The organism is Deinococcus sp. AJ005 (assembly GCF_009017495.1).
GTDB lineage: Bacteria > Deinococcota > Deinococci > Deinococcales > Deinococcaceae > Deinococcus.
Genome location: NZ_CP044990.1, coordinates 2,735,001 through 2,963,409 on the forward strand (window position 1 = coordinate 2,735,001; position 228,409 = coordinate 2,963,409).

At 64.2% G+C, this 228,409-nt stretch carries 213 protein-coding genes, 5 tRNA genes and 1 pseudogene (2 of these 219 only partly in view); 118 read left to right on the plus strand and 101 right to left on the minus strand.

The features are described from left to right. Positions 1–464 carry the 5' portion of a S4 domain-containing protein gene (locus DAAJ005_RS15160; protein WP_192930792.1) on the minus strand. Its footprint begins 235 nt before the window's first position, so only the first 464 of its 699 coding nucleotides appear in the window; its start codon is at positions 462–464; the stop codon falls past the left edge of the window. A 366-nt stretch (positions 465–830) separates the two neighbouring features. Here DAAJ005_RS15160 and ruvB point away from each other — a divergent pair, with 366 nt between their 5' ends. Continuing rightward, positions 831–1,826 carry a Holliday junction branch migration DNA helicase RuvB gene (ruvB, locus tag DAAJ005_RS15165; protein ID WP_151847834.1) on the plus strand — a complete coding sequence of 332 codons (996 nt, stop codon included), beginning with the start codon at positions 831–833 and terminating at the stop codon, positions 1,824–1,826. Between the two features lie 83 nt (positions 1,827–1,909). Here ruvB and DAAJ005_RS15170 read toward each other — a convergent pair whose 3' ends face one another. Next, complete coding sequence (locus DAAJ005_RS15170) at positions 1,910–2,956, minus strand: bifunctional transcriptional activator/DNA repair enzyme AdaA (RefSeq protein ID WP_151847835.1); 1,047 nt, start codon at positions 2,954–2,956, stop codon at positions 1,910–1,912. Positions 2,957–3,108: 152 nt separating this feature from the next. Between DAAJ005_RS15170 and DAAJ005_RS15175 the strand changes: the two genes are divergently transcribed. Then, positions 3,109–3,471, plus strand: coding sequence for an ArsC/Spx/MgsR family protein (locus DAAJ005_RS15175; RefSeq protein ID WP_151847836.1), 363 nt, complete (start codon positions 3,109–3,111; stop codon positions 3,469–3,471). A 5-nt stretch (positions 3,472–3,476) separates the two neighbouring features. Beyond that, positions 3,477–4,583, plus strand: coding sequence for an aldose epimerase family protein (locus DAAJ005_RS15180; protein WP_151848603.1), 1,107 nt, complete (start codon positions 3,477–3,479; stop codon positions 4,581–4,583). Between the two features lie 24 nt (positions 4,584–4,607). Here the strand turns inward: DAAJ005_RS15180 and DAAJ005_RS15185 are convergent, their stop codons facing one another. Next, on the minus strand, positions 4,608–5,357 hold the full coding sequence (locus DAAJ005_RS15185) for a hypothetical protein (protein WP_151847837.1): 750 nt from the start codon (positions 5,355–5,357) through the stop codon (positions 4,608–4,610). A 340-nt stretch (positions 5,358–5,697) separates the two neighbouring features. On the opposite strand from DAAJ005_RS15185, the gene DAAJ005_RS15190 reads away from it, so the two are divergent. After that, a complete protein-coding gene (locus DAAJ005_RS15190; RefSeq protein WP_151847838.1) occupies positions 5,698–7,773 on the plus strand; it encodes a hypothetical protein in 2,076 nt (691 codons plus the stop codon). A gap of 18 nt (positions 7,774–7,791) precedes the next feature. Here the strand turns inward: DAAJ005_RS15190 and DAAJ005_RS15195 are convergent, their stop codons facing one another. Beyond that, positions 7,792–8,517 carry a DUF6683 family protein gene (locus tag DAAJ005_RS15195; RefSeq protein ID WP_151847839.1) on the minus strand — a complete coding sequence of 242 codons (726 nt, stop codon included), beginning with the start codon at positions 8,515–8,517 and terminating at the stop codon, positions 7,792–7,794. A gap of 135 nt (positions 8,518–8,652) precedes the next feature. Here DAAJ005_RS15195 and DAAJ005_RS15200 point away from each other — a divergent pair, with 135 nt between their 5' ends. Beyond that, positions 8,653–9,489, plus strand: a complete 837-nt coding sequence (locus tag DAAJ005_RS15200; RefSeq protein WP_151847840.1) for a metallophosphoesterase — start codon at positions 8,653–8,655, stop codon at positions 9,487–9,489. Between the two features lie 61 nt (positions 9,490–9,550). Here DAAJ005_RS15200 and DAAJ005_RS15205 read toward each other — a convergent pair whose 3' ends face one another. Then, positions 9,551–12,490, minus strand: a complete 2,940-nt coding sequence (locus tag DAAJ005_RS15205; RefSeq protein WP_151847841.1) for a fasciclin domain-containing protein — start codon at positions 12,488–12,490, stop codon at positions 9,551–9,553. Between the two features lie 855 nt (positions 12,491–13,345). On the opposite strand from DAAJ005_RS15205, the gene pelF reads away from it, so the two are divergent. From pelF to DAAJ005_RS15255, 10 genes are all read left to right on the plus strand, one after another. After that, on the plus strand, positions 13,346–14,815 hold the full coding sequence (gene pelF, locus DAAJ005_RS15210) for a GT4 family glycosyltransferase PelF (RefSeq protein WP_151847842.1): 1,470 nt from the start codon (positions 13,346–13,348) through the stop codon (positions 14,813–14,815). Beyond that, positions 14,812–16,386 carry a hypothetical protein gene (locus DAAJ005_RS15215; RefSeq protein ID WP_226342463.1) on the plus strand — a complete coding sequence of 525 codons (1,575 nt, stop codon included), beginning with the start codon at positions 14,812–14,814 and terminating at the stop codon, positions 16,384–16,386. Before pelF ends, DAAJ005_RS15215 begins: the two co-directional genes overlap by 4 nt. Continuing rightward, positions 16,386–17,423 carry an NAD-dependent 4,6-dehydratase LegB gene (locus tag DAAJ005_RS15220; protein WP_151847843.1) on the plus strand — a complete coding sequence of 346 codons (1,038 nt, stop codon included), beginning with the start codon at positions 16,386–16,388 and terminating at the stop codon, positions 17,421–17,423. Before DAAJ005_RS15215 ends, DAAJ005_RS15220 begins: the two co-directional genes overlap by 1 nt. Positions 17,424–17,583: 160 nt before the next feature. Next, positions 17,584–18,321: a nucleotidyltransferase family protein gene (locus tag DAAJ005_RS15225; RefSeq protein WP_151847844.1), complete on the plus strand. Its 738-nt coding sequence runs from the start codon at positions 17,584–17,586 to the stop codon at positions 18,319–18,321. 1 nt (position 18,322) lies between these two features. Then, a complete protein-coding gene (locus tag DAAJ005_RS15230; RefSeq protein ID WP_151847845.1) occupies positions 18,323–19,282 on the plus strand; it encodes an NAD(P)-dependent oxidoreductase in 960 nt (319 codons plus the stop codon). A gap of 152 nt (positions 19,283–19,434) precedes the next feature. Continuing rightward, positions 19,435–21,648, plus strand: coding sequence for a hypothetical protein (locus tag DAAJ005_RS15235; RefSeq protein ID WP_226342464.1), 2,214 nt, complete (start codon positions 19,435–19,437; stop codon positions 21,646–21,648). A 188-nt stretch (positions 21,649–21,836) separates the two neighbouring features. After that, a complete protein-coding gene (locus DAAJ005_RS15240) occupies positions 21,837–24,041 on the plus strand; it encodes a hypothetical protein (protein ID WP_226342465.1) in 2,205 nt (734 codons plus the stop codon). A 95-nt stretch (positions 24,042–24,136) separates the two neighbouring features. Next, complete coding sequence (locus DAAJ005_RS15245; RefSeq protein WP_151847846.1) at positions 24,137–26,335, plus strand: hypothetical protein; 2,199 nt, start codon at positions 24,137–24,139, stop codon at positions 26,333–26,335. A gap of 3 nt (positions 26,336–26,338) precedes the next feature. Then, the gene (locus DAAJ005_RS15250) at positions 26,339–27,076 is read left to right on the plus strand and encodes an endo alpha-1,4 polygalactosaminidase (RefSeq protein ID WP_226342466.1); all 738 of its coding nucleotides are present in this window, start codon (positions 26,339–26,341) and stop codon (positions 27,074–27,076) included. A 128-nt stretch (positions 27,077–27,204) separates the two neighbouring features. Next, positions 27,205–27,999 carry an MJ1477/TM1410 family putative glycoside hydrolase gene (locus DAAJ005_RS15255; RefSeq protein WP_255448003.1) on the plus strand — a complete coding sequence of 265 codons (795 nt, stop codon included), beginning with the start codon at positions 27,205–27,207 and terminating at the stop codon, positions 27,997–27,999. Between the two features lie 93 nt (positions 28,000–28,092). Here DAAJ005_RS15255 and DAAJ005_RS15260 read toward each other — a convergent pair whose 3' ends face one another. The 4 genes from DAAJ005_RS15260 to DAAJ005_RS15275 form a co-directional block, all read right to left on the minus strand. Continuing rightward, positions 28,093–29,232: an FtsW/RodA/SpoVE family cell cycle protein gene (locus DAAJ005_RS15260; protein WP_151848609.1), complete on the minus strand. Its 1,140-nt coding sequence runs from the start codon at positions 29,230–29,232 to the stop codon at positions 28,093–28,095. Positions 29,233–29,237: 5 nt separating this feature from the next. Next, on the minus strand, positions 29,238–30,566 hold the full coding sequence (gene murD / locus DAAJ005_RS15265) for a UDP-N-acetylmuramoyl-L-alanine--D-glutamate ligase (RefSeq protein ID WP_226342467.1): 1,329 nt from the start codon (positions 30,564–30,566) through the stop codon (positions 29,238–29,240). A gap of 231 nt (positions 30,567–30,797) precedes the next feature. Beyond that, positions 30,798–31,280: a sulfocyanin-like copper-binding protein gene (locus DAAJ005_RS15270; RefSeq protein WP_151847848.1), complete on the minus strand. Its 483-nt coding sequence runs from the start codon at positions 31,278–31,280 to the stop codon at positions 30,798–30,800. Between the two features lie 134 nt (positions 31,281–31,414). Beyond that, positions 31,415–31,834 (minus strand): Mov34/MPN/PAD-1 family protein, encoded by a 420-nt coding sequence (locus tag DAAJ005_RS15275; protein ID WP_151847849.1) that lies wholly within the window; start codon positions 31,832–31,834, stop codon positions 31,415–31,417. Positions 31,835–31,987: 153 nt separating this feature from the next. On the opposite strand from DAAJ005_RS15275, the gene DAAJ005_RS15280 reads away from it, so the two are divergent. The 13 genes from DAAJ005_RS15280 to DAAJ005_RS15340 all read left to right on the plus strand — a co-directional run bounded on the left by DAAJ005_RS15280 (position 31,988) and on the right by DAAJ005_RS15340 (position 46,139). Further along, a complete protein-coding gene (locus DAAJ005_RS15280) occupies positions 31,988–35,251 on the plus strand; it encodes a DNA translocase FtsK (protein WP_151847850.1) in 3,264 nt (1,087 codons plus the stop codon). A 277-nt stretch (positions 35,252–35,528) separates the two neighbouring features. Further along, positions 35,529–36,578, plus strand: coding sequence for a cysteine protease StiP domain-containing protein (locus DAAJ005_RS15285; protein ID WP_151847851.1), 1,050 nt, complete (start codon positions 35,529–35,531; stop codon positions 36,576–36,578). Further along, on the plus strand, positions 36,575–37,531 hold the full coding sequence (locus DAAJ005_RS15290; RefSeq protein WP_151847852.1) for an HpcH/HpaI aldolase/citrate lyase family protein: 957 nt from the start codon (positions 36,575–36,577) through the stop codon (positions 37,529–37,531). The genes DAAJ005_RS15285 and DAAJ005_RS15290 overlap by 4 nt, the downstream gene beginning before the upstream one ends. 184 nt (positions 37,532–37,715) lie before the next feature. Then, positions 37,716–38,171, plus strand: coding sequence for a tellurite resistance TerB family protein (locus tag DAAJ005_RS15295; RefSeq protein ID WP_151847853.1), 456 nt, complete (start codon positions 37,716–37,718; stop codon positions 38,169–38,171). A 57-nt stretch (positions 38,172–38,228) separates the two neighbouring features. After that, on the plus strand, positions 38,229–38,804 hold the full coding sequence (locus DAAJ005_RS15300) for a TerD family protein (protein ID WP_151847854.1): 576 nt from the start codon (positions 38,229–38,231) through the stop codon (positions 38,802–38,804). Positions 38,805–38,898: 94 nt separating this feature from the next. Continuing rightward, entirely contained in the window at positions 38,899–40,107 is a 1,209-nt protein-coding gene (locus tag DAAJ005_RS15305) for a TerD family protein (protein ID WP_151847855.1), read from the plus strand. Beyond that, positions 40,108–41,343, plus strand: a complete 1,236-nt coding sequence (locus tag DAAJ005_RS15310) for a VWA domain-containing protein (RefSeq protein ID WP_151847856.1) — start codon at positions 40,108–40,110, stop codon at positions 41,341–41,343. Between the two features lie 132 nt (positions 41,344–41,475). Next, entirely contained in the window at positions 41,476–42,054 is a 579-nt protein-coding gene (locus DAAJ005_RS15315) for a TerD family protein (protein WP_151847857.1), read from the plus strand. Between the two features lie 160 nt (positions 42,055–42,214). Beyond that, the gene (locus DAAJ005_RS15320) at positions 42,215–42,790 is read left to right on the plus strand and encodes a TerD family protein (protein ID WP_151847858.1); all 576 of its coding nucleotides are present in this window, start codon (positions 42,215–42,217) and stop codon (positions 42,788–42,790) included. Positions 42,791–42,933: 143 nt separating this feature from the next. After that, positions 42,934–43,989, plus strand: coding sequence for a DUF475 domain-containing protein (locus DAAJ005_RS15325; RefSeq protein WP_151847859.1), 1,056 nt, complete (start codon positions 42,934–42,936; stop codon positions 43,987–43,989). Positions 43,990–44,118: 129 nt separating this feature from the next. Further along, positions 44,119–44,715, plus strand: a complete 597-nt coding sequence (locus DAAJ005_RS15330; RefSeq protein ID WP_151847860.1) for a sulfite oxidase-like oxidoreductase — start codon at positions 44,119–44,121, stop codon at positions 44,713–44,715. Between the two features lie 14 nt (positions 44,716–44,729). Beyond that, a complete protein-coding gene (locus DAAJ005_RS15335; protein WP_226342468.1) occupies positions 44,730–45,266 on the plus strand; it encodes a mismatch-specific DNA-glycosylase in 537 nt (178 codons plus the stop codon). 57 nt (positions 45,267–45,323) lie between these two features. After that, positions 45,324–46,139 (plus strand): hypothetical protein, encoded by an 816-nt coding sequence (locus tag DAAJ005_RS15340; protein ID WP_151847862.1) that lies wholly within the window; start codon positions 45,324–45,326, stop codon positions 46,137–46,139. 3 nt (positions 46,140–46,142) lie between these two features. Here the strand turns inward: DAAJ005_RS15340 and DAAJ005_RS15345 are convergent, their stop codons facing one another. Then, positions 46,143–47,585: an alpha/beta fold hydrolase gene (locus tag DAAJ005_RS15345; protein ID WP_192930794.1), complete on the minus strand. Its 1,443-nt coding sequence runs from the start codon at positions 47,583–47,585 to the stop codon at positions 46,143–46,145. 150 nt (positions 47,586–47,735) lie between these two features. Here DAAJ005_RS15345 and argJ point away from each other — a divergent pair, with 150 nt between their 5' ends. The 4 genes from argJ (at position 47,736) to DAAJ005_RS15365 (ending at position 51,154) form a co-directional block, all read left to right on the plus strand. Beyond that, complete coding sequence (gene argJ / locus DAAJ005_RS15350) at positions 47,736–48,908, plus strand: bifunctional glutamate N-acetyltransferase/amino-acid acetyltransferase ArgJ (protein ID WP_151847863.1); 1,173 nt, start codon at positions 47,736–47,738, stop codon at positions 48,906–48,908. A 166-nt stretch (positions 48,909–49,074) separates the two neighbouring features. Next, positions 49,075–49,860 (plus strand): hypothetical protein, encoded by a 786-nt coding sequence (locus DAAJ005_RS15355; RefSeq protein WP_151847864.1) that lies wholly within the window; start codon positions 49,075–49,077, stop codon positions 49,858–49,860. A 66-nt stretch (positions 49,861–49,926) separates the two neighbouring features. After that, positions 49,927–50,721 (plus strand): Cof-type HAD-IIB family hydrolase, encoded by a 795-nt coding sequence (locus tag DAAJ005_RS15360; protein ID WP_151847865.1) that lies wholly within the window; start codon positions 49,927–49,929, stop codon positions 50,719–50,721. Positions 50,722–50,767: 46 nt separating this feature from the next. Continuing rightward, positions 50,768–51,154 carry a DUF1622 domain-containing protein gene (locus DAAJ005_RS15365; RefSeq protein WP_226342469.1) on the plus strand — a complete coding sequence of 129 codons (387 nt, stop codon included), beginning with the start codon at positions 50,768–50,770 and terminating at the stop codon, positions 51,152–51,154. Between the two features lie 92 nt (positions 51,155–51,246). Here DAAJ005_RS15365 and recQ read toward each other — a convergent pair whose 3' ends face one another. Next, positions 51,247–53,478 carry a DNA helicase RecQ gene (recQ, locus tag DAAJ005_RS15370; RefSeq protein WP_151847866.1) on the minus strand — a complete coding sequence of 744 codons (2,232 nt, stop codon included), beginning with the start codon at positions 53,476–53,478 and terminating at the stop codon, positions 51,247–51,249. Between the two features lie 106 nt (positions 53,479–53,584). On the opposite strand from recQ, the gene DAAJ005_RS15375 reads away from it, so the two are divergent. Then, a complete protein-coding gene (locus DAAJ005_RS15375; protein WP_151847867.1) occupies positions 53,585–54,280 on the plus strand; it encodes an amino acid ABC transporter permease in 696 nt (231 codons plus the stop codon). 20 nt (positions 54,281–54,300) lie between these two features. On the opposite strand, the gene DAAJ005_RS15380 is transcribed toward DAAJ005_RS15375, so the two are convergent. Beyond that, on the minus strand, positions 54,301–55,098 hold the full coding sequence (locus DAAJ005_RS15380; RefSeq protein WP_151847868.1) for a MerR family transcriptional regulator: 798 nt from the start codon (positions 55,096–55,098) through the stop codon (positions 54,301–54,303). Positions 55,099–55,153: 55 nt separating this feature from the next. Here DAAJ005_RS15380 and DAAJ005_RS15385 point away from each other — a divergent pair, with 55 nt between their 5' ends. After that, positions 55,154–56,074: a theronine dehydrogenase gene (locus DAAJ005_RS15385; RefSeq protein WP_151847869.1), complete on the plus strand. Its 921-nt coding sequence runs from the start codon at positions 55,154–55,156 to the stop codon at positions 56,072–56,074. Here DAAJ005_RS15385 and DAAJ005_RS15390 read toward each other — a convergent pair. From DAAJ005_RS15390 to DAAJ005_RS15420, 7 genes are all read right to left on the minus strand, one after another. After that, on the minus strand, positions 56,061–57,509 hold the full coding sequence (locus DAAJ005_RS15390) for an alpha-amylase family glycosyl hydrolase (protein ID WP_151847870.1): 1,449 nt from the start codon (positions 57,507–57,509) through the stop codon (positions 56,061–56,063). The two genes, DAAJ005_RS15385 and DAAJ005_RS15390, sit on opposite strands and share 14 nt — an antisense overlap. Before the next feature lie 119 nt (positions 57,510–57,628). Continuing rightward, positions 57,629–59,149 (minus strand): aldehyde dehydrogenase (NADP(+)), encoded by a 1,521-nt coding sequence (locus tag DAAJ005_RS15395; RefSeq protein WP_151847871.1) that lies wholly within the window; start codon positions 59,147–59,149, stop codon positions 57,629–57,631. Beyond that, entirely contained in the window at positions 59,146–60,063 is a 918-nt protein-coding gene (locus DAAJ005_RS15400; RefSeq protein WP_151847872.1) for a dihydrodipicolinate synthase family protein, read from the minus strand. Before DAAJ005_RS15400 ends, DAAJ005_RS15395 begins: the two co-directional genes overlap by 4 nt. Before the next feature lie 49 nt (positions 60,064–60,112). Then, positions 60,113–61,393, minus strand: a complete 1,281-nt coding sequence (locus DAAJ005_RS15405; RefSeq protein ID WP_151847873.1) for an FAD-dependent oxidoreductase — start codon at positions 61,391–61,393, stop codon at positions 60,113–60,115. Next, complete coding sequence (locus tag DAAJ005_RS15410) at positions 61,383–61,652, minus strand: (2Fe-2S)-binding protein (protein WP_151847874.1); 270 nt, start codon at positions 61,650–61,652, stop codon at positions 61,383–61,385. The genes DAAJ005_RS15405 and DAAJ005_RS15410 overlap by 11 nt, the downstream gene beginning before the upstream one ends. Further along, positions 61,645–62,754 carry an FAD-binding oxidoreductase gene (locus DAAJ005_RS15415; protein ID WP_151847875.1) on the minus strand — a complete coding sequence of 370 codons (1,110 nt, stop codon included), beginning with the start codon at positions 62,752–62,754 and terminating at the stop codon, positions 61,645–61,647. Before DAAJ005_RS15415 ends, DAAJ005_RS15410 begins: the two co-directional genes overlap by 8 nt. After that, positions 62,751–63,728: a proline racemase family protein gene (locus DAAJ005_RS15420; protein ID WP_151847876.1), complete on the minus strand. Its 978-nt coding sequence runs from the start codon at positions 63,726–63,728 to the stop codon at positions 62,751–62,753. The genes DAAJ005_RS15415 and DAAJ005_RS15420 overlap by 4 nt, the downstream gene beginning before the upstream one ends. A gap of 79 nt (positions 63,729–63,807) precedes the next feature. Here DAAJ005_RS15420 and DAAJ005_RS15425 point away from each other — a divergent pair, with 79 nt between their 5' ends. Continuing rightward, positions 63,808–64,593: a helix-turn-helix domain-containing protein gene (locus DAAJ005_RS15425; protein WP_226342470.1), complete on the plus strand. Its 786-nt coding sequence runs from the start codon at positions 63,808–63,810 to the stop codon at positions 64,591–64,593. Positions 64,594–64,630: 37 nt separating this feature from the next. After that, a complete protein-coding gene (locus tag DAAJ005_RS15430) occupies positions 64,631–65,632 on the plus strand; it encodes a nuclease-related domain-containing protein (protein ID WP_151847877.1) in 1,002 nt (333 codons plus the stop codon). Here the strand turns inward: DAAJ005_RS15430 and DAAJ005_RS15435 are convergent, their stop codons facing one another. From DAAJ005_RS15435 to DAAJ005_RS15445, 3 genes are all read right to left on the minus strand, one after another. Then, complete coding sequence (locus DAAJ005_RS15435) at positions 65,633–66,277, minus strand: DedA family protein (RefSeq protein ID WP_151847878.1); 645 nt, start codon at positions 66,275–66,277, stop codon at positions 65,633–65,635. An 83-nt stretch (positions 66,278–66,360) separates the two neighbouring features. Then, positions 66,361–66,909, minus strand: a complete 549-nt coding sequence (locus tag DAAJ005_RS15440) for an adenine phosphoribosyltransferase (RefSeq protein WP_151847879.1) — start codon at positions 66,907–66,909, stop codon at positions 66,361–66,363. Positions 66,910–66,940: 31 nt separating this feature from the next. Beyond that, positions 66,941–67,477, minus strand: coding sequence for a phosphoribosyltransferase family protein (locus DAAJ005_RS15445; protein ID WP_151847880.1), 537 nt, complete (start codon positions 67,475–67,477; stop codon positions 66,941–66,943). 155 nt (positions 67,478–67,632) lie between these two features. Here DAAJ005_RS15445 and DAAJ005_RS18995 point away from each other — a divergent pair, with 155 nt between their 5' ends. The 6 genes from DAAJ005_RS18995 (at position 67,633) to sat (ending at position 72,482) form a co-directional block, all read left to right on the plus strand. Continuing rightward, a complete protein-coding gene (locus DAAJ005_RS18995; RefSeq protein WP_192930795.1) occupies positions 67,633–67,785 on the plus strand; it encodes a hypothetical protein in 153 nt (50 codons plus the stop codon). A 38-nt stretch (positions 67,786–67,823) separates the two neighbouring features. Then, the gene (locus tag DAAJ005_RS15450) at positions 67,824–68,285 is read left to right on the plus strand and encodes a DUF4395 domain-containing protein (protein WP_151847881.1); all 462 of its coding nucleotides are present in this window, start codon (positions 67,824–67,826) and stop codon (positions 68,283–68,285) included. Between the two features lie 114 nt (positions 68,286–68,399). Beyond that, on the plus strand, positions 68,400–69,977 hold the full coding sequence (locus DAAJ005_RS15455; RefSeq protein WP_151847882.1) for a nitrite/sulfite reductase: 1,578 nt from the start codon (positions 68,400–68,402) through the stop codon (positions 69,975–69,977). Further along, positions 69,974–70,528 (plus strand): adenylyl-sulfate kinase, encoded by a 555-nt coding sequence (gene cysC, locus DAAJ005_RS15460; RefSeq protein ID WP_151847883.1) that lies wholly within the window; start codon positions 69,974–69,976, stop codon positions 70,526–70,528. The genes DAAJ005_RS15455 and cysC overlap by 4 nt, the downstream gene beginning before the upstream one ends. A gap of 122 nt (positions 70,529–70,650) precedes the next feature. Next, complete coding sequence (locus DAAJ005_RS15465; protein ID WP_370519827.1) at positions 70,651–71,244, plus strand: phosphoadenylyl-sulfate reductase; 594 nt, start codon at positions 70,651–70,653, stop codon at positions 71,242–71,244. A 77-nt stretch (positions 71,245–71,321) separates the two neighbouring features. Next, a complete protein-coding gene (gene sat / locus DAAJ005_RS15470; RefSeq protein WP_151847885.1) occupies positions 71,322–72,482 on the plus strand; it encodes a sulfate adenylyltransferase in 1,161 nt (386 codons plus the stop codon). A gap of 22 nt (positions 72,483–72,504) precedes the next feature. Here the strand turns inward: sat and DAAJ005_RS15475 are convergent, their stop codons facing one another. The 6 genes from DAAJ005_RS15475 to DAAJ005_RS15500 form a co-directional block, all read right to left on the minus strand. After that, complete coding sequence (locus tag DAAJ005_RS15475) at positions 72,505–72,900, minus strand: Uma2 family endonuclease (RefSeq protein WP_192930796.1); 396 nt, start codon at positions 72,898–72,900, stop codon at positions 72,505–72,507. Between the two features lie 215 nt (positions 72,901–73,115). After that, entirely contained in the window at positions 73,116–73,949 is an 834-nt protein-coding gene (locus tag DAAJ005_RS15480) for an ATP-binding cassette domain-containing protein (protein ID WP_151847887.1), read from the minus strand. Between the two features lies 1 nt (position 73,950). Continuing rightward, positions 73,951–74,931: an ABC transporter permease gene (locus DAAJ005_RS15485; RefSeq protein WP_151847888.1), complete on the minus strand. Its 981-nt coding sequence runs from the start codon at positions 74,929–74,931 to the stop codon at positions 73,951–73,953. A 116-nt stretch (positions 74,932–75,047) separates the two neighbouring features. After that, positions 75,048–76,049: a sugar ABC transporter substrate-binding protein gene (locus DAAJ005_RS15490; protein WP_151847889.1), complete on the minus strand. Its 1,002-nt coding sequence runs from the start codon at positions 76,047–76,049 to the stop codon at positions 75,048–75,050. A 72-nt stretch (positions 76,050–76,121) separates the two neighbouring features. Next, on the minus strand, positions 76,122–77,126 hold the full coding sequence (locus DAAJ005_RS15495) for a LacI family DNA-binding transcriptional regulator (protein ID WP_151847890.1): 1,005 nt from the start codon (positions 77,124–77,126) through the stop codon (positions 76,122–76,124). A gap of 434 nt (positions 77,127–77,560) precedes the next feature. After that, positions 77,561–78,682 carry a S9 family peptidase gene (locus DAAJ005_RS15500; protein ID WP_151847891.1) on the minus strand — a complete coding sequence of 374 codons (1,122 nt, stop codon included), beginning with the start codon at positions 78,680–78,682 and terminating at the stop codon, positions 77,561–77,563. Between the two features lie 30 nt (positions 78,683–78,712). Between DAAJ005_RS15500 and DAAJ005_RS15505 the strand changes: the two genes are divergently transcribed. Further along, the gene (locus tag DAAJ005_RS15505) at positions 78,713–79,372 is read left to right on the plus strand and encodes a hypothetical protein (RefSeq protein WP_226342471.1); all 660 of its coding nucleotides are present in this window, start codon (positions 78,713–78,715) and stop codon (positions 79,370–79,372) included. A 60-nt stretch (positions 79,373–79,432) separates the two neighbouring features. On the opposite strand, the gene DAAJ005_RS15510 is transcribed toward DAAJ005_RS15505, so the two are convergent. Together DAAJ005_RS15510 and hspR are read right to left on the minus strand one after the other, a co-directional pair. Next, positions 79,433–80,272: a metallophosphoesterase gene (locus DAAJ005_RS15510; RefSeq protein WP_151847892.1), complete on the minus strand. Its 840-nt coding sequence runs from the start codon at positions 80,270–80,272 to the stop codon at positions 79,433–79,435. Positions 80,273–80,585: 313 nt separating this feature from the next. Then, a complete protein-coding gene (gene hspR, locus DAAJ005_RS15515) occupies positions 80,586–81,290 on the minus strand; it encodes a heat shock protein transcriptional repressor HspR, fused homodimer type (protein WP_151847893.1) in 705 nt (234 codons plus the stop codon). A gap of 301 nt (positions 81,291–81,591) precedes the next feature. On the opposite strand from hspR, the gene DAAJ005_RS15520 reads away from it, so the two are divergent. The 3 genes from DAAJ005_RS15520 (at position 81,592) to purN (ending at position 84,894) form a co-directional block, all read left to right on the plus strand. After that, positions 81,592–82,704 (plus strand): asparaginase, encoded by a 1,113-nt coding sequence (locus tag DAAJ005_RS15520; protein ID WP_151847894.1) that lies wholly within the window; start codon positions 81,592–81,594, stop codon positions 82,702–82,704. 203 nt (positions 82,705–82,907) lie between these two features. Then, positions 82,908–84,266, plus strand: a complete 1,359-nt coding sequence (locus tag DAAJ005_RS15525) for a dipeptidase (RefSeq protein ID WP_151847895.1) — start codon at positions 82,908–82,910, stop codon at positions 84,264–84,266. A gap of 25 nt (positions 84,267–84,291) precedes the next feature. Next, complete coding sequence (gene purN / locus DAAJ005_RS15530) at positions 84,292–84,894, plus strand: phosphoribosylglycinamide formyltransferase (protein WP_192930797.1); 603 nt, start codon at positions 84,292–84,294, stop codon at positions 84,892–84,894. A gap of 341 nt (positions 84,895–85,235) precedes the next feature. Here purN and DAAJ005_RS15535 read toward each other — a convergent pair whose 3' ends face one another. The 4 genes from DAAJ005_RS15535 to DAAJ005_RS15550 all read right to left on the minus strand — a co-directional run bounded on the left by DAAJ005_RS15535 (position 85,236) and on the right by DAAJ005_RS15550 (position 89,887). Then, complete coding sequence (locus DAAJ005_RS15535) at positions 85,236–86,798, minus strand: DEAD/DEAH box helicase (RefSeq protein WP_151847897.1); 1,563 nt, start codon at positions 86,796–86,798, stop codon at positions 85,236–85,238. A gap of 458 nt (positions 86,799–87,256) precedes the next feature. Beyond that, positions 87,257–87,838, minus strand: a complete 582-nt coding sequence (locus DAAJ005_RS15540) for a protein jag (protein WP_151847898.1) — start codon at positions 87,836–87,838, stop codon at positions 87,257–87,259. A 55-nt stretch (positions 87,839–87,893) separates the two neighbouring features. Then, positions 87,894–88,373: a low molecular weight protein-tyrosine-phosphatase gene (locus DAAJ005_RS15545; RefSeq protein ID WP_151847899.1), complete on the minus strand. Its 480-nt coding sequence runs from the start codon at positions 88,371–88,373 to the stop codon at positions 87,894–87,896. Positions 88,374–88,723: 350 nt separating this feature from the next. Continuing rightward, entirely contained in the window at positions 88,724–89,887 is a 1,164-nt protein-coding gene (locus tag DAAJ005_RS15550) for a DUF418 domain-containing protein (RefSeq protein WP_151847900.1), read from the minus strand. A 267-nt stretch (positions 89,888–90,154) separates the two neighbouring features. Here DAAJ005_RS15550 and DAAJ005_RS15555 point away from each other — a divergent pair, with 267 nt between their 5' ends. Beyond that, positions 90,155–91,171: a glycosyltransferase family 2 protein gene (locus DAAJ005_RS15555; protein ID WP_192930798.1), complete on the plus strand. Its 1,017-nt coding sequence runs from the start codon at positions 90,155–90,157 to the stop codon at positions 91,169–91,171. 28 nt (positions 91,172–91,199) lie between these two features. Here the strand turns inward: DAAJ005_RS15555 and DAAJ005_RS15560 are convergent, their stop codons facing one another. From DAAJ005_RS15560 to DAAJ005_RS15635, 16 genes are all read right to left on the minus strand, one after another. Then, the gene (locus DAAJ005_RS15560; protein WP_151847902.1) at positions 91,200–92,264 is read right to left on the minus strand and encodes a P1 family peptidase; all 1,065 of its coding nucleotides are present in this window, start codon (positions 92,262–92,264) and stop codon (positions 91,200–91,202) included. Positions 92,265–92,320: 56 nt separating this feature from the next. Next, positions 92,321–93,478 (minus strand): M28 family metallopeptidase, encoded by a 1,158-nt coding sequence (locus DAAJ005_RS15565; RefSeq protein WP_151847903.1) that lies wholly within the window; start codon positions 93,476–93,478, stop codon positions 92,321–92,323. Between the two features lie 125 nt (positions 93,479–93,603). Further along, positions 93,604–93,918, minus strand: coding sequence for a hypothetical protein (locus DAAJ005_RS15570; protein WP_151847904.1), 315 nt, complete (start codon positions 93,916–93,918; stop codon positions 93,604–93,606). A gap of 76 nt (positions 93,919–93,994) precedes the next feature. Beyond that, on the minus strand, positions 93,995–95,137 hold the full coding sequence (locus tag DAAJ005_RS15575) for a cytochrome P450 (protein ID WP_151847905.1): 1,143 nt from the start codon (positions 95,135–95,137) through the stop codon (positions 93,995–93,997). A gap of 148 nt (positions 95,138–95,285) precedes the next feature. Continuing rightward, positions 95,286–95,678 (minus strand): hypothetical protein, encoded by a 393-nt coding sequence (locus DAAJ005_RS15580; RefSeq protein ID WP_151847906.1) that lies wholly within the window; start codon positions 95,676–95,678, stop codon positions 95,286–95,288. Between the two features lie 91 nt (positions 95,679–95,769). Further along, the gene (locus DAAJ005_RS15585) at positions 95,770–96,261 is read right to left on the minus strand and encodes a hypothetical protein (protein WP_151847907.1); all 492 of its coding nucleotides are present in this window, start codon (positions 96,259–96,261) and stop codon (positions 95,770–95,772) included. A gap of 86 nt (positions 96,262–96,347) precedes the next feature. Continuing rightward, a complete protein-coding gene (locus tag DAAJ005_RS15590) occupies positions 96,348–98,330 on the minus strand; it encodes a delta-60 repeat domain-containing protein (RefSeq protein ID WP_192930799.1) in 1,983 nt (660 codons plus the stop codon). 499 nt (positions 98,331–98,829) lie between these two features. Then, entirely contained in the window at positions 98,830–100,389 is a 1,560-nt protein-coding gene (locus tag DAAJ005_RS15595) for a S8 family serine peptidase (RefSeq protein WP_192930800.1), read from the minus strand. Positions 100,390–100,453: 64 nt separating this feature from the next. After that, positions 100,454–102,793, minus strand: coding sequence for a tetratricopeptide repeat protein (locus DAAJ005_RS15600; protein WP_151847910.1), 2,340 nt, complete (start codon positions 102,791–102,793; stop codon positions 100,454–100,456). A 104-nt stretch (positions 102,794–102,897) separates the two neighbouring features. Beyond that, positions 102,898–104,325 (minus strand): NAD(P)/FAD-dependent oxidoreductase, encoded by a 1,428-nt coding sequence (locus DAAJ005_RS15605; protein ID WP_151847911.1) that lies wholly within the window; start codon positions 104,323–104,325, stop codon positions 102,898–102,900. Between the two features lie 67 nt (positions 104,326–104,392). Next, positions 104,393–105,103: a hypothetical protein gene (locus tag DAAJ005_RS15610; protein ID WP_151847912.1), complete on the minus strand. Its 711-nt coding sequence runs from the start codon at positions 105,101–105,103 to the stop codon at positions 104,393–104,395. Between the two features lie 56 nt (positions 105,104–105,159). Then, positions 105,160–106,272 (minus strand): glycosyltransferase family 2 protein, encoded by a 1,113-nt coding sequence (locus tag DAAJ005_RS15615; protein WP_151847913.1) that lies wholly within the window; start codon positions 106,270–106,272, stop codon positions 105,160–105,162. After that, positions 106,269–106,925, minus strand: coding sequence for a lysophospholipid acyltransferase family protein (locus DAAJ005_RS15620; protein WP_226342472.1), 657 nt, complete (start codon positions 106,923–106,925; stop codon positions 106,269–106,271). Before DAAJ005_RS15620 ends, DAAJ005_RS15615 begins: the two co-directional genes overlap by 4 nt. Continuing rightward, positions 106,918–107,871, minus strand: coding sequence for a carotenoid biosynthesis protein (locus tag DAAJ005_RS15625; protein ID WP_151847914.1), 954 nt, complete (start codon positions 107,869–107,871; stop codon positions 106,918–106,920). The genes DAAJ005_RS15620 and DAAJ005_RS15625 overlap by 8 nt, the downstream gene beginning before the upstream one ends. Before the next feature lie 2 nt (positions 107,872–107,873). Beyond that, positions 107,874–108,281, minus strand: coding sequence for an NUDIX domain-containing protein (locus DAAJ005_RS15630; protein ID WP_226342473.1), 408 nt, complete (start codon positions 108,279–108,281; stop codon positions 107,874–107,876). Further along, positions 108,278–109,813 (minus strand): NAD(P)/FAD-dependent oxidoreductase, encoded by a 1,536-nt coding sequence (locus DAAJ005_RS15635; protein ID WP_151847915.1) that lies wholly within the window; start codon positions 109,811–109,813, stop codon positions 108,278–108,280. Before DAAJ005_RS15635 ends, DAAJ005_RS15630 begins: the two co-directional genes overlap by 4 nt. A 94-nt stretch (positions 109,814–109,907) precedes the next feature. Here DAAJ005_RS15635 and DAAJ005_RS15640 point away from each other — a divergent pair, with 94 nt between their 5' ends. Together DAAJ005_RS15640 and DAAJ005_RS15645 are read left to right on the plus strand one after the other, a co-directional pair. Then, complete coding sequence (locus DAAJ005_RS15640) at positions 109,908–110,369, plus strand: GNAT family N-acetyltransferase (protein ID WP_192930801.1); 462 nt, start codon at positions 109,908–109,910, stop codon at positions 110,367–110,369. Between the two features lie 24 nt (positions 110,370–110,393). Then, entirely contained in the window at positions 110,394–110,621 is a 228-nt protein-coding gene (locus tag DAAJ005_RS15645; protein ID WP_151847917.1) for a hypothetical protein, read from the plus strand. Position 110,622: 1 nt separating this feature from the next. Here DAAJ005_RS15645 and DAAJ005_RS15650 read toward each other — a convergent pair whose 3' ends face one another. Together DAAJ005_RS15650 and DAAJ005_RS15655 are read right to left on the minus strand one after the other, a co-directional pair. Next, complete coding sequence (locus tag DAAJ005_RS15650) at positions 110,623–111,195, minus strand: GNAT family N-acetyltransferase (protein ID WP_370519729.1); 573 nt, start codon at positions 111,193–111,195, stop codon at positions 110,623–110,625. 17 nt (positions 111,196–111,212) lie between these two features. Next, the gene (locus DAAJ005_RS15655; RefSeq protein ID WP_151847919.1) at positions 111,213–111,701 is read right to left on the minus strand and encodes a ketosteroid isomerase-related protein; all 489 of its coding nucleotides are present in this window, start codon (positions 111,699–111,701) and stop codon (positions 111,213–111,215) included. A 249-nt stretch (positions 111,702–111,950) separates the two neighbouring features. On the opposite strand from DAAJ005_RS15655, the gene DAAJ005_RS15660 reads away from it, so the two are divergent. From DAAJ005_RS15660 to DAAJ005_RS15675, 4 genes are all read left to right on the plus strand, one after another. Beyond that, positions 111,951–113,345 carry a hypothetical protein gene (locus tag DAAJ005_RS15660; RefSeq protein ID WP_370519730.1) on the plus strand — a complete coding sequence of 465 codons (1,395 nt, stop codon included), beginning with the start codon at positions 111,951–111,953 and terminating at the stop codon, positions 113,343–113,345. 73 nt (positions 113,346–113,418) lie between these two features. Beyond that, complete coding sequence (gene mutY / locus DAAJ005_RS15665) at positions 113,419–114,477, plus strand: A/G-specific adenine glycosylase (RefSeq protein ID WP_226342474.1); 1,059 nt, start codon at positions 113,419–113,421, stop codon at positions 114,475–114,477. A gap of 43 nt (positions 114,478–114,520) precedes the next feature. Next, positions 114,521–115,351, plus strand: a complete 831-nt coding sequence (locus tag DAAJ005_RS15670) for an isoprenyl transferase (protein WP_151847921.1) — start codon at positions 114,521–114,523, stop codon at positions 115,349–115,351. Positions 115,352–115,414: 63 nt separating this feature from the next. Continuing rightward, complete coding sequence (locus DAAJ005_RS15675; RefSeq protein ID WP_151847922.1) at positions 115,415–115,900, plus strand: hypothetical protein; 486 nt, start codon at positions 115,415–115,417, stop codon at positions 115,898–115,900. Positions 115,901–115,923: 23 nt separating this feature from the next. Here DAAJ005_RS15675 and phoU read toward each other — a convergent pair whose 3' ends face one another. The 3 genes from phoU to DAAJ005_RS15690 all read right to left on the minus strand — a co-directional run bounded on the left by phoU (position 115,924) and on the right by DAAJ005_RS15690 (position 118,349). After that, positions 115,924–116,568, minus strand: coding sequence for a phosphate signaling complex protein PhoU (phoU, locus tag DAAJ005_RS15680; RefSeq protein WP_151847923.1), 645 nt, complete (start codon positions 116,566–116,568; stop codon positions 115,924–115,926). 141 nt (positions 116,569–116,709) lie between these two features. Then, the gene (locus DAAJ005_RS15685; protein ID WP_151847924.1) at positions 116,710–117,663 is read right to left on the minus strand and encodes a cell wall metabolism sensor histidine kinase WalK; all 954 of its coding nucleotides are present in this window, start codon (positions 117,661–117,663) and stop codon (positions 116,710–116,712) included. Beyond that, positions 117,660–118,349, minus strand: a complete 690-nt coding sequence (locus tag DAAJ005_RS15690; protein ID WP_151847925.1) for a winged helix-turn-helix domain-containing protein — start codon at positions 118,347–118,349, stop codon at positions 117,660–117,662. The genes DAAJ005_RS15685 and DAAJ005_RS15690 overlap by 4 nt, the downstream gene beginning before the upstream one ends. A gap of 221 nt (positions 118,350–118,570) precedes the next feature. Here DAAJ005_RS15690 and metK point away from each other — a divergent pair, with 221 nt between their 5' ends. Then, complete coding sequence (metK, locus tag DAAJ005_RS15695; protein ID WP_151847926.1) at positions 118,571–119,806, plus strand: methionine adenosyltransferase; 1,236 nt, start codon at positions 118,571–118,573, stop codon at positions 119,804–119,806. Between the two features lie 93 nt (positions 119,807–119,899). Here metK and DAAJ005_RS15700 read toward each other — a convergent pair whose 3' ends face one another. The 3 genes from DAAJ005_RS15700 to DAAJ005_RS15710 form a co-directional block, all read right to left on the minus strand. Next, positions 119,900–120,844, minus strand: a complete 945-nt coding sequence (locus DAAJ005_RS15700; RefSeq protein WP_151847927.1) for a pseudouridine-5'-phosphate glycosidase — start codon at positions 120,842–120,844, stop codon at positions 119,900–119,902. Between the two features lie 42 nt (positions 120,845–120,886). Then, positions 120,887–122,383, minus strand: coding sequence for a heme peroxidase family protein (locus DAAJ005_RS15705; protein WP_151847928.1), 1,497 nt, complete (start codon positions 122,381–122,383; stop codon positions 120,887–120,889). A gap of 96 nt (positions 122,384–122,479) precedes the next feature. Then, on the minus strand, positions 122,480–123,445 hold the full coding sequence (locus tag DAAJ005_RS15710; protein WP_151847929.1) for a carbohydrate kinase family protein: 966 nt from the start codon (positions 123,443–123,445) through the stop codon (positions 122,480–122,482). Between the two features lie 90 nt (positions 123,446–123,535). Between DAAJ005_RS15710 and minD the strand changes: the two genes are divergently transcribed. From minD to DAAJ005_RS15730, 4 genes are all read left to right on the plus strand, one after another. After that, on the plus strand, positions 123,536–124,336 hold the full coding sequence (gene minD, locus DAAJ005_RS15715) for a septum site-determining protein MinD (RefSeq protein ID WP_029478781.1): 801 nt from the start codon (positions 123,536–123,538) through the stop codon (positions 124,334–124,336). 1 nt (position 124,337) lies between these two features. Then, positions 124,338–124,589 carry a cell division topological specificity factor MinE gene (minE, locus tag DAAJ005_RS15720; RefSeq protein ID WP_151847930.1) on the plus strand — a complete coding sequence of 84 codons (252 nt, stop codon included), beginning with the start codon at positions 124,338–124,340 and terminating at the stop codon, positions 124,587–124,589. Positions 124,590–124,809: 220 nt separating this feature from the next. Next, positions 124,810–125,889, plus strand: coding sequence for an FtsW/RodA/SpoVE family cell cycle protein (locus DAAJ005_RS15725; RefSeq protein ID WP_226342475.1), 1,080 nt, complete (start codon positions 124,810–124,812; stop codon positions 125,887–125,889). Positions 125,890–125,920: 31 nt separating this feature from the next. Further along, on the plus strand, positions 125,921–127,159 hold the full coding sequence (locus tag DAAJ005_RS15730; RefSeq protein WP_226342476.1) for an MFS transporter: 1,239 nt from the start codon (positions 125,921–125,923) through the stop codon (positions 127,157–127,159). Positions 127,160–127,243: 84 nt separating this feature from the next. On the opposite strand, the gene tal is transcribed toward DAAJ005_RS15730, so the two are convergent. Continuing rightward, positions 127,244–128,209 (minus strand): transaldolase, encoded by a 966-nt coding sequence (gene tal, locus DAAJ005_RS15735; protein WP_151847931.1) that lies wholly within the window; start codon positions 128,207–128,209, stop codon positions 127,244–127,246. Positions 128,210–128,367: 158 nt separating this feature from the next. After that, a complete protein-coding gene (locus DAAJ005_RS15740; protein ID WP_226342477.1) occupies positions 128,368–130,149 on the minus strand; it encodes an SLC13 family permease in 1,782 nt (593 codons plus the stop codon). Between the two features lie 311 nt (positions 130,150–130,460). Here DAAJ005_RS15740 and DAAJ005_RS15745 point away from each other — a divergent pair, with 311 nt between their 5' ends. The 3 genes from DAAJ005_RS15745 (at position 130,461) to DAAJ005_RS15755 (ending at position 135,441) form a co-directional block, all read left to right on the plus strand. Beyond that, positions 130,461–133,523, plus strand: coding sequence for a type ISP restriction/modification enzyme (locus tag DAAJ005_RS15745; protein WP_151847933.1), 3,063 nt, complete (start codon positions 130,461–130,463; stop codon positions 133,521–133,523). A 390-nt stretch (positions 133,524–133,913) separates the two neighbouring features. Beyond that, the gene (locus DAAJ005_RS15750) at positions 133,914–134,651 is read left to right on the plus strand and encodes a YebC/PmpR family DNA-binding transcriptional regulator (protein ID WP_151847934.1); all 738 of its coding nucleotides are present in this window, start codon (positions 133,914–133,916) and stop codon (positions 134,649–134,651) included. A 289-nt stretch (positions 134,652–134,940) separates the two neighbouring features. Continuing rightward, entirely contained in the window at positions 134,941–135,441 is a 501-nt protein-coding gene (locus tag DAAJ005_RS15755; protein ID WP_151847935.1) for a trypco2 family protein, read from the plus strand. 4 nt (positions 135,442–135,445) lie between these two features. Here DAAJ005_RS15755 and DAAJ005_RS15760 read toward each other — a convergent pair whose 3' ends face one another. Beyond that, a complete protein-coding gene (locus tag DAAJ005_RS15760; RefSeq protein ID WP_151847936.1) occupies positions 135,446–136,945 on the minus strand; it encodes an amidohydrolase in 1,500 nt (499 codons plus the stop codon). 300 nt (positions 136,946–137,245) lie between these two features. Here DAAJ005_RS15760 and DAAJ005_RS15765 point away from each other — a divergent pair, with 300 nt between their 5' ends. Beyond that, positions 137,246–138,280, plus strand: a complete 1,035-nt coding sequence (locus DAAJ005_RS15765; RefSeq protein ID WP_029483932.1) for a response regulator — start codon at positions 137,246–137,248, stop codon at positions 138,278–138,280. 411 nt (positions 138,281–138,691) lie between these two features. Continuing rightward, on the plus strand, positions 138,692–140,047 hold the full coding sequence (locus tag DAAJ005_RS15770) for an HD-GYP domain-containing protein (RefSeq protein WP_370519731.1): 1,356 nt from the start codon (positions 138,692–138,694) through the stop codon (positions 140,045–140,047). Between the two features lie 28 nt (positions 140,048–140,075). On the opposite strand, the gene DAAJ005_RS15775 is transcribed toward DAAJ005_RS15770, so the two are convergent. From DAAJ005_RS15775 to DAAJ005_RS15790, 4 genes are all read right to left on the minus strand, one after another. Further along, positions 140,076–140,990, minus strand: a complete 915-nt coding sequence (locus DAAJ005_RS15775; protein ID WP_151847937.1) for a carbohydrate kinase — start codon at positions 140,988–140,990, stop codon at positions 140,076–140,078. A gap of 49 nt (positions 140,991–141,039) precedes the next feature. Further along, entirely contained in the window at positions 141,040–141,717 is a 678-nt protein-coding gene (locus DAAJ005_RS15780) for an arginase (RefSeq protein ID WP_151847938.1), read from the minus strand. A gap of 68 nt (positions 141,718–141,785) precedes the next feature. Further along, positions 141,786–142,742, minus strand: coding sequence for a GNAT family N-acetyltransferase (locus DAAJ005_RS15785; RefSeq protein WP_151847939.1), 957 nt, complete (start codon positions 142,740–142,742; stop codon positions 141,786–141,788). A 133-nt stretch (positions 142,743–142,875) separates the two neighbouring features. Next, positions 142,876–143,877, minus strand: a complete 1,002-nt coding sequence (locus DAAJ005_RS15790) for a GNAT family N-acetyltransferase (RefSeq protein ID WP_151847940.1) — start codon at positions 143,875–143,877, stop codon at positions 142,876–142,878. Between the two features lie 62 nt (positions 143,878–143,939). Here DAAJ005_RS15790 and DAAJ005_RS15795 point away from each other — a divergent pair, with 62 nt between their 5' ends. From DAAJ005_RS15795 to gcvP, 4 genes are all read left to right on the plus strand, one after another. Further along, positions 143,940–144,608 (plus strand): PIG-L deacetylase family protein, encoded by a 669-nt coding sequence (locus tag DAAJ005_RS15795; protein ID WP_192930802.1) that lies wholly within the window; start codon positions 143,940–143,942, stop codon positions 144,606–144,608. A gap of 144 nt (positions 144,609–144,752) precedes the next feature. Further along, the gene (gene gcvT / locus DAAJ005_RS15800) at positions 144,753–145,754 is read left to right on the plus strand and encodes a glycine cleavage system aminomethyltransferase GcvT (protein ID WP_370519828.1); all 1,002 of its coding nucleotides are present in this window, start codon (positions 144,753–144,755) and stop codon (positions 145,752–145,754) included. A gap of 73 nt (positions 145,755–145,827) precedes the next feature. Beyond that, positions 145,828–146,190 (plus strand): glycine cleavage system protein GcvH, encoded by a 363-nt coding sequence (gcvH, locus tag DAAJ005_RS15805; RefSeq protein ID WP_192930803.1) that lies wholly within the window; start codon positions 145,828–145,830, stop codon positions 146,188–146,190. Positions 146,191–146,423: 233 nt separating this feature from the next. Further along, the gene (gene gcvP / locus DAAJ005_RS15810; protein WP_151847943.1) at positions 146,424–149,276 is read left to right on the plus strand and encodes an aminomethyl-transferring glycine dehydrogenase; all 2,853 of its coding nucleotides are present in this window, start codon (positions 146,424–146,426) and stop codon (positions 149,274–149,276) included. Positions 149,277–149,278: 2 nt separating this feature from the next. Here the strand turns inward: gcvP and DAAJ005_RS15815 are convergent, their stop codons facing one another. From DAAJ005_RS15815 to DAAJ005_RS15840, 6 genes are all read right to left on the minus strand, one after another. Next, positions 149,279–150,934: a TRM11 family methyltransferase gene (locus DAAJ005_RS15815; RefSeq protein WP_151847944.1), complete on the minus strand. Its 1,656-nt coding sequence runs from the start codon at positions 150,932–150,934 to the stop codon at positions 149,279–149,281. Beyond that, complete coding sequence (locus DAAJ005_RS15820; protein WP_151847945.1) at positions 150,931–152,265, minus strand: hypothetical protein; 1,335 nt, start codon at positions 152,263–152,265, stop codon at positions 150,931–150,933. Before DAAJ005_RS15820 ends, DAAJ005_RS15815 begins: the two co-directional genes overlap by 4 nt. Positions 152,266–152,411: 146 nt before the next feature. After that, on the minus strand, positions 152,412–152,825 hold the full coding sequence (locus DAAJ005_RS15825; RefSeq protein WP_151847946.1) for a PIN domain-containing protein: 414 nt from the start codon (positions 152,823–152,825) through the stop codon (positions 152,412–152,414). Further along, positions 152,822–153,019 (minus strand): hypothetical protein, encoded by a 198-nt coding sequence (locus tag DAAJ005_RS15830; RefSeq protein WP_151847947.1) that lies wholly within the window; start codon positions 153,017–153,019, stop codon positions 152,822–152,824. Before DAAJ005_RS15830 ends, DAAJ005_RS15825 begins: the two co-directional genes overlap by 4 nt. A gap of 133 nt (positions 153,020–153,152) precedes the next feature. Then, positions 153,153–153,563 carry a type II toxin-antitoxin system VapC family toxin gene (locus tag DAAJ005_RS15835; protein WP_151847948.1) on the minus strand — a complete coding sequence of 137 codons (411 nt, stop codon included), beginning with the start codon at positions 153,561–153,563 and terminating at the stop codon, positions 153,153–153,155. Between the two features lie 3 nt (positions 153,564–153,566). After that, on the minus strand, positions 153,567–153,815 hold the full coding sequence (locus DAAJ005_RS15840; protein WP_151847949.1) for an antitoxin: 249 nt from the start codon (positions 153,813–153,815) through the stop codon (positions 153,567–153,569). A gap of 401 nt (positions 153,816–154,216) precedes the next feature. Here DAAJ005_RS15840 and DAAJ005_RS15845 point away from each other — a divergent pair, with 401 nt between their 5' ends. Continuing rightward, positions 154,217–154,771, plus strand: a complete 555-nt coding sequence (locus DAAJ005_RS15845; protein WP_151847950.1) for a DUF1440 domain-containing protein — start codon at positions 154,217–154,219, stop codon at positions 154,769–154,771. Here the strand turns inward: DAAJ005_RS15845 and DAAJ005_RS15850 are convergent. Further along, a complete protein-coding gene (locus tag DAAJ005_RS15850) occupies positions 154,768–156,345 on the minus strand; it encodes an NFACT family protein (protein WP_151847951.1) in 1,578 nt (525 codons plus the stop codon). The genes DAAJ005_RS15845 and DAAJ005_RS15850 overlap by 4 nt on opposite strands. Positions 156,346–156,468: 123 nt before the next feature. Here DAAJ005_RS15850 and DAAJ005_RS15855 point away from each other — a divergent pair, with 123 nt between their 5' ends. Continuing rightward, entirely contained in the window at positions 156,469–157,416 is a 948-nt protein-coding gene (locus tag DAAJ005_RS15855) for an RluA family pseudouridine synthase (protein ID WP_151847952.1), read from the plus strand. On the opposite strand, the gene DAAJ005_RS15860 is transcribed toward DAAJ005_RS15855, so the two are convergent. From DAAJ005_RS15860 to DAAJ005_RS15875, 4 genes are all read right to left on the minus strand, one after another. Next, a complete protein-coding gene (locus tag DAAJ005_RS15860; RefSeq protein ID WP_151847953.1) occupies positions 157,371–158,108 on the minus strand; it encodes a hypothetical protein in 738 nt (245 codons plus the stop codon). The genes DAAJ005_RS15855 and DAAJ005_RS15860 overlap by 46 nt on opposite strands. A gap of 194 nt (positions 158,109–158,302) precedes the next feature. Next, the gene (locus DAAJ005_RS15865; protein ID WP_151847954.1) at positions 158,303–159,328 is read right to left on the minus strand and encodes a ComEC/Rec2 family competence protein; all 1,026 of its coding nucleotides are present in this window, start codon (positions 159,326–159,328) and stop codon (positions 158,303–158,305) included. Beyond that, positions 159,325–159,642: a DUF3006 domain-containing protein gene (locus tag DAAJ005_RS15870; RefSeq protein WP_151847955.1), complete on the minus strand. Its 318-nt coding sequence runs from the start codon at positions 159,640–159,642 to the stop codon at positions 159,325–159,327. Before DAAJ005_RS15870 ends, DAAJ005_RS15865 begins: the two co-directional genes overlap by 4 nt. 84 nt (positions 159,643–159,726) lie before the next feature. Next, positions 159,727–160,347: a DUF1684 domain-containing protein gene (locus DAAJ005_RS15875; RefSeq protein WP_151847956.1), complete on the minus strand. Its 621-nt coding sequence runs from the start codon at positions 160,345–160,347 to the stop codon at positions 159,727–159,729. Positions 160,348–160,431: 84 nt separating this feature from the next. Here DAAJ005_RS15875 and mqnE point away from each other — a divergent pair, with 84 nt between their 5' ends. From mqnE to DAAJ005_RS15900, 5 genes are all read left to right on the plus strand, one after another. Then, a complete protein-coding gene (gene mqnE / locus DAAJ005_RS15880) occupies positions 160,432–161,562 on the plus strand; it encodes an aminofutalosine synthase MqnE (protein WP_151847957.1) in 1,131 nt (376 codons plus the stop codon). Positions 161,563–161,598: 36 nt separating this feature from the next. After that, entirely contained in the window at positions 161,599–161,958 is a 360-nt protein-coding gene (locus tag DAAJ005_RS15885) for a nuclear transport factor 2 family protein (protein WP_226342478.1), read from the plus strand. Positions 161,959–162,079: 121 nt separating this feature from the next. Next, the gene (locus DAAJ005_RS15890) at positions 162,080–162,922 is read left to right on the plus strand and encodes a menaquinone biosynthetic enzyme MqnA/MqnD family protein (RefSeq protein ID WP_151847958.1); all 843 of its coding nucleotides are present in this window, start codon (positions 162,080–162,082) and stop codon (positions 162,920–162,922) included. Positions 162,923–163,182: 260 nt separating this feature from the next. Beyond that, positions 163,183–163,923 carry an enoyl-CoA hydratase-related protein gene (locus DAAJ005_RS15895; protein WP_151847959.1) on the plus strand — a complete coding sequence of 247 codons (741 nt, stop codon included), beginning with the start codon at positions 163,183–163,185 and terminating at the stop codon, positions 163,921–163,923. Between the two features lie 133 nt (positions 163,924–164,056). Continuing rightward, complete coding sequence (locus DAAJ005_RS15900; RefSeq protein WP_151847960.1) at positions 164,057–164,899, plus strand: SDR family oxidoreductase; 843 nt, start codon at positions 164,057–164,059, stop codon at positions 164,897–164,899. Between the two features lie 67 nt (positions 164,900–164,966). On the opposite strand, the gene DAAJ005_RS15905 is transcribed toward DAAJ005_RS15900, so the two are convergent. After that, positions 164,967–167,489: a G8 domain-containing protein gene (locus DAAJ005_RS15905; RefSeq protein WP_151847961.1), complete on the minus strand. Its 2,523-nt coding sequence runs from the start codon at positions 167,487–167,489 to the stop codon at positions 164,967–164,969. A gap of 199 nt (positions 167,490–167,688) precedes the next feature. On the opposite strand from DAAJ005_RS15905, the gene DAAJ005_RS15910 reads away from it, so the two are divergent. Genes DAAJ005_RS15910 through DAAJ005_RS15925 form a run of 4 tightly spaced genes read left to right on the plus strand, consistent with a single transcriptional unit; the run spans position 167,689 to position 170,783 of the window. Beyond that, entirely contained in the window at positions 167,689–169,089 is a 1,401-nt protein-coding gene (locus DAAJ005_RS15910) for a nicotinate phosphoribosyltransferase (protein WP_151847962.1), read from the plus strand. Beyond that, positions 169,086–169,709, plus strand: coding sequence for a hypothetical protein (locus DAAJ005_RS15915; RefSeq protein ID WP_151847963.1), 624 nt, complete (start codon positions 169,086–169,088; stop codon positions 169,707–169,709). The genes DAAJ005_RS15910 and DAAJ005_RS15915 overlap by 4 nt, the downstream gene beginning before the upstream one ends. Before the next feature lie 4 nt (positions 169,710–169,713). Then, on the plus strand, positions 169,714–170,316 hold the full coding sequence (locus DAAJ005_RS15920; RefSeq protein WP_151847964.1) for a hypothetical protein: 603 nt from the start codon (positions 169,714–169,716) through the stop codon (positions 170,314–170,316). After that, a complete protein-coding gene (locus DAAJ005_RS15925; protein WP_226342479.1) occupies positions 170,313–170,783 on the plus strand; it encodes a hypothetical protein in 471 nt (156 codons plus the stop codon). The genes DAAJ005_RS15920 and DAAJ005_RS15925 overlap by 4 nt, the downstream gene beginning before the upstream one ends. Positions 170,784–170,818: 35 nt before the next feature. On the opposite strand, the gene DAAJ005_RS15930 is transcribed toward DAAJ005_RS15925, so the two are convergent. Continuing rightward, on the minus strand, positions 170,819–171,514 hold the full coding sequence (locus DAAJ005_RS15930; RefSeq protein WP_151847965.1) for an IPT/TIG domain-containing protein: 696 nt from the start codon (positions 171,512–171,514) through the stop codon (positions 170,819–170,821). 267 nt (positions 171,515–171,781) lie between these two features. Here DAAJ005_RS15930 and DAAJ005_RS15935 point away from each other — a divergent pair. The 4 genes and pseudogenes from DAAJ005_RS15935 to DAAJ005_RS15950 all read left to right on the plus strand — a co-directional run. Then, positions 171,782–172,120: pseudogene (locus tag DAAJ005_RS15935) on the plus strand (NADAR family protein); the annotation flags it as partial. Continuing rightward, positions 172,117–172,476, plus strand: a complete 360-nt coding sequence (locus tag DAAJ005_RS15940) for a hypothetical protein (protein WP_151847966.1) — start codon at positions 172,117–172,119, stop codon at positions 172,474–172,476. The pseudogene DAAJ005_RS15935 and the gene DAAJ005_RS15940, both read left to right, overlap by 4 nt. A 4-nt stretch (positions 172,477–172,480) precedes the next feature. Further along, a complete protein-coding gene (locus DAAJ005_RS15945) occupies positions 172,481–173,071 on the plus strand; it encodes a nicotinamide mononucleotide transporter family protein (RefSeq protein ID WP_151847967.1) in 591 nt (196 codons plus the stop codon). After that, positions 173,064–174,056 carry an AAA family ATPase gene (locus tag DAAJ005_RS15950; protein WP_151847968.1) on the plus strand — a complete coding sequence of 331 codons (993 nt, stop codon included), beginning with the start codon at positions 173,064–173,066 and terminating at the stop codon, positions 174,054–174,056. The genes DAAJ005_RS15945 and DAAJ005_RS15950 overlap by 8 nt, the downstream gene beginning before the upstream one ends. On the opposite strand, the gene DAAJ005_RS15955 is transcribed toward DAAJ005_RS15950, so the two are convergent. The 5 genes from DAAJ005_RS15955 to ald form a co-directional block, all read right to left on the minus strand. Then, positions 174,053–174,415 (minus strand): cupin domain-containing protein, encoded by a 363-nt coding sequence (locus tag DAAJ005_RS15955; RefSeq protein WP_151847969.1) that lies wholly within the window; start codon positions 174,413–174,415, stop codon positions 174,053–174,055. The genes DAAJ005_RS15950 and DAAJ005_RS15955 overlap by 4 nt on opposite strands. Before the next feature lie 23 nt (positions 174,416–174,438). Next, positions 174,439–175,836: an 8-oxoguanine deaminase gene (locus tag DAAJ005_RS15960; protein ID WP_226342480.1), complete on the minus strand. Its 1,398-nt coding sequence runs from the start codon at positions 175,834–175,836 to the stop codon at positions 174,439–174,441. 89 nt (positions 175,837–175,925) lie between these two features. Beyond that, the gene (locus DAAJ005_RS15965) at positions 175,926–176,432 is read right to left on the minus strand and encodes a DinB family protein (RefSeq protein ID WP_151847970.1); all 507 of its coding nucleotides are present in this window, start codon (positions 176,430–176,432) and stop codon (positions 175,926–175,928) included. Positions 176,433–176,521: 89 nt separating this feature from the next. Then, positions 176,522–178,357, minus strand: coding sequence for a clostripain-related cysteine peptidase (locus DAAJ005_RS15970; protein WP_192930804.1), 1,836 nt, complete (start codon positions 178,355–178,357; stop codon positions 176,522–176,524). Positions 178,358–178,601: 244 nt separating this feature from the next. After that, complete coding sequence (ald, locus tag DAAJ005_RS15975; protein ID WP_151847972.1) at positions 178,602–179,708, minus strand: alanine dehydrogenase; 1,107 nt, start codon at positions 179,706–179,708, stop codon at positions 178,602–178,604. Positions 179,709–179,883: 175 nt separating this feature from the next. On the opposite strand from ald, the gene DAAJ005_RS15980 reads away from it, so the two are divergent. Together DAAJ005_RS15980 and DAAJ005_RS15985 are read left to right on the plus strand one after the other, a co-directional pair. Next, positions 179,884–180,354, plus strand: a complete 471-nt coding sequence (locus DAAJ005_RS15980) for an Lrp/AsnC family transcriptional regulator (protein ID WP_151847973.1) — start codon at positions 179,884–179,886, stop codon at positions 180,352–180,354. Positions 180,355–180,425: 71 nt separating this feature from the next. Beyond that, positions 180,426–181,178, plus strand: coding sequence for a peptidylprolyl isomerase (locus tag DAAJ005_RS15985; RefSeq protein WP_151847974.1), 753 nt, complete (start codon positions 180,426–180,428; stop codon positions 181,176–181,178). 70 nt (positions 181,179–181,248) lie between these two features. Here DAAJ005_RS15985 and DAAJ005_RS15990 read toward each other — a convergent pair whose 3' ends face one another. After that, on the minus strand, positions 181,249–183,159 hold the full coding sequence (locus DAAJ005_RS15990; protein ID WP_151847975.1) for a DUF3084 domain-containing protein: 1,911 nt from the start codon (positions 183,157–183,159) through the stop codon (positions 181,249–181,251). 17 nt (positions 183,160–183,176) lie between these two features. After that, on the minus strand, positions 183,177–183,890 hold the full coding sequence (gene lptB, locus DAAJ005_RS15995; protein ID WP_370519829.1) for an LPS export ABC transporter ATP-binding protein: 714 nt from the start codon (positions 183,888–183,890) through the stop codon (positions 183,177–183,179). A 316-nt stretch (positions 183,891–184,206) separates the two neighbouring features. Between lptB and DAAJ005_RS16000 the strand changes: the two genes are divergently transcribed. From DAAJ005_RS16000 to hisD, 3 genes are all read left to right on the plus strand, one after another. Then, positions 184,207–185,385: a phosphopentomutase gene (locus tag DAAJ005_RS16000; RefSeq protein WP_151847977.1), complete on the plus strand. Its 1,179-nt coding sequence runs from the start codon at positions 184,207–184,209 to the stop codon at positions 185,383–185,385. A 116-nt stretch (positions 185,386–185,501) separates the two neighbouring features. Beyond that, the gene (locus DAAJ005_RS16005; protein ID WP_370519732.1) at positions 185,502–186,029 is read left to right on the plus strand and encodes a hypothetical protein; all 528 of its coding nucleotides are present in this window, start codon (positions 185,502–185,504) and stop codon (positions 186,027–186,029) included. Between the two features lie 99 nt (positions 186,030–186,128). Further along, positions 186,129–187,478, plus strand: a complete 1,350-nt coding sequence (gene hisD / locus DAAJ005_RS16010; RefSeq protein ID WP_151847979.1) for a histidinol dehydrogenase — start codon at positions 186,129–186,131, stop codon at positions 187,476–187,478. Positions 187,479–187,985: 507 nt separating this feature from the next. On the opposite strand, the gene DAAJ005_RS16015 is transcribed toward hisD, so the two are convergent. Beyond that, positions 187,986–188,642 carry a metallophosphoesterase gene (locus DAAJ005_RS16015; RefSeq protein ID WP_226342481.1) on the minus strand — a complete coding sequence of 219 codons (657 nt, stop codon included), beginning with the start codon at positions 188,640–188,642 and terminating at the stop codon, positions 187,986–187,988. 39 nt (positions 188,643–188,681) lie between these two features. Between DAAJ005_RS16015 and DAAJ005_RS16020 the strand changes: the two genes are divergently transcribed. Both DAAJ005_RS16020 and rocF read left to right on the plus strand, forming a co-directional pair. Further along, a complete protein-coding gene (locus DAAJ005_RS16020; RefSeq protein ID WP_151847980.1) occupies positions 188,682–189,209 on the plus strand; it encodes a GNAT family N-acetyltransferase in 528 nt (175 codons plus the stop codon). Positions 189,210–189,351: 142 nt separating this feature from the next. Then, complete coding sequence (gene rocF / locus DAAJ005_RS16025; protein WP_151847981.1) at positions 189,352–190,251, plus strand: arginase; 900 nt, start codon at positions 189,352–189,354, stop codon at positions 190,249–190,251. Positions 190,252–190,323: 72 nt separating this feature from the next. Here the strand turns inward: rocF and DAAJ005_RS16030 are convergent, their stop codons facing one another. Then, positions 190,324–190,905: a DinB family protein gene (locus DAAJ005_RS16030; protein WP_151847982.1), complete on the minus strand. Its 582-nt coding sequence runs from the start codon at positions 190,903–190,905 to the stop codon at positions 190,324–190,326. Beyond that, entirely contained in the window at positions 190,902–191,897 is a 996-nt protein-coding gene (locus DAAJ005_RS16035; RefSeq protein ID WP_226342703.1) for a tRNA-dihydrouridine synthase, read from the minus strand. The genes DAAJ005_RS16030 and DAAJ005_RS16035 overlap by 4 nt, the downstream gene beginning before the upstream one ends. A 288-nt stretch (positions 191,898–192,185) precedes the next feature. On the opposite strand from DAAJ005_RS16035, the gene DAAJ005_RS16040 reads away from it, so the two are divergent. Continuing rightward, positions 192,186–192,689 carry a GNAT family N-acetyltransferase gene (locus DAAJ005_RS16040; protein ID WP_151847984.1) on the plus strand — a complete coding sequence of 168 codons (504 nt, stop codon included), beginning with the start codon at positions 192,186–192,188 and terminating at the stop codon, positions 192,687–192,689. A 79-nt stretch (positions 192,690–192,768) separates the two neighbouring features. On the opposite strand, the gene DAAJ005_RS16045 is transcribed toward DAAJ005_RS16040, so the two are convergent. Next, positions 192,769–194,172 (minus strand): RtcB family protein, encoded by a 1,404-nt coding sequence (locus tag DAAJ005_RS16045; RefSeq protein WP_151847985.1) that lies wholly within the window; start codon positions 194,170–194,172, stop codon positions 192,769–192,771. Positions 194,173–194,422: 250 nt separating this feature from the next. Here DAAJ005_RS16045 and DAAJ005_RS16050 point away from each other — a divergent pair, with 250 nt between their 5' ends. After that, positions 194,423–195,388 carry an ABC transporter substrate-binding protein gene (locus DAAJ005_RS16050; RefSeq protein WP_151847986.1) on the plus strand — a complete coding sequence of 322 codons (966 nt, stop codon included), beginning with the start codon at positions 194,423–194,425 and terminating at the stop codon, positions 195,386–195,388. Positions 195,389–195,450: 62 nt separating this feature from the next. Here DAAJ005_RS16050 and DAAJ005_RS16055 read toward each other — a convergent pair whose 3' ends face one another. Together DAAJ005_RS16055 and DAAJ005_RS16060 are read right to left on the minus strand one after the other, a co-directional pair. Further along, positions 195,451–197,334 (minus strand): ABC transporter ATP-binding protein, encoded by a 1,884-nt coding sequence (locus DAAJ005_RS16055; RefSeq protein ID WP_151847987.1) that lies wholly within the window; start codon positions 197,332–197,334, stop codon positions 195,451–195,453. Continuing rightward, on the minus strand, positions 197,331–199,283 hold the full coding sequence (locus DAAJ005_RS16060) for an ABC transporter ATP-binding protein (protein WP_151848625.1): 1,953 nt from the start codon (positions 199,281–199,283) through the stop codon (positions 197,331–197,333). Before DAAJ005_RS16060 ends, DAAJ005_RS16055 begins: the two co-directional genes overlap by 4 nt. A gap of 499 nt (positions 199,284–199,782) precedes the next feature. On the opposite strand from DAAJ005_RS16060, the gene DAAJ005_RS16065 reads away from it, so the two are divergent. The 13 genes from DAAJ005_RS16065 to rplL all read left to right on the plus strand — a co-directional run bounded on the left by DAAJ005_RS16065 (position 199,783) and on the right by rplL (position 205,969). Continuing rightward, positions 199,783–199,858, plus strand: a tRNA-Thr gene (locus DAAJ005_RS16065). A 46-nt stretch (positions 199,859–199,904) separates the two neighbouring features. Then, positions 199,905–199,990 (plus strand) — tRNA-Tyr (locus DAAJ005_RS16070). Positions 199,991–200,012: 22 nt separating this feature from the next. After that, a tRNA-Gly gene (locus tag DAAJ005_RS16075) sits at positions 200,013–200,085 on the plus strand. A 27-nt stretch (positions 200,086–200,112) separates the two neighbouring features. After that, positions 200,113–200,187 (plus strand) — tRNA-Thr (locus DAAJ005_RS16080). 214 nt (positions 200,188–200,401) lie between these two features. Then, entirely contained in the window at positions 200,402–201,619 is a 1,218-nt protein-coding gene (tuf, locus tag DAAJ005_RS16085; RefSeq protein ID WP_151847988.1) for an elongation factor Tu, read from the plus strand. Between the two features lie 77 nt (positions 201,620–201,696). Beyond that, positions 201,697–202,260 carry a pyridoxamine 5'-phosphate oxidase family protein gene (locus DAAJ005_RS16090; RefSeq protein WP_151847989.1) on the plus strand — a complete coding sequence of 188 codons (564 nt, stop codon included), beginning with the start codon at positions 201,697–201,699 and terminating at the stop codon, positions 202,258–202,260. Positions 202,261–202,434: 174 nt separating this feature from the next. Next, on the plus strand, positions 202,435–202,602 hold the full coding sequence (gene rpmG / locus DAAJ005_RS16095) for a 50S ribosomal protein L33 (RefSeq protein ID WP_029479293.1): 168 nt from the start codon (positions 202,435–202,437) through the stop codon (positions 202,600–202,602). Between the two features lie 76 nt (positions 202,603–202,678). Then, the gene (gene secE / locus DAAJ005_RS16100; protein WP_075833599.1) at positions 202,679–202,858 is read left to right on the plus strand and encodes a preprotein translocase subunit SecE; all 180 of its coding nucleotides are present in this window, start codon (positions 202,679–202,681) and stop codon (positions 202,856–202,858) included. Beyond that, complete coding sequence (nusG, locus tag DAAJ005_RS16105) at positions 202,855–203,427, plus strand: transcription termination/antitermination protein NusG (RefSeq protein ID WP_151847990.1); 573 nt, start codon at positions 202,855–202,857, stop codon at positions 203,425–203,427. Before secE ends, nusG begins: the two co-directional genes overlap by 4 nt. Positions 203,428–203,590: 163 nt before the next feature. Further along, positions 203,591–204,025: a 50S ribosomal protein L11 gene (rplK, locus tag DAAJ005_RS16110; protein WP_151847991.1), complete on the plus strand. Its 435-nt coding sequence runs from the start codon at positions 203,591–203,593 to the stop codon at positions 204,023–204,025. Further along, positions 204,018–204,713, plus strand: coding sequence for a 50S ribosomal protein L1 (rplA, locus tag DAAJ005_RS16115; RefSeq protein WP_151847992.1), 696 nt, complete (start codon positions 204,018–204,020; stop codon positions 204,711–204,713). Before rplK ends, rplA begins: the two co-directional genes overlap by 8 nt. 215 nt (positions 204,714–204,928) lie before the next feature. After that, on the plus strand, positions 204,929–205,522 hold the full coding sequence (gene rplJ / locus DAAJ005_RS16120) for a 50S ribosomal protein L10 (protein WP_151847993.1): 594 nt from the start codon (positions 204,929–204,931) through the stop codon (positions 205,520–205,522). 81 nt (positions 205,523–205,603) lie between these two features. Beyond that, positions 205,604–205,969, plus strand: coding sequence for a 50S ribosomal protein L7/L12 (gene rplL / locus DAAJ005_RS16125; protein ID WP_075833606.1), 366 nt, complete (start codon positions 205,604–205,606; stop codon positions 205,967–205,969). A gap of 191 nt (positions 205,970–206,160) precedes the next feature. Here rplL and DAAJ005_RS16130 read toward each other — a convergent pair whose 3' ends face one another. The 5 genes from DAAJ005_RS16130 to DAAJ005_RS16150 all read right to left on the minus strand — a co-directional run bounded on the left by DAAJ005_RS16130 (position 206,161) and on the right by DAAJ005_RS16150 (position 208,788). Next, complete coding sequence (locus tag DAAJ005_RS16130) at positions 206,161–206,685, minus strand: hypothetical protein (RefSeq protein WP_226342704.1); 525 nt, start codon at positions 206,683–206,685, stop codon at positions 206,161–206,163. A gap of 29 nt (positions 206,686–206,714) precedes the next feature. Then, complete coding sequence (locus DAAJ005_RS16135) at positions 206,715–207,041, minus strand: GIY-YIG nuclease family protein (RefSeq protein WP_151847995.1); 327 nt, start codon at positions 207,039–207,041, stop codon at positions 206,715–206,717. Then, positions 207,038–207,601, minus strand: coding sequence for a DUF2239 family protein (locus DAAJ005_RS16140; RefSeq protein ID WP_151847996.1), 564 nt, complete (start codon positions 207,599–207,601; stop codon positions 207,038–207,040). The genes DAAJ005_RS16135 and DAAJ005_RS16140 overlap by 4 nt, the downstream gene beginning before the upstream one ends. Positions 207,602–207,670: 69 nt before the next feature. Then, a complete protein-coding gene (locus DAAJ005_RS16145; RefSeq protein ID WP_151847997.1) occupies positions 207,671–207,994 on the minus strand; it encodes a hypothetical protein in 324 nt (107 codons plus the stop codon). A gap of 2 nt (positions 207,995–207,996) precedes the next feature. Next, positions 207,997–208,788 carry a hypothetical protein gene (locus DAAJ005_RS16150; protein WP_151847998.1) on the minus strand — a complete coding sequence of 264 codons (792 nt, stop codon included), beginning with the start codon at positions 208,786–208,788 and terminating at the stop codon, positions 207,997–207,999. A 267-nt stretch (positions 208,789–209,055) separates the two neighbouring features. Here DAAJ005_RS16150 and DAAJ005_RS16155 point away from each other — a divergent pair, with 267 nt between their 5' ends. From DAAJ005_RS16155 to DAAJ005_RS16170, 4 genes are all read left to right on the plus strand, one after another. Continuing rightward, positions 209,056–211,476 (plus strand): bifunctional diguanylate cyclase/phosphodiesterase, encoded by a 2,421-nt coding sequence (locus DAAJ005_RS16155; RefSeq protein ID WP_151847999.1) that lies wholly within the window; start codon positions 209,056–209,058, stop codon positions 211,474–211,476. A 92-nt stretch (positions 211,477–211,568) separates the two neighbouring features. Next, positions 211,569–211,645, plus strand: a tRNA-Pro gene (locus DAAJ005_RS16160). 152 nt (positions 211,646–211,797) lie between these two features. Continuing rightward, complete coding sequence (locus DAAJ005_RS16165) at positions 211,798–212,940, plus strand: acyl-CoA dehydrogenase family protein (protein ID WP_151848000.1); 1,143 nt, start codon at positions 211,798–211,800, stop codon at positions 212,938–212,940. Positions 212,941–213,000: 60 nt separating this feature from the next. Beyond that, entirely contained in the window at positions 213,001–213,486 is a 486-nt protein-coding gene (locus DAAJ005_RS16170; protein WP_151848001.1) for a hypothetical protein, read from the plus strand. 10 nt (positions 213,487–213,496) lie between these two features. Here DAAJ005_RS16170 and DAAJ005_RS16175 read toward each other — a convergent pair whose 3' ends face one another. Then, entirely contained in the window at positions 213,497–214,012 is a 516-nt protein-coding gene (locus tag DAAJ005_RS16175; RefSeq protein ID WP_151848002.1) for an HD domain-containing protein, read from the minus strand. Between the two features lie 114 nt (positions 214,013–214,126). Next, positions 214,127–215,104 (minus strand): thioredoxin-disulfide reductase, encoded by a 978-nt coding sequence (trxB, locus tag DAAJ005_RS16180; protein ID WP_151848003.1) that lies wholly within the window; start codon positions 215,102–215,104, stop codon positions 214,127–214,129. Between the two features lie 143 nt (positions 215,105–215,247). On the opposite strand from trxB, the gene DAAJ005_RS16185 reads away from it, so the two are divergent. After that, entirely contained in the window at positions 215,248–216,138 is an 891-nt protein-coding gene (locus DAAJ005_RS16185) for a metal ABC transporter solute-binding protein, Zn/Mn family (RefSeq protein ID WP_151848004.1), read from the plus strand. A gap of 21 nt (positions 216,139–216,159) precedes the next feature. Here DAAJ005_RS16185 and DAAJ005_RS16190 read toward each other — a convergent pair whose 3' ends face one another. After that, complete coding sequence (locus tag DAAJ005_RS16190; RefSeq protein WP_151848005.1) at positions 216,160–216,957, minus strand: GNAT family N-acetyltransferase; 798 nt, start codon at positions 216,955–216,957, stop codon at positions 216,160–216,162. A gap of 84 nt (positions 216,958–217,041) precedes the next feature. On the opposite strand from DAAJ005_RS16190, the gene DAAJ005_RS16195 reads away from it, so the two are divergent. From DAAJ005_RS16195 to DAAJ005_RS16205, 3 genes are all read left to right on the plus strand, one after another. After that, on the plus strand, positions 217,042–217,764 hold the full coding sequence (locus DAAJ005_RS16195; RefSeq protein ID WP_151848006.1) for a metal ABC transporter ATP-binding protein: 723 nt from the start codon (positions 217,042–217,044) through the stop codon (positions 217,762–217,764). 51 nt (positions 217,765–217,815) lie between these two features. Then, positions 217,816–218,625, plus strand: coding sequence for a metal ABC transporter permease (locus tag DAAJ005_RS16200; RefSeq protein WP_151848007.1), 810 nt, complete (start codon positions 217,816–217,818; stop codon positions 218,623–218,625). 195 nt (positions 218,626–218,820) lie between these two features. After that, on the plus strand, positions 218,821–220,428 hold the full coding sequence (locus DAAJ005_RS16205) for an ABC-F family ATP-binding cassette domain-containing protein (RefSeq protein WP_226342482.1): 1,608 nt from the start codon (positions 218,821–218,823) through the stop codon (positions 220,426–220,428). 70 nt (positions 220,429–220,498) lie between these two features. Here the strand turns inward: DAAJ005_RS16205 and DAAJ005_RS16210 are convergent, their stop codons facing one another. Both DAAJ005_RS16210 and lepB read right to left on the minus strand, forming a co-directional pair. Next, positions 220,499–221,020, minus strand: a complete 522-nt coding sequence (locus tag DAAJ005_RS16210; protein ID WP_151848009.1) for a hypothetical protein — start codon at positions 221,018–221,020, stop codon at positions 220,499–220,501. Positions 221,021–221,092: 72 nt separating this feature from the next. Continuing rightward, the gene (lepB, locus tag DAAJ005_RS16215; protein WP_151848010.1) at positions 221,093–221,686 is read right to left on the minus strand and encodes a signal peptidase I; all 594 of its coding nucleotides are present in this window, start codon (positions 221,684–221,686) and stop codon (positions 221,093–221,095) included. 204 nt (positions 221,687–221,890) lie between these two features. Between lepB and DAAJ005_RS16220 the strand changes: the two genes are divergently transcribed. From DAAJ005_RS16220 to DAAJ005_RS16245, 6 genes are all read left to right on the plus strand, one after another. After that, positions 221,891–222,232: an FKBP-type peptidyl-prolyl cis-trans isomerase gene (locus DAAJ005_RS16220; RefSeq protein ID WP_075833642.1), complete on the plus strand. Its 342-nt coding sequence runs from the start codon at positions 221,891–221,893 to the stop codon at positions 222,230–222,232. A gap of 208 nt (positions 222,233–222,440) precedes the next feature. Next, positions 222,441–223,220, plus strand: coding sequence for a DeoR/GlpR family DNA-binding transcription regulator (locus DAAJ005_RS16225; RefSeq protein ID WP_226342483.1), 780 nt, complete (start codon positions 222,441–222,443; stop codon positions 223,218–223,220). Positions 223,221–223,268: 48 nt separating this feature from the next. Beyond that, positions 223,269–224,576 carry an extracellular solute-binding protein gene (locus tag DAAJ005_RS16230; protein WP_151848011.1) on the plus strand — a complete coding sequence of 436 codons (1,308 nt, stop codon included), beginning with the start codon at positions 223,269–223,271 and terminating at the stop codon, positions 224,574–224,576. Positions 224,577–224,748: 172 nt separating this feature from the next. Continuing rightward, positions 224,749–225,609 carry a carbohydrate ABC transporter permease gene (locus tag DAAJ005_RS16235; RefSeq protein WP_075833646.1) on the plus strand — a complete coding sequence of 287 codons (861 nt, stop codon included), beginning with the start codon at positions 224,749–224,751 and terminating at the stop codon, positions 225,607–225,609. Beyond that, positions 225,606–226,520: a carbohydrate ABC transporter permease gene (locus DAAJ005_RS16240; protein ID WP_151848012.1), complete on the plus strand. Its 915-nt coding sequence runs from the start codon at positions 225,606–225,608 to the stop codon at positions 226,518–226,520. The genes DAAJ005_RS16235 and DAAJ005_RS16240 overlap by 4 nt, the downstream gene beginning before the upstream one ends. A gap of 443 nt (positions 226,521–226,963) precedes the next feature. Next, positions 226,964–228,409: the 5' portion of a beta-galactosidase gene (locus tag DAAJ005_RS16245; protein WP_151848013.1), read on the plus strand. The gene runs 594 nt beyond the window's last position; 1,446 of the gene's 2,040 nt are visible here — the first part of the coding sequence; the start codon lies at positions 226,964–226,966; the stop codon falls past the right edge of the window.

Genomic DNA, 228,409 nt, shown 5'->3' on the forward strand with positions numbered 1-228,409 from the left:
GGCACCACTACCTCACGGATCTTGCTGCCCCGGCCCGCCGTCTCGCCGATTTCCTCGACTTCAATGTCACGGCCCCCCAGCGTGGTCAGGGATTCTAGGGTCTGGGCGGCCTTGCCCGTGGCGGCGATCAGAAAGCTGCCGCGTTCCTCGCGCACGTCGCCCAGTTGGTCCTCGTTCAGTTCCAGGCGGCGCAGTTGCACCAGGAAATCCTGCTCATCCCACTCTGGGGCAGCCTGGGCGGGGGTCAGGCGCAACACAATCACGCCAGCATCCACCTCTGGAATGTGGGCGGGGTACAGCGTCAGCACCACGCGGCGAGCGTCGGGGAAGCCGCCAGCGATGCGGTGGCGCAGGTCTTCCTCGTTCAGGAGGCGGCGGTCGATCTCGTCGCCGTCCAGGAATCCGGTGCGGACCACGCGGCCTCCGCGCGCCTGGGCCACCAATGTAGAGAGTTTCTGCTTCATGCCTGGCAGGATAGTGCGTGAGGCAGTGGGAGAGGGCAATCAGCTCCTCAGTTTTCTGGAGTTGCCATCTGCGGTTTAACCCCTCAGTCTGCTTTGAAGCCAGCTCCCCCCCACGGGAGCCAGGAGGGCAATTGAGCGCGCCACACATCATCGACTTGCCTCCCTTCTAAGGGAAGGTGCTCCACAGAGGCGGACTTGCAGAGCTGCGAAACAGAGGGGTTAAACGTGCGAGCCAGCCCAGAAACCGAACTTTCCAGCAGCGTTGAGCCGCCCATCACACTGCTATCCCCACCGCCCCCCCATTCTGCCGAACACTAAACCCCTGACCCTATTTCGCTCAGGGCTAAATTACGCTAAACTACACCCATGACCGAACCGTTCGACGCCGCCCTGCGTCCCAAGTCGCTGACCGAATACGTGGGCCAGGAGAAGCTGAAGGACAAGCTGGGCGTGTACCTGCAAGCTGCCCGCAACCGCAGGGAGGCGCTGGACCACACGCTACTGTTCGGGCCGCCGGGGCTGGGCAAGACCACGCTGGCGCACATCATCGCCGCCGAGCTGGGCGTGAATATCCGCGTGACCTCCGGCCCGGCGATTGAGAAACCAGGGGATCTGGCGGCCATCCTGACCAACAGCTTGGAGGAAGGCGACGTGCTGTTCATCGACGAGATTCACCGTCTGGGACGGGTGGCAGAAGAACACCTGTATCCGGCGATGGAGGATTTCAAGCTGGACATCGTGCTGGGGCAGGGGCCGGCGGCGCGCACCATCGAGCTGCCGCTGCCGCGCTTTACGCTGGTGGGCGCAACCACGCGGCCCGGCCTGATCAGCGCGCCGATGCGCTCGCGCTTTGGGATCATCGAGCATCTGGAGTATTACACCCCCGAGGAAATCGCCACCAACCTACTGCGTGACGCCCGGCTGCTGGGGTTCGGGTTGGTTGAAGAAGCCGCCCTGGAAATAGGGGGGCGCTCGCGCGGGACCATGCGAATCGCCAAGCGGCTGCTGCGCCGGGTGCGCGATTACGCCGAGGTGGCCGGGGAAAGCACCATTGAGCTGGAACGGGCCTACAGCGCCCTGGACAAGCTGGGGCTGGACACGGCGGGGCTGGATGACCGCGACAAGAAGTACCTGGAAACGCTGATCCACCGTTTCGCGGGTGGGCCGGTGGGCGTGGACACCCTCGCCACTGCCATTTCCGAGGACGCGCTGACCCTGGAAGACGTGTACGAGCCGTACCTGATCCAACTGGGTTTTATCAAGCGCACCCCACGCGGACGGGTGGCGACGGCCCACGCCTATGACCATCTGGGGTTGCCCGTGGGCGGGGCGGATGGGGATTTGGGGCTTTATACGAATTAGAGGTGACGCTTCACCTCTCCTTTCCATCAATGGAGGGGATTTTTTGATCCTCTCTAATACGAGGGCGTTGTAGGCCAAGAGTTTTAAAGCAACCGCTCTCCCCTTTCAGCCTCCAGCAACGCCACCTTGCGCTCCACACCCCAGCGGTAGCCGCCGCTTCCGCCCACCTTGGGGACGATCCGGTGGCACGGGATCACCAGCGCGACTGGATTTCTGGCGCAGGCCGTCGCCACCGCGCGCACCGCTCTGGGCTGATCGATCATCCCGGCCAGCTCGGCGTAGGTGCGCGTCTCTCCGTGGGGAATTTCGCGCAGGGCGGCCCAGACCCGCTGCTGAAAATCGGTGCCGGGGGCCTCTGTCTTCAGGTTCAGGCCAGGATTCAGGCCATCCAGATAAGCCCGCAAGCCCTGGATGTAGGGCTGAAGCGGCGCGGCATCCTCAACCAGCTCGGCGGCGTGGTACTCGGCGCACAGCTCCGCCGTCATGGCCCCGGCCTCGCCGAAACGGACTCCACACAGACCCCGCGCAGTGGCGGCCACCAGCATCGGCCCCAGCCTGCTGTCCACCACGGCGAAATGAATGGTCTGCCCAGCTCCGCCCATCCGGTACGCACCCGGCGTCATCCCCAGACCGTCTTCGCGGTAGAGCGTGCTGGACGTTTCGTGTCCGGCGTCGTACATGGCTGTCGTTACGGGCTTACCCATTTTCAGACCCTCCTTAAAACGTTGATTGCGAAGCCCCAGGGCGTACTGCTTGGGACTCAGACCCACCGCGCGTTTGAACAGCCGTTGAAGGTGAAAGGGGCTGAGGCCCACGTCGGCGGCCAAGGCGGAAAGTGTTGGGGGCGTCTCGGCGATTTCGAGCAGAAACCCGACCCGCGCCACCACCCGCAGACCCGCACTCACGCCATCCGGTTTGCAGCGCAGACAGGCCCGCAAGCCAGCCGTTCGCGCCAATTCGGACGAGTCGTGAAAGGACGCGTTTTCGCGCCTGGGCCGCCGGGATGGACACGACGGGCGGCAGTAAATCCCGGTGGAGCGCACGCCATACCAGAATGCCCCGTCCGCCTGCACGTCCCGCAGCAGGACAGCTTCCCAGCGGCTTTCCTCGGTTGGATATGAACCGTCCATTCCCTCACCTCTGGGGCCAGCTTAGCGGGGGACGCCAGGGGGCGCACTCTGTTTCTTGCGCTCAGAGTGGAACCAGACCACTGCTGCACTGCACTACTTCTACCCTGCACAGCTTCTGCACATCACTGCCACCGTCCTCTACACTTTCCCCCATGCCCGTCCCCCAGATTCAGGTCTTCGGCACCAGAAAGAGCAAGGAAACCCGCGCCGCCGAGCGGTTTTTCAAGGAGCGACAGGTCAAGATCCATTTCGTGGACCTGACGCAGCGCCCGATTGCGAAGGGCGAGCTGACCCGTTTCGTGCAGAAATTTGGCCTCAATGAACTGCTCGATCTGGAGGGCAAGGCGTATGAGCGCAGCAATCTGGCGTATCTGCGGACCACCGAGGACGGCGTGATCGCCAAGGTGATCGAGACGCCCGAGCTGCTGCGGCTGCCCCTGGTGCGCGGCGGCAAGATCTTGAGCGTGGGCGAGGACCTGGCCGGTTGGAAGGCCATGCTGGAAGACGCCCAGTGACTGTTATGTCCGGGATAGAGACTGTGGCCGGGGTGGAGACGCGGCGCTGGGGAACACTGCCGGACAGTCAGGACGTGCAGCTTTTCGTGCTGCGCGCCCCGAACGGCCTGACCGTCACGCTGGGCGAGTACGGCGCGCGGCTGCTGCGGGTGCAGATGCCAGACCGGGACGGCGTGCCCGGCGACGTGCTACTGGGCCATCCCGAGCTGGCGGTCTATCTGGAGCAGGAGGACGCCCTGTATTTCGGCGCGACGGTGGGAAGAGTTGCCAACCGGACGGCGCGTGGACGCTTTGAGCTGGGCGGACAGCAGTACCAACTGGCCCTTAACAACCCACCCAACCATCTGCACGGCGGTCCCGGCGGCTTTCATGCCGTGCGCTGGGAAGGGACGGCGCTGGATGAGAGTGACGGCCTGCGCGGTGTGGCCTTCCGGTATCACAGCCCGGACGGCGAGGAAGGTTACCCAGGCGCGGTGGACGTGACGGCCCGCTACACCCTGGGTGACGACGGCTGGCTGAGCCTGGACTGCTGGGCCACCACCGACACCCCCACGCCGCTGAACCTGACCAACCACGCCTACTGGAATCTGGCCAACGGCGGCGCGGGCAGCGTGCTGGATCACACCCTTCTCCTTCCCGCCGACCGATTTCTGGCCGTGGACGACAATGCGATTCCAACCGCGATCACGGAAGTGCAGGGAACGCCCTTCGACTTCCGCGCGGGCAAACCGCTAGGGCAGGATATGGATGCGGATGACGCGCAGCTCCGGGGGGCAGGCGGCTACGATCATCATTTCGTCCTTCTGAACGGGGGCGAGTGTCTGAAACAGGTGGCGGTCTTGGCTGACCCCGCCAGCGGACGCCGCATGGAAGTCTGGACCACCGAGAACGGCGTGCAGCTCTACAGCAGCAATTTCCTGGGTGGCAGCGTCGGGGGTTGGAACGGGGCACGGTATGAGCAGCACTCGGCCCTGTGTCTGGAAACCCAGCAGGCCCCCGACGCAGTGAATCAGCCGGAGCTGGACTGCCTGGGCACAGTTTCGATCATCGTGCAGCCCAGCCAGCCTTACCACACGCAAACCCAGTGGCGTTTTTCGGTGCTGGACCAGTAGGCGAATCTGTTCTCTACTTTGCATTCAGAGTGTAGGAACTGCCCCCCAGCCGCAGCAAATTAACTTGGGCTTGCTGTTCTTATCGGGCAGGGCGAAAGCAAATAGCTGTTCTTTGTGGCTGTCGCTGTAGGTCAGGATCAGGGTGTAGTCCTTGACAGCGTAGGTGCCGCTGCTGGCGCTCTGGCTGCTGGATGAGAAGCCGCCGGTGACATTGCCCTTGGACGTCCCGGTGTCGGTGAAGGTGGACGCACCGCTGACCATGCTGCACACGTCCCCGCCGACAAATGACCTGGACTCGTACTGCCCACTCAGCTTGATGCCTTCGAGCCTGAGCATCGGCTCAAAGGTGTCGCCGTCTATTTCCAGCGCGTTGCCCACCTTCTTGAGGGTCACAGGCTTCTGGCTGTCCACCGTGATCATGCCGTTCTGAACCACGTACACCTCGCAGACCGGCAGGCCGTTGGGATGGGTGTGGGCGCAGTCAGCCTCGTCCATACCTGTGTCTGGCTCGTCAGTGAACACATAGCCGGATTTGTCGAAGATCATCACAGCCCAGCACAACCCGCCGTAGCCCAGCACGGCCAGCGGATCGGCGTACCAGTGGACATACGCGCCGCTCAGACCGCCGCTGCCCCTGGGTGGCGTGGGCGCTTTGCCTGTGCCGTAGCGCGGAACCGCCGTCGCCTTGGTGACATGACGGCAACGCATGGAGGGATAGGAAACGCCCAGCTCGTGCAGGCCCGTTTCATCCCCGGCGCTTAACAGTCGGGACATACGGTGAACGCAGCAGAAAGGGATGGAAGTTGTCAATCCGGCATCCAGAATAAGCAAGCAGGAGATGAAAACCATGCTGTCAGCGGCTTGAACTGATATGGATTCCGTTTGTCTCCTTCTCGCCATCGTCGCGAACAGACTGTCGTCGTGGGAGAGGACCGACTGGCACAGCTCGAAGAGAGGACGCTGCTCGCTCTGCTTCGCAGCTTTGCCAGTCCGCTCGGATGACAGGTATTTCCAACACCTTTTCATCGGAGTCCGTATCAGTTCAGGATGCAGGTTTCCAGAAGGCTGGGGCGTTAAACTCGGTGCCAGTTAACATCTGACCCCCGGAGGCCCGATGCACCGATTCTTTTTGCGACTGTGCGCCCTTCTCGTTTTGCTACACTTCCCGGCCCACGCCACCAATTTCACCTACGGAGCCTGGACATTCACGCTGCCCGAAGGGGCCAGGGAGTCCGTGCAAGACGGCATCCGGGCATTCGGTTACGACAACGCCGTGTACCTGTTCACGCCGCCGGAACCGCTCGGGGGACGCACGCTGGAAGCCGTGGCCGCCGCCACCATGAAAGACATCACCCAGAACAACGCGGGCCAGCTTCAGGCCGGGAGCAAGCGCACGGCAGAGGGTGGACTGGTGATTTTGCCCTTCACGGGCGCGGTGACTGACCCCAGAACGGGCCAGAGCAACATTCAGACCTACTTTTTCTTTGCCAAAAATGACCAGTGGGGGCTGGCCCTGCTGATGATGAACGCTGGCGCAAATGCGGAAGAGGCGATGGCCCCGCTCGGCAGCGTGCAATTCTCGCCGGATAGGCCCAGTGCTCAGCAAAATGACGCGCCCACGCCGCCGCGCCTGCCCGCCCTGCCCTGGGCCACGCCCGCCCAGAACCGCACGGTGTCCAGCGTGCCGGGCATGGACTTTCCAGCCGCCCGCAAGAAGGGCCTGGACCCCAAACATGATCTGCTGCCCGACGTGTTTGACTGCTATTTCGTGGGCGAGTATTCCGGCGACGATGTTCGGGCCATGTCACCCACGCCTGACCTGCGGCTTCAGGTATCGGCCAGTGGCACGTATGCTCTCAACGACGGCGCGGCCAGATCCTCAGGGCGCTGGACAACCCGCAAGGAAGGCGGCAAGACCAGGAGTATTGGGCTGGAGGGACCAATAACGAACAGCAGAACTTATATCAATGGCATGGACAGCGGTCAGGAATTCAATGCCACCCATGCGGCCAGCAAGCGTGATGTCCGCTGTTATCAAGCCGGGCCAGGTGCCGAACTGCTACGCCTGGAACTGACCCGAAAACGCATTGGCAACGAAACGCTGACCTGCCAGGACGCGGGCGGCGGCGCTCCGTACACACTGACCTTTGGCGACGGCACGTACAGCACGCCCAGAGGCAGCGGACGCACCCGGCTGGGGTTGTCCGGTAGCGGCTCTGGCTGGCAGGGGCTGGCAAGGTTCACGGGCGGCCCCTTTGACCTCAGCGCGGGCGAGATGACCGAGGACACGGAGGGCAACCGCACCCTGAGCATCAGTGAGAAGATGACCGAGAGCCGGGGCTTCTGGTACACCAGCACCACCACCACGCCGATTGCCCTGTGCCGCGCCAAAACCACACCCAAACCCGCGCCGATCTATGGCCGGAGCGCCGCACCCAGAACGGGACTCAAGGGCGGGCCAGACGGGCTGTTCGTAAGCCTGCAAAACCATCCATATATGTCTGGTCTCATCCTCTTGCAAAACTATCAACTGGAACTCAGTTTGTTCCGACCCGACGGCTACCTGCTGGCGGACATTGACCCCACCCAACTGGGCGGCTTGCCCGACTGCGCCCGCACCAAACCGAACGGCGATCCCTTCTGCGACCGCTACGAACTGACGGGCGGCAAGCTGCGAATGCAAGACCATGACCTCACCTGGAACGACGCCGAAGCCTTCAAAATCACGCCCGCAGGCTTTACCCTGGGCGACACCACCTATTCCCGCGCCCTGCCCGTCAAGGCCGCTGACCTGGCCGGAGTGTTCAGCACAGAGGATTTCAGGGGCAACGGCCCGATTGGGGGCGCACTCGGCGGCGGCGCGGGCGTCTACAACTCGCTCTCCAGCGGCTATCAATTTACAAAGAACGGCAAATTCAACTGGAAATACAGCTCCACCACCACCACGCTAATCTCGCCCAGCCTGATTACCGGGGGCGGCGTGTCGGGCGGTGGAGGCAATACCCGCAGGGACGGCGGTCAGGGCAGCTACAGCCTGAAAGACAACTGGCTGACCCTCACATTCAGTGACGGGCGCACGCAACGGCTGTACGTGTACTCTCAGCCTGCCGCCGATCTGAAGAATGACCCAACGCTGGGCAACCGCCTGAATATTGGCGGAACCTGGCTGAATAGAGCGCCGGAGAAGTAGTCGCGTACTTCTATGGCACTACTTCTGCACCACGAAGCCCGCATCCGTCAGCTTCAGCAGAGCCAGATCAAAACCCATGCCGCGTGAACCTTCCGTCAGGCCATCCGCGAATTCCTGGAAGCTGGCCGGGTCATTCTTCCAGCCCTCGGCCAGCACGCCGAACAGCGCAACTTGCAAGATCAACGTGTCCGACATCTTCTGCTTGCCCATGTCGTCCAGCTTGGTGATCTCGGGAATGGCCAGCATCAGCGTCTGCATCTGCTGTCTCAGGGCCGTCATCTGGGTGCGGGTGGGATCATCGCCCCGGCCCTGGGTCATCATCCAGGCGTAACCCCAGTAGATGGCCCAGGTGTCGGCCAGATTGCTGGTACCCAGGCCGAACCTGCTCTTCGCCTCCTTGTCCAGCTCGGCGAATACGTCAGCGCTCTTGAAGAGCTTCTGCCACTCCGCTCCCGATTCTGGGCTGGAAGCTGAGATCTCCTTCACGAAGCCGTTGATGGCCTCCTGGCGCACGGCGGGCGAGACCTTGAACTTCAGGATTTCGGGCTTGGCAAGTGGTTTGAAGGGCGTAGGCGCGGGCGTGGCCGTGCTGGGCGTCTGCCCCGCTGGCGCTGGCGTGCCGCCCACCTGGTTCATCAGTTTGAAAATGGAACCTGACAACCCGGAAGCGCTGGGGGCGCTTTGGGCCTGAACGGCTGTTCCCAGCGTCAGCATGAGGGCCAGAGCAGGAGCACGTTTGGGCATGGCGTCAGGGTATACCGCCGGGGCTGGAGCGAATCGAAACGCCTCATACCCTCAACGCGTCCGCTCACCAGCGGAACAGCAAGACCGGGAAGGGCTGCATTGCAGTGGGCGCCCATTCGTTAGACTCCCCTACACATGCGCCTGGCCATCATCGCGGACATTCACGGCAACCTGGACGCGCTACGGGCGGTGCTGGCCGACGCTCAGGCGCAGGGCGCAGAGCAGTTGGTTGTCAACGGCGACGTGGTCAACCGGGGACCGGACTCGGTGGCAGCGCTGGAAACGCTGCTTGCGCGGGATGACGTGAGCTTCACGCTGGGCAACCACGACGACCTGCTGCGAATGTGGGACGCCCGCAGCCCGGACCTGCCCGCCGAATGGTTCAGCGATCCCTTCTGGGGGGCCACCGCCTGGAGCGCCAAACAACTGAACAGCGCCGGACTGCTGCATGTTCCCGCCGACTGGCCCCTGACGCGGACTGTGCAGATTCCAGGGCTACCCAGCATGCTGATCGCCCACGGCTCCCCGCAGCATTACCGCGAGGGCCTCAGCGAGAGAACCAGCCCCGAACGCGTGCAGGAGCTGAGCGCCGGACACGGCGTCCTGATCGGCTCGCACATCCACCGCCCCGCGCAGGCACAGGTAGGCGGCGTGCTGGTGCTGAACACGGGAGCGGTGGGCGCACCTGCAAACGGTGATCCGCGCGCCCAGTACCTGCTCCTGACAGCGGGAGCGGACGACTGGCACACTGAATTCCGGGCCGTTCCCTATGACCGTACAGGTGTGCTGGCACGCTTCGGCAGCAGCGGTCTGCTGGACACCGGCCTCAGCGCGCAGATTTTCCGGGAAGAGATCATCAGCTCACGCAGTCTGTACACGCCGTACTGGTCCTGGACCGAGAACGGGGGGCTGCCGCGCAATGCACAGACCTGGGACACCTTTCTGCGCCGCCTTCCCGCCCGGCGGCCATAAAAAACCCGCCCAATCAAGGGCGGGCAGGGGAATCTAGGAAAGCTCTACTTGAAGTCTGGCTTTACTTGAAGTCCGGGGGAATCAGGACGCTATCAATGGGATAGACGGCGCTGTTGCCCACGATGATCGGGGTCACGTTGACCATTGCGCCGGTAATCACGTCGCCCGTCAGCACGCCGATGCTCAGCACGCCGCCCTTGGTCTGGAGGTCCAGGCTGCTGCCTTCCAGGCTGCGAAGCTGTGCGCCCATCAGATCGGTGTCGGTCACGCGGCCAGTCACCACATGGAACGTCAGAACCTGCTTGAGCAGGGCCTTGTCGGCCATCAGGCGGTCCAGCGTGGCCTTGGGCACCTTGGCGAAGGCATCGTTGGTAGGAGCGAAGAGGGTCACGTCGCTGGCCATCAGGGGCGTGGTCAGCTCAGCGGTCTGAAGCAGGCTCAGCAGGGTGCTGAACTGAGGCTCGGAGGCCAGACGCTGCTCCAGGGTCATGGCACCCGTGGCGGCTGCCGGGGTAGGCGAAACGGGTGCTGCCGGAGGCGTCATCACGGGCGCAGTGGCCGCAGGAGCGGTTGCAGCAGGTGCGGCGGCGGCAGGCGCAGGCAGATTCAGGTCAGGAGCGATCAGCACCGTATCAATGGGATAGACGGCACTGTTGCCGACAATGATCGGAGTGACATTTACAGTCGCGCCGGTGATGTCGCCGTTGTTCAGCACGCCAACCATCAGTACGCCTGCCGTGTCCTTGAGATCCAGGCTGCTGCCTTCCAGGCTGCGGAGCTGCGTGGTCTTGAGGTCCGCTTCCATGACGCGGCCACTGACCGCGTGGAAGCTCAGGGCCTGCTTGAGCAAGGCCTTGTCGGCCATCAGGGCGTCCAGCGTGGCCTTGGGCAGCTTGGCGAAGGCATCGTTGGTGGGCGCGAAGAGGGTCACGTCAGTGGCCATCAGGGGGGTGGTCAGTTCAGCGGTCTGGAGCAGGCTCAGCAGGGTGCTGAACTGAGGCTCGGAGGCCAGACGCTGTTGCAGGGTCATGGCACCCGTAACGGCTGCCGGGGTGGGCGAGACGGGTGCCGCGGGGGGCACGGCCACTGGAGCAGGCGCAGCAGGTGCCGTAGCCGCAGGTGCCGCAGCAGGTGCGGCGGTGCCCAACGTCAGGTCCGGGGGAATCAGGACGCTGTCGATGGGATAGACGGCGCTGTTGCCCACGATGATCGGGGTCACGTTCACCATTGCGCCGGTGATCACGTCGCCCGTCAGCACGCCGATGCTCAGCACGCCGCCCTTGGTCTGGAGGTCCAGGCTGCTGCCTTCCAGGCTGCGAAGCTGTGCGCCCATCAGATCGGTGTCGGTCACGCGGCCAGTCACCACGTGGAACGTCAGAACCTGCTTGAGCTTGGCGTCATCGGCCATCAGGGCGTCCAGGGTGGCCTGGGGCACCTTGGCGAAGGCGTCGTTGGTGGGCGCGAAAATGGTCACGTCGCTGGCCATCAGGGCGTCGGCCAGTCCGGCCTTCTGGATCAGGCTCAGCAGGGTGCTGAACTGGGCTTCACCTTGCAGGCGCGTGACCAGGGTCTCGGCCCCGGTGGCCGTGGTGGTGGCGGCAGGTGCTGGAGCTGGTGCGGGCGTTGCCACAGGTGCGGGCGTTGGCGCGGGCGCAGCAGGTGCAGGCGCGGCGGCGACAGGAGCCTCAGCCGGGGTGGGTGGGGCAGGCAGCTTCAGGGTGGGGGGCAACAGCACCTTGTCGATCACGTAGATGATGCCGTTGTCGGCAGTATCCACGGAGCCGGTGACCTTAGCGTCGCCCACCATCTGGGTATCGCCGTCTTTCTTGACATTCAAGCTGCTGCCTTCCAGGCTGCTGATCTGGCTTTCCGCCGCCACCTGATCTGCCGTCATCTTGCCCGTCGCGATGTGGTACAGCAGCACCTGCTGCAGCGTGTCGGGATCACTGGCGATCAGGGCCAGCGTCTCGGGATCAACGGCAGCGAACGCCTCGTTGGTGGGGGCGAAGATGGTGTACTCGTTGTCCATCAGGATGTCGGTGATGCCTGCGTCGCTGAGCAGATCGCGCAGGGTGCTGAAGCGGTCGTCGGAGACGATCACGTCGTACAGCGAGTTGGTGTTCATCTCGGCCATGTCGGCGTCGGCGCTGGGATCAGCCGTGGCCGTATCCGTGGTCGCCGTGTCGGTGGTCGCCATATCCGTCGCGGCAGTGTCCGTTGCGGCGGTATCGGTGGTCGCCGTATCCGTCGCGGCAGTATCCGTCGAGGTGGTGGCGTCCGTGGTCGTCGTGGCCGCAGCGGTGTCGGCACTCATGGTCGCGCCGCTCAGGGGCAGGGCAGGAATATCGGCGATGCTGGTGGCCGCCTGGGCCATCGGCATTTCCGGCGCGGCCTCGGCCACCGGCTCCTCAGCGGGTGCGGGCATCTCGGCGGCAGGCTCTTCGGCGGGGGCCTCGGCCACCGGCTCGGCTTCCTGCACGGCAGGCTCAGCCGCAGCCACCGGGGCCGGCATCAACACGGTATCGATCACATGGACGATGCCGTTGCAGGCCACCACATCGGCCTTGGTGACGGTGGCGTTGTCGATCATGACCTTGCCGTCGCTGATCGTGACCAGGAAGCTCGATCCCTGAGCCGTCTTGCCAGAGGTCATGCCCATGACCTGCTTGGCCGTGACCTTGCCGGGCACGACGTGGTACAGCAGGATGTTCTTGAGGGCTTCAGGATCGTTGAGCACAGCGGCCAGCGTGTCACTGGGCAGCTTGGCGAAAGCGGCATTGGTGGGTGCGAAAACCGTGTAGGTTCCGCCCTGCAATGTCTCGGTCAGTCCAGCGGCCTCGACGGCAGTCGCCAGCGTGCTGAAGTTGGAGTCGCTGGTCACGATCTGCGCGATGGACATGCAGGTGGGGGCGGGCTTGGCGACAGGCGCGCCTGCACCGCCAGCCAAGGCGGGAGTGGCCAGCAAAAGGCCGAGCGTGATGAGACTGGTCTGCTTCTTCATGAATTCACCTCTGACAGATTTTAGGTTGCTAATCGTCCGACACTCAATCTTCACCACAGCAAGATGAAAAGCAACCTGTACAAGATTTGGGACAGATCATGTAAATGAAAAGGCCAGTAAGCCACGCCCTCTTCTCATCTAAATCACACATGGAAAAAATCTTCGTTTAGGTGTCTGGCCGACTTGCCGTGTAGCAGAAAGGCACGGCATTGCTCTCAGGCTCCGAGTAGACGACAGCACAACAATTTTAGGCTGCCACAGGAATGGATGCAGGCCGTGCCGACGACTCGGTGAAGAAGCGGTGAAAAGGCCATTACCTGACTGGTGGTTGAACGAATCGTGGCTGAATGCCGTATGGCTGAATGGGAGATACGGTGCCAGATCAGCCATTGCATCAGCCACCGTCCCCACCTCCAACGGCGTCTGGCCCGCTCCATGCGAGTGGAATCTCTGGCACATCGGCGGCGCTCCAGTGACATATCCACCCTGATCTGACCAATCCGTCCCCACCCAGAGGACAAAAGGCTCGAAGCCCGCGCTGGGAGACAAGCCATGAAAGTAATCTGAGCAAAAATCCTGCCACCCGCAGCAGCCCTCTGATGCGGTCCGAAACTCAGCCGGAGGGAAACGATTATTTAACGTGCGGTCAGTCAAACTTGTCGGTAGAAGGGCAGTCTTCGCAGGTCGGTGCCCGGGCAGAGGCAGGTTTGAAAGAGATTTGAAATACTTCATCTTTTAGGGTGGCCTTCGTATATTTTCTCTCTTTCCTGTCTGCCGTCAGATTCTCTTTAGCCCTGCATGAAGCTGACTTTGTCGCGGTAGTTTGCCGCCTGTGTCCTGCCCGGAGTTTGCCAGATGTCCACCCACACGCTGATCCAGACCCATACCATCGCGCTGTACACCGAGGGCACCTATCCCCAGGCCCACGGCGGCGTCAGCGTGTGGGTGGACCAACTGGTGCGGGGTCTGGGCGATCACCGGTTTGTGGTGCAGGCCATTTCCGGCATTCCCTTCGCCCGAGCGGCGGTGCAGATGCCCAGCAATGTGAGCTTCACGCAGGTGCCGCTGTGGGGTGCGCCGCCGTCCGCCCTGGTTCGCAACGACGCCGCCCGCAGGCGAGGGGCCGAGGGCGCTTACCTGACCCTGCTGGACGGGCTGTGTACGCTGGATCTGGACCTGTTCGCGGCAGGATTACAGGCGCTGAGTACGCTGGGCCAGGGCGGGGGCTTTACCGCCCTGCTGGACACGCCACGGGTGGCCCGGCTCACGCTGGACACCTGGGCGGGCCACGCGGCGCGGCAGGCGGGTTCCCGCGTTCGTGGCGAACCCCGGCTGCCGCTGCCTACCGTGGCCGACTCGCTGGACGCCCTGATGTGGCTGGAACACGCGCTGCGCCCACTGGGCCACGCGGCCCCGCAGGCAGAGGTAGGGCATGCCGTCAGCAATGGCTTCGCCGGGCTACTGGCGCTGCACGGGCTGTGGTCCCACGGCACCCCCTTCGTGCTGACCGAACACGGCGTGTACCTGCGTGAGCGTTACATGGAATTTCGCCGCAGCGCCTACAGCCCCGGCTTTAAAGGCATGCTGCTGCGCTTTTACCGCCTGCTGTGCAGTCTGGTCTACCGCGAGGCCACGCTGGTGCTGCCGGGTTCCCACTACAACCGCCGCTGGGAGGAGCGTCTGGGCGCGCACCCCGACAAGATCCACTGCGTTTATAACGGCATCGACCCGGACATCTTCCCGCACGCCGAGGAGGAACCGGCAGAGAGCGTGGTGAGCTGGGTCGGGCGCATCGATCCCCTGAAAGACATCGAAACGCTGATCCGCGCCTTCGATCTGGTGCGGCGACGCAACGCGGGCGCGCAGCTTCGGCTGTTCGGCGGCACCCCGGCGGGCAACGAGGGCTACCTGTTCCAGTGCCAGAGCCTGACCCAGCAACTGAATCTGACCGAGAACGTGACCTTCGAGGGCCGCATCGACGACATCACCGACGCCTACCGCGCCGGGCAGGTGGTGGCCCTGACCAGCGTCAGCGAGGGCTTTCCGTACACCGTGATCGAGGCGATGGCGATGGGCCGCCCACCCGTGGCCACCCGTGTGGGCGGCGTGCCCGAGGCGGTGGGCGACGCTGGACTGATCGTGCGCCCGCGCGACGTGATGGGCGTGGCCAGTGCGTTGACCCGCCTGCTGGACGACGCGCCGCTGCGTGCCCGCCTGGGCCGCGCCGCCCGCGAGCGCGTGATGGAACTGTTTACCTTGGACGGCTGTCTGGACGCTTACCGCCGGGCCTACCCGCTGGTAATCGCCGGGGGGAAAGGGCTGTGAACCGTGAAAGCAGCCGCGATACGGTGCGCTCCCGACTGCTCAGGGTGACGGGCGACAACAGGTTCAATCCGGTGGACCCGCCTTCAGTGCAGGCCCCGACACCACAAGCTTCTGATCCGGTTCCAAAACAGTCCGTTCAGTCCAGCCCCTTTGAGGACATAGGACTCCCTGACCCTCACCTCCAGGATATCCAGACCTGGGATGCACATTCCCTGGACACCCACTCTCTGGATACACAGTTCCAGCGGACGGCCCGCAGCCACACCGGCACGCGGACCAGCACTGCCCGCACCCGCCTGCAACTGCCCGGCGAACTGCCCGAGCGGCTGCGCGAGGTGGATCTGAAACTGGCCGCCGAGCGCGCCAGCGCCGTGGACGCCGAGGAACTGGCCGCCTATCTGGAGGCCGACGGGCTGGGCGACGAGATCCTCAAAGACCGTTACGGCGCGGACGGGCTGTTCGACGCTGCCGAGATGCTGTACCGGCAAAAAGGAACGGGAAGGGCGCTGGACCATGTGCCCGCGCCCGCCACCCCGGCCTTTCCCTGGCACATGCTGCCGCGCGGGCCGCTGTACCTGCTGCCGGGTCTGGCGGGCCTGCTGATCGCGGGCGCGCTGGGCAAGGCCGCCGAGAGCGCCTTCATTCTGGCGGCGGCCTTCGGCTGGGGCTGGACCATGACCGTGGCCGGGGTGCGCTACGCCGAACCCTTCGCGGTGCCGGGCCGCGCCCTGCGAACCACGCTCCTGGTCAGCGCCGGGGCCGGACTGCTGGGCGGGGCAGCCATCGCGGCGGCGCTGGGCGGCGACGTGCTGATCGGCGCGCTGGTAGGGGGCGCAGTGGCCCTGTCCAGCGGCGCGGCGGGCGTGCTGCTGTCGCTGGGGCAACTGGGGCAGTTTGCCGGGGCTTTTGCCAGCCCGCTGCTGGCCGCCGGAATCGTGATGTCGCTGCCCTCGCGCGGGGCGGCGCTGTTCGCGCTGGGGCTGCTGGCCGCCGTGCCCACCTTTACCGCCCTGAATGTAACCCGCCCACGCGGCAGCCTGAGCGCCAGCCTTTCCACCCTGCGCCCACACCTGCCCCATGCCGTGTACGGCTGGGCGATGGCCGCCGCCTTCGTGGCCCTGAGCTTGCGGATCGGCACCTGGCCGCTGCTGCCGGTGATCCTGGGGGCTGGGCTGCTGGAGGCGGGCGTGTGGCACGCCCAGGAGCGCCTCCAGGTCGCGGCGCGCACCCTGCGGACCCTGCCCGCGCTGCGCCGCGTGGGGTTGCCGACAGTCCTCCTGAGCGCCGCTGGCTATGGCCTGGCGCTGGGCGCGGGCGTGCTGCTGCTGTCCTGGCTGCGCCCACTCAACCTGAACCTCTCTTTGTTGACGGTGGCGCTGTACAGCGCAGCCCTGCTGCTCAGTTCCTGGCTGGCCAACCAGCGCCGTCTGGGCTTTCTGACGGTGGTCTGGGCACTTGGCGCAGCCGCGCTGGTACTGGGCCTGCCCCCACCCGCATTCGCGCTGTTCACGCTGCTCGCCCTGCTGTTTCCTACCCTGCACACCCTCTCTGACCCCAGGAGTTACCGCTGATGACCCAGACCACCCTGCCCAACCCCCACACCTCTACCTCTTCCCAGCGCCCGCTGGTGGCCGTGACCGGCGCGGACGGCTTTATTGGCTCGCACCTGACCGAGGAACTGGTCCGCGCGGGCTACCGCGTCAAGGCCATGGCCATCTACAACTCGCAGGGGTCCTACGGCTGGCTGGACACCGTGCCCGCCGAGACCATGCAGCATGTGGAGGTCCAACTGGGCGACGTGCGCGACGCGGGCAGCGTGCGGGCGCTGATGCGGGATGCCCAGACCGTCTACCACCTGGCCGCCCTGATCGCCATTCCGTACTCCTACGTCGCGCCGCGCTCCTACGTGGAGACCAACATCACCGGCACCCTGAACGTGCTGGAAGCCGCCCGTGACCTGGGCACCGGGCGCGTCGTGCATACCTCTACATCCGAGGTCTACGGCACCGCCCGCACCGCGCCCATCCACGAGTCTCACCCCTTGCAGGGCCAGTCGCCGTACTCGGCCACCAAGATCGGCGCGGACAAGCTGGCCGAGAGCTATTACCTGAGCTTCGAGCTGCCAGTGGTCACCATGCGGCCCTTCAACACCTACGGCCCGCGCCAGAGCGCCCGCGCGGTGATTCCCACCATCATCTCCCAGGTGGCGGCGGGGCGGCGCGAGATCAAGCTGGGCGACCTGCGCCCCACCCGCGACTTTAATTACGTGCTGGACACCGCCCGCGCCTTTCGCGCGGTGGGCGAGGCCGGGCCGGAGGTACTGGGCCGCGTGCTGAACGCCGGTTCGGGCCGCGAGATCACCGTGGGCGACACCGTCAAGCTGATCGGACAGGTGATGGGCGCGGAGCTAGACGTGACCCAGGAAGACGTGCGGCTGCGTCCCGAAGGCAGCGAGGTGATGCGCCTGCTGGCGGACCACTCCGAGCTGAGCAAACTGACTGGCTGGCAGCCGGAGGTGCCGCTGGAAGAGGGTCTGAAGCGCACTGCCGAGTGGTTCACCGACCCCGCCAATCTGGCCCGCTACCGGGTCGATCAATACACCGTCTGAGAGCAGCACAACACCTGAGAACAGGCTGAGCGTTAATTAACGGTCTGAAACTTCTCTGAAACGCGTCCAATGCTTCACTGACCGCAGATGAGGAAGAGTCCTCACCATGACCTCACCCCAGATTCATTCCTGCTCTCTGAAGACAGGAAAGGAGGAACCCATGCACGCAGTTATCCTGGCCGGAGGAAAAGGCACCCGCCTGCGCCCCTACACCACCTGTGTCCCCAAGCCGCTCGTGCCCATCGGCGATACCTACTCGATCCTGGAAATCGTGCTGCACCAGTTGCGCGCGCACGGTTTCACGTCGGTCACGCTGGCGGTGGGGCACATGGGCCACCTGATCCGCGCCTTCGTGGGAGACGGCAGCCGCTACGGATTAAAGGTGGAGTACACCGACGAGGAAACCCCGCTGGGCACCATTGGCCCAGTGCTGAACGTGCTGGACAGCTTACCCGAGCAGTTCCTGGTCATGAACGGCGACGTGCTAACCAATCTGAACTACGGCACCTTCCTGCAGCGCCACATTCAATCAGAGCGCTCCGTGACCGTGGCCACCTACAACCGCGAGATCAAGAGCGAGTTCGGCGTGCTGGACATCAATGAGGCCAGCAACCAGATCGTCGCCTTCCGCGAGAAGCCCACGGTACATTTTCAGGTCAGCATGGGCGTCTACGCTATTTCCCGTGGGGCTTTGCGCGGCTACACGCCGGGACAGGTGCTGGGCTTCGACACCCTGATGCTGGACCTGCTGGCCGCCCAGGATTTCCCCGGCAGCGACCTGTTCGGCGGCTACTGGCTGGACATTGGCCGCCCCGAGGACTACGACATGGCCAACCGCGAGTGGCAGGAGATGTCCGCCATCCTGCTGCCGCACCTGACCCTGAGCGCTGCCGACTAGAATGCCCGACGCTGATCTGCCCGGCTTCCCCAGGCCCTGGCCCTCAACTGGTCCGGTGCTGGTGCTGGGCGCACGCGGCTTTCTGGGCGCGCAGATCGTGGCCGGGGCGCGGGCGGCGGGCCACGAGGTCCGCACCGCGCCGCCGGGCGATCTGACGGCGGCCTCGCGCGCCGACTGGGACGCCCTGCTGGACGGCGTTTCGGGCGTGATCAACGCCGCCGGACGCACCTTCGGCAGCCCCACCGAGCTGACCCGGGCCAACGCCCTGCTGCCCGCGCGGGTGCTGGAAGAACTGACCCGCACGGGCGCTGGGAGCGTAAAGCTGGTCCATCTGGCCTCTGCCGCCGAGTACGGCGCGGTGCCGGAGGGCCACGCCTCGTGCGAGGACGATCCGGCCTGTCCCCTGTCGCCCTACGGCGCGTCCAAGCTGGCCGGAACCGTGCTGATCCTGGAGGCCGTCCGCAGCGGACGCGTGCAGGCGGCAGTGCTGCGCCTGACCAATCCGCTGGGCGCGGGTATCAGCGCGGGCACCCTGCCGGGCCGGGCTGCCCACGAGCTTTCGGTGGCGGCGCTGGAAGGCCGGGATACAGTGCTGCCTCAAAACACGGTGCGCTTCGGCCCGCTGGGGGCGCGGCGTGATTTCGTGGACGCCCGTGACGTGGCCCGCGCCGTGTGCCACGCCCTGACCTCGGACCTGAGCGGCGTGGTCAATGTGGGCAGCGGTCAGGCGCGTCCGGTGCGCGATCTGGTGGACGGACTGGTGGCCCTGACCGGCTTCCGGGGCCAGATTCTGGAAGACGCCCCCGGCAGCCCCCGCAGCGGCGACGTGCCGTATCAGCGGGCTGACATCTCGCGCCTGCTGGACAGCGGTTTCACACTGCGCCACAGCTTTGGCGACTCGCTGGAGGCGCTCCTGCGGGGGCTGGAGCCTGCCGAGGGGAGAACTGCCGTCATGGGCTGAGACCCCGGCCCCCACCGATGTTTTCCGGCTGCACTCCCTTCAAGCCCCCACCTTCATGCCCCACACCCCACCTGCTGACGAGATTCACACCTCTTTGCCCTGCGTCGTCATCGTGAAAGACCAGATCGCCCCCGGAACCGAGGAATCTGCCTATGAATAAGAAACTGCTGCTGTCCGCCCTGACCCTTTCGCTGCTGCTGGGGTCCTGCGCCGCGCCGCCCGAGGCTGGCACCGGCCCCTCCGCGCCCGCCGTGGATTTCCCTGTTCCAGACGACGCCAGCGCGCCCGACGGCTCCGGGCAGATCATCGTGCCGCGCAGCGATTACAACCGCGACCACAGCAACGATCACAACGACGAGATCGCGATCATTCCCCCGGACCCCAAGCCGGGCAACCTGCCCACCCACGCCCGTCTGGGCGAGGCCACTGTTCTCAAGGGCACCCGCCTGAGTGCCCAGGCGCTGCCGGGCAATGCCCAGACCGACAGGGTGGCCCTGAAAGTGCTGGTGGTCAGCAGCGGCGCGGGCGATTTCGGGCTGGACAGCGCCACGGCCATGCTCCAGCAGGGCGGCGTGCCCTACGACGTGCTGAACGCCAGCACGCAGACCCTGGGGCAGGGCAACCTGATCAACGCGGACGGCAGCGGCAAGTATCAGGGCGTGATCCTGACCAGCAACGCGCTGGTGGCCGAGACCAGTCCTGGCGTCTACACCAGCACGCTGGACAGCAGCGAATGGGACACCCTGTTCCAGTATGAGGCGGCCTACAAGGTGCGGCAACTCGCGCTGTACGGCTACCCCGGCGTGGCACCGGAAGATTACGGCCTGCGGGCCGTGGCGGGGGCAGAGACCTCCACGACTTCGATGGCCCCCAGTAGCGCGGGCAGGGGCGTGTTCAAAGACCTGACTGGCACGGCGTTGCCCGTCCAGTACGCCTACAGTTACCCTTCCGTTCTGGAAAGTGTTCCTGGCGTGACCACCACACCGCTGCTCACCGATCCGCAGGGCCGCGTGCTGGCCGCCACCAGCACCGCCCCCGACGGACGCGAGCGGTTGCTGCTGACCGTCGCCGAGAACCCCTACCTGCGCCACACCCAACTGATGAGTTACGGCCTGGTGCAGTGGCTCACGCGCGGCGTCCACCTGGGCGAACACCGCCGCTTCCTTCAGGTGGATATCGACGACTACTTCCTGGACGGCGATCACCTGAACGCCCAGACCGGGCTGGTCTACCCCGCCCCCTTCCGCCTGAGCGGCTCGGACGTGCTGTCGGTGCGGGACCAGCAGACCGGGATCGAGCAGGCGTTTCCGGTGGCGAGCGCCTTCCGTTACGCGATGATGTTCAACGGCGGCGGCGCGTTCCCCAACGCCCCGGCGTCGTGCAACCTGGGGATCAGCACGCCGGACCTGCTGACCAGCGTGACCAAATGCGTCAAGGGCAGCTTCGACTGGGTCAACCACACCCGCGATCACCAGCGCATGGACGTGATGGACCTGAAGACCGCCAAGGGACAGGTGGGCGGCAACGTCACGATTGCCAACAAGCTGGGGCTGCCCTTCAGTAAGCAGACCCTGTTGACCGGCGAACACAGCGGACTGGGCAACATGGACCCCAACGACGACGGCACCCACAACGACGAGGGAACGGTTGGCCCCAAGGTGGATCTGGGGCTGGGCCGCAGCAACCCCAACATGCTCTCGGCAGCCACCAGCGCCGGGGTGCGCTATATCGCCTCCGATCACAGCGTCGCCAGTGAACGCGACGACTCGTGCGCGACCTGCGGCGTGCAGCATCCCCTGAATGCCAATATCTTCCTGGTGCCGCGCTGGCCCACCAACGTGCATTACCACGTCACCACGCCCGATGAGGCGGCGGCCTCCTACAACAGCATCTACGCCCCCGGCGGCATCCGCCCGTACTGGGACCACAAGCTGACCTACGAAGAGATCATGGACAAGGACAGCGACCTGACCCTGAACCATATCCTGGGCGGCTACGCCTTCACCCATTACATGCACCAGCCCAACCTGTACCAGTACGCCCCCGGCAAGAGCCTGGCCAGCGACTGGGTGCGCGCGGGGCTGACCAAATACAGCCTCTACAGCACCCTGCCCCTGAACACCTACAAGTGGGACGATCTGGGCGCGTACATGCAGCGCCACACCCTGGAGGAAAAAGCCAAGGCGGCAGGGAGCGTTAAGGGCATGTGGGACCGTAAGACCAACACCGTGATCCTGAGCAACCTCTCGGCGGGGACGGCTCCGGTCACCCTGACCGGTGCGAATGCAGGCAGCCTGTACGGAGCCTACAAATCACAGGTGGTCAGCCTGAATGGTAGCAAAACCGTGCCAGTCACGCCGCAGTAAGGCGAGACCGTTGTTCCACGCTGCTCCGCTCCATGCTGGCTGAGGCCGGGCAGATTCACGAAGAAAACAATTTGGTGCCGGGATTGTATGACAGACAGCAGTCCGAGCCAGACCTTCGATCCCCGTCAAACCTCATTTTCCCGGCTGCAACACATGAAACCAACATCTGGTTTTAAGGAGTTTACGCGATGAAACCCCAGACCCTGCTGTCCGCCCTGTCCCTGACCCTGATTCTGGCTGCCTGCGCTGGATCGCCGACCCCCGGCACGACCAATAACACAGGCCAGGTGCCCGGTTCCACCAGCGATCTCAATACTGTTCCGAAGGCCGTCGGGCCGGATACGGTAGAACCGGCTTTCGACAACGTTCCCATTGTGTCGGGAGACGTACATTACCAGGCTCCTGAGCCTATTCCTGGCAAACTGCCGAAAGACGCCCGGCTGGGCGAGGCCACCATTCCCAGTGGTACGCGTCTGAGTGCTCAGGGGTTGCCGGGCAATGCCCAGACCGACAGGGTGGACCTGAAAGTGCTGGTCCTGAGCAGCGGTGCGGGGGACTTCGGCATCGACAGTGCCACGGCCATGTTGCAGCAGGGCGGCGTGCCCTTCGACGTGCTGGACGCCAGCCAGCAGACTCTGGATCAGTCGCGGCTGATCAATGCCGACGGCAGCGGCAAATATCAGGGTGTGATCCTGACCAGCAGCTCACTGATCAACGAACCTAGCCCTGGCAACTTTATCAGCACGCTGGACAGCGGCGAATGGGACACCCTGTTCCAGTACGAGGCGGCCTACAAGGTGCGGCAACTGGCGCTGTACGGTTACCCCGGTGTCGCACCGGAAGATTACGGCCTGCGGGCGGTGCCGGGCGCGGAGACTTCCACAACGTCCATGACCCCCACCAGCGCGGGCAAGGCAGTGTTCAAGGACCTGACTGGCACGGCATTGCCCGTGCAGTACGCCTATAGCTACCCTTCTGTGCTGGAAAGTGTTCCTGGCGTGACCACCACACCGCTGCTCACCGATCCGCAGGGCCGCGTGCTGGCCGCCACCAGCACCGCCGCCGACGGGCGAGAGAGATTGCTGGTTACCACCGCTGAGAACCCGTATCTATTGCACACCGAATTGATGGGTTACGGCCTGGTGCAGTGGTTGACCAAAGGAGTCCATCTGGGCGAACACCGCCGCTTCTTACAGGTGGATATCGACGACTTTTTCTCGGCTGGGGATCAACTGAACGCGCAGACCGGCCAGTTGTACACCAAACCCTTTCGCGTGAGCGCTGGCGACCTCATTTCGGTGTACTACCAGCAGCGCGATATCCGCAGCACCTTCAAGGCAGCCAGCAACTTCAGGTATTCCCTGGTCTTTAACGGTGGGGGCGCAAAAACATCGGCCTTCGGCTCCTGCCTGTTTTACTGGCTCAGTTCGGACCAATTGACCAGTATGGCTAAGTGCCTGAAAGATGATTTTGATTGGGTCAATCACACCAAAGACCATCTGCGTATGGACGTGATGGATCTGAAAACGGCCACCGATCAGATTGCGGGCAACTTCACGATTGCCAGCAAGTTGGGCCTTCCCGTCAACCGCAAGAGTCTGGTGACGGGCGAACACAGCGGGCTGGGCAACATGGACCCCACCGACGACGGCAGCCACAACGACGACGATGTCAACCTGCCCAAACAGGATCTGGGCCTGGGGCGCAGTAACCCCAATATGTTGCAGGCTGCCGACAGCTCTGGGGTGCGCTATCTGGGTGCCGACCACAGCGTCGCCAGCCAGTGGGACGCTTCATGCCTCACCTGCGGCGTGGTGCATCCGCTGGACAACAAACTGTTCGTGATGGCGCGCTGGCCGATCAATATTTACTACTACGCCACCAATCCCGCCGAGACGCTCAAGGGCTACAACAATGTCTATGCCCCTGGCGGCACCCGGCCTTACTGGGACCACGCCCTGAACTACAGTGAATTCCTGGACAAGGAAAGCGATCTGGCCCTGACGCACATGCTGGGCGGCGGCGCCTTCCCGCACTACATGCACCAGACCAACCTGAATCAGTACGCCCTGGGCAAGAGCGTGGCTTCGGATTGGGTGCAGGCGGCCCTGAGCAAATACAGCAAGTACAGCACCCTGCCGCTGAACACCTACCACTGGGATGATCTGGGTGCGTATATGCAGAGCCACACCACCGAGGAAAAAGCCAAGACGGCGGGTAGCCTCAAGGGGATATGGGACCGCAAGACCAACACGGTGGTCCTGAGCAACCTGTCGGCGGGCACGGTCCCGGTCACCCTGACCGGCGCGGACGGGGGCAGCCTGTACGGAGCCTACAAATCTCAGGTGGTCTCCCTGAGCGGCAACCGGACCGTGGGGGTCACGCCCCGCTAGCGCCATTCCATTCATCATCCAGTCGGCCTGCCCGGACTTCCAGGGGGCCGTCCATTTTTGCCTCCACTCATTTTTCACCACACTCAGGACTATCCATGACGAAATTGAAAACGCTGTTTCCACCTGCCCTGCTGCTGTCCGCCGCCCTGATCCTGACCGGATGCGGAGGCGGCAGCGCCCCCAGCACCTCTGGTTCCACCCCGGATGGCAAACCCGACACCAGCATCGTCGGTGAGAACGGCGTCAAGCTCAGCGAGATCGACCGCTACGGCGAGAACGTTTCAGCCTCCGAAGGCGGCAATCTGACGCCCACCGGAGCAGTGGCCGGGGACATCAGGCGGCTGCTGCCCCAGGGCTTTTCCGCGCAGCGTCTCGGCCCGGCGCGCATTCCCGCCGCCGGACGCCTGAACGCCCAGAGTCTGCCCAGCAACGCCCAGACGGGCAAGGTGGCCCTGAAAATTCTGGTGCTGCACGCTGGGGCCGCCGACTTCGGGCTGGCCCCTGCCAAAGCCCTGCTCTCCCAGCACGGCATCGCCTTCGACACGCTGGACGCCACGGCCACGGACCTGAACTTGGCCTCATTGATCGGGACCGATGGCGTGGGCAAATATTCGGGTGTGATCCTGGCAAGCAATTCACTAACCATCGAGAGCAGTCCCGGCGTGTTTACCAGCACCCTGAACGATGCCGAGTGGGTCACCCTGTTCGAGTACGAGGCGGCCTACAAAGTGCGCCAACTGGCCCTGTTCGGTTTCCCCGGCATTGCGCCGGAAGATTACGGCGTGCGGGCCGTGCCCGGGGCAGAGACAGGGACTTCCGACGCCACGGTGACGGCAGGCGGCAAGGCGGTCTTCAGCGACCTGACCGCCAACACGGTACCGGTGCGGTTCTCGTTTGCCTATCCCAGCCGCCTGGAGCCGGTGGCAGGCGTGACCACCACGCCGCTGCTGACCGACGCCAACGGCAACCTGCTCGCGGTCAGCAGTACCGCCGCCGACGGGCGTGAGCGGCTGCTGCTGACGATGGCCCAGAACGAGTACCTGACCCATACCCAACTGCTGGGGTACGGGATGGTGCAGTGGCTGACCAAAGGCGTCTACCTGGGCGAGTACCGCCGCTACCTGGGCGTGGACATCGATGACTGGTTCGCCACCGGGGACCGCTACGACGCTCCCACCAAGACCGTGGTTCTCAACGCCTTCCGCCTCAAGGCCACCGACGCGGTTTCCACGCGTGATCAGCAGACTGCCGTCCGCAAGGACTTCCCGGCAGCAAAAAACTTCACCTATTCCATGGTGTACAACGGCCTGGGTGCGGATATCCTGGCCCCCAAGACCTGCTCGCCCTCCGCCAAGGTCAAAGATCCCCTGAGCGCCGTGAGCAAGTGCCTGGGCCGGGATTTCGACTGGGTCAACCACACCCGCGATCACCCGCTGATGGATAACCTGTCGCTGAACGAGAGCTTCAACCAGATCTTTCAGAACACCCTGATCGGCCTGTTCATGGGCCTGAAACTGAGTGAGAAGAGTCTGGTGACCGGCGAACTCAGCGGCCTGGGCTGGAAGGCCCCTGCCGAGGACCAGCCCAAGGTGGATTACGGCCTGGGCGCCAGCAACATCAACTTCCTGAACGCCGCCACCCTCTCAGGCATCAAGTACGTGGCCTCCAACCGCAGCGTCGCCAGCCACTGGGACGCGAGCTGCCCCACCTGCGGCATCTTCCATCCGCTCAAGCCGGGCATCCTGCTGATTCCGCGCTGGCCCAACAACGTCTTTTATTACTCCAGCACCCCGGATGAGGCGGCCACCAGCTACAATGCGGTGTATGCCCCCGGCGGCACCGCACCGTACTGGGACCACGCCCTGAGCTACGCGGAATACCTGGACAAGGAAGGCGACATCGGATTGCAACACGTCCTGTCGGGGGCCGCCTGGCCGCACTACATGCACCAGCCCAACCTGAACCAGTACGCCCCCGGCAAGAGCGTGGCCACCGACTGGGTGCGCGCCGTGCTGGACAAGTACAGCGCGGCCAGCACGCTGCCAGTGAATACTTTGGCCTGGGACGATCTGGGCGCGTATGTGGACCGCCACACCCGCGAGGAAAAGGCCAAAGCAGCGGGCCAACTGGGCGCGGTGTGGGACCGCAAGACCAACAGCGTAGCAATCACCAGCCGCGCGGGCACCCTGCCCGTCAGCCTGACCGGGGCGACTTCCGGGTCTGCTTACGGCGGGGCCCGCATCCTGAACCGCACCGTCGGCGGCACGGTCAACGTCGCCGTGACGCCCAGGTAAGGGTTGCTCACGGCCATTACCGCTCTCTCGCCCCACCTGCCCCTGAGCGTCTATTACGGCCCGCCCACCCCGCAGGCTTTAAAGACGCTGGGCGGCTTCGGAACGGTGGTGGTGCAGACCACGCTGTACCAGCCGGCCCAGCTCGACGCCCTGCGCGCGGGCGGCACGCGGGTGCTGGGGTATCTGAGCGTGGGCGAGGACCACCCCCTGGGCGACTACCGCTGCGCGCCCGGCTGTCAGGCGTACCACCTGGAGGTCAACCCGCAGTGGGGCAGCGTGAAAGTGGACGCCACCAACCCCGCGTGGTGGGCCGAACTGCTGCGCCGCGCCGACCTGGAACTCAAGCACGCCGACGGCCTGATGCTCGACACCCTGGACAGCGCCGGGACAGAGGCGACGCTGGCACTGGTGCAGACGTTGCGGACAGCCTTTCCCAAGGCCACGCTGCTGGCCAACCGGGGCTTTGGGCTGCTGCCGGGTCTGGCACGGCTGGTGAACGGGGTGCTGTTCGAGGGCTTTTCCACCACGCACACCCCCGCTTACGCCGCGCTGGACAAGGTGGGGCGCACCTACACCGCCCACTGGCTGAAAGAAGTGCGGGCCACGGGCCTGAGCGTCTGCGCGCTGGACTATGCCGACTCCCCAGCGCTGGCCCGCGCCGCACGCGAGCGGGCCGCGCAGTACAACGTGCAAACCTTCGTCACAGACCGCGCCCTCTCGCTGGCTGGAGGTCTGCACTGAATACAGTCTCAGACTTTCTTTCCCGGTCCCGCCTCGTGCGGTGGCCGGTTCTTCTCTCTCCCCTCCTGCTTGGTCTGGGTTGGACGCTTGCGGCAGGCGGCGCGCAGGCAGATACGAGATCAGACCAGTTGCGGGCCGCACGCACCTGGGCCATTCAACTGGGCGGTCTGGGCGGCGCGGATGGGCCGCGCCTGGCCCCGCTGAAACGCGCTCCCTTTGGTCTACTGGTCATCGAGCCGAACGACGACGACGGCCAGCCCTGGAGCCGCGCCGAGGTGGAAACCGCCGCACAGAGTAAATTGCTCGTCGCCTACCTGAGCGTGGGGGCCGCCGAGGATTACCGCCGTTACTGGCAGGCGGGCTGGAAGGTGGGACAGCCGGACTGGATTTTAAAGGCTGATCCCGACTGGCCCGGCAATTACGACGTGGCGTACTGGAATCCGGCGTGGCAAAAGCTGGCACTGGCCGGGCTGGACACCCTGATCGATCAGGGTTTTGGCGGCGTCTACCTGGACCTGATCGACGCCTACATGCGCCGCCCGGAACGGCCCACCGCCCGCGCCGAGATGGTGCGCTGGGTCTGCGAGATCGCCGCGCACGCCCACGCCCGTGACCCTCAGTTTCTGATCATCCCGCAGAACGCCCCCGAACTGCTCTCTGACCCCGGTTACGCCGCCTGCGTGAACGCTACCGCGCAGGAAGAAACCTTTGTCTATGCCACGGATGAGGTCACGGAAGCCGGGCGGCAGACCGAACTGCTGGCCAGCTTCAAAGCCTGGCGCAAGCTGGGAAAGCCAGTGCTGACGCTGGATTACGCCTCGAATCCTGGCCTGATTTCGCAAACCTACAGCCGCGCCCGCGCCGCCGGGCTGGTGCCGTATGTCAGCGTGCGGAATCTGGACGTGCTGACGCCAGGGCGCTAAGCCAGAACGCAGAAGGAACAAAGGAACGAGGCAGCGTGGGACTATCCCGCCACGCTGCCTCTTCTCTATTTCCCAGCTCTATTTCCCAGCTTTTCAATCGGCACCCAGTCCCATGCCCTCGCTTTCGGCAACCCTGTCCTCGGCGGGCCGAGTCTCGGTCTCGGGCAGGTTGCGTTTGACCTCGCGCAGGGCGGAATGGATGATGCCCAGCGCCACGCTCATGGTCAGCATGCTGGAAAAGCCGAAGCTGACCAGCGGCAGCGGCACGCCCGTGACCGGGAAAACCCCGGCGGCAACGGCCAGATTCACCATCGCCTGCCCCACGATCATGAACATCGCGCCCGTCGCCAGAATGCTGGCCCCGTGGATCTCGGCAGTCATGGGCCGGATGCGCGCGGCCAGCTGCGAGGTTTGCAGGGCCACCGAAACGATCAGCCAGTAGCAGAACAGCAGCGTGACCACGCCCAGCAGCCCGGTGGTAAAGCCCACCGAGGCCACCACCATGTCGGTGTGGGCGGCAAAATACTCGTAGCGCCTGCCATCTGGCCCCTGGCCCCACCAGCCGCCCCAACTCAGGTCCCTGTGGGCCAGGCCAATCTGATCGAGGCCGATGGCCCGCTCCTCATCACGGACCTGATGGCCCTGCCACCGGGCCAGGATATAGGGGTGTTTCTCCAGGTAGACCGAGAAAACGGGCAGCGCCATCAGCGCTAGCGCAAACAGAAAGCCAGTGATGTTGCTGATCCGCACACCGGCGGCATACATCAAAATAATGCCCAGCCCGAACATCAAGACGCTGCTGCCCAGGTCCGGCTCGGCAAAGATCAGGGCGGTGGTCAGCACGATCATGACCGTGGCGCTCAGGAGCTTGTTCTGCACGCCCCGGCGCGAGAAGAACGACGCCAGCATCATGATCAGGCCCAATTTGGCCAGTTCGGAAGGTTGAAAGCGGAAGGGGCCGCCGAAATCCAGCCATCGTTTGGTGGCGGTGCTTTCGGCAGTGCCCACCCCGATCACCAGCACCAGCAGCAGCAGCAGCAGCGTGAAGGCCCAGAACGGCGGCCCCAACTTCAGAAAGGTTTTGGGCCGCAGCCGGGCCACCGCGAAGGTGATGCCCAGCGCCAGCGCCGTTTTCCAGCCGTGTTCCACGATCAGATCCGGGCGCGCGGCGGCGATGCCTAGCAGGCCCAGCGCCATGAGCAGCACCTGCGCGATGATCAGTTGCAGACTCATGCCCTTCATGCGTCCTCCTCCCTGGCAGGCTGCGCCAGAGCCAGCGCTGCCCGCCGGAAACTGTCGCCCCGCTGGGCGTAGTCCCGGAACTGATCGAAACTGGTGCCGATAGGGGCCAGCAGAACGGTGCCTTCAGTCCCCAATGCCTTCAGTCCAGCACGCGCCGCCGCTCGCATGGTTTCATCTCCATCAGCCCCGGAGACAGTCACAAAGGGCAGCCCCAGTTCGCGGGCCAGCTTCTCGCCGTCTTCACCAAAGGCGATCACGGTTTTCACGCGGCCCCGGGCGGCCTCACGCAGCGGCCCCAGCTCCGCCCCCTTGTCACGCCCACCCACCAGCCAGGCAATCGGCGGCCTCGCTCGCTCCAGCGCCGCCTGCACAGCGATGGTGCGGGTGGCGATGCTGTCGTCGATAAAGCGCACGCCGCTCACCTGCGCCACCGTCTCGAAGCGGCCCCGCTGTGGCTGGGCAGCGCGCAGGGCAGCGGCCAGCACCTCGGTCTGCACTGGGCGGCCCAGCCGGATCAGCATGGCCTCGGCGGCCAGCAGTGCGGCGGCGGCGTTGGCCGGATGGATGGCGTCGGGCAGTTCGGCAGCGGTCAGGACTTCCTCGCCACTGTTCAGCACCAGCCGCGCCGGGGAGAAAGCAAGGATCTCAGCGCGCGTGCTGATCTCCAGCCCCTCCGGGACGATCAGCACGTCGCCCTCCTGCTGCCCCGCCGTGATGTTCAGTTTGGCGGCGTGGTAGGCGGCCACGGTGCGGTGGCGGTCCAGATGATCGACACCCAGATTGGTGATCACGGCCACGGGCAGGCGCAGGCCGGGCACCCGTTCCAGTTGAAAGCTGGACAGTTCGGCCACCGCCACCGCTGCCGTGTCCACCACATCCAGCAGCGGCGGATCGATGTTGCCGCCCTCGCGCGCGCGAACTCCGCAGGCCCGCAGCAGCGAGGCGATCAGCACCGTGGTTCCGCCCTTGCCCGCCGTGCCAGTCACGCCCACGATGGGCAGCGCCAGGCGCAGGCGGGCGGCCAGCATCACCTCACCGATGATCTCCGCGCCGCGCCCGCGCAGGCTTTCCAGGTCCGGGTGATCGATGGGCACACCGGGAGCCGCCACGACCGTTGCGTAAGTGCCGCCCACGTCGCCGCGCCCGTAATGCAACTTATCCATCAACGCCAGATCTTCAGCAGAGGGCCGGGCGTCGTGCCACTGCGCCCGCGTTCCCTCTGAGGACAGAAACCGCGCCACGCCACGTCCACTGCGGCCCAGACCGTAAATCAGGAGACTTCCGTTGCCACCACTGCCTTCCCCCACATCCTGTTCCCCAGTCACGCCCCCAACATAGGGGAAAATCATGAATGTGGCTGGCAAATGCCTGGGGCCAACGCGCTGTGGCCCCGTATCAGATTCCGGGGCAGCGCAGACGATGCGGAACACTCCTGGCAGGCAGACCTAATACGGGGCGGATTCCGTCTGTCTCGTGGGCAACCCAGGCCATCGCCCGTTTGCCCACTCCACACCCGAAACCCACCCCTATCCTGCTCGCCCTACGCGCAGTTCGGCTTATTTGAAACTGGCGGTCTTAGCCGTGCCGGACACCATAAAGCCCACGTACTGGCCGCCCAGACCGTGGCCGGGCACGCCGCAGACCAAGTTGTAGGTTCCGGCCTTACCCACCTTGAACACCACCGTCTCGGCCTTGCTGCCCCCCGCGATGCCCCCGGCGAGTTTGGAGGTGTAAGCCTTGGCGAAGGCCGCATCCTTTTCCGTGATGCTGGACGGCAGCGTTGCGCCCTTGGTCACGACGGCGCTGTGGGGCATCATCCCGACATTCTTGAAGACCATCTTGACGGTCCATCCGGCGGGGATGGTAAATCCCTTCTTGCCGTGATCGGCCCCGTTAAAGTTCAGACCGCCGTTGTCGCTGCCCTCTCCGGCATTGACCGTAATGGTGGCAGTCTTGGTGGCCGCGTCATTGCTGACATAGGTTGCGGCGCTGGCCTGACCGAGCATCAATAGCCCGGCAACGAACAGAATCTTTTTCATGCCGCGAGTGTAGGACCGCCCTGCCCCGGCATAAGCCAACGCCTCACAATCGGTCTTCACCCTCTCTTGCGTGGTTTGGGTGGTTTCTTAGAGTGTGTGGCCCCGTTCATTCCTCTCCGGGGCAGGGGTTGCGGTCACTCTTCCACACGCACTTCTACCGCTTTTCCCTGTGGCAGCCGATAGGCGCGCAGCACCCGGTTTTGCAGGTCCGCGATCACATAGGGCACCGGGTAAGCGGCCAGACGCAGATCGGTGGAACTGGGCCACGCCGGGCCGCGCGGATGGCTGTGGTACAGCGCCACCAGGGCCAGACCGCCCCCGCGCATGGCCTTGAGGGCACGCAGCAGATGCACCGGATCTGCCAGATACTCGCGCTCCGGCTGCGGGGAAATGTTGGGCAGGGGGTACAGCGCCACGGCGCGGGCTTCCTCACGATCCAAATCCTCCGCCGTCCGGCCTGTGCCGCCCAGCGCGCCCACGCATTCGCGTGGAAACTCGCGGGCGGCGTGCGCCCACAGCGCGTCGGCCAGCACGGGAGGCAGAATCAGGGACACGCCCGCATTATGGAGCGCGGGGGCGGCGTGCCGCGCGGCACAGGTTCAAGGCGACGTGGGCCAGCAACCGCCCGTCCCTTTCTAACCTCAAACGCCGTACAGGACGACTCAATTTCCAAATGATCCGGCCCGCTTTGCGTTACACTGCCCGCTATGTCGAAGGCCCGCGCCAAAAATTCTCCCCCGGTCAGCCGTTTCGACGGCGAGGCGCTGGGTCTGGTGCTGTTCGCGGTGGGCATTTTTCTGGCGGTGACGCTGCTGCTGCCGGGCGAGGACGGGCTGGGAGCGGGCGGCGCGGTCACCCCCGGCACTGGCGGCGCGGCGGGGTTCATGGGCGGGGCGCGTTCACTGCTGCTGGACGGGCTGGGCTGGGGCGCGTACCTGCTGCCGATCATTCCCGTCGCCTACGGCGCGCTGGTCTTCCTGGGCCGTGACCTGAGAAACCTGAGCCGCCGGGTGCTGGGCGGCATTGTGGTGGTGGCCTCGCTGCTGGCGCTGCACGAGGTCGTTCAACCGGGGGCGGCGGGGCAGGGGGCCGTGGTGGTGATGCGTCCGCTGGTGGCAACCCTCAGCTACGCGGCGCTGCTGCTGCCCCTGATCACCCTGACGCTGGGGCTGGAGCTGATGCTGCGGCTGACCCCACTGAGCATGCTCAAGTCTGTTTTCCGGCGGCTCAGCATGCTGCTGGGCGGTGCATCTGCGGGGGTGCAGGGGGCCATCGAGGCACGGCAGGACGGTATCGAGTCGGCCCGCGCACGCGGCGGCGTGCGCGCCGGGCTGATGGCCCACGGGCGCGAGCTGGACACCCTGCGCCGCCTGTACCCGGATGCCAATGAGATCAAAACCCAGCAAACCGAACTCAAGACCGCCCAGCGCGAGATACGTGGCCAGGACGAGGCGGGCCTCAAGGGGCTGGAGCGGGATCTGAAGCACTGGCAGGAAAGTACGCGCATCTTTGTCGGCAACGGTGCCCGTGACCTGCGCGAACTGGTGGCCCGTGAAGCCCCCGACGCCGGGGCCGACGCCGAGGCCCGCGCCGCCGAGATCCGCCAGGGCCGCCATGAGCTGAGCGTGGCGCTGCCCAGCACCCAGGCGTGCGACGCGCTGGAACGCCTGCGCCGCGCGATGGTCTCCGAGATCCAGCGCCTGTCCGGGCGTGCGGGCAAGCTGGAGCGCGAACGCGTGGCCGCCGAGAAGGCCCTTGCAAAAGCCGACAGCGCTGCGCTGGCCCGCGAGTGGCCCGCCCACCGCGAACGGCAGGTGGCATGGCAGGAGGTCAGCCGAGATTTTACCGCGTGGCGCGCGCGGGCCGACGTGTATCCCGGCTGGCCCGATCTGGCCACCGCCTTTGACCGCGCCCCCACTGAAGTGGCCGGCGAACTGGCGGCGGCGCTGGCCGAGGACACCGACAGCACCCTGCGCGAGCAGGACCGCTGGAGACACCGGCTGGCGCAGGCCCAGGAGGACGCCCTGCGCCGCGCCGAGGCGATTACCGGGACGTCCACCCAGGAAGTGATTATCCCTGGCCCCGGATCTGCCCCAGCGGTGCCGCCCACGCTGGACTTCGACTTCGTGAACGCCAAGTTCTCGGAGGGCGAGGACTTTGTGGGTGGGCAGGCGTCGGGCGAGCAGATGACGGCCCCGCACGCCATGACCATCACGGCCACGCCAGCCCCGGCAGGCTGGGGAGCGCCGCCCGCCGCCACGCCGCACGCGCCCAACCGTCCCGAAACGGCTGAAACGGGCGGTGTCGATCCCTTTTCCGACTGGGACGACGACGATCTGCCATTTGGGCCTGCACCTAGTAAGACGGACCAGACGCTAGACGCCGTGCCCAGCGGTAAAGGCGAGCCGCTCCTGGGCAAGGGCGGCGTGCGTGCGGGTGCGCCTAGATCGGGCACGCCGCCGTGGGAGAAAGACGCTGGCCCACCCCGGCAGGAAAAGCGGCCCACCAACCCTGTGGGCGCAATCGCGCTGGCCCTGCCCGACAGCAAACTGCTTGATCCCATTCCGGCGGCGGCCCACAACACGGCGGCGCTGGAGGTCTCGGCGCGGCAGCGGGCCGGACTGATTGACGAGACGCTGCGGCACTTCGGTTTGCAGGCCAAGGTGGTGGACTACGCGCGCGGCCCCACCGTCACGCGCTACGAGATCGAACCCGCCCCCGGCGAGAAGATCAGCCGGATTGCCAGCCTGAGCAACGATCTGGCCCGCGCGCTGGCGGTGGGCGGCGTGCGCGTGGAGGCCCCGGTCCCCGGCAAGAGCGTGATCGGTCTGGAAGTCCCCAACGCCGAGCGCGAACCGGTGACCTTTCATCAGGCCGCCTCGTCCCCCGGTTTCCGCAACACCCGCGCCAGATTGCCGATCATTCTGGGCAAGAGCATCGACGGCGAACTGATGGTGGGCGACCTCGCCAAGATGCCACACCTACTGGTGGCGGGGAGCACCGGCTCGGGCAAATCGGTCTGTGTCAACACGCTGATCACCTCGCTGCTGTACAAGTACCTGCCCACTGATCTGCGCTTTCTGATGATCGATCCCAAGATGGTGGAACTCACGCCCTACGACGGCATTCCCCATCTGGTCCGCAGCGTTGTGACCAATCCGGTGGACGCGGCGGGGGTGCTGCTGGGCGCGGTGGCCCACATGGAGCGCCGTTACAAGATGATGAGCGCGGTGGGTGCGAAGAATCTGGAACAGTACAACGCCAAGATGCGCCAGACCGGCGAGACCGAGCTGCCGCATCTGGTCATCATCATCGACGAGCTGGCGGACCTGATGATCACCAGCCCCAAGGAAGTGGAGAGCGCGATCATGCGGCTGGCGCAGATGGCCCGCGCCACCGGCATGCACCTGATCCTAGCGACGCAGCGGCCCAGCGTGGACATTCTGACCAGCCTGATTAAAGTGAACGTTCCGGCGCGCATCGCCTTTGCGGTCAGCAGCAGCCACGACTCGCGCACCATTCTGGACAGCATGGGCGCAGAACGCCTGACGGGAATGGGCGACATGCTGTTCTATCAGCCGGGTCAGGTCAAACCCGTGCGCCTCCAGGGGCCGTATATCTCCGAGGCCGAGTCCGCTCGCATCAGCGACGAGCTGCGCCGGATGGTCTTCGAGGACGATTTCGTGGAAGCCTACGGCGCAGACTTCGATAGCGAGATCATGTCCAGCGGCCCCGGCGACAGGAGCGGCATGGATTTCAGTGATCCGCTACTGCGTCAGGCCGCCCAGATCTGCATTGAGGAAGGCCAGGGCAGCGTCTCCAAGTTGCAGCGCCGCCTGAGTGTGGGCCACGCCCGCGCCGGGAAGCTGATGGACCTGCTGGAGGCGATGGGCATCGTCAGCAAGCACCAGGGCAGCAAACCCCGCGACATCCTGGTGACGGAAGCCGATCTGCCCGAATACTTTGGTTGAATACTTTGGTTGAATACGTTGGCTGAGGGATCTGGCTGAAGGGAAAGGCGGGCTGAGGGCAGGTGCTCAGGCTCCCGGGTCCGTTTCAGGAGGCCAGCAGCCTTGTACCCGGCTCAAATCTGTAGGCCAGGGCACACGCTCTCGCGTAACATGTTTAGACCTTGCGGTCCACCCTCTTTCCCTTGGACAGTTCCCCTGTCCAGCCCCCACAACCCCATAACCCACATTCCAGACGCGCACATTCTAAATATACACACCCCAGAGGCTGTCCATTTCTATGACCCAGACCACAGCTTTTTTTCATACCTTTGACCCCGCCGACGTGACGGTGCATCTGCGCCCGGCCACGCCCCGGTTGGTGGGCGTGGCCGAGAAGGAGGCACTGCTGCGTCAGGGGGTGTCCTACGGCACACTGCTCACGCCCGAAACGCGCCCCAGCGCCGTGCAGATGGCCGCCTACCACGCGGCCCTGACCCGCAACGGCCCCCGCGTGGCGGAGTTGATCGCCAGTCTGACCGGGCATCTGCTCCAGACCGTGCCGCAGCCGGTACTGGTGTCGCTGGCCCGTGCAGGAACGCCCGTCGGCTGTGCCATGACCCGCTTTTCGCGGCGGCGGGGGCAAAAGCTGTCCCATCACACCCTCAGCATCATTCGGGGGGGCGGCATTGACCGGGAGGCGCTGCGGCGCGTGCAGCATGCGCATCCGGGGGGCACACTGGTCTTCGTGGACGGCTGGACGGGCAAGGGCAGCATCTGGGGAACGCTGGTGGACAGCCTGCCCGGGGACGTGCCGCCGCTGCTGGCCGTGCTGAGTGATCCAGCGGGCGTGGCAAGTTTCGCCGGCACCCACGACGATCTGCTTCTGCCCCACGCGGCGCTGAACGCCACCATCAGCGGGCTACTGAGCCGGACATTTGTGGACGCCGAGGCAAACGGCGGGGGCCTACACGGCGTCCGCACCGAGGATCATCTGCGCCCCGACGATGTGACGGGCGAGTATCTGGCGGCACTGGACGCATTCGACACGGGGATAGACCTTCCCATGAATCCCGGTCTCCGCCCCACGCGCCCCTACGACGCAGTGCTGGCGCTGGCGGCTGGGCTGGGCGTGCAGGACCCGCATCTGGTCAAGCCAGGGGTGGGCGAGGCTACCCGCGTGTTCCTGCGCCGCCAGCCTGCCGGGTTGCTGCTGCGGGACGCCGGACACCCTGACACCCGCCACCTGAGCGAACTGGCACGGGCGGCGGACATTCCCGTGACGGTTCACCCGGAGCTGCCGTATCTGGCGGCGGCGCTGATCAGCCCACGCGCCGGGGAGGACGTATGACCGCCCCGCTCTCGCCAGCGCTCCCCTTGAACCCCTGGCGACTGAATCCCTGGCAACTGGGGGCCAGCCTGTACACCCCAGCCACCCGGCCCGATCTGCTGGCGCTGGGGTCCGGGCGCTACCCGTCCCTGACCAGCCTGATCTACTGCACCGAGGATTCCGTGCTGGAAGCCGATCTGCCCCTGGCACTGGCAAATCTGGCGCGCACGCTGCCGCTGCTGCCCCCACCCGGCACCGGGCCACTGCGCCTGATCCGCGCCCGCAACCCACACGTTCTGGCGCACCTGCTGACACTGGACCTACGCGGGGTCAGCGGCTTCGTGCTGCCCAAGATTCACGCGGGGAATCTGGATGCGTACCTGCGCGTGCTGGACGCCTCTACCCAGCCGCAGATGCCCGTGCTGCTCACACTGGAAACCCCGGAAGCCCTCAGCGAGGTGCAGATGACCCGACTGCGCGACCTGATTCTGGGCGGCGGCCACGGCCCCCGCGTGGCCGCCCTGCGGATCGGCGGCAACGACCTGATGCACGCGCTGGGGGTGCGCCGCAAGCCGGGGCGCACGCTGTATGAGGGACCGCTGGAACGTGTGATCAGCATGCTCATCGGCGTGTTCAAACCCCACGGTTTCGCGCTGTCCAGTCCAGTCTATGAGGTCTTTGGCGACCTGCCCACGCTGGCCCGCGAACTGGAACAGGACCTGGATTACGGGCTATGCGGCAAGACCATCATCCACCCGGCACAACTTCACACCGTGCTGGACGCCTACCGCGTGTCGGAGTCCGATTTGCTGGAAGCGCAGGCGATCCTCGCGCCAGACGCGCCCGCCGTCTTTCAGATGAACGGGCGCATGTGCGAACCGGCCACTCACACGCGCTGGGCCTCGGACATCCTGAGCCGCGCCAGGCTGTACGGCGTGCTGGAAACGCAGCGGCACGAGGCGCTGCACTTCTGACCAGGAACCGCACAGCACCACCCATTCTCCCACCGTTACGCTGACAAGCCGCCGCTTTCATGAGAACAATTTCAAGGAGTCTAAACCCCAGTCCTGATAGTTTCAGCGGTAAGGTCCGCAGTTGTTTGACCTCACGTTCTCGTCTTTCAAGCAGTTTTCAACAGGCAGTCAGGAGGAACACGGTATGGGTTTTCTCGACAAGCTCAAAGCGATGGGCGCGCAGGCGAGCAAGGAAGCGCAGGACGGCTGGAGCCGTTTCAATAACGGCGCATTTGCCGACGCGACAATGGCGGCGTGCGCGCTGATCGGCGCGGCAGACGGCAAGATCGACCAGACCGAGCGCAGCCGCACCGCGCAGTTCATCACCACCAGCGACAAGCTCAAGGCGTTCAATGTCTCGGATATGCGCGACAAGTATGACCGCTACTGCGACAAGATCACCGCCGATTTCGACTTCGGCAAGATTGAGCTGATGCAGGCCATCGGCAAGGTGGCGGGCAAGCCGGAACAGGCCCGCGCCGTGGTGCAACTGGCGGTTGTTATCGCCAATGCCGACGGCGAATTCGACGAGAAGGAAATGGGCGTGGTGCGCGAGATTGCCCAGGCCCTAAAGCTGGACCCGTCCGAATTTAACGTCTGAACACCCAAACCATCCCTTCGTCAATTCGCGATTCATTCCCTATTAGGAGGCACCAACATGGCAGTATCACTGAAAAAAGGCGGCAACGTTTCCCTGAGCAAAGAGGCCCCCGGCCTGACGGCCATCACCGTGGGTCTGGGCTGGGACCCCCGCGCCACCGACGGTAAAGAGTTCGATCTAGACGCGAGCGCCTTTACGCTGAAGGCCGACGGTAAGGTCCGCGCCGACGGCGATTTCATCTTCTACAACAACAAGGTTTCCTCTGATGGCAGTGTGGTGCATAACGGCGACAACCGCACCGGCGAGGGCGAGGGCGACGACGAGACCATTGACATCGACCTGAGCAAGGTGCCCGCCGACATCGACAAGGTGGCGATTACCGTGACCATCGACGAGGCCGACACCCGTGGCCAGAGCTTCGGACAGGTGGGCGGCGCGTTTATCCGCGTGATGAACAAGGACGGCGGCGCGGAGATCGCCCGTTATGACCTGAGCGAGGACTACAGCACCGAGACCGCCGTGATCTTCGGCGAGATCTACCGCAACGGCACAGACTGGAAGTTCCGCGCGGTGGGTCAGGGCTTCGCAGGCGGTCTGGCCCCAATGGCCCGCAACTTCGGCGTCAACGTCTGAGCCATCGTTAAGGCAGTTCACAGTTAAGACGTTGGGGAGGTTGGGAACGCGGTTTCCAGCCTCCCTTTTTCCACACCCCCGTAAAAAGGAGAACATGCAGACCTTCACAACCGGGCAAAAAGCACAACTGAGTACCCTGACCCCGCAGACCAATCTGACTTTAACGGTGCAGGTGACTGGCCCCGCCTCCGAATATGACCTGATTCTGTTCGGTCTGGACGCGGCGGGCAAACTGAGCGATGACCGCTACATGGTCTTTTTTAACCAGCCGCGCAGCCCGGAAGGCGCGTTGGAGATGAAAAGCGGGGCGCGCAATGAGAAGGTGTTTCAGGTAGACCTGTCCCGCCTACCCACCAGTGTTCGCCGCCTGAGTCTGGCCTCCACGGTGGACAGCGGCGCGTTTAACGCCATTGACCACGCCGAAGTCACGCTGAGCAGTTCCGGCACTCCGCTAATGAATTACCGCGTCACCGGGCGCGATTTTCAGCAGCAGAAGGCGGTCATGCTGCTGGACCTGTATTTCAAGGACGTCTGGCGTGTGGGCGCAGTGGGCCAGGGCTTCAACGGTGGTCTGGACGCACTGGTCAAGCACTTTGGCGGCACGGTGGCGGATACACCCGCCGCTCGTCCTCCCGCACCAACACCGACGCCTGCACCAACCCCCGCCACCCCACGTCCCCCACCCACACCTGCCGCAGCGCCCACACCGCCCGCCCCCACCATCAATCTGGGCAAGATCACGCTGGACAAGCAGGGCCAGAGCGCCAAGATTTCTCTGCGGAAGGACGGCCAGAAAGACCCCATCAGCGTCAACTTGAACTGGGACAAGGGCGGCGGCTTTCTGCGGGCCAGTGCAGACCTGGACCTGGGTTGCATGTTTGTGATGCAGGACGGGCAGAAGGGCGTGATTCAGGCGCTGGGCAACAGCTTTGGCAGTGACCGCTTTGAGCCGTTCATCCTGCTGGACAAGGATGACCGTAGCGGCGCGTCCAGCGACGGCGAGAATCTGGTGATCTCGCGCCCGGACCTGATTCATACCGTCGTCATTTTCGCCTTCATCTACCAGGGAACCTCTGATTTTACCAAGGTCAACGCCCGCCTGACCATGAAAGACCCGCGCGGCAACGAGATTGCCGTGCAACTCAGCAACCCCGATATGCGCCGGACGTTCTGCGCCATTGCCAGCATTGAAAACGTGGGCGGCGAGGTCAAGATCACCAAGGAAGAACGCTATTTCAAGGACCATCAGGAGGCCGATCAGCACTTCGGCTTCGGCTTCCGCTGGTCTGCGGGCAGCAAGTAGATGGGCGTTCTCCAGGCTGGACAACGCGTCCCACTCAGCACGCTGGGCGTGGGCCAGCGCCTGAGTGTGGACATCCACTGCACGCTGGACGGCGCGGATCTGACCGCCTTCGGCTTGCAGGACGGAAAGCTGAGCGATGACCGTTACATGGTCTTCTTCAACCAGCCGCGCAGCCCGGAAGGGGCGCTGGAACTGGCCCGACAGGGGGTGGACACGAGCTTTAGCGTGGACCTCGCGGCGCTGCCCACTTTCATCACCGAAATTTATTTCACGGCCACGCATGACACCCAGGCGATTGCTGGGGCGGGGGCGCTGTCCGTCAAAGTTGGGGACGCAACATTTGACGTCAAACCCCATCTGAAAGCGGAAAAGGCCGTGATGCTGATTCGGCTGTACCGCCACGCGGACGGCTGGCGGCTGGCGACGGTGGCGCAGGGCTTTAACGGTGGGCTGGACGCTCTGGTGCGGCACTTTGGCGGGGAAGTTGCGGAGGCTGAGGCAGCGCCAGCCCCCACCGTCAATCTGCACAAGGAGCGCCAGCGGGTGCTGCTGGAAAAGGCCGAGCGCGAGCAGCCCCAACTGGTCAGCCTGATCAAAACGGCCAGTGTCAGCCTGGAAAAACGCGGACTAGCCGACGCCCGTTACCGCGTCAAACTGGTGCTGGACATCAGCGGCAGCATGCAGAACGAGTACCGTAGCGGCGCGGTGCAGGCGCTGGCCGAACGCGCTCTGGCCCTGGCCGCCCGCCTGGACGACGACGGCGAGGTGGAGGTCTACCTCTTCGGGATCAAGGCGCACCGCAGCGGCACGCTGTCGCTGGACAACGTGGCCGGGTTCGTGGACCGCCTGAAGGTCAAGCTGGAAGGCGGCACCCACTACAGCCCGGTCATGAAAATGGTCCGCGAAGACGCCGAGAAAGAGGGCCGCGAGCTGCCGTGTCTGGTCCTGTTCATCACTGATGGCGGCACCAGCAACCCCGCCGTCGTGATTCGCCAGATGACCGACGCCGCCCACGAGCCGATCTTCTGGAAGTTCATGGGGATTGAAGAGGGCCGCGTCAACTTTGACTTTCTGGAAAAGCTGGACGATCTGCCGGGCCGCGTGGTGGACAACGCCGACTTCTTCCGGGTGCCTGCACCCATTAAAATTGGGGACGCCGAACTGTTTGACCTGCTGCTCAATGAGCTGGACGGCTGGCAGCGGGACGCAAAGGCAGCGGGAATCCTGCGGGTCTAACTGTCCAACGGTCAAACCGTCTCACCGCAAAAACAAAGGCCAAACGCCCTATCTTTAGCAGTTAGACAGCTAGACCTTTAGACGGTTTGACAATCTCTAGCCTCCATTCCCCCCTCACACAAGGAGAACAACATGCCTATTTCCCTCAAGAAAGGACAGCAGATCAGCCTCACCAAGGAAGCCCCCGGCCTCAGCAGCGTTCGCATGGGCCTGGGCTGGGACGCCATCAAGAAAAAGGGCTTCTTCGGCTTCGGCGGCGGCTCGGTAGACGTGGATCTGGACGCCAACGCACTGATGTTTGACGCGCAGGGCCAACTGGTGGACGCCGTGTGGTTCCGCCAGCTTCAGAGCAAGGACGGCGCGATCCAGCACAGCGGCGACAACCGCACGGGCGCGGGCGACGGCGACGACGAGAGCATCACCGTGAACCTATCGCGTCTGCCCGCCAATGTGACCACCCTGATCTTCAGCGTCAACAACTACAGCGGCCAGGATTTCGGCCAGATTGAGAACGCCTACTGCCGTCTGGTCAATACCCAGGGCGAAAGCGAAATTGCCCGTTATGACCTGTCGGCGGGCGGCCAGCACAGCGCCATGATCCTGGCGAGCCTCAAGCGGCAGGGCAACGACTGGACCATGACCGCCATCGGCGCAACATCTAAGGGGCGGACGTATCAGGACAACCTGCCGGACATCAAGGCTTACCTGTAATCAAAGCGGGCTGAGGGGCTTGATCAAACGATTTTTTCAGGCTGTGACCACAGTTCATCCCCTCCTCTCCTGCTGGGAACTCTTGACTCCAAATCTCCGTATTTACTATCGGACCATCAGCAACATGATGGTCTAGAACCCGAAAAAGGATGGAACTAACATGGCACTTTCACTTCAAAAAGGCGGCAACATCTCCCTGAGCAAGCAGGACGCCAACCTGCAACGCATCATCGTGGGCCTGGGCTGGGACCCGCGCCCCACCGACGGTCAGGCGTTTGACCTGGACGCCTGCGCGTTCCTGCTGGGCAGCAGCGGCAAAGTGCGCGGCGATCACGATTTCATCTTTTACAACCAGCTCCGCAGCACGGACGGCAGCGTGGAGCATACCGGCGACAACCGCACGGGCGAGGGCGACGGCGACGACGAGGCCATCAAGATCAACCTGACGCAGGTTCCCGCCGAGATTGACAGAATCGCCGTCAGTGTGACCATTGACGAGGCGGAGGCCCGCCGTCAGAACTTCGGACAGGTGGGCGGCGCGTTCATCCGCGTGGTCAACGAGGACAACAATCAGGAACTGACCCGTTTTGATCTGGGCGAGGATTTCAGCACCGAGACCGCCGTGATCTTCGGCGAGATTTACCGACACGGCGGCGAATGGAAGTTCCGCGCGGTGGGCCAGGGCTATACCGGCGGCCTGGGGCCGTTGGCACGCAATTACGGCGTGAACGTCTGAATTAAAGAACCCTCAGTGGCACCCGTTCCCCACAGGCCGGGTGCCGTTTCTATGGCGGGAAGACCGCTCTGTAGCGGCAAGCCCGCATAATAAAGCGTTTGGCCTGTCCCCCACAGAGAGGGCAGCCAGCAAGGAGAACGTTAGTGATTCAAAGAGAGTTTGGCTTCGCCTTTGGTGTGAGCATCGTGGCCCTGATTCTGACCTTCTGGTACGGATTCAATACCGGCGGACTGGCGGTGGCCCTGAATTTCCTGGTGATCGCTGTGGTGCTGGGCGTCATGGAAGTGTCCCTCAGCTTTGACAACGCGGTGGTCAACGCCTCGGTCCTCAAGAACATGACCGAGAAGTGGCAGCGCCGGTTCCTGGTCTGGGGCATTCTGATCGCCGTGGTGGGGATGCGGCTGGTCTTTCCGATTGCCATCGTCGCCATCACGGCGGGCCTAGGCTTTGGCGAGGTGGCCAGTCTGGCCCTGAATGACTCGGCCAAGTACGGGGAGTATCTGGAGAAGGCCGAAGTCGTCATCAGCGCGTTCGGCGGCATCTTCCTGCTAATGGTGGCGCTGAATTACCTGATGGACCCGGAAAAAGACGAACACTGGCTGGCGGGTTTTGAGCGCCGTCTGGCCGGACTGGGCAAGCTGGACACCATTCAGGCGCTGATCGCGGGTGTGGTGCTGCTGTCCATCACGCACTTCTTGGTGGCCCCTGCCGAGCAACTCGCGGCGGTCACGGCGGGCATGGTGGGCCTACTGGTCTACCTGGCCATGAACGCCATCGGCGGCCTGTTTGACCCCAATGACATGGCGGCCAAGGCAGGCGCGGCGGGCCTCACAGCTTTCCTGTACCTGGAAGTGCTGGACGCGTCTTTCTCGCTGGACGGCGTGATCGGGGCCTTCGCCGTGACCAAGGAAATCGTGATCATCTCGGCAGGGCTGGCGATTGGCGCGGTGTTCGTGCGTTCGCTGACGCTGTTTCTGGTCCACCAGGGAACACTGGCGCAGTACCGCTTCCTGGAACACGGGGCGCACTACGGCATCCTGGCGCTGGCGATCATCATGCTGAGCAGCACCAACCGCAACGTGCATATCCCGGAACTGGTGACGGGCCTGATCGGGGTGGCGTTTATCGGGGCGTCCATCTGGTCCAGCGTGCGGGCCAACAAGCGCGAACTGGCCGAGGGGAAATCTCAGCCCAACTGAGTGCAAGATGGGTAAGGCTGTGGAGGGGGCGAAGAAGCTCCCTCCACAGCCTTTTTGTGGAGCTTTCCTGAAGACCAAAACGTATCCCTGCCCGTGACATCACCGCCGCCGCCGCGCTTAAATACGGCCATGCTTGGAAAATTCTTCAAGAAACCGGCGGACAGCATGGGCGGGCGCGTTCCCCCCGGCCAGAGCCTGACGGCCCGCTTTCCCGTCCTGACCTACGGCCCCGCGCAGCGTTACGACGCCTCAGAAGTGGTCATTCGCATCAGCGGGCTGGCCGGGGAGAAGACCCTGACCTGGGCAGAGCTGATGGCGTTGCCTCAGACCACGCTGACCTACGACATCCACTGCGTGACGCACTGGAGCAAGCTGGACACCGAATGGACCGGCGTGCGCGTCATGGACCTGATGGAACACCTTGAGCTGGACCCGGCAGCCAAATACGTCATGCAGCACAGCGTCGGGGGCTACACCACCAACCTCTCGCTGGAGGACTTCACGCGCCCGGAGAACCTGCTGGCGCACACCTTTGGCGGCGAACCTCTGACGGCTGAACATGGCGGGCCGCTGCGGCTGGTGGTGCCCCACCTGTACTTCTGGAAAAGTGCCAAGTGGCTGACCGGACTGGAATTCATGGCCGCCGACAAGCCCGGATTCTGGGAAGTCAACGGCTACCACATGCGTGGCGATCCCTTCAAGGAACAGCGCTACGACGACGATTGATGGTGGAAGATCAGATGCCCACCGCTGAGGGTTACCTCGTCCCGGATGTTCTGAAACCCGGCCTCGCGCTTGTACTTGTCGGCACCGCACCCAGCAAAATCAGTGCGGCAAAACGGGCGTATTACGCCAATCCGGTCAACAAATTCTGGCGCACGCTGCATGTGGTGGGAATGACTCCGAGGCAACTCGCGCCGCAGGAATATCCGCAGGTTCTGGATTATGGCATCGGCCTGACGGACGTGGCGAAAAGGCACAGCGGCGTGGATTCGGCCCTGCCCGGCGAGGCATGGCAGCCGGACGAACTGCTGGAAAAGATCAGGACATACCGTCCGCAGATCATCGCCTTCACCAGCAAGCGCGGCGCGTCCGAGATGCTGGGGAAGCCGACGGGCAAGCTGCCCTATGGCCTTCAAACAGAGACGCTGGAAGGGGCGGAAGTCTGGGTCCTGCCCAGCACCAGTCCGCTGGGCCACAACTATTTCCACCTTGAGCCGTGGCAGGAGCTGTCTAACCGGGTGTCTGAGATCAGAGACAAGCTGAGCGAACGCTGAACATGGCGTCCCAGAGGGCGGGAACTTTCCTCAGCCTCACGCCGTATTCTGGTTTGTATGGCCCCCTCTGTCACCACCCTCCTGACTGTGGCCCGCACCGGCTCGCGCGTGGTGCGGTATCTAATCCGGCCCGCGCATAAGGGACCGGGGGACGTGAACAGCTTGGGCCACGATCCCTGGCTAACCCCTCAAATGGAAAACGGCGGCTCCGGTGATCTGCGCCGTCAGGCCACCCGGCTGGCGCGGCGCGGCGCGGGCCTGGGCAAACTGACCCTGCAAGGCGTTCTGGGCGCGTTCGTGATCTTTCCGCTGCTGCTGATCTTCGGCGTGTTGCTTGCGCTGGGGTTTGAACCTGCGGGCTGGCTGCTGGGCATCACGCTGCTGCTGGGGCTGCTGGGACTGGTCCGCACCGCCGTTAGCGCCACCCGCCTGATGAACGCGCCGGATGAGGATGCTCTGGCGAACACTCCAAACGCTACTCTACCCGCCGACCTCAGGGCCGATGAAACCAGTCTGCTGGGAACACTGAGGACACACGAGCGTGCGCTGCCCCCGGCCAGCCGCGTGGCCTTTCACGCCACCGTGATCGCCACCCGCGACGCCCTGCGCGTCTCGGCGGGTGACCCGATGCTAAACCGTGACGCCTTTGACGTGCGGCAAGCGGCCCGCGAGGATATTCCCGAACTGTTGGAAACCTACCGCACCGTGCCGCCCACCCCCGCCAACGAGGCGGAATTGCAGCGCCAACTGGCTTTAATTGAGGGACGCATGGCCGCCGTCATCCGGGACCGCAATGCCCAGCAGGGCCGGGTTCTGAAGGCGCATGGGCGTTATCTGGAGAACAAATATCTGGAGAAACCGGAGACCGAATAGCCTTTACTTTTTCGCCTCCACTCCGGCCATCCACTCCAGAATCCAGCGGGCCACCTGGTCACTACGGGCAGAAATGATGTCCAGATGCGCGGCCCCCCTTAAGGTGCGGACGGTCATTTGCGCCCCCGTCAGCGCGGCATATTTCTGATACTCCTCGGCGTTTGAGACGCCCTCTCCAGCCACGATGCCCAGGGCAGGCAGAGACACCTTGTGCCACACACGCAGATCCTTCTCAAAGGGCGTCCCTTTTGTTCCCTGGCGCACAGCGGCGAGGTCCAGCGTCAGGCGGTTGGGAAAGTACCACTCGCTGAAATCGCTCAGGGGGGTCCAGAAGCGTTTCACGAAGTCCTGCGGATTGGTGGGGTCTGCCGGGTCCGCCAGCCAGCCAACAGGCTTGTTGCGGTCCTGCTGCCCAGCCACCCAGTAACTGTCCTTGCCGCCCAGCACGGCGGCGATCAGGTTGTTGCCCTCCACCGCATTGGTGGCCCGCCCGGTCTTGAGGGCCAGAAACGGCAGCAGGGCGTACCGCTGCTCAAGCTGCACCATCGCTGCCGCCAGATTGGTGGCCGGGTAATTCACTAGACCGCCCGATGGGGCCAGGGCATTCGGCTGGTTGGCAGCCAATCGGGCCTGGGCGGCGGCGCGGCTGGCCAGTTTGGGGCCAAAATAAATCGCGTCCACATACGGGTCTTCGGGCAGTTTTTTCAGGCCAGTGAGCGGTCCCAGCACGCCCTCGGTGCCGTCGTCGTAGTTCTGGATGGTCAGCGGCTGGTTGCTCAGCAGGCCCGGCGCACCGTCTAGCATGACCATCCCGCGTATGTCGTCCGAGCCGCGCCCTGAGTCTGCGGGGGGGCCATCAAAGTCGTAGGCTGCGTACAGTCCGGTCAGGCTGCCGCCCATTGAGTGACCGCCGATAAACACCTCAGAGGTCAGGGTACGGGCCTCTTTAATCGCCACCCGCCAGTCGCGCAGTGTCACATTCAGGCCCCAGTCGCGCATGTAGGACAGGCTTTCTTTAGAGCGGGAAGGCAGGCCGTCTTTCACGATCTGCGCCAACTCCGCAGGATTGGCTGCCGCGATCTCCGCCTGGGGTTCCAGCAGGTTGCTGCGGCGGTCCACCGTCCAGACCGCCGTGCCCGGTTGCAGGGCCACGATCTGCCGCGCCAGCCGGTCAAAACTGCCCGCACCGCCCAGAAAGCCGGGCATCAGCAGCAGGATGGTTGTGGGTTTTTCGGGGCCATAGCGAATGGTGATGCTGGCGTTCAGGTTGGTAGGCGTGCCAGGAACCACGAAGCTGGGGCGCACCACGCGCACGGCTGGAACCCGCGCCAGGACCGCGTCGCTGGGTGTGGTTACGGCGGCAGGCGCGGACGGGCGCACCGTCTGGGTGGCCGGGGCACAGGCGGCCAGCAGGGCGGAAAGCAGGAGAAGGGGCGACAGACGCATCAGCCCATGCTGCTCTGCATGCGAAAAGGGGATGGTGCGGCGGCTTACGGGCAGCCTTGGCCGGGGCTTGATCTGCTGGGGTGGGCAGGGGCGGTCCATCTGCCTATCACACGCCCGCTTCCGCACGCCACGCCGCTCTAAACTCATGACATGAGCGCCCCCACCTCCACTCCCCTGACCCTGCCGAAAGGCTTTCAGACCGCCGCGCTGGCCGCTGGCATCAAGCCCAGTGGCAAGACTGATCTGAGTACCGTGGTCTCCGAGACCGACTGCGTATGGGCCTTTGCCGGAACGCGCAGCACCACCGCCGCCGCCTGCGTGACACGTAACCGCGAGGTCTATGCGGCGGGCGGCCCGGTGCGGGCGCTGGTGGTCAATGCCGGAAACGCCAACGCCGCCACTGGGAAACGCGGCGCACGCGACAATGCCGACATTGCCGATGCGCTGGGCAGCGTGCTGAATGTGGAGATGGACAGCGTACTGACCGCCAGCACCGGGATCATCGGCCACCCGCTGCCGATGGACCGCGTGCTGAGCGGCGTGGAACACCTGCCCGAAGACCTGAGGACCGACGCTGCCGCCTTCGCGGGCGCGATCATGACCACCGATTTGCGGCCCAAGACCGCCTCGGCAGACCTGCCCGGTGGGGCGCGAATTGTGGGCGTCGCCAAGGGCAGCGGCATGATCCACCCGGATATGGCCACCATGTTTGCCTTCGTCTTCACCGACGCGGCGGTGGATGGTCCCGGCCTGCGCGCAGCTTTCTCTGCCGTGGTGGCCCGTACCTTCAATGCCGTGACCGTGGACGGCGACACCAGCACCAACGACATGGCGATGGTGCTGGCAAATGGGCAGGCCGGAGAGGTGGCGCTGACTGATTTCCTGCCCGCGCTAGAGGCCGTGATGCGTGACCTGGCCCGCCAGATCGCCCGCGACGGCGAGGGAGCCACCCGCCTGCTGACGGTCCGCGTGTCCGGCGCCCTCACGGAAGCCGAGGCACTCACCGCCGCCCGCACCTGCTGCGTCAGCCCGCTGCTCAAGAGCGCGGTTCACGGCAACGATCCCAACTGGGGCCGCGTGATCATGGCGGTGGGCCGCAGCGGAGCCGCCGTGAACGTCGAGGGCATGACCGTGGCCGTGCAGGGCAACCCGGTTTTTGCTGGAAAGCCGCTGCCCTATGACGATGCGGCAGTCAGCGACAGCATGAAAGCTGAAGAAGTCATTTTCGAGATAGACCTCGGCGTGGGCGGCGCGTCCGGCGAGGCGTGGGGTTGTGATCTGAGCGCCGAATACGTGAGCATCAACGCGGATTACACGACCTGAGAACAATCGGTAGTTGAGGACTTGCCGCTAGCTCCCTTTGCCCTCTCGTGGAATGCCAGGAGAGAGCCACCACTTCAATCAGAACTCCCAAAAGTCACGAGATTTTCGCCACTTGAGCCAACCTTCAGAACCGGGCTTCAGGCGCATAGGCGGGCTACGCTACGGCATGACCATCCAAACCCCGAACAAAGCTCCTGCCCCACAGCCCGCGCTGGCCCGGCCCCTGGATTTCTCGTTTTCGTCCAACCGGATCGCGGCGGCGGGGATGGTGGGGGCGGTACTGCTTGGGCGTGTGGTGCGCGGCAACTGGTGGCAGGCGCTGGGCGTGGGCGGCGCGGCCTTCAGCGCCTGGGCGATTGCGCGCGAACTGGACCCGGATTCACCGCAGACCGCCAACGCGGCGTTGCCCGTCGCTGCCGCCGCCGCGTTGATCGGCGGACCGGGCAATCCGCTGGCTGCCTTCGCCGCGCTGAGTGGCCTGAGACTGATCGCCGGAACCACCGGAGAGAACGCCACCCCCTTGGATCATCAGGGTCTGCTGGTGCAATCGGCATTGGCGGCGGCCACGGGCAACCGTTCGGCAGCACTCCTCGCTTCGGCAGCGCCGCTCCTGACTCCCGGTTCCCACTCGTGGTTGCCCGCGCTGGGCGTGCTGATGCCCCGGCTGTGGCGGGATCAGGCTTCGGGTGTGACTACTATGCCCGCCGCCCTTCTTGGGCTGGGAGCCGTGGCCCTGACGCCTGTGTTCACGACCCCCGAACCGGTCAGCAGCCCATGTGACCGCGCCGCCCGCACGGTCCGGGCAGAGGAAGTCCAGCGTGCCCGGCAGGCCGCCGTGGTCTCGCTGACGATGGGTCTGGGCGGCGGAGGCGTGCGCGGACTGGTGCCGCTGGCATCGGCAGTATTGACTGTGGGATTGCGCCGCGTGCGACAGGGAGCCGTCAAACCCTGAGGGTTTCTTCCTCGCCATCTATCTCGCCCCATACCCTCAGCATTCCCAGCCCCTAGACTGCCGCCCATGCTGGGACTGATTTGTGTGGATGTGGACGGAACCCTGATCGGCACGGACAACACCGTGCGGGAAGATGTCTGGGCAGCGCTGGCGGATGCAAGAGCAATGGGTGTGCGGATTGCGCTGTGCAGCGGACGTCCCGCCATTGGGAACGCCCTGGGCTACGCGCGGCGGATGGACGCGGACGGCTGGCACGTCTTTCAGAACGGGGCCAGCGTGGTCCGGGTGGACTCCGGGGAAAGCCTCTCGGAAGCCCTGCCCGACGACGCACTGCCCATGCTGATGGAACGCGCCCACGCCGAAGACCGCTTGCTGGAGGTCTACACCGACACCGAATTCGGCGTGACCAAACCCGGTTCGCTGGCCGAGCGCCATGCCGCGCTGCTGGGCGTGCCGTATGATCCGCGCACCCCCGAATCGCTGGTGGGAACGCGCGTGCGGGCGCAGTGGGTGGTGCCGCGCGAGCAGGAAACGGCTGTTACGACGGAGCCTCATCCGGGACTGGACCTGCATCCGGCAGGCAGCCCGGCCATGCCGGACACCATGTTCATCAGCATCACCCGCGCGGGCATCAGCAAGGGCAGCGCGGTGCGGCGAATCGCGGCGGAATACGGCCTAGGCATGGACCGCGTGATGATGGTGGGCGACGGCGAGAATGACGTGAGCGCCATGCGCGTGGTGGGCCATCCGGTGGCGATGGGCAACGCGGACCCACCCGCCTTGGCCGCCGCCCGCTACACGGTGGGCCATGTGGATAATGGAGGCTTGATAGAGGCCGTGCAGTTGGCGCTGACGCTGTAAACGCTAGAGCCTCAAACGTCAGCATCTCAAACGCTAGAGTCTGCGGGTGCTGGGAACCGTTGAGCAGGCTGTGCAGTTGGGGGCGCGGGCGATTGCCTCGCTGGCCGAATTCGCCGCCGCGCTAATTATTGCCGCCGCGATTGTGCAGGCGCTGTGGCGTTCGCTATATGCGCTGTTCCTACCGCGCAACGCCGCCGCCAACGACGAGGCCAAGCAGAACCTGCGCCTGCAACTGGGCCGCTGGCTCGCCATTGCCCTGGAATTTCTGCTGGCCGCCGACATCCTCCTGACCGCCATCGCCCCCACCTGGGAGGACATCGGCAAACTGGGGGCCATTGCGCTGATTCGCACGGCGCTCAATTATTTTCTGGAACGGGAGATTGACGCCAACAACCGGGAGAAGGGAAAGATGAAAGTGAACGGGGACGCGTAGTGTTTCATGGGTCTGGGACGCTTCGACGGTTGAACCCCTCAGTCAGCTCCGCTCTCCTACACAGCTTTGCAAGTTCAGGGGAGCTATGAAGATCACCCGTTCAGCACCGTCAAAACCACCTCCACGATGCGTTCGCCGTAATTCTCAATGCGCTTCGGTCCCATACCGGGCAGGCCCTGAAGTTCTTCCACCGTGCGTGGGCAGGCAGCAGCCAGGGCTTCCAGCGCGGCGTTCGGGAAGATCACGAAGGCGCTGTGTCCAGTTTCGCGAGTCAACTCGCGGCGCAGTTCGCGCAGGACTTCGGCAACATCTGGATTGACGGAGACGGGCGGGGTTTGCTCTGCTCTGACTGGGGCTGAGAAGAGGGGCTGGGGTGGCGTTCTTTCTTCCTTACCACGCAGCAGCCCCAGCACGGCGCTGTTTTCCCGTATCCCACGCTCGGCGGGTGAAGCAGGCCGCGCCCGCTCACTCCCCGAATGTTCGCGCACGATGTCTAGCACGCCCTCGCCATAATCAGCCAGTTTGCGCTGGCCCACACCGCTGACCGTTCCCAGCGTGGCCGCGCTACCGGGGCGCAACTCGCAGATGGCCTTGAGGGTGGCGTCGCTGAAAATGGCGTAGGGCGGCACAGCTTTCTGCCGGGCAAGCTGAAGCCTCCAGGCCCGCAATGCTTCAAACAGCGGCGCGTCCTGTGAATCCACCGGGGCGCGGTTGCCACGGGAAGCGTCCCGGTCCCGCTTGCGAGACTTTTCGTGGGGAACGAGACTGTCCTCACGCAACATCAGTTGTGTCTCGCCCTTCAACAGCGGGCGAGATTTGCCAGTGGCGCTCAGGCCATAGTGTTCGCCCGCTGCGAGGTGACCCAGACTGACCATTTGACGGATCAGCCCGCGCCACATCTTCTCGTCGTGGCCCTTGCCGACGCCGAAGGTGGGCAGCAGATGGTGGCCCATCGCCACGACTTTCTCGGTGGGCTGGCCCAGCAGAATGTCGGTCAGGTGAGCCGCGCCAAAACGGTTGCCCGTGCGAATAGCCGCGCTCAGGGCCATCTGCGCCTCGCGGGTGGCGTCGCGCACTTTCGGTGGGTTCAGGCAGATGTCGCAGTTGCCGCAGGGTTCGTTTCTCTCCTCTCCAAAGTAGGCCAGCAACAACTGGCGGCGGCAGGTCGCGGCCTCGCAGTAGGTGAGCAGGGCGTCCAGTTTGGCAGCCTCCACGCGCTTTACGTCCTCCGGCGCGTCACTCTGCGAGAGCATCCGCTTGACGTTCACCACGTCGGCCAGCCCGTAGACCATCCAGGCGGTGCTGGGCAGGCCGTCGCGCCCGGCGCGGCCCGTTTCCTGGTAGTAGCCCTCCATGCTCTTGGGCAGGTCCAGGTGCGCCACGAAACGTACGTTGGGCTTGTCAATGCCCATGCCAAAGGCCACCGTGGCCACCACCACCACACCCTCGTCGTTCAGAAAGCGTTCCTGGGCGTGGTTGCGCTCACGCGGCGAGAGGCCCGCGTGATACGGCACGGCGTCCACCCCCTGCGTCGCCAGCCACTGCGCGGTCTGTTCCACCGATTTGCGCGACAGGCAGTACACGATGCCCGCGTCTCCCCGGTGTTCGGCGTGGATAAAATCCAGCAACTGGGTCTTGGGGCCCTCCTTGTTCGCCACCCGGTACTGGATATTCGGGCGGTCAAAGCTGGAGATGAACTGTGCCGCGCTGTTCAGTTCCAGCACGTTCAGGATGTCGGCGCGCGTGCGGTCATCGGCGGTGGCGGTCAGGGCCACGCGGGGGATGTCGGGAAAACGCCGGGGCAGCACGCCAAGTTGCCCGTATTCCGGCCTGAAATCATGCCCCCACTGCGAGACACAGTGAGCCTCGTCGATGGCGAACAGGGCCACCGAGGCGCGTTCCAGCAGGTCCAACGTGCGCGGCAGCAACAGGCGTTCGGGGGCCACGTACAGCATGTCCAGTTCCCCGGCCATCAGGGCAGCTTCCACCTCGCGCACACTTTGCAAATCCAGGCTGGAATTCAGAAAAGCGGCCCGCACGCCAAATTGCCTCAGCGCGTCCACCTGATCTTTCATCAGCGCGATAAGGGGCGACACCACGATGCCAACGCCGGGGCGCAGCAAACTGGGCACCTGATAGCACAGGCTCTTGCCGCCGCCCGTGGGCATCAGCACCAGCGCATTGTTGCCCTCTACCACCGTCCGCACAATGTCAGCCTGCACGTCCCGAAATGCCCCATAACCCCAGACCCGGCTCAGGACTTCCAGGGCGCGTGCGTCGGTTTCGGCAGGAGATTGGGCAGTGTGCGGCTGGACAAGAGACATCGCCGCCAGGATAGCGCGTTCTGTGCAGGGCGTAATGGCATGGAGGGGTGGTTTTCGGACCTTGCGGTCTGCTGAGGCCGGTCCCACGGTTTACACTGTCCCCCGCATGGCCGATCTAGCCGAGGGATTCCGCACCATTCTTTCAGGCGATTACCCGCGCCTGCTGCTGTCTGGTCTGGGTCTCACGCTGGCGGTCAGCCTGTGCGCGCTGGGCGTTTCAGTGGTGCTGGGGACAGTGCTGGGTATCGTGCGGGTGTTCCGGGTGCCGCTGCTGGGGCCGCTGGGCAATGCCTACGTGGAGGTGGTGCGCGGCATTCCGCTGATCGTTCTCCTGAGCGTGGTGTATTACGGCCTGCCCGCGCTGGGCCTGACGCTGGACGGCTTTCCGGCGGCGGTGCTGGCGCTGGGTCTGTACTCGGCGGCGTACACCTCCGAGATCGTGCGCGGCGGGCTGAACAGCGTGCCCGTGGGCCAGATCGAGGCAGGCCGCAGCCTGGGCCTGAGCCGCGCCCAGGCGGTGCGCTTTGTGGTGCTGCCGCAGGCGTGGCGGGTGGCGCTGCCCGCGCTGGGCAACGAATTCATCAGCCTGATCCTGGGCAGCAGCCTCGCCAGTGCCGTGACCTTGCAGGAACTGTTCGCACAGGGCAAGTACATCACCGGGGTCACCTACCGCCAGTTCGAGGTCTACGCCGTGCTGGCACTAGTTTATTTCCTGCTGACCTTCACCCTGACCCGCGTGGTGCGGGCGCTGGAGCGTCGGCTGGGGCGCGGGCAGGCGGGGATTGAGCGGCGGGTGCTATAGGAGGAAAGTAAGTCACCCCATCACCCTTCCAGTTCAGCCGCCCACGCCAGCACAGCCGCACTGCTGTAGGCCGCCAATCCCTCCCCCACGCTGTCGATATTCTTCGTAAAACGTTCGTCGGCCACCCACATCTGCGCCAGACCGCGCATCATTTCGGGGGATGCATCGTAATATCGGGCCGAGATATGGGCGCGGTGATCGGCGGCCACGGCTTTTGCCTCAGCAGAATCAGGAGGCGTTCCGACGTGCATTAAGGCCACGTAACGGGCATAGATGGCGTTCATCTCGGCCCTGACCGCTTCCCAGTCGGCTTTTGTGTAGCTGCCCGTGCGCCGGGCGCTCTGCTGGTAGGCGTCGGTATCGCCCCAGCGCTGACGGGCCTCGGCCTCGTGTTCGGCTGGATCGAAGCCGTCGAAGATTTCTTTCAGTTCAACGTTGGTCATCTTGGGAACTCCTTCGCCGCGTTCGGCGGCATTCAGGTAGGCCAGGGCGGCGTCCAGGGTGGACTGGATACGGCGCTGTTTTTCTTGCAGCAACGCCACCTGGGTCCGTAGCGACGCCACTTCATCACCGGGCGGAGCGTCCAGCACGCGGGCGATCTCGGCCAGCGGAAAGCCCAGTTCGCGGTAGCTCAGCACGCGCCACAGCCGCGCCAGATCGGCAGGGGTGTACAGGCGATAACCCGCCTCCGTCCGCGCGCCGGGCCGTAGCAGCCCGATCTCGTCGTAGTGGTGCAGCGTGCGGACGCTCAGGCGGGTCAGCAGCGCCACCTCTCCCACCGTCCAGGTCTGTTCATCTGTTGCGGTTCTGGCCTCCATAAACAGCAGCGTAAGGGCTGACGCAACGTGAGGGTCAAGGGGTCAGAATGACGGGATGCAACGCAGGTTGACCCTCACCGCGCCCCACGAATTCCGCTGGGAAGAGGTGGAGTTGCCACCGCCCAGCCCCGGCGAAATCCGCGTGCGAACGGTCCTGAGCGCCGTCAGCGTTTCCTCGGAATTGAGCGTGGTGCGAAACGGTGAGACCCACTGGCGGCTGGGCTATCAGACGCTGGGCGTGGTGGAGGCAGTGGGCGTGGTGGAGGCAGTGGGCGCGGACGTTGCGCTGGAAGTGGGCGTGCGGGTGATCACCACTCTGGGCCATTCCAGCGCAGGCATTCACCGTGCTGAGAGGGTCTTCCCTGTTCCAGACCACGTCCCGGACCGGCAGGCATTGGCCGTCATTCTGGGCGAAGAAACCCACAAGGGGGTCCGCAAAGTCGCGCCTGGGCCGCAGGAGCGTGTGCTGGTGGCCGGGGCAGGCCTGCTGGGATTGCTGAGCATTTTTAACCTGACCCGCCGTGGCATCGAGAATGTGACCGTCCTGGAACCTGACCCAGAGCGGCGCGAACTGGCTTTAGCGTTCGGCGCAGTTTCAGCTCACGCACCCGGCACCCTTCCCCACGACGCCTACGATGTGGGCCTGGAATGCAGCGCGTCACCGGCGGGCTTCACGGAATTGCTCTCGCACCTGGGCCTTGGTGGGCGTTGCTGCGTTCTCAGCGACGGGAACTGGGGGTCACTCACGCTGCCACCTGCCTTCCACACCCGCGAATTGAGCGTGGTGGCCTCCAGCGATGGCGAGGAATATGGGGCTTACGCCCGCTGGCTGTGGCAACACGCCGATCCCGTGCTGGAACGACTCTTCGCGGAAACCATCAAACCTGACGACTTGCCTGCCGCTTTCACCCGGCTGTGGGACTGGCCGCGCCCAGTGTCCGTGGTGGTGGACTGGACGGCAGTCAATTCAGCTTGAACGCCGCCGCGTCCTCCGGGGGCAGACTGAGATGCAGGTAGCCGCTGCTGACCTTGATTTTGGCGTTCTGTCCGGCAAACAGCGACTGGATCACGGGCAGGTCCCCACTGCTCAGGCCCAGGCTCCCCAGCCTGACCGAGTAGCTTTGCCGCGTCTTGCCGCCGTGCCAGACGACCAAGACCCGCTGGCCTTCCTGCTCGCGGGTAAAAATCAGCAGCCGATCCGCGAGGCTCTGTGGCGTTTTCAGCAGCGTCAAGGTGCCCCGGCTCAGGGCCGGACTGGCCTGCCGGACCGCGATGGCGTTCTGGGCCACCTCGAACACGCTCTTTTCCTGGGGCGTCCATCTGTCTTCAAAACGCATGTCGCGGCGGTTGTCGGGGTCCGCACCGCCGCGCATGGCGATCTCGGTGCCCTGCCAGATCACGGGCACGCCGCGCAGGGTCATCAGCGCGCGCAGGCCATATTTGGTGCGGGCCTGCCCCACGTCCTCGAACAGCGAACCCTGCGCGAAACGCGGCACGTCGTGGTTGTCCAGGAACAGCGCCACCTCGCCGGGACGGGGCAATTCGCCCTGCCGCGACAGCACGGCGGCCACCCCGTCCAGTCCCTGCCCGGCCATGATGCTGCCCTTCATGGCGGCCTGAAGGCTGAACAGAAACAGACTGTCGAAGCCCCGGCGCTGCCACTCGGCCACCGTGCCCGTGTCGGCGTTGTACCACTCGCCCAAGGTCCAGATCCCGGCGGCGCGGTCACCCGCCAGCAGATCGCCCAGAAACGGCCCGTCCACATTCTTGATGGCGTCGTAACGGAATGCAGACACACCCTGATCGCGCCAGAATCCGGCGTTGCCCAGCAGCAGATCGCGCACCTGGGGATTGCCCTGGTTCAGGTCCGGCAACCCGGCCAGCGGGCAGTCGATGTCCTTCTGGCGCGAGGCGTCGCACGCCGCCTTGCCGTTAAACCACGTCGGATGTTCCTTCACGGCGGGGGCCAGATACCCGTAGTGGTTGATGACCTGATCGAGAACCACCCGCATGCCGCCCTTCTGCGTCGCCCCGATAAACGCCGAGAAATCGTTCAGCGTTCCGAAATGGGGGTCCACCTTGCGGAAGTCGGCAGGCCAGTAGCCGTGGTACGGCGCGGTGTCGAAGGAATTCTGCGCCTGCTGCTGGTAGATGGGCGTCAGCCAGACGGCGGTGGCCCCCAGCTTCTGGATGTACGGCAGCTTCGCAGTCAGGCCCGCCAGATCGCCGCCGTGCCACGCGCGCGGATCACCCTTGTTGACGCCCGCGTTGTTGGCCGCGTTGCCGTCGAAGAAGCGGTCCGGCATGACCTGATAGACCACCTGCCCCTCAAAGGAGGACAGCGGCATATTGCCCTGGGCCGCCGCTCCCGCCGCCCCGAGGAGCAGACCCAGGAGAATGGTTTTTCGCATGCGGCATCTTAACCCCGCATGACCACCGTGTGGGAAGGGCAAAACGGGCGCGTTGGGGGAGGTACCGCCCCCCCCCAGAACGCGCCCTGTTTTAGATGCCCTGTTTTAAGCTCAGCGCCTCAGCGCGTGCGCTCGCCGTCCACCAGACGCCAGATGCCGCAGGGGTTGGCGTCCTGCAATTCCGGGGGCAGCGCACGGTCCGGGAAATCCTGGTACGCGCGCAGGCGGGCAAAACGCTCGATGGCGAGACTGCCCACACTGGTGCTGCGCCCGCCGTCGCTGGTGGCCGGGAACGGCCCGCCGTGGACCATCGCGTGCCCCACCTCCACCCCAGTCGGGAAACCGTTCAGCACCAGTCGCCCGGCCCGCTGGCCCATGACGTACAGCAGGTCCGCGAGGCCGTCCAACTCGGCGTCAGTGGCATGCAGGGTGGCGGTTAACTGGCCTTCCAATCCGGCCAGAATGGGCGTGACCTCCTCCAGACTGTCATAGCGCACCGCCACGCTGAGGGGACCGAAGACCTCATCGGCCAGATCGGGAGTAAAGCTGGCGATGGGCACACTGAGAAGCTGAGGCTGCGCGCCGCTCTCCGGGGCAGAAGCCTGGGTCAGAGGCTGCACGCCCACCGCTTTCAGATGCCCCGCCGCCCCCTTCTGGAAGGCGTTCAGGATGCCGCCCGTAAGGAGGGTACAGGCTGGAGTCGCGTCCAGCTTCGCGGCGACGTCGTTCAGGAAGGCATCCCCCGCCTCTCCGACTGGTACGAACAAAAGTCCCGGCTGGGTGCAGAGCTGTCCGCCCGAGCCGCTGATGCTGGCGGCCAGCCCTTTCGCCAGTGCCGCGCCATTCGCCTCCAGCGCCGCTGCCGTGAATACGCTGGGATTGACACTGCTCATCTCGGCGTAGACGGGAATAGGAACTTCACGGGCCTGGGCCACCGCCACCAGCGCCAGCCCACCCGCGCGTGAGCCGGTGAAGCCGACGGCGTGGATGTCGGGATGCCCCACCAGTTGCACGCCCAGCTCATAGCTGTCCTCGTAAGCGATGCCGAAGACGCCTGCGGGCAGACCCACCTGCTCCGCTGCCTCGCTGATCGCTTCGGCGGCCAGCTTGGAAGTCGCCGGGTGCGCGGGGTGTGCCTTGACCACCACCGGGCAGCCCGCCGCCAGCGCGGAAGCGGTGTCGCCCCCGGCCACGCTGAAGGCCAGCGGAAAATTGCTGGCCCCGAAGACTGCCACTGGCCCCAGCGGAACGCGCATGCTGCGGACATCGGGTTTGGCGGGCTTGCGGGCCGGATCACCATGGTCAATGCGGGCGTCCACCCACGAGCCGTCCGCCGCCACCCGTGCGAACAGGCGGAGCTGGTTGGCGGTGCGGCCCACCTCGCCGCGCAACCGGGCTTCCGGCAATCCAGTTTCGCCCATGGCCGCTTCAATGAACGCGTCGGCCCGCGCTTCAATTCCAGCGGCGGCGGCGTTCAGGAAGTCGGCCCGCTGCTGGGGAGAACTGGCCGCAAAACCGCGTGCCGCGTCTTTTGCTGCCGCTACCAATGTCTCCAGCTCGCCGGGTGTCGTGACCTTGAAGGCCGGAGTCAGAGGCTGACCCGTCGCCGGATTCGTCGCCTGAAAGGTGTGGGCGGTCATGCGCCCACTCGCGCAGGAACGCGCCCGGAGGCGGCCTCAATCACGGCGCGGGCCTCGGCTTTCTCGGCGTCGGTCAGTTCCAAGCGGGGGGCGCGGACGCGGGCGCTGCCATGCCCGGTTTCTTCCTGCACGAATTTAATGAGTTGCACGAACTTGTTTACCACGTCCAGCCTCAGCAGCGGCAAAAACCAGCGGTACAGTTCGGCGGCTTCCTGCGTCTTGCCGTCGCGGGCCAGTTCAAACAGGCGCACGCTCTCGGCGGGATAGGCATTGATCAGGCCCGCGATCCAGCCAGTTGCCCCTGCCGCCACGCCCTCCACGATGGCGTCGTCCAGACCCACCAGAATGTCCACCGATTCGGGCAGCACAGCGCGCAGGGCGGTCACGCGGCGCACATCCCCGCTGGATTCCTTAACGCCACGGAGGTTGGCGTGTTCCCCGGCCAGTTCGGCAATCTGCGGGGCCAGGAAATCGGTGCGGTATGCGCCGGGGTTGTTGTACAGAATCACGGGCAGCTCGGTGGCCGCCACCAGGGCCGCCATGTGCGCCTTCATCTCGCGCCAGTCGCTGGTGTAGACGTAGGGCGGCAGCGCCATCAGGCCGCCGCAGCCCACGTCACGCGCCGCCTGGGCCAGCCGCACCCCGCCCGCCGTGCTGAGGCTGGCGATGCCGGGAATCACGGGCTTACCGTCCAGCGCGTCCACCAGGGTTTCCAGCACGGCCATTTTCTCGTCCATCTCCAGCGTGTTGGTCTCGCCCAGCGAACCCAGCGGAATCATGCCGTCGCACCCGGCGGCCATCATCCAGCGGGCATGTTCGCGCAGAAAGCCGTGGTCCACGCTGCCGTCGGCATTGAAGGGGGTGGTGATGGCGGGGAAAACGCCGCGAAAGGGGTGGGATGAAGAAAGGGTCATATGTGGCTCCTTTGGGTGAGAGGGCGAAGAGTCTGGGGATTTCAAGCTTTCACGGCGGACTGAGAGTATTGGGCTCGCTGAGAAGTTGAGACAGTGGGAGTGGCGCGAGCGGGGCGCGCACACCGCTGAATTTCCAGCCATACAGGGTTTCAGTGGCGGGACCACAGACCCGGCCCTGGCAGGCACCCATGCCGCAGCGGGTCTGGAGTTTGGCAGCAGTCCAGTTCGTGAAGGGCTGCAACTCGCCGTGCCGTACATCCTCGCAGCGGCAGATGATGGTCTGGGAGGAGGGTGTCGGCAGGCGTTCTGGGCGTAGCGCGAACGAGCGTTCCAGCGTAGATTGAAACCGCCGCTGAATTTCAGCCCGGCGCGGGGCATCGTGCAGGCGCTCAATCTGACCGCTGGCGGTGCATCCGGCCACGAAGCCTTCCAGCAAGGCCCCGTCCACGCCACCGATGCCGCAGACTTCCCCGGCAGCGTAGACGCCTGAAACGCCCGTCGCCTGCCAGACGTTGACCTCAACCGCACCCTGAGCATCAAGAGAGCAGCCCAGCAGCGCCGCCACGCGGGTCTCCGGGATCAGACCGAAGCCCACCGCCAGATAGTCGCAAGTCAGCGTGACCTCGCACCGTCCACGCCGCAGGGTCACGGTCTGGAGCTGATTTTGCCCGCTGGCATGCACCACGGCGCAGTCAGCCCAGTACGGCACGCCGCGCAGTCCGGCGGCGAGTCCCAGCGCTTCAGCCGCCTTGCCAGGAAGACGCGCCGCCGCCACGCCGAACGCGGCCACCTGTGGCAAACCCGCCTGCTCCACCACCGCCAGTACCCGCGCCCCTTTCTGCCGCAGGCCCGCCGCCACCGCCAGCAGCAACGGACCCGATCCGGCCACCACTACGCGTTTGCCACGCACGTCCAGACCGCCCTTGCTCATGGCCTGCAATCCGCCCGCGCCGACAACTCCGGGCAGCGTCCAGCCGTCAAAGGGGAGAAAGCGTTCAGTGGCCCCGGTGGCAAGGATGACGCGGGCAGCGTGAACGTGGGTCAGACCTGATGGAGAGGTGACGGTCAGAACGTGAGGCTTTCCAGCCGCCGCAGCAATCACTTCTGCGCCACTCAGGACGGTGATTCCAGGGTGGGAGGCCGCATCTCGCAGCAAGTCGCCCGCCACCCCCCGCTGACCCGCCGCCGCGCCGCGCCAGATCTGGCCGCCTGCCGTGGGTTGGGAGTCCAGCAGCAGCACCCGCAAGCCGCCCTGGGCAGCCGTCAGCGCGGCCATCAATCCAGCGGGGCCAGCGCCCACCACCACAGCGTCCCAGGGATCAGACTTCACGGTTCACCTCCATCAAACGCCGCACGTTCTGACCATCCTGCACGGGGGTCAGGCAGGTTCGCACTGTCTGCCCGTCCACCACGGCGCGACATTCATAACAACTGCCCATGCCGCACAGCGCCCCGCGTGCCTCGCCGCTCAGGCTGCGACGCAGCGGCGACAGTCCTGCGTTTTGCAGGGCGGCCAGCACGGTGGTTCCAGCCGGAACCATGACCCGCACACCGTCCAGCGTCAACACCGCCAGCGTCCGCTCAGGCATGGGCGGGTTCCGGCATGCGCTCAAAGCGGGCGGGGGTGAAGTCGTGTTTCAGCAATTCGGACGGCGTTCCGAATAGTTGCGCCGCCAGCAGTTCCGCCGTTCCCAGCGCCGTGGTGATGCCCAGTCCCTCATGCCCGGTGGCAAGGAAAACGCCGTCCAGATGAGGGTGCGGCCCAACCAGCGGCAGGTGGTCCGGGGAGGCACAACGCTGCCCGGTCCAGATTCTCAGGGCGGAGATGTTTTCCAGAGCGGGCAGAAACTCGGCGGCGCGGCGCAGCATTCGCCTCAGCAACGGCCAGTCTATTTCGCGGTCCGGCTGCTCAAACTGTCGGCTGGAGCCGATCAACAGTTGCCCGGTGGGACGCGGCTGGACATTGAAAGCCACGCTGTCCTCGTCGTTTCCGTGGGCGCTTTTCAGGTAGCCCAGTTCCACGAGTTGATGGTGGATATGCACGGGGCCGCGTTCGGTGATCAGGAGGTGGCCCTTGCGCTGACGTAGCGGCAAATCGGGCAAGAGCGACACCGCTCCAATGCCATTCGCCACCACCACGACATCGGCCCGCAGCATTTCGCCACTTTCCAGCCGCACGCCGCCGTCTATCAGTTCCGCCACCGCCTCACGCTGCACGGTGGCCCCCGCACGCTCCAGCAGAAACTGGGCTACCACCGGGGCGTACACGACGCTGTCGCCGGGAACGCGCAAGGCTCCGGCCAGTCCGGGGCGCAGATTCGGTTCGGCGCGGGCCAGTTCGGCGGCGTCCAGCAGGGTGGCCTCGCGGCCCGCGGCCAGATACGCCCGACGTTTGGGTTCCACCGCCGCCAGTTCTTCCTCGTCACTTGCCACCCACAGCGTGCCGCAGCCGTGGTAATCAGCCTGCCTGGGTAACGCCGGGGCCAGCGCCTCCCACAGTTCCAGGCTGCGGGCGGTCAGGGCCAGTTGCGCGGGGCTATCGTCCATAACCACCAGATGGCCCATGCCCGCCGCCGTCGCGCCGCCCCCCACTGGCCCCGGCTCCAGCACCGTTACACGCATGCCTTGACGGGCTAGAGCGTCCGCACAGGCCGCGCCCACCAGTCCACCGCCAATCACGATGGCCTTCATGCCGTTTCTGACTCTGGCCGGATGCCCCAGGCAAAGGGATCACCGTCCTGCACGATCAGTTCGCCCTGCATGGTGATGAACGCCTGCCCGGTAATCACGGGATGCACCTGACCACCTTTCAGCGAGTACACGCCTTCAAACACGCTGCCGATCACGCTTTCCTGCCGCCAGACCTGTCCCGGCTCCAGCTTGCCGTCCGCTGCCAGACAGGCCAGTTTGGCGCTGGTTCCCGTGCCACACGGGCTGCGGTCATACGCGCCGCCGGGACACATCACAAAATTGCAGTTGACGCCGTTCGCATGACTGAACAGTTCTATGTGGTCAATTTCCGCGCCGTTTTCGCCTGTGATCCCAGCTTCTTCCAACGCCTGACGAATCCGTAGCGTTTCGTCGCTCAGCTCCGCAACATTTTCAAGACTGAGAACCCGCTCGCCCACGTCCACCAGGAAGAACCAGTTGCCGCCCCAGGCCACGTCGCCGCGCACCTCTCCCAGCCCAGGCACCGTCACGCAGACATCTTTGAGGTGACGGGAAGCGGGCACGTTCGCCACGCTGACGCGGCCATCGTCGTGCAGCGTCGCCGTGACCACGCCCACAGGGGTATCAATGCGGTGATCGCCGGGGCCGATGCGCCCCAGGTAGGCCAGGGTGGACACCAGACCCATCGTACCGTGGCCGCACATGCCCAGCGGCCCGGCGTTGTTGAAATAGATGACGCCTGCCACGCAATCCGGCGCTTTCGGCGGCAGCAGCAGCGCACTGACCAGCACGTCGTTGCCGCGCGGCTCCAAGTTGACCAGGGTGCGCCAGCGGTCAAAATCGTCCCTCAATGCTTCCCGCTGCTGCGCCAGCGTTTCTCCCGGCAATTCGGGAAAGCCGCCCAGCACCACGCGCGTCGGCTCGCCTGCTGAGTGGGAATCCACAAAGGAGAGGCGGTGCGTGACCCTGGGGCTGGACGGGGCGGCGGGTGACATGCCTCACGTTACGCCAGACCAGGGCGGATTGTCTTGGACATTCTGGGCAAAAGACCTGCCGAATCCTGCACAATGGGCCGTGTCTTCCCTTTCCCCGCATCCCACAGCCCATGACCCGGTTCGGAACATGCCAGAGGCCATTCGGCGGCTAGGTCTGGCCGCCATGCTGGACGTGCTGGACTACCTACCGGACACCGTGGCCTTCGTGAAAGATGCACAGGGGCGCTACCTGTACGCCAACCGCACATTGTTGGAACGGTTGGGACGTTCAAGTGTGGCGGGCTTGCAGGCTTGCGAGGTCTTTCCGGCATCGCTGGGGGCCGCCTACACCCAACAGGATGCGGCGGTACTGGCAAGCCAGTCTTCCACAGGACTGGGCCTGACCGAGCATCTGGAACTGCACCTGTATCCGGGCGGCAAGGCGGGCTGGTGCCTGACCACCAAACGGCGGCTGGGCGAGGGAGACGCACCCGCCGGGTTACTGGGCCTGTCGCGCGATCTGCATCTGCCGCGCCACGATTCTGGGCCGGGGTCCGGGCTGGCCGCCGCCACCGCCCGGATAGAAACTGAGTACGCCGCACCGCTGACCGTGCCGGAGCTGGCCCGCAGCGCTGGCCTGAGTGTGACCACTTTTGAGCGGCAGATCCGGCGCGTGTACGGCTTGACCCCCACACAACTGCTGACCCGCACGCGCATTGAGGCCGCCACCCGCCTGCTGGCCCAGACCAGTCTTTCGGTGGCGCAGATCGCCGTGGACTGCGGCTATTTTGACCACAGCGCCTTTGCCCGCGCCTTCAAGGGGGCGGTGGGATTGACGCCCAGCGGGTACCGGGCCTTTGCCAGGGGCGAGGCGGTGAAGCGGTGAGAGCCGTGTCAGACGCCAGTTCCTAAACTCTGGAATCATGATCATCAAAGAGCTGGAGATGAAGACCCACACTGATCTGCTACGCCGCGCCGGGTACGAGGCCGAGCGGCAGATGGCCCACTATCTGAAACGGGCTTTTGGCGAAGATCCCTACAAATTCGTGCTGAACAATCTGCGGGTGGAGCGTGGGGGCGAGGTCGCCCAGGTCGATCACCTGATCGTGCTGCGTTTCGGGCTGCTGGTGGTGGAAAGCAAGAGCGTGGCCGGACAGCTCAGCGTGAACGAGCAGGGTGAGTGGACCCGCTGGTGGAACCGCCAGGGCCGGGGCATGCCGTCGCCGGTCCTTCAGGCCCGCAGACAGCTTGATCTGCTGTGCGCCCTGCTGAATGATCACACTGCCGAATTGCTGGACCGGGGGCTGTTCGGCCTGAAGCAGCGCACCTTTACCCCCATGCGCCGGGACGTGCTGGTGGCGATCTCGGACGGTGGGCGGATTACCCGCAAAACGGAAGTGCCGGAAGTGGTTAAGGCCGATCAGGTCCCTGAACGGGTGCAGCAGATCATCAGGGAGATGCAGGGCCGTCTGACCGCCTTTACCTTCAGTGACGCCGAGATGACCCGCATCTGCGCCTTTCTGCGAAATCGGCACGTCGCGGGTAGCGAGGCTCAGCCAGACCTCGCGTCTGCTCCCTGCCCCGTTCAAGCTCCAGCGTCCGCAGCACATACCCCAGTATCCAGAGGACTGACTGGCGTGGTCTCCCCTCCCCACAGCCTGCCAGTGGCCGCGCCTGCCCTGCCCGAACCGGCCCAGATTGGATCAGCACAGATTCCCCACTGCCGCCAGTGCCAGTCCAGCAAATTATCCATCCAGTACGGCAAATACGGCTATTACTTCAAATGCGCTGCGTGCGAGGGCAACACCCCGGCCAAACCCGTCTGCCCCACCTGCCAGCAGCCCGCCCGCCTGAGCAAGAGCGGTCCGCAGTTCACGGCGGCGTGTGCGGGCGGGCACCAGTGGCGCTACTGGACGAACGGCTGATTACCCTTCTTTCAGGGACGCGGGACGCTCCGGCTGCGCGGCGCTGCGGGCCGCCTGCCTACGCCGCACGAACCACACGGCGGCGGCGATCAGCAGCGCTGCCAGGATGGTCTTGGAGGCCGGGGCCATGTACTCGCCCACCTTCTCGTAATGGTCTCCCAGCAGGTAGCCCGCGCCGGTCAGCAGGGCGGCCCACAGCGCCGAGCCGATAGCGCTGTACAGCACAAAAGTGGGCAGCGCCATACCGCTCATGCCTGCCGGGAGGTTCAGCAGGCTGCGGATGCCGGGGACCATGCGCCCGAACAGCACTGCTTTCGGGCCGTGTCTGTCGAACCACTCGTCGGCCTTGCGAATGTCCCTGCCACGCAGGCCCAGCCATCTGCCGTGCCTGTCGGCCCAGGCCACCAGCCGTTCCTCACTGAAGACCCGCCCGATGTAGTACAGCGGCAGGGTACCCAGAACGCTGCCCAGCGTTCCCGCTAGCACCACACCCAGGAAACTGAGGTCACCGCGCGAGGCCGCGAAACCCGCCGAGGGCAGGATCAGCTCGCTGGGAATCGGCGGAAACACGTTCTCCAGCACCATCAACAGCACGATGCCCAGGTAACCCAGGCTGTCCATCAGATTCTGAATCCACTCCACCATCTGCCCGGCAGACTAACGGCAGAGGATCAGTGGCGCGTCAGCCGAAAGTCGGGGATCAGTGCTGACCCGCATACGGCTGACCCTCAGATGTGGGCGGGCAGCTTTTCCAGGTACTTGAAAGGCAGGCTCAGCGCGCTCTCGCCCTGCCGGAAGGCGGCCAGATAGCCGCTGACGGTACCGCCCGAGCGTTCGACGATGCGGGCCAGCGTCTGGGCGGTGCCGCCGCTGGAAATCACGTCCTGCACGATGGCCACTTTCTTGCCCTTCAGGCGGGCGGCGTGCGGACTGTCCAGCCAGAAGGTCTCGGCCACGCCCAGGGTCATGCTGGGGGCGTCCTGAATGATCGGGTCCTGCATATAGGGGCGGCGCTTTTTTCGCACGCATTCATAGGGCAGGCCGCTCAGGTGGCTCAGCTCGTGGGCCAGCGGCAGCGCGTTGGTCACCACGGTGAGCAGCACCTCGGTGCCGGGCGGGATCATGACCACCATTTCCTCGGCCACCGCCTTGGTAAATTCGCTGTCGCCGATAAATTCCACCAGTGGCACGCGGCCCATGCCGCCCGCCCGCGCGCTGGGCAGGGTGCGCGTCACACCGCCGATCTTCACCGTCACTTCCTGTCTGGCCTGGGTCATGGCCCCAGCTTAGCCCGTCAGCCCCGGCTGGTCACTCGGACGGAAACAGCGGCAGGTGGCCCAGCGCCGTGACCTCTGGGCGCTCCTCGCCCTCGGTAAAGACGGCCAGCACGGCGGCCACCTCGCCGCCCACCTCATCGATGATCTGGCGCAGCGAGTGCAGCGTGCCGCCGCTGGACACCACGTCGTCCACGATGGCCACCTTGCGGCCCCGGATCTTGGGCACGTCGAAGCCGTCCAGCACCAGCAACTGCGGAATGCCGGTGGTGATGCTGACCACCTCGCGCGCCACCGGGTCCACCATGTACGGCTTCTGGGTCTTGCGGATCACGATGTACGGCTTGCCCGTCTCGCGGCTGATGACATGCGCCAACGACAGCGCCTTGACCTCCGGCGTGACCAGCACGTCAATGTCTGCGGGCAGCAGCTTGGCCAGTTCGATTCCGGCAGCCTCGGTGACCTCGGTATCGCCCAGCATGTTGAACAGCGCCACATGGACGCCGGGAGCGACCTCTACGATGGGCAGTTCACGGGTCACGTCCCCGACCTGTACGGTGTGCGTCTTCACGGGACCGAGTGTAATGCCCGCAGGCCCCCGCAGGTCCAGACGCCACAACTCTGGACGAGCGGCACCGTCGCCACCAAAAGAACACCCGTGCCGCAGAGAGAGGCAGATGGCTCAGCCGAAAGCGGCAATGCTGGGCTAGAAGGTGGCTTGGCCGGATGCAACATTCACCAGACACGCCGATGGTCCTGATCCAGGAGGGCCTGCCACGAGGCGTCCTTCTGATCCTGGCAGCACTCACCTTCGTGGTCATGCCCACCACCCGACTGGAGCAGGACCGCGCCCCGTCTAGTTCACCCGGCACCAGTTGACTTGTTTTGTCATCAATAAAAGCTTACCTTTTTGATCAATGATTACCTCGTCCCCCACCCGCGTCCCAGTCACGCCTGCCCAGACGGACCTGAGTGCGCTGAAATTCAACCAGTACAGCGTGATCGGTGTGACGCTGCTGGCCCTGATTTCCGGCCTGAGCGTGCTGACGCTGCTGCTGGGTGCGGCCATGTTGCTGGGGGCCGTGTACCCAGACCTCTCGCCGCTGCGGGCGGCCTACCGAATGTTCGGGCAGCGGCTGGGACTGCGGCCCGAAGTCGTCGAGGAAGACCCCCGCGCCCATCACTTCGCGCAGGGCGTGGGCGGCGTGTTTCTGCTGGCCTCCAGCCTGAGTGGGCTGGCCGGACTGCCGCTGCTGGGCCTGGGCCTGGGCCTGATGGTCATTGCCCTGGCGAGCCTGAACCTGAGCCAGAAGATCTGTGTGGGTTGCCTGATGTACTTCCAGTACCGCCGCCTGCGCTACACCGTCCTGAGCCGCTAAAACCCTTCAAGTCTCCAGCTTTTCTCAGCCCGGATTTCGCCCGGACTTCACCGCCGAAGTCCGTCCCTGTCGTCGTGCCCAGTTCACCCTCTCCCCCACTGCCGAGGTCTCCCCATGTCCGACATCGAAACCCTGAAAAAAGAGCTGCCGCCCTTCCAGATCTTTGACCTGATCCCGCAGTACGCCGCCGCCGGAGCGATTGACCCGGAGAAAATCGACCTGCTGAAGTGGGCCGGGGTCTACCCGCAGCGCCCCATTGAGGACGGCTTTCTGATGATGCGCGTCAAGGTGCCCACCGCTGAGCTGAGCAGTGACGCCTTAAGGGTGGTGGCGGGCATTGCCGAGGACTACGGGCGCGGGCTGCTGGACGTGACAGACCGTCAGGCGTTCCAGTTTCACTGGCTCAGGATTCAGGACATTCCGGCGATTCTGGACCGGCTGGACACCGTGGGCCTGCACACGCGCGGGGCCTGCGGCGACACCGTGCGCGCCGTGATCGCCTCGCCGTTGGCCGGACTGGACGCCCGCGAGCGAATTGACGTGCGCCCGATTGCTCTGGCAATGGAGGGTAGCCTGAGCGGAAATGTTGACTTTGAAGACCTGCCCCGCAAATTCAAGATCAGCCTGACCGCCACTCCCGAGCTGGAAGGCATTCACCTGATCAACGACATCGGTTTCCTGGCCCACACGGTGGAGGACGAGGTTGGATTTGACGTGTGGGTGGGCGGCGGCCTGGGTGCGGTGGCCCACCTTTCAAAACGTCTGGGTGTGTTCATCCGCCCCGATGAAGTGGTGGAGGTGGGCCGCGCAATTGCCGGAGCCTACCGCGATCACGGCTACCGCCTGAACCGCAAGAAGGCCCGCCTGAAGTACCTGATCAAGGATCTGGGTGTGGAAAAGTTCCGCGAGATCGTGGAAACCGAGTACCTGGGTCGCCCGTTGCGCGACGGCCCCTCTGCCCCAGTGGCCCGCTTCGGCGGCAGCGACGTGCTGGGCGTCAACCCGCAGCATAACGGTCTGAATTACGTGGTCCTGACCACCACCGTCGGGCGCATTGATCCGGCCAAAGCGCGGGCACTGGCGGATCTGAGCGAGCGCTACGGCAAGGGCGTGGTCCGCACCACCGCCTTCCAGAACATGATGATTCCGCACGTGCGAACCGAGGACGTGGACGCACTGGTGGCCGAGTTGGAGCGGCTAGACCTCGCCCCCAAAGCGACGCTGCGCGGAACCACGATTGCCTGCACAGGCACGCAGTTCTGCCGGCTGGCGCACACCGAGACCAAGGCGCGGGTGGCGGGCATGATCGACACGCTGGAGCCGCTGCACAGCGATCTGGACGTGCCGTTCGTGATCAACCTGACCGGCTGCTCCAACGCCTGCACGCGCTATCAGGTGGCCGATCTGGGCTTCATGGGCGCACTGCGTGGGGAAGAGGAAGTTTACAACGTCCACCTCGCGGGCAGCATCGGGCAGGCGCAGCGGACGGGAGCCAAGCTCAAGGGGATTGTTCCCGCCGTCCGCCTGACCGAGTACACCGATAAGGTGTTGACTGATTTCAAGGCCAACAAAACCGAGGGCGAGAGCTTCGTGGAATACGCGGACCGCCGGGGCAACGAACACTTTTTACCGGATACCGTGCTGACCGAACAGACCGCCGGGTTGAATGAGCGCGAACTGGTGGGCGCATGACCGCCACGCTGGAGCGCACGCTCTACCCTGAAGAAGTGAAGATGGGGCGCGTGGTCTGGTTCACTGGCCTCAGCGGGGCAGGGAAAAGTACGCTGGCCGCCGCGTTGCACGCTGAACTGGCGGCACGCGGGGTGGCAGTGGAACTGCTGGACGGCGACGCCGTGCGCGAGAACCTGGGCAGGGGCCTGGGCTTCTCGCGCCAGGACCGGGATACGAATGTCCGGCGCATCGCCTTCGTGGCGGGCCTGCTGGCAAAACACGGCGTCACCGTGCTGGTCAGCGCCATCAGCCCCTACGCCGATACCCGCCGCGACGTGCTGGCTGATCTGCCCAACACCCTGGAAGTCTTCGTGGACGCGCCGTTGGAAGTGGTCACGGCGCGGGACGTAAAGGGGCTATATCTGAAAGCCATCGCGGGTGAGATTCAGCACTTCACGGGTGTGAGCGATCCCTACGAAGCTCCCCAGACGCCAGACCTGCACCTGAAAACCGATGAAATCAGCGTGGATGAAGGGGTGCGGAGGCTGTTGCAGGCGCTGGGGGAAGGGTGACGGCAGGCGCGGGCAGGTTCGCCGCCGAATTGCGACCTCTGTCAGCCTCTCCCAGGGGCGGAAAGGACTCAGAAACCCTCGCTTTGATCAACTGGGCCATCACCACCCACCCCGATCTGCTGATGCCCAGCGCCTTTAATCTGAACGGCGTGGTGCTGATCGATCTGGCGGTGCGGGCAGGCTACCGGGGGCAGGTTGTTTTTGTGGACACCGGCTATCACTTCCCCGAAACGCTCCAGACGCGTGACCGACTGGCGGCGCGGTATTCCGAACTGGAATTCGTGACGCTGAACGCAGGCGCGTCCCCGCAGGATAGGCGCACGCCGCCTGAGCTGTACGCGGCCAACCCCGACGCCTGTTGCGCGGCCCGCAAGGTTGCGCCCCTCCAGAACTACTTAAAACACAAGAACCCGTCTGCCCTGTTGAATGCCCGCAGCCGCGATCAGGCCACCACCCGCGCCGAGATTCCCTTCGTGGAGGAAGGCGGCGCGCGCATCAAGATCAACCCGCTGGCCGAGTGGACGCGGCAGGAGCTGGAAGCTTACGCCGCCGAACACGACTTGCCCGTCAACCCGTTGTACGCCGACGGTTTCCTCTCGGTGGGCTGCTGGCCCTGCACCCGCGCCGTGCGCCCCGGCGAGGACGCCCGCGCCGGACGCTGGGCCGGGCATGGCAAGACCGAATGCGGTCTATGGGCGGGGGACGGCAAGCTCTGATCCTTTTTTTCGGCCAATAGTTGACTCTTTTCATCCACTGCTTCCATCCGCTTTACGATCTACCCAGGAGAAACTCTATGCCCACCCTGCCCTATCCCGTTACTGGCCTGCCCACGCCGCTGGGCGGTACGCTGGTCCATCAGGTGAACCGTGTGTCAGAGGCTGAACTCAGAGGACTGCCCCGTCTGGAACTGTCCGAGCGCAGCGCCGCCGATCTGGACTTGCTGGCAACGGGCGCGTACTCGCCGCTCACCGGTTTTCTGGGCGAGGCCGATTACCTGAACGTGGTGGAACACCTGCGCCTCGCGGACGGCACGCCCTGGAGTCTGCCTATCACGCTGCCCGTCTCGCGTCTGGAGGCCCGTGACCTGCGGGGCCGCGTGGTCCTGACCCGTGACGGCAAGGCGGTAGGCCTGATTGACGTTCAGGAGCAATTCGAGGCCCGCAAACAGTGGGAGGCCCGCGAGGTCTACCGTACCGAGGAAGCCGCCCATCCCGGCGTGGCTGCGCTGTACGCGCAGGGCGAGATCAATCTGGCCGGACCCGTGACGTTGTTCGAGGTGCCGCGCGGCGCGTTCCCCCAGCATCACCGCACGCCCGCAGAGGTCCGCGCCGTGATCGAGGCGCGTGGCTGGCGCACCACGGTGGCCTTTCAGACCCGCAACCCGATCCACCGGGCGCACGAGTACCTGCACAAGGTGGCGCTGGAACTGGTAGACGGCCTGCTGCTGCACCCGCTGGTGGGCACCACCAAGAACGACGACGTGCCCGCCGACGTGCGCGTGGAAGCCTACGAGGTGCTGCTGGACCGCTACTACCCACAGGCCCGCACCCTGCTGAGTGTCTACCCTGCCGCCATGCGCTACGCCGGGCCGCGCGAGGCGATTGTTCACGCGCTCTCAAGGCGCAATTACGGAGCCACCCATTTCATCGTCGGGCGCGATCACGCGGGCGTGGGCAGCTACTACGGCACCTACGACGCGCAGGACATCTTCAGCGCCTATTCCGCCGAGGAACTGGGCATCCGCATCCTGAAGTTCGAGCACACGTTCTATTGCCAGTGCTGCGCTCAACTGGTCAGCCCCCGCACTTGCCCACATGACGCATCGCACCATCTGGTCCTCAGCGGCACGAAGGTCCGCGAGAAGCTGCGTGCGGGCGAGAAGCTGCCGCCTGAATTCACCCGCCCGGAAGTGGCGGAAGTGTTGCGGCAGGCGTACCAGGGAAGTGGAGACTGAAAAAGCGCTGGGGGAGTCTGGGCTACAGACCCACGTTGCGGTAAATCTCGGCCACCGACAGCGAAACGCCCACGCAGGTCAGCTCCACCGACTCTTCCATGGTTTCAAATTGCCAGCCGTCCAATGTGCGGCGGTGGAAGATCATGCCACGCGCCTCGCTGTCCACGATCAGGTAGCCCTGCAAGCTGTCGATGCGCTGGCAGTCGCTGGCTTTGACGGCCAGATCCAGACTGCGGGTGCTGGCGCTGAGAATCTCCACAATTAAGCACGGCTGGGTTTCTACCGTCCCCACCATCTGAGAGTCGTAGACCACCCCGGTGTCGGGCAGGTAATAGCGGCGGCTGCCGTCGCGGATCACACGAACTTTGAGGTCACTCACATAACTCCAGCAAGTGCTGTCTGACAGCAACCCGATCAACGCCCTCTGAATATTTGTGGAGATACGGTTGTGGGGCAGACTCGCCCCGGCCTAGGCATATACGAAGCCGTCCACGTACTCCCAGCGCACCTTTTCCGGGCCGGAAAGGTTCAGGTATTCCCCTTCAGTCATGACACGGAAGTTGGGATCGGTCATAGCCAAAGTTTACCCGCGCTCCAGTCCAGGCGGCGCGGGTCAGAGGGGATGCTTACCGCTCAGTGATCCAGCATCTCCGCACTCAAATCCTCGGGCCGCAGCGCACCAGTCATCACCGAAACGGTGTCGGCCATGCTGATGTTCTTCGGATTCAGGACGGCAGCGCGTTTGCCCATGCGGTGGACGTGGATACGGTCCGCCACCTCAAACACATGCGGCATGTTGTGGCTGATCAGAATGACGGGCAGCCCCTTGTCGCGCACCTTGCGGATCAGGTCCAGCACCATGTTGCCTTCCTTGACGCCCAGCGCCGCCGTCGGCTCATCCATGATCACCACATGGCGCGCAAAGGCCGCGCTGCGGGCCACCGCCACGCCCTGCCGCTGCCCACCCGACAGCGTTTCGACGGGCTGGGACATGCTTTTGATGGCGAATTGCAGGTCTGACATGTAGGCGGTGGCTTCCTCGAACATGCGCTTCTTGTCAATGATCTTCAGCAGGCGGGCAATGGGGCCGGGACGCAGGATCTCGCGGCCCAGGAAGAGGTTTTCGGCGATGGTCATGGCAGGGGCCACGGCCAGATCCTGATACACGGTCTCGATGCCCTGCTTGCGGGCGTCGATGGGGCTACGAAACGATACGGGTTGGCCGTCCAGAAAAATCTCGCCCTCATCGGGAACCACCGCACCCGACAGCGCTTTAATCAGGCTGGATTTGCCCGCGCCGTTGTCGCCGATCACGGCCAGAATCTCACCCGCGCGCAACTGGAAATCTGCACCGTTGATGGCAGTCACGCTGCCGTAGCGCTTGATCAGCCCACGCGCTTCCATGACCAGCGGCTGAGCGGAAACGGAGGGTTTGAGGCCGGGCTGTTGATGCTGAGCAGCGGTCATATCAGGCCTTCCTTCTGGAGAATTGATCGGTGGCGACGGCCAGGATGATCAGAATGCCGGTGATCAGGACCTGATAGATGCTGTTGACACCCGAGAGTGTGAGGCCCACCCGGAACACGCCCACGATGACCGCGCCCAGCAGCGTTCCCATCACATTGCCGCGCCCCCCAAACAGACTGGTGCCGCCCAGCACGACGGCGGTGATGCTTTCCAGGTTCTCGGTCTGCCCGGCGTTGGGATCGCCCGCACCGACGCGGCCCACCAGAATCAGCGCGGCGACGCCGTACAGCAGCCCAGCGGTGGCGTACACGCTGATCAGCAACCTGGTGGTGGCGATCCCGCTCAGACGGGCAGCTTCGGGGTTGTTGCCCAGCGCGTAGAGATGACGGCCCGGCGAAGTCTGGGTCAGGAAGAACCACGCCACGCCGAACAGAACGAGCATCAGCACCGCGCCGAAGGTAAAGGGTGTTCCCCCAATTTTGAAGGTACTGCCCAGGAAGTTCAGGGCATTGGGCAAGCCGCTGACCGTCTGCGAGTTGGAGTAGATCAGGGTGATGGCCTGCACGATGCCCAGCATCCCCAGTGTGGCAATAAACGGCGGCAACCGCAGGCGGGTGATCAGCAGGCCGTTGAGCGCCCCAATCGCAGTGGTCGCGGCCAGGCCGCACAGAATTGCCAGCGCGGGTGGCACGCCGTAGTCCACGGCAAATTTGGTCATCACGATGCTGCCCAGGGCCATGATGAACCCGCACGACAGATCGATCCCAGCCGTCAGGATGATCAGCGTCTGCCCGATGGCGATCACGGCCACGAACGAGATCTGGCTCAGGACCAGCGAGAGGGTCTGGGAGGTGAGGAAACGGTCCGACTGTGTGGCAAAGAAGATGCACGCCAGCAGCAGCGCGATCAGTGGCCCCAGCACGCTCAGGCTGGGGAGGACGAAGCCCCGCCGACCTTTTTCAGAAACGGGAGATGCAGTCATCAGGGTGTTCTCCTGGGATGGGAAGGCATAGAGCCACGGCGCACGGCGGCATGGAAGGCCGCGTGCCGTGACTCAGGGAAGATCAGAGGGTCTTGAGATCAGGAGGTGGTGAGAACTTACTTGCCCCAGCAGTTGGACAGCCCGAACTTGCCGTCCTGGCTCTTGACGCCGCTGACGGGCTTGTTGGTGATCAGGGTGACGCCGGTATCGGTGTAGCCGCTGACCTTCTTGCCGGTCTTGGCGTAATTGACGCCTGCCGTGACGCCCATTGAGGCCATCTTGAGAGGGTACTGCTGGCTGGTTGCGCCGATCACGCCCGCCTCCACGTTGCGAATGCCCGCGCAGCCGCCGTCCACGCTGACGATCAGCACGTCCTTCTCCTTGCCGATGGCCTTGAGGGCCTGATACGCCCCGGCGGCGGCAGGTTCGTTGATGGTGTAGACCAGATTGATGTCGGGGTTCTTCTGGAGGCAGTTTTCCATCGCGGTCTGGCCCTTGGCCTGATCGCCGAAGGAATCCTGCGCGCAGGCCACGCCCGCGTTGATCTGCGCGGTGGTCTTGCTGGTCACGCCCTTCATGCCGAAGCCTTCCAGAAAGCCGTTGTGGCGCGCGATGCCCACGGGCTGACCGGGAAACAGATCGAGCGTGGCGATCACGGCCTTCTTGCTGCCCATCGTCTTCTTGGCCCACTGACCGATCAAGATGCCCGCCTGATAGTTGTTGGTGGCGAACAGGCCGTCCACGGCGCTGGCGGGTTCGGTGGGGCTGTCCAGCGCAATGACCATCACGCCTGCGGCGCGGGCCTTGGCGATGGCGGGAACGATGGCCTTGGAATCGCTGGGCGTGATCAGGATGGTCTTGGCCCCGGCAGCCACCATGTTTTCAATGGCCGTGACCTGTCCGGCGTTGTCACCGTCGGACTTGCCCGCGCCAGTCAACAACTTGGCACCCAGCTTCTTGGCCTCCGCGCCCGCCCCCTCTTTCATCTTGACGAAAAACGGGTTGGTATCGGTCTTGGTAATGAGTCCGATGACCGGCTGGGCGTTCTGGGCCAGCGCGGCGGTCACGGTAACGGCGGCAGTGATAACGGCAGCAAAAACAAACTTGGTGTGGCGCATGGTGGATCTCCTTTGTTGAATGGGGGCGAAGGAACTGGAGGGCGGACGTGAAGCGTTGCGAATCGGGCCGCGTCAGGAACGGTGCGGCGGCCCGGTGGAGTGGCGGATGATCAGTTCGGTGGACAGTTGCAGGTGCACTGGACGGCCTGCGCCGCGCAGCAGGCCAAAAAGCTGCTCGCAGGCATGGACGCCCAGCTCGTAGGCGGGCTGCGCGATTACGGTCAGCGGCGGCGACATGGTCTGCGCCCAGCGCGAATCGTCGAAACCCACGATGGACAGGTCTTCTGGAATTCGCAGGCCCAGTTCACGGGCGGCCAGGACCGCGCCCACGGTCATCTCGTTGTTGCCCACGAACAGAGCGGTGGGCCGCTGCCCGGCTGGCATAGACAGCAGTTCCGTGGCAGCGCGTAAGCCGTCGTCCTCGCGGTGCTGCCCGGAGCGCATCAGTTTGGGACAAGGCGACAGACCCGCCGCTTTCAGGGCGTCGTGGTAGCCCGCCTGACGCTCCACGGCTGTGCTGATGTCCTGCTGGCCCACGATCAGGCCGATCCGGCGGTGGCCCAGCCCGATCAGGTGATCCGTGGCCGCCCGCGCGCCGCCGACATTGTCCACGGTCACCGTGCTGGCCTGCGGATTGCCGCTCACACGGTCCAGTTCCACCACGGGCAAGTTCGGCAGGGTTTTCAGGTGTTCCCGCGTGCCACTGGTAGGAACCACGATCAGGCCCTGCGGCAGGTGGCCGCGCAGGGTATCGATGGCCCGCGCCTCCTTTTCCGGCTGCTCGTCACTGTTGAACAGGAATGTCACGTAGCCCTGCTCCTCGGCAGTGTCCTGCACGCCCTTGGCCAGCAGTGCGTGAAAGGGGTTCAGGATGTCGGCCACGATCAGGCCAATCGTGCGGGTCTCGCGCTGGCGCAGGCTGCGGGCCAATACATTGGGCTGATAGCCCAGTTGCTGCGCGGCCTTCATGACCCGCTTGCGTGTGCCCTCGGCCACCATCTCCGGGCGGCTCAGCGCGCGCGAGGCAGTGGCCGTGGAGACTTTGGCAAGGGCAGCGACATCCTGGATACTCGACATAGCAAACGATTACACCTTTATGGAGAAGAGGTAGATCAAATTGGCAGCTTCCAACGGCAGAAACTGATTGCAAACGATTACATTGAGATGCAGTCAGTGTGCGGTCTCACAGAGCATTTGTCAAGCCCTCATTGTTCTTCTGCTTTCCGGGAATAGCGGTCTGGAGACCTGGAGGCACAGAAAACAGACGAATGCGGCAGTGACCGTCGTCTACCGCCGTATCTCCCTTTGCCAGCACAGGGTTCAGGAGTCGTGCGGCAATTGACGCCGTCACCACCCCCGAATCCTGTGCAGCGGAAGTTTTATACGGACTCCGATTGAAAGGTGTTGGAAACACTTGGAAAACGGGTTCCGGGCGTGGAGTGGAGGAATCGGCGCAGTCCCGATTCCTCCACGAAACAGACGAAATCCGTATTACCCGTTGCCCGAAATGTTCAGCGCACCCTCGCCCGCAACCACGCCGCCATGTCGTTCATCGGCCCTTGCGCCATCGGGGCAAAGTTGTCCAGCGTGAGGTCCTTTGCCGGGCCGAGGCTGTGGCCCAGCCCCGGATACAACTTGAGGGTGTGATCGGTGTTGCCAGCGGCAGCCAGCGCGCTGTTCAACTGCTGGGCGCTGGCTGGGTCGATGTTGCCGTCATTTTCGCCCTGCAAGATCAGCACTGGCATTTTAAGTCTGGGGGCCAGTTCGCCCAGCGTAGGCAGCGTCGTGGCAGGCGTGTACAGGGGCGACTGCGTGACGCTCTGGGCATAGAAAGCCCGGACCATCGGCAATGCCTCGGCGCGCAGATCGATCCTGCCGTCGCCGTTGGTGTCCAGCACGGCAGCAAGCTTGGGCACCTGCGGGGTGCTGTCGCGGGCCAGCAGGAATTGCCCCTGCGTTCTCGCCAGGGCCGAGCCGGGGCCATAAAGTGAGGCCACCACACCCTTCAGATCGATTTTGCCGTCGGGGGCGTAAGGCTCCAGGTACTTCAGGCCCACCCGCTCGAACTGGCGGGTGAAGGCGTCGGCAAAGGCATTCACCACCGGCCCCTGAACGATCAGGCCCTGAGCGCCCACCGCCTGCGCCAGCGACGCCGCCACCACGCTGCCCTCGCTCCAGCCGTAGATGAAGACCTGTTGCGCGTTAATGCCCGGCTGCTTTTTCGCCGTCTCCAGAGCCGTCCCCGCGTCGGCCAGCAGGTCCTTCATGGTCAGTTTGGCGTAGCTTTCCTGCGCGGCCTGTGCGGTGGCGGGATCGAAGGTGGCCGCCGCGTAACGTTTATCGAAGCGCATTACTGCGAAGCCCTGTCGGGCCAGCGTCTGGGCCAGCGTGCCCAGCGATCCCTGAACCTTGCCGCCGTAACTCTGGAAGCTGCCGTTCAGGTCCTCGGGGCCGGTGCCCTGCACGAGCAGCACCAGCGGGGCCACCCCGTTCCCATCTGGCCGCAGCAGTTCAGCGTGGGTGGCCTGACCCCCCAAATCGAGGGGCAGCGCCTGGGTGACTGGGCCGGGTTCGTTCCCCCCAGCAAGAGCGGAACCCAGGCTCAGGGCAGCAGACAGCAGCAGGCGTTTCATGCCTCCAGGCTAGGAGCTAGGCTGCTTGCCATGAAAGCCCAGCAGGGAAGCAGCCCGGCATACACCCTGATTACAGACCGGCGACAGGCGGAAGTGGTGACCAGCCGTGACGAATTGCGCCGCCTCGCGCCGTTCATGGGCCACGAAGCGTGCATTTCGGAGGCCGCGCACCGACTGGGCCTGGGAATCACGGCCACCTACAAAATCGTCGCGCGTTTCGTGGCGCTGGGCCTCCTGGAAGAAACCCGGCAGCAGCGGCGGGCAGGCCGGGCGATCCGGTATTACCGCGCCCCCGCAGCATTCTTCGTGCCGTTTCATGTTCTGGGACTGGAGGAAATCGGCGAGCGCAACCGCCTGACGCAATTGCACCGTTTCGAGCGCAGCTTCGCGACCTCGGTGCGCCACGGCTTTGCCCCGGACTGGGGGGCGCTCACGGGAGCGCTGCCCTCGGGTGAGACGTACTACGAGATCGCCTCGCCGGACGGGCAGATCTGGGACCCATTGGCAGACGACGCCACGCTGATCCTCTCCGGCTGGAACCTGATCCGCGCCACGCCGCAGGAGGCGCGCACCCTCCAGCGCGGCCTGATGGCCCTGATCACGCCGTACCTGAACCGGGAAGGGGAAGGCGGCGAGCAGTACCTGCTGGGCACCTTCCTGTGCCGCGATCACGCGGACCACCAGACGTAGAGGCTGCGTTCCGGGCGAAGTCCACCCCAGTGCGGCTGATGACCGGGTGTGATCAATGGCTCAGTACGGCGGATTCCCACCCGGATTCGAGATCACCTCGGCGATTCCCCCATCGTCCAGCCGGGCAATGAATCCAGCGTCGTCGCGGTAGGCCATGCCGCTGTCCATCGCCACACACAGCCTTTCCGCGTAGGGAATGGGCGCGCCTGCCCCCAGCGTCGGGCCGTGCAGGTACTCGTCGAGCAGCACGTAGACGGGGGTATGCCCATGCGCCAGATGGTCCCCGCCAAACGTTTTCAGCATCCGGCGGGCCGCCTTCTCGCCGCCGCCCAGCGCAAAGGCGAAACGGTCTGCAAAGGTATTCAGAAACGCGCCCCAGGCGTCGGCGTCTCGTTTGAGGATCAAGGCGTTGACGTGACCGTTGACCTCTGCGACGCTCTCGCCCAGGCGCAGGTACATCGGGCTGTCGGCATGGATCAGCAGCCAGGAATCGATCCGGGCCACCGCAGGCCGGGCCTCCAGCCACGCCAGATCGCCGGGGTCCAGCAGCGTCAGATCGCGTTCCTGACCGCCGTTGTTCTGCCAGTACTCGTGGAAACCCAGCGCGTCTTTGGGATCGCTGCGGCGGAACAGCAGCGCCGCCATGAACATGACCTCATGGTTGCCCAGCAGCGCCGTCACCGCGCCCCCGAATTCGGCGGCCTGCACTTCCAGGCTGCGGATCAGGCGAATGACCTCGATGCCCTTCGGTCCCCGGTCCACGTAATCGCCCAGAAAGACCAGATGCGCGTCCCCAGCCGTCCAACCGCCATCGAAGTCGATCAGTCCCGCGCGCAGCAGCATGGCCCGCAACTTGCCATATGCGCCGTGAACGTCCCCGATGACCCACAGTTCCCTCAAGGCGTGGCCTCAGAGCAGGCTTGCGGGATGGTCAGACCGATTGGCACAGGAAAGACAGCTCCAGACAGGACAGACGGCGGCCAACAGCGCATCCCGGCAGCGTTCCCTGAGCTGGATATCCCCATGAAATCGCGGGCCGGATACAGCGCCGTGGCCCACCGTGGCACGTGACCGTCGGGAGACGTCTTGAGGTGGGCAGGACCGCTGAACACATTCAGAAGTGTAACGTTTCTAACGTCCAGACCCGGCTCCTCATTTACTTCCCGCCATGCCGCCCACACCCGCTCGCAGGCCAGGGACGGTTCCCAGCCGCCTAGCCTTCTTCTTCTTCGTCCTCCGGGGAAGGCAGGGTCCGCAGCTTGGTCATGCGCTCGCTCAGATCGTCCTGGATGCGGCGCACGTTGCCTTCCAGATTCGAGCGTGCGCCGTCCAGCTCGTGCCGCAGACGCATGATTTCTTCTACGCCCGCCAGATTGACGCCCAGTTCCTGCGTCAGTCGCCGGATTTCGCGCAGATGCTCGATGTCGCGCTCGGAGTACAGGCGCGTTTTGCCGCTGCTTCGGCCCGGGCTGATCAGTTGCTTGCGCTCGTACAGGCGCAGGGTTTGCGGGTGCATGTCCACCAGTTCGGCGGCGATAGAGATGACGTACACCGGGCGGTCCCTGGGATCAGTCCGCCCCCCCTCGCTGCTGGGCAGGGCAAGGGCGCGGTCCCGCAACTCGTCCTCAATGCGCGTGATCTCGGCCTCGAACTCGCCCTGGAGGTCATCGAGTTCGTGCTGGAGGCGCATGACTTCCTCAACGCCCGCCAGATTGACGCCCAGTTCCTGCGTCAGCCGCCGGATCTCGCGCAGATGTTCGATGTCGCGCTCGGAATACAGGCGGGTTTTGCCAGTGCTGCGGCCCGGACGGATCAGGCCCTTGCGCTCATACAGGCGCAGCGTCTGCGGGTGCATGTCCACCAGTTCCGCCGCCACCGAGATCACATACACCGGGCGATGTTTAGAGTCCGAGACCATAAGTTAGGCTGAGTATACCCGAAGCAACCTTGATGAGAATGCAGTGCAGGGCAGAACGCGAGGGCGTTGCCCAAACATCCACGCCGTTACGCAGCCTGTATAGGTTTCCTGGCCTCGAGTCCATAGACTCCCGAATTCATCGGCTATGATTTTCCTAGCTCTGCATTCTGTTTAAATAAATTTTTACAGAATGCACAAAAAGAGTTATTACGGATTTGAAATTAGGCAGATTACGGCAATCCGTCCCATTATTTCTGTTCGCCTACCCATACGCCCCATCACCACCACTTCAAGGAGTGCCATGACCCGTTCCAGCCACACCCTGCTCTGCTCTGCTGCTCTGCTGCTGCTGACCGCTCCGTTGACCACACTGGCGCAGACCGCGCCCGCGACGCCAGCGGCCCCGGCTGCCGCGCCCGCGCCAAAGCCCAACCTGCCCAATGTCGTGATTCTGGCGACGGGGGGCACCATCGCGTCCTCGGCGGCGTCCAGTACGCAGGTGGTCAACTACTCGCTGAGCCAGACGGTGAATAATCTGATCAACGCCGTGCCAGCGGTCAATGACGTGGCCAACGTGACGGGCGAGCAGGTTGCCGACACGGGCAGCCAGGACATGACCCCGGAGATCTTGCTGACACTGGCCAAACGCATCAACGTGCTGCTGGCCTCGCCGGACGTCAGCGGCGTGATCGTGACCCACGGGACCGACACCATGGAAGAGACCGCCTATTTCCTGAATCTGGTGGTCAAGAGCGACAAACCAGTGGTCATCGTGGGATCGATGCGTCCGTCCTCGGCCCTCAGCGCCGACGGCCCGTTCAACCTGTACGAGGCCGTTCAGCTCGCCGCCGATCCGAATGCCAGGGGCAAGGGCGTCATGGTGCTGCTCAATGACCGCATCGGCGCGGCGCGCTTTATCACCAAGACCAACACCACCGCCCTGGACACCTTCAAGTCGGCGGAACAGGGGTATCTGGGGGCTTTTGTGGGGGGCAAGGCGTACTTCTATAACCAGCCCGTTCAGGTTCATACCAAGGATTCCGAGTTCGACGTGACCAATCTGACCAGCCTGCCCCCGGTGGAAATCGTCTACGGCTACCAGAGCAATGGCGGCGCGATGTACGACGCTGCCGTGGCGGCAGGGGACAAGGGGATCGTCGTGGCGGGGACCGGGGACGGCACCATCTCGACGGCCTCCAAGCCGAGCATCGCCAGCGCCGTCGCTAAGGGTGTGGTCATCGCACGCTCGACCCGGACGGGAAGCGGAACCGTGGCCCCCGCACCGGACGATCTCAAGAACGGTTACGTCTCGGCCAACTCGCTGAATCCGCAGAAGGCCAGAATCCTGCTGATGCTGGCGCTGACCAAAACGAAGGACCTCAACAAGATTCAGGACTACTTCAACCGCTACTGAGAAACCGCGCAGGCGTTTGACACCCAACCCAGCGCCCCAAACCAGCGCATGGAACGGCTCCTTCCCCTTTGCGGGAGAGGGGCCGTTTCACGCACATAGGAGCCACGGGCAGCCTCTGGATGCAGACCATCTCAATTCTGGATCAGACTTTAAACCGTCGCTCCCCTCACAGCTCCCTCCGCCCCACCCTCTATCATCCCCACATGACCCAAACGGACCTTTCCAGCGCCCTGAACCGCGACGACGCCAACGCCGAACTGTTTGAGTTGCTGCGGATTCCCAGCGTCAGCGCCGATCCCAGCCACAAGGCGGACATGACGAAGACGGCAGAATTCCTGCGGACCAAGCTGGAATCGCTGGGCTTCACGGCGCGGGTGGACGAGACGGGCGGGCATCCCGCCGTATACGCCGAACACCTGAAAGCGCCCGGCGAGCCTACCGTGCTGCTGTACGGCCACTACGACGTGCAGCCCGAAGCGCCACTGGAAGAATGGGTCACGCCGCCCTTTGAACCCACCGTACGGAATGGGCGCATCTACGCGCGTGGCAGCACCGACGACAAGGGCCAGATGTACGCCCACATCCGTGGCGTGGAACTGCTGCTCTCGCAGGGCGAGTTGCCCATCAACGTCAAGTTCTTCATCGAGGGCGAGGAGGAGATCGGCAGCCCCAGCATCGTGCCGTACCTGAAAGCGCACGCGGACGAGCTGAAAAGCGACGTGATCGTGATCAGCGACGGCAGCCGCTTTGCCCCCGACGTCCCCACCATCACCTACGGCGTACGCGGCCTGAGCTACGTGGAAATTCACGTCCAGGGCGCAAACCGCGATCTGCACAGCGGCAGCTACGGCGGGGCCGCCCCCAATCCCATCAACGCCCTGTGCGAGATCATCGCCAAGCTCAAAGATGACAAGGGCCGCGTGACCATTCCCGGTTTTTACGACAACATTGAACCCCTGACCGACGAGGAGCGCGGGATGTGGGCCTCTCTGCCGCAGGACGACGGCGAATTCGCCGCCAGTATCGGCGTGTCCGCGCTGCCCGGCGAGGAAGGCTACAGCGTGCTGGAACGCCTGTGGGGCCGCCCAACGCTGGACGTGAACGGCATCTGGGGCGGCTATCAGGGCGAGGGCAGCAAGACCGTGATCGCGGCGAAGGCCGGGGCCAAGGTGTCCATGCGTCTGGTTCCCGGTCAGGACCCCGTGCGAATTACCAAACTGATTCAGGACTACGTGCCGACGATTGCCCCAGAAGGCGTGACGGTCAAGGTCATCGATCACCACGGCGGCCAGCCGATCAAATTCGACACCTCCAGTGAGTACGTGAAGGCGGCAGACCGCGCCCTCCAGCGCGTGTACGGCAAGCCCGCCGTGTTCGCGCGCACCGGGGGCAGCATTCCCATCGTGGCCTACTTTGCCGAGATTCTGAAAAGCCCGGTGCTGTTCGTGGATATGGGCCTGAACGAGGACGCCCCCCACAGCCCCAACGAGAGCTTTGCCGTGCAGGACTACCACAACGGCATTCTGACCAGCGCGTACCTGATTCAGGAACTGGGCAAGTGAGCGGAAGGCGGGAAGCAGGTTGCCCATGAATCTCGCCTTTCTCGCCTCCCATGGCGGCAGCGCGGCGCGGCACCTGACGACAGCATGCCGGGCCGGGGAACTGGACGCCACGCCCGTCGCTTTAATCAGCAACAACAGCCGTTCCCCCGCGCTGGAATGGGCGCGGGAGGAGGGTCTACAGACGGCCCACCTGAGCAGCGCGAAATACCCGAACCCGGATGAACTGGACGCCGCCATCCTCGAAGTTCTGCGGGAGGCAGACGCCGATCTCTTGATCCTCAGCGGCTACATGCGCGAGCTGGGGCCGCGCGTGCTGAATGCCTTTGCCGGACGGGTGTTGAACATCCATCCCAGCCTGCTGCCCCGGCACGGCGGGCGCGGCATGTACGGAGACCGGGTGCATCTAGCCGTGCTGGAAGCAGGTGACACCCGGTCCGGTGCAACAGTGCATCTGGTCACGGCGGGCATCGACGAGGGGCCGCGTCTGGCACAGCAAGAAGTGCCAGTGCGTCCCGGCGACACGCTGGAAACCTTGAAAGCCCGCGTGCAGGCCATCGAAAGCGAGTTGATGCTGCGGGCTGTGAGGGAACTGGTTCAGGAGCTAGCACCGACAGGTGCGAGAACGTAGAACCAATCGACTTCGATTGAGCAAAGCATCTGCCCCACAAAACCCCACCAAAACGGCAACCGAAGGCCGTCGGGCGCGCAGCGGACGGGCCGCATTCAGCGTGACGAAGCCGGGCATCAGACCCGGATATCGCCGCTTTCTCCCGCCCACAAAATCCGAGAACTCGTGCCCAGCGCAACGCTAGCTCCCCCTGCCCCCCTGGGGTAGGGGGCTGGGGGGCGGGGCGGCCCGAATAACGCTGCGGCCCAACACTCCCCACGACCCAGAAGGCCATCCGACAGGCCACAGCCAAAGAAGAAGGACGGGCCTACCCTCGCGCCCGTCCTGCTTATCTTTGCTGCTTAGCTCCGCCCACGTCCGCCCCGGCCCCGCGCAGGCTGCGGCCCCACACGGCCCGCACCTGTACCAGCCCCGCCAGATTCTGAGCGCCGCTGGCCCGAAGGCTGGGCGGCACGTCCACCGCTGCTCTGGCCCCGGTCCGAATGCCCGGTCTGTCCACGGCCCTGGGACTGCTGACCACGAGACTGTCCGCCGCCCTGTCCGCCCCGGCCCTGTCCGCCGCCCTGACCCTGGCTGCGGCCACGTCCGCCGCCGCTCTCGCCGGGCATCAGGCCGTTGCCGGAGCCGCGCCCCTGCTTCTCCTGGATGTTGCGGTCCACCTGTGCTTCCTGGTTGGTCAACGGCGGGTGCAGCGCGGGCGGCAGGTTGCGGCGCACGGTCTGCCACAGGCCACGCTGCTCAGGAATCAGCAGCACAAGGTTCACGCCGGGACGTCCCGCACGGGCGGTCCGGCCCGAGCGGTGAACGTGGTCCTCGGCGGTCTGGGCCACATCCATGTGAATGACCAGACGCACCTCGGGCAGATCAATGCCGCGCCCGGCGATGTCGGTGGCCACCAGCACGCGGGACTTGCCCTCACGCAGCAGGTCCATCGTGCGTTCGCGCTTCTTCTGGTCCATGTTTCCCTGGAGCGGGCTGACGATCTCGCCGGGCATCATCTGTTCCAGACGTTCGGCGCGGCGTTTGACCAGGGACTTGGTGCGCGAAAAGATGACCACGCAGCCGCCCGGCTCCCGCAGCGCTTCACGGGCCTGCTCGGCGGCCACGTCCATCACGTCGTCGCGGGTGGTGTGGACCAGCAGGTGGGTGGCACCTGTTGCGCCGCCCAGAATGTCGTCCTGGTTGGAGTTCTCGGCGCGGGCGGCGGGGGCGATGTCGATGCGCTCCGGGTTGACCATGAACTGCTGCGCCACGCTCCGGATCTCGGCGGGGAAGGTGGCCGAGGCCATCGCAATCTGAATTTTCTGCCCGGTCTGTGCCTGACTCTGGGTCTGCGCCGAACGCAGGATCTCGCCCACGTCCTTCAGAAAGCCCAGCGACAGCAACTCGTCGGCCTCGTCCAGCACCACGTAACGCAGACCAGCAAGGTTCAGTTCGCGGCGGCTGATCAGGTCTTTCAGGCGGCCCGGCGTGCCGGAGATCAGGCCCTTGCCCGTCGCCTCACTGCGGGTCTGCCCCGGCGTGATGCCCCCGGTGATGCGCCCGGCGGTCATGCCCAGCTCACGCGCTACGTCACGGATCTGCACGGCCAGCTCACGCGTGGGCGTCACTACCAGCACTTCCGGACGCATCCCACGCACGGGGTTCATGCCGATGCCCCGCGCGGCGGCGGGAATCAGAAAGGCCAGCGTCTTGCCGCTGCCGGTGCGCGCAGTGGTGATCACGTCACGCCCGCTCAGCAGCGCGGGAATAGCCCCGGCCTGCACAGGGGTGGGCGTGTCATGGCTCAGCATCTTGCGCCAGTCGGCAGTTTGTACAGCGGCAGGCTGAGACTGGCTGTGCTGGGGCTGCTGCTGGGCGTCGTTCTGGGGGCGGGGACGGTCTAGTGTGCGGGTTCGGGTCATGGGTGTCCTATGGATGCGTCCACAAGGGAACGCGCCGGAAATCGGCTGGGAAGAGGTCTTCACTTGAATAAAGTGTCAGGAAGTGGAGCTTAGAGGGCCGCGTCAGACTGCAAGACATCCTCGCGGCAGCAGTCCGGGCACCTGGGGCAGAGGCACCTGCGGGGGCTTTGGGACCACCCGCGTTCACCCCCACTATGCCGCATTGGCGTGAGGAGAACACGAACCCAGCTCACGAGTCGCCGCGAAATCAGTGTCACAGAGATGGGGACGGATCAAGAGTCAGTCTCGTTGCCAGCCGTCTTCAGAAGAGAGGACGGGGGGCCAGAAAACCGTCTCAGCCAGCCATCCCCTTCCCTTGTGAGTGGAGACCGCCCGCAGAGACGAATTTGCAGAGCTGCGAAACATAGAGGGTGCAAACTGGCCTGGTCTGGCTAGAAAGTAGGGTTTCCGCTCTCCCGCTAGCCGTGCCGGGGCTTGATCACCAGTCGGCGGGACGCGCCCTCGCCCACGCTCTCGCTCATCACGTCGGGGTGTTCCTTGAGGGCAATGTGGATCACGCGGCGTTCGGCAGCGGGCATGGGCTGAAGCTCGTGGGGTTCGCCACTCTTGGCGACGCCGATGGCGAGGCGCTCGGCCAGCTTGCTCAGGGTATCGGCCTGCCGTTTGCGAAAGCCGCCGATGTCCACGCGCACGCGCAGGTCTCCCCGGCCTTCCTGCTTGGACAGGACCGTGTAAGCGATGACCTCAATGGCCCCCAGCGTGCGCCCGTCGCGCCCGGCCAGTCGGGCCGCGTTCTCACCGCTGATCTCGGCCTCGATAGCGTCGTCGACCTCACGCACGGTCACGCTCAGCTCGGGATCGATGCGGGCGATCAGGCCGCGCAGAAAGCGTTCCAGTGTCCCTCTGGCGTCCGTGTCTGCGGCCTCCAGCACGGGCGCAGAATCGGAGGCATCGGGCATGGGCGGCGGCGTGACGCTCTCGTCCGCCTCGCTGATGCCCAGCTCCGCGAGGTAATCGTCGAGATTCGTGCGGTTGTCCATGCTCTGCAGTCTACCCTGCCCCTCTCACGGGTTTCCCACACGGCCCCGGAAGGCTTCACTGCGCCTGTTTCCGCTCTGCCGCGAAGGCCCGCGCGCTGCGTTCCAGCATGGCATAGACGTCTTCAAAGCCGTCTGGGCCGCCATAATATGGATCAGGCACGTCCGCGCCGGGAGCCTGCGAATCCCACTCGCGCATCAGGTGAAGTTCTGCCCGCGCGTCTTCCGGGACCAGGTGCCGGGCATGGCTCAGGTTCTGGGCGTCCATCGCCACGATCACATCAAAGTCCTTGAAATCCTGCGCGGTCAGTTGGCGGGCGCGGCCATCCAGGTTCAGCCCATGCGCGCGGGCCACCTCGATGCTACGTGGATCGGCGGGGCGGCCCACATGCCAGTCTCCGGTTCCGGCGCTGTCCACCGTGGCCCGCACCCCAGCGGCCTCCAGTTCACGGCGCAGCAACGCTTCGGCCAGCGGGCTGCGGCAGATATTACCCAGGCACAGCGCCAGCACGCGCAACGGTTGATCGGGAGAGGTCATATGGGGGATTGTGGCATGGGGAAGAGGACGGTCAAAAGGTCTAAAAGCTTGAAAATTCTGAGTCTTCAGACGTTTTGACACCCCGTTTAGGGCTTGAGCGAGCGAGCCTCCAGGCTGTCTGGGAGAGCGCTTTGCGTACATTGGGAGGCGACACCGCCATTTTGCTGAAGCTATAGGGTTCAGTGGCCAGAAGCTGTTTTTTCGATGTGCTGCACCTTGAGGGCGGGAAATCATTCAACGCCGAGCAGAAAACATGGCTTGTTCAGGTTGAGGAGAAAATGGATTCGTCTTGTTGCCGTCCCAGAACCACTTTCCGGGATTGGCATCAAGCCCTAAACGAGGTTTGACATTCAGACCCGCCAGTACACCACCCGCCGCACCAGCCATTCCAGCGGGCCAGTGCCAAAGCGGCGCAGCCACCACGCACTGATCGGCAGTTGGATCAGGCCCAACACCAGGGCCAGCCCCACCGCCGCCGCCGCGCCCCACCGCCCGAACTGCGCGCCCGCGTAGGGATAGAACATGGCAGTCATGATCAGGCTCTGGGAGATGTAATTGCTCATGGCGACGCGCCCGCCCGCCACAAACACCCGCAGCGGCCCCAGGCGATCATGCACGGTCAGCAGGCCGATGAGGCCCACGTAACCCAGCGCCGAGGCCAGCCCACCGCCCATACGGACGGGAATGGCGAGCAGCCCGCTGGCATAATCTCCACGCGTGTTCAGCCACGCCAATAGCGCGCCCAGCGGCAGACCGATCAGCAGGCCCCAGAAGGCCAGCCCTCGCAGCAGCCGGGGATGTTCGTGTGGGCGTAGCAGCACCCCCGCGCGCCCCGCCGCCGCGCCCAGGCAGAACAGCGCCAGCAGCCACGCGCCGTTGTACAGGCTGCCCCCGATCAGATCGCCCAGGAACTCGGCAGCCCGCCCGGAGACCACTTCCGGGTAGGATTGCCCGGCAAACAGGGCGGGCAGGCCCGTGAATCGGCCCGCCCCCAGATTCTGTGCCAGCGCGGCAAACCCTTCCAGCAGGCCCAGGCCCAGCCACCACACGCCCAGCACCGCCGCCAGCGTCAGCAGTCCGTGCACTGTCAGCCGGGCTGTCGCCAGCAGCGCAAAGGCCAGCACCGCATACAGCGAGATGATGTCGCCGTGCCACACCAGCACGAAATGCAGCGATCCCACTGCCAACAGCACCAAATGACGGCGCAGGAACACGCCCAGCCCCTGCTTTTGCAGCAGCCCCGCCGCACCCCAGCCAAACAGCATGGCGAAGATGCTGATGAACCGCCCGTTGGCAAACACGTCGGTCAGCACCTGCACGGCGCGGTCCAGCCCGGTCTGGGTCCATTCCCGAAAGCCCGCGAAATCCTGCGCATTGACCAGCAGAATGCCCAGCAGCGCCAGCCCCCGCAGCACGTCCGGCAGCGGGGCGCGCGTTTTGACGGGGCCGCGCTGGATGCCGACAGATTCAATCCGGGCTGGCGGCGCGGCGTCCGGCGGCAGCGGGGCGGTCATGGCAGGCAGGCTAGCGCGCCAGGTGGCGGGGACCATGATGGACCAGACATTCACGGGGCAACGGGCAACCGGGAACAGCGCCTCGTATGGCCCCCGTCCGCACCCGAACATGAAAGATCGGGAAGCACCATTGCCCCCGCCCCTGTCAGAGATATGCTCAACTTAAAACTGAATATTCAGGGTCCATGCCCCTCATGTGGAGTGCCCCGCATGGGTTTTATCGACTTCCAGCACCGAATCGTCCCTTCCCACTTTCCAGAGGTTCCCATGCCTGACAGTTCACTGCCGACTCCTTCCCAGCCGCTGATCAGCGTCGTCATCCCGACGTTCAAACGCCCTGATCTGCTGCTGGAACGGGGACTGGCGAGCGCGCTGGCCCAGAACTATCCCCATCTGGAAGTGCTGGTGGTCATGGACGGCCCGGACCCCCTGACGGCGGCGGCGCTGGCCGGAGTGGACGACGCCCGCCTGCGCCCGCTGACGCTGCCCAGCAACCAGGGACCGTCTGCGGCACGCAATTACGGCGTGCAGCACGCTCGCGGCGAGTGGGTGGCCTTTCTGGACGACGACGACCTCTGGCGGCCCGAGAAACTGGCCCGGCAGATGGAACTGGCGCAGCGCTCCCGGCACCCGCTGCCCGTGGTGCTGAGCGGCTACATCACGCGCACGCCCTACGGCGACACGCTCTGCCCGCCGCGCCAGAAGACGGAGAACGAGACTCTAGGCGACTACATGCTGGTGCGCAGTTCGGTGACCGGCAAGCTGTGTACGCTGGTCTGCACCCTGCTGATGGTGCCCCAATCCCTGGCGCTGAGCCTGCCCTTCCGCACCGAACTGCGAAACAGCGAGGACGTGGACTGGATGCTGAGGGCCGAGGAAATCGAGGGCGTGGGTTTCGAGCAACTATCGCCACAGGATGCCAATGCCCTGGCGATCTACCATGTGGGCGAGGATCGCCCCACCGGCAGCGGGGACTCGATCTGGCACCCCATGCTGAACTGGGCGCAGGGACACCGCGAGGCCGGACGGCTCTCGGACCGGGCCTTCGCCGGATTCCTGCTGGCCCAACTGGTGCCGCGCGCCGTTCAGCGTGGCGATTACCACGGCCTGCCGATCCTGGGCCGGGCGCTGCTGTCCACCCGCCCCGGCCCCGGCGAACTCGCCACCTTCGCCAAACACTGGGCGCTGCCCGCCACGCTGCGGCGCAGGCTACGGGTCTGGCTAAACACCCGCCGCGCGCCCGTGCGTCTGGGAAGCGACCCGCCACGATCTGACCAGAAATGATTCAGGGAAGATAAAAAAGACTCTCTCCTCAGTTGCTGTCCCCCAGCCGCCCGTATTTCCGCATGGCTTCTAGCGTGCGCGTGTGCGGCAGCGCGTGAACCGTGCGCCCACGTAGCCCAGTCATCGTTTCGGCGGCGAACAGGGCATTGATGATGGCTTCCTCGGTGGCCTCTACAGTGGCCTTGAACAGCGGATCGAGGCTGGCGCTGGGCAGTGCGCGCCAGTGTTCCAGACCCCCATGAACCTCGGGCGTGGCGGTGGAAAAGGCCAGGAAGATGTCGCCGGAACCGTTGTGCGCCACGCTGCCGGTGCGGGCCAGCCCCAGGGCCGCGCGCCGGGCCAGCCGCCGGAGCTGATGCGGCAGCAGCGGCGCGTCGGTGGCGACGATGATGATGATCGAGCCATCACGCCCGCCAGATTCCTTGCGCTCGGGGAGCAGATCGGGGATTTCCTGGCCGACGGGCACGCCCAGGATGGTCAGGTCCTCACGCACGCCGAAGTTGGCCTGCACCAGAATGCCCACCGTGCAGGGCATGGGCGCATCCAGCACCCGCGAGGACGTGCCGATGCCGCCTTTGAAGCCAGAGACAATCATGCCGGTGCCGCCGCCCACGTTGCCCTGCGTCACTGCGCCGCCCGCCGCCGTGTTCAGCGCCGTGAAGGCGTGCTGCTGCATGACGTGAAAGCCATTGATGTAGTTCAGAAAGCCGTCGTAAGTCTCGGCCACCACGGGCAGACTCCACGCCTCGGCCCAGCCCCGCGCCTGGCCCCAGGCCACCACCGCGTCGCGCACCACGCCCACCGAATGGGTGTTGGTGAGCATCACCGGACCCGTCAGCCCGCCAGACTCGTCGATCCAGGCGGTGCCGGTCATCTCGCCGTTGCCGTTCAGTGAGAACCACGCGGCGGGAACCGTGTGCGCGCCATCCTTTCCGCAGGGCAAGACAGCGGTCACGCCCGTGCGAACCGCCGCCTCGCCCTCACCCGAGATCAGCGTGACGTGGCCGACTTCCAGCCCCGGCAGATCGGTGATGGCGTTCAGAGGGCCAGTCTTGCCAGGAAAGGGCAGGCCAAGATCACGGGGATTGGGCATGGGGGAAGTGTAGAGGAACACCTCCGACTTCAGAGATGCGGACGGAGAGGGTTTTGCTACTTCAGCGGGGCCACCTTCAGAACCTCGTTTGCGATTTTGAAGGCCGCCTCCGCCGTCTGCTCTACCAGCGCCGGGTCCAGCAGCGTGTCGCCGGGCTGGTGGTAATTGGCGTCCAGGCCCCGGTGGAAAAATAATGTCAGCACTCCCGCCTGCCGGAACGGCACCTGATCGCTGCTGCCAGGGGTGCCCACGCTGGCCTCCACCCTCGCACGCCGCGCCGCTTCCACCAGCGGAGCCTCGCCGCTGACGCTCAGGGGCATGACATTCACGCCCACCATGTCCAGATTGAGCATGGCCTTCAGGCCCGTCACGACTTCCGGGTTGTCCTTCACGAAAGCGCGCGAACCCAGCAGGCCGTCTTCCTCGCCGTCGAAGAGCATAAAAAAGCTGCGGGCCGACAGCGGCGTGTTGGCGGCCCGCCGCGCCACGTCCAGCACCGCCAGACTGCCCGAGAGGTTGTCATTGGCCCCCGGCGCACCCGCCACCGAGTCCAGATGTGCGCCGAACAGCACGTCCGGTGTGTCCACGCCTGCCTTGAAGGCGATCAGGTTGACGGCCTGCACGTTGCCCTCGCGCACGCGGACGCGCAGGGTCACGAGCTGGCCGTCTTTCAGGGCCTCGCCCACTGCGGGAGACACGCCCAGCACAGGCACGTCCACCCCTTCGCCCAGCGTTCCCCGGAAGTCCCCGGTGCTGTTGTTGACGATCACCACGCCCACCGCGCCCGCCGCCAGAGCCGCGCGGGTCTTGTCGATAAAAGGAATTTGGCCACGAGAAACCACCGCCACCTTTCCGCGCACGTCCAAGCCGGCAAAGTCGGCAGGGGTGCCCACCCCAGGCACGCGAACGACAGGGGCCGTGACTTCGCCCCCAGCGGAGTCCTGCAAGGCGTTGCCGCTCAGAAGCTCTTGGCCCACCCGCACGTCCGAACCCAGATCGTCGAAGCGCGGGTAACTGAAGGTTTCGCGGCGCGTCTGGTAGCCCAGCGTCTGAAACTGCGTTTCCAGATAGCGGCGGGCCTGCTCGTTGGCGGCGCTGCCCGTCACGCGAGGTCCAAACTTGAGGATGGCCCCCGCGTGATCCTGAATGCCCGCGCCCAGGCTGATGCTGGAGAGGGGAAGCGCCAGCAGCGCGGGCCAAAGCAGGAGTTTCATTGGCGGAGTAGACCACGGCTGGGGCGGCGTTACGGTGGCCTCTGCCGCCTTTTTCGGAGGCTGGGAACGGGCACGAAAAACCCCGCCGACTGGGGCGGGGCGGGTTCATGGCTACGGCTGGCGATTTAGCTGCAACGCTTGACGGCGTAAAGCTGGTTGAGCTTGGCAATCCGGTCATCGGCGGCCTTCTGCACCTGATCGTTGGTGTATTCGTTGGCGACGATGCCCGGAATGAAGAACACAGCCCACGCAACGTTCTGGGCGCTGAGTCCCCGGTTGCTGGTGGCCTCGGCGCGGGCCGACTGGGCGCGGCTGATCTCGCTGCGGACCTCCGAGCAGGACAGGTCCACATCAGGCTTCTGCGCGTTGGGGTTGTAGCGCGGGGCGCAGGAAGACAGGGCCAGGGCGGCGACAGCAGACAGCAGCAATGCTTTATTCATGGGTCATTGTCAGCCGGAAATGAGCCGACAGGGCCAGACAGATATTTACGTAACGTTGATCACAGTGCCTGAATGATCACGCCCGCCGCACCACCAGCGGTCCCTTCGGCCCCAGCGTGATCCCCGGCACCGGGGAGTCGTCGCCACGCACCGCACGCAGCGGGGGCAGCGCTGCCAGCACGTCCAGAATCAGCATCTGCGCCAGATGCATCCCCAGGCACAGACGTTCGCCGCCGCCGAAGGGCAGATAGGCCCAGGCAGGCGGTTTGGCTTCCCAGCGTTCGGGCCGGAACCGCTCGGGCGCATCCCAGAGCTGCGGATCACGGGCCGAGAGGTACGGGGCATACAGCGCCAGCGTGCCGCGTGGCAACTTCACGCCGTTCCAGTCCAGCTCGCGGCTCAGGCGGCGGCTGCCCATCCAGCCAGGGGGGTGCAGGCGCAGGGTTTCCTTTAACACGGCGGCGTGATGCTGAAGCGTGTGCCACTGCGGATAATTTGCCAGATGCCACAGCGCGTAGGCCAGCGCGTGCGTGGTGGTGTCGTGCGCGGCGGCCAAGCTGACCCGCGCTTCCTCCAGCCCGCCGGGAATGGGGGCGAGAACCGCGAGGAGATCGTCTCCACCCGAAGTTAAGCGGTGTGTGGCAAGGCGGCGCAATTCGGCGTCCACGCGCAGGAACAGCAGCGGGCGGGGCAGGGCCGGAACCGGGAACGGGCGGCGCAACGGGGCCAGGAAAGCGTGCAGCAACTGTGCATTGAATTCACCGCCAAAATACGCCGCATTCAGCAACTTCAGCACCGCGCTGTCGGCCCATGCCAGCGCATCAAATTCGCCGTCTGGGATGGGTAACAGGGCGGCCCGAGTCCGTCCACGCAAGGTTTCCAGATGCTTCTTGCTAAATCCCGGATTGATGGTCTGCCGCCGCCTGCGGTGCATGGGCGCATCGGTGAGAATCACGCCGCCCGCCAGATACGGCACCACCGCCGAGAACCCACCCGCACTGCGGAAGGTGTCCAGATCGCTTAAAAGCCGCTTATTCCATGCTGGGCTGAAACCGACGACGGAGGGGATACCCAGCCTTAAACGAAATAAATCTGTCCCTGCCGCCCGCGCCCGCCGCGCGCCGTCGTCGATCAGGGGCAGGGGTTGCAGCGCCCAGTCCTGAAGGTGGCCGTTGCCGGGGCGGGTGGGGGGCTGGGGCAAGGCGGAGAGGTCAGGCATTCAGGAGTCATCCTGTCAGCTTGGCGCGGCAGGCACAAGACAGGGCGGGCACAAGACGAATTCAGACCAGGGTGCGGAAAGCGGTACGCACCCCGCCTCTCCACCTGACTGCCCCACCCGATCGGCCACGGCGGGGCGCGCGCGCCGCTCAACCCGTTCCCAGAGCCGAGACGATGGCCCAGATGAATGTGAGAAATACAACCAGCCCGACGCCCACGCCCACCCCAATCGCCTTCAGGATGTTCGTGCCCGTCCCGGAACTCTGCGCCGCCTGACAGGTCTTCAAGCCTTCCCCTGGCCCGCGCTCCCGCACGAAGGCCGCCAGTACAGCCGCGCCGCACTGCGGGAAGATGACATACACGTTCTCCCGCATCTGATCCGTAAACGCTGTCAGCGGCACCTTCACGGCCACGCCATACGCCTGGCCCCTCACCGTGATCGGCAGACCGCCCGGACCCGTCACTGCTGGCGCACAGGCCGAGCGCGCGGCGGCCAGCAGCATGGCTGCCACAGCGCTGGGCTTTCTGAATTCCTGTTTCATAGTGGACCTCCGAAACTGGTTGGACTGAAGCTGCCCCCGCCTGGGAAACGTCTGACAAGCTCGCGTCTGTCCTGGGCTTGCATCTGGGGCTTTAATTCAATGTCAGCGTGACTCCGCCCGGCGCGGAGGAGTCTTCGGCCAGGGCCAGGGTTTTGGTGGTATCGCCCAGGACGGTAAAGCTCTTGGTCACTTCCGGCGAACTGGCCGAACAGCGAACGGCCAGCGAATATGACACATTACCCGTTTCGCTGTTGCTGCCGCCCTTGCTGGTTAGGCTGCGCCCCGTATACGGCAGTGCAAAAGCAGTGGCAAGCGCCTGGGCGCTGCCCGGCTGAAGATCCACCACAAGCTGCTGGGTGCCGGAGCCGCTGACCCCTCCCAACGCCGTGAACGTCACAAGCTCACTGCTTTTGTTAATCAGCGCCATGCCGGGGCACGCGCCCGCTGGCGTGTAGGTCATATTGAGAACCGCCAGAGTAGGCCGACGGGGAGCATTGGGATAGTTGGGATAGCCGCAACTGCCGAGTAGTGGGAGAGCCAGGAGAAGGAAGGTGCTGAACTTGAGCATTTTTTTGGTGTGCATGGCGGTTTCTCCTCTGGAATCTGTGGAACCGGCCCTCCCAGCATTTTCGCCAGGAGGGCCGCTCTCTGACTTACCGTATTAGAGACTTACCTCCGCAGCAGGGGCGAGAACCACTCGTCGTCTGTGCCCGCTTTGTTGGTGAAGCCGGAGAACACGTACTTGCTCGTTGTGGGGTCGTAGGCGACGTTTGTACCCACATCCACCCGTCCGACTGGGCCGTAGGTGTTCGGGTCGTTCACACCTGGGGCCACGCTGGACAAGGCGCCGTTGGTGGCGACTAAGCGGGCGTCCAGCACATCGCTGTCGTTGGCACTAAAGGCTTGGAAGTTCGGGCCAGTCAAGGCCAGCATCTTGCCGTCGCTGGCAATCCCTTTGCACTGCGCCTGCTTGATCAAAGTGACGCCGCCAGTGCCGAAAGTGGCGTCCAGCTTGCCGTTCACGTCCAGACGGGTCACGGTGCAGACATCATCTGGGCTTCCGAAGATCACATGGCCCGCCATGACGGCCTTGTTGTCCTGAAGCAGAATGCGGTTGAATACACTGCTGACCGAACCGCTCATGGCTGAAGGATTGCCGGTGCCAACCACGCTGGGGTTATAGCCCACCGTTTGCACGCCGCCCACGCCGTAGCTGGTATCCAGGGTGCCGTCGCCGTTCAGTCGCAAAATAGCGCTGACATTCACGTTGCCCAGTTCCGTGACCCGCGTGGTGCCCGCCGCCAGAATCTTGCCGTCCGGCTGAATCGCCACGTCCGACAGGCTTGCTGCGTAATCCTCAAGGTTGAAGAAGCTATTGATACTCAGGTTGAACATGCCGGGGGTAGAGCTGGCGGCATTGAAGGTGGTGTCCAGAGGGAGAGTCGGAACCGACAGATAGCGCCGCACTTTGAAGGCTCGCCAGTTGCCCGCGCCGCCCTGGCTACTGACCGTCTGGGTGTTGTCGGTGCCGCCCGTCACAATGTTGTTGTTCTGGTCAATTTCTACGCTCTGGAACCAGTCCTGGGTGTTGGGATTGTCGACGGTGACACTATCCAGCAAGGTGCCGGTCGGGCCGTATTTGAACATTACCGCGCCAGAATCGTCATAGACCTGGGTGGGGATGCTGCGGTTCTTGACGCCCACCACCACGATGTTGCCGTTCTTGTCCACAGCCACGTCGGTTGCCTCATCGTTGACATTGCTCAGGTGCCGCACGTCGCTCCACAGGACATTTCCAGCCGGGCCGTACATGACAGTTGCAAAGTCGGGGTCGGCTCCCGGCAGGCTGCCCACCGCGTCCGCCGAACCCACCATCACGGTATTGCCGTTGGGCAGCACGCGCACGCTGTTGGCGTGATGCAAGTTGATCGGCTTGACTGGGTTGACCTTCTGGAGACAAAAGCCGTCGTAGCCCATCCACGACACCAGTTCTGGATGCCCGTTCACCTGCGCCGAGGCGTTGTCGTTCACGGTGGTCACCTGCATGGTCGTCGCGCCGCCAACACCAATCGTGAAGGTGTGGGACTGAGGCACCCAGGGCAACGAGGGCGAGTTCACGGGGATGCTGCCCGAAACGATGGTCGGGGCCGCGATTGTCCAGGGCGTAGTGCTGACGCTGTTGCCAAAATTGATGGTGTACTTGGAGTAGTTTGCCACCGTGGTGGAGAAGGCCCGCAGTCCCAGCTTGAGCGTGTAAGTGCCGGGTGTGAGACTCAGGCCCGACTGCGCGAACGATTCGCCGCCGTCCTTATAGCCCCAAGCCAGCAGCCAGCCGGGAGCCGAGTCGTAGCCCACCGTTGGGCTGTGCTGCGGACTGCCCGCCGCCGAGGCCCAGCCAGGTACGACGGTTGGCCCAAGCGGCGAGATGTTCGTGCTGCTACCCGCCGTGAACTGCGCGGCATTGGGGTTTTGAAGCAGGTTATCCACGCAGGAATTCTGGGTGCGGGGATCGGGCAGGGGGATCTGGGCATCGGGCGGAGTGACGGCTACGGCCACGGCCACGGGAACGTCATTTCCAGCACAAGACGCGAGAATAAGGGCGGTAGAAAGCAATAGGGCGGGGGCAAGCACAGCTTTGATGGTTTTATTCATGGTCATACCTTCTTTTTTGCTGGCAAGGGAGCGGGCAAAGGAACGCGGACTGGACTCGGTGCGGTCTTGCATGAGGTGTCCTCCTGTGGACGTGAGGGGCGAAGGGGGGGAAGCGGTCAGGCAGCAGTGGAGGTCATCAGGCACGCTCTGGCTTGTTGCCCAGCCGCTGCCTTTCCGGTGTCCACCTGTTCTTATTTGCTGCTGAAATCAAGGTACGCGCCGACCCCTGAACGACCCCTGAACGCTCATGAACACTGGGGGATGGGCAACGGAAAAACCCGCGCTGGGCAAGCCCCGGTATGGTATGAACGCCTGATAACGCACACGGAATCGGCACAGTTTCCAATGCCCAGCAGCTTTAAGGCTTCCCCGCCGCTGCACCGCGAACTGGCCCACGCGCACGCCGCAGCAGAGTGCCCTGGCTATCCCCCAGAAACAACAAAAACCCCGCGCAGGGCGGGGCGATTGATTTGCATTGTTAGTGCATCTTGTTTCCCACTCAATAGCCGCTGAGCCGCAGCATCGGCTTTCCATTCTGGACCTGGAGAACGCGCGACGACGTGAGCATGAAGGCCCGGACGGCGGCGGGCGGCGGCAGGTTCGCCAGATTCGCGCCCTTGACCAGCGCGGCGGCTCCGGCCACCAGCGGCGCGGCAAACGAGGTGCCGCTGTACAGGTACGGGTGTCCGATATCCAGCGCTTCACCGGGAGCGCTGATGTTCAGGTACGTGCCTGTCGTGCTGAATGCCGAGTATTTCCAGATGTTTGGAGCGCGGGGCGTGACCGAGGCGACGGCCAGCATGGGCAAACCCACCTGTGAACCGCTGGCCTGGGTGTAGGCGGCTGGAAACTCCGGGAGGTTCTCGGTCTGCCCCTGGTTGCCGCCTGCCGCGACCACCACCACGCCCTGAGAGGTCGCCCAGTTGAGAACTGCGTGGATACCGTTGATGGGTATGGGGCCGCCAAGACTGAGGTTAATGACCAGTTTGCGGGCCGGAACCTGATTCAGCGCGAAGCACAGACCGCGCAGGACATCGCGGGTGTTGCAGCTCGCCAGTCCGGGCGAACCCTCGGCACAGACCTTGATGGGCAGCACGCGGGCCTGCGTGGCGACGCCGTGCTGGTTTCCAGCGGCCAGAATGGCGACCTGCGTGCCGTGACCTTCCCAGAAATCGGCAGCGTTCGTAAAAGTGGTCTGCGGATTAAAGGGGAACAGAGCATTCATGGCCTTGTCTGTGCGGCCTGCCAGTTCATTCAGACTGTCGATGCTGGACGTGAAGCCGGTGTCCAGCACGGCGATGGTGATGCCCTTGCCTTTGAGAACAGTGGATCCTGCGCCCAGACCCAGGGCGGTCCTGGGAATGACAGGCGAATGGATGTAATGGAAGCTGGAGGCGGCATTACTGGAGGCAGCGCTGCCAGGAAGCGTGGACTGCACCTGTTTGGGAGCGCCATAGGTGCTTATCGGATCGGGATACCACAGGGCGTTCCCACCGATCTGGAGGAGGGCGTTCAGGGCCACTTCCAGACTGACACCGGGGTTGAGTTTCAGTTCGGCTAGCGTCCCGCCGCAGGGTGATCCCTTGCTCTGGGCCGCAGGAAGCACCTCCCGTGTGGTGACCTTACCGATGGCCTGAACCGCAGGACTGTTTAACAGCGCGTCTGCCTCTGACACGCTCAGACGTGGGTTGACGAGCAACTGCACTTTGCCGGGTTCCACAGCCTGTAACGGGGCGATGCTGGCGGGCGGCAGAACATCCACTTCCCGGCTGGTCAGGGTCAGGTTGTCGGCAGCGTTCACGAAGTTCAGGGTGTGCCGTCCCGGTGTGGTGCTGCTGGGAATGGTCACGGTAACGGCAATATCTTCAATTGTCGCTGTCATGCCGCCCACCTTGACCGTCCGGCCTCTGATCTCTGGGACACTCAAGATCAGGGGCTGTCCAGCACGGGCATAGGCGTCTGGGCGGCTGCTGCCCGCAATGGGTGAGAGGCCAGTGCCACCCGCCGCACCCAGGGTCAGGGCCAGGGCAAGAATCGAACTCCAGGTGTATCGTTTCATGGGCTTCCTCCAGCCAGATCGTCCCGTCAATGATATAGACGCTTCTCGGCATATCGCGAGCATGTCATCCCCCCCCTGAACGCCCCCTGAACGCCTCGCGCTGCTCCCTGAAATACACAGCGAGATCGTCGTGGCCTGCACCTTCCAGAAGACTCAGGGCCTCCTCGATCAGAGGCAAGCTCTCCTGTAACTCGGCCAGGTTGCCTAGCGACAGCGCCAGCAGGCGGACTTCACCGCCCTGCCGGGCAGCGTGAATAGCCTGACTGTAAGCGTTGGCGGCCTGGTCCGCTCTCCCCAGTTTGTGATGGAGGACGCCCACGTTGTTCCACGCGGCGGCAGCCGTGGAGAGATCCTGTCGGCTCTCGGCGTTGGTGGCAGCTTGCTGGGCGTAGGCTAGGGCATCGGTCCATTGATCCTGGGCCTCCAGAATCCAGCCGATATCCAGCAGCACGGTGGCTGGAAGCTGATTCAGCGAAGACTCCTGCATCTCGCGCAGCAAGGGGCCAACGTCTCTGCCAAGTTTCTGCATGGCAATCGCCTGGCAGCACACCAGTTTCAGCCGCATCAGGTCGTCGTCTAACAGCATGAACAGAGCGGCAGAGCGCTGGGCGCAGTCATGGGCCTGTGCGTAGTCCTGGGCAGCCAGAGCCAGCGCCGCCAGCAGGTTATAAGCCTGCGCCCGCGCTTCCATGTCGCCGTTCAGGCCAGCGTTCGCCAGGGTCGTCGCGCCCGCCCGGTCACCCAGTCGCCACACGGCGCGGCCCCGGAAGACCTGCACCAGCGGCGTGTCTGGCAACTCACTCAGCACCTTCAGGGCTTCTTTGTGCTGACCCAGGGCGTCCAGCGCTCGGCCCAGCAGCAGGCGAGTTTCTGGCGACTGCGCGTGCGGGCGCAGCAGGGCGTGGGCCTCGACCTGGCGGTCTTCGGCCAGCAGCGCGCGGGTACGGTCAGCGAGCACCGCCTGGAAACCGGGGAGGTCGCTTGAACCCGTCAGCATGTGCGCACGCAGGTAATGCGGCAGGGCGTCTGCGGGCAGCAGGTGCGGGGCCAGCAGGGTCAGCACCTCGGTTTCCAGGCTGGGCTGGGTGTCCAGCCAGGCGCGCAGGGCAGCGGGGGCGGTGGGCCGGGTGCCGTCCAGCAGACAGGCGCGGTTCAGGCGTTCCAGGGCGGCGGCCATATCCTCGCCGCCCAGTTCCAGCGCCGCCTGTGTGGCCTTCAGGTCGGGCGTCTCCTGAATGCCCAGACACGCCAGAAGCTGCCGCGCACGGGGTGGATGCAGCGCCAGCAGATGCGCGTAGGCGTCGGCCAGCGACAGATTCTGGCGGTGGGCATGAATCAGGGCAGGAATGCCACCCGTGAGTGGCAGCTCCCCAGCTCGCAAAGCGCTCAGCGGACGTAGCGTCAGTTCCGGCAGAGGCAGGGGGGGCCGTTCACGGCTGCCGATCACCAGGGGCGGGCCAGCGTGCGTGGCTGCCAGCGCCAGCAGAACGCGGCGAGAGTCGGGGTCACACGCTTCCCAGTCGTCGATCAGCAGCGGCTCTGAGCGGGCACTCAGCACCTGCGCCCAGGCGCTTTCGGTGACTGGGCCGGGATGGGGCACCTCTGGCAGGGCCAGCAGCGTCGCGTGGGGCCGCCCGCCCTGCCCACGCAGCAGCGTTCCCACCGACGCGGCCAGCAGGGCACTCTTGCCGATCCCGGCGGGGCCAAGCAACCACAGCGTCTGACCCGGCGGCACCTCCATGATCCGGGCCAGCTCGGCCTGACGACCTGTCAAGGACACGCTGGGCGCATGCAGCGCGACACCCAGCTCGGCAGCTTGACGCTCCAGCAGGGCGGCGTCCGGGTGCCTCTCGGCGGCCAGCAGATTGTGAAGTTCTCCGAAGGTCTCGGGATCAGGTGGGGCAGCTCCAGGAACGGCGTAGGCCAGGGCAGCCCAAACACCGGCGCCTCCAGTTCCGGCGTCCACGGCGGCGCGGGCCTGACCCAGCAGCAGACGGCGGTAAGCATCCGCGCCCGACTCACGCGTGGCGAGCAACCATTCGGCCAGATCGTCGGACAGATCGCCCGCCCCAATCCCAGCAGCGAAAGCGCCCCGGTAAATCCTACGGGCCTGGTCAAGATCCTGGCTGCGGCAGGCGCGCAACAGGTCGCTCACATCGCATTCCAGCGGGGTTGCCACCTGGGTATCGGTGACACGCAGCAGGTCTGCCGAAACGTGCCGGAGCTGCCCCAGCGCCACCGAAAGGCTGTTCATGGGGTCTGCGGCATCTGGCCAGAACTGCCGGGCCAGCGTGCGGCGTTCCTGGGTGCCCCGCAGAGACAGATAGGCCAGCAGCAACAGGGGCTTCTCACGCCGGAAGGCCGTCCCCTGAAGCTCCAGCGGGCCAAAGGTGAGTAATTTCACCACGCGTTTATCCTATCGCCCTTTGCGCTGACCTGTGGAGCGGTCTGCCTGGTGGCCCCTGCTCCATCCATTCGCAACGTCTACACACCTCTATCCCCGCAGTCTTACTCCCACGTCTCCCCCACTCCGGGCACGTCCAGGCCGCCCAGGGCGTCGTAGCGCAGGCCCAGCAGTTGCCCCGCCCCGTTCCAGCCGCTCAGCATGCTCAGCGGGACGCCGCCGCCGGGATGCACCGTGCCGCCCACCTGCGCCAGATTGCGAATCTGGGGAACCGTCCAGCCGGGGCGCAGGCTGCCGGTCAGGCCGTGCGGCGCGCGTCCGTACAATGCGCCGCCCTGTGAGACGCGGGCGTAATCGGCGGGACCGAGGGGCAGCCAGTCCTCCACATCTAAAGGAAAGCGTTCCTGCAAAAGCTTGAGCAACAGCAGCCCATAGGCGCGTGGATCGTCTTCCAGTTCCGGTCTGGGGGGCGCGTTGACCAGCAGGAAGGCGCGCTGGCCGTCCAGATGCAGGTACAGCGTAGGATCGCGCGGCAGGCGTCCAGCGCGGATGTCCTGCCACTCGCGGGCGTACTGCGCAGGCCAGAAGATGTGGTGGGCGCGGCCCATGTCCTCTTTCAGGTGCAGTTGCAGGGCAAAGCCGCTGACGCCGCGCGGGGTGGGTTTTTCCTGCACGCCCAGCCAGCCCAGCGTCAGTGCACGGTCCGCCGCACTGACCCAGGCGTCGGCGGCGAAGGCCCCCCGGTCCGTGTGTGCGCCCAGCACGCGCCCGCCGTGAACGATGAGTTGCCGCACCCGCGTACCGTATTCAAAGCGGACGCCCAGTTCCACGGCCTTGTCGTGCAACCGTTCGGCCAGCGCCAGCAACCCTCCCTGCATGTGCCACACGCCGTAGCCCAGCTCCACCCAGGCGATGTTGTGCAGCACGGCAGGAGCACGGTAAGGGTCCGCCCCCAGGTAAGTGGCGAAGCGCAGCCAGAACGGCGACATGAACGGCCCCGAACGGGTGTAGCGGGCCAGCGTCGTTCCAGGCGCGGCCCGTATACCGCGTGTCAGGGCATACCGGGCCAATCGCGCCTGCGTGGGCGGCGGCGCGAACAGAAAGGTGGGCGCGGCGTCCAGATACATCTGGCGGGCAGAGGCCAGCAGCGTGGTGTAGCGCTTGCCCTCCGTCTTTGAAAGCTGCGCCAGCGTCGGCTCCAGGCTGCCCGCCACATGCAGGGCCTCGGGGGCGAAGATGCGGCCCTCACCGGGTTTAGAGGCGTGCGCGTGGTAGGTGGTGGTGGGGCGGGCAGCCTCCAGTTCGGGGGCGGGCAGTTCCAGGCGTTCGTGCAGCGCTCGGAAAATCTGCGGCATGGTGACCACCGTGGGGCCGCTGGAGAAATCCTCGTAGCCCAGCGCCGCCTTGCCTCCGGGGCGTTCCAGCGCGTCCAGCACGGTTACCTGCGCCCCGGCCTGCGCCAGCCGCAGCGCCGCCGCCAGCCCCGCGAAGCCCGCACCGATCACCGCGACATGCCTGGGAGCGTTCTTCAAACCCGCGTTTTCCTGTTGGTCCTACTGTTCATGCCCAGAGGATAATGCGGACTGCGGGGCAGAGCAGTCACTTTTGCACGCTGATGGAATAGGCGAGCAGTTCCTCGCGGCTCAGGGTCTTTCCACCCTTCAGCACGCTGAGGCTGCCGCCCGGCCCGGCAGACTGGCCCACTTCCAGCACGTACTGATAGCCCGCGTTGTCCCAGACATAACGCTCGTGGCCCCCGTTGGTGCGGGTGTGCGTGCCGCCCGCGAGCTGAATGCCAGGAGTGCCGTCACGGTTGCGGCTGGCGTAGGTGACTTTCCCGCCGCTCTCCCAGACGATGACCGTGTGCCTCGCGGTGGCGGCCAGCACGGTGGCCTGCGGCACGTATCGGCACTGGAAACGGCCTGCCGGAACGACGTATTCGTTGATGTGGGTCATGCGATAAGCAGGATCGGTGGTGTTCTCTACGTTGCTGCTGTGAATGAAGTATCTGGGAGTCTGGCTCGGCGTCTGCCCGGCGGGTGTCAGCGGCGTGTAAATCTGGCCCGCGCCAGGATCGGGATGGCCCAGTTGCCAGTTCTGGACGTTGATCTTTCCGCCCACCCACTGCGCCAGTTTTACCGCGTCGCCAGAATTGGCCGGAGCCGTGACCGCCAGCACCCGCCCCGGCGTGTCGCACCACGATTGAACGGGCTGCCAGCCGCCGACATTGGCGTATGAAGATTCCTGCCACTGCGCCTGGGCCTGTGCGCTGCCTGCCAGGGCGAGGGCCAGTAAAAGCGTGCGTTTCATGCGCCTAGCCTCGGCCCGTTTGCTGAGGTGAAGCTGATGGGCAGGGCCATCAAAAGCTAATCCCTTTCCCCTCCACCCTGCGGGTATTCACGGCCCTTCCAGACCACCCGCCGCCGCGCCGCCCTCAGATACACCGGGAGCGCCAGCAGCGGCGTGACTGGCCCCAGCAGCCCTTCCAGCAAGTCGGCGGGTCTGCGGCGGCCCGCGATCAGGGCCACGGCGGTTCGTTCCAGCAGCCCCAGCACGCGCAAGGCCCTTGCCCCCGGCACTGGCAGCCCCAACACAGGCAGCAACCACGGCAGCGTATACACCGCCAGATGGGCCACCGCGCTCAGCAGCAGCAGCGGGCGCGAATGCAGGTGGATGGGCAGCACGTTCTTGGAAAAGCCGCGCACCGAGTCCGGGTACGAGCGGTACATCCGCACGCCGATGACGTTCTGCCCCAGCGCCGAGGCCACCCGGCCCCCACGGGCCTTTAAACGTCGGGCCAGTTGCATGTCTTCCAGCAGTTCCCGGCGCACCAGCGCGTAGCCCCCGGCCCCTTCCAGCGCCACGCGGCGAAAGGCCATGACCTGCCCGTTGGCAATCGTGGCGGCGGCCTGCGGCTGCCTGATGGCCGGATAGGGGAAGTAGGACAGCACGGCGGCGTCCACCAGCGGCGTCAGCAGGCGCTCGCCCAGAGTCTGATTCGCCTGACGCGGCTGCACGCTCAGCAAGTCGGCCCCGGATGCCTCCAGCTCATGCAACACCGCCCCCAGCGCGCCCGCGTGCCACGTCACATCCGCGTCGGTGAAGATCAGAATGTCGCCCGACGCCAGGATGGAGAGTTGCTGACAGGCCCACGGTTTGCCGAACCAGCCGGGGGGCAGAGGTTGGCCCTGAATGACCCGCGCGCCCAGCCCAGACGCAATCTCTGCCGTGCCATCGGTGCTGCTGTCGTCCAGCACGATCACTTCGTCTGCGCCCTGCGCCAGCACGCCGGGGAGAGTGTGGGGCAGGTTGGCGGCCTCGTCGCGGGCCGGAATCAGGATGGAGATGCGGGGGCCACTGCGGGGCGTGGGGCGTGGGCGCAGGCGCGGAAAATGCACGGCATTGATCATCAGCACCGCCGCCTTTCCCGCCAGCCACGCGAAGGCGAAGGTGTGGTAGGCGCGGGCAATGGGCTTCATTGGTCCCCCGTGATCAGCGTCAGCAGGCGGGCAGGCCAGTCCACCTCATCGCTGCCGCTGGCCCGTCCGGCCATCACACGCAGGTAGCCCGCCAGCGGTTGCTCCGGGTCACTGGAGGCGAGTTCAGCGTCCAGCAGGCTCAATTCGTGCGCCAATGCTTCGGCCAGATCAGTTTTCGCCGCCCCTATTCGCAGATATGCCTCCGGCCATTGCCCGCCGCGCATCACCACGCGCAGGGCCACGGGAATCAGGGGGACGCCCGCCGTCCGCGCGATCCACGCCGCGCCGGGTTGCAACTCGGCCAGGGGTCCGGGTGGCTGCACGGCTCCCTCTGCGAAGACTGCCACCCATGCACCATCCTGCGCACTCCGCGCCGCTTCGCGTACCCGGCCCGCCTCCAGTGCGCCCATGCGCCGCAGGAAGGGAAAGCGCCCCAATTGCCGCGCCGACATCAGCACCCGAAAGTCCGCGCCCGCCCACCACGCCAGTTCGCGCAGCACGTAGCCGTCCCACCAGGAATTGTGGTTGGGCACCAGAACCGCGCCGCCTGCTGGCAGGGAACCGCGCACCCACACGCCACCCAGCCCAGCGTGCAGGCTCTGGCGAATGCTGTGCTTCAGAACGGGGGTGGCCCAGGGAGCGCGGTCAGGCACGCTTCCCCCTCACCGCCCGCGCCAGCCCCAGACCCAGCAACATTGCCCCCAGGGTGACGATGGCCTCCAGATAGCGGCCCACCAGCACCAAGCCGCCGGGGAGGAAGAAGGCTTCAATCGGGTAAGCGACGGCGAAATTGAATGAGGTTGGGGGAACCCTGTTGCCACCAGGGAGAGAAGAGAAAAAGACCCCCGGCCCGATTTTCAGCAGCACCCATGAAATGCCACTTGCCACCGCCCACCAGCCCAGAAAGTTCTGCAACGGAGCGCCCGCCCAGATGGGATTCGGATCACTCCACAGCCAGTAGCGCTGGGCGGTCATCAGCGGTTCCAGACCCACGTCCCACAGCGCCAGCAGCAGCCCAGCCAGCCACGCCCGCCCGCCCGCCAACAGCAGGCCCGCCAGCGTCAGGGCGAACCAGCCCAATGGAACCATCAGCGGCACACCGAGGATTAAAGGCTCGGGGGCGGTGGCGTAGGAGTAGATGCCAAAGGGGAAGCCAGTGCGGGTGCCGATCACTTCCGCGCTCAGGCCCAGGCCACAGGCCAGCGCGGCCATCAGCCAGGAACGGCCCCAGCCCACGCGCTCGGCGGCATACAGGAGCGCACCCACGAACAACGCCGCCGTACTCGCCAGCCCCAGCACGCCGAAGCCCTCCGGCCACAGCGGCACAGGAACGTGCAGAAGGGCGTACAGGGCAATCAGCCACATCCACGGGCGCGTCTCGGAAATGAGTTGTCGTGTCCGGTCTTGCAGCGTTCTGGAGAATCCGCTGCCCAGCGCGTCTCCTGCCAGCGCCAGAAGGCCGGAGAGCGGCACGCCAATAGCGATCAGCGCCCAGCCTGCACTCCGATCTGTCAGGACCAGCAGCGCACCCGCAAAAGCAATACCCAGCGCGGCGAAGGCGAGGCCAGTACGGAGAATGGTGGGCGGGAGGTGGGTCAAGGTCAGTCCTCAGCAGACAGAGGCATAAATTGCCCCAGCATCGTGAAGTAGTGCTGGGTTGCGTCTGAGACATTCTGTGGCAGTGCCTTGCGCAGCCACCAACGCGCCTCCCGAGCATCGTCACCTGCCTTTACTTCATCGCCTGAGTCATCGGCGGTAAAAAAGTGTGTTTCCCAATCCACCCGATTTCCGTCCGGGTAGGTGTGCGGGTGCTGGAACACGGCAAGTGGACGGAGAACGCCGACGCTCAGGCCAGTTTCCTCGGCCAGTTCGCGCCGTGCTGCGGCCTCTGGAGTCTCGCCGGATTCCAGCCCCCCACCTGGCACGTCCCACAGGCTGTTGTCTCTTCGCCGGATCAGCAAAATTGCTTCGTCCTTCAAGACAGCCACGCCCGCTCCCACGCGCCTCACTTCCAGCCTCTCCGCGTCAGATCCTTGACCAGCACCTGCGCGGCATTCCTTCCACTCGCCCCCATGATTCCGCCGCCTGGGTGGGTGCTGGCTCCGGTGAGGTACATGCCCTTCAGGCCCGGCCATTTGTATTGGCTGGCGCGCATCCACGGGCGGAAGGAGAACATCTGGTCAAAGCTCATTTCCAGGTGCATCACGTTGCCCCGGTGCAGACCCAGGTTGGTCTCCAGCCACTGCGGCGTCTGCACCAGCTCGCCCACAATCGTGTCGCGCGTGCCGGGCGCGTAATGCTCAAAGGCGTTCAGGATGTTCTCGCGCGCCTCGGCAGTGCGGGTTTCCCAGGAGCCGGAGGACAGCTCATACGGGTAATACTGTGCCCACAGCCACAGCGCCTCGCCACCGGGGGGGGCCAGTGAATCGTCCACGGCGCTAAAGCTCATGGCGATCAGGGGCGGGTCTTTCGTCGGTTCTCCGGCCAGATATTGCCCGTAACCCGTCATCAGTTGCTGCTCGTTCTTGATCAGCAGGCCCAGGCCCACGCGGCTGTCGGGTTCGGTGTGGTGGCGGTACTTGACCTGCTCGGACAGGGCCAGACGCAGCACCATGCCAAAGCCGTTGCCCACACGCACATTTTTGGCAGACTCGGGGACGAATTCATCCGGCATCGCCCCGGCGGTAGTCAGAATGTGCGTCCCAGACACGACGGCGCGGGCGGTGTACGTGTCGCCGTTCTCCAGCCGGATGCCCTGCGCTTTTCCATCTTTAACCAGAATGTCCTTGACTGGCGCGTTGACAAAAACCTCGCCACCATCGGCCTCAATCGCGCGTTTCAGCGCCTGGGTCAGTCCGCCGCTGCCGCCCTTGGGCCGGGCCACGCCGCCCTCGTGATAGAGCGGGTGCCACAGCAGAAAGGGCGCACTGAGCGGGTCTGTCGGCGGCGGCCCGCTCTGGGCGGCCATCCAGGTCAGCGGCGCACGCACGCGCTCGTCGGTGAAGTATTCCTTCGCCACCTCGCCGTAAGGCTTAAGAATACGCGGCAACTGCTCCATCCAGTCGCGGCCCTTGCCCGAACTGACCATCATCTTGCCCATATCCAGCGGGCCGGGCGCGGAGTTGAACAGATCGGCCACGCTGCGGGCAAACGGCGTCCAGTCGTCCAGAAAGCGGGTATACGCCTCGCCCTGGCCGGGGAACAGGGCTTCCAGTTCGCGGGCCGTTCGCCCGGCATCGCGGTGGATAAACCACGGGGTTTCGCCGTCGTAGGCGTGGAACATCGGGTCCACTTCCAGGTAGTGCAGGCCGTGGCGGGTCAGCTCCAGCTCGCGCACCACCGGGGTCATGCGAATCAGGATGTGGGCGCTGCCGCCGTAGTCGAAGCGGTAGCCAGGCACCAGCTCCTCGGTACTCACCGCTCCACCGACGATGTGCCGCCGCTCGAAGACGCCCACTTTCAGTCCAGCCTTGGCCGCGTAGGCCGCCGTTACCAGCGCGTTGTGGCCCGCGCCCATCACGATCACGTCAAAATCCGGCATCCAGTCAAGTGTGCCATGAAGAGCGTGGGACGGACGGGAAGCAATGCGCCAGATGGCCGATGCAGGCCACGCCCCGAACCTCTCAAACTGGAACATGCCATCTTTCACCGTCCGCCGCCTCAGCTCTGGCGATGAGCAGGCCCTAGCCCTCGTCGCCCGCGAGGAAACCGACTTCACGGGCGAGGAATCCAGCCCGCCGTTGGCTCCGGCAGATGCCCGCGCTTACCTGTCCGATCCTGCTGTGTGGCACTGGCACGCCGAGGCGGACGGTCAGCCCATCGGCTTTCTGCTGGCCTATGTCCACCCTCAGCGGCACGGCGAGGCCCGGCACGTCATGTTCGACGAGATCGGCGTGCGCGAGGGCTGGCGGCGTAGAGGCGTGGGCCGCGCACTGGTAGACGCTTTGCACAAGCAGATGCGCGCCGAGGGGATACAGGAAGTCTGGGTGCTGGCCGACAACCCGGAGGCGGGGGCGTTTTACGAGGCTTGTGGATATGCAGTGGATGAGGTACAGGGCGTGATGCTCTCGCACTCTGTTGCTGACAGAGAAGCGTAAGACCCGGTCCCGTACACTGCCTCCATGTTTGGCAACCGCCGCGTGCCCCCCCACATCGTCCTGATCTTCAGCGTGTTGCTGGGGGCGTTGTGCGCGGTGGGAGCCTTTTTCGCCATGCGTTCGGGAAGCTGGCTGTGGGCCGGGCTGGCGCTGGTGCTGGCGATATGGTTCGTCGTGGACGCCGTGCGCTCCTACGGCTGGAACGAGAGTAAGAAGCGGCTGGCCGCAGAGAAACAGGCCGCCGCCCGCTGATTTAATCTTTCTCGCGCCTGAGCCAGAACCGCATGGGCTTTGGCGTTTCTGCTGTCTCGGCCACGTCCTGCCAGCTCATGGTGGTTTGTAAATCAGGCCGCTCGATATAGCCACGCGCAGCCCAAAAGGCATTGAGCGGGCGGTAATCGGCAGGCCGGGCCGGATGCTCTTCTGGCCTTTGCACGGCGCAGAAGGCGCTCACGTCCAGCCCCAGCCGCCGCGCATGGGCCTCGCGCCCATCGAAAAACGCGTGCCCCAGCCCGCGCCCCCGGTACTCGGGCAGCAGCACGCTCTCGCCCAGATACAGCACGTCGGACACGTCAAATTCAGGGGGTTCAAACGGTGCCCTGATTTCCGGCGTCTCGTGGATCAGCGGCACGGCGGTACTCGCGCCGACCACCTTCCCGCCGTCGCGGGCCAGAATAATCACGGCATCACGGGCGTCCAGGTAAGTTTGCAGGTAGGCCTCCTCGTATTCGGGAGTGCCACCGTACAGGTACGGAAAGGCGCGGAAAACCTGCGCCCGCAACCGTGCCAGATCGCCTAAGAAGGGGCGCAGGTCCGGGCCGCTCAACGCCGTGACGTCAATGCTCAGCCGCCCACCTGCCGGGTCCAGTCCTGAAGGTTGTAGTAGTTGGTCACGCGGGTGATCAGGCCGCCGTGGACCTCGAAGAACGCGCCCACCGGCAGCGCATATTCCTGGCCCTTCGCGGGGGGCAGATCAGCGTCGGTCTTCAGGTACTCGCCGTGGATCACGAATTCAGCGGCGGCGCGCAGGCCGTCGGAGCTGGCCATCACGGTCAGGTCACGGGCTTCCTCACGGTAGTGGGTGTCCATGTGGGCCAGAAAGGCACGGAAGGCGTCCTTGCCCAGCTCGCTGCCGCCCTGATTGATGTCGTGCTGCACATCGTCACTCAGCACTTCCAGCATGCCCGCCGGATCACTGGCATTGAAGGCGGCGTAATAGCGGGTGAGCAGGTCGTGCGTCCTGGCCTGCGGGCTGAAAGCCGTTTTGTCGGGAATACTGATGCTGGGGCCTAGAGCAGGGGCAGAGGTGGGGGCAGAGCCAGACAGATTCATACCTGCCAGAATAAAGGTGAAGGGTGAAAAGAGGACTCACGATCTGTGCCGAGTAGGCCGCCAGGGGCTTGCGCCTCGCCTCATCTTTCCCATCTCTGCTCATCCTGGGGGAACGTTGGGGGCAGGGGGGTGCCGAATGCCCCGCAGACCACTGCACTTCTGCTACTTTAGAGACAATTCAGACCCGCACCATCACGCGCCGTTGGCCTGCCAGGTCAGGTGCGTGCGTTTCAAATGGAGGTTTCCCGCATGAAATCAATGCGTTACATCGTGACCCGGCCCTGTCTGCAAGAAGGCAGTCTCAGCATCCTGAAATACCTGCAACCCACTTTCAACCAGAGCGGCCCCGCCGTCTTCGTGGACGATAAGGGCGACGAACATAATGTGCAGGTGGATACCGAACGCGCCCGTATCTGGGGTCTGGGCGGGCTGTACCACGCGCAGCATCTGGGCGTCAACGACGTGTTGACCATTACCAATCTGGCCCCGGCACGCTATCAGGTGGAGGCCATCGTCAAGCCCTACGCGCCGCCGGCCTCGCCCCGCCGCGAACCCAACAAGGCCCCGGAAACGCGCCGCGTGGTGGTGTCCTCCACCCCCCATGTGCGCGAGGTGCGGATGCAGGAAGTGCCGCAGGTCCAGTCGGCACAGACCCAGCCCGCAGAAGCCCGTCCAGCCGCGCCCGCCGAGGCGTCCGAGATCAGCACGGGCGATGTCCGGGTGACCGAGGTGCGGGCCAGTGCGGCGGAAGCGGCAGCCCAGACACAGGTGGGGCGCGTTCAGCCCAGACCGCCCGTCGAACGGACCCAGGCCGAGCGGGGCAGCGTTCCCGTTTCTGGTCAGCCTGTGTCCAGTGCTGGGTCAGCCGCCACCGCCCAGGCCGTGGCCGCAGGACCCTCTGCCCCGACGCCGCGCGCCGCTCCCGAAGTCCGGCGCGGCGCAGAGGCCGGGCAGCCAGCAGCACAACTGGCCGAGCTGGCCCACCTGACCGGCTACCGCCTGGACGATTTGGGCGGCGGCGTGCTGAGACTGAAGGCCGAGCTGGGCGCGCACGGTTACGCCGTGCTGGTGGCGCTGGACGAGCAGGCCCGGACCTCGCCCGCCTGGAACGAGGAACCCGGCTACCGCGTCATGCTGTGCAGCGAGGGTGAAGACCCGCAGGGCGTGTCCCGCCTGACCCACGAGGCGCTGGAAGCTCTGATCGAACACGCGCGGCTCTCCCCGCTGTCCCCGGTAGACCTGCGCGGGTACTGGAAGGCCGGGCATGTGGACATGGAATCGGCGGCCAGCATCGCGGAACTGGTCAGCGCCTATCTGGCGCAGCGCGGCATCTTCAGTTTCGTGCTGCTGACACTGGCCCAGCAGCCCGCCCACAGCATCATCAGCGTGCCGCGCCTGGCCGAGAAGCTGGGCAGCGGCGTCAATTACGCCGAACTGGGCAGCATCCTCGAAACCCTGACCCGTGCGCCCTTCCTGGCCCTGACCCCGCTGCCCGGCGGCCAGTTCCTGCTGCGCGTGGGCGTGGCGGACCTCCTGACCGATCTGGCCGAGTACGCCGATGGAGTACGCCGCCGCGTTCGCACCCCAGCGGGCAGCAGGCCGGAGACCACTGCCCAGCGCGAGGGTCTGGGTCTGCGGGCCTAGCACCGGGCAGCACCACCTCCAGCCCCTGACAGAACGCACTGTTTGTACGTCACCGCGCCCCTACACTGGCGCGGTGATCGCTGTTCCAGACCCTATTCCCAGGATTCGCGCTGCACTGCTGGCGTGGTTTGACGCCTCAGGCCGTGAGTTGCCGTGGCGGCTGGGCACAGAGGGAGCGCGTGACCCCTACCGCGTGTGGGTGGCCGAGATTCTGCTCCAGCAGACCCAGGTGGCGCGCGGCCTGCACTACTATGACCGCTTTCTGGAGGCGTTTCCCGACGTGCAGGCGCTGGCTGAAGCACCTGTCGAGGCCGTGCTGAAAGCCTGGGAAGGCTGCGGCTACTACGCCCGCGCCCGCAATCTGCACCGTGCGGCCAAGGTCATCGTTCAGGATGGCTTTCCGGGGGATTACGGCGGCTGGCTGGCGCTGCCAGGGGTGGGGCCTTACACCGCCGCCGCCGTGGCGAGTCTGGCGTTTGGCGAGGCACGCGCGGTCAACGACGGCAACGTGCGCCGGGTGCTGGCGCGGCTCTATGGTGAGGCCCGGCCCACGGACGCCTGGATTCAGGCGCGGGCCGACGCCCTGCTCTCCCCCGTCCGCCCCGGCGCGTGGAACGAGGCGGTCATGGACCTGGGCGCAACCGTCTGCACGCCCAAGGCCCCGCGCTGCGCCGAATGTCCACTGTCTGCCCACTGCGCGGCACTGGCAGGGGGCACGCCCACAGCGTTTCCCGCACCCAAAGTCCGGGCAGCGGTGCGGATGGTGCAGGCGGTGGCCGTGCTGATTGGAGATGAGCGGGAGGTCGTGCTGGAGCGGCGCGAGGGCGGCTTGCTGGGAGGTCTGATGGGGTTGCCGATGCTTGAGCTTGGCCCGGATGAGACGACTGGCGAGGCGCTGGCGGCACTCTGCAAACGTCTGAATGCGTGTCCAGGAGAATTGCTGGGGCAGGTCCGGCACAGCATGACGCACCGCCAGATCACCCTGCATGTGTATGCGGCGGCCTCCAACTTACACCGGCAGGTGGTAGCGACAGCGGTGCTCTCACGGCTGGACCACAAGGCGCTGGAACTATTACGGACGCGGCAGGAGGGCCTCTTTGCCACCGCACTCACAGACGGCTCATCCGTTTGAGGGACGCCCCGCTGTTTTCTGGCGCGCTAAACTACCCCAGTCTATGAAGTCCAACCCCGCTGCCGCCGCCGTCCGCACGCTTCAGAAAACGCGCAGTGCGGCGCGTGGGGCGCTGCTGTGGGGTTACGAGCAACGGCTGGCACGTGAAGTGGCGGCGGGCGGCAAACTGCCGCGTCACCTGGGCCTGATCCTGGACGGCAACCGCCGCTACGCGCGGGCCGGGGGCATGGGGCTTGAGATGGGGCATTCCTTCGGCGCAGACAAGGCGCACGAGGTCTTGCAGTGGTGCCTGGAACTGGGCATTCCCGCCGTGACCATCTGGGTGCTGTCCACCGACAACAACAACCGCGATCCGCAGGAAATCGCGCACATTCTGAGCCTGCTGGAACGCGAGGCACTGAACCTGTCCACCGATCCACGCATCCACGCCAACCGGGTCAAGGTGCGCGCCATCGGCCAGCACAGCAACTTTCCGGGACATGTGCTGGACGCGCTGCGTGAACTGGAGGAAAAGACCGCCCACTACGACGGCATGCGCCTGAACATCGCCGTGGGCTACGGCGGGCGCGAGGAAATCGTGGACGCGGTCAAGATTCACCTGTCGGCCCAGGCCGCCGCCGGAATGTCGCTGGAGCAGGCCAGCGCCGAACTGGCCCCGGACCACATCAGCGCGCACCTGTACACCGCCGACACGCCGGACCCCGATTTCATCATCCGCACCAGCGGCGAGATCCGGCTGTCGGGCTTCATGCTGTGGCAGAGTGTGTATTCCGAGTACTACTTCTGTGACGTGTACTGGCCGGGCTTCCGGCGGGTGGACTTCTTGCGGGCGCTGCGCGACTTTCAGGGCCGGGACCGACGGTTCGGGAAATAGCCCCCGCTGGGGGAAGGGCCGTTTTTGTTCTGCCAGCGCAGAGAATCCTCTACAATTTTTTCTGTGAAATCTGCTCTGCTCAAACCTACCTTGCTGTCTCTCGCCGTCCTGACCGCCGCCGTTTCGCTGGGGTCCTGCGCGCCCGCCGCTGGCGATTCGGGTGCCTCCACTTCCCCTGTGTCACGCGGCCCACTCAAGACTGGGGAAACCTGGAACATAGGTGGTCTGGATCAGAACAACAACACCCTGCGCGGCAAGATCAAACTGGACGATGCAGCCCCGACGTATCGCAACAGCAGCAAGAGCTGGTTTTACGACGGTGACAACGGCTACATCACCTTTTACGAACAGAGTGAGGGCGCAAATTTCGCGGTCTGGGACATGTCCGATCCCGAGCGGCTGGTGGCCTGCTATGTCTTCGGAGCCTACGACAACGGCAAGACCAGCTATGAGGGCGCGGGCCTATCCGGGACCAGGGAGGAAATCAACGCACTGTTCGCCAAACTTGACCGGGTTGTGGGCGGAAGGTGCAATGTAACCCGAGGCTGACCCAGAGTTGAGGCAGGCCCCGCTCAAGCCTCCCGTACACCCGTGACCCAGTAGCGCACGCGTTCGGCGACGTTTTCCATATGATCGCCGACGCGTTCCAGGCTGCGCCCCACCCGCATCAGCATCAGCGCCTTGCTGATGTTGCGCGGGTCTTCGAGCATGTAAGTCACCAGTTCGCGCTGAATCTGCTCGTACAGGTCGTCGACCTCATCGTCCATGCCCACCGTGGCCTCGGCGCGGGCCACGTCGCGGTCCGCAATGGCCGTCCGCAGGTTCTGGCTCATCTCGCCCAGACGGGCCAGCATCCGCGCCAGATTGACATACTTCTTGAGGGCCGGGGCCTGCGCCAGTTCCGCGCCGTCCTCGGCCACATGGACCACGTAGTCACCCATGCGCTCAATGTCCGACAGGCTCTTGAGGATCAGCGCCACCAGCCGCAGGTCACGGGCCACTGGCTGGTGCAAGGCGATGATCCGCAGGCATTCGGCCTCAATCCGGGCCTCCTGGGCGTCCACCTCCAGGTCCAGGGCGCGCACCTCGGAGAGCCGCTCGGTCTGTTCGTGCAACAGCACGTCGGCGGCCACCGGCAGCATCTGCTCGACGGTGCCCAGCATGTTCAGCGCACCGTTCAGGACGCTTCTCAGATCGTTTTCAAGCACTTCACGCATGGGAACTCCTGGGGACGGTCATCACGGGGCAAACTAGCATCCGAGGTGTCAGGGGGGGGTCAGGGGGCGTCTGTCAGATGGTTTGGCTGCGAAAGTCCTGCTTGCCTGCAAACGGTTAGACAATCTTTCACCGGCAACCCCTTATCCCATGCCCCCAACCCCCGGCAAAGTGAAACAGAAGGCATTGCGCCCGTCTACCCGCGCCGCCCACGCCTGACCGCCCCAGCCGTGAACGACGCTGCGGACGATGTACAGGCCCATGCCGCTGCCCTGGCCGCTGGCCCCCGCGCCGCGCGTGTGGGCCTGAAACAGACTGTCGGTGTCGGGGATGGGCGGGCCGTGGTCCAGCACGCAGACCTCGGCCCAGGTGCCGCGCCCGGCAGTCTGGACTTCGATGTCCTGGCCCGGTGGACCGTATTTCAGGGCGTTCTCGATCAGGTTGAGCAGCACCTGAAGCAATTTATCGGGATCGGCGCGCACCAGATGATCCGGGCCGAAGCTCAGGCGGGAGCCGCGCGCGGTCAACTCATTTTCCAGCAGGCGTTCGGCGCGGGCAAAGGCCTCGGCCAGCGGCAGGGTGCGGGCGCGGGTGGGCCGAAAACCTACGGCCAGGTCTTCTACCAGCCGGGCCAGCCGCCCCGTTTCCTGCAAGCCCTGGCGCACGAAATTCTGCGACAGCTCGCGCGGCATGTCGTATTCCAGCGCCTCCAGCACGCCTTTCAATGCCGTGACCGGGGTGCGGAACTCGTGCGAGAGGACAGCGGTGGCCTCGCGCAGTTCGGCCTCGCGGCGGTGGTGTTCGGTGATGTCCTCGACAATCAGGGCCGAGACCTCGCCGTCGCGGGTGGCCGTGCAGCGCAGGGTGCGCCCGCCCACCTCCAGCTCCAATTCGCCGCCGCGCTCGATCAGGGCTTCGAGGGTATGCCGCCGCACCACCTCCAGCACCGGACGGCCCGCCGCCCGCACCCCCGTGACCCCCCACAGCCGCGAGGCCGCCGCGTTGATGCGGACCACAGAACCATTCCGCGTCAGCAGCACCGCCTGGGGCAGTGCGTCGATCCAGAAGTCCGGGACTGTGCCGTGGGTTGCCGTCATTTCGCCCCGGCCCACGGGCGCATGCGGTAGCCCTTGCCGCGCACGGTTTCCAGAAAGGCGGGCTGGCCCACCGTCTCGCCCAGGTGGGCGCGCAGTTGCGTGACGTGCTGGTCCACCGTGCGCTCGCCACCCAGAAAATCCGCGCCCCACACCCGGTCCAGCAGTTCGGTGCGCGAGTAGACCCGTCCAGTGTGCTGGGTCAGAAAGGCCAGCAGATCGAATTCGCGGCGGGTCAGGTTCAGTTTCTGCCCGGCCACACGGGCCTCTGCACCGCCCATGTCGATGGCCAGCGGGCCGTTGGTCAGGGTCTCGGGCGTATCCGGCTGGGAGCGCCGTAGCAGGGCGCGCACACGGGCCACCAGTTCGGCGGCGGAAAAGGGCTTGGTCAGGTAGTCGTCCGCCCCCGTTTCCAGGCCCTCCACGCGCTCGGCCTCGGCGGCGCGGGCGGTCAGCATCAGTACCGGCAGGCGGCGCAGTTCGGCGGCGTCACGCAGACGGCGCAGAAAGCCCAGACCGCTCTCACCGGGCAGCATCCAGTCCAGCACCAGGGCATCGGCGTCGGCCAGGGTGTCCAGCGCTCCTGCCGTGGAGGCCAACGCCGTGACCCGCAATCCGGCGCGCTCCAGGTGGAATCTCAGCACATCCCGCACGGTTTCCTCGTCCTCGATGACAACGACGTGGCTCATTGCCCTCCATTCTGACCGCTCAGGTCAGGGGGATGTCAGGCGTGGGCAGCGAGGCAGCGGATGAATGGGGCCATCCCTTCCTTTTTTGCCCCCTCCCCTGTGCGTTACCCTGCATGGGCCGCGCTCCGGGCATGGAGCGAGAAGGCCGTGACCGGGAACACAGCGCCATCCCTCTCCAGGCCGTTCTGTGAGACGCCGCCCGGCACGCAAGGAGCTTAGACATGCAAAAGTTCTATACCTCGGAATCGGTTTCGGAAGGTCACCCCGACAAACTCGCGGACTTCATCTCAGACAGCATTCTCGATGAATTTCTGCGCCAGGAGCCGGGCAGCCGGGTGGCGGTGGAAACGCTGCTGACCACTGGCATGGCCGTGGTGGCGGGCGAGGTCCGCGCCGAGACCGCCCATGTGGACATCCAGAAAACCGTGCGCGAGGCCGTCAAAACGGTAGGCTACACCCGCGCCGACTACGGCTTCGATGCCGAGTACAGCGCCGTGCTGGTGGCCATCCACGAGCAGTCGCCGGAAATCGGGGCGGGGGTGGACACCTCTGAGGAATGGCGTGAAATGACCCTGGGGGAGCAGGCGGACCCGAAGAATGCCCACAGCCGCATCGGTGCGGGCGATCAGGGCCTGATGTTCGGCTACGCCACCGATGAAACGCCGGAATTGATGCCGCTGCCGATCAGTCTGGCGCATGCGCTGACGCGCCGGATGGCCGAACTCCGCAAAGATGGCACGCTGCCCTATCTGCGGCCCGATGCCAAGGCGCAGGTGACGGTGGTGCGGGGCGGCGAACCGCACGAGGGCGGCGAGGTCAGCGTGGACACCGTGGTGATCAGCACCCAGCACGACGAGGACGCCACGCAGGAGCGCATCAGGGCCGACATGCTCGAACATGTCATTCGGGCCGTGATTCCCGCTGAACTGCTCACGGCCCAGACCAAATACTTCATCAATCCCAGCGGACGCTTCGTGATCGGCGGGCCGCACGGCGACACTGGCCTGACCGGACGTAAGATCATCGTGGACACCTACGGCGGAGCCGTGCCACACGGTGGCGGGGCCTTTTCAGGCAAGGACCCCACCAAGGTGGACCGTTCGGCGGCATATTATGCCCGCTACATTGCCAAGAATCTGGTCGCCGCCGGACTGGCCCGCCGCGCGCTGGTGGAGGTGGCCTACGCCATTGGCCGCGCCAGCCCGGTCAGCCTGCGCGTGGACACCTACGGCACCGGCAAGCTGAGCGACGAACGCCTGGCCGAACTGGTCAGCGCCCACTTCGACGCCCGCCCACAGGCCATCATTGCCCAACTGGACTTGCAGCGCCCGATCTACGCCCAGACCGCCGCCTACGGCCACTTTGGACGCCCGGAGTTTCCCTGGGAGCAGACCGACAGGGCCGAGAGGCTGCGGCTGGCAGCACAGGGGCAAGAAGCACAGGCCGCCGGGGTTTAAAGATTTTTCGCCCAGTCCACTCCAGGCCCTCTCCACAACGGGGAGGGCTTTTTCAGAATCCGGTTTGAGCGGTAACGGTGTTGTAGGGAACTATTACTGCCCCAACTTCGCGTACTCCACGGCCACCCGCGCCGCCACCGCTGCGTTGTGGCGCACGAGGGCGATGTTTGTTTCCAGGCTGCGCCCACCGGTGATCTCCACGATGCGACCCAGCAGATACGGGGTGGTGTCCTTGCCCGTCAATCCCAGCGCGTTCATATCCGACAGCGCCTGTTCGATCTGTCCGGCCATCTCTTCAGCGGGAATCTCGGCTTCGGCAGGAATGGGGTTGGCAAGCATCACGCCGCCGCCGAGGCCCAGCGTCCATTTGGCATGCAGCACGCGGGCAGCCTCGGCCTCGTTCGCCACACTCAGAGGCGAGGCAAAACCGCTGCGACGCGAATAAAAGGCGGGGAATTCCTCACTGCCCAGCGTGATGGCCGGGATGCCCTGGGTTTCCAGCACTTCCAGCGTCAGGCCGATGTCCAGGATGCTCTTGACGCCCGCGCTGACCACGCAGACCTCGGTGCGTGCCAGTTCCAGCAGATCGGCGCTGATGTCCATCGTCTGACCCGCACCCCGGTGGACGCCGCCTGTGCCGCCCGTGGCAAACACGCGAATGCCCGCCAGCGAGGCGATCCGCATGGTGGAGGCCACCGTCGTCGCGCCGTTTTGCCCCAGCGCCACCGTCACGGGCAGGTCACGGGTACTGATCTTCTGCACGGATTTATCGGTGGCTAATTTCTCCAATTCATCGGGACTCAGGCCCACTTTCAGGCGTCCGCCCAGCACGGCAATCGTGGCGGGTGTCGCGCCGTTGTCGCGCACGATCTGTTCCACCCCGCGCGCCATTTCCACGTTCTGCGGGTACGGCATCCCGTGGCTGATGATGGTGCTTTCCAGTGCCACCACAGGCCTGCCCGCCTTCAGGGCGGCGGCAACTTCGGGGGTCAGGTCCATCAGGGCGGCGACTTCAGGACGAATGGGGTGGAGATTCATGGGACTCAGGGTACGCGAGGGCGCAGGGTCTTGCTCTCGACGCTAGAAATCCACCACAACACCCGCGAATTTCAGCAGGTCCGTAATGCCGAATTCGCCGTTCTGGCCGAAAATGGGGGTCCACTCGGGGTCCAGGGCCAGATAAGAGGTGTGATCACCCTCCAGCACGCCCACGAAAACCTCGGTGACGATGCGCGCTCCCACCGCGCCCAGGCGTTTGCCGTCCTGCTGCACATCCGCCTCGCGCAGGATGTAGTACCACAGCGGCGTGCGGGCCTCCAGATGCAGGGCTTTCAGGTCCGCCAGGTCTGCCGGCAGCAGTTCGTCCAGCTTCATGGCGCGGGCCACCCGCTGCCCCGAGGGCACGCTGAAGGTCAACTGGCGCAGCAGGTTGCGCTGGGCCAGCGAGGCCACCTCGCCCGCGCCAAAACCGGGCAGGGCAAACAGCACGCTGGACAATTTGGTGTCGATCTTCTTGTTGGGCCGCATCCGCCCGTCGCCGAAATCAAAAAAGGTCTGCCAGTCCACGAAACGCCGGGGCGCACGGTGTTCGCCGCGCAGGTCGTCCGGGTCGGAGCTGGGCGGCAGGCTGGCATCCAGGATCAGCCCGAAGAACTGCCCAGCGTCGTCTGCACCGAAGTTGGCGCGGTAGCTGGGGCGCACCTGTGAATGCCCGAAGCGGTAGGCCGCCACGCTGAATTCCACCGGAATGTACGGCGCGTTGTGCCACTTGTAGAACTTGCGCCCGTTCTCCAGCACGTCCTGTACCACGCCTGGGCCGCAAGTGCCAGGGAGGAATTCGTGCAGGATCATCCACTGGTAATGCCAGCGCACCAGCCGCTGGGCCTCGGTGAAGACCTCGGCGGGACGGGCGGCTGCGCCCAGATCGGCGCGCACATGGTCCACTGCCGCGTTGTGGAAGCGCAGCAAGGCCAGATGGAGTTGCGAGATGATGAGGTTCTCGTCGTTGCGTGGGTCGCCAGTCAGGGCCACCCCCTGGCTGTTGCGCGGCAGATCGTGGCGGGTCACGCCGCCGCGCGACACAGCCTCGCAATCAGGAATCGCCTCGGTCAGCAGTTTGATGCCCCGGTCAAAGGCATCGGCAGGCTGCTGATCGTACAGGTGCGGCGTCGCCCCCGGCCCACTGCCATACACGCTGTCCAGCTCCAGCGCGGGCGTGCGGAAGTTGGAAATGGCCTCCGGGTCCACCTGTCGCTCCAGGCTGGAGGTCGGGTCAAAGGTCAGGTCATGGTCCAGAAACTGCCCCAGAAAGGTCATGCCCGCCGACAGGTCCGGGTTGTTGGGGTTGTTCACGCTGCGCGCCGGATCGGTGATCAGCAGCACCGGATCGCTGAGGTCGTCGCCCGCGTCCATCAGACCGCCTTTCTGTCCCAGCTCCATCAGGGCGGCGCGCAACGTCGGCGTGTCCAGCCCGATAGGCGGCAGCGTTGGAAACAGCCGCCCGAACTTGCCTTGCTCGTAGGCCACACTGCGCGGCGGATTTTCCCCACCCATCGGATAATGCCCGTGTCTGGTCATGCCCAAGCCCCCTGGTCCAGGCCCAGCAAACCCTTACAGGACCGTTTCCCACATCCGGTTGCTGAACATGCGGTCACCTTAGAACCGGGACCGTGATCAGACCGTGATCAGTTGGCAACCCCTGTCCAGTCGCACCCGCACTGCCGCCCGCGTCAGGTCCGGCACCACCGTCTGCCCACTCTCCACGGTCAGGGCCGCTGCCGCATGGGCCTCGCGCGCCGCGTCCGGCAACGTTTCTCCGGCCAGCAGCGCCGCCAGGAATGCGGCCAGCATGGCGTCCCCGGCCCCAGTCACATCTTTGACATCGGCAGCTAAGGCGGGCAGTTCCCAGAATTGGTCCGCCACAGAAAGCAGACTGCCGCGCATGCCACGCCGCACCCACACGACTTCTACCCCGCGCCCGTGCAGTTGCAGCGCCGCCTCGCGAATGGCTGCTGCTTTATCCGGCACTTCGGTCTCTACCAGCGCCGAGAGTTCGGCCAGATTGGGCGTGACGGCCCAGGGCGCGTGTCCAGCTTCCAGGGCGGGCAGCAACCGCACCGCCTTGGGCACGCTGACCGGCTCGAAGATGACCCGGCTCTCCCGCGAAAGCAGATGCTCCAGCGTTTCGGGGGGCAGGTTGCCGTCCGCAACGATGTAGGCCGCGCCTCTCAGCATCTCCTCGCGCTCCATTAACACTGCCGGAGTCAGGGCGTCCATAATTTCCATTGCGGCCACCGCGATCAGCAGTTCGCCGCCCCTGTCCAGCACCGCCGTGTACGTTCCCGTGACCGCCTTCGCCGTGCGCAATGTGGGCGACACGTCCACGCCCGCCTCCGCTGCCTGCCGCAGCAGACCGTCCCCCAGCGCGTCCGTGCCCACCGCCGAAAGCAGGGCCACGCGCACGCCCAGACGGGCCAGATTCTCGGCCACGTTGCGGGCTACACCGCCGGGGGTCTGCGCGGCGCGGCCCGGATTGCTGGTGCCCGGCACGGCGGGGGCCAGCGTCTGCACCTTGAGGTCCATATTCGCGCCGCCGACGGCGATGACCTGGGCCATCTGGGAGAGAGAATGGGGAACCATTTCCCGAGTATGTCAGCAGCCTCCATCTCCCGCTGCCTGCCCAGTTCCCCCGCCCACGCCAAAGCGTCGCACGCGCTACACTGCCTGGCAATGGATGCCAAGGTAATTGTGGTCACGTCGGGCAAGGGTGGCGTGGGAAAAACCACGACCACCGCGAACATTGGAGCGGCTCTCGCCAAGTTGGGAGAGAAGGTCGTGGTGATCGACGTAGACGTGGGCCTGCGAAATCTGGACGTGGTGATGGGTCTGGAATCAAGGGTGGTCTTTGACCTGATCGACGTGCTGGAGGGCAAGTGCCGCATGAGTCAGGCGCTGATCCGCGACAAGCGCGTCGAGAACCTGCACCTGCTGCCCGCCAGCCAGACCCGCGACAAGGACGCCCTGGACCCCGAAGTGTTCAAGGAAGTGGTGCGCGGCCTGATCGAAACCGAGGGCTTTGACCGCGTGCTGATCGACTCGCCCGCCGGGATCGAGTCGGGCTTTCGCACGGCTGCCGCTCCGGCCACGGGCGCGCTGGTGGTCGTCAACCCCGAGGTCTCCAGCGTGCGCGACGCGGACCGCATTATCGGGCTGCTGGAAGCGCAGCAGATCAATGAAATCCGGCTGGTCATCAACCGCTTGCGGCCCAAGATGGTCGCCAGCGGCAACATGCTCTCAGAGGCCGATATTCTGGACATCCTGGGGGTCAAGCCGATTGGCGTGGTGCCCGAGGACGAGGGCATCATCGTGTCCACCAACATCGGCGAACCCGCCGTGCTGGGCAAGACCCGCGCGGGCGAGGCGTTCATGGCCACCGCCCGCCGCCTGAAAGGTGAAGACGTGCCGTATCCCAAATTCGATGTGGAGGGCGGATTCATGGCCGCCCTGCGCCGCCTGTTCGGGGGGGCCTGACATGTTTTCCTGGCTCAAGCGTGGGCGCACCAAAGAAACCCTGAAAGACCGCCTGGAACTGGTGCTGGCCTATGACCGCGCCCAGATTCCCCCCGGCAAGGTGGAAGCCCTGAGAAACGATCTGCTGGAAGTGGTCCGCAAGTATTTCCCCACGGGCCAGAGCAGCATCGAGATCGAGCAGCGCGGCGACATGGTGGTGCTGCTGGCGAACATCCCCATCGACGAGAACGCGCAGGGCCGCACCAAGCCCTGAAGACCCTGAGTCTTATTCAACCTGCGCCGCCGGACCTCATCAGTCCGGCGGCGCTTTATTTGTTCAGCGGACCCCGACCCCAGAACGCGCCCAGGCCAATGCCAAACACCAGCCCGGACATCCAGGCTTCCCTGCTGTTTCTAAACTTCATGGCTCCACCATGCCTATTCCCCACCGGGGAATCCCACCCTGGAACCCGTCTGTGCCGTAGCCTGTAGGGGTGAGGGAAGCCTTTAAATACGATCTGCGTTTTCCACTGATCATCGCGGCTCTGCTGGTGGTGGGCCTGATGACGGTCAGCACCGCCGCGCTGTCGCCACGCGCCGCACCAGGGATTTTTACCAAGCAGCTCGTCGGGGTGGCACTGGCCGCCGTGCCGCTGGCGCTGCTGTGGTGGGCGGGCAGAGACCGCATCTATGCCTTTGCGCCGTGGGTTTATGGCTCGGCACTTGCTTTGCAGGCCAGCACATTTGTCATTGGCCGCGAGGTCAATGGCCAGCGCAACTGGATCGAGATCGGCCCGGTTCAGTTCCAGCCACTCGAAATCCTGAAGTTCGCCCTGATCCTGATGCTGGCAGTGGCGTTGCGCGCCGGGTACAAGGGGATGAGGACTTACCTGTGGGCCTTTGCCGTCTTCCTGCCTGCCGTGGGGCTGGTGGTCCTGCAAGACTTCGGCGGGGCGCTGGTCCTGAGCGTCATCTTCGGGGTAATCCTGCTGGCCGCACGCATTCCGTGGTGGCACGCGCTGCTGGCCGTGCTGCTGGTGGGCGCTGCCGTTCCCACCGTGCTGTACCCGCACCTGGAGCCGTACCAGCAAAAGCGGCTGACCATCTTTCTGGACCCCTATCAGGACCCACGCGGGGCGGGGTATCAGGTGATTCAAAGCACGATTGCCGTGGGTTCGGGCGGCGTGCAGGGCAAGGGTTACAAGCAGGGCAGCCAGTCACACAACGGCTTCCTGCCGGAAGCGCACACAGATTTTGCCTTCAGCACCTGGGCCGAGGAACAGGGGCTGGTGGGCGGACTGGCGGTGCTGGCGATGTACGGCCTGCTGTTCTGGGGTCTGGCGGGCATGGCGGCGGGTTCTCCTCGCTTGCAGGACCAGATTCTGTTCGCGGGTGTGCTGGGACAGGTGGGGTTTCAGGCGCTGGAGAACATCGGCGCGGCGCTGGGCGTGTTGCCGCTGACCGGGATCACACTGCCGCTGATCAGCTACGGCCTGAGCAGTCTGGTCAGCACGCTGGCAACGCTGGGGCTGGCCTACGTGGTCTACCGGGACCGCTTCGAGGGATCGATCTGAACGTGAAGCGTCAGAGGCGGGGTGGGGGAGCGTGACCATCGCCGCGCCCCCACCCCTGGCCCCCGTCCAGCCCCCACCATTCCGCCTGTCCGGGGCGCAACTGGGCCTGATCGCCTCCAACTTTTTAATGTGGGGTGGGTTCTTCGCCGTGATTCCCCTCATCACGGTTCATTTCGCCGGGTCCGTGGAATCGGGCGGGCTGGGCTGGGCGGCGGCCAGCGTGGGGCTGGTGCTGGGCCTGCGGCAACTGACGCAACAGGGCCTGACCGTACTGGGCGGGGCGTGGGCAGACCGGGTGGGTCCCAAACCACTGATTCTGGCCGGATGCGTGCTGCGCTCGCTGGGCTTCGCGTGGATGGCCTTCAGCGGCACGCTGCCGGTCCTGCTGGCCTCGGCACTCCTGGCGGGGATCGGGGGCGGGTTGTTCGACGCGCCCAAGAACGCCGCCATTACCGCCGTGACCCAGCCGGAACACCGCACGCAGATGTTCAGTCTGGCGAGTATCTCGGGCAATCTGGGCATGGTGACAGGGCCGATGATCGGGGCGGCGCTGCTGGGGCTGGGGTTTCAGGTGGCGGCGCTGGCCTCGGCGTGCGTGTACCTGCTGGCCGCCGCCGTGATGGGCCTGACCCTGCCGCATGTGCGCCCGCCGAAACGTCCACCCGGAAGTGGGATGGCTGGCCTGCGCGCCGCCGCCAACAACGCACCGTTTCGCCGCTTTACCCTCGTGCTGATCGGCTACTTTCTACTGAGTACACAGATCAACGTGGCGGTGACCCTCAAGGCGATTGCGCTGGCGGGGCCGCAGGCCACCGGGCCGCTCTACGTGGTATCGGCGGGGCTGGCAGTGGCGCTGCAATACCCGCTATTGCGGCTGGCCGAGCGCTACCTGCGTGTCCGCACGGTGCTGACGCTGGCGGTGGGCGCGGTGGGCGTGGCGCTGGGACTGATGGCGCTGGCCGACAGTTTCGGGGCGCTGCTGCTGTGCGTGGGGCTGTACAGCCTGGGCACCATGCTGGTCTACCCCACGCAGCAGACCCTGACTGCCCGCTTTGCCCCTGCCGGGCAGGTGGGCAGTTACTTCGGCTTCAGCGCCATCAGTCTGGGCGTGGGCGGGGCGCTGGGCAGCGTGCTGGGCGGCTGGCTGGTAGACACGGGCGCGAGCATAGGCATGCCTGCCCTGCCCTGGATTCTCCTGGCCGCCACCGGACTGGTCACCGCCTGGGGCCTGCGCTGGGCACTGCGCGATCTGGCCCCGGCTCCGCGCTAAAGCACCTGGCAGTTCCGTACCACATAGAGAAACCGCCTGACGCCCTCAATTTTGGGGCGATCAGACGGTCGATTTATCAGACGCTCAGTTCTGCTTGACTTCCACCAGCAGTTTGCCCAGTTTCTCGGTGTCGGCGGCAAAGCCCCGGATACCCTCATACAGCTTCTCGCCCGCCATCGCATTGCTGGCGAGGCTGTAGCGGAACTGCGCCTCGGTGATCATGGCCTCGGTCTCGTGGCCCATCTTCTCGTCCAGCCGGACTTCCAGCTTGCCGGTGTCGGCGGCCAGTTCGCCCAGCAATTGCGGGCTGATGGTCAGGCGGTCACACCCGGCTAGAGCTTCGACCTGCGCGGCGCTGCGGAACGACGCGCCCATGATGATCGTTTCGTAGCCGTGCGACTTGAAGTGGTGGAAGATCTCGCGCACCGACAGCACACCGGGGTCTTCATCCACCGCGTAATCCTGGGTGCCGGTGGACTTCTTGTACCAGTCGGTGATGCGGCCCACGAAGGGCGAGATCAGGTACGCCCCGGCCTGGGCACTGGCAATCGCCTGCTCCAGATTGAACAGCAGGGTCATGTTGCAGCGGATGCCTTCTTTTTGCAGGATGCGCGCCGCCTCAATGCCTTCCCAGGTGGAGGCCAGCTTGATCAGAATGCGGTCCTTGCCCACGCCATTTTCTTCGTACAGGGCGATCAGACGACGGGCGCGGGCCAGCATGGCGTCCGTGTCGAAGGACAGGCGGGCGTCCACTTCCGTCGAGACATTGCCGGGGACGATTTTCGTCAGCTCGGTGCCGACACGGACAGTCAGCTTGTCGATCACGTCGTCCACGCTCTCGCCAGACTTCAGCCAGCCGCGCGCCTCGTCCATCAGGCCCTGATAGCCCTCCATCTGCGAGGCTTTGAGGATCAGCGACGGGTTGGTGGTGCAGTCCTGCGGCTGGTATTTCTTGATGGCCTCGATGTCGCCGGTATCGGCAACAACGACGGTGACGGCTTTCAGTTGTTCGAGTTTGTCGGTAGCAACTGCGGTTTGGCTGGGATTCATGGTGAAGCCTCCTGTGTCTGGGTGGGCGAATCGGGTTAGGCCCGACACACGCTTTGGCACGCGCGCTGTCAGGTCAGCACCCTTCAATATGGAACCTTGCTCTGCCGACAGTATGAATCAGAAAAGAGATCAGCCTTCATTCACGGCCTTTTCATGACCTACGACAGCCCCCACACCAGCGCGATCATCGGTGCGCCCACCGCCACCACGATGATTTCCATCGGCAGGCCCACCTTCCAGTAGTCGCTGAACTTGTAACCCCCCGGCCCCATGACCAGCGTGTTGCTCTGATGCCCGATGGGGGTTAAAAAAGCGCTGCTGGCCGCCACCGCCACGGCGATCAGGAAAGCATCCGGATTGGCGTCCAGCCCCTGCGCGATCTTGATGGCAATCGGCGCGGTGATCAGTGCGGCGGCGGCGTTGTTGATGATGTCCGACAGGTTCATGGTCAGGATCATGACCACCACCAGCACGGCCATCACAGGCCAGCCGTCCGTGAGGCCAAGGATGGTTTCTGCGATCAGGTTCGCGCCCCCGGTGCTGGACAGGGCCGCACCCACCGGAATCAGCGTGGCCAGCAGCACCAGAATGGGCCACTCGATGCTCTCGTACACGTCGCGCAGGTTGATCAGACGGAGCAGCAGCATCAGCGTGGCGGCGGCGGTAAACGACACGGCCACCGGCAGCAGGTTCACGGTGGCGGCCAGGATGGCGACCAGGAAAATACCGCCGGTCAACAGCATCTTGCGGGTCTGCCCGGCGGGGACCATGTCCAGCGCCCGCTCGCGCAGGGGCAGGCAGCCCAGGGTGCTGAGCGCCTCGTCGATAGAGGGGCGCGGCCCATGCACCAGCAGCACGTCCCCGGCCTTGAACTTGGCATTCACCAGCCGCTCGCGCAGGCGCTGGCCTTGGCGCGACACCGCGATCAGGTTGATATTGAACCGCTGGCGCAGACGCAGGCTCACGGCACTCTGGCCCACGATGGGCGACAGCGCCGTGACCACCACCTCGGCCAGCGTGACGTCATCGGACGCCAGTTGCTCGGGGGTGATCTTCTCGTTGCCCACCAGGGTTAACTGACCGTCTTCCACCAGTTCGGTCAGCTTGGCGGCGGTGGCCTCCACGATCAATACGTCGCCCGCCTGAAGCACCGTGAACGCCGTGGGAAAGGGGCGCTGCGATTCGCCGCGCACGAGGGAGACCACCTGCACGCCCTCCACCTTGCCCAGATCCATCACGCGCTGCCCGGCCAGGGGGCTGCTTTCCGGCAATCTCACTTCCGTCATATAGTCGGCCATGCGGTATAGATCCGCGCGGTTCTCGCCCGACACCCGCTGAGGCAGCAGCCGCCAGCCTAAAAAGGCCAGATACAGCACGCCCGCCGCCGCCACCGCAACGCCCACCGGGGTAAAGCTGAACATGTTGTACGCCTCGCCCAGCAGGTCGCGGCGCAGGTTGGAGATGATCAGGTTGGGCGGCGTGCCGATCAATGTGGTCATGCCGCCCAGCAGCGAGGCGAAGGCCAGCGGCATCAGCAGCGTGCTGGCGGAGCGACCCGCACGGTTGGCCAGCGTGATCGCCACCGGCAGCATGATCGCCAGCGCGCCCACGTTGTTCATGATCGAGCTGAGCAGCGCCACCACGGCGCACATCGCCAGCACCTGCACACTCATGTTGTTGCCCACCCGCCCCAGCCCGCGCACCAGTACATTGACCAGCCCGGTCTTTTGCAGCGCCTGACTGATCACCAGCACGGCGGCCACCGTGATCACGGCGGGTTCGGAAAAGCCCTTGAAGGCGTCGTTGCCCTTGACCACGCCGGTCAATGTCAGTGTCAGCAGCGCCAACATGCCCACCACGTCGTAACGCCATTTGCCCCACACGAACAGCACCAGCGCGCCGAAGAGGGTGGCGAAGACCAGCAGTTGAGGGGTGGTCATGGACGCAACCGGGGAGGACTTCGGAAGCTGGAGACTCGGTGGGATGGCGTGGGCATAGGCTGCGCGCATTCTAGGGGTGGGGTTGGGGGACGGCACGCTTGGGTGGGGTTTAGAGAGGCAGTGGGGCTGGTTTTGTGGTGTGGCCGTCTGCGGTTTAACCCCTCCGCCCCTCCGGGGCACCTCCCCTCAAGGGGAGGCAAGAGTTTCGGAATTGCTCGGCCAGCAGCGCACTCTTGGCTCCCCTCAAGGGGAGCTGGCTGCGAAGCAGACTGAGGGGTTTCTTTTTCGCTCGCCCGCTAAACTACTTTCCAATGTCCTTACCCCTGGTCAAGTCCTTTCAAAAGCGGCTGGAAGACATCGTGACCCACGGCGGCACGCGCAACGAGAGCAGCGTGCGCGCGGCCTTTCAGACCCTGCTGAGCGGGTGGGCCGAGGGTCAGGGCGATCTGCGCCTGATTCCCGAAGCGGGGTATTCGCCACCGGGCCAGAAGAATGTCCTGCGCCCAGACGGCACCCTCAAGGACGCCTTGCAACAGGCGCACGGCTACTGGGAGAGCAAAGACGAAGCCGACAATCTGGACGACGAAATCCAGAAGAAGTTTGCCCTGGGCTATCCGCGCGACAACATCATTTTTGAGGACAGCCAGACCGCTGTACTCATCCAGCACGGCGAGGAAGTCATGCGCGCGGACATGGCCGACGCCGACGCGCTGAACACGCTGCTGGGGCTGTTCTTTGCCTTCGAGCCGCCGGAAGTGACCGAGTTCCGCAAGGCCATCGAAAGTTTTCGGGCAGAGTTGCCGGGGCTGCTGGACGTGCTGCGGGGGGCGATTGCCGACGCCGAGGTCGAAGACGATTACCGCCAGCGCCGCGACGAGTTCATAGAGACCGCGCGCAAGGCCATGAATCCGGCCTTCAATGCCCGCGACGCCGGGGAAATGCTGATCCAGCACATCCTGACGGGCGAGATTTTTCAGGGCGTGTTCGACAACGCGCAGTATCTGGAGGAAAACAACATCGCGCAGCAGTTGCAGAAGCTGGCCGAGACCTTTTACAAGGGGAAAATCCGGCGCGACGTGGACGGGCGCACCAAACGCTATTACGGCGCGATTAAAGCCGCTGCCAGCAAGATTGCCGATCACCACGAGAAGCAAAAGTTTCTGAAGGTGCTGTACGAGACCTTTTACCGCGCCTACAACCCCGCCGGGGCCGACAAGCTGGGCATCTTCTACACCCCTGGCGAGATCGTGCGTTTCATGATCGAGGCCACCGATACGCTGCTGAACCGGCATTTTGGGACCGGGCTGGCCGACAGGGGCGTGGAGATTCTGGACCCCGCCACCGGAACGGGCACGTTTATTACCGAGCTGATCGACTACCTGCCGCGCAACAAACTGGCGTACAAGTACGAGCATGAGCTGCACTGCAACGAGCTGGCGCTGCTGCCGTACTACATCGCCAATCTGAATATCGAGGCCACCTACGAGCAGAAGATGGGCCACTACGCCGAGTTTAAAAACATCGTGCTGGTGGACACGCTGGACAATACGGGCTTTGGGATTCAGGGCGAGTACAACGCGCTGTTCCAGAGCGTGAGCGCCGAGAACCTGGAGCGGGTGCAGCGGCAGAACGCCCGCCCGGTGCGCGTGATTATCGGCAACCCGCCGTACCGCGCCAATCAGGCCAACGAGAACGACAACAACAAGAACCGCGAGTATCCCAAGATCGACAAGCGCATCAAGGACACGTACATCGCCCACAGCCGCGCGCAGAAAACCAAGCTGTACGACATGTACGCCCGCTTTTTGCGCTGGGCCACGGACAGGTTGAAACAGGACGGCATCGTGGCCTTCGTCTCGAATAGTTCATTTGTGGACGCCAAAACGTTTGACGGCTTCCGGGAAGTCGTGGCCGAGGAATTTACCGATATTTACGTCATCAACATGCGCGGCAACGCCAACACCAGCGGCGAACGGCGCAAACGCGAGGGCGGCAACGTGTTCAATGATCAGATCAAGGTGGGCGTGGCCGTCTACTTTCTGGTCAAGACCAAGCCGGGCAGCAAGAAAAAGCCGCGCCCCTGCGAGATTCATTACCACGAGGTTCCCGATTTCTGGGACGCCGAACAGAAAAAAGCCTTCCTGCGTGACAACAAATTCTGGGACATCGATTTCGAGCGAATCCGCCCCGACGACAAGCACAACTGGGTCAATCTGGCCGAGCATGATTGGGAGGCGTTTTTACCCGTCGCGGACAAGGAAACGAAAGCCGCCAAGAGTCTGGGGCAGGAGCGGGCGATTTTCAAGGAGTACGCGCCCGGCATCGTTTCGGCCCGTGATGAATGGGTCACTTCTCTGGACGCCAAACACCTTGAAGCCAAGATGAAAGCGTTCATTCCCGAATATGAACTGGGCTATGCGGGCCAGGAATCCGAGGCGCTGAAGGTCAAGTGGTCACGCAACCTGAAATCTCGATTCGACAAGAAAGTGCGCGAGAAATTCTCGAAAAAGCACGTCAGAAAATATGCCTACCGGCCCTATTGCGTACATTATTTTTACAACTCCAGCGTCTATCTGGACGAGGACGGTAGCACCGCTGAATTTTTTCCAGAAGGCTTGCCGAATCTGTCTATATCCTGGAATTTCGGCGGCAATCAGAGCGAGTCTCTGGCAACAGACAAACCCTCAGATTTCCATTTCACGGGCGACTCTCAATGCCTGCCCCTCTACCGCTACAAAGGTAGCGAGCGCATCGACAACATCACCGACTTTGCTCTCAAGGCGTTCCGCACCCACTACAAAAACCCCAAAATCTCGCGCGAGGACATCTTCCACTACGTTTACGCCGTGCTGCACCACCCGGCGTACCGCGAGAAATACGCGCTGAATCTGCGGCAGGAATTCCCGCGTGTTCCCTTTTACCCGGCCTTTGCACAGTGGGCGGCGTGGGGCGCGGAACTGCTGGCCCTGCATGTGGGCTTTGAAACGGTGGCCCCTTACCCCCTGAAGCGCGAGGAACACCCGCCCAAAAACAGCACGCCCGAAGCCCTGGCGCTGGCCCGCAAGGCGAAGCTGAGGCCCGTGCGGGACGCGGCCAAGGACTATACCGGGGCGATTGAACTGGACGGCCTGACCACGTTGCGTGGTGTACCCCCGGAAGCCTGGGTCTACCGCCTGGGCAACCGCAGCGCGCTGGAATGGGTGCTGGAACGCCACAAGGAAAGTACGCCCAAAGACCCCACCATCCGCGAGAAGTTCAACACCTACCGCTTTGCCGATCACAAGGAGCGCGTGATAGACCTGCTGGCCCGCGTGACCACCGTGAGCGTGGAAACGGTGCGCGTGCTGGGGCAGATGCCTGCGGAGACGGTTTAGGGCGGGTCAAACTGAGTTGATTGGTGGCTGCGACGGTTTAACCCCTCCGGCGCTCCGCGCCACCTCCCCTTAGAAGGGAGGCAAGGAGATTCCTATTCTAGACGGTCTTTTGCGCTCCTTGGCTCCCTTTTGAGGGGAGCTGGCTGCGAAGCAGACTGAGGGGTTTCTTTAACGTCTGCGCCTGCTGGTAGACTGATGCTGTTCAGGCATAGTTTTACCGGGCCGGACACCCTGTGCAACCAGGGCGTCCGGCCACTTCCTTTTCTTTTGAGGAGTTAAGGTTGTGGGCCAACGTATCGCCCCGGTCATCTGCCTACTTGTCATGCATCCCGCCCGTCACCGGACCCGCGCAGTCTACCGCGCCGGGCCTCTGGCGTTAGAATCTGCCATATGGCAGGTCACAGCAAATGGTCCCAGATCAAGCGCAAGAAAGGCGCGAACGACAAGAAGCGCAGCGCGATGTACAGCAAGCACATCCGCGCCATCGGGGCGGCGGTGCGCTCCGGCGGCGGCGGCGACCCGGCGGGCAACCTGTCTCTGAAAAACGCGATTGCGGCGGCCAAGACCGACACCGTGCCGATAGACAACATTGAAAACGCCGTCAAACGGGCGCTGGGCGCGGAAGCCGGGGCCGCCGAATTCAAGGAAGTGACCTACGAGGGCTACGGCCCCGGCGGCACGGCCATCTTTATCGAGGCGCTGACGGATAACGTCAACCGCACCGTGGCCGACATTCGCTCTGTGTTCAACAAGCGTGGCGGGTCCCTGGGCACCAGCGGCAGTGTGGCGTGGCAGTTCGAGAAAAAAGGCGTGCTGCTGCTGCGCGACACCGCCGAGGCCGTGCAGGAAATCGCCATCGAGAACGGCGCGGAGGACATCCAGGAATCTGAAGAGGGGCTGGAAATCAGCACCGGACCCGCCGACTTGTACGCCGTGCAGGAGGCCCTAAGCGGCGCGGGCTACGAGATCGAGAACGCGGCCCTGACCATGATTCCCAACGTGCTGGTCACCGTGGAGGGCGACGACGTCCGCAAACTGCTGGTCATCATCGACGCGCTGGAAGAACTGGACGACGTGCAGAACGTGTATTCCAACGCCGACATGCCGGAAGACGAGGACGAGGAATAACACGGACTTCGATTGAAAGGTGTTGGAAACACCTGAAAATCCGAACGAAGTGAGTGGGAGAAAAACGGGTGCCAGGCATGGAGTGCAGGAATCGGCGCTGTCCCGATTTCTGTACGAAATAGACGGAATCCGTATAACCAAGGCCCTGCCGGAGCGCAGGCGTACACTGGTTCCAGATCGTTTCCACGCTTACAGATCGCTGGCAAGCGCAGGAACGAACGGCACGGTTCCGCCCGCAGTTTCCGGCCCCCGCGCCCCGTCTTCTCTGAGACTGCGCCGGGGGAGAAATATGCCCAACAGGGCCGTGTCGGTGCTGGAATTTGTGACGGCGGTACAGGCCAGTGTCGCCCAGGATTTTGGGGAGGAGGGCGGCGATCCCAGCGCGCTGGTGGTGCAGCACATCGAGCTGGAGCTGAAAACGGTGCTGTCCCAGAAAGCGGGCGGCGGCTTCGAGTGGCGGCTGATCACGGTAGAGGGCCAGGAAACCAGCGCCCAGACCCAGATCCTCTCGCTGTGCTGGGAGCGGAGGCCCGTGCAAAAAAGCTTCGCCCCGGAATCGCTGCCCATGGACCTGCCCTATCAGCTCATCGCGGGCATCAACGCCCTGCGAATCGGGGCCGGGGCGTGGGAACAGCTTTCGGGCGCACTGCCGTTTCGCTCGGTGGGCGGCCAACTGGTCTTCGCGGTGGCGGTGCAGGAAGACGGCAGCCTGTACATCGGCAAATTCGGCGGCGGCGCGGGCGAGGGGCGAATGCACACCGTCACGCTGAAACTGGCTCCGCTGGGCTGAATCGCTAAAACACCAGCGCCCGCGCGTTGCCGCCCAGCTTGTCCCAGAGCGTAAAGGCCGCGCGTGCGCCGGGGCGGATGTGGCCCTCGTCGTCCCAACCCGCCGCCACCGCCGGGCCGCGCGTGTGCGCCCACAGCACGTCCTCCACGGTCATGGCCTCGTTCGGGGCCAGCCGTCCGCCGCTGTCGTCCACGCGGGTGATCGCAGCGGCAAAACTGGCGCGTGGATCGGGGGCCGCCACCGGGGCGTCGCTGCCGAAGGCCAGAATCGCCCCGGCGTCCATCAGGGACTTGAAAGCATAACTGCCGTCTGCCAGATGCGGCATCAGTTCGCGGATCATCGGCGCGTCGGCCTGAAGGTGGATGGGCTGCACGCTGCACACGAAGCCTTTGTGACGCGCAATGTCCTCGGGGCGCAGATGCTGGGAATGCTCGATTCTCAGGCGGATGCCCTTTGCCTCGGCGGCGGCACGCAGATCGTCGTAGACGTTCAGCACCTCAGTATTGGCCCGGTCCCCGATGGCGTGGGTCACGGGGGTGAGGCCTAGGGCAATGGCCTCCAGCCCGCGCTCGCGGATCAGTTCCGGGGGATCCAGGGCAATGCCAGTTCCGGAACCGTCGGCAAAACCGGGGGCGTGCAGCCACGCGGTACGGCTGCCCAGCGCGCCGTCCGCAAAGAATTTGACGCCGCCCCACTGGAACAGTCCACTGCCGCCGGAGCCGATGCCCAGTTCGCGGGCCGCATCTAGGCGGGTGTGCGGCAGGCAGGCCCAGATTCTCAGCGGCAGCTCGCCGCGCGCCGCCAGCATCTGGATGGCTCGGGGGGCATCGGGCGACTCGTAGGCCATCGTGTGCGTGCTGACATACCCGCGCGAGGCCAGATCATCGGCCCCGGCTTTCGCCGCCTTCAGATACTCGGCCTCGCTGGGGGCGGGCATCACGGCAGAGACCAACCCGCTGGCGTGTTCCAGCAGGCAGCCCAGAGGATGAACAATCTGGCCGCCCTCCGGGTTCGGGGTCTCCAGCGTGATTCCGGCGGCGCGCAGGGCGGCGCTGTTCACCCAGGTCATATGCAGATCGCGCGAGAAGAGTTGCACCGGGTGGTGGGGGCTGACCTCGTCCAGCAGGGCTGCCGTCGGATAGCCATTCAGTCCCAGTTCCGAGAGCAGAAAGCCGCCGCCACGAATCCAGGTTCCGGCGGGGGTGTTCATCGCCACCTGCGCCACCCGGGCCTGCACCTCGGAGACGCTGCGTGCGCCGTGCAGGTTGATCTGCGACAGCGAGAACCCGTAGGCCACCAGGTGCGTATGGGCGTCGCACAACCCCGGCGTCAGGATCAGGTCACGGTGATCGAGAACCTCGGCGCGTGGGGCCAGCGCCCGCAGGTCCGCCGCCTGGCCCACGGCCAGCACGCGCCCGCCGCCCACCAGTACGGCCTCGGCACGCGGCTGGGCGCGGTCCTGGGTGATGACCTGGGCCTGGATGATGGTCATGGATTGGGTCATGGTTCGCAGAGTAATGCACAGGATGTCATGCAATGCACAGGACCGGGAGACGGAAATGCGCCCAGTCCCACGCCACCCGGACGGCTAGCAGCGCATCCCACAGCCGTTTTTCAGGCAGGACCGGACTGCCTGGGCAGCAGCATAGCCAGGGTCATTCGCAGATCAGGTCCTGTACTTCGAGGAAGAGGCTGCGAGTTTTTCATTCTCCCAGTCGATCAGAACTGCCTCCGCTGGCCCCGTCGATGAAGCTTTGTCTACTTTCATCCATGCTGCCCTCACCCTTCTGTTAGAATCGCCCATATGCCCCGGATTCTCGTGGTGGATGACGACGCCGCCATCCTCAAACTCGTCAGCGTGATCCTCAGCCGCGCCGGGCATGAGGTGCGCACCAGCAACCATCCCGTGGAAGCGCTGGAACTCCTCAAGGTCTTCACCCCGGATCTGGTGATCAGCGACGTGGTGATGCCGTACATGACGGGTCTGGAATTCCTGGAAAAGATGCGCGAACACGAGCATCTCTCGGCCATTCCCTTCATGCTCCTGAGCAGCCACGCCGAGCGCGGCGATGTGCGCCGGGGCATGAACCTGGGTGCAGACGACTACCTGCCCAAGCCGTTTACCCCGCAGGACCTGACCGTGGCCATCGACGCCCGCCTGCGCCGCGCGGGCCTGAACGTGCAGGCCGAGGGCGGGATGCAGGCCAAGGCGCTGGGCACCGCGCAGGTGGTCTGGCAGGGCGCGGCGGTGTCGTGGGTCAGCCGCAAGGCGCTGGAACTGTTCTTCTTTTTACTGGAACACAAGGAGGTCACCAGTTGGGAGGCCGCCGAGGCGCTGTGGCCGGAAAAGGACGAGGCGCGTGCAAGCAGTCTGTTTCACACCACCCTGCACCGCCTGCGCCGCAGCCTGAGCAGCGAAACCGTGGTCAGCGCCAACCGCCGCTACGCGCTGGCGGGCGATCTGAATCCCGAATACGACGTGTACCGCTTCGAACTGCTGGCGACACAGGCCGAACACGGCAGCCTGGGCTTGGAAGAAATGCGCGAGCTGACCAGTCAGTACGGCACCTTTCTGCCCGGCGCAGACAGCCCCTGGGTGGACGACGTGCGCTCCCGGCTGGAGCAAAAGCAGATGAGCGTCCTCAGTCTGGCCGCCCGCGCCGCCACCGAGGCGGGTCGGTCCAAGGACGCCGCCCAGTTTCACCAGCGCGCCCTGGCCATCGATCCCATGAGCGAGCTGGACTGGCAGGGCCTGGCCCGCGCCCTGGACACCATCGGCGATCCCCGCGCCCGCCTGGCCGCCCAGCGCGAGGCGTGGTGGGCTGTTGATCTGGACTGAGGATTCTCAACAGTTTGAACTGAAAAGTCTGAATGCAGAGAGTACTGCCGTCAAGCAGCCATAAGCTCTCGAGACCAGTTCAAATTCGACCCTGTTTAAATTCGGCTCTGAACGTTCGGACCCGGATATCCCACAAAGACTTCAGAAAAGATATAAAGATTCAGGATCAGTCAATCCCAGTTTTGACTAAAAACACGGCAGTGGGTGGAGATTGTCTGGGTATTCGCAATAACGCAATCTCAGACCCAGACTTCAGAACCGGCCTCCGAGCGCCGCCGTTTCGGGTCTTGTTCTGGACAGAGGCAGCGGGTTGACAGGCCACATTGCCCCCATCCAGGGGATGCTTTTCACTGGTTGAGAACGACCGCGAAAACATTAAATTTGTAAGAATGTCGGTGCTAGACTTTTGAGGTGTCTTTTCCCAGCCTCTGGTCTTACTTGCTGCTGCTACTGGGAACCGGGACCGTGGGTTACGCGTCCTACGGTCATTATCCGGGTCTGATGGCCGGTGCGGGCGTGCTGCTCATCATCGGGGCCTGGTCCCTGGGGATGGCGTGGCGCTGGGCGGCGTTGCTGCTCTATGTGGTGGCCTTCGTGGCCTCGCTGGTACTGCCGGGTCACACCGCGACGGTGCAGGAGTTACTAGGTGCGCTGCTGATGATCGGCGGTCTGGGCTATATCATCCTGCGCGAACAGGGCACCGAGCGCGAACTGGAGTGGCAGCGCAATACCGTGGTGGCGCTCCGCAACGGCAGCGAGCGGCTGGCCGAGGCCCGTGACGAGCAGGCCATCATCCGCGCCGGCATCGGTATCCTGAGTACGCTGAAGGTTGCGCCCAATCTGGCCTTCGTGGCCTACCGCCAGGGCACGCCGTACATCCTGGCCGCCAAGGGAGCCTACGAGGCGCTGCTGGAACGCCCGATCCACCCCAGCCACAACGACAGCCGCAGCGTCCAGGCAGACCACTGGGTGGCCGAGGAAGCGCTGGACCTGCTGAAAAAGCCGCAGCGCCGCCGCTACCATGTGGCCCCGGTGTACGGGCGGGCCTCCAACCACCTGGGCGTGCTGATCCTGACCCGCAACACCGACGTGGACTTCGATGAGGAAGAAACCTCGGTGGTGGCCTCCTTCGCCCGGCTACTGGGCGCGCAACTGGGGCAATTGAGCGCCATCCGCGAGCTGCGTGACGCCAACGACCTGACCCTGCGCTCGCTGGGCGCGGCCCTGGAACGCCGCGACGACGACACCGGCGGCCACACCACCCGCGTGGTCAGTATGAGCCTGCGTCTGGCCCGCCGCCTGGGCTGGGACGAGGAACAGGTGCGGGCGCTGCGCTGGGGCGCGTACTTGCACGACCTGGGCAAACTGGCCATTCCCGATCAGATCCTGCACAAGCGCGGGCCGCTGGACCCCGGCGAGCGGCAGGTGATCCAGACCCACACCACCATCGGCTACGAGATGCTCCAGGACCTGCACTTCCTGCCCGCCGAGACGCTGGATCTGGTGCGCTACCACCACGAGCGCTGGGACGGCACCGGCTATCCCGCCAGTCTGCGCGGCCAGAACATCCCCGAAACGGCCCGCGTGTTCTCGATTGTCGACGTGTATGACGCCCTGACCAACGCCCGTCCTTACAAGCTCGCCTGGACCCGCGAACGCGCCATGGCTGAGATCCGTGCCCAGGCCGGGCGACAATTCGATCCGCAGTATGTGGACGCCTTCCTGCGCATGATGGCCGAGCAGGACGACGCCGTGATCGTGAGCTGAATCTGCCTTCCACCATCTGACCGAAAAATCAGGACTGAGCGGATGACTCCAGTGCGTCCACATCCGCCCGCGTGGGTGCGTAGGCTCCAGCATGGGCACAGGCGGCGGCGGCGGCTTTCAGGCCCAGCGCCAGATGTTCGGTCCACAGCGCGTCCGGGCGTTCGGTGGCCGAGACCAGCAGCCCGGCGCACAGGGCGTCGCCCGCGCCCACCGTGTCGGCCACCCGCACGGGAAAAGCGGGCAAGTCGGCCCTGCCCGCCGCGTGGTACAGGCTGGCCCCCGCCGAGCCGCGCGTAATGACAATGGGCGCACGCGGATTCCAGCCGCGCAGAGTTTGTAGCGCCCCGGCCTCCGAGGTGCCAGGAAAGAAGAACCCCAGGTCCTCGTCGCTGAATTTCAGCAGGTCCGAGTTGCGGGCCACGCGCTCCATCACCGCCGGGTAATCGGGGTGGCTGTGGGTGATGCGGGCGTTGGGGTCAAAGCTGATCTTCACGCCAGCGGCTTTTGCCTGCCTGACCAGTGCCAGCAGCGTGTCGGCCAGCGGCCAGCGGCTCAGGCTGATGCCGCCCACATGCAGCCATTTGACGGCCTGAAGCCAGCCTTCGGGCAGCTTTGCAGGGTCAAAGTGCAGATCGGCGCTGTTCTCGCCCAGGAAGCGGTAAGCGGGCGGGTTGGCGCTGTAGACCACGGCCATCAACGTGGGGGCGGGCACCCGTTGCAGAAAGCGCAGGTCCAACCCGGCTTGTTCCGAGGCGCTGAACAGATCGTCCCCGAAGTTATCCTGGCCCACCGCTCCGGCAAAGGCGCTGGGAACCCCCAAGGCAGCGCAGGCCCGCGCCACGTTCCACCCCGCCCCACCCGGATGCGCCGTCCAAGACAGCCCCCCAGCGGTCACGAGGTCAGTCAGGGCTTCTCCGGCGCTTACGATCAGGGGCAGTGACATAGGTGTCTGGAAGGCTAGCGCGGGAGGGGCTGTCCAACCGTCTAAAAGTCTAACGGTCCAACCGCAAACGGCCCATCGGCTGAGTCAATGTTTCGCAGTTCAGGCGCTGGGCGAGAGCCAGAAATTCCGCGTCGTGGGCGGGATTAGTCCAGGCGGGGGATTGCACCAATAGCACGGCCTCCACTTCAGCAGGAGGGGGCAGGGGCAGATCACGAGTCAGATTCACGCGGTCCAGCACCTCCAGCGGCAGCAGGGGCAGCAGTTCGGCGCGGGTGCGGTCCGGGTCAAAGCCCTCCGCGACGGGCAATTCGGCGTGCCACTGCGGATACACGCAGGTGTACTGACGAATCAAACCCGCGCGCAGGCCCATGCCCACCCAGTTGCCGGGGCGCACGCGGGCAGAATCTCCGCTGAAGCTGGCGAGGTCATGGTGGGAATCTATGTTCAGCACGTCCCGCCCCAGAAAGCGTTCCAGCCATCCCCAAGCGTCCGCATGACTGAGGGCAACAAAAGCGGGAAGTCCAGCGTATTGCTCCAACTCCTGCCAGCCGGGATAAAGGGGGAAATCTTCAGCCAGCGCGGCCCAGTCTCCCCCGCCACGTTTCTGAACACGCTCTCGCCACGCCTCCAGACGGTCATGCTCCAGATCGCGCGTTCCCCAGATCGGGGCGTCAAAGACAAACTCGCGCGTGCCGGAATAGGCGTCCCAGTCAATGCTCAACAGCATAGGTGGGGGCCAGTGGGAGCAATCAGTAGAGAGCAGACAGTCACAGCCTATCTTCTCTCCTCAAGCTGTCAGAACTTCCGCAGGTGGCTGACCGTCGCCGGATCACGCACGAAGCCCAGGCGTTCGTTAACACGCAGCATGGGTGCGTTGTCGCTGGCGTTGTCGGTGCGGATGGTGGGCGCACCCAGATCACGCGCCACACCAATGGCCGCCACTTTAAGGGCCATTGCCACACCCCGGCCCCGCCATCCACGCGTCACTCCGGTCAGCCCCGTGAACAGGTCAGGGCTAGCCTCGCTACGGAACAGGGTGGTCTGGCCGATCCATTCATCTCCGACCTCCGCCACCAGATAGCCTTCCGGCAGCAGACCAGGATCATCCAGTACAGCGTCCCTGAAGACATGGAAGCTCAATGGCGTGGCTGGATCGTCGCGCGGCACGTCACCGCGCACATCGGACATCAGGGTGTGCAGGCGGGCGTCCAGATCGGGCGTATCTGCCGCCCGCAACTCCGTAAGGCTGCGGATGCGGACGCCCTGCGCAACCAGCCTGCCGGGCAAATCACGGTACAGTGCGCCGTCAAAAGCCGTCACGTCCAGCACACCCGTGAAATAGCGTTTGCCTGCCGTGAAGCCACGGCGTTCCAGAAAGCCGGGGGCCACCGGATGGTCCTCACGGGCCAGAATGCGGACCTCCTGCGCGCCGTGTCCACGCAACTCCGCTTCCAGGGCAGTCCACAATGCGCCGCCCAAGCCCTTGCCTCCCTGCGCGGGGTCCACAGCCAGTTCCAGCACGTACCGCTGGGGATGGTACGCGCCCGGATTCTGCGAGTAGGCCGCCATTCCACACAGTTCACCTTCAAGCACAGCCACCAGCACGCCCGACGTGTAGTCCCACGCATCCTGCTCCTGCCCACGCTTTTGCAGTTCCTCGGCACTCCAGGGTTCGTGCGGCTGGGCCAGGGAGAGAACGCGGGCGGCAGCGTCCCACTCGCCGTCCTGAATGGGGCGGACAGTGAGGCTCATACGGATTCCGTCTGTTCCGTTAACAAACCGGGAAAGCTCCGGTCTGTTAACTCCACGCCCGGAACCCGTTCTTCTCCTTCTCGCGTCCGCTCGGATTTCCATCGTTTTGCAAACGATTCAATCGGAGTCCGTATCACACCTCTTCCAGCCTGAGTTCGTAGCGGTAGCGGGTGGAGGTGCGTTTGAAGCCCAGCGCCGTGTTCATGCCGATCATGGCGACGTTGGGCGGATCGTTGAAGGTGCGGATTTCACCGCCGTCCAGAGCGTTCAGCCCACGCATGGCCGCCACCTTCAGTGCTTTGGCAATGCCCTTGCCCCGGTCCGCGCGCTTGACCCCGGTCATGCCGATGTAATAGAAGCCCGATGGATTACGCCCCAGTGTGCTGTAGCCGATATACGGACCCGTCAGCGGGTCATTCAGTTCGGGGCGGATGGCGACGAAGGAAAGGTCCGGGGCCAGCGTGGGATCGTCCAGTTCCTGCTTGACCCAGGCTTCCAGCGGGCGTCTGGTGAGGGTCATGCCCATCGGTACGTCCTGAAACAGTTCCCAGTCCAGTTCGTACAGCCAGCGGTCCCGGTCTGGATTGGCCTTAAGTTCAGTCAGAGAGCGGAATTCCACGCCGTCTGCGGCCACCGCCGCCAGCAGATCGTCAAAGCGCGAGAGGTCTACATCCACCGTATTCAGGCGTGACTCGTAGCGTTCCCAGGCCGCCACGTAGCCGCGCTTCTCCAGAAAAGCCCGGCCCGGCGCGTCGCTCTGCTCGTCGCTGGACATGGTGCGAATTTCACGCGCCCCACGCTCCTTCACCCGCCGGAGCAATTCGTCATGTAGCGCTGTGCCGATGCCCTGCCCGCGAAAGTCCGGATGAACCCCCATCTGGCCGCCGTAACGCCATTCTTCAAAGGCAAAATCGTCGTGGCCGATGCCGCCCGCACCCACGACGCGCCCACCGCACTCGGCCAGCACTTCGGTATAGAACAGCGCCGGATCGCGGGATTCGTCCCAGGTCTGGAGCAGCTCAGGCGTGAGGGGCCAGGACGGATTGCTGGCGTTCAGCACGTCCGCCACGGCGGCGTAATCCTGGGGTTTGCGGAATTCCCGCAGCGTGAAGTTCCGTGGCGTGGAAGGGGTCATGTTCGCATTGTGACCCCGCTCGATTGCGCCGCGCATCCGCCAGCACGCTTATGCTGACGGGCATGACAGACGCACAGATGAAGTTCCTGATCATCGTCCCCCACCCCGACGACGAGGTCTACGGCGCGTCCGGCACGCTGATGAATCTGCTTTCTGAGGGCCACCGCTGCGGGCTGGTCACCCTGACACGCGGCGAGGCGGGCCGCACCCTGGGACTGGCCGAGGGACCAGAGGAACTGGCCCGGATGCGCGAGGTGGAACTGGCCGCCTGCCTGGAGGTGATCGGCCTGACCACCACCCCCGGCAGTGTCCACGAGCAGCACACCTTTCCCGACAAGTACCTGAAAGACCAGCCGTTAGAGGCGCTGATAGAAGTGGCCCGCGAGGCCATGACCCGCCACAAGCCCGAAACCGTGTTGACCTTTCCGCCTAACGGCAGCAACGGCCACCCGGACCACGTCACCACCCACCGCGCCGTCAAGGCCGCCTGGGACAGCCTGCCAGAGCATGAGCGCCCAGTGCTGTGGTACTACGCCAGCGAAACGCCCCCCGAGAACGAGGAACTGCGCGCCGAGTGGCTGCCACCGAACCTGAGCCATGACGTGACCGAACACATCACCCGCAAATTGCAAGCCATCGCCTGCCACCGCACCCAGGCGCTGAGTACCGTGGACTTCATCCGCAAATTCCCGCAGCGTGTCACGCTGGAAACCTTCTACGTCGTGGATTGAATACGGCTACCCGTCCCGCACGCCCGGACGCTCTGCCCCTCACTCGGCTACCATTTCAGGGTGACCCAGACCCCCGAAAGCACGCCAGAGCCGACGCTCAAGCGCACGCCGCTGCACGCCGCCCACCTGCGGGCCGGGGCGCGGATGGTGCCCTTCGGCGGCTGGGATATGCCCGTGCAGTACGCGGGCCTCAAGGCCGAACACGACGCCGTTCGCAACAGCGCGGGCATGTTTGACGTGTCGCACATGGGGGAATTCCGCGTGACTGGCCCCGGCGCGCTGGCTTTCTTGCAGGGCGTGACCACCAACGACGTGAGCAAGCTGCGCCCCGGACGCGCCCACTACAACTGGCTGCCGGGCGAGGCGGGCGGCCTGATTGACGACATCTACATCTACATGGTGGCCCCCGATGAATACCTGCTGGTGGTGAACGCCGGGAACATTGACAAGGACTGGGCGCACCTCCAGAAGCATCTGGCCGGGCATGACCTGAACCTCGTCAACGAGTCGGACCAGTGGGCGCTGCTGGCTGTTCAGGGGCCGAAGACGGTGGAACTGCTCCAGCCGTTTTCCGACACCGATCTGGCCGCGAAGAAGAAGAACGCCTACTTCGCCGCCAAGTTGTTCGGCTTTGACGTGATGCTGGCGCGCACCGGGTACACGGGCGAGGACGGTTTTGAAGTCTTTATTGAGGCGGTGCAGGCCGAGGCATTGTGGGACAAACTGCTGGAAGCAGGCATTGCCCCCGCTGGGCTGGGCGCACGCGACACGCTGCGGCTGGAGGCCGGATTCCCTCTGTACGGCCACGAATTCAGCGACACCATTCACCCGCTGAGCAGCACCTATACCTGGGTGGTCAAAGATAAAGAGCATCTGGGCCGCGCGCACATCACCGCTGCGCCGCTGCAAAAGCTGATCGGGCTGAAGCTGGAGCGCGTGCCTGTGCGCGAGGGCTATCCCGTCTACGCGGACGACGTGCAGGTTGGAGTCGTCACCAGCGGCAGCAGTAGCCCGACGCTGGGCCACCCGATTGCGATGGCCTTGGTGGACGCCGCCCACGCCGAGAGCGATAGCTTTGAAGTTGAAGTGCGTGGCAAACGGCACTCAGCGCAAAGAATTGGCCTGCCGTTCTACCGGGGCGCGTAAACATACGGCACTCAAAACGCAGCACGTTCCCCCGCCTACAATCCTTTCCCCCCATTCCACAGGAGAATCAATCATGAATACCCCCTCTGAACTGAAGTACGCGGCCTCGCACGAGTGGCTTTCCCCCGACGGCACCGTGGGCATTTCCGACTTCGCGCAGGATCAACTGGGCGACGTGGTGTACGTGGAGCTGCCCGAAGTGGGCCGCGAGGTCAGCGCGGGCGACACGATTGCCGTGGTGGAATCCGTCAAGACCGCCAGCGACATCTACGCCCCAGCCAGCGGCACGATTACCGCCATCAATGACGAGCTGAGCAGCAATCCCGAGAAAGTTAACGAGTCGCCGTATGAAGGCGGCTGGCTGTTCAAGATGGACGTGACCGAGGCCAGCGCGGATTTGATGGACGCCGAGAAGTACGCGGAGTCGGCGGAGTAAAAGTATTGATGGGGCGGGTTCGCTGGTCACACGCCCCCCCTCTGCTTCGCAGCTCTGCGAGTCCCAGCCTCCCCCACGAGTGGGGAGGAGCAAAACACTGAGTATCTGAAATCTTTTTATCTTTTCTCCCTCCCTCTTTATGGGGGAGGGCCGGGGAGGGGGTCAACCGAAGCGTCCCACCCTGCGAACGGTTTTTCCTCTCCCTTCCCCTTTTTTCCTCCAAGGAGTTCCCCATGACCCGTCCCCTATCCGAATTGCTGAACACCAACGACTTTACCCGCCGCCACATTGGCCCCAGCGAACAGGAGCAGGCGCAGATGCTGGACGCGCTGGGCCTGAGCAGCCTGGACGAGCTGATTGAAACCACGCTGCCCGAGGCCATCCAGTTTCACGGCGAGCTGACGGCGGGGCCGGGCGTCACCGAGGCGCAGGCACTGGCCGACTTGAAGGCCGTGGCGCAGAAGAACAAGGTGTTTCGCAGCTATATCGGGATGGGGTACGCGGGGACGCACACGCCGGGGGTCATCGGGCGCAACATGCTGGAGAATCCGGGCTGGTACACGGCCTACACGCCGTATCAGGCTGAGATCTCGCAGGGGCGGCTGGAAATGCTGCTCAACTTTCAGCAGATGGTGATGGACTTGACCGGAATGCCCGTGTCCAACGCCAGCCTGCTGGACGAGGCGACGGCGGCGGCGGAAGCCATGACCCTGGCAAAGCGCAGCGGCAAGAGCAAGGGCAACGTGTTCTTCGTGGCCGACGACGTTCACCCGCAGACGTTGGGCGTGATCCAGACGCGGGCGGAATACTTCGGGTTTGAGATCGTGACGGGCAACATCTCTGGCGAGTTGCCCGAGGGCGTGTTCGGCGTACTGGCGCAGTCTCCCAGCACGCACGGCGAGCTGCATGACCTGTCGCCCGTGGCCGAGAAGGTTCACGCGGCGGGGGCGGCGCTGATCGTCGCCACCGATTTGCTGGCCTGCGCGCTGGTGACACCTCCCGGTGAGCAGGGCGCGGATATCGTGGTGGGCAGCGCCCAGCGTTTTGGCGTGCCGATGGGCTTCGGCGGGCCGCACGCGGCGTTCCTGGCGTGCCAGAAGGGTTTTGAGCGTTCCATGCCGGGCCGCGTGATCGGCGTCAGCAAGGACAGCCGGGGCAAGGTGGCCCTGCGGATGGCGATGCAGACGCGCGAGCAGCACATCCGGCGCGAGAAGGCCACCTCCAACATCTGCACGGCGCAGGCGCTGCTGGCGAATATGGCGGGGGCGTTTGCCGTGTACCACGGGCCAGAAGGCGTCCGCACCATTGCCGAGCGCACGCACCGCATGGCCGGGATTCTGGCGAAGGCGCTGAGCGACGCGGGCATGACCGTCAACGACAGCTTCTTTGACACGCTGACCTTCACGGGCGACACGGCAGCCATCCGGGAGCGGGCAGAGGCGAAGGGCATCAACTTCCGGTACGACGGCGAACGGACTGGCGTCACACTGGATGAGACGGTCACGGTTGCTGACCTCTCCGACGTGATTGAGGCGATCACTGGAAACGCGGTGGACGTGCTGGAACTGGATTCAGGAGCGGTGGACGGCATTCCCGCCAACCTCAAGCGAACCTCCGACTACCTGACGCATCCCACGTTCAACACGCACCACAGCGAACATGGCATGTTGCGGTATCTCAAGACGCTGGAGAACAAGGATTACAGCCTGACGCACGGCATGATTCCGCTGGGCAGTTGCACCATGAAGCTGAACGCCACCGCCGAGATGATCCCGGTGACGTGGCCGGAATTCGGGGCTTTGCACCCGTTTGCCCCTGCCAACCAGACCGAAGGCTACGCGCAGATGCTGACCGAGCTGGAAGGCTGGCTGGCCGACATCACGGGTTATGACGCCGTCTCCATGCAGCCCAACAGCGGCGCGCAGGGCGAGTACGCGGGCCTGCTGACCATTCGCAAGTACCACCAGAGCCGGGGGGACACCCACCGCACGGTCTGCCTGATTCCGGCCAGCGCGCACGGCACCAACCCCGCCAGTGCGGCCATGATGGGCATGAGCGTGGTGGTGGTCAAGACCGACGCCGAGGGCAACATTGACTTTGATGACCTGAAGGCCAAGGCCGAGCAGCACAGCGAGAACCTGGGCGCACTGATGATCACCTACCCCAGCACGCACGGCGTCTACGAGGCCAACGTCACCGAGGTCTGTGACCTGATCCACACACACGGCGGGCAGGTGTATCTGGACGGGGCGAACATGAACGCGCTGGTGGGCGTTGCCAAGCCGGGGCTGATCGGCAGCGACGTGAGCCACCTAAACCTGCACAAAACATTTGCCATTCCGCACGGCGGCGGCGGGCCGGGCATGGGGCCGATTGGGGTCAAGGCGCATCTGGCCCCGTTCCTGCCCAACCACTCGGTGATGCCCACCAGTGACAGCCACACCGGGGCCGTGAGCGCCGCGCCGTATGGCAGCGCCAGCATTCTGCCGATCTCGTACCTGTACATCCGGCTGCTGGGGGCGCGTGGCCTGCGCGAAAGCACGGGCGTGGCGCTGCTGAATGCCAATTACATCGCCGAGAAACTGGCGGGCGCGTACCCGATCCTGTACAGCGGGCGCAATGGGCGGATCGCGCACGAGTGCATCATTGACATCCGGCCCCTGAAGGCCGACAGCGGCATCAGCGAGGAGGACATCGCCAAGCGGCTGATGGACTACGGGTTCCACGCCCCCACCATGAGTTTCCCGGTTCCCGGCACGCTGATGATTGAACCCACCGAGAGCGAGCCGAAGGCAGAGTTGGACCGCTTTATCGCCGCCATGCTGGGCATTCGCCGCGAGATTCAGGAGGTTCAGGACGGGCTGATCAAGGCCGAGGACAGCCCGCTGAAGCACGCGCCGCATACGCAGGAAGACCTGCTGGCCGCAGAGTGGAACCGGGCCTATAGCCGCGAAGTGGGGGCCTTCCCCAGCGCCGCGCAGAAGCAGTGGAAATACTGGCCCTCGGTGAATAGGGTGGACAACGTGTACGGTGACAGAAACTTCGTGTGTAGCTGCCCGCCGATGGAAGATTGGGTGGGGGCTTGAATTTATCTAATTTCCGAGACGGCGAATACTAATACTATTTCGGAATATTCATCCTTACCACGCGGTTTATCTATACCAGCTTGAGATTTATCTAATTTTATTGAGATAGATTCTTTTAACTCCAGGCCGGAATAAGCTGCTAACTCGGTATATAGCTTCTCTGAATCCAACACGAATTCTATCTTCTGAGTTTGGGATGAGTAAAATATATGTTGTTTTGCAACTACTAAGACTAAGCGGCCATCTCTCTTCAGTCTGATTGCTGAATTCTTTAAAAAATTTATCATCATAGCCAGATAGGTGATAGTAGGTTCGTACTTCCTCTCGAATCGCATAGCATCTTTTTGGGGATTTCCTCCTTTGTTTGAAGAGAGGTATGCCAGTATCTCCGCAGACGTATTCATACGAAGTAAATCAGCTCTAATAAGTGGCTCAACCTCCCTATCAGTATCGCAAGAGTTTTGATCCAAAATATTGTAGATCACGGCTCTTGTGCTGTAGTAAGTCTCTCGCCCAGAGGATGCCGGAAGATATGGCGGGCTAGTGATTATTAAATCAAATTTTTCGCTAGGCCAAACTTTTATATCGGAGGCATCCCCCAGAGTTATAAATCTAGCCGTATTCTGATCGTTCACAAGTCCATGAATTACCGTACTGTTTAATTCTAATTCTTTTTTCTTAGCGAAATATCTTTCACTCATTTTTCTTTTTTGTAACTCTACTGTATATCTACCATTACCTATTCCAATGTATCTATATTTTATTTTTTTATTCAGTGCGTCACTTAAAAGAATAATGTCGTATATTGAATTGCAATTCCGATATATTAATTCAATATCTCCTGTAATTTCACTAAAATATTGAGTATTATTCTTGACATCTTTTCTTAGAATCTTATTTGTTAATTCATCTCCTAAAATATTTCCGAAATCAATATCACTTTTCGGCGAAACTTGTTTAACTAATTTAGGCAAAAGTTTGTATTGGGATATCATTACTGCCATTGGATCTATGTCTATCCCATAGCAAATCCTATTCAGCAGAGCTGCTTCAAGCATTGTAGTGCCGCTTCCGCAAAAAGGATCAATAATAATATCTCCTTCATTGCTATATATATTTATAAGAGATCGAACAAATCTAGGAAAAAATTTTCCTTTATATACGTGCAAATCGTGACTCAAATATAAACTAGATTTTTTGAAATTTCTAAATTTTCTTTTTTTGGTATCGGTATATGTTTGAATCAAAATTTCAAATGCCTCTTCAATCGTACTCACTTCAATCTTATTATGAATGAATGCAAAAAACTCTATCAAAAATAGGTTTGTGAAATATATTTCCTTTTCTTCAAAACCAATCCGCAAGCTTGTTTTATATATGTAATCAATCGAGTCTGATAGAAAGATTTCTTGCAAAAATGAACTCTTTTCAAGTAGACTTTTGATTTTGTCTGATTCAGCAGCGAAAGAGACAAATGCCTTGCCTGGCCTAGTGTTTACCAGAGCCAAGATATCTCCATCAATAGTCTGGTATTGATGATTATTTTTATCGAATAAAATAGCATTGCTTCCGGTAATTCTACTGACCTCCAGCAAAGCCAATTGGATATCTCCATCCTCAACAATGTTGTCACGAAGTACCGCAATTGCATTAATCATTTTTGTAATTCACTCATGGCTTTAATTTTACTAAAAATTCCTTCATAAGAAAAAATTCTTTTTAACTTTTCATCGTTAATCATTGGTTTATTCATAGCAATGACCGCTTCAAATATATTAAGAGGCGAACCTTTAGGAATCTTCGAGTATTTATCAAAATAATCAACAAATTCTTCTTTCATGCGATCTTTTTCTATTGGACTAATCTCATTTTTATCGACTATCGATAAATTTATAATATCCGCTAAATACTCTTCAAAAAGAGTGGCGGGGTCTAGATTTGAGACCAAAGCATATTTCACCAAATTCGGATCTGACTTTCTGGCGTACTGGGCAGAAAATTTGATCATCTGATACGTACCTTTTTTCAAATCATCTGTTCTTCCGAGTCCTGGTTTGGTCTTATTTGAATCAATTTCATCACCCCAGCCATTGGATAAGTAGGCGAGATTAATATTGCCTTCTCGTCTTACTCTCTTTTGTGTCATGTATGCATCATAAATTTGCTGCCAAGCTTCGAGAAATTGTGCCAAATTTTTAGGCACCTTAATCCAGTCAGCCATTACATCCAGCGGCCAAGGATCTTGACGAACACCGCCGAGTGAGATACCCGCACTCATATTCGGAAAGTATAATCTGAAATCTTCTTTCAAATTGGAAACAGACACTAATTTATGCTCATCTATGTATTTGACATTTCCATCTAAATCTTCCGTTAATCCGTCGGCTAGAGCAAGTTCTAAAGGAAAAGAAACCATAGGAGATGATTTTAGTTCCATTAAAACTAATATTTCTGATGAAGATACGAAGGAATCAACATTGTGTGATTGTTTGGAGATCAGATAACTATTTAAATTTTTGTCATTATTTTTAACAATTTGGTCAATGATTAGCATGGTTGTGGAATTACAAATTTCACCTATGTGATGGCTACTCGGCTTATGCTGAGCTTTCTCTATCCTTTTATGCAAACCGCGCTTTACAGAGCAATCAGGGCATTGCTTAAGAAAAGAGAAGAAGATCTTTTTTTCGATTGGACAATAAATCCAATTAGAATTCACCACTCTGTTTCTCAAGTATTCGCCATTACACAGAAAATCGAACATGGCCGGGAAAAATATTGACATATAATTAACGTCGAAAGTCGATTTCGAGTAAATTTCCGCCAAACTTTCGATTGAATTATCTAAAATATTTTTTAAGTATTCGCCATTAACGTATTTAGATTTATTTAATTCTTCCATTGGAACGGCCAAACGATATATATCTACCAGCTTTTCTTTAGTAGAGGCATCAATATCTAATTCTTGTAGAAAGCTGGGTAAATCCATGTACGTATAATAGCGCTTTTCTGATAATTCTCAAAGTAGGGCTGGGTTTAAAACTCACGATCTCGACTTCCCTTTTCTCCCCAAAGCTTCAGCTCAGGCACGCGCGAACTTGGCTGGCGTGGGCTTGGGGGATTTGGGGGGTGGGGCTAGGGGTTGGGGTACAGCTTGATCGGCACGAACTGACGGTAGCGCTCAAAGTCCGCGTCTTTGGTCAGGATGGGAATATCCCGCTCCACACTGCACGCGCAGATCAGGAAGTCGGTGTTGCTGCCCTGAACGCCATTGCTGCGGCAGGTGTTGAAGTATTCGGCGGCCTGCTCATAGTCCCGCTCGGTCAGCGGAAGGTCTGAGAAAGCCCGCAACAGCTCCCGAACTTGCTCAAACTGGTGGGCATGTCGCCAGCCGCTCAAGACCTCCTGACGGATGGCCCCCAGCATGACCACTTGCCGTCCGACGATCAGCGCCCGGAGCTGCCGCACCTGTGGCGACGCTTCTCCACTGCGCTTCCTGTAAAACTCAGACCACACGTCACTATCCACAAGGATGCGCTCAACTTTCACGGAACGCGGCGCTGCTCTTTGTAGTCGTAGGTGGGATCGGCGTCAAACTGTCCTTCAAAGTCCAGAACGCGAAGTTGCTTCCGGTAGCGCAGGTAGTCGGTCAATGCTTCCAGGACAGCGGTGTCGGGTTCTAGCTCGTCCATCACCACCACAATGTCGTTTACCACTTCATCGGGAAGTTTGATATTGGTCATGCGTTCAGTTTAGCGGCTGGGCTGCCACGCCAATGTGGAGGGTTGGCTTTCGCCCCCGCGTTGGCTCAGGCACGCGCGAACTTGGCTGGGTGGGCTTGGGGGGAGGGGTGGGGGGTTAGAGTTCCCCTTAACCTCACTCCGGGAACCAGTTCTCCAGCTTCAATCCAGAGACGCGGGCAAACTCGCCCGTATTGTGCGTGACCAGTGTGACGCCTGCGCTCAGGGCATGAGCTGCGATTTGCAGGTCAAGCGGCCCGATGGTCTGGCCCGTGGCTTGAAGGCGGGCGCGAAGATCGCCGTACATCCACGCCGCCGCCTCATCGAAGGGCAGGATCATCAGGTCAAGCAGGAATTCTTCCAGGGTTTCGCGCGTACCTTTGCGGACACTTTTGGCCGCGCCGAACGCCAGCTCAGCAACGGTGACGCTGCTCAACGCCACATCTCCAATCTGGTGGCGGCCAAAGACCTCTGCCACCTGCGGCGGCTTCTTGTTGATGATGTAAATACAGGTGTTGGTGTCCAGAAAATGCGTGGGGCTGGACATGGCTTAGAACTCGCCCCAGTCGCGTTCCTGCATCTCTGGCTGTTCGCGCTCAAGCTGAACGTCAAACCTCTCAACCGCCGAGAGCAGGTTTTTCCATCTGTTGTTGCGGGGCAACAGCAACACGCCGTCGCCCACACGCTTGATAATCACCTCGTCGCCCTCAAAGCGGTATTCCTTGGGCAATCGCACAGCCTGACTGCGCCCGGTCTGAAACAGCTTGGCGGTCTTTGTTGTGGCTGGATGCTTGGTCATGACTTCTCCTGATAGATACCAAAAGTATATACCAGGGCGTAGAGGCTGACCGTCTCACGTCATGCTGTCTGGAATCTGCACAGTGACCATGCCCGATGCTCCCCCGCCTGTGCTGGGGCAGAGGGAAGACAGTTAAGGCCGCCTGCCAGCGGGCGCAAGGGGCGACACGAGGCCGTCGGGCGCGGAGCGGACGGGCCTGCCGCAGCGTCACGGAGCGGGGCCTGTGAGCAGGAACCCCTACCTCCAATACTCGCCCGCCACGCCCAACGAACCCTGCCTAGCGCAGCGCTGCTCCCCCTGCCCCCCTGGGGTAGGGGGCTGCCCCAAGAAAGCCACCGCAACACCCAGCATGAAGATTTTCGCTGCTGGGCACCCCGCCAGACTTTTCCTATGCTGCCCCCATGAATGGACACCACGCCAAACGCTCCCAACCTCTGCGCGGAATCCTGGTGGGGGCCGTCGCCGGACTGGCCGGGGCCTACCTGAAATCGGCAGCCGAGCCGCCCCTGCAAACGCTGACCGAACATTATTTCCCGCCCACGAACGCCGAGAAACAGATGATCGGGGCCGATCCCACGGGCCGCATAGACCATATGCCCCCCGCCGAGATGATTGAGGCAGCAGCCGACGCCACCGGGCACGAGATCAGCAAGGGGCAGAAACTGGCCGCACAACAGGTGGTCCACTACACCCTGGGCGCGGGTCTGGGCGCGGCGTATGGCCTGCTAGCCGAATATCAGCCCGCCGTCACGCGCGGCGCAGGTGTTCCCGCCGGGGCAGTGATGTATGCCCTGACGCACGGCAGCGCCGTTCCCGCCACCGGATTCCAGAACCCGCCGTGGAAACTGCCCCTCTCGGCAGTGCTGTGGGAGGCTGGATCGCATCTGGTCTTCGGCCTGGGGGTGGAACTGGGGCGGCGGGCGCTGGTGAGGCTGCTGGAAAAAGCCGGAGACTAATCCGCCGTCGCCACTTCCGGCACCGTGCCGTCCACAAACACCGTGTTCTGATCGGTGTAATGGACCTGTCCGGCAGGCGCACCACGCGGCTTCCAGACGTACTTGATACGGGTGTAATCCACGCCCACGTTGCTGCTGCCGCGCGCCTTGCTGTTGGCGGCAGCGAGGCGGGCCGCATACAGAATGTCCGGCTGCGCCAGCTCTTTCCCCTGCGTCCGCACGATGACGTGGCTGCCCGGATACCCCTGCGCGTGAAACCAGTAGTCCATGCTGCGCCCGACGCGGTGCGTCAGCGTGGCGTTTTCCTTGTTGTTGCGGCCCACCAGCACCTCGTAGCCAGCGGGGGTGGTGAAGCGCAGGCCGTACTGGCTCTTCTCGGGCCGTTCGGACTGGAGGGTGGACGACAGCGCGTCCAGGTCCTCCAGGCTGGCGCTTTCCATACGGGCCACCCTTGCCTCGGCCTCGGCCAGTTCGGCGCGCAGGGTGTCCTCGCGTTCCAGCAGGCGTTCGTACACGTCTTCGCGGCGGCGGGCGCGGGTGTAACGCTTCTCGGCGTTCTGCACGGCACTGAGGCTGGGGTCCAGGGCCACCGGGCGCAGGCCACTGCCGTCAAAGGCGGGCAACTCGGCGCTGGCGCTGCCCGTTTCCACCGTGGAGGCATAGGCCATCAGCAGGTCCGCTTCCCCCCGGTCCACGGCAGCCACGTCCAGCCCGGCCTCGGCGCGGGACACGTCGGCCAGTTGGTTGCGGATCAGGGTCAGGCGCTTGTTCAGCGGCTCGGCCAGCGCTTTGCGTAATGCGGCGGCCTTCTCGCTGCGGGCCGCCTCGCGTGCGCCGTCCTGCATGACGCCCTCACTGACGGTGGGGTCATTCACCAGAGAACGCAGGGCAGCCAGCGTTTGCGGCCAGTCCTCCCCCGGTGCCTGTGTGGGTGGGAGGTTGGCACGCCGCGCCAGTTCCGCACTCAAGAGCGGTCCCACACCGTCCAGACGTTCGCGCCAGCGGCCAATCGGCAAGTCAGCCAGGGACTGCGCCTCAGCCTCGCCCACCCTGCACGGGTCCAACTTGTCGTAAGGCGGCGGCGGCGTGTAGCGGCCCCCGCTGCGGATGGTGCGGAAGCGGTTGCGGCTGCCGGTGATCTCGCGGGCGGCCATGACAATCCGGCCCTCAAAGCCTTCCCCTTCCTCCAATACCAGCAGGTTGGCGTTGCGGCCCGTGACCTCAAACAGCAGGCGGGTGGGGGCCTGATCCACGAATCCGGCCTCTCCGCCAAAGTGCAGCACCAGCACGCGGTCTAACTTGAGTTGTTCCGCGCCCAGCAGTGGCCCACGCACCCGCGCCGCCAGAAAGCGCTGAAAGGGGCTGCGGGGATCGCCGCGTAAGCGCTCGCGGGAGATGAACAGCACAGGTTGGGGCGGGCGGTAGGCCAGCACCAGATTGCGCTTCTCGCCGGGGCCGGGGCCGTCCAGCAACAGGGCGGCGGTGGTCTCGTCGGGGAAGACCCAGCCCAGCGTGTGCAGTGGCAGATGCGGGGTCAGTTCGCCCAGGACCTTTGCCAGCATCAGCCCTTCCATGCGGGACCTCGGGAAAAATAGGAGAAGGCGGTCATCCGGGCATGCTAGCGCCGGGGGGATGGGCGCGACTCTGCACAATGGCTCAGTTTCCTGGGCGGCCACAGATGCCACACTGGACACCTGATGTCTCTGCCCACCCTCAACGACGGCTACGCCTACGCCGAACGCATCGGCCCACGCGGCGCAGGCTTAAGGGTGCTGGCGTATCTGGCGGGGCGCTACGAACATTCCACGCAGCAGGAATGGCAGGAGCGGCTAACACAGGGCGAAGTCGTGCTGGACGGCGTAACGGCTCAGGGTTCTGAGATTTTGAGAACAGGCCAACGCCTGATCTGGCACCGTCCACCGTGGCCCGAAGATGCCGTGCCCCTGCACTTTGAAGTGCTGTACGAGGACGCGGAGTTGCTGGCCGTGTGTAAACCTTCGGGGCTGCCCACCGTTCCCGCTGGCGGATTTCTGAAACACACGCTAATGACCCTGGTGCGGGAGCGCTGGCCGGAAGCATCCCCCCTTCACCGACTGGGGCGCGGAACCTCTGGTCTGGTGCTGTTCTCGCGGACGGTGCAGGCAGGAGCGGCGCTGTCACGGGACTGGCGCGAGGGGCGGGTGCAGAAGACTTACCGCGCGCTGGCGCAGGGTGTGGCCGGGCAGGACGAATACGAGATCACCACACCCATCGGCCCAGTGCCACATCCCCAGTTGGGTGACGTCTACGCAGCCAGCCCGAACGGCAAGCCCTCGCACTCCACGGCGCGGGTGCTGGAGCGGCGCTCAGACTGCACGCTGTTTGACGTGGACATCCACACAGGCCGCCCGCATCAGATTCGCATTCATCTGGCCTCTATCGGGCATCCGCTGGTGGGCGATCCGCTGTACGGGGTGGGCGGGTTGCCACTGGCCGATTTGCCAGGACTGCCAGGAGACGGCGGCTACCTGCTGCACGCGCGTCGGCTGGAGTTTGTTCATCCGGTGACGGGCCGGGAGATGGTCTTAACCGCCCCGCCACCAGCTTCGTTGGACGCAATTCAGGGTGTGTCAGACACAAGACCGCCCCGGAGCAGCTTCTTCTGAATTGTCTCGCCCTCAATCACCTGCTCCTCGCCGTAGATCAACGTGACCGAGTTCCAGCCTGGGACAAGAGCGATATTGACAAACAGGTCATCACGTTTACCTTTGAGATACTTGCTGGTACACGACAGTTCGCCCTTCACGTTGGCCGCAACGCTGGAATACAGCGCCTCCGAGACTGCGTTGAGAAAATAACGCGGGATGGCTTTGAACGTGGTGTAAGACGGCGGGGGCTGCGTTCCCACAGCCGCCCCAGCAGGCTCATCGCGCAGGACATAAAGAGACCCCAGCTTCCCGGCCACAGCTTCGGGCGCACTGATGACCAGCGTATTCACCGAGCAATCCCCATCCTCAAGAATGTTGAACCCCCGCACGAGCTGCGTCAGGGTGACCTGCTGCGTTTCGGGAGGCTGCGCTGGCAGCGTGACGCTGTAATTGCCTGCACCGTCAATGGTGCCGATCACCGTCTTTTGCGGGCGGTCCAACGAGGATGACCGGGAGCTGGGAATGGACCACTCGGCCACCTTGCCGCTCAGTTCCGGCGTCCGTCCCAGCAGGTCACTCACCGGGAGCCGCGCCAGCGCACCTGAAAAATCGGCGTCTGTGACAGGTAAGGTGGGGAGGATCGCAGCCCCAAACGCAGAGCTACCGGACAGGACAAGGGCCAGAACGATCAGCAGAGGTTTGCGGCGCATGTTCCATTATACGGACTCCGATTGAATCGTTTGCAAAAACGATAGAAATCCGAGCGGACGCGAGAAGGAGGGAAACGGGTTCCGGGCGTGGAGTTGGCAAACCGGAGCTGTCCCGGTTTGAGAGCGTTACAGACGGAATCCGTATTACAGCATGGGAACGGCGGTCCTCCGCAAATCTCGTTCGGCTCCCAGCCCTACCGCTGCGTGTTCACCGTATACTTCCCGTCCGCGTTACCAGTGAACGTGACCGTGCCATTCTCATCGGTGCGGTAGATGCGAATGCCGTTTTGCCTGTACAGGTCCAGCGCCGTTTTCGTCGGGTGGCCGTAATTGTTCTCGCCCACGCTGATGACCACATTTTCGGGGCGGACGGCGGCCAGCCACGCCGCATTGTCGCCATTGGCCGCGCCGTGGTGGATGCTCTTATATGCCTGAAACGGCCCCCGAATCTCGGCCCTGTCCTGCTCCAGCCACGCCGCCGTTTCCTTCAGTTCGCTGTCGCCGGTCATCAGGGCGCGGAACTTGCCGAAATTGAGGGCCACGCCCACGCTGTTGTCGTTCTGATCGCCCCCCATGCCGGTCGGCGGGCCGATCACCTGCACCTTCACGCTGCCCAGGTTGATGATCTGGTTGCTGGCCTTTTTGAAAACTGTTTTCTGCGCCTGCAAGGCCGCCACCAGCCGCTCCCAGGTCTTGGTGGTCCCGCCCAGGCCGTTGTTGATGAACAGCGTCGGCTTGGCCTCGGCTGCCGCCACCAGACCGGCGATATGGTCCGCGTCGGCGTGGGTGGCCACCATCACGTCGATCTTGTCGATGCCGTAGGTCTTCATATGCTCCTGCATCTTCACGGTGCTGCGCCCGCCGTCGATCAGCATGGTCTTGCCCTCGGGGCTGCGGATTAGCACAGCATCACCCTGGCCCACGTCCAGAAAACGCACCGTGACCTGACCCTCGGGGGCCGTTTGGGCCTGCCCGGTTTCGGTCTGCCCACCACCCTTCATGCCGTTGCAGGCCGCCAGCGAAACAGTCAGTGCCAGCACCAGCAGTCCCGCGATATCCGCGCTGCTGGGGCCGCGTTTCCTGCCGGAGCGCGAGGACTTGCGGGGGGCAGCTTTACGGCACGCGGCCTTGCGCGACGTTCTGGGAGCCGCCTTCTTTCCCGCCGGTTTCTGGCCTGCTGTCTTCTTCCCTGTTGCCTTCTTTGGAACCTTCTCGCTCATACCGTGATCTCTCCGTCGTCGTCCTGCACATCAGATTCGGCGTTGTTCAGGGCTTCCAACTGCGCCTGTGAGGCTTCGTGGCGCTCCAGCGTCTCGGCCACCAGAATGCGGACCGTCACGCCATCGGGGCCGTCCTGCACGGCCAGCAGATCGCCCTCACGCAGCCCTTCTGGCAGCAGGCGCAGCGGGAGATCGAAGGTGCTGCCGTCCCCGCGCTCCAGCCGGGCCAGCGGGCCGTGCGGACTGTCCTCAATGCCGTCCACGGTCCAGCGCTCCTGGGCCTCGGTTTCTGGTGGGTGGGACGCATTCTTCACCCCCACAGCGTAGCGCCCCGGCGGGGCATAAACATGATCCGGGTGCCGCGCAGATGCTGGCCCCCGGCATCTGCGGAATCCGTTTCAGGCCATCCGTTCCCCCGCCCGCACCAGAACCCCTAACACGTTCTGCGGTGGCGCAAGCGGGCAGCTCCAGCGCGGGTCGTAAAAGCAGGACGGGTGGTAGGCGAAATTGAAGTCCAGCACCAGTTCACCAGACGCCGTGCTGCCCAGATCGGCACTCTTGGCGGTGTCCAGCAGGTAGCGCCCGCCGCCGTAGCTTTCCTGCCCGCTCGTGGCATCCCGGAACGGCAGGAACACGCCGCCGCCGTACACGTCGATCCAGTACACGTCCAGCGTCCCTACCGGCAGATAGACGCGCCCGAAGCGCACCAGCGGCATCTCCTGCCCGGTGGACGAGGGGACGGTCAGGCGTTCCTGCGGGCCAGAGGGATCCACCCACGCGCTGAAGGCCAGCGCCGGGTCATACGGCCAGCACGGCAGTTCCCGGAACGCGGCCCGCGCCTCCAGGCCCAGTGGGGACTGTGGGTGGTTGCCGAACAGGGCATTGCGGCCCATCTGCCACAGCCGATGCGCCGCCTGCGGATCACGTGGCAACTCTTCCCGCACGCGGGCGTACAGGGCGCTGGCCTCGCGCCGCCAGTCCAGAAGATCAAGCCAGTCTGTGGATGCATCAGAAGACATCCCGACACCTTACGCGGTCTTCATGGCCTCCTTATCGGGCGAATGGGACACTTTCAGGCCAGCGCCGGGCGTATCCTGATTCTCATGAAGTGGCTCCGTGACCAGACCCTGGCTCCGATTGTGGACAAGGTAGAAGCAGGCCAGCGCCTGACTTTCGAGGACGGCCTGCGCCTGTTCCACACCCGTGACCTGAACGCGCTGATGCGGCTGGCAAACATTCGCAAGGAGCGCATGCACGGCGATAAGGTGTTCTTCGTCCACTCGATGCGCCTGGAATTTACCAACATCTGCTATGTGGGCTGCACCTTCTGCGCCTTCGCCGCACACAAGAACGAGGACCGCGCCTGGGATTACAGCCCGGATGAAGTGGTGGAACAGGTGCGCCGCCGCTACCTGCCCGGCATCACCGAACTGCACATGAGCAGCGGCCACCATCCCAACCACAAGTGGGAATATTACCCGGCGATGGTCCGGCAGGTCCGCGAGGCGTTCCCAGACTTGCAGGTCAAAGCGTTCACCGCCGCCGAGATCGAACACCTGAGCAAGATCAGCAAGAAGCCCACGCTGGAAGTGCTGCGCGAGTTGAAGGACGCGGGCCTGAGCGCCATGCCGGGGGGCGGCGCGGAAATCTTTGCGGACCGCGTTCGCAAGCAGGTCGCCAGGAACAAGGTGACCGCCGACAAGTGGCTCCAGATTCACCGCGAGGCGCACGGCATGGGCATGCGGACCAACGCCACCATGCTGTACGGTCACATCGAAACGCTGGAGGAGCGGCTGGACCACATGGACCGCCTCCGCAAAGTTCAGGACGAGACGGGCGGCTTCCACGCCTTCATCCCCCTGGCTTTCCAGCCGCTGGGCAACACGCTGGCGCAGAACCTGGGTAAGACCGACTTCACGACGGGTCTGGACGATCTGCGAAATCTGGCGGTGGCGCGCATCTACCTGGACAATTTCCCGCACATCAAGGGCTACTGGGTGATGATCGGCAGCGAACTGACGCAGGTCTCGCTGGACTGGGGCGTGTCGGATATCGACGGCACCATTCAGGAGGAACACATCGCCCACGCGGCGGGGGCCACCAGTCCGATGACGCTCTCCGAGGAAGGCATGATCCGCATGATCCAGCACGCCGGACGCACCCCGGTGCTGCGCGACGCCTACTACAACGAATTGCAGATCTTCCCCAAGACCGGGGCCGAGGCCGCCGATTGAGCAGGACGTTTTTCGGGTCAGGTCGGAGGCTGCACCGTGCTGCCGCTGAATGACACCTCCCAGGCAGACCTTGACGCCGTACTGCTCCTCGATGACCGCTGGAACGCCGCCTACCACCGCCGCAGCCCCGCTGAGATGGCAGAAGTGCTGCACGACGACTGGCTGGCCTTTTTCCCGGACGGACAGGTGGTGTTCAAGCGGGACGCGCTAGACGGCATGGCCCGCAACACGCCCGTTCCCCTGGTCTTCGAGCGTCACGCCTCGCGCGTGTTCGGCGACACGGCCATCACGCGCGGCACGCTCTACGCCGATGGCGAACGCATCCAGAGCTTTCTGCGGGTCTACGCAAGACGAGAGGGAGAATGGCAGGCAGTGGGCGTTCAGGTGGTGCCGTGAGAACTCTGACTCGCTGCGCTCGGGGTCTAAGGGTCAAAAAGTCTGAGGGTCTAAGGGCAGGCGATCCCCAATCCCTTAGACCTTTAGACCCTCGGACCCTTAGACAGGCGCGGAGCGCCCCATGACCTACCGTGCCGGATGGATTCACTTCACCAACGTCGCCCCGATCCTCGATTCGCTGGAATTGCCGCCGGGTGTCAGCGCCATTACAGGCGTGCCGACGCAGATGAACGCGGCGCTGCTGGCGGGCGAGGTGGACATCGCCAACATCAGCGCAGTGGAATTTATCCGCCACGCCGACATTCTGGAAGCCCTACCCGATTTCAGCGTCAGCGTGCTGGGGCCGGTCTACTCGGTCAATCTGTTCCACACCCGCCCACTGGAGGACCTGCAACGGATTGCCCTGACCGCGCAGTCGGCCATGAGCGTGGCGCTGCTGGAAGTGCTGCTGCGCGAGCGCGGCCTCTCCCCGGTCCTGGAACGTGCCGAGGGCGAGGCCGAGGAATTGCTGAAGGGCGGGTACGATGGCGTGCTGCGAATCGGCGACAGCGCCCTGCGTGAGTGGTACCGCGTCGTCGGCCCGCTGACCGCCGAGCGCACCATGACCACGCTGCCCAGCACGGGACGCGGCATCACCGTCACCGATCTGGCCGAGGACTGGTTCCGCCTGACCGGGCACCCCTTCACCTTCGCCGTGTGGGCCTACCGCAAGGACCGTCCGCCCCCGCCGGAGCTGGTGCAGGCCATGCGCGTGGCCCGTAGGCACGGCATCGGGCATCTGGCAGACGTGGCGACGCGGCACGCGGCCCTGCTGGGGCTGCCTGAACGGGTGGTGCAGCATTACCTGTGGAACTTCCGCTATCACCTGGAAGCGCCGGACCGATTGGGTCTGGAAGAATTCGCCGCTAAGGCCGTGCCAAACCATGCGCCGCTGAGCTTTGGGCAGAGGCCGGGAGAGGTATAGGCCCACAGCAACAAAAAAAGAGAGCCATTCAAGGCTCTCTTCTGAAGTTCAAAGCTCACGGGTCTTCTCCCGATTCTCTGTTCGCGCGTCCGTTTTTAAGGTTCCCGGAGGTGGACGCCGCCCTCAAGTGCATCTGTACATCGTGGTCTATACTGCATGGCCTTTTCAGGCCAGAAACACAAATATAGTTCAGCCCAGAGCAAAAGTCAAGGGCGGTCCACTTTAGACCCGGTGCAAGCGCAGACGCTACAGTGTGGAACATGAACTATCAAACCGTTCGCCTCTCGCGGCAGGGCGAAGTGGCAACCTTGACCCTGATCGCCAAGATGGGCAGCATGGGGCCGGACTTCTGGCGCGAGATGCCGCAGGCGCTGGCCGAACTGGCAGACGCCCGCGTGCTGATCCTGCGCGGTGAGAAAATCTTCAGCGCTGGGCTGGACGTGAAGACCAACGCGGGCCAGATTGGGCCGGTGCTGGGCGATGTGGCCGGATTCAAAGCCGTGGTAGACGAGATGCACGCCGCCACCGAGGGGCTGGCCGCGCTGCCCATTCCGGTGATCGCCGCCGTACACGGCTGGTGCATCGGCGCGGGGCTGGAGCTGATCAGCGGGGCGGATATTCGCATCTGTAGCAGCGACGCCCGCTTCAGCCTGCCGGAAGTCAAGCTGGGTATTGCCGCCGATCTGGGCGGTTTGCAGCGCCTGCCGCACCTGATCGGACGCGGGCGCACCGCGCATCTGGCCCTGACTGGCGAGCCGATTGACGCCGAGACCGCCGAGATCTGGGGACTGGTCACGGAGGTTCTGGACTCGCCCGAGGATCTGTTTAAACGGGCCGAGGAACTGGCCGCCCATCTGGTTACCCTGTCGCCCAAGGCGCTGGAAGGCACCAAACGCGCGCTGACCGATGACCTGCCCCACGCCCAGAGCCTGCAAAACGCCGTAGAATGGAACGCGCATCACATGACGGTGGAAGGCTTGCAGAACGCGCTGAAGAAGTAGGCGGCGGGGCAACCTGCCTCCCGCATAAGCCTGCCCGCAATCCTTCTCTCCCAGACGGGGCGAGGAGACGACGAACGTCAGACCTTTTGACCCTCAGACTTTTTGACCCCCAGAACCATCCAAAGGAGACCCCATGACCCTCAGTCCCGGCACGCCCGAATCCACCTTCCGCCCTGACCTGCTGGCGGGCAAGCACGCGCTGATTACCGGCGGCGGCAGCGGCATCAACCTGGGCATCGCGCAGAGTTTCGCGGCGCACGGCTGCGCGATCACCATTCTGGGCCGCAATCTGGAAAAGGCGCAAAAGGCCGCCCAGGGCATCGAGGACGCGGGCGGGCGCGCGATGGGTGTTAGCGCGGACGTGCGCGACTTCGCGGCGCTGGAAGCCGCCGTGGCGCAGGCCACCGAGAAATTCGGTGACTTCGACATCGTGCTGGCGGGGGCGGCGGGCAACTTCCCGGCTCCGGTAGACGGCATCAGCCCCAACGGCTTCAAGACTGTGGTGGACATCGATCTGCTGGGCACCTACAACACCATCAAGGCGGCCTCGACCAACTTAAAGACCCCCGGCGGCAACGTGCTGAGCATCAGCGCCTACGGCATCCCGGTGCCCATGCAGGCGCATGTTGTAGCGGCCAAGGCCGGGGTGGACATGCTGACGCGCACGCTGGCCATCGAGTGGGGACTGCGCGGCATCCGCGTCAACGCCATCATCCCCGGCCCCATCGACGGCACAGAAGGCATGGCGCGGCTGGCCCCCGATGAGGCCAGCCGCAGTCGCGTGGCCGGGTCCGTGCCGCTGGGCCGTATGGGCATTCCACAGGACATCGCTAACGCCGCGCTGTTTCTGGTCAGCGACGCGGCCAGCTACGTGACTGGCGTGATCCTGCCGGTAGACGGCGGACAGAACATGCTGGGCGGCGGCTTTCAGTACCAGGCCTTCCAGGCGATGGGCTTCGGGCAGAAGAAGGACTGAGCGGGCAACGGAAAGGGGGAGGGGCGACGGTGGCCTCTCCCCTTTTCCGTTGCCACTCTTTACACATCTATTTACACAGCGCGGCTACACACACGTCCACCACGGCATAGTCGCGATCCTTCTGCACCACCAGTTTCAGATATAGCTTGCCACCATCCAGCGCGTAGCTATCGCCTGTGGATTTCTCCAGATCGGCCAGCGACACTTTTTTCAGGCGGTTGCGCTCGTCCACCCACCAGTCGCGGTACAGCGCCAGATCGCCGGACGCGGGCAGGTTCAGGCGCAGGGTGTCGCCGGGGGTGCGCCCGCCGAAGCCCAGGCGCAGGTGGGCCGAGGCCCCGGACGGCGTGAGTGCGTAGCTTTCATTCAGGCGCACGCTGGTGTGGAAGTCGGTGCGGTTGGAAGGCGTGCCGCTGAGACTCACAGCCGCTCCACGCGCATTCTTGACATTCAGCGGCGCAATCTTGCCCCCGTTCACATCGTTCAGCCACAACTGCGCGTACTGGCCCGCGCACAGGCTGGCGTTCCAGACCGTTTTCGCCGCGCAGTCGGGGGCGTCTTTCAACAGGGGGCTGGCGGTGACGGTCCTGCCCGCCGCGCCGCCCACACTTCCGTCCACGTCCAGGAAAGTGGCGGCCAGATCGCCGTCCATCCCCACTGTGGCGGGTGGAAAGTACACGCGGGCGCTGTCGTCCAGCCAGGACAGTCCGCGCGCGTCGTTCTGCGGTTCCAGCGCGAAAGCGTTCCCAGTCAGGTAGCCCAGTCCGCTGGCCTGCCGCACGGAGGTGGATTTGAAGGCGGCGACAGCGCTGTTCTGGATGGACACGTGGCCGTCGTAGAACTCGTAGCCGCGAATGGGGAAAGACGCATCCCAGGGACGGGGCAGGCTGCGGCCCCCGGCTCCCTTCGTCTCCCAGTCTTCGGGGGTACCCAGGTTGGCGGTCTCGCCCACCAGCAGCGCGCCGTCCATCACTGAGTCGTTGGCGGCGAAGGTGGCCCCCACGCCGTTGTCGGCCAGTGTCGCGCCGCCCAGCATCAGGCCCGCGCCACGCAGCCAGACGCCGTGATCGCGCTGCTTGTAGGCGGTGAATCCCAGAAAGCTGGCGCGCACCCCTGCCGATTTGCCATCCGCCGGATTGCTGAGGGGCTGGTAATACGCGCCCTCGGTGGTGCCATCGGGACGGGGGCCGTTATCAACGTTCAGGCCGGTATCGCCGCTGTGGGCCATGTTGCCGCCGAAGGTTCCCAGCGGCGTGCGGCGCGGCCAGATGGTTTTACTGCGCTCGGTGGCCAGTCCGGTGGGATGCTCGGGCAGCGCGAACCAGAAGCCCACGCCGTCCACCCCTGCCGCCACGTTGCCCGTAACCGTGTTGGCCGGATTGGTGATCCAGAACGCCGCCGGGCGCTTGTCGCTGGGCAGCAACGGCGTCTCGCCACGCTTCTTTTCGGGCGCACGCACCCGTGTCAGCAGGTTGCCGGAGATGGTATTGCCCGTCTCGTCACCGTCCTCCAGGAAGAGGCAGTGGCCCACGCTGTCGTAGGTCACGTTGTCCTGCACGCGCAGATTCCGGGTGCCGTGGATGGTGACGCAGCGGTTGAACGAGGCATGAATGCTGTTGCCCCACACATATGAGGCCGAGGCGTCGCCCACCTGATGAAAGTGGACCGGATAGCGGCGCAGGGCATTGCGCTGGCCCACCCGCGTCAGTTCCACGCCCTCAATGCGGGCCTGCCCTCCAGCCATCACCATGATCTGCGCGCCCAGCCCCGTTTTCAGGGCGTCCTCACCCGCAGAGACACGGATGTTGCGCGTCAGCAGGCCCACCTCCGCGCGCTCGGAGACAGTGCGCGTTCCAAACTTCGCATCCTGGCCCCAGTGGGTGTATTTCAACGGCAAGACCAGCGTGACCGTCTTGCCAGAAACGCTCTGCACGGCCACTTCCTCAGTCTGGGCGGGGCCAAAATCGGTGCTGGTCAGGGTCAGGGTGTCGCCTGCCACCCAGTCGGGGGCGCGGTCCAGTGTGAGAGTGCGACTGCCCGCCAATGCGGTGGCACTCAGGCGGGTCCAGGCCAGCCGGGGCTGTCCGTGCAGTTCCAGCGCGCCGCCCATCACGCCGATCACGCGGTCCCCCATGCCCATCACGTCCTCGCCGGGCGTCTGATCGGTCAGCACGATTTCGGCGCGGTGGGTGAAGGGACTGGCCTCGCTGCCCACGCGCAATTCACCGTGCAGCATGATCCACCCAGCACGCAGCGTCAGGTCCTGCCCGGCAAATTCCAGCGCACTGCCCGCTGGGATGGTCAGGCCCGCCAGATCAGGGGGCGACACGTCCAGCACGACGCGCTTGCCAGCGGGCAGGGTCACGGTCTGCCCGGCTGCCGGAAGCTTGCCGCCGGGCCAGGTGGAGGCGGCGCTCCAGTCAACGCGCGACAGATTGGCGGTGGGCAGGGGCGGCGTTCCCGGCGGGTGATCGTGTGGTTGTGTCTGGGGCTGTGGGGGCAGCGTAGCCCCGGCTTGCCCCGGCGCAGCGCCACAGCCGATCAATGCGGCGGTGAGAAGCAGAAGGGAAGGCCACAGCCGCGCAGTCATAAAGAAATGCTAAAGGCAACCCCTCTACGCGGGTATGAAGGACTTCCCATCCGACCCAGGCCCCCCAGTGGGGTCTAAAGTGCGAGAAAAGTCCCATCCGATTCAGAGAAGGCAGGAACGAGAGACGCTTGACTCATACTACTCATAGTCTATTTTTTAATTATGAGCGACAGAAAGAAGGACCACAGGAGGTTCCACCATGACCCGCACTGCCCTCCCACACCTGAGCGACGACAACCTGATCATCGACACCGACAGCTACAAGAGCAGCCACTTTTTGCAATACCCCCCCGGCACCACGCGGCTGTTCTCGTACCTGGAAAGCCGAGGCGGGCGCTACCCAGTCACGCGCTTTTTTGGGCTGCAATACATTCTGGACCGCTACCTGACGCGCCGGATTACCGCCGAGATGGTGGAAGAAGCCCGCAGCCTGATCGAACCGCACGGCGAACCCTTCCCCTACGACGGCTGGATGCGTGTAGTGAACGTCCACGGCGGCAAACTCCCGCTGGAAGTGCGCGCCGTGCCCGAAGGCACTCTCGTTCCCATCCACAACGTGCTGATGAGCGTGACCAACACCGATCCCGAGCTGCCGTGGCTGGTGGGCTGGTTCGAGACCATGCTGATGCGGGTGTGGTATCCGATCACGGTCTGCACGCAGAGCTGGCACATCCGCCAGATCATCGGCAAGGCGCTGGAGCAGACCTGCGATGATGCGGCGGCGGAACTGCCCTTCAAGCTGCACGACTTCGGCAGCCGGGGCGTGTCCAGCCGCGAGAGCGCGGGCCTGGGGGCGCTGGCGCATCTGGTCAACTTTCAGGGCAGCGATACGCTGGAAGCCCTGCGCGTGGCCCGCAACCACTACGACGCCGACATCGCGGGCTTTTCCATCCCCGCCGCCGAACACAGCACCATTACCAGTTGGGGTAAGGAACATGAGGTGGATGCCTACCGCAACATGGTCACGCAGTTCGGCAAGCCGGGCGGATTGTACTCGGTGGTCAGCGACTCCTATGACCTGAAATACGCTATCAACACCCACTGGGGCGAAACGCTGCGGCAACTGGTGATCGACAGCGGCGGCACCCTGGTGGTCCGGCCCGACAGCGGCGAACCGCCTGCGATGGTGCGGCTGGCCGTGCGCGCCCTGGCCGCCAAATTTGGCACCACGGTCAATAAGAAGGGCTATCAGGTTCTCAACCATGTGCGCGTGATTCAGGGCGACGGGATTGACGAACAGAGCATTACCCAGATCTTGCAAAACCTGCTGGTGGACGGCTTTAGCGCCGAGAACGTCACCTTCGGCATGGGCGGGGCGCTGCTGCAAAAGGTGGACCGTGACACCCAGCGCTTTGCCTACAAGGCCAGCGCGGGCGTGATCGACGGCGCGTACCGGGGCATCTACAAAGACCCCGTGACCGATCCTGGCAAGCGCAGCAAGGATGGCGTACTGGATCTGGTCATGGAAAATGGCCGCATGACCACGCGGGCGTATTACACCTTCGACACCGACTTCCCCGGCTCGTTGATGCGGACGGTGTACAGGGATGGTGAGTTGCTGGTTAGGGATAGCTTAGAGGATGTGAGGGGGCGGGGGTGAGCGAAGTAGGGGCAAAACTACATCCACTATTTGTTGAAGATTCCACCTGGTTGGCTAGCTTTTATTCCAATTCCTTGAACTATATGCCGGCAGAATTTGACGATATACTCGCGCTGGCAGGTCATAGAATCACAATGCATATTGGCAAGGAAGAGATCTATTACAATACTGCATTTGGATCATATTCACAGCATGTGGCCTGCCTGATTCATAGGAAATCAGGGATTGTTAAGATTCCTTGGTTTGATCGTTTCGATTTAGATAAAATATTTAGCGACTTCACCGAAAAATTTGTTGCTCTGGATATAAAGTTAACCGATCACAATAAAATCCAATTGGCTAGATCGCTTAGGTGTATTGAGTCGCGAAACAGATACGTGTCTATCGATTCAGATGACTACATATTCGACAGTTCAATCGAAAGATGCAATGACATTATTCTAGCCTTGACGAAGGATTCTGAGGTAATTGAGTATCATAGCACCTGCACGCATCATCTAATCTATGGCGCTATGGCACTCAGCCGCTTAAAAAATCTCAAGTCTAAAACAAAAGTCTTGACGCGAGAATTGATTGGAACAATTTGGCAAGAAAATTATGGAGAAGTATGGGAAGGCTAGTTCAATGAACGCCCTCACCCCTCTCCTCCCCGCCCTACACACCCTCGAACCGCTGGGCCTCTCCCCTACTGCCGTTCAAACGTGGTCAGCCTCGGCCAATCCTGAGCAGGCCGCCCGCCTCGCCCAGTTTCTGGAGGCCGAATTTCGCGCGCTGACCAGGGCGTATGCGGATAGCGTGGACCACGCCTACCTGCGCTCGGATGCCTTCCGGGCCAACGTGGTTCAGGCGGTGCGCGCGGCAGAGGTGGCCGAATCCGAGGCCAAACTGCGCTTCATCGCCCGCGCCCTGGCCGGATGCCTGCTGAACTTCCCGCCGCCCGCACTGGACAAGTTTCAGACGCTGCGGATTATCGGGGAGCTATCGGACCGCGAAACGCATGTGTTCGTGGGCCTGTTTGACCTGCTAGACCCGATAGAACCCTTTGAGGACCGCATTCCCGTTGGCACGTCTGCGACGGTGGCGAGCCTGACCCGGCAGGAATTCGCGGCGGCGCTGCTGGGGCTGGGGCAACTGGGGGTGCTGGTGCGGGAGGGCGAGAGCTGGAAATTAACGGCACTGGCGCGGCAGGTGGCAACGCTGTGCCGGATTGGAGGGGGGAATTTATGAAGAATGACTGGCTCAACACTCTTTTTCCACCCAATGCCGAGCGCACTTTGCCTTGGCCACCCGTGGGCGACACCGTGACTCTGTGGCGTCCCACGGGCCTGCACGAGCTTCGGCTGCTGGCGCAAAGCGGCTGGCGGGCTTGGCCGCCCCGGTTGCCAGACCAGCCCATCTTCTACCCGGTGCTGAACCGCCCCTACGCGGAGGAGATTGCGCGCGACTGGAATGCCAGGCGCAACAATCCGCCCGTAGGCTTCGTCACTGAATTTGACGTCCAAGCGGATGTAGCAACGCGCTACAAGATTCAGGTGGTAGGCGCACAGGACCAACACCAGGAATTGTGGGTACCTGCCGAGGAACTGGACAGTTTCAATGCGGCAATCGTAGGGCCAATTCGCGTGGTGGCGCACTTCGCAGGCGAGGGTTATATGGGCGCAATAGATCTCAAGACGCATCTACCAGCGGAATGACCATGCATGGCGTCAGTGGCGTCCGGCCACATTTCTTACGGCAAATACTGGAACGGCACGGAATTGGTGGTGCTGAAGGTGTAGCAACTCGCCACCGGGCATTTCAGGGTGATGTCCGCAAAGCCGCTGCCAGCGGGGGCCACAGCAGTAATCGTGTATTTCTCAGTCGGGCCGGGGCCGATAGCCAGAACGGGAGCCGTGACCCCGGTGGCCTGAACCGCCCCGAAGTACACGTTGGGGAGGGTGAAACCAGCCGGATCGCCCGGGTTATAGGTCAGGTTGCCGTCGAAGGCCAAGGTGACGGTGGTGCCGCCCACTGCTGGACCACTGGTGGGGCTGGCGCTCAGCAGGTAGACGTTGGGCCTGGGGGTGGGTTGCCGGAAGGTGTACGTCCCGGCATTGACCTTGCCATTCGGGGTGGTCACGACCACGGGGCGGCGGCCCGGCAGATTCGGCGGCGCGGTCACAGTCAGCATGGTGCCTGCCGCGTTGATCACCAAATTGGTGCCTGGGCCTGTGCCGCCAAAGTCCAGCGTGGCCCCCAGAAGATTGGTCCCGGTGATGGTGACGGTGGTGGGCAGGGGATTGGCGTTGGTGCCGTTCTCCGTCGCGCCGGAAGTAATGGTGGCCGTGGGAACAAGAGATGCCGGAGGCGGAGTGACCGGGCCGCCGCAGGCGGTAATGGCGAGGGTCAGCAGCGTCAGGCCAAACAGGCGGGGACGGGTGAGCATGGTTCCTCCAGTGCCGGGATGACCGGCGGGTAAGGCTTCGGCAGACGACGTGGCCACTTTCAGCGCCTCAGACCCGTAAGAAAGCAAGGCACCTAAAGTGACAGTACACCCGTTCAGCTCCCCTGACCTCTGGCGGCGCGGCGGGCAAATGGAGGCTTGACCATGCAGCAGATTCTTTTTTACGCAACCGACAAGCCTTACGGCGAATTCAGCAATTTCAGCCGCCATCCCATCGACATCGGGGGTGTGACGTAGCCCACTTCCGAACATTATTTCCAGGCGCAGAAATTTGCCGGAACGCCGTTTGAGGAAGAGGTCCGCGCGCAGTCCACGCCCATGCTGGCCGCACAGATGGGGCGCAGGCGTGATCTACCCTTCCGCCCTGACTGGGACGCCGTGAAAGACGACGTGATGCAGGCAGCCCTGCATGCCAAATTCACGCAGTATCCAGAGTTGCGTGCGCTCTTGTTAGGGACGGGCGACGCGATTCTCGTGGAGCACACCCGCAACGACGCCTACTGGGCCGACGGCGGCGATGGTTCGGGCCGCAACCGCCTGGGCGAACTGCTGATGGAGTTGCGCGGGACTTTGCGGGAGGGTATATGACTGGACTGGTTGAGTTTGAACACTTTGGAGCCTGGGAGCTATCGGGCAAGCAACACACCTTCAAACGGACCGCACCCGATGTTGCACGTGGCATCTATGTCTTGATGGTAGCTGGCAAAGCGGTGTACTTCGGAAAATTTGAGGGCGGGCTGGAGTCTCGCATGTCCGTTTTGAAGAACCCACCACCTTCACAGCAAACGCACTACCGCTTGGCTCCACTCATCAATTCTGAGCTGAGCGAGGGGCGTACCGTGGAAGTAGGCGTTCTCGATCTACCTGCCTGGACCCGACAAGAGTTGAAGGAACGCGTTTCGGCCCTCAGTCAGCAACTCAACTCAGCTTGGCACTTGAGGTAATGTCGTGACCCTTCTCGGCCTCACCCTGCCGCCCCTGGCCCTCGATCTGGCGGGCGGCCTGTGCGTCCTCGTCAGCCTGTATTACCTGTGGGGCAAGGCCAGCACCTACTGGCACTGGAGCAACGCCTCGCTGCTGCCGTACTTCCTGCTGTTCCTGGCGGGCGGGCAGTGGATGCTGGCGGGGTTGCAGGTCACGTACCTGCTGTTCGGCATTCACGGCCTGTACCTGTGGCATCTGGAGGCCCGGCGCGCACGCGGCGAGATTCGCTTCAACGAGCCGTTGTGGTACGGCGTAACCTGGGCCGCCAGCCTGCTGATCTTCGCCTATACGGTGTTCCTGACCGACTTCGGTGATGTGTGGAACGGCGTGCAGTTCGCGGCAGTCACACTGGCTTTAATCGCCAACTTCGCCACGACGCGCCGCTGGGCGTGGTCCTGGCCGGTCTGGGTGGCCGTAAACGCTGTGCAGGCAGTGTTTTTCTGGCACACGCAGTACTGGGTGCTGTTCGGTCTGCAATTCATCCTGGCGGGCATGAGCGTCTACGGCTGGCGGCAGTGGAGAAAAGACGAGGCGCGGGAAGTGGCCTTTGCCTGAGTTTGCCCATGCCCTGATCGTCGGCAAATTCGCCCCCTTCCACCGGGGGCACATGCTGCTGCTGGAGCGGGCGCTTGAGCAGTGCGAACGGGTGAGCGTGTGGGTCTATAGCCGCCCGGACTTTCCGCAGATGCCCTCACCGCTGCGCCGGAACTGGATACGCGAACTGTTTCCCGCCCGGCTGTTTCCAGGGCTGGAGCTGCTGCCCGACGCGCCCAACCCGCCCCTGAACAGCGAGCCGGATGGGGTTCACCGCGCCTATGTGCGTTCCGTGCTGGATGGATGGGGCATCCACCCCGACGCCGTGTACACCAGCGAGGACTACGGCGATGCGCTGGCGGCGGAACTGGGCGCGGCGCATGTGTGCGTGGACCGGGCGCGGGAAATCGTGCCGATCAGCGGAACGCAGTTGAGGGCCGATGTTCACGCGCACCATCAGTTTCTCGATCCTGCCATCTACGCCCATTTCGTGGGGCATGTCGTCCTGCTGGGCGCGGAAAGCACCGGCAAAAGCACGCTGACGCGGGCGCTGGCCGAAGCCTGCGGCACCACCTACGCCCGCGAATATGGCCGCGACGTGTACGAGCGCGAGGACGGCAAGCTGTCGCCCGAACACTTTCTGGAAATCGCGCTGGGTCACCGCGCCCTGGAAGACGAGGCCGCCCGCACCCCCGGCGTCCACCGCTGGGTCTTCTGCGATACCCACGCCGCCACCACGCTGATGTGGTCCTATCTGCTCACAGGCACAGCCCTGCCAGAACTACACGCGCTGGCCGACGCCTGCCGCGCCCGCTACGCCCACACATTCCTGTGCGCCGAAGATCTGGCCCACGAGCAGGATGGCTGGCGGGCCAACACGGCGGTCCGCACGGTGCAGCAGGGCTTTATCCGGCAGGAGCTGGGAACGTGGGGCATCGGGTTTCAGGAGGTTAAGGGCAGCGTATCTGCGCGGGTGGAACAGGTGCGGACGGCGCTAAAACTCTAGACTCCATAATCCCCATCCGTCACCTTGGCCAGCCACACGGTTTCGCCCGCGTTGATGGCGAGGTGCTGCATCAGCGAGTCGGGGGCCGCGCCGTGCCAGTGTTCCTCGCCCGCGTCGATCTGCACCACGTCCCCGGCGGTCATGGTCAGGGCCGCTTCACCGCGCTTCTGCACCCGGCCCACGCCACTCAGGACGATCAATGTTTGCCCCTGCGGATGCGTGTGCCACGCCGTCCGCGCGCCAGGGGTGAAGGTCACGCGCAGCACGCCCACGGCCTGACGTTCCATCCAGACCTGTCCGGTGAAGTTGGCTTCGGGAGCGGGGTTCATGGTCAGGGTCTGGCTGGGAATGTGTTTCATAGGTCCAGACTACGCCGCCAGCATCAGCCCAGTCCGATCATCCGGCGGCTGTGCGCGTCGTGGCGTTCCACCAGCGCGGGCAGTTCCACGCCCAGCAACTCCCCACCCTCCACGATCACGCGCCCATTCACGATGTTCAGCGCCACACGCGGCGGCGCGCAGAGGGTCAGGGCGCTGACCGGGTCGTGTCTGGCCCCCGAATAGCCCAGATCGCGCAGATCAATGGCGATCAGATCGGCGGCAAAGCCCGGCGCAAGCTGCCCGATGTCGTCACGGTTCAGCACGGACGCCCCGCCGCGTGTCGCCAGCCACAGGGCGTCATAGGCGGTCAGGGCGTCCGCCGCGTTGGGAGCCTGACCCGGCACGCCGCGCACCCGCGAGGACAGGAGCGCCTGCCGCGCCTCGGCCAGCAGGTGCGAGCCGTCGTTGCTGGCGCTGCCATCCACACCCAGCGCCACGCGCACTCCCGCTTCCAGCAGTTGTCGGGTGGGGGCAATCCCGCTGGCCAGCCGCATGTTGCTGCTGGGGCAATGCGCCACGCCGCAGCCACAGGCCCCCATTCGCACGGCATCGTCCGCGCTGAAATGAACGCCGTGCGCGAACCACACGTCCGGCCCGGTCCAGCCCAGCGACTCGGCATAATCCAGCGGACGCAGACCGAATTTGGACAGGCAGAAGGCGTCCTCGTCGGCGGTCTCGGCCAGATGGGTGTGCAGCATCACCCCTTTCTGGCGGGCCAGTACGGCGCTTTCGCGCATCAGATCGCCCGTCACCGAGAACGGCGAACATGGGGCCAGCGCAATGCGCGTCATGGCAAGGCGGGCTGGATCATGGAAGGCATCGATCAGCCGCGCGGAATCGGCCAGGATGGCGTCTTCACGTTCCACGGCGCGGTCTGGTGGCAATCCACCCTGAGACTCGCCCAGGCTCATACTGCCGCGCGTGGGGTGAAAGCGCAGGCCCAGGTCACTCGCGGCGCGGATGGTGTCGTCCAACTTCACGCTGTTCGGATACAGGTATAGGTGATCAGAGGAGGTGGTGCAGCCGCTCAGCGCCAGCTCTGCCAGGCCAAGCTGGGCGCTGTCATAGGCAGCTTCCGGCGTCAGGTTCAACCAGATCGGATAAAGGGTTTTCAGCCAGTCGAACAGCCCCGAATCCACCGCCAGGCAGCGGGTCAAGGTCTGGTACAGGTGATGGTGGGTGTTCACCAGACCGGGCAAGACAACGTGGCCGCTCAGATCACGGACCCCCGCGCCTTCTAGCAGCTCGGCAGGCAATTCCTGGTCCAACCCCACCCAGACGATTTCATTTCCCTCCAGCACCACGGCGGCGTCTTGCAGCGGCGGTGTGGGCGACAGGCGTTCCCCGGTCATGGGGATCAGCGTGTGGATGCGGCGCAAAGCGGTTCGGGTGGGATTCATAGTGACCTCCGGTGGGGAAACAGAACTGACCCCAACCACGACGGTCAGGGCCAGAAATTGTTTTGGCTACTTGCTCAAGATCTACGGGTTCAAGTATACCGCTCCATGAGAATTTGCAGATGTGCCCGCTCATGACCCAGCATCCCGTGGGCGTAGGCCCGCACCGTGAAGGGATGGCCGTTGGCGCTGCCCTGCCGCGCCCAGGCTTCCGGCGCAAGCTGGCGCAACACGAATAAATTGTTGCTGCGGGCCGCCTCGAATCCGGCCAGCAGTTCCTCCAGCGTCGGTGTACCGAAGTCACTGGCGGCCATCCAGTCGTCCTGCTCGAAACCGGGCAACGGTGAGGAATCGGCACGGGCATACCACAGCGCCCGGAAGCCGAAAACGCGCTCGGTGTCGGCCATGTGACCCACGACTTGCTTCACGCTCCACTTGTCCGGGGCGTAGCGGTGATCGGGACGGTCTGCAAAGTTCAGAATCTGGGCGCGGGTCAGCGGGGCCTGCGCCAGCATCGCGCCCACCACATCTTCCTCTGGTGCGAGGTTGACGTAGCGGGCGTAAAAGGGTGGATAGTCGCCGGGCTGGGGACGGGTCATGGGGGACTTTAGCGCGGGCAGGCTGTCTTCAAACTCTCCGAATCTGAGTCGAGACCACGGGGCATGAACCGCCGCACGCGCCTGCCGCTCTAACGCACGTCGGTTTCCAGATTGTCGCTAGCGGTATTCCCAGCGTAGTCGGAAACGCTGAAATCCAGCTCGAAGGTTCCGTCGGGTAACTCGGACTTCTCGGCCAGCAGATTCGAGAGGTCATCTGCGGTGACGTCCAGCTTTTCCTTCTGAAGCTGCCAGCCGTACTTGTCGGTGGTCTCGTCATAGGTCCGCAAGTAGAACTGCAACGTCGCGCCCGCCTCGGCGTCCATCCCAATCGGGGACTCCCCGCTGTCGTCGAGCAGGCCGGTCACCTCGCCGTCATCGGTGAACCGCACGATCACGTCATAGGGTTTGCTGCCCGGCGGCGTGTACTGGGCAGACGCGGACATGAACTCGTCGTCCGGGTCGCCACGGTCCGCCGTGATCAGACTTGAGGTCTCGCCGTCGCCCATCGACCACGCCTGCGTCTGCCAGTCGAACTTGTAATCGCCCGCCACGATCCGCTTGTAGTACACGTCGCCGTAGTCCAGGTACTGGCCCTTGCCGAGGACCTGATACAGGCTGACCAGCGCCGAATAGACGTCCGCCCCCTCTGCCGTGAAGCTGACCACGGCACCACTGTCCTTGTTGGGCGTCAGGTCCGCATTTTTCAGCACAGGCGGCGTCGTGTCTGCCCGCACGGCCTCTGCCCAGGTCTGCTGAAAACCAGCCCACGCCCCAGCGGTGTTCGGCGACACGGTGTTCATCGGCAGGGTCTTGTAACGGGCCAGCAACTCCGCGTCCGGCACGGTCTGCTTCTGGGTCGGGTAATAGATCGACAGCGCCGAGGCCTCCTGACGCCGCGAACCCACAGACTTTGCAATCACCAGTTGATCAATGGCCGTCCCCAGTGCCGCCGCCCTGGCCTTGACGCCCGCGTCCCCGCTGTACTTCGAGACCTTCGCCGCGAACTGTCCCAGATCGACATAGGGCAGGGTCTTGCCCGGCTGACCCTCGTTGTCGAAGGAGTACTGAATCGCCTCGCCCCGCGCTCGCCACAGGAACCCGGCAGCGCTGGACGCCCCGATCAGCGGCGTGAGGGTCACCGACAGGGCGTCCAGTTGTTTCTGAACCTCGGGCCAGCGGCTGGTGTCGTAGGCCGCATGGACGCCGTACAGCTTGTCGCTGGCATCCTCGCGGTGCTGCGCTTCCCAGAGCTTGACCTCCTGCTCCCCGAAGGCGGTCATGCTGATGTCTGGAGCGGCGTCCAGCGCCCTGAGCGTCGGGGCGTAATTCCAGCCGTTGCCATAATCGATCTCGGCGTCGGCGATATACAGCCGGGTGAGCGGCGCAAACTGTGCGATCAGTTCCGCGCCGCCCATCAGGCAGGTGTCGAAGCCCAGAAAATCGAGCGGCTGGCCCCCCAGGGTCTTAAGAACGCCCTGCAACGCGGCGGCGAAAGCCTCCGGCTTCAGATTGCCGGAGTTCTCCTCGCTCAGGCCGGGGCCGTGGGTGTCTCCGCCGAATCCGCCGTCCCACTGCCCGCCGTGATCCCACATGATCAGCCCCCGGTGCGCCGACGGATAGGCGTCATAGGCCCAGTTCAGGAATGCGGCGACATTTTTGGGATCGTCGCTGTTCAGTTCGGGCAGTGTCTCCACCTTCACGCGCTTGCCGTTCTCGATCACGCCGCGTTCCACACCTGGCCCAGCGCCCTCCTCGTCGTCGTTGCGGTCAAGCTGGTAAACAACATTCACGTTTTTCAGTGGCCCGGCCTCGGTCATCTCCACTAGGTCATCCAGAGCGCTGGAATCGAGGTTGTGGTCGGCGTCGAGATATAACAGCCACCGTCCAGGGCCGGGCAGGTGCTGCGCTGGCGGCCATCGCCCCATAAAACAGAAAGGCAGCGCCCAAGGCGGCAAGGACCGGAACATAAAGTTTCATCTGACCTCAAGTATAGCGGTCAGATGAGCAGTCAATGTATTTTGCGTGAAGATTCATCTCTTGTACTTTGACAGTCTGTCCCTTCGGGCCACCTATCCCTTACAAAGGAGTGAGGAGTCGCGAAATTGCTGTGCCAGTCATTATTCTCGACTTCCTTTTGACTGGCACAACTCCGCAACAGACAGGTTTCTTCTATCCCAGCGCCGTCGCCACTTCCACATGTGGCAGGTCAAAAGCCTCGGCCACGGCCCCGTAGGTCAACTGGCCCCGGTGGGTGTTGACGCCCAGTTGCAGCGCCGCGTTCTTTTTCAGCACGTAGCGGCCCTCATCGGCCAGCAGCAGCACGTACGGAAAGGTGGCGTTGGTCAGGGCGAAGGTGCTGGTGCGCGGCACAGCCCCCGGCATGTTGGCCACACCGTAATGCACCACGCCGTCCACCACGTAGGTGGGATCGTCGTGGGTGGTGGGGTGAATGGTCTCCACGCAGCCGCCCTGATCCACCGCCACGTCCGCGATCACGCTGCCCTCCTGCATCAGGCCCAGCATGTCGCGGGTGACCAGATGGGGGGCCTTCGCGCCGGGGATCAGGACGCCGCCGATCAGCAGGTCCGCCTCGGGCAGCAGGGCGCGGATGTTGGCCTCGCTGCTCATCATGGTTCTCAGGCGGCCAAAGAACACGTCGTCCAGGTAGGTCAGTCGGCGGTGGCTGACGTCCAGGATGGTGACCCGCGCGCCCAGGCCCATCGCCATCTTGGCCGCATTGGTGCCCACCACACCGCCGCCCAGAATCACCACATGGCCGGGCGGCACGCCAGGAACGCCGCCCAGCAGCACGCCGCGCCCGCCCACCGGCTTTTGCAGGTGGTATGCGCCCGCCTGCACGCTCAGGCGACCCGCGACCTCACTCATGGGGGTCAGCAGGGGCAGGCTGCGGTCCTCAATCTGCACGGTTTCGTAGGCCACGCCCGTGGTGCCTGCCGCCAGCAGCGCCTCGGTCAGCGGGCGATCTGCGGCCAGGTGCAGGTAGGTAAACAGCAGCAGGTCCTCGCGCAGGTACTTGTACTCGGCGGCAATCGGCTCCTTGACCTTGACCACCATCTCGGCGGCCCAGGCGTCCTCGGCAGTGCCGATTGTTGCGCCCGCATCGATGTATTGCTGATCGGGAAGGCCGCTGCCGACACCCGCACCCTCCTGAACAATGACGGTGTGGCCGCGCCGGACCAGCGTGGCCGCCCCGCCAGGGGTGAGAGCAACACGATTCTCCTTGACCTTGATTTCCTTGGGAAGTCCGATCTGCATAAGGTTTTCTCCTGGGCCGCGCATGGGCCGGAAAGCTGGGAAAGACGATTGGATTGCTGGCCGCTTGAACGGGATATGCTAACAGGAATGCCCTTTGCCAGGATTGCCAGACGGTGCCCTCGATAGGGGTATTTACGCAATATTATTGCTCATTCGTGGCATAGTAGGCATCAAGATGTCTCAAAACAACCTTGATGCGATTGACAAGCAAATCCTGACTATTCTCCAGCGGGATGCCCGGCTGCCCAACACTGAACTGGCCGACGAGATCGGGTTGACCCCCGCTCCCACGTTGCGCCGGGTGCGGCGGCTGGAGGAAGAGGGCATCATCCAGCGTTACGTGGCGCTGCTGGACCACAAAAAGGTGGGGCGCGATCTGCTGGTTCTCGTGCGCGTGACGCTGGACAAGCAGACCCGCCAGGGCTTCAACGACTTCGCCACGCAGATGCAGGCGCGCCCCGAGGTGCTGGAGTGCTACCTGTGCCTGGGCGACATCGACTATCTGCTCAAGGTCAGCGTGCCCGACCTGGACGCCTATCAGCACTTTCTGGTCAACACCCTGGCCGCCATTCCCGGTGTCCGCAACACCGCCAGCACCATTCTGGTCAAGCAGGAGAAATACACCACCAGCCTGCCGCTGGAGTGAGCGCTGCCAGAGCAGAGGCGGACGCGGGCGTTCTCTCCTTGCTCCCATCAAAGGCTGGGATACTGCCCCTTATGAACACTAATAAACCCACTACCCTGCTGCTTTCCGCCTCGCTGCTGATGCTGGCGGCCTGCGCGCCGAACACCCAGGCGCAGACCGCCCAGACCACTCCTGCCCAGCCTACCCCTGCCAAGACCACACCCGTCACTCCCCCAGCCACGACGCCGCCCAGCGCTTCCGCATTCACGCCCGTCAAGCCGCTGAGTGACAAGCCCGTGCGCGAGTTTGCTAAGGCCGCACAGGTGATCGACCCGGCCAAGACCTACCGCGCCGTGCTGAAAACCGAGAAGGGCGACGTGACAGTGGAACTGAACGCCAAAGCCGCACCTGTGGCCGTCAACAACTTCGTGTTTCTGGCGCTGAACCACTTCTACGACGGCACGCGTTTTCACCGCGTCATTGACGGCTTCATGGCGCAGGGCGGCGATCCCCTGAGTGCAGACCCGGCACAGAAAAACCGCTGGGGCACAGGTGGCCCCGGGTATAGCTTTAGTGCCGAGAACGGCAACGGCCTGAAGTTTGACAGTGCGGGCGTTCTGGGCATGGCGCGGGCCGCCAGCCTGGATTCGCAGGGCAGCCAGTTTTACATCACGGTGGCCCCCGCCGACTTTCTGGACGGCCAGTACACCGTGTTCGGCAAGGTCATCGAAGGTCAGGCCGTGCTGGATAAACTGACGCGCAACGACAGTGGCAACGGCCCGATTGCCGGGAAGGCAGCAGACGAACTGAAGAGCGTGGAAATCCTGGTGTCCGGCGGAAGTTGACTCAGCTCTGGCTCTGGCCCTCTCCTGACCGGGAGGGCTTTTTATGGTCCGGGGCGATCAGCAAGGCAGATCAGGGCAGCACCGGGTACAGGTCCACCCGCATGCTGGGCCGCACGTCATCACGCGCGGCCACGCCCACCACCGCCGTGGTTCCTGTGCGCTTGCTCAGGCGGTCGATCAGCGTGACCAGTTCCGACACGTCCAGACCCTTGTTCAGGATGTACTCGCTGGGCACGCCGCGCGTGGTGATGTCGGTCACGGCGTCCTTGACGAGGTCACTGATCTGGTCCTGCATGGCGCGTGGATCGCCCCCCAGCGTGATGCTGACGCGCCGGATGACCTCGCCGCCCCGGTACAACACTGTGTTGGGGCGGGCGTCGCAACTCAGGTCCACCGGAAAACCCACGGCGGCGTTCTGGGCGGCGCGGCATTGCACGAAGGTGCTGACGTTCAGGCCGCGCAATTTGGTTTCCAGGACAGTGCGGGCGGTGCCGCTCAGGCGGGCGCTGGGGGCGCTGGCGGTGGCTTTCGCGCCGCGCGCCTGGGCCGCCCCGGCGGCGTCTTTCAGGAACTCGTCCAGGTTGCGCACGCCCGGCACCACGGCGGCGTAGACCAGTTCGTTCTTGGGATAGGCCAGATCGGTGTTGCGGCTGGCACTCAGTTCGGTGCGACTGGACAGGTTCTCGTCCTGCAAGCGGCCCAGGCTGGCGCGGGCGTCGGCCAGGGCGCGGGCCAGCGAATCGTTGCTGTTCTTCAGTTCGTCGTTGCTGGCCCGGAGTTGCTGCTGCTGCTGTTGCAGGGCCGTCAGATCCTTGCGAACCTTCTCCCGGTCCGCCGTGGCCTGGGTGCGTTCTTGGGCCGCCTGATCGCGCTCCCGCGCCAGCCGGACACCATCGGCCACCAGTTTGTCGCGCTGGACCGTCAGGGCGTCGCGCTGGGCGGTCAATGCATTGCGCTGAGCAGTCAGTGCGTTGCGCTGCGCCGTGAGCTGATCACGCTGGGCGGCCAGCGTATCCCTGGCTTGCTGCGCCACCTGTTGCTGCTGTCTGGCGGCGGCGGCGGCGGCCACGGCCACGGTCAACGCGTTGGCGGCCTGCTGGCGCGACTGTTCCAGGCCAGCAACCTGGGTTTTGAGGTCCGTGACCTGCTTCCCCGCGGCGCTGATCTGCGCGGCGGCACTTTGTTTCGCCTGCTGGACGCTGGCCTGCGCCTCCTGGACCTGCCTCCTGGCCGTCGCCTGGGCACCCAGCGCCCGTTCCTGCTCGGCTTTCGCCGTGGCCTGGGCCGTCAGCGCCCTGTCCTGCTGGGCCTGCGCCGTGGCCTGCGCCGTGTCGGCACGCTCCTGGGCCGACTGGGCCTCCTGCTCGGCTAGGGCGACGCGGGTATTCAGCTCCACCACCTGACTGTCCAGCGTCTGCGCTCGGGCCTGACTGGCTTTCAGGGCCTGTTCGGACTTCTGGAGCTTGGCGCGGTTCTCGGCGGCGCGGACCTCCAGGGTTTTCAGGTTGGCAGTCTGTTCGTCTACCTGTCCCTGCAAGGTCCTGGTTTCGGCCCGCAGCGTCTTCTCGGCGGCGCGGGTGGTCTCCAACTGACCGCGAATCGTTGCCAGATTCGCCTCGGCCTGGGCCTGCAACTTCGCGGACTTGTCGGCTTCCCGCTGCGCCTGATCGCGCTCGGCCTGAACCGACTTCAGCTCGCCCTGCACCGCGCCCACCTCTTGACGCAGGGCCTCGATGCGGGGGCGGAGCTGATCGGCCTCGGCAATGGTGGACACGGCGTTGCGGTTAAGTAGCAGGAAGGCCGCCAGACTGGCCGCACTGATCGCCATGCCAGACGCCACCGCCACCAGCAGCGCCGTGGTCTTGGGCCGCAGCCCGAACAGCCGGATGTGCTTGCGCCCGGCCTTGCGGGCAATGGTGTCGGCGGCGTATGCCACCACGCCCGACAGCACCACCACGAAGGGCAAAAACAGCCACAGCACGCCTTCAATTCCTCCGACTACAGCTCGAAGTCGTCGCCGAGGTAATCGTTGCGGGCGTGGATATCCTGCGCGAATTCCTGCGGCGTGCCTTCAAACTTGACCTGACCGTCGAACATCAGATACACCCGGTCCGTCAGGGCAATCGTCTCGCGGACGTTGTGGTCGGTGATGAATACGCCGATGCCCCGGCGGTCCCGCAACTCGCGGATCAGGCGCTGAATTTCACGGATGCTCTTGGGGTCCACTCCGGTGAACGGCTCATCCAGCAGCAGGTAATCGGGATCGGTGGTCAGGGCGCGGGCCAGTTCCAGGCGGCGGCGTTCCCCGCCCGAGAGCTGATAGGCAAAATTGTTTGCCAGATGGGTCAGCCCGAATTCGGCCAGCAGCGCGTCAGCCCGTTCAAACTGCTCGGCCTTGGACAGATTCTGGTATTCCAGGATCGCCAGCAGGTTGTCGCGGGCCGTCAGCTTGCGAAAAGCGCTGGGTTCCTGCGGCAGGTAGCCCAGGCCCATGCGGGCGCGTTCGTGCATGGGCAGGCGCGTCACGTCTTTTTCGCCCAGCGCAATGCTGCCGCCACCGGGCCGGATAAAGCCCACCAGCATGTAAAAGGTGGTGGTCTTCCCTGCCCCGTTGGGGCCGAACAGCGCCACGATCTCGCCGGGCCGCACCATGAAACTCACGTCCCGCACCACCGCGCGCCGCCCGTAGGACTTGCTCAGGTTGCTGGCCACCAGATCGGGCCGCGCAGTCTCTCGTGACAGGGCAGAAACAGGCGTTGCAGCCGGAGAAGTCGGGGTCTGGGAGGCGGGCACAGTCACGTGGGCAGCGTACCACGCAGGTGGTTTGAAGGCCGTGAGAGAAGGCGGATTTGATGGGGGTGGGAGGGGTCCGGTTCTCTGCCCTGCTCTGCCTGTCTGGAGTGGGAGATTGTGAAAGCAGCGGGCGTGAGAGGCCGTTGTACCGCTGGACCAAAGGCCGGGGCAGCCCAACCTTCAACATCCCTCCATCAATACCCTGCCCCAGGCGTCCACACCTTAGACTGACCGCATGTTACTGACCATCATCGTGCTGGATTCCGTGGGGATGGGTGAGTTGCCCGACGCGCAGGCGTTCGGAGACGTGGGTTCACACACCATCAACCACACCCTGAAGGCCGCTCCGGTGAAGTTGCCCAACTTAGCCCGACTGGGGCTGGGGCATGTGCCCACCGTCCAAACCTCGCCCGAGACCGTGCCAGATGTGCCCGCCACGGGCGGCTACGGGCGGCTGCGCGAGGTCAGCCCCGGCAAGGACACCTCCACCGGGCACTGGGAATTCATGGGCGTACAACTGGAACACGCCTTTCAGATCTTCCCGGATGGCTTTCCCCCCGCCGTGATGGACCCCTTCGATGCCGCCACCGGGCACGGCCACCTGTGCAACAAGCCGTACAGCGGCACCGACGTGATCAGCGATTACGGCAGGGAACATCTGAAAACCGGCGATCCCATCGTGTACACCAGCGGCGACAGCGTGTTCCAGATCGCCGCGCACACGGACGTGGTGCCGCTGGAAACACTGTACGAATGGTGCGAGGCCGCCCGCGCGCTGCTGCACGGTGAATTCGCCGTGGCCCGCGTGATCGCCCGGCCTTTCCGGGGCGAGTGGCCTTTCGAGCGCGAGAACGAACACCGCCGCGACTTCAGCCTGACGCCGCCGCAAACAGTGCTGGACACCATCAAAGATGCAGGCAAAGAGGTCATCGGCATCGGCAAGATTCCCGACATCTACGCCCATCAAGGTTTTACTGAAGAAATCCATACCGACAGCAACGCCGACGGCATCCGCAAGACCATCGAGCGGATGAAACAGGCGGGCAACGAGGGGACTGACGGCCTGATCTTCACCAACCTGGTGGATTTCGATTCCAGATTCGGCCACCGCCGCGATCCAGCGGGCTACAGCAACTGTCTGGCCGAATTCGACGCCGCGCTGCCCGAGATCATGGCCAGCGTGCCAGACGGCGGGGCGCTGATCATCACCAGTGACCACGGCAACGATCCCACCTGGACCGGCACCGATCACACCCGCGAGCACGGGCTGCTGCTGGTGCATAAGCCGGGGCTGGCGGGCGGTGTTGATTTAGGAGAGCGTGCCACCTTCGCCGACATCGGCGCGACTGTGGCCGAGGCGCTGGGCGCACAGTGGACGGGGCCGGGTGAGAGCTTCTGGTCAGCGTTGCAGTAGCCGTCGGGCTGGCAGGAGAGGCCGAAGCCTTCGGCCTGACGCTGACGCTGGGCGGTCGCTACGCCGGAGAGCAGGCGTGGACGGTCAGCCCGGAGCGCGGCGCGGTGGTGGTGCGGGTGCAGACCGATTTTGGAGGTGTGTTGCCGGACCTGCGGCGGGTGCAGACCAGTCGCCTTGATCCGCGCACGCTGACCAGCCTCAGCTATGCCGAGGGCGATGGGCGGGGAAAGGCGGCTTTCGAGACCACCTTTGATCGCCGCGCGGGTGTGGTCACGCTGCGGCAGGGCAAGGAGGAGGCCAGCACACCGCTGACCACCGATTACCACGATCCGGTGGGGCTGCTGATGTGGCTGCGTGCCCGCGCGGCGGCGCAAGGCGGCGGCCCGGAACGCTCCTACGCGCACCTGACCGGCGGGCGCGTGCTGATCCAGCGCCTGCCCGACAGCCAAATCGGGGAAGCCGACGCCCACGGCTATTACCTGCGCCCCGGCAACGCCTACGTGTATGTAGAGCGCGACGCCCCTCACCGTTTGCTCCGCCTGATCCAGCCCACCGATTTCGGCCTGATTGAGGCCAATGCCCAGGCCACTGCCGCCCGCCGCCCAGCCCCCAATGAAAAACGGCGGCGACGGGGACGCGACTGACGTCTGGCTCTGGCCCGGCTTCCTTGACCGTCTAGCCCAGAAACAGATGCTTTCAGGCCCTCAGACCTTTTGACTTTTCAACCCTCCGCAGGAGTTTCCATGCAAGTTCTCGAAGGTTCCGATGCCCGCGCTTCCCTGACCCGTAGTTTTAATGAAATTCCTGTACCCAACAGCGTTCTGGCCCGAATAGAGAAAACATTTGGTGAGGCGTTGACCCCGCAGCAGGTCGTCGAGCGCATCCTGGCCGACGTGCGCGGGCGCGGCGACGACGCCCTGCGCGACTGGACTGAGCGGCTGGACGGCTCACGCCCAGATGCGCTGGCGGTGAGCGCTGAGGAGATCGCGGCGGCCACGGTTGCCCCGGAACTTCACGATGCCATTCGCCTCGCCATCGCCCGCGTCCGGGCCTTTTACGAGCAGCAGCCCGCGCACGGCTTTCTGAACCACGGGCCAGATGGGGCGCTGGGGCAACTGGTGCGCCCGCTGGGCCGGGTGGGCGTGTACGTGCCGGGTGGCCTCGCGCCGCTGATCAGCACGCTGATTCACACGGCAGTTCCTGCACAGGTGGCCGGTGTGCCGGATATCGTGGTGGCGACTCCGCCGGGCAAAGATGGCAGGGTCAATCCAGCCATTCTGGTGGCGGCGCGCGAACTGGGCATCTGCGAGGTTTACCGGGTGGGCGGCGCGCAGGCCATCGGGGCGCTGGCTTACGGCACCGCCAGCATCGGCGCGGTGGACAAGATCGCCGGGCCGGGCAACCTGTTCGTGGTGATTGCCAAGCGGCTGGTCTATGGACAGACCGGGATAGAGAGCCTGCCGGGGCCGACGGAAACCCTCGTGCTGGCCGACGACAGCGCCGACGCGCGCCATGTCGCTGCCGATCTGCTGGCGCAGGCCGAACACTTAGGCGCAGAGCCGGTGCTGGTCTCGAACAGCCGGGACCTGCTGATTAAGGTGCAGGCCGAGCTGAACGGCCAGTTGGAGGCCCTGCCCGAACCCAACCGCACCTGGGCGCGCGACAGTATCGCCAGCCGCATGAAGGTCGTGCTGGCCGCCGATCTGGATGAGGGGCTGGAGCTGTCTAACCTCTACGCTCCCGAACACCTGTGCCTGCTGACCCGCGATCCCTGGAGCCTGCTGGGCCGGGTGCAGCGCGCGGGCGGTGTATTCATCGGCGAGTACAGCATGGAGGCGCTGGGCGATTACGTCGCTGGCCCCAGCCACGTGATGCCCACGGGCGGCACTGCCCGCTTTGCGAGTCCGGTCAACGTGCGCGACTTCCAGAACATCATCAGTGTGGTGGGCCTGAACGAGACCACCCTGCGGCGCATCGGGCCAGCCGGTGCTGTTCTGGCGCGTGCGGAAGGACTGGAAGCACACGCGCGGGCCATCGAGAGTCGGCTGGATGATGGCACCCGGATTCGGGAACCGGACGGTTCAAGAATCTGAGAAAAGAAGCTGGGCTGGCATTCCTGCACAGCGCGGACATTGACAGCCCAGCGACTTGAGCTGTTCACCATTGGCGCGTCTGGGGCCAGAGGTGTTGATCAGATCAATGCAGTGGGAATACGGTTTCAGCGTCATTGTCAGGGGTGACGAACGTGCAGCAGGGCCAGTGCTTCGGGTGTGGACCGCTCGGAAGCCATACAGGAGGCCACAGCAGAAATCCAAGAGAGCAGGCCAGAGACGACAACTGCGCCTCTGGCCTGCTCAACTTGTGGTGATGGGCGGGGGGACTCGAACCCTCCTGGGGCCATCAGAAACCCACTCGCGCGCCCGTTGATGGAGGGGTGGGCAGCCTTCCCCTGATCTGCCGGGCCGCCTGGCCCACGCAGAAGAAACCGTGAGATTTAAAGTTTCGACTGCCAGATCGGTACCAAGAATGCCACGATAATGGGATGCAATTCTGTGCAGGGCGTACAGAAAAACTTTAGACACGGTTCAGATGGACGAGTTTCAGACGTCCAGCACGCGGTAACCGTAGGCGTTGATGACCCGCACCCCAGAAACCGGATCCAGATATTCCAGCTTGCGGCCCTCGTACTCGTGGATGTGGCCGTGGACCATTAGTGGGGGGCGGCGGCGTTCCATGAACCGGTTCAGTTCCGGGCAGCCCCGGTGGGCGTAGTCGCTTCCGGCGTGTGGCCCGGTGGGCGGGGCATGCGTGAGCAGGATATCCACGCCGCCGCGTGCGCGCCACGCCAGTTTGGCCAGCCCCCAGCGGGCCTCGTAGGCGCTGTACTGCCCGCCTCCCTTCTCGCGGTAACGGGGTGCGCCGCCCCAGCCCGCGATCTTCAACCCGGCTTCCTCTACCACGCGCCCGTGCGCCGCGATCACGCCGCGTGGAGGAATACGCCCGTCGCCCTCGTTGACATACTCGTTCTCGTGGTTGCCGTGGACATAAATGATCGGCACGGTCAACTTGGTGGCCAGAAATTCAAGGTAATACCCCGGAATGTCCCCGGCAGCCAGCACCGCATCCACCTCCGGCAGGCCCTGTGGAAAGCCCGCGCGGTACACGAAAGGATGGACGTAATCCGCCAGCACCATGACTCTTCTGCCCAGCACACGGGGCTGAACGGCGGAAGAGGACTCGGGGATGGTCTGGGTCATGGGGCTGCCGGGGCGAAAGATTCAGGATACCGTGCCCGCGTGCCTCTTCTCTTCACGCCGCGTTTACGGCTGCTGCCCCTGACCCGCGCCCTGATCATCGCCCGGCTGGAAGGCGAGGATTTTACACTGACCTGCGACACGCCGGACGGCCCGCTGGACATCTTCTTTCCTGCTGCGTGGCCCGGTGACCCGCTGGGGGCCTTTCCCTTTTACCTGACCCAGACGGACCGGGCAGGCGAGGTGCCAGAGAACTTCGTGGCCGTTACGCGCGTGGGTTCGCGCGCCATCGGCCAGTTGGGCGGCAAGGGCAGGCCGAACGCGGCAGGCGAGCTGGAAATCGGTTATGGCCTGAACCCGGAAGCGTGGGGACAGGGGCTGGCCACCGAGGCCGTCGGCGCGCTCGTGGCCCACCTGCACGCCCGCCCGGACGTGCAGACCGTGACTGCCCAGACCGCCCTCCACAACCGCGCCAGCGAACGTGTGCTGGAGAAACTGGACTTCGTACGAACGGGCAGGGGCTGGGATAAGGAGGATGGGGAATTGACCGTGTGGGCGCAGCGAGGTTAAGTGCGCCATTCGCCGCCGAGTTTGAGCCACCCGGCAGCATGAATATTCATCTGAACATCCGTTAAGTCCGTGCCACGCCATTTCCGCAAAAATAATGTTGCAGCCGCAAGGCATAAGCCCATTCGTCCCATAAGCTGCATGCATGAACGTTTCACTTTTAGGCATTCCGATGGATCTGGGCGCGGGGCGGCGCGGTGTAGATATGGGACCGTCGGCGCTGCGCAACGCGCATCTGGCCACACGCCTGCGTGAGCTGGGGCACACGGTCAGCGATCTGGGCGACATCGCCGTGGCCCTGCCCGAGACGCTGGACAAGCACATGGAAGCCGGACTGGTCTTTCTGGACCCGATCATCAAAGCCTGCCGCGACGCTGCCGGGCGTGTGGCCGCGCTGCCAGACGGCACCTTTCCACTTACCCTGGGCGGCGATCACAGCGTCAGCATGGGCACCGTGACCGGCAATGCGCTGCGCGGCAACCCACAGGGCGTCCGCAGCGGCCTGATCTGGGTGGACGCCCACACCGACTACAACACGCCGCAGAGCAGCCCCAGCGGCAACATCCACGGGATGCCGGTGGCCCACCTGACCGGGCTGGGCGACCCCCTTCTGACTGGCCTGGGCGGCGGCTGGCACATGCGCCCCGAGGACATCGTGATGATCGGCATCCGCAGCGTGGATGCCCGCGAGCGCGCCCTGATGCAGGAGGCGGGCATCCTGGCCTACACCATGAAAGACGTGGACCAGCGCGGGATTACCCACATCATGGACGAGACCCTCGAACGCCTGGGCGGCCTGGAGCGGCTGCACGTCTCGTTTGACGCCGACGCGCTGGACCCGTCCATCTGCCCCGGCGTGGGCACCCCCGTCCCCGGCGGCCTGACCTACCGCGAGGGCCACCTGCTGATGGAACTGCTCTCGGAGTCCGGGCGCGTGACCAGCATGGACATCGTGGAGGTCAACCCCATCCTGGACACCCGCAACCAGACGGCGGAAGTGATGGTGGGCATGGCCGCCAGCCTGCTGGGCCAGCGCATCATGTAAGCGATTGACACACAGAACCACCGAAACGCCCCGCATCAATTTGCATGCGGGGCGTTTCAGCAGTTCCAGATCTTAAATCTGTTCGGTCTCAGTTTCCTCGGGATCGTCCAGTTCTGGATCATCCAGCCCCTCGCTGGCCGTGGCCTGGGGCCGGGCGAAACGCAGGTAATCGGACCAGGGGGGCGTGTGCCCCAACTGACGCACCATCAGCGCGATCTGGGCGGTGTGGCGAATCTCGTGGGTCATGACGTTCCACATCAACTGGTCCAGGGTCACGGTGTCACTGGCCGGGTCGTCCTGAATCAGTTTGATGCTGCGGTCCAGATCAGGCTCCGAATCCAGGAACGCCTGCGTCTGCTGGCTGACTGTGCGCCCGTAGTCGATGATCCAGGACAGCTCGTACTGCCCGGCCTGCGGTTTGACCCAGTCGTGCTTGAACCGTCCGTCGCTCTGAAGGTTCTCGCCGCGCGCGATGTAATGGACCCAGTGGTCCTCGACATCCGTGGTGTGCAGCAAGAGATCCTTGATGCTGTGAAAGCGGTCCCCGGACTCGATCAGATCGCGGTCCAGGTCGGCGGCGGGCAGGGCACGCAGATAATTCCACAGTTGTTCGCGTGCGGCAGACAGGTAGGTGTAATACTCGCGAACATTCATGGATAACTCCCAGCATACTCTGTAGAAGCCCTTGAAACCGCCCCTGTCTGAACTGTCCCGCCCTGCGGCAGTGAATCTGCCAATGAATTTGGCTGGAGAATCAGCAGAGGAGCCAGCACCCGCCTGACATCGGCCACGGTCACCACCTGGGTCAGATCGGAGTGCAGCTCGGGATAATCCGGCAAGTATTTGGGCAGCACCTTGCGGAGTGGGCGCAGGGTCAGGCGGCCCGTGTCGTCGTTGTAGAACTGCGTCTGAAGTTCGGCGTGGCGTAGCGCAGTCTGTGCGCGGGCCTGGGCGCTGGGCCGCTCCCCGTGGTTCTGCCCTTCTGCCAGCGCGCGGAAGATCCAGGGGTTGCCCACCGAGCCGCGCCCGATCATCACGGCGGCCACGCCACTGGCCTGCTGGCGCTGCTGGGCCGTCTGCGCGTCCTGGATGTCGCCGCTGCCCACCACCGGCACCGATACGCTCTCTGCCACGCGGGCAATCGCGTCCCAATCGGCCTCGCCGGTATAACGCTGGCGGCTGGTGCGACCATGCACGGTGATCAGCGACGCCCCTGCTCCCTCCAGCCCCTGCGCCACCTCCACGCTGCGGTCCGTATCCCAGCCCAGGCGGATCTTGGCGCTCACGTCCAGCGCGGTGGCTGCCCGCATGGCCTGAATCAGCGTGAAGGCCACTTCCGGCGTCTGGAGCAGGCACGCGCCGCCCTTACCGCGAATTTTAGGCACCGGACACCCCATATTCAGGTCAATGGCCGCCGGGACAAACCACGCCTCCGCACGGGCCACGGCAGCAGCAAGCAGTTCGGGTTCCGCGCCGAAGAGCTGCACCACCCGCCCCTGCTCCCCGGCATAGGGGCGGCCCAGATTCAGTTTCTCGGTATCACCGCCCAGCACCAGTCCACGCGCACTGATCATCTCGCTGACGGTCCACAGCGCGCCCTGTTCGGCAGCCAGTTGCCGCATGGGGGCGTCGCTGTAGCCCGCCATCGGGGCCAGCACCGCACCGGGGCGCGATAGCCGGACCGCGTAAAACCCTGACGCGGGCGGTCTGCCAGCACTCGGGCTGTCAGAACCCGAGGTGTCAGAAAAGGGAGAGGCGTGGACGGTCATCATCTCAGGGTAGCGCACCCCCCCACCCCTTGAGATGAACCCCCCCTCAAGCGCTGGGATAAGGGAAATTCATACCCGTGTCAGAAGGCGGGGTGTATGCTCTTTCTCAGTCCAGTCCCTTCCTCTCCCCCCTCATTCCTGCCACACTGGACAGGAGGCTCCGCCTTGAATTCCACTCCGCTGGCGCTGCACCACGCGCCGCTGCTGCATATGCTCTACACCGCCTCTCCGGGTTACTTTGCCCTGCTGGGCAGCCGTATCCCGTCCCTGCGCGAGACCGAACGGGACGTGGAAATCGCCCTGCTCGACCCGCGCCGCCGCCTGGAACTGCTGCATGACGCACAGGGCGAACTGGTGGGCAGCCTTGACTACAAGCTTGACTACCCGCAACCCGGCGACCTGACCATCAATCTGCTGCTGATCCGCGAGGACCGCCAGTCCCAGCGTCTGGGCGAACAGGCCGTCCGCGATCTGGAGGAACGCCTGCCGCCCCAGATCACGCGCATCCTGGCCAGTGTGCTGGGCGAGAATCCGCGCGGCGTCCGCTTCTGGGAAAGGCTGGGCTTCGAGTTCACGGTGGACGCCCGCCCGGTCATGACCTGGTACGCCAAACCCCTGCACGCCCGCCTGCATGACACGGACCCCAGCCTGAGGGTGGCCAGCGACTGACACCCGCTTTGCTCAGCAGAGTGAAACGGGAGAATTAAAAAGCCCTCCCCGTGTAGGAGAGGGTTGGGTCAGGAACGGGCTAGATGTCCTCGCTGCCGCTGTCCATACGGACCACCTTCGGCGTGAACCGGGCCACCACCTCCACCAGATCGGTCTGACGCGCAATTACGTCCTCGATGCGCTTGTACGCCTGCGGGGCCTCGTCGATGCCGCCGCCCATCAGCGTGACGCCGCGCTCCTTGAGGTAAGCCGTGACTTCCTTTTTCACCAGCTTACTGATGGCAGCCTTGCGCCCCAACTGGCGGCCCGCGCCGTGGCTGGCGCTGGCCAGGGCGTCCCCGTGGCCCCGCCCGCGCACCACGAAACCGGGATCGGCCATGCTGCCGGGGATGAGTCCCAGTTGCCCAGCAGCAGCAGGGGTTGCCCCCTTGCGGTGGACGATTAGTTCCTGGCCGTTCACATGCTGCTTCCAGGCCAGATTGTGGCTGTTGTGGGCGGAGGCCAGCACGTCCACCCCCAGAGCGCGGGCCAGCCGCGCATGGATCAGCTCATGGTTGGCCAGCGCGTAACGTCCGGCCAGATTCATGGCCTGCCAGTACGCCTGTCCTTCCTCGGAGTCCAAGGACAGCCACGCCAGCTTTTTAGCGGCTGGATCGAGGTTGGGATGCAGTCGCTCGGCCAGAGTGGTGAAGTGCCCGGCCACCTGCGCCCCGAAGCCGCGCGAGCCGCTGTGGGACAGCAACGCCAGGTATTCCCCGGCCTCCAGCCCCAGGTCAGCAGCGCCCAGCGTCAGCGTGCCGAACTCCGCAAAGTGGTTGCCGCTGCCAGAACTGCCGATCTGCGCCGCCGCCTTCTCGAACAGGTGGCCCAGCAGGGGCTGATCGTCCCAGGTACTTTCGTGTAGAACCTCGTGATCCTCGCGCTCGCGCTTCTCGAAGGCCACCCCCGCGCCGAAGCGGGTGTGCTTGAGTAGCAGGGTTTTCGCCTCTTCCAGTTTCAGCGCGCCGGGCTGCATGGCGAAGATGCTCAGGCGCATGCTGCACCCGATATCGACGCCCACGCCATACGGGATCACCGCATTCTCCGTCGCCAGCACGCCGCCAATCGGCAGGCCGTAACCCACATGCGCGTCGGGCATCAGTGCCCCGGCGCGGGTGATCGGCAGACGCATCGCCACATCCATCTGCGCGCGTGCGCCCGGCTCGATCAGGTCCGCTCCCCACACGCCGTAGGGCAGCGGAACTGGCCGCAGGGCCGCACCCTTCTCACTTTCATTCAAGGCAGCGAGAGCGCTTAGCTCTGCGGCCAGTTCCGCGTAGATGCCGCCCGTCAGGTATACAGCGGGGTCTGCTTGAACTGCGCGCAATTCGTCCAAAATCTCGCCGCGTTCCAGTCCCGCGCCCTCGCGCAGGGCGGCGGCAGCCACGGCCAGCCCAATGGCCTTTCTCTCGAATCCCAGTTTTGTGATGTGCTTTCCGTTCATAGTCTTTCCCTTTGTGTCAGAGGCTCTCGCGCCTTCCGAAGTGTGCTTGATCGGGGTCAGTTGGACCGCGCCAATCTATTTCTTGATCCGAATTTCGGTCTGCTGGCATGTCCACCTCCCCCTTTGCTCCCCTCACTGTGCCGCATAGCCGGACATAGCAGCATCAGCACAATGGCGGGGCAATGGGCGGGACAGTGGCTTAGCGTGGCCCATCACAGACGCGTCACGCCCCGCTCCTATACTCAGTTTCATGAAGCACTTTGCCCTCCTCTCCCTGGCGTTCCTGCTGGGAGGAACCCAGACCACCCAGGCCCAGACGCCCACACGCACGGTCAATATCGGCCTGGGCTACAACCCGGACGTGCAATTCACGCCCTTTTATGTGGCCGACAAGCTGGGGTACTTTGCCGCCGAGGGGCTGAAGGTCAACTATCAGCACGGCTACGTGACCCAACTGCTGCCTCTCCTGCTGCAAGGCAAACTGGACTTCGTGGTGGGCGATCCCGAAGACGCCATCTTCGCCAGGAACCAGGGTGCAGACGTCAAATACATCATGACCATGTACCAGAAGAACCCAGTCACGGTCTTCAGCCTCAAGCCGCTGGACGGGATTGCCAGCTTAAAAGGCAAGACGGTGGGCATTCCTGGCCCTTACGGCAGCAGTTACCACGCCATTCAGGCCGTGCTGGACAGCGCCAACCTCAAGGAAGGCAAGGACATCACGTTGTCCACCATCGGCTTCACGCAGCAGGACGCGGTGCGGGCCGGGCGGGTGGACGCCGCCGTGGGCTACATCAACAACGACGTGGTGTTGCTGGGCCAGTCGGTGAAGAAGAAGGTCTATACCCTGGACATTTCCGCCGCGTACCCGATGGTGGGCGTGGGCCTGATCGCCTCCGGCAAGTCGCTAACGGGTGATCTGGCCGCCAAAGTGGTGCGGGCCAGCCAGCGCGGCCTGAAATTCACGGTGGCGGACCCCGCCCGCGCCTTCAAACTGGCCCAGCCCGTGTTTGGCAAGGCGGGGACGCTGGAGATCCTCAAGGCCAGCACGCCGCTGATGACCAGTGCCTACACGCAGGCCAACGGCATCGGCGCAAGCAATCCCGATGCCTGGACAAAAGCGGTGGCTGTCCTGGTCAAGCAGGGAAATCTGCCCGCCGGAGCGAAGGCGACGGACTATTACAGCAACGGGTTTATCAGCAAGACCTTGAAGTAGCGCGGGGCAACGGAAAGAGGCCGGAATGCATATTGCTTCCGGCCTCTTCCCGTTGGGTGGCGTCAATCCGCCGCGTCGGCCTGCGAATACTGGAGGCGGTGCAGGCGGGCGTAGTAGCCGCCCTGTTCCAGCAGTTCGCTGTGGCTGCCCTGCTCCACCACGCGGCCCTTCTTCATCACCACGATCCGGTCACAGTGTTCGATGGTACTGAGGCGGTGGGCGATGATCACGCTGGTGCGCCCGTACATCACCTTGATCAGCGCCTGCTGAATCCGCAGCTCGGTCTCGGTGTCCACGTTGGCAGTGGCCTCGTCCAGCACCAGCAGAATGTCCGGGTTCTGAATCAGCGCGCGGGCGAAGGCCAGCAGTTGCTTCTGCCCGGTGGACAGGGTCGCGCCGCGTTCGCGCACCTCGGTCTGGTAACCGTTTTCCAGCGACAGGATGTAGTCGTGGACGCCCACGTACTTGCAGGCTTCCACCACGCGCTCATGCGGAATCTCGGTGTTGTTCAGGGTCAGGTTGCTCTCGATGGTCCCGGCGAACAGGAACACCTCCTGCAAGACCACCCCCACATGCTTGCGGAGGTCGTGCTGCGCCAGATCGCGCACGTTCTCGCCGTCCACTTTCACGGCCCCGCGCTGCACGTCGTAAAAGCGGCTGACCAGGGCCGTCACGCTGGTCTTGCCTGCGCCCGTCGCACCCACCAGGGCCACGCTCTCGCCCGGCTGGATGTGCAGATCGATGCCGCGCAGAATCCAGCGGCTGTCGCTGTCGGGCGTCTCGGCGGTGACGGTCTGATCGTAGGCAAACCAGACCTGTTCAAAGTCCACCCGGCCCTCGAAGTTCGGCAGCGTTTTGGCGTCCGGCTTGTCGGCAATTTCTTCTTCCGTGTCCAGCACGCCGAAGATGCGCTCGCTGGAGGCCATCGCCGCTTGCAGGGTATTGAACACGTCAGCCAGATCCTGAATCGGCTGGAACAGTTGCTGCGACAGTTGGATAAAGGCAAACAGCGTGCCCACCGTGATCGCCCCGGCCACCACGCCCGTCTGCAAAGCCCCGTTGGCATCCACGCCCACGCCCAGAATCTGCTGCGAGGCGAAGAACAGAATCAGCGCCACGGCCACCTGTCCCAGCACGGCTACGACGGGCATGAACAGCGAGAACCAGTGGACGCTGTTCTCGTTGGCGGTCAGCAGGGCGCGGTTGCTGTGGTCAAAATCCAGCGCGCTGCGGCGTTCGCGCCCGAACAGTTGCACGGTCAGCATCCCGGTGATGTTCTCGTTGAGCTTGCTGTTCACGGTGGCCTGATGGGTGCGGGTGTCGCGGAAGGCGTCGCGCAACTTGGTGCGGAAGAAGTTGGTGGCGAAATACAGCACCGGCAGCACCGTGAAGCTGATCAGCGCCAGTCGCCAGTTGACCGACAGCATGATGACCACGTACACCACGATGATAAAGCTGCTCTGGATCAGGCTGACCAGCCCGTTGGTGATGAACTGGTTGATGGCGTCCACGTCGCTGGTGACGCGGGTGATCAGGCGGCCCACCGGGTTCTGATCGAAGTAGGACAGTTGCAGCCGTTGCAGCTTGCTGAACACGTCGGCGCGGATGTCGCGCAGGACGTTCTGGCCCAGGTAGCCGATGGCGAGGGCGAAGGCGTATTGCAGGCCAAATTGCAGCACCTTGAGGCCCGCAAACAGCAGAGCCGTCATGGTCAGACCCCGGTACAGCGCGTCCACATTGCCGCCGCGTTGCAGGGCCAGCGGCGTCAGGAAACTGTCGATGGCGTGGCGCTGGATCAGCGCGAAGACGGGCGAGGCCAGCGAGATCAGCAGCGCCAGCACGATGCCGCCGATCACCAGTCGCAGGTACGGCTGGACGTAGCGCAGCACGCGGCGGGTGAGTTGAGCGTCGAATTCCTTCTTGTAGCTGTCGTCGGGAGCGGTCACTTCAGCACCTCCTGACGGGTCTGGGTTTGCGTGGGCTGGGTTTGCGTAGCCTGGGTCTGGGTCGCCTGGGCGTCGCGGATGGCCTCCCGGCGCGCGGCCAGACGGTCCGCTGCCGCTTCGGGATCACCGATGGCGTCGTCTTCCTCGTCCAGATCGCTGGCCAGACGTTGCAGGCGTTCCAGCTCGGCGTAATGGCCGTTCAGTTCCAGCAGCTCGTCGTGACTGCCCTGCTCGGTCACGCGGCCCTCTTCCAGCACCACGATCTTGTCGGCGTGGCGCAGCGTGCTGACGCGGTGGGCGATCAGGATCACGGTGCGGCCCTGGCTGACCTCGCGCAGGCCGTCCAGAATCTTGCGCTCGGTCTCGGTGTCCACCGCCGAGAGGCTGTCGTCCAGAATCAGGATGGCCGGTTCGCGCACGATGGCCCGCGCAATGGCGGTGCGCTGGCGCTGGCCGCCGCTGAGGGTCACGCCACGCTCGCCGAGCAGCGTCTCGAAGCCGTCTGGGAAGCCCTCGATGTCTTCCAGCAGTCCGGCCAGTCGGGCGGCGTTGCGGACCCGCTCCGGGTCAGGCTGCTGGGGAATATTCGGCACAGGCGGCGCACCCACCACGCTCACGCCAGTCTTGACCAGGGGCAACTCCTGCTTTTCCACCCCGAAGGCGATGTTGTTGGCCAGCGTGTCCCCGAACAGGAAGGGTTCCTGCGGCACCACGGCCACCGCGTCGTGCAGCACCCGCAGCGGAATGACCCGCAGATCATGGCCGTCCATGCGGACCACGCCGGAGCTGGGGTCCATGCTGCGGGTGATGAGCTGCCCCAGCACGGTCTTGCCGCTGCCGGTGGGGCCAGTGATGCCCAGAAAGGTCCCGGCAGGAACATGCAGATCGATACTTTTAAGCACCTCGCGGGTGCCGTAATTCATCGACACGTTCTGGAAGCGCAAGTCGCCGTCCAGCGTGCGGATGCTGGTGTCGGTGCGGCCCGGCACGTCCTGCACCTGGGCGCGGGCGTCGTACAGCTCACGCAGACGCAGCCACGACGCCAGCCCGCGCTGGGTCACGCCGGTAATCCAGCCGATCATCAGCATCGGGAAAGTCAGGCGTTCCAGGGTGCCCACGAACTGCACGAACATTCCCACCGTGAAGGCCCCGTTCGAGTTCAGGATCAGCCGCCCGCCCACCAGCAGGATCAGCGCAAAAGCCAGCCCGAGCAGCAGGCTCATGAACGATCTGAGGGGACCGTCCACCTTGGTCAGCGCGATGTTGCGCTTCAGCAGTTCCAGGTTCATGGCCTTGTACTCGCTGATCTCGCGGTCCTCGATGGCGTAGCCCTTGACCACCCGCGCGCCGCTGAAGTTTTCCTGCGCCTTGCCCGCGATCTTGCTGTTCTGCTCCTGCGCCAGCCGGTGGCGCACATTGATCAGCCGCGCCAGATACGTCAGCACGCCCACGATGATGGGCACCACCGCCAGCACGATCAGGGTCAGTTGCCAGCTCAGGCTGAACATCACGGCGAACGAGGTCAGAAAGCCCGACACGATGTTCACGATCTGCCAGAGGCCGAAACCCAGCGTCTCGCGCACGGCGCTCAGATCGCCGGTCAGGCGGTTCATCAGGTCGCCGGTACTGGCGCGGTCGTAATACGGCTTGTCCAGCCCTTGCAGGTGGGCAAAGATGTCGCGCCGGATTTCGTACTCGGTCTGGCGCGAGGCCACCACGATCAATCGGCGCATGTACAGCATGAACACGCCCGCTGCCACCGCCGCCACCACGATGCCCAGCGCGTACCATCCAGCCTGCGCCAGCGTGATGCCGGGCGTGCCAGGATCGCCGTCGCGCGCCCCGGTCAGGCCGTCGATGACCAGACGAATGAAATAGAAGGGCAACAGGTTGATGCTGTTGGCAAAGATGACCAGCACCATGCCGATGATGTACTGGCGCTGGTGCATTTTCAGATAGGGCCACAGGGAACGCAGACTGTCCAAGAGAAAAACCTCGTTGGGGTGACACGGTGGGCATGTCAGAAAAGGGGGCGAGAGAATCAAAGAGCGGGTCTGGGCCACCGGAAAAGGCGTCCAGAAACAACTCGTGCGCCGGACAGCATACGCCGCATGGCCTGGCAGGGAATGCGCCGAATGGCTCATAGCCCCGAAGCTGCCCAGCAAGTGGGGACGGCTGCCTGACCCATCCACCGGGAAGGTCCGCCCATGCTGGACAGCCCGCAGATCAACCCTGGTCAGACCTGTATGGAAGGCGAGAAAAGTCGCGCTGTTCTACAGATTCGGGAGTATGCCGAACAGTCAGGCCAGCCTTTCGGGGGCCGCTCAGGAAGCTCCCGCCAGCAAGGTTTGACACCCTCTATAACCAGTGCTACTATTCCCAGCCGGAAGTGAACGTGCCTGCGCGGCCTCTTCCGCACCCAGATGGGACAGCTTTGCCTTCGCTCCAGCCACCCTAGCTCAACTGGTAGAGCACCCGATTTGTAATCGGAAGGTTGTCGGTTCGATTCCGATGGGTGGCTCCACAGTTTCATCGTCAGTTACAGTCGGCGGTGAAACCATGACAACTGCGGGTAGGTGGCCGAGTGGTTAAAGGCGACAGACTGTAAATCTGTTCACGTAAGTGTACGGCGGTTCGAATCCGCCCCTGCCCACCAGCGCTTTACCTCCTCTCATCCTGCGGGAATAGCTCAGTTGGTAGAGCGTCAGCTTCCCAAGCTGAATGTCGCGAGTTCAAGTCTCGTTTCCCGCTTATCCTTTTTCGCCCCCTCTCAGACGCGCTTCTGTAGCTCAGTGGTAGAGCACTCCCTTGGTAAGGGAGAGGTCATCAGTTCGAACCTGATCAGAAGCTCCAGCAATCTTTACCAGAGTTCCACGGTTTCATGGAATCGGCCTGCATGTTTTTCGTGTGGGCCGCTTCTGATGACTCCCGCCGCAAAAACGTGAGGCAGGTCTTGGCGCGGGTCAGGTAGGCGGGTACACTGTTCAGGCTTGCCCGCCGTTGAATTTAACAGCAGGGCAGTCTTCACCTCAAGCCCCCATTCAGTCTTTTTCAGGAGGACATCAACATGGCAAAAGGCACTTTTTCGCGCAGCAAGCCGCACGTGAACATCGGCACCATCGGTCACGTCGATCACGGCAAGACCACCCTGACCGCCGCCATCACCTTCACGGCAGCCGCGATGGACCCCACCATCGAAACGATGGACTACAGCCAGATCGACAAGGCCCCCGAAGAAAAGGCCCGTGGCATCACCATCAACACCTCCCACGTCGAGTACCAGACCGCCACCCGCCACTACAGCCACGTCGACTGCCCCGGCCACGCCGACTACATCAAGAACATGATCACCGGCGCAGCGCAGATGGACGGCGCGATCCTGGTCGTCAGCTCCGCTGACGGCCCCATGCCCCAGACCCGCGAACACATCCTGCTGGGCCGCCAGGTGGGCATCCCCTACATGGTTGTCTTCATGAACAAGGTGGACATGGTCGACGACGAAGAGTTGCTCGAACTCGTGGAAATGGAAGTCCGTGAACTCCTGAGCAAGTACGAGTTCCCCGGCGACGATCTGCCCGTGGTCAAGGGCAGCGCCCTCCAGGCACTGGAAGTTCTCCAGAAGAACCCCAAGACCCCCCGTGGTGAAGACAAGTGGGTCGACGGCATCTGGGAACTTCTGGACGCCGTGGACAGCTACATCCCCACCCCCGAGCGCGACACCGACAAGGCGTTCCTGATGCCCGTCGAAGACGTCTTCACCATCACCGGACGCGGCACCGTCGCCACCGGACGTATCGAGCGCGGCATCGTCAAGATCCAGGATGAAGTCGAGATCGTGGGTCTGCGCGACACCAAGAAGACCACCGTGACCGGCGTGGAAATGCACCGCAAGCTGTTGGATTCCGGCATGGCCGGCGACAACGTGGGCGTGTTGCTGCGCGGCGTCGCTCGCGACGACGTGGAGCGCGGCCAGGTGCTCTCGAAGCCCGGCAGCATCAAGCCCCACACCAAGTTCGAAGCCAGCACCTACGTGCTGTCCAAGGACGAGGGTGGACGCCACAGCGCGTTCTTCGGCGGCTACCGTCCCCAGTTCTACTTCCGCACCACGGACGTGACCGGTGTGGTGGAACTGCCCGAAGGCGTGGAAATGGTCATGCCCGGCGACAACATCACCTTCATCGTGGAACTGATCAAGCCGATCGCCATGGAAGAAGGACTGCGCTTCGCCATCCGTGAAGGTGGCCGCACCGTCGGCGCAGGCGTCGTGACCAAAGTCATCGAATAAGCTTTGAAACTAGAAAGAGGAGGCTCTCGGGCTTCCTCTTTTTTTGTTGCACCAATGCGGTGCGCTAGCCTGACCGCATGGCAAAACAGTTTGCGGCCATCAGCCCAGAGCATCAGGCCTTCGTCGAGAGGCAGCCGATCTTCTTCGTAGGCACGGCGGCGGCGGACGGGCGGGTCAACGTGTCGCCCAAGGGAATGGACAGCCTGCGGGTGGTGGGGCCGAACCGGGTGATGTGGCTGAACGTGACGGGCAGCGGCAACGAGACTGCCGCGCACCTGCTCCAGCTTCCGCGCATGACGCTGATGTTCTGTGCCTTTGAAGGTGCGCCGCTGATCCTGCGACTGTACGGCACGGCCCGCATGGTCCAGCCGGATCAGGCCGAGTGGGCAGACCTTTACGCCCAGTTTCCACCGCTGCCTGCCGCGCGCCAGATCTATCTGCTGGACGTCAATCTGGTACAGACCTCCTGCGGAATGGCGGTGCCCCTGATGGACTTGCGCGAGGGACGCGAAAACCTGAACGAGGTTCACCACAAACTGAGTGACGGGCAACTGGACGACTACAGGCAGCGCAAGAACGCCCAGAGCATCGACGGATTTCCAACGGGACTGCCTGAATCCGCCGAAGCCTTACTTTCCTAATTCTCCAGAAACGGCGGTGGACAGTCCGCCCGTCACGGTTTATACTCGTGGGTGTTGCCCGCCACCCCGGCGGGCTTTTACCAGCGAATGATCCTGCCGCCATCAGAATGATTGTGGGCAGGCGCTGGGAGCAGAATTCCCCTTTATGGGGTGGCTGCGAAAGGAGCGACCAACATGGCGAAAGACGGACCCCGCATTATCGTGAAGATGGAAAGCACCGCCGGCACGGGCTTTTACTACACCACCACCAAGAATCGCCGCAACACGCAGGCCAAGCTGGAACTGCGCAAGTATGACCCCATGGCAAAAAAGCATGTGGTCTTCAAGGAGAAGAAGGTCTGATTCCGGTTTTCTCCAGGCGGCCTGTGCTGGCCCGGAGACGCCGTTTCAGTCCCCTTCCTCTTCCGCAGGTGAATGCATGAATCTGATTCAGTACTTCCAGGACTCGCGCGCCGAACTGGCCCGTGTGTCGTGGCCGACGCGCCAGCAGGTGTTTGAAGGCACGCAGGCCGTGCTGATCTTCGTCGTGGCCCTGTCCATCATCGTGTGGGTGCTGGACCTGGTGTTCAGCAACTTGATCCGATTGGTGCTGCCATGAGCATCGAATGGTACGCCGTCCACACCTACGTGGGTCAGGAAGACCGCGTGGAACAGCACCTGATGGACCGGGCGGGCAAATTGGGAATGCGCGGCACCAAGATCTTCCAGGTGCTGCAACCCAGTGAGAAAGCGGTGGAACTGCGCGACGGCGGCAAGAAGGAAACCGTAGAGCGCAAGCTGTTTCCCGGCTACGTCTTCGTGCAGATGGACGTGGAAGACGACGATACGCCCGGCGAACTGGGCGAATCGTGGGAAGTGGTGCGCGGCACCAGCGGCGTGACCGGCTTCGTCGGCACCGCCACCCGTCCTGTTCCGCTGTCTTACGAAGAGGTCCAGCGTCTGTTGACCTCGGTGGGCGTGGGCGTGCAGCCCAAGGTCACTGAAGCGCCGCGCGTCAAGGCCGATTTCAAGGCAGGCGACATGGTGCGCGTGACTGGAGGCCCGTTTGCGGACTTCAGCGGCGTGATCAGCGAGATCAACGTGCCGCAGGCCAAGGTCAAGGTGCTGGTCAGCATCTTTGGCCGCGAAACGCCCGTGGAACTTGATTTCAGTCAGGTTGCCAAGTAAATCCACGCTTCCTGCCTGCCGCACTTGGCAGGAGCAGGCTGAGCGAGTAAAATGAAAAAGTTGCTGTCGCTCTGCCCATACGGGCAGCAGAGGCGGAACTTAGCGCTAGCACCCCATCACGTTCTGACAGGATGCGTTCAATCGGGGGAGCTAAGGAGTCAAAATGAAGAAAATTACCGGCATCGTCAAATTGCAACTGCCCGCAGGCAAGGCCACCCCGGCCCCGCCTGTCGGCCCCGCGCTGGGTCAGTACGGCGCGAACATCATGGAGTTCACCAAGGCGTTCAACGCCCTGACGGCGGACAAGGGTGACGCGATCATTCCTGTGGAGATCACCATCTTCGCGGACCGCAGCTTTACCTTCATCACCAAGACCCCGCCCATGAGCTACCTGATCCGCAAGGCCGCAGGTCTGAGCAAGGGCAGCCCCACGCCCAACAAGGCCAAGGTCGGCAAGCTGAACTGGGACCAGGTCATGGAAATTGCCAAGACCAAGATGCCCGACCTCAACGCGGGCAGCGTGGAAGCCGCCGCCAACACCGTCGCGGGAACTGCGCGCAGCATGGGCGTTACCATCGAGGGAGGCCCCAATGCCTAAGCACGGCAAGCGCTACCGCGCACTGGAAGGCAAGGTGGACCGCGACAAGCAGTACACCATCGAGGAAGCCGCTGCCATGGTCAAGGACATCGCCACGGCGAAGTTCGATGAAACGGTGGAAGTCCACTTCCGCCTCGGCATCGATCCCCGCAAGAGTGACCAGAACGTGCGTGGCACGGTTTCGCTGCCTCACGGCACGGGCCGTACCGTTCGCGTGGTGGTCATCACCAAGGGCGAGAACGTCGCCGCTGCCGAGGCCGCTGGCGCAGATGTGGCGGGCGGCGACGAGCTGATCGAACGCATCGCGGGCGGCTTCATGGATTTCGACGCCGTGGTGGCGACCCCCGACATGATGGCGGCTGTGGGTCAGAAACTGGCCCGTCTGCTGGGGCCGCGCGGCCTGCTGCCCAACCCCAAGAGCGGCACCGTAGGTCCCGACGTAACCGGCATGGTCTCCAGCCTCAAGGCCGGGCGCATCGAATTCCGCAACGACAAGACCGGCGTGATCCACGCGCCCATCGGCAAGGCCAGCTTCGATCCGGCCAACCTGAGTGCCAACTACGCCGCGCTGGTCTCCGCGCTGGAAGGGGCCAAGCCCAGCAGCGCCAAGGGTGTGTTCATCCGCACCGTCTTCATGACCACCACGATGGGACCCAGCATTCCGCTGAGCCTCAGCGCCCAGTCCTGAATATCTACTGAGGGGGCAGCACCGCCTCTCCCTCATTCCCAACTCCTGGCACCCCGGTGCAATTTTGCGCCTTTCCCCAATTCGTTTCTAGTGCGGCACCCAAGACAGCGGGGACCCTTGCCCGGTTTAAACATCCCGCCGAGTTGCCAGGCTGCGAAGCGCAAACGCGCGAACTTGCACCTGCAAACTTGTTCAACCACGAGGAGGTTCACTGCGTGGCGAATCCCAAGAACGTGCAGACCCTCAGCACCCTCAAACAGAGCCTGAATGAAATCGAGACGTTTTACGTCGTCGACTATCAGGGTCTGAGCGCAGGGCAACTGAGCAAACTGCGAAGAGACATCCGCGAGAAGGGCGGGCAACTGATCGTTGCCAAGAACACCCTGATCGACCGCGCCCTTCAGGAAGGGGGCCGCGACTTCTCGGCCACCCTGAAAGGCCCCAGCGCCCTGGTGCTGGCCCACTCTGATCCTGCTGGCGTTGCCAAGGCTCTGGCCGACGCCGCCAAGGGCAACGACAAGGGTATTCCCTCTGTCAAGAGCGGCTTCCTGGAAGGCAACAAGGTGGACGCCAGTGTCGTCAACCGCATTGCCAGCCTGGGCAGCAAGGAAACCTTGCAGGCCGAACTGGTCGGCGTGCTCAGCGCCCATCTCAGCAACTTCGTGGGCATCCTCGAAGCGTACAAGACCAAGCTCGAAGAGGGCGGCGCTGGTAACAGTGCCGGTGCTGACGACAACGCTGTGGCCGAAGGTGCTGCTGCTGAGAGCGCTGCTGCTGGCGAAAGCACCGATGAAGGCGCGGGCGCTTAAGCGTCTGCATCTTTTCTCAGATCATCTTCAATCCACCATCAATCCTTAAAGTTTTAATTCCACTTCTGGAGGAACACCAACATGGCATACGACAAGCAGGCAATGATCGATCAACTCGGCACTCTGACCATCATGGAACTCGCGGACCTGATTGACGGCCTTAAAGAGCAGTGGGGCGTGACGGCTGCTGTTTCGATGGGTGGCGGCGCTGCTGCTGCGGCCCCCGCAGCCGAAGAGAAAACTGAATTTGACGTGGTTCTGGTGAGCGCCGGGGCCAGCAAGATCAACGTCATTAAGGAAATCCGCGCCATCACCGGCCTGGGTCTGAAGGAAGCCAAGGACATGAGCGAGAAGGGCGGCGCACTCAAGGAAGGCATCTCCAAGGACGAGGCCGACAAGTTCAAGGCCCAGTTGGAAGCCGTCGGCGCAACTGTCGAGCTGAAGTAAGCCCCAACAGGCTTAACCCCGTTACCGGGAGTGCAGCCCCCTGGCCCTTTGTGGCCGGGGGGTTTTTTTGTGGTCTTGGTTTGAAGGCAGGGCCTGCGCGGTGGCCCCCTCACTCTTCCGACGCTGCGCATCTCCTTCCCTTTCCCACAAGTGGGAAAGGGAAAAGGCGAATAGCGCTTCCATATCAAGTTTTATGGCAGGAGTCGCTGCCTCATTGCCTGCCGTACCAGTAGCGAACTGTCTTGACCCAGCCGTTCGGCGGCGTCGGGTTGAAGATCGGCGCGGGCCGCCAGCACCAGCCGCACGCCGTAATCCGAATCATCCAGCAGCGCGGTCAGCAATTCCAGCGACAGGTCAGGCCGGGCCGCCACCCGCGCCCGCACCTTCCAGACGGTATGCCGGGCAAGCTGGCGAATCTCATCCGTATTCAGCGCTGGGTGTCCGGCCACGGCCACCTGAAAGCGGGGATCGGCATGGGCCAGCGCGTAACGCCGGAGCCAGTCGGGCGCCTGGGGCTGGACCACCAGATTCAGCACGGTGTCGGTGGGCCAGCCCTCCAGCAGACCGGGGTGGGCCAGCCGTAGCAGGCTCAGGGCCGGGTTGCCCAGCACCTGGACGGAATAGTCGGCGGCCAGACGGCCCAGCAAGGCGGCGGGCGTGTTGGGATGGCCGGCCACTGCCGCGCGAATCTCTGGCGAAGGCTGTTCGGACAGCATGGTCAATTGCGCCGCCGTCAACGCTGGCGCTAGTACCGTTGCGTGGGGGGAAGAGCCAGTTTCTCCTGCCATAGTGTCAGCAACTCCTCGAGATCATCTACCGGTTCGTCGCCGGGGTTTTTTGGCTCGATCTCGTCCAGCACTTCAAACACGAAAGTCTCGGGGCCGTCGGTCTGCCAGTCGGCCTGCATGACCCTGTTCGGGTGCAGGCCGTTCTGAAGCTGAAAACGAATGCGGTTGAGCATCCCGTCCAGATGGAGACTCTGGCCCAGCAGGGTGCGCCCGCTGGGCGCGTGCATTACGCGGTAGACGCCCATGCGCGGTGTGAAATCCTTGTACTGGCGGGGCGCAGTCACGATTTCTCCGTGAAGGCGGGCGCGGCCAGATACAGCGCGTGGGTGCGGAGATCCTCCGGCCAGGTCTGCAACTGGGCCGCGAATGCCGCGCCGTCGCCCGCATACAGGGCGCGGGTGGCGTCCTCGTAGCCGGGCAGATCACCGCCGATCACGCCCAGAAAGCGGTCTGTGGCGGTCTGGGCCTGTCGGCGGCGTTCACCGTCCGGGTCTGCCTTGCGGGCCTCGTCGATCAGCCGCCGCAATGCTGCCGAGGCTCCGCCACGCTGGCCCTCCAGCCACTCCCAGTGCCGGGGCAACAGCGTGACCTCACGGGCCACCACGCCCAGTCTGGGGCGGCCCGGCCCAGCTTTGGCGGGTGCGGGGGCGTAGCGCTCCAGCACGTCTTCCAGACTGCCGCGCAGGTCAAAGTCTGTTTGCCGCCCGGTCTGATCGTCAAAGGTCAGCAGGGGTAGAGAGGTGGCCCGTTCCCTGGACTTGAGGAAGGTCAGCACGTCCTGAAGTGGTGCCGTGAGCAGGCGTTCTTGGCCCTGGAAAATGGTCAGCGTCGGCAGGTCAGTCATGTAAAAATACTATCCGGGTAGAATCGATCAAGTCAATATCACCCGGATAGTATCAATGGCTTAGCAATGTCAGGAGAATCTGGCCTCTGTCCGCTTTTGTGAAGGCAGCATCCGGCCCAGCAGCAACAGCAACAACCCATAGAGCAGCACATTGACTGCAAATGGAGCAGTCTGCCAGCCGAGCTGAGCCGGATCAACCCTGGCCGTGGCCTCTTCCTGGCCTGCCACGGCCTGAAGAGAGAAGGCCAGCGGCCAGCCTGCTTCCCGCACAGGCGCGGCGCAGGTGGCTCCCGGCGAACACGGCTCCGTCAGGCGGTAGACGACACGGTTGGCAAACAGACTGAGCAGTGTGCAAGCTACAGCCAGCATCAGGGTCAGCAACAGCCGCCGCACCCTCACTTCAGCTCGCGCCTCAGACCCGAAGCCAGATCGAACCATTCGCGTTCCTGGCGGCGGTAGAGGGCGGTGGCGCGGCTCTCGGTCTTGGCGATGGCGTCCAGCACGGTCTGCGCCTCGGCAGCGCGGCCCTGTTTGACCAGATAGGCGGCGTAGCGGGCGCGGGGTTCCTCGGTGGTGGCGGCGGTCAGGGCGTCTCTGTAGGTGGCGTCAGCCTGGGGCTTGCCCTGCGTTTCCTGGGCCTGGGCCAGCAGGGTCAGGGCGCGGGTGCGGGTGGCGGCGCTGGTCTTGAGGTCCACGGCGTTCAGACGGTCCTCGGCCCCAGCGGGATTGCCGCGCGCCAGATCCAGTTCGGCGCTGGTCAGCAAGACCACCGGATCGTCGGCGTAGATGCCCCGCAGCAGCGGGTCCAGGGTGGCCTGGGCCTCGTCCCTGCGCCCGGCGCGGGCCAGCAGGGCGGCCAGACCAGCGCGGTTGGCCAGCGTGTCGCTCTCGTCCAACTGCGCCTGGGACTCGCGGATGCGGGTGTCCAGCGGCTTAAGGGCCTCCACGCCGCGCGAGACCGCCTGCCCGGCCACGCGTCCGGTGCCGCGCAGGGAGGGGATCAGGACCAGAAAGGTGTAGGCCAGTGCCCCCAGCATGCCGAAGATGCTGCCCAGCAGCGCCCCGAAGCCCAGCAGGAACATCCAGAACATCTGCTGCCGGGTCACGATGGCGTGGACCAGACCCACCACCGCCAGCCCGCGCAGCACGTTGAAGATCAGAGGAAGGTAGGGTTGGATGACGTCCATCTGGACCATGATAGACGGCAGGCCAAAAGAAAATAGGAGTGCAGCTCGCCCCATCTGCCACGCCACGGTTCAGGCCGTCCACACAAATGGCCTGACGATGAGAAGATGAACATTCTCGCTCCCAGCAGGCTCCAGGCAAGAAAGTGGTGACATCGCATGGCCTAGACTGAGGGCCTATGTTCAGGCCCCAGCTCTTCTGGTCGAGACTGTCCCCACTGCCGGAGGCTGTCCGGGCCTGCGGGCTGTAAAGCGGCAGGTGGAAGATATATGAAGCCGGCAGATCGGCGAGGACTGAACGTGGCCCTGCTGGCGACGGGCGCCTTCGCGCTGGGTCACCTGGGCTGGGTGGCGCTACACCCACGCGGAGCAGATGCGGACGGGCTGGTGCAGACCTTCTCGCTGGGCGTGCTGTATGCCTCGGCCCTGACCTGCTGGTACGCGGCGCGCAGCACCCCGGAAACGGCCCCGACGTGGCGCTGGATGACGCTGGCGCTGGGCCTCTACGCCGTGAGCGATACCCTGTACGCCCTGCTGGAGTGGCGCGACGGGACCGTCCCTTCTCCATCGGTACTGGACGCGTTTTATCTGGGCTTTTACGTGCTGTTCATCCGGGCCTGTCTGGCCCTGCCACGCCAGCCGCTGCGGCAGGCTGAGGCGTGGCGGCTGACCCTGGATGTCGGGATCGTAGTAGGTTCGCTGGGCGTGCTGCTGTGGTACGGCGCACTGGCCTCGTTGCTGGGCGCAGCGCAGGCGAGCCTGATCAGCATCCTGGTCAACCTGGCGTATCCGGTCCTCGGGCTGTGTGCGCTGGGGCTGCTGATGACCGTCATCAGACGCCATGACCACATCGAATTGAAAGAAAGCCTGCTGGCGCTGGGCCTCACGACTTTTGTGATCGGGGATACGCTGTATCCGTCCATCGATGCCGATGGCAGTTTCACGTCGGGAATCCCCGAAGCCCTGCTGTGGACCGGCGGCGCACTGCTTTTTGCCTTGGCGGCCTGGAACTCGCGCCGCGCCGCGCCGCTGGGGCCTTCGCTGACAGCAGTGGCGCACGTCACCGCCACAATCAGCCGGCCCCTATACGCGCTGACCCCTTACCTGGGATTGGCGGCCTGTTTTGCCCTGGCACTGTCCACCCACGGCGAGGTCACGCTGGCCGCCCACGGCGCAATGTGGGGCACGGCGGGCGTGACATTACTGGTGGCCGCCCGCCAGATCGCGGCCCTGCGGGACAACGCGGCCCTGACCGCGCAACTGGCCGCCCTGAACGCCAGCCTGGAACAGCGGGTGGTGGCCCGCACCGCCGAGGTCGAGCGGGGCCGCGCCCAACTGGAGGCCCGCGCCCGCGAACTGGCCTGGCAGGCCCAGCACGATTCGCTGACGGGCCTGCCCAACCGCGCCGGATTCCTGAGCGCGCTGGACGAGGCGGTAGAAGAGCAAAAGCAGCAGGGACAGCAAGCCCCTGCGCTGGCCGTTCTGTTTCTGGATCTGGACGGCTTCAAGGGGGTCAACGACACGCTGGGGCATACGGTGGGAGACCAGCTCCTGATCAAGGTGGCGGCCCGGCTGCGCGGCGCGCTGCGGCCCGGCGAATTCGCGGCCCGGCTGGGCGGCGACGAATTCATGGTGCTGACCTCTGGGCCGCCGCAGGCCCGCGCCCAGCAGGTGCTAGATCTGTTTGCCTTACCCTTTGACCTGGGAGACCGCCCGGTGAAGATCAGCGCCTCGGTGGGGGTCAGCGTCTACCCGGACAGTGGCCGGGACGCCGAGAGCCTGTACATGCACGCCGATGTCGCCATGTACGAGGCCAAGCGCGCGGGTAAGGGCGCAGCGCGCGCCTTTATGCCCCAGTCCACCCAGGCACTGCGTTCGCGTAGCGAGCTGGAAGACCGGTTGAGCGGCGCGCTGGAACGCGGCGAATTCAGGCTGTACTACCAGCCCATCCATGACGTGGCGCGGCAGGTCGTGGCGCTGGAGGCGCTGCTGCGCTGGGACAGCCCCGAATTGGGCCTGCTGTCCCCCGGCCAGTTTCTGCCGGTGATCCACGAGCGCGGGCTGGACGGCAAACTGGGTGACTGGGTGCTGGACGAGGCCTGCGCCCAACTGGCACGCTGGCACGCGGCAGGGCACGGTGGGCTACGGATGGCCGTGAACATCTTCCCCACCCAGTTCAGGAGCGCGACTTTTGCCCAGACGGTGGAGAGGGTCCTCGCGTGCCACGGCCTGACGGGGGCAGCCCTGGAACTCGAGGTGATCGGGACCCTGCTCAGCGGCTGCGAGGCCCACGCCGCCGGGATGATGGAAGCTCTTCAGCGCCAGGGGGTCCTGTGGTCCCTGTGTGGCTTCGGCGTGCAGACCTCGGCCCTGTCGCCGCTGCTGAAGCTGTCGATCGGGGTTCTCAAGCTGGACCGCAGCCTGATCGGCGCGCTGGACGGTCCGCTGGACGGGCAGGAACAGGCCCGCCGCGCCGTGGGAGCCATCACCGCCCTGGCCGGGGCGCTGGGCCTGAGCGTGGTGGCCGAGGGCATCGAAACCCGCGCACAGTGGGCGGCAGTGACCGACCTGGGATGCGCGTACAGCCAGGGCTTCTGGCTGGGCCACCCACAGAACGTGGCAAAAACAGCCGAGCGCCTGGGCAGAGCGCCCGGGCATCTGCCCGACTCCAAACCAATCGTGCCGTCCTAGATTTGCCTGCCTGCCGGGGGGGTCCCGGCGGAACCCAGGGCCACACCCTTGACCGATGCCTTCCCAGCACTTATAGTTCTGAGGCTGGGAATCGAGGCGTAGCGCAGCCTGGTAGCGCACTACCTTGGGGTGGTAGGGGTCGTGAGTTCAAATCTCGCCGCCTCGACCAGCATCGAGTTCACAGGGTCCCTCCTGATCAGATCTGCGGAAGCCGTCAAACGCTTTCGCAGATTTTTTTGGTTCATTAATTCGTGCGTCGACTGGGAACAGTGGGTTGCGCCGTCCAGACAGCGTGAGCCAGATGCTCTAGGCTAGGCCCAAATGGATTTCAATCTGCCCGATGACCTGCGCGAGGTGCAGGCGACTATTCGTGATTTCATGCTCAGCCGCGTGGAACCCCGCGCTCACGAGATTGAGGACACCAACAGCGTGCCACCTGAGTTGTTTAAGGAGGCCGCAGGGTTGGGCCTGTTCGGTCTGAGTATCCCCGAGGAATACGGCGGCGTGGGCCTGGGCATGCTGGGTCGCTGCGCCGTGTACGAGGCGCTGGGGCAGGGGCACATGGGCTTCGGCGGCGTGATCAGCGCCCACGCCTCAATTGGCACGTCGGGGCTGGTCAAGCTGGGCAACGAGGAACAGAAGGGGCGTTTCCTGCCGCGCATGGCGTCGGGCGAGTGCGTGGCGGGTTTTGCCATCACCGAACCCAGCAGCGGCTCGGACGCCGCCAACATCCGCACCCGCGCCGTTAAAAAGGATGACGTGTACGTGCTGAACGGTACTAAACACTATATTTCCAACGCGCCGATTGCCGGGCTGCTGACCGTGATCGCCATCACCGATCCCAGCCAGGGCAGCAAAGGCATGAGCGCCTTTCTGGTGGAGCCGCAGACCACCCCCGGTGTGCGCGTGGGCAAGATCGACGAGAAGATGGGGCAGAAGGGAGCGCTGAGTGCCGAGGTGATCTTCGAGGACGCCGAGATTCCCGCCGCTAACCTGCTGGGGCCAGAGCATATGGGCTACCGCGAGGCGCTGGGCATCCTGACCGCCGGGCGGGTGGGGATTGCCGCACGCAGCACCGGGGCCATGCAACGGCTGCTGGACCTCTCGGTGGCCCATGCCAAGACCCGCGAGCAATTTGGGCAGCCCATCGGTGAATTCCAGGCGGTGCAGTTCATGCTGGCCGAGATGGAAATCGCCGTGCAGACCAGCCGCGTGCTGTGGCAGAAGGTGGCCTGGATGGTGGACGAGGGCCAGGACGTGCGCCGCATGGCTTCCGTTGCCAAGTACCACGCCACCGAGGCGCTGTCGCAGGTGGCCGACAAGGCCGTGCAGGTGGCCGGGGGCATGGGTTACATGAAAGACAGCCCGGTGGAGCGCTACTACCGCGATCAGCGCCTGCTGCGAATCTACGAGGGCACCAGCGAGATTCAGAAAATCATCATCGCCAAGAGCCTGCTGGCGTAGGGCGATGGGCAGAGGGCTTTTGTAAGCCCCAGATCAGCGGCCTTCCCTTAAGATGGGGGCATGAGACAACCCGGACTGGCGCGAATCGGAATGATGCTGTGCGGTCTGGGACTGGCAGGTTGCGGGTCGCTGGGCAGCGCGCCCACACCGCTGGCCGGGGACCTGCTGAACGCTCCTACCACCCTGAATTTGGGTAGGCAACTGCTGCGGCTCACGGCGGCTCCACAACTGATCAAGGAAGCAGACCGCTTCAGCGTACGCGTCAGTGTGGAGGCCAGTAGGCCCGCCGCGACTGATCCCCTGAAAGTCACAGGGATTTACGTTTTCACCGGATTGGGACTGTGGCAATCGCCCCGGCTCAGCGATTTCTCGGGGGCCAGCAACTGCTCCGCTCAGGTGTGTGCCTGGGGCAGCGGCGGCGCGAACGGCTTCACGGCGGGCGAGGACGTGCGCGTGATCGCCCAGCTTCGGGATGCGAGCGGCAAGACCTACTGGCTGCGCGACGCCCGGAGTCAGAACGTCGTTGCAAAACCGCTGATCCGCTAGCGAGCGCCCCTCATTCCTGATCGTCGTAATGGTGGAGCAGGGCCGCGTCGGGTTCGGTGCCGGGTTGGTGGTGCAACGCCACCAGCCGGACCACACGCGCCCTGGCCCCAGCGCGGGTCAGTAGCGTGGCCCCCAGCGCCGGATGTTGCGCGCGGATACCCAGCGCCCCCACAGGCGGCAGCCAGCGCGCCAGCCGGGTGGGCACCAGCCCCACCAGCACGCGCTCGGCCACGCGGTAAGGGCGGACGCTCTTGCCACAGTCGTGCAGCAGGGCGGCGGCCACCAGCTCAGGGGCCGCCGCTGGGTGTTCGCGCAATAGGTGCAGGGTGACGCGGCAGGCGTGTTCGCGGTCACGGGGGTCCATGCCCCGGTACACCTGCGCCTCTCCCGCCGTCAGGTGGGTCAGCGCCCAGGCGTCGTCTGGGTGGGCGTCCACGGCCCGCACGCTGCGCGCCAGCCGCCGCACCTTGGCCGCGTAGCCCAGGGCCTTGTGGCCTATGCGGTCAGACAGACGCAGGGGTTTCATGGCAGCCAGAATAGTGGAAAGCGGCCCCTGGAACCGCAAGAAAAGAGCGGGAGGCCAGCCCGATCAGCCGCCTCCCGCCCATTCAATCCTTGAAACTCAATCGGCCCCTGAAGATCAGTCGGCTGCCGTTTCTGCCCCGGCCACTTCCAGCGCGGCCAGCGCACGTTCGGCGCTCATGGCCGCGCGGGTGCCTGCGCCGACGCTGGTGCCGAGCTGGCGGTAGATGTAGTCGCTGACATCGCCCGCCGCGAACAGCAGGGGCACGCTGGTGTAGATCTCGTCGGTCACGTCCACGTAGCCGTCCTCGCGCAGTTTGACGGTGTCCTTGACGAACTCGGTATTCGGCACATGGCCGATGAAGATGAAAACGCCGTCGGTGGTCATATCGCTAACTTCGCCCGTCTTGAGATTCTTGAGACGCACGCCACTCACTGCGCCGTCGCCCTGGATTTCCTCTACGCCCGTGTCCCAGATGAACTTCATCTTGGGGTTGGCGAAGGCGCGGGCCTGGGCCACCTTGTTGGCGCGCAGGCTGTCACGGCGATGGATCAACGTGACCTCGTCGGCGAACTTGGTCAGGAACAGCCCCTCTTCCACGGCGGCGTCTCCTCCACCGATCACCACCACTTTCTTGCCCCGGTAAAAGAAGCCGTCGCAGGTGGCGCAGGTGCTGACGCCCCGGCCCCAGAACGCTTCCTCGCCAGGGACGTTCAGGCGTTTGGGATTCGCGCCCGTCGCCAGAATCACGCTCTTGGCACGGTAGTTGCCGCTATAGCCCTTGACCAGGAAAGGGTAGTGGTGATCGCCGGTCTGCTCGATGGCCTCCACCTCGTCCATCTCGATCTTGCCGCCGAACTTCTCGGCCTGCTGCTGCATCCGCCCGGCCAGTTCCATGCCGCTGATGGGTTCGGGGAAACCGGGGTAGTTCTCGACCTCCTCCGTCTGGGCGATCTGGCCGCCGGGCAGGCCCTTTTCCAGAATCAGGGTGGACAGGCTGGCGCGGCCCGTGTAGATGGCCGCCGTCAGTCCGGCGGGGCCGCCGCCGACGATCACAACGTCATAATCCCGGGTTTGCGGAAGGGTACTGGTCATGAGAAAAGCGTATCACCGCCCACCAGAGAAGTTGGTTAAGCACGCACAGTTTACTTTTTAAAGCATCAATGGGTGATCCATCTGTCGGGACGCAAACCAAACCTGACCTTGTCCTCTTATTGATAATAGAATATCATTCGCTAATGTTTAGAACTTCGTTCCTGATCGCGCTGCTGTCTGCTGGGGTCGCCGCCGCCGCGCCCCTGCAAGTCAGCGTATCCAACAGCATCCTGGCCGACTTCGTGCGAAATGTCGGCGGCGCGCGGGTCAGCATCAACGAGATCGTGCCTGCCGGGGCCGATCCGCACAGCTTTCAGCCATCGGCCAGCGTGATCCGGGGGCTGGCGGGCAGCCGGGTGCTGTTCGTCAACGGGGCGGGCCTGGAGCCGTGGCTGCCGCAGGTGCGCGCCTCTGCGCCGTCGGTGCCCGTCCGCACTGTGACGGACGGCCTGAAACTGCGCGCAGGCGGCGGAGAATCAGGACATACCGGCGAGGAACACGGCGACTTCGATCCACACGCGTGGTGGGATCTGGGGCTGGCGGCGGGCTACGTTAAAAATATCCAGGGCGTGCTGACGGCCCTCGATCCGGCAGGCAAGGCCAGCTATGCGGGGAACACCGCCGCTTACCTGAAAAAGCTGAGCGAGGCCGATGCCTACGCCAAAAAACAATTTGCCACCCTGCCCGCCAGCAAACGCCAGATCGTGACCAACCACGACGCGCTGAATTACTTTGCCGCCCGCTACGGCCTGAAGCTGGTAGGTGCGGTGATTCCCGGCCTCAGCACCGAACGCGAGCCGAGTGCGCGCGAACTGGCGACGCTGATCACGGCGGTGAAAAAGAGCGGCGCGAAGGTGATCTTCACCGAGAACACAGTAAATGTTCGTCTGGCGCAGGCCCTGGCTAAAGAAACTGGCGCAAAGATCGCCCCGCCGCTGTATACCGACGCGCTGGGACCAAAAGACAGCGCGGGCGGGACGTTCCTGAAGGCGCTGCGCTTCAATGTGGACGCAATGGTGGGGGCACTGCGCTAGGGCCAGTCGAAATAAGGCCAGTCAGCGCCGCCAGACATACGGCGTCGTGGTGGTGACCGCCAGCAGCCCGCTGCGCTCCAGAATCGGGCGGGAAAATTCGGTGGAGTCGCTGTGCAGATAGCGCACGCCTCTGGCAAGTGCAGCCTGGGCGCGGGCAGCGGTGAGGGCGCGGTAGATGCCCCGCCCACGCCACTCTGGAAGCGTACCGCCACCCCACAATCCGGCAAATTCAGTGTCAGGGATGACTTCCAGGCGGCCCACGCAGACCATCTCCTGCGCGGTTTCGGCCACCCACAGTTCCACCCGGCCCTCGCCCTGCTCGATGCGGCGCATCAGATCATCTGTACCGAAAGCCTGCCCGAAGGCGAGTTCCTGCGCTCTGGCGGCCCGCACCACATCCGGGTAGGGATCAGGCTGATTGTCGATGCGGCGGAGCGTCACCCCGTCTGGAAGAGGCACGGGCTGGCCCAGCAGGCGGGCCTCCCCCAGCATCACCGTTTCAGTCTCCTCGGCCTCGAAACCCTGCGCGCTCAGGCGCTCGGGCAGATCGGCGGGAGTGTCGTGGCCGCGCGTCTTCCACTCGAAGGACGTGATGTGCGGATCGGCGGCGTAATGCGCGACGGTCTGCGCGATCAGCTCATCCAGAGCCTGCCCGGTCAACCCATTCAACGAACGGTAGGACACGAAGCCCCGGTCCCCAAACTTGCCGCGCCACAGCGGGCCACTCCGGTCCACGCTATCGGCGGACAGCATCTCGGTTCCCTCACGCAACTGGGCGTCGTAAGCGGTCAGCAGGCTTGCTCGGAGGTCAGCGTCCATGCCTCAGCCTAATTCGCCCAGACCTTTCTCCTGCTTCTTGATAACCCACTCGCAATATCGGCCCGACAGGAGTAAGCTGCCGCCGTGCTGGGCGTTGAACATCTGACTGTCAAATATGGCTCGCAAGTGGCTCTGGAAGACGCCACCGTGCGTTTCGAGGCTGGAACATTCTCGGCCATCATCGGTCCCAACGGTGCGGGCAAATCCACGCTGCTGCGGACGCTGGTGGGGTTGCTGCCGGACCACAACGACGCCGTGCGCTTCGACGCGGGCCACACCGCACAGGACTGCATTTCCTACGTGCCGCAGCAGCAGACGCTGGACTGGGGCTTTCCGGTCACGGTCTGGGACACGGCGATGATGGGCCGCACCGGACGCCTGGGCTGGCTGCGCTGGCCGGGCCGCGCGGACCGTGAGCGGGTGGCGGCAGCGCTGAAGGAAACCGGCGTGTATGAACTGAGACACCGCCACATCGGCGCGCTCAGCGGGGGCCAGCGCCAGCGCGTGCTGCTGGCCCGCATGCTGGTCCGCGACGGCCACCTGCTGCTGCTGGACGAACCGCTGACCGGAGTGGACGCCACCACGCAGGAACAACTGATGGCCCTGCTGCGCGCCCAGGCCGACAGGGGCCGCGCCGTGGTGATGGTCACCCACGATCTGGAACAGGCCCGGCGCTGGTGCGATCACCTGATCCTGATCAACAGGCGCGTGGTAGCTGACGGCACCCCTGCCGAGGTCTACACCCCGCAGAACATTGAGGCGACGTTCAGCACCTCGCATCTGGGACACACGCATGCGGAGGCTTGAGGGCATGAGGGACGACTCTTGGAGCCTGCTCGAAAGCCTCAGACCCATCCTATGAACTTCCTGACTGATCCCCTGCAATTCGATTTCTTCGTGCGCGCGCTGCTGGCCGTATCGCTGGTCAGCGTGCTGTGCGCTCTGGTGGGCGCGTGGGTGGTGCTGCGCGGCCTGAGCTACATCGGGGACGCCATGAGCCACGCAGTGCTGCCGGGCATCGTGGGGGCATTCCTGTCGGGCGGCAGCCTGCTGCTGGGCGCGCTGGTGGCCGCCGTGTTGACCGCGCTGGGCATCGGCGTGGTGGGGCAGCGCAGCGGCCTCAAGCAGGACAGTGCCATTGGGATCGTGTTCGTGGGCATGTTCGCGCTGGGCATCGTGATGCTCTCCAGGGTGCCCACCTTTACCTCGGACCTGAGCCACTTTCTGATCGGCAACCCGTTAGGGGTAACCACCGCCGACCTGTGGGGCGCGCTGGTGGTCACGCTGGTGGTGGGTACGGTGCTGTACGCGGTGCAGAAGGAACTGCTGCTGGCCTCCTTTGATCCCACCGAGGCGCGGGCGGTGGGGCTGCCCGTGAGGCGGCTGGAAAGCCTGCTGCTCATTCTGATTGGCCTGGTGGTGGTGCTGACCGTGCAACTGGTGGGAACCACCCTCAGCGTCAGCCTGCTGATCACGTCCAGCGCCACGGCCCGCCTGCTGGCCCGCAGTCTGCCGCGCATGATCGCGCTGGCTGCCACACTGGGCATCGTGGGCGGAGTGGTGGGCCTGTACCTCAGCTATTACCTGGACACGGCCACCGGCGCAACGATTGTGCTGGTGAACACGGCGGTCTTTCTGCTGGTGCTGCTGTTCCGGCGCAAGGAGTAAAGGCGGGCAGGTGCGCCATCTGGCCTAGCCGCGCCCCCCCGAGATAAACTCACGCCAACGCTTCCGGGCTTCCCGGCGTTCGGCCCTCCGTCCATTCAAAGGATGTTTTAAGTTGCGCCTCAACCCCCTGTAACCACGGTTTGAATTGCCTTCCCACATTGTCTGGGATGGCCTTCGCCCACAGGGGGTCATATTTTGTTGTTGCGTGCTACGGAAGTCGCCCGGATTTACGGCGACGAGACGATTTTTGAAGGTGTGAATGTAGAGATCGGAGCGGGCGAACGCCTCGCACTGATCGGGGAAAACGGTAGCGGCAAGAGTACGCTGCTGCGCGTGCTGGCGGGGCTGGGCGCGCCGGATGCGGGGACAGTGACGCGAATGGGCAGTCTGGCCCTGCTGACCCAGCACACGGCGACAGAGGCGGGAAAGCTGCTGGACGCTGTGACGCCACTAGAATTGCGACGGGCAGGGCAGGTGTTCAGGGTGACCTCCGCCGCACTATGCAACGCCGACGACAACGCCCTGAACGCCTTTGCGGAAGCCGAGGAGGCGTACCGACTGGCAGGCGGCTACGATTTTGAGGCGAGGGCAGCGGGCGTGCTGGACGATCTGGGGCTGGACACCAGGCTCAACGCATCTGCGCTATCCGGCGGCCAGACCCGCCGCGTGATGCTGGCGCGCCTGCTGCTCTCCCCCGCCGACGTGTATCTGCTGGACGAACCCACCAATCATCTGGACGCAGACGGCGCAGCGTGGCTGGAAGGGTGGATTCAGGACTCGGGCGCGGCGTTCGTGCTGGCCAGCCATGACCGCGCCTTTCTGGACGCATTAGCAACCCGCACGGCGGAACTGGAACGCGGCACCCTGACCACGTATCCCGGCGCTTACACGGCGGCAATGGACCTCAAGGCGACGTTGCGTGAGGCCCAGGAGCGCGATTACACGGCGTTCAAACGCAAGCGGGCGGCGCTGGAGGAGGAGCAGCGACGGCAGGCCAGCAAGAGCGGCGTGGAGGAAAATCGGCGACGTGCAAAGGACGGCGACAAGTTCCGGTCCACCCACAAAGCAGAGCGGGGCCAGCAGATTTTCTCGGCCAGGGCGAAGGCCATGCAAAAACAGATAGACCGTCTGGACGCCGTCGCCACCGCCAGACCCTTTCAGGACCGCCGCACCGTGCGCCTGGATTTACCCCCGGCTCCGCACGGCCCCTCCGAAGTGCTGACCGTTCGGGATTTAGGGGTCTGGCGCGGTGAGAACAGGATTCTGAACGACGTGAATCTGGATGTGCGGCGCGGGGAACGTATCGCCCTGACCGGGCCGAACGGCGGCGGCAAAAGCACCTTGCTGGGCGCACTCCTGGGCACATTGCCGTATACAGGAGAGATTCGCTGGGGACCGGGCCTGACGGTGTACGCGGCGGGGCAGCACGGCGAGGAACTGTCCCATCTGGAGACCGTAGGTGAGGCGCTGCTGGACGCCAACCCGGACCTCACGCCGCACCAGTTACACGAGGTTGCGGCGGGGCTAGATTTGCCCGGCGGCCCCGCCTTTCCCCTCTCCGGCCTGTCCGGTGGCCAGCGCACCCGCCTCAGCCTCGCGCGCCTGAGCGTCACGCGGGCGCAGGTGCTGGTGCTGGACGAGCCGACAAACCATCTGGACATCCGCGCCATCGAGGCGTTGGAGAGGCTGCTGCTGAACTTCCCCGGCACCGTCCTCCTCGCCAGCCATGACCGCGCACTGATCGGGCGAGTGGCGACGCGGGTGTGGGCGGTGGAGGGCGGCGGGGTGAGAGAAGCAGACTGAATGTTCCACCTGTTCAGGAACGACGTTTTGGCGGTTAGACCGTTTGACTTTTAGACGGTTGGACCCTCCTTTACTGAAAACGCAGTGTCGCCAAAACCTTCGTGAACAGTGCATTCGCTACCGCATAGCGAGCAGGTGAATCCGTGAGCTGAAAGGAGTACAGATTCCGTGCGCCGTTGCCGTACCACACGCGAATTCTTAGCTGACCCTGCGGGTGGGTCACGCTGTACTCGCGCTCGGTGCCGCCCACGCCACCGTAACGGGCGTCCTTGCTGGACAGTTGCTTGATGGTCACGCCACTGGACTTGAGGCCCGTCTCGAACTTGCCGAATTCAGTGTTCAGGTCCACGGCCTTGCCTTCTTTGGGCATGAACAGCAGGCGGATCAGCGTGGCGGGCGGGGCCTTGGCCGACACCAGACTGACGCCGGAGGTGCCGTCGGAGAAATCCGCGCCCAGCCAGCCCTGCGGCAGACTGACCTTGAAGGGCAATTTGGGATCGCTGAACGGCACCAGCGTCTGTGCGCCCGCCGTTCCCAGGCTGGCGGTGCCCACAGTGAGTGCGGCGGCGGCAAGAAGAGAAGAAGCTTTCATACCCAGGACGGTAGCAACCCAGGGTGAGGACTTGCCGCGCCACATCATCAGGGGGCCGTCATCAGGAGGGTGTCAGCGCCGGATGGGGCCTGGCCGGGGCCACAGACGCAGATCGGCAGGTCCGGCCACGTCGCGCAGGTCCACCGGGCCGTACACGCGGCTATCCAGACTGGACCCCAGGCGGCGGTTGTCGCCCATCACCCAGACCTTGCCCGGCGGCACCGTCAGCGCGGGCTGATCACGCAAAAACCCCTCGCTGGCGTAGCTTTCGGCCAGTGGCTTCCCGTTGACCATCACGCGCCCGTCCTGAATGGCCACCGTATCGCCTGCCAACGCCAGTGCCCGCTTGACGTTGTAGGGGCGGTGCCGGACGCCCCAGACGGTCTCATAGCTGTACGCGCTGTCCGCCGGGGCCTTGAAGATCAGCAGATCGCCGCGCCGGGGATAAGCGGTAGGCAGGCCCCAGGCGTGCAGCCAGCGCGGATATTTCAGCAACAGCAGCGCGTCCCCGGTGGCCAGCGTTTCCTGCATCGAGTCGCCGTCTACCCTCGCCAGCGTGCCCACGAAGGTGGTCAGCAGATAAACAGGCAGCAGTGCTCCCAGAACCCAGGTGCGCCAGGCCCACCGCCAGGGGCCGATAGAGGATGGAGAGAGGGCCGGCTTCACGACTGCCCAGGCTAGCAGGCGCGCCGTTCAGGTTGCTCGCTGCCGCAACAAATCTCATTTTTTCCATAGAAAGCGCCTGAACCCTCCTGCACGGGATCGACTGGCCTTCTGAAACACGTATCACGCACGGGCGGGCCTGTGCAAAATTTACCGTCACTTCAGAGATTGGGGGAAACCAAAGGGACAGGCTTTACCCTGCGTGACATGAGCGCCCCCGAACAGCCCCAACTCCAGGTCGAGAAGTACGAAGAGGGAACCGGTATCCCTGCACAGACGGGCAAGATGGTCCGGGTACATTACACCGGCATGCTGGAAAATGGTCAGAAATTCGATTCCAGCCGTGACCGGGGCGAACCCATCGAGTTTCCGCTGGGCGTGGGCTACGTGATTCCCGGCTGGGACCAGGGCATCGCGCAGTTGCGGGTGGGCGACAAGGCCAAACTGACCATCCCGGCCTCTCTGGGGTACGGCGAGGCCGGCGTGCCCGGCGTGATCCCCGGCGGCGCAACCCTGATCTTCGACGTGGAACTGGTGGACGTACGCTGAGTCCCATGCGCTGAGTCCACAGCCTCCACACCCGCACTTCTCGCCCCCAGCCGCCCTCATGGTCTGGGGGCGAACTGCTGGCACATAACGCCGCACGAACGGCTGGCAGCAACAGCACAACACCCGAAATAGGGCCAATCTGCGCTCTTGACCTGTGGGAATCTATATCGTAAACTCCGAAAGCAACGAAAACTAAGATTAGGAGGGGGTGACCTTGATTCAGGCACGCAGGGGCGAGATTCTATCGCTGGCACAACAAAATGGCGAAGTTTCCGCCTCAGACCTTTCAAAACTTCTGGGGGTTTCGGAAGTCACGGTTCGCAGCGACCTGAATGCCCTGTCGGATTCCGGGCAACTGCGGCGTACGCGCGGCGGGGCGCGGCTTCCCCTGGATCTCGAGCGTCCGCTTCTGCTGGGCGAGACCTCTCTGGAAGAAACCAGCCGCAGGCACTCGGCAGCCAAACGGCGCATCGGGCGTGCAGCGGCGGGACTGGTCCAGAACGATGAAACCGTGTTCTTGGACGTGGGCAGCACCACCACTGAAGTCGCCCGCGCCCTGTCGCCTACCCTGCGCGGCGTGACCATCATTACCAATGGGCTGAACATTGCGCTGGAGCTGGAGCGGCTGCCGAACGTGCGGGTCATCGTCACCGGTGGCACGCTGCGCCCCCTGCAACACTCTCTGGTCAGCCCCTACGCATTAGAAGTGCTGGGACGTATTCACGCGGACCGGCTGTTCCTAGGCTGCAACGGTGTGAGCGCCACGGCAGGCGTGACCAACGCCAACCACGAGGAAGCTGAGATCAAGCGGGTCATGGTCCAGCAGTCGCGCGAAGTCGTGGTGGTGGCGGACCACAGCAAACTGGGCCACATCAGTCAGGCGCAGGTGGCTCACGTGGGGGCCGTCCACACCCTGATCACTGATAAGCACAGCAATGGGCCTCCCGCCGATCTGCTGAACTGCATTCCCGATCTCCGAATCGTTTAGACTCCCCTTCCACCTTAATTCAACACTCATCCTCACCGGAGGTTTTCCATGAAGAAACTCGTACTGTCACTGTCCGCCCTGCTGCTCGCCGGTTCCGCCCTGGCCGCCGATCCCGTCTTTCCCAAAGGCCCCAGCAACAAGATCACGCTGGAAGTCTGGTCCTGGGTGCCGGGACTGGACAAAACGGTGGCGTCCTTCGAGAAGGCCTACCCCAACATCAAGATCAAGATCCTGAATCTGGGCGGTGGCCCGGCCACCTACACCAAACTCCAGACCGCCATCAAGGCCGGCGCAGGTGCGCCTGACGTGGCACAGGTGGAATACGGCTTCCTGCCTGCCTTCGCCGACACCGGCGGTCTGGCGGACCTGAGCAAGTACGGCGCGAACGACTACAAGAAGTACTTCGTGCCGTGGACCTGGGGTCAGGTCAGCCCCGACGGGAAGGCCGTGTACGCCATCCCGCAGGACACCGGCCCTTTTGCGATGGTCTACCGTGACGACCTTCTCAAGAAGTACAGCATCGCTGCCCCCAAGACCTGGGCCGATTACGCCAAGGCCGCCGCCACCGTCAAGGCCAAGAGCAACGGCGCGGTCAAGTTTGGCAACTTCTACGCCACCTTCGCGCCGTGGTTCATGGCGCTGGCCTGGGCCGATGGTGGGCAGTTCTTCAAACGCGACGGCGACGGCTGGGTGCAGACCCTGAACAACCCGGCGGCCAAGAAGTCGCTGAACTACTGGAACACCATGATCAAGAAGGGCGAGATCGGCACGCTGGTGGGCTTCAGCGCCGACTACTGGAACGCGGCGGGCGCGGGCAAGCTGGCCACCAACATGGAAGCGGCCTGGGGACCGGGCGGCTACGCGGGCAGCCTGGGCGACAAGTCGGCAGGCATGTGGCGCGTGGCCCCGCTGCCGCAGTGGACGGCAGGCAGCATCAAGAGCGGCAACTGGGGCGGAAGCAGCAACGTCGTGACCACCCAGAGCAAGAACCCGCAGGCGGCCACGCTGTTCGCACTGTGGCTGAACCTGTCCTCCACGGCCATCACCGCCGACTGGAACAACGGCGGCCTGTTCCCCGCCAGCGATGCGGGCCTGAGCCTGCCCGCCCTGGCCGTGACCAGCAAGAACCCCAGTAAGTTCTTCGGCGGCCAGAACATCAGCAAGGTGTACGCGGAGGCGTCCCGTGGCGTGAACGTCAACTTCGAGTGGGCACCGTGGTTCCCCTTCGTCAACGACAACTACACCAAGCAGATTGACCGGATGCTCAAGGGTCAGCTCACCCCCGATCAGGCGCTGGACGCGTGGCAGGCCGAGTCGCTGGCCTACGCCAAGCAGAACGGCTTCACGGTCAAGTAGGGCGGGTGGCGGGTGGCGGAGAAGACGGAACTTCTCTCTCCAGTCACCCACCTGAGCGTTCGGCCAGCGCACGAGCGATCAGGCATGCAGGAGAGAGAGGGGCGCGAATGTTGCACCCCTCTCTCTCCGTTTCAAAAGTTACTACCGAGTTGAATTGAGGAGGTGCCTGCCCTTGAGATACCGCACGACGCCGTGGCTGTTCCTGACGCCCTTCCTGCTGGCCTTTACCGCGTTTTTCATCGCCCCGGTGGGTTACGCCGTGTACCTGAGCCTGTTCATCAAAAAGCGTAGCGGCTTCGGCCCTGCCAAAAGCGTGTTCGGTGGGCTGGAAAACTATGTCCGGGCCTTCCAGGACACCGCTTTTCTGCAATCGCTGGGCAACATCCTGCTGTTCCTGGCGATCCAGGTGCCGATCATGCTGATCGTGGCCACCGCGATGGCCCTGATTCTGGACAGCGTGAAATCCGGCGCCGCGCAGAAGTTCTTCCGCACCGCTTTTTACCTGCCGTACACCGTGCCAGGCGTGATCGCGGGCCTGCTGTGGGGCTACCTGTACAGCAAGAACCTCTCGCCGCTGAACCAGATCACGGGCTGGAAGACCGACTTTTTAAGCAGCAGCATTCTGCTGTTCAGCATCGGCAATATCGTCACCTGGACGTGGACGGGTTACAACATGATCACCCTGTACGCCGCGCTTCAGAACGTGCCAGGAGACATCTACGAGGCTGCCCGCATCGACGGCGCGAGCAACTGGAGCCTGACCCGCTATATCAAACTGCCGCTGCTGCGTCCGGCGCTGACGCTGACCGCCATCTTCTCGATCATCGGCACCATGCAGATCTTCTCGGAGCCGTTCGTGCTGCGTCCGCTGGGTTACGTGCCGGACAACATCACACCCAACACCTACCTGTACCTCGCGGTGGCGCGTGACGGCAACTTCGGCTATGGCGCGGCGCTGGCGATCATCATGGCGCTGTTTACCCTGGTGTTCAGCAGCTTCTTCTTGCGGAACGTTCGGGGAGAATCATCATGACCGTTGGCAATCTGAATCAACTTGAAACCGTCAAGACTGCTCAGGCTCAGCGCCCGTTCAAACGCCCCCGTCAGGGCTTTTCGCCGCTGCAATGGGCCGCCCTTTCTCTGTTCTGCATCTACTCGCTGCTGCCGCTGTGGTGGGTGCTGACCACCATGACCAAGAGCAACGGGCAACTGTATTCCAGCTTCGGGCTGTGGTTCACTTCCCCCAGCAACTTCGTGCAGAACGTGCAGATCCTGTTCACCCGCGACGACGGCATTTTCCTGCAATGGCTGCTGAACTCCTTGCTGTATGCCGGGGCCTCGGCGGTGGGCAGCATGCTGTTCGCGGCAATGGGCGGCTACGCCTTCGCCAAGTTCAATTTCCGGGGCCGCGAACCCATGTTCAACGTCATTCTGGCAACGATCATGGTGCCCAGCACTGCGCTGGCCCTGCCGATCTTTTTGCTGATGCAGCAGATCGGGCTGATCAACACCTACTGGGCCGTCATTCTGCCCGGTCTGGTCAATCCTTTCGGTCTGTACCTGATGCGCCTGTTCTGGGACGCTGGATTCCCCACCGACTTGATGGAAGCTGCCCGCATTGACGGCGCGTCCGAGAGCAAGATTTTCTGGCAACTGGGGCTGCCCCTCGTGCGCGGCGGGCTGGTCACGGTGGCGCTGTTCTCGTTCGTGGGCGCGTGGAACAACTTCTTTCTGCCGCTGGTGGTGGTCAACAAAGACACCCTCTTTCCGCTGACGCTGGGGCTGTCGGTGTGGAACCAGACCAGTGCCAGCAGCGGACAGAACCCGATCTACACCGTGATCGTGCTGGGCGCGCTGGTCAGCATTCTGCCACTGATCATCGCCTTCCTGAGCCTGGGACGCTACTGGCAGGGCGGGTTAACCTCCGGGGCCACCAAGGGTTGATTGCTTGTGCTTTGGCTCAAGCATTTTTCCCACCCCCCAACCCCCTCCCCCAGGGGGGCAGGGGGGGCTTACGTTGCACTGGGCAGGGGTTTATTAGCTTGCAAGGCGGGAGAGAGATTAGGCATTTCCGACTTGGATGCCCTGCTTCATCCAGTTGCGTGAGGCCCGTCCGCTTCGCGCCCGATGGCCTTCGGTTGCTGCTTCTTTGGCGGTTTCATGCACTAAATAAAGCAAACAAGACCCCTTGGCTTTTAGCTCCTTTCCTTTGATGGGGACTGGGACATCTCGCACCGCGAGAGGCTGGGACTCGTAGAGCTGCACTAGCAGACGGGGTGAACTGCAAACGCCCCCCCAACGCCCCCCAACCGAAATTACACCCCCATCTTTTAGACCTTAGACCCTCAGCCTCTTAGACCTCCTTTTCCCCTCCCCAGGACACCCCCATGACCCAGAACAAATCCACCCCCGCCCCACACCTCCAGCTCGGTTCCTGCGACTACCCAGAACACGTTCCCCAGGACCGCTGGGTTCCCTACGCAAAGCAGCAAAAAGAACTGGGCCTGAGCTATGTCCGCATTGCCGAGTTCGCCTGGAGCCGCATGGAACCGCGCCCCGGCGAGTACGACTGGGAGTGGCTGGATACCGCCATCGACGCCTACCACGCCCAGGGTTTGCGCGTGGTGCTGTGTACACCCACGCCCACGCCGCCCGCGTGGCTGATCCGCGCCCATCCCGAGATTCTGCCGATTGACGCGCAGGGCCGCGTGCGCGAGTTCGGAGCGCGGCGGCAGTACGACTTTGCCTCGCCCATTTACCGCGAGCATTCCCAGCGCATCACGCGGGCGATGGCTGAGCGCTACGGCGAGCATCCGGCGGTGGCGGGGTGGCAGACCGACAACGAATTCGGCTGCCACAACACGGCCCGCAGTTACGGCGGGGCCAGTGCAGAGGCGTTCCCGATCTGGTTGGAAAAGAAATATGGCACGGTAGACGCCCTGAATACGGCCTGGGGCAATGTCTTCTGGAGCATGGAGTACAACGACTGGGGGCAGATCAAGCCGCCCAATCTGACGGTGGCCGAGCCGAATCCGTCGCATGTGCTGGACTTCTACCGCTTCGCCTCGGACATGATTGCCGAGTTTCAGGCCGAGCAGGTGGCGATTCTGCGCGAACTGTCGCCGGGGCGTTTCGTCACGCACAATTTCATGATTTTTGAGATGGGCTTTGACCACTACGAGGTGGCAAAGGGCCTGGATTTCGTGACCTGGGACAATTACCCGCTGGGGATGCTGGAATTCTTTGCCCCACCCGGCAGCGGCGAGGACGTGAAGACGCATTTTGCACGGACCGGGCAGCCCGATCTGATCGCCTTCAACCACGATCTGTACCGGGGTTTGTTAGGAGGCAAGAATGCGCTGGGACGCGATGGCCAGGGCACACCCAACGGCCCCTGGGTCATGGAGCAGCAGTGCGGGCAGGTCAACTGGGCACCCTTTAATCCGCTGCCCGCCGACGGCGCGGTGCAACTGTGGACGGCGCAGGCGTGGGCGCACGGCGCGGATGTCGTCAGCTACTTCCGCTGGCGGGCCGCCACGATGGCGCAGGAGGTCATGCATTCCGGCCTGCTGAGGCACAACGAGACGCCGGACCGGGGCTTTTCGGAGGTGGCCGAACTGGACACCACGCAATTCCCGGTGGGCGAGGTCACCGCGAAAGTGGCCGTGCTACACGACTACGACAGCCTGTGGCTCTACGACGAGCAGAAGCACAGCGCGTCCCTGAGCTACTGGACGCAGACGCTGACCTACTACATGGCGCTGCGTGGCCTGGGCGTGGATGTGGACGTGATTCATGCCGACGCCGATTTGAGCGGGTATGCGGTAGTGGTT

Coding starts and splice junctions, on each gene's coding strand:
- ruvB (WP_151847834.1), top strand. CDS start 831: ATGACCGAACCGTTCGACGCCGCCCTGCGTCCCAAGTCGCTGACCGAA.
- DAAJ005_RS15170 (WP_151847835.1), bottom strand. CDS start 2,956: ATGGACGGTTCATATCCAACCGAGGAAAGCCGCTGGGAAGCTGTCCTG.
- DAAJ005_RS15175 (WP_151847836.1), top strand. CDS start 3,109: ATGCCCGTCCCCCAGATTCAGGTCTTCGGCACCAGAAAGAGCAAGGAA.
- DAAJ005_RS15180 (WP_151848603.1), top strand. CDS start 3,477: ATGTCCGGGATAGAGACTGTGGCCGGGGTGGAGACGCGGCGCTGGGGA.
- DAAJ005_RS15185 (WP_151847837.1), bottom strand. CDS start 5,357: ATGTCCCGACTGTTAAGCGCCGGGGATGAAACGGGCCTGCACGAGCTG.
- DAAJ005_RS15190 (WP_151847838.1), top strand. CDS start 5,698: ATGCACCGATTCTTTTTGCGACTGTGCGCCCTTCTCGTTTTGCTACAC.
- DAAJ005_RS15195 (WP_151847839.1), bottom strand. CDS start 8,517: ATGCCCAAACGTGCTCCTGCTCTGGCCCTCATGCTGACGCTGGGAACA.
- DAAJ005_RS15200 (WP_151847840.1), top strand. CDS start 8,653: ATGCGCCTGGCCATCATCGCGGACATTCACGGCAACCTGGACGCGCTA.
- DAAJ005_RS15205 (WP_151847841.1), bottom strand. CDS start 12,490: ATGAAGAAGCAGACCAGTCTCATCACGCTCGGCCTTTTGCTGGCCACT.
- pelF (WP_151847842.1), top strand. CDS start 13,346: ATGTCCACCCACACGCTGATCCAGACCCATACCATCGCGCTGTACACC.
- DAAJ005_RS15220 (WP_151847843.1), top strand. CDS start 16,386: ATGACCCAGACCACCCTGCCCAACCCCCACACCTCTACCTCTTCCCAG.
- DAAJ005_RS15225 (WP_151847844.1), top strand. CDS start 17,584: ATGCACGCAGTTATCCTGGCCGGAGGAAAAGGCACCCGCCTGCGCCCC.
- DAAJ005_RS15230 (WP_151847845.1), top strand. CDS start 18,323: ATGCCCGACGCTGATCTGCCCGGCTTCCCCAGGCCCTGGCCCTCAACT.
- DAAJ005_RS15235 (WP_226342464.1), top strand. CDS start 19,435: ATGAATAAGAAACTGCTGCTGTCCGCCCTGACCCTTTCGCTGCTGCTG.
- DAAJ005_RS15240 (WP_226342465.1), top strand. CDS start 21,837: ATGAAACCCCAGACCCTGCTGTCCGCCCTGTCCCTGACCCTGATTCTG.
- DAAJ005_RS15245 (WP_151847846.1), top strand. CDS start 24,137: ATGACGAAATTGAAAACGCTGTTTCCACCTGCCCTGCTGCTGTCCGCC.
- DAAJ005_RS15260 (WP_151848609.1), bottom strand. CDS start 29,232: ATGAGTCTGCAACTGATCATCGCGCAGGTGCTGCTCATGGCGCTGGGC.
- DAAJ005_RS15270 (WP_151847848.1), bottom strand. CDS start 31,280: ATGAAAAAGATTCTGTTCGTTGCCGGGCTATTGATGCTCGGTCAGGCC.
- DAAJ005_RS15280 (WP_151847850.1), top strand. CDS start 31,988: ATGTCGAAGGCCCGCGCCAAAAATTCTCCCCCGGTCAGCCGTTTCGAC.
- DAAJ005_RS15285 (WP_151847851.1), top strand. CDS start 35,529: ATGACCCAGACCACAGCTTTTTTTCATACCTTTGACCCCGCCGACGTG.
- DAAJ005_RS15290 (WP_151847852.1), top strand. CDS start 36,575: ATGACCGCCCCGCTCTCGCCAGCGCTCCCCTTGAACCCCTGGCGACTG.
- DAAJ005_RS15295 (WP_151847853.1), top strand. CDS start 37,716: ATGGGTTTTCTCGACAAGCTCAAAGCGATGGGCGCGCAGGCGAGCAAG.
- DAAJ005_RS15300 (WP_151847854.1), top strand. CDS start 38,229: ATGGCAGTATCACTGAAAAAAGGCGGCAACGTTTCCCTGAGCAAAGAG.
- DAAJ005_RS15305 (WP_151847855.1), top strand. CDS start 38,899: ATGCAGACCTTCACAACCGGGCAAAAAGCACAACTGAGTACCCTGACC.
- DAAJ005_RS15310 (WP_151847856.1), top strand. CDS start 40,108: ATGGGCGTTCTCCAGGCTGGACAACGCGTCCCACTCAGCACGCTGGGC.
- DAAJ005_RS15315 (WP_151847857.1), top strand. CDS start 41,476: ATGCCTATTTCCCTCAAGAAAGGACAGCAGATCAGCCTCACCAAGGAA.
- DAAJ005_RS15320 (WP_151847858.1), top strand. CDS start 42,215: ATGGCACTTTCACTTCAAAAAGGCGGCAACATCTCCCTGAGCAAGCAG.
- DAAJ005_RS15330 (WP_151847860.1), top strand. CDS start 44,119: ATGCTTGGAAAATTCTTCAAGAAACCGGCGGACAGCATGGGCGGGCGC.
- DAAJ005_RS15335 (WP_226342468.1), top strand. CDS start 44,730: ATGCCCACCGCTGAGGGTTACCTCGTCCCGGATGTTCTGAAACCCGGC.
- DAAJ005_RS15340 (WP_151847862.1), top strand. CDS start 45,324: ATGGCCCCCTCTGTCACCACCCTCCTGACTGTGGCCCGCACCGGCTCG.
- DAAJ005_RS15345 (WP_192930794.1), bottom strand. CDS start 47,585: ATGCGTCTGTCGCCCCTTCTCCTGCTTTCCGCCCTGCTGGCCGCCTGT.
- argJ (WP_151847863.1), top strand. CDS start 47,736: ATGAGCGCCCCCACCTCCACTCCCCTGACCCTGCCGAAAGGCTTTCAG.
- DAAJ005_RS15355 (WP_151847864.1), top strand. CDS start 49,075: ATGACCATCCAAACCCCGAACAAAGCTCCTGCCCCACAGCCCGCGCTG.
- DAAJ005_RS15360 (WP_151847865.1), top strand. CDS start 49,927: ATGCTGGGACTGATTTGTGTGGATGTGGACGGAACCCTGATCGGCACG.
- recQ (WP_151847866.1), bottom strand. CDS start 53,478: ATGTCTCTTGTCCAGCCGCACACTGCCCAATCTCCTGCCGAAACCGAC.
- DAAJ005_RS15375 (WP_151847867.1), top strand. CDS start 53,585: ATGGCCGATCTAGCCGAGGGATTCCGCACCATTCTTTCAGGCGATTAC.
- DAAJ005_RS15380 (WP_151847868.1), bottom strand. CDS start 55,098: ATGGAGGCCAGAACCGCAACAGATGAACAGACCTGGACGGTGGGAGAG.
- DAAJ005_RS15385 (WP_151847869.1), top strand. CDS start 55,154: ATGCAACGCAGGTTGACCCTCACCGCGCCCCACGAATTCCGCTGGGAA.
- DAAJ005_RS15390 (WP_151847870.1), bottom strand. CDS start 57,509: ATGCGAAAAACCATTCTCCTGGGTCTGCTCCTCGGGGCGGCGGGAGCG.
- DAAJ005_RS15395 (WP_151847871.1), bottom strand. CDS start 59,149: ATGACCGCCCACACCTTTCAGGCGACGAATCCGGCGACGGGTCAGCCT.
- DAAJ005_RS15400 (WP_151847872.1), bottom strand. CDS start 60,063: ATGACCCTTTCTTCATCCCACCCCTTTCGCGGCGTTTTCCCCGCCATC.
- DAAJ005_RS15410 (WP_151847874.1), bottom strand. CDS start 61,652: ATGCCTGAGCGGACGCTGGCGGTGTTGACGCTGGACGGTGTGCGGGTC.
- DAAJ005_RS15415 (WP_151847875.1), bottom strand. CDS start 62,754: ATGAAGGCCATCGTGATTGGCGGTGGACTGGTGGGCGCGGCCTGTGCG.
- DAAJ005_RS15420 (WP_151847876.1), bottom strand. CDS start 63,728: ATGTCACCCGCCGCCCCGTCCAGCCCCAGGGTCACGCACCGCCTCTCC.
- DAAJ005_RS15430 (WP_151847877.1), top strand. CDS start 64,631: ATGATCATCAAAGAGCTGGAGATGAAGACCCACACTGATCTGCTACGC.
- DAAJ005_RS15435 (WP_151847878.1), bottom strand. CDS start 66,277: ATGGTGGAGTGGATTCAGAATCTGATGGACAGCCTGGGTTACCTGGGC.
- DAAJ005_RS15440 (WP_151847879.1), bottom strand. CDS start 66,909: ATGACCCAGGCCAGACAGGAAGTGACGGTGAAGATCGGCGGTGTGACG.
- DAAJ005_RS18995 (WP_192930795.1), top strand. CDS start 67,633: ATGCAACATTCACCAGACACGCCGATGGTCCTGATCCAGGAGGGCCTG.
- DAAJ005_RS15450 (WP_151847881.1), top strand. CDS start 67,824: ATGATTACCTCGTCCCCCACCCGCGTCCCAGTCACGCCTGCCCAGACG.
- DAAJ005_RS15455 (WP_151847882.1), top strand. CDS start 68,400: ATGTCCGACATCGAAACCCTGAAAAAAGAGCTGCCGCCCTTCCAGATC.
- cysC (WP_151847883.1), top strand. CDS start 69,974: ATGACCGCCACGCTGGAGCGCACGCTCTACCCTGAAGAAGTGAAGATG.
- DAAJ005_RS15465 (WP_370519827.1), top strand. CDS start 70,651: ATGCCCAGCGCCTTTAATCTGAACGGCGTGGTGCTGATCGATCTGGCG.
- sat (WP_151847885.1), top strand. CDS start 71,322: ATGCCCACCCTGCCCTATCCCGTTACTGGCCTGCCCACGCCGCTGGGC.
- DAAJ005_RS15480 (WP_151847887.1), bottom strand. CDS start 73,949: ATGACCGCTGCTCAGCATCAACAGCCCGGCCTCAAACCCTCCGTTTCC.
- DAAJ005_RS15485 (WP_151847888.1), bottom strand. CDS start 74,931: ATGACTGCATCTCCCGTTTCTGAAAAAGGTCGGCGGGGCTTCGTCCTC.
- DAAJ005_RS15490 (WP_151847889.1), bottom strand. CDS start 76,049: ATGCGCCACACCAAGTTTGTTTTTGCTGCCGTTATCACTGCCGCCGTT.
- DAAJ005_RS15495 (WP_151847890.1), bottom strand. CDS start 77,126: ATGTCGAGTATCCAGGATGTCGCTGCCCTTGCCAAAGTCTCCACGGCC.
- DAAJ005_RS15500 (WP_151847891.1), bottom strand. CDS start 78,682: ATGAAACGCCTGCTGCTGTCTGCTGCCCTGAGCCTGGGTTCCGCTCTT.
- DAAJ005_RS15505 (WP_226342471.1), top strand. CDS start 78,713: ATGAAAGCCCAGCAGGGAAGCAGCCCGGCATACACCCTGATTACAGAC.
- hspR (WP_151847893.1), bottom strand. CDS start 81,290: ATGGTCTCGGACTCTAAACATCGCCCGGTGTATGTGATCTCGGTGGCG.
- DAAJ005_RS15520 (WP_151847894.1), top strand. CDS start 81,592: ATGACCCGTTCCAGCCACACCCTGCTCTGCTCTGCTGCTCTGCTGCTG.
- DAAJ005_RS15525 (WP_151847895.1), top strand. CDS start 82,908: ATGACCCAAACGGACCTTTCCAGCGCCCTGAACCGCGACGACGCCAAC.
- purN (WP_192930797.1), top strand. CDS start 84,292: ATGAATCTCGCCTTTCTCGCCTCCCATGGCGGCAGCGCGGCGCGGCAC.
- DAAJ005_RS15535 (WP_151847897.1), bottom strand. CDS start 86,798: ATGACCCGAACCCGCACACTAGACCGTCCCCGCCCCCAGAACGACGCC.
- DAAJ005_RS15540 (WP_151847898.1), bottom strand. CDS start 87,838: ATGGACAACCGCACGAATCTCGACGATTACCTCGCGGAGCTGGGCATC.
- DAAJ005_RS15545 (WP_151847899.1), bottom strand. CDS start 88,373: ATGACCTCTCCCGATCAACCGTTGCGCGTGCTGGCGCTGTGCCTGGGT.
- DAAJ005_RS15550 (WP_151847900.1), bottom strand. CDS start 89,887: ATGACCGCCCCGCTGCCGCCGGACGCCGCGCCGCCAGCCCGGATTGAA.
- DAAJ005_RS15555 (WP_192930798.1), top strand. CDS start 90,155: ATGCCTGACAGTTCACTGCCGACTCCTTCCCAGCCGCTGATCAGCGTC.
- DAAJ005_RS15560 (WP_151847902.1), bottom strand. CDS start 92,264: ATGCCCAATCCCCGTGATCTTGGCCTGCCCTTTCCTGGCAAGACTGGC.
- DAAJ005_RS15565 (WP_151847903.1), bottom strand. CDS start 93,478: ATGAAACTCCTGCTTTGGCCCGCGCTGCTGGCGCTTCCCCTCTCCAGC.
- DAAJ005_RS15570 (WP_151847904.1), bottom strand. CDS start 93,918: ATGAATAAAGCATTGCTGCTGTCTGCTGTCGCCGCCCTGGCCCTGTCT.
- DAAJ005_RS15575 (WP_151847905.1), bottom strand. CDS start 95,137: ATGCCTGACCTCTCCGCCTTGCCCCAGCCCCCCACCCGCCCCGGCAAC.
- DAAJ005_RS15580 (WP_151847906.1), bottom strand. CDS start 95,678: ATGAAACAGGAATTCAGAAAGCCCAGCGCTGTGGCAGCCATGCTGCTG.
- DAAJ005_RS15585 (WP_151847907.1), bottom strand. CDS start 96,261: ATGCACACCAAAAAAATGCTCAAGTTCAGCACCTTCCTTCTCCTGGCT.
- DAAJ005_RS15590 (WP_192930799.1), bottom strand. CDS start 98,330: ATGAATAAAACCATCAAAGCTGTGCTTGCCCCCGCCCTATTGCTTTCT.
- DAAJ005_RS15595 (WP_192930800.1), bottom strand. CDS start 100,389: ATGAAACGATACACCTGGAGTTCGATTCTTGCCCTGGCCCTGACCCTG.
- DAAJ005_RS15610 (WP_151847912.1), bottom strand. CDS start 105,103: ATGAAACGCACGCTTTTACTGGCCCTCGCCCTGGCAGGCAGCGCACAG.
- DAAJ005_RS15615 (WP_151847913.1), bottom strand. CDS start 106,272: ATGAAGCCCATTGCCCGCGCCTACCACACCTTCGCCTTCGCGTGGCTG.
- DAAJ005_RS15635 (WP_151847915.1), bottom strand. CDS start 109,813: ATGCCGGATTTTGACGTGATCGTGATGGGCGCGGGCCACAACGCGCTG.
- DAAJ005_RS15640 (WP_192930801.1), top strand. CDS start 109,908: ATGCCATCTTTCACCGTCCGCCGCCTCAGCTCTGGCGATGAGCAGGCC.
- DAAJ005_RS15645 (WP_151847917.1), top strand. CDS start 110,394: ATGTTTGGCAACCGCCGCGTGCCCCCCCACATCGTCCTGATCTTCAGC.
- DAAJ005_RS15655 (WP_151847919.1), bottom strand. CDS start 111,701: ATGAATCTGTCTGGCTCTGCCCCCACCTCTGCCCCTGCTCTAGGCCCC.
- DAAJ005_RS15660 (WP_370519730.1), top strand. CDS start 111,951: ATGAAATCAATGCGTTACATCGTGACCCGGCCCTGTCTGCAAGAAGGC.
- DAAJ005_RS15670 (WP_151847921.1), top strand. CDS start 114,521: ATGAAGTCCAACCCCGCTGCCGCCGCCGTCCGCACGCTTCAGAAAACG.
- phoU (WP_151847923.1), bottom strand. CDS start 116,568: ATGCGTGAAGTGCTTGAAAACGATCTGAGAAGCGTCCTGAACGGTGCG.
- DAAJ005_RS15685 (WP_151847924.1), bottom strand. CDS start 117,663: ATGACGGCAACCCACGGCACAGTCCCGGACTTCTGGATCGACGCACTG.
- DAAJ005_RS15690 (WP_151847925.1), bottom strand. CDS start 118,349: ATGAGCCACGTCGTTGTCATCGAGGACGAGGAAACCGTGCGGGATGTG.
- metK (WP_151847926.1), top strand. CDS start 118,571: ATGCAAAAGTTCTATACCTCGGAATCGGTTTCGGAAGGTCACCCCGAC.
- DAAJ005_RS15700 (WP_151847927.1), bottom strand. CDS start 120,844: ATGAATCTCCACCCCATTCGTCCTGAAGTCGCCGCCCTGATGGACCTG.
- DAAJ005_RS15705 (WP_151847928.1), bottom strand. CDS start 122,383: ATGACCAGACACGGGCATTATCCGATGGGTGGGGAAAATCCGCCGCGC.
- DAAJ005_RS15710 (WP_151847929.1), bottom strand. CDS start 123,445: ATGGTTCCCCATTCTCTCTCCCAGATGGCCCAGGTCATCGCCGTCGGC.
- minD (WP_029478781.1), top strand. CDS start 123,536: ATGGATGCCAAGGTAATTGTGGTCACGTCGGGCAAGGGTGGCGTGGGA.
- minE (WP_151847930.1), top strand. CDS start 124,338: ATGTTTTCCTGGCTCAAGCGTGGGCGCACCAAAGAAACCCTGAAAGAC.
- tal (WP_151847931.1), bottom strand. CDS start 128,209: ATGAATCCCAGCCAAACCGCAGTTGCTACCGACAAACTCGAACAACTG.
- DAAJ005_RS15740 (WP_226342477.1), bottom strand. CDS start 130,149: ATGACCACCCCTCAACTGCTGGTCTTCGCCACCCTCTTCGGCGCGCTG.
- DAAJ005_RS15745 (WP_151847933.1), top strand. CDS start 130,461: ATGTCCTTACCCCTGGTCAAGTCCTTTCAAAAGCGGCTGGAAGACATC.
- DAAJ005_RS15750 (WP_151847934.1), top strand. CDS start 133,914: ATGGCAGGTCACAGCAAATGGTCCCAGATCAAGCGCAAGAAAGGCGCG.
- DAAJ005_RS15755 (WP_151847935.1), top strand. CDS start 134,941: ATGCCCAACAGGGCCGTGTCGGTGCTGGAATTTGTGACGGCGGTACAG.
- DAAJ005_RS15760 (WP_151847936.1), bottom strand. CDS start 136,945: ATGACCCAATCCATGACCATCATCCAGGCCCAGGTCATCACCCAGGAC.
- DAAJ005_RS15765 (WP_029483932.1), top strand. CDS start 137,246: ATGCCCCGGATTCTCGTGGTGGATGACGACGCCGCCATCCTCAAACTC.
- DAAJ005_RS15775 (WP_151847937.1), bottom strand. CDS start 140,990: ATGTCACTGCCCCTGATCGTAAGCGCCGGAGAAGCCCTGACTGACCTC.
- DAAJ005_RS15780 (WP_151847938.1), bottom strand. CDS start 141,717: ATGCTGTTGAGCATTGACTGGGACGCCTATTCCGGCACGCGCGAGTTT.
- DAAJ005_RS15785 (WP_151847939.1), bottom strand. CDS start 142,742: ATGAGCCTCACTGTCCGCCCCATTCAGGACGGCGAGTGGGACGCTGCC.
- DAAJ005_RS15790 (WP_151847940.1), bottom strand. CDS start 143,877: ATGACCCCTTCCACGCCACGGAACTTCACGCTGCGGGAATTCCGCAAA.
- DAAJ005_RS15795 (WP_192930802.1), top strand. CDS start 143,940: ATGACAGACGCACAGATGAAGTTCCTGATCATCGTCCCCCACCCCGAC.
- gcvT (WP_370519828.1), top strand. CDS start 144,753: ATGGTGCCCTTCGGCGGCTGGGATATGCCCGTGCAGTACGCGGGCCTC.
- gcvH (WP_192930803.1), top strand. CDS start 145,828: ATGAATACCCCCTCTGAACTGAAGTACGCGGCCTCGCACGAGTGGCTT.
- gcvP (WP_151847943.1), top strand. CDS start 146,424: ATGACCCGTCCCCTATCCGAATTGCTGAACACCAACGACTTTACCCGC.
- DAAJ005_RS15815 (WP_151847944.1), bottom strand. CDS start 150,934: ATGATTAATGCAATTGCGGTACTTCGTGACAACATTGTTGAGGATGGA.
- DAAJ005_RS15820 (WP_151847945.1), bottom strand. CDS start 152,265: ATGGATTTACCCAGCTTTCTACAAGAATTAGATATTGATGCCTCTACT.
- DAAJ005_RS15830 (WP_151847947.1), bottom strand. CDS start 153,019: ATGACCAATATCAAACTTCCCGATGAAGTGGTAAACGACATTGTGGTG.
- DAAJ005_RS15835 (WP_151847948.1), bottom strand. CDS start 153,563: ATGTCCAGCCCCACGCATTTTCTGGACACCAACACCTGTATTTACATC.
- DAAJ005_RS15840 (WP_151847949.1), bottom strand. CDS start 153,815: ATGACCAAGCATCCAGCCACAACAAAGACCGCCAAGCTGTTTCAGACC.
- DAAJ005_RS15845 (WP_151847950.1), top strand. CDS start 154,217: ATGAATGGACACCACGCCAAACGCTCCCAACCTCTGCGCGGAATCCTG.
- DAAJ005_RS15850 (WP_151847951.1), bottom strand. CDS start 156,345: ATGGAAGGGCTGATGCTGGCAAAGGTCCTGGGCGAACTGACCCCGCAT.
- DAAJ005_RS15855 (WP_151847952.1), top strand. CDS start 156,469: ATGTCTCTGCCCACCCTCAACGACGGCTACGCCTACGCCGAACGCATC.
- DAAJ005_RS15860 (WP_151847953.1), bottom strand. CDS start 158,108: ATGCGCCGCAAACCTCTGCTGATCGTTCTGGCCCTTGTCCTGTCCGGT.
- DAAJ005_RS15865 (WP_151847954.1), bottom strand. CDS start 159,328: ATGAGCGAGAAGGTTCCAAAGAAGGCAACAGGGAAGAAGACAGCAGGC.
- DAAJ005_RS15875 (WP_151847956.1), bottom strand. CDS start 160,347: ATGTCTTCTGATGCATCCACAGACTGGCTTGATCTTCTGGACTGGCGG.
- mqnE (WP_151847957.1), top strand. CDS start 160,432: ATGAAGTGGCTCCGTGACCAGACCCTGGCTCCGATTGTGGACAAGGTA.
- DAAJ005_RS15890 (WP_151847958.1), top strand. CDS start 162,080: ATGACCTACCGTGCCGGATGGATTCACTTCACCAACGTCGCCCCGATC.
- DAAJ005_RS15895 (WP_151847959.1), top strand. CDS start 163,183: ATGAACTATCAAACCGTTCGCCTCTCGCGGCAGGGCGAAGTGGCAACC.
- DAAJ005_RS15900 (WP_151847960.1), top strand. CDS start 164,057: ATGACCCTCAGTCCCGGCACGCCCGAATCCACCTTCCGCCCTGACCTG.
- DAAJ005_RS15905 (WP_151847961.1), bottom strand. CDS start 167,489: ATGACTGCGCGGCTGTGGCCTTCCCTTCTGCTTCTCACCGCCGCATTG.
- DAAJ005_RS15910 (WP_151847962.1), top strand. CDS start 167,689: ATGACCCGCACTGCCCTCCCACACCTGAGCGACGACAACCTGATCATC.
- DAAJ005_RS15920 (WP_151847964.1), top strand. CDS start 169,714: ATGAACGCCCTCACCCCTCTCCTCCCCGCCCTACACACCCTCGAACCG.
- DAAJ005_RS15925 (WP_226342479.1), top strand. CDS start 170,313: ATGAAGAATGACTGGCTCAACACTCTTTTTCCACCCAATGCCGAGCGC.
- DAAJ005_RS15930 (WP_151847965.1), bottom strand. CDS start 171,514: ATGCTCACCCGTCCCCGCCTGTTTGGCCTGACGCTGCTGACCCTCGCC.
- DAAJ005_RS15940 (WP_151847966.1), top strand. CDS start 172,117: ATGACTGGACTGGTTGAGTTTGAACACTTTGGAGCCTGGGAGCTATCG.
- DAAJ005_RS15955 (WP_151847969.1), bottom strand. CDS start 174,415: ATGAAACACATTCCCAGCCAGACCCTGACCATGAACCCCGCTCCCGAA.
- DAAJ005_RS15960 (WP_226342480.1), bottom strand. CDS start 175,836: ATGAATCCCACCCGAACCGCTTTGCGCCGCATCCACACGCTGATCCCC.
- DAAJ005_RS15965 (WP_151847970.1), bottom strand. CDS start 176,432: ATGACCCGTCCCCAGCCCGGCGACTATCCACCCTTTTACGCCCGCTAC.
- DAAJ005_RS15970 (WP_192930804.1), bottom strand. CDS start 178,357: ATGGGGCGATGGCCGCCAGCGCAGCACCTGCCCGGCCCTGGACGGTGG.
- ald (WP_151847972.1), bottom strand. CDS start 179,708: ATGCAGATCGGACTTCCCAAGGAAATCAAGGTCAAGGAGAATCGTGTT.
- DAAJ005_RS15980 (WP_151847973.1), top strand. CDS start 179,884: ATGTCTCAAAACAACCTTGATGCGATTGACAAGCAAATCCTGACTATT.
- DAAJ005_RS15985 (WP_151847974.1), top strand. CDS start 180,426: ATGAACACTAATAAACCCACTACCCTGCTGCTTTCCGCCTCGCTGCTG.
- DAAJ005_RS16000 (WP_151847977.1), top strand. CDS start 184,207: ATGTTACTGACCATCATCGTGCTGGATTCCGTGGGGATGGGTGAGTTG.
- hisD (WP_151847979.1), top strand. CDS start 186,129: ATGCAAGTTCTCGAAGGTTCCGATGCCCGCGCTTCCCTGACCCGTAGT.
- DAAJ005_RS16015 (WP_226342481.1), bottom strand. CDS start 188,642: ATGACCCAGACCATCCCCGAGTCCTCTTCCGCCGTTCAGCCCCGTGTG.
- rocF (WP_151847981.1), top strand. CDS start 189,352: ATGAACGTTTCACTTTTAGGCATTCCGATGGATCTGGGCGCGGGGCGG.
- DAAJ005_RS16030 (WP_151847982.1), bottom strand. CDS start 190,905: ATGAATGTTCGCGAGTATTACACCTACCTGTCTGCCGCACGCGAACAA.
- DAAJ005_RS16035 (WP_226342703.1), bottom strand. CDS start 191,897: ATGGCGGGCTACAGCGACGCCCCCATGCGGCAACTGGCTGCCGAACAG.
- DAAJ005_RS16045 (WP_151847985.1), bottom strand. CDS start 194,172: ATGAACGGAAAGCACATCACAAAACTGGGATTCGAGAGAAAGGCCATT.
- DAAJ005_RS16050 (WP_151847986.1), top strand. CDS start 194,423: ATGAAGCACTTTGCCCTCCTCTCCCTGGCGTTCCTGCTGGGAGGAACC.
- DAAJ005_RS16060 (WP_151848625.1), bottom strand. CDS start 199,283: ATGCACCAGCGCCAGTACATCATCGGCATGGTGCTGGTCATCTTTGCC.
- tuf (WP_151847988.1), top strand. CDS start 200,402: ATGGCAAAAGGCACTTTTTCGCGCAGCAAGCCGCACGTGAACATCGGC.
- DAAJ005_RS16090 (WP_151847989.1), top strand. CDS start 201,697: ATGGCAAAACAGTTTGCGGCCATCAGCCCAGAGCATCAGGCCTTCGTC.
- rpmG (WP_029479293.1), top strand. CDS start 202,435: ATGGCGAAAGACGGACCCCGCATTATCGTGAAGATGGAAAGCACCGCC.
- secE (WP_075833599.1), top strand. CDS start 202,679: ATGAATCTGATTCAGTACTTCCAGGACTCGCGCGCCGAACTGGCCCGT.
- nusG (WP_151847990.1), top strand. CDS start 202,855: ATGAGCATCGAATGGTACGCCGTCCACACCTACGTGGGTCAGGAAGAC.
- rplK (WP_151847991.1), top strand. CDS start 203,591: ATGAAGAAAATTACCGGCATCGTCAAATTGCAACTGCCCGCAGGCAAG.
- rplA (WP_151847992.1), top strand. CDS start 204,018: ATGCCTAAGCACGGCAAGCGCTACCGCGCACTGGAAGGCAAGGTGGAC.
- rplL (WP_075833606.1), top strand. CDS start 205,604: ATGGCATACGACAAGCAGGCAATGATCGATCAACTCGGCACTCTGACC.
- DAAJ005_RS16130 (WP_226342704.1), bottom strand. CDS start 206,685: ATGCTGTCCGAACAGCCTTCGCCAGAGATTCGCGCGGCAGTGGCCGGC.
- DAAJ005_RS16140 (WP_151847996.1), bottom strand. CDS start 207,601: ATGACTGACCTGCCGACGCTGACCATTTTCCAGGGCCAAGAACGCCTG.
- DAAJ005_RS16150 (WP_151847998.1), bottom strand. CDS start 208,788: ATGGACGTCATCCAACCCTACCTTCCTCTGATCTTCAACGTGCTGCGC.
- DAAJ005_RS16155 (WP_151847999.1), top strand. CDS start 209,056: ATGAAGCCGGCAGATCGGCGAGGACTGAACGTGGCCCTGCTGGCGACG.
- DAAJ005_RS16165 (WP_151848000.1), top strand. CDS start 211,798: ATGGATTTCAATCTGCCCGATGACCTGCGCGAGGTGCAGGCGACTATT.
- DAAJ005_RS16170 (WP_151848001.1), top strand. CDS start 213,001: ATGAGACAACCCGGACTGGCGCGAATCGGAATGATGCTGTGCGGTCTG.
- DAAJ005_RS16175 (WP_151848002.1), bottom strand. CDS start 214,012: ATGAAACCCCTGCGTCTGTCTGACCGCATAGGCCACAAGGCCCTGGGC.
- trxB (WP_151848003.1), bottom strand. CDS start 215,104: ATGACCAGTACCCTTCCGCAAACCCGGGATTATGACGTTGTGATCGTC.
- DAAJ005_RS16185 (WP_151848004.1), top strand. CDS start 215,248: ATGTTTAGAACTTCGTTCCTGATCGCGCTGCTGTCTGCTGGGGTCGCC.
- DAAJ005_RS16190 (WP_151848005.1), bottom strand. CDS start 216,957: ATGGACGCTGACCTCCGAGCAAGCCTGCTGACCGCTTACGACGCCCAG.
- DAAJ005_RS16200 (WP_151848007.1), top strand. CDS start 217,816: ATGAACTTCCTGACTGATCCCCTGCAATTCGATTTCTTCGTGCGCGCG.
- DAAJ005_RS16210 (WP_151848009.1), bottom strand. CDS start 221,020: ATGAAAGCTTCTTCTCTTCTTGCCGCCGCCGCACTCACTGTGGGCACC.
- DAAJ005_RS16220 (WP_075833642.1), top strand. CDS start 221,891: ATGAGCGCCCCCGAACAGCCCCAACTCCAGGTCGAGAAGTACGAAGAG.
- DAAJ005_RS16230 (WP_151848011.1), top strand. CDS start 223,269: ATGAAGAAACTCGTACTGTCACTGTCCGCCCTGCTGCTCGCCGGTTCC.
- DAAJ005_RS16240 (WP_151848012.1), top strand. CDS start 225,606: ATGACCGTTGGCAATCTGAATCAACTTGAAACCGTCAAGACTGCTCAG.